Origin of the sequence: Psychrobacter sp. JB193, assembly GCF_002285555.1 — a bacterium.
Lineage (GTDB): Bacteria > Pseudomonadota > Gammaproteobacteria > Pseudomonadales > Moraxellaceae > Psychrobacter > Psychrobacter alimentarius.
On record NZ_NRGY01000002.1, the window covers coordinates 692060 to 922745 of the forward strand.

Annotated in this window: 230 protein-coding genes, 5 tRNA genes, 4 pseudogenes, 1 riboswitch and 1 other annotated feature (1 of these 241 only partly in view); of the genes and pseudogenes, 84 read left to right on the forward strand and 155 right to left on the reverse strand. The window is 43.0% G+C overall.

Annotated elements, in window-relative coordinates:
• Positions 1-74: 74 nt before the first annotated feature.
• From kdsA to CIK80_RS10800, 8 genes are all read left to right on the forward strand, one after another.
• On the forward strand, positions 75-950 hold the full coding sequence (kdsA, locus tag CIK80_RS10765) for a 3-deoxy-8-phosphooctulonate synthase (protein WP_095569987.1): 876 nt from the start codon (positions 75-77) through the stop codon (positions 948-950).
• A gap of 19 nt (positions 951-969) precedes the next feature.
• A complete protein-coding gene (locus CIK80_RS10770; RefSeq protein ID WP_095569988.1) occupies positions 970-1224 on the forward strand; it encodes a heavy-metal-associated domain-containing protein in 255 nt (84 codons plus the stop codon).
• A gap of 99 nt (positions 1225-1323) precedes the next feature.
• Positions 1324-1548 carry a cation transporter gene (locus CIK80_RS10775; RefSeq protein WP_095569989.1) on the forward strand — a complete coding sequence of 75 codons (225 nt, stop codon included), beginning with the start codon at positions 1324-1326 and terminating at the stop codon, positions 1546-1548.
• A gap of 214 nt (positions 1549-1762) precedes the next feature.
• A complete protein-coding gene (locus CIK80_RS10780) occupies positions 1763-4120 on the forward strand; it encodes a cation-translocating P-type ATPase (protein ID WP_095569990.1) in 2358 nt (785 codons plus the stop codon).
• A gap of 334 nt (positions 4121-4454) precedes the next feature.
• Positions 4455-5771 carry a phosphopyruvate hydratase gene (gene eno, locus CIK80_RS10785; RefSeq protein ID WP_062845212.1) on the forward strand — a complete coding sequence of 439 codons (1317 nt, stop codon included), beginning with the start codon at positions 4455-4457 and terminating at the stop codon, positions 5769-5771.
• Between the two features lie 131 nt (positions 5772-5902).
• On the forward strand, positions 5903-6211 hold the full coding sequence (locus CIK80_RS10790) for a septum formation initiator family protein (RefSeq protein ID WP_062845982.1): 309 nt from the start codon (positions 5903-5905) through the stop codon (positions 6209-6211).
• A 111-nt stretch (positions 6212-6322) separates the two neighbouring features.
• Positions 6323-7099 carry a 2-C-methyl-D-erythritol 4-phosphate cytidylyltransferase gene (ispD, locus tag CIK80_RS10795; protein ID WP_095569991.1) on the forward strand — a complete coding sequence of 259 codons (777 nt, stop codon included), beginning with the start codon at positions 6323-6325 and terminating at the stop codon, positions 7097-7099.
• Positions 7100-7522: 423 nt separating this feature from the next.
• Entirely contained in the window at positions 7523-8131 is a 609-nt protein-coding gene (locus tag CIK80_RS10800) for a BLUF domain-containing protein (RefSeq protein ID WP_095569992.1), read from the forward strand.
• A 327-nt stretch (positions 8132-8458) separates the two neighbouring features.
• Here CIK80_RS10800 and CIK80_RS10805 read toward each other — a convergent pair.
• The 3 genes from CIK80_RS10805 to pyrC form a co-directional block, all read right to left on the reverse strand.
• Positions 8459-8534, reverse strand: a tRNA-Glu gene (locus CIK80_RS10805).
• Positions 8535-8922: 388 nt separating this feature from the next.
• Positions 8923-9702: a ribonuclease T gene (rnt, locus tag CIK80_RS10810; RefSeq protein ID WP_257011749.1), complete on the reverse strand. Its 780-nt coding sequence runs from the start codon at positions 9700-9702 to the stop codon at positions 8923-8925.
• A gap of 139 nt (positions 9703-9841) precedes the next feature.
• Positions 9842-10912 carry a dihydroorotase gene (gene pyrC / locus CIK80_RS10815; RefSeq protein ID WP_095569993.1) on the reverse strand — a complete coding sequence of 357 codons (1071 nt, stop codon included), beginning with the start codon at positions 10910-10912 and terminating at the stop codon, positions 9842-9844.
• Positions 10913-11238: 326 nt separating this feature from the next.
• On the opposite strand from pyrC, the gene CIK80_RS10820 reads away from it, so the two are divergent.
• Positions 11239-12477 carry an argininosuccinate synthase gene (locus tag CIK80_RS10820; RefSeq protein ID WP_062845208.1) on the forward strand — a complete coding sequence of 413 codons (1239 nt, stop codon included), beginning with the start codon at positions 11239-11241 and terminating at the stop codon, positions 12475-12477.
• Positions 12478-12616: 139 nt separating this feature from the next.
• Here the strand turns inward: CIK80_RS10820 and CIK80_RS10825 are convergent, their stop codons facing one another.
• On the reverse strand, positions 12617-13882 hold the full coding sequence (locus tag CIK80_RS10825) for a hypothetical protein (RefSeq protein WP_095569994.1): 1266 nt from the start codon (positions 13880-13882) through the stop codon (positions 12617-12619).
• A 137-nt stretch (positions 13883-14019) separates the two neighbouring features.
• Here CIK80_RS10825 and CIK80_RS10830 point away from each other — a divergent pair, with 137 nt between their 5' ends.
• Positions 14020-14535, forward strand: a complete 516-nt coding sequence (locus CIK80_RS10830) for a L,D-transpeptidase (RefSeq protein ID WP_095569995.1) — start codon at positions 14020-14022, stop codon at positions 14533-14535.
• A 127-nt stretch (positions 14536-14662) separates the two neighbouring features.
• Here the strand turns inward: CIK80_RS10830 and CIK80_RS10835 are convergent, their stop codons facing one another.
• On the reverse strand, positions 14663-16288 hold the full coding sequence (locus CIK80_RS10835; RefSeq protein WP_095569996.1) for a CYTH and CHAD domain-containing protein: 1626 nt from the start codon (positions 16286-16288) through the stop codon (positions 14663-14665).
• A 131-nt stretch (positions 16289-16419) separates the two neighbouring features.
• Positions 16420-18006 carry an isocitrate lyase gene (locus CIK80_RS10840; protein ID WP_095569997.1) on the reverse strand — a complete coding sequence of 529 codons (1587 nt, stop codon included), beginning with the start codon at positions 18004-18006 and terminating at the stop codon, positions 16420-16422.
• Between the two features lie 771 nt (positions 18007-18777).
• On the opposite strand from CIK80_RS10840, the gene CIK80_RS10845 reads away from it, so the two are divergent.
• Entirely contained in the window at positions 18778-19767 is a 990-nt protein-coding gene (locus CIK80_RS10845; protein WP_062845203.1) for a LysR family transcriptional regulator, read from the forward strand.
• Between the two features lie 379 nt (positions 19768-20146).
• Positions 20147-21529, forward strand: coding sequence for an NAD-dependent succinate-semialdehyde dehydrogenase (locus CIK80_RS10850; protein WP_095569998.1), 1383 nt, complete (start codon positions 20147-20149; stop codon positions 21527-21529).
• Positions 21530-21661: 132 nt separating this feature from the next.
• On the opposite strand, the gene purN is transcribed toward CIK80_RS10850, so the two are convergent.
• Entirely contained in the window at positions 21662-22369 is a 708-nt protein-coding gene (gene purN / locus CIK80_RS10855) for a phosphoribosylglycinamide formyltransferase (protein ID WP_095570390.1), read from the reverse strand.
• A 29-nt stretch (positions 22370-22398) separates the two neighbouring features.
• Positions 22399-23448: a phosphoribosylformylglycinamidine cyclo-ligase gene (gene purM / locus CIK80_RS10860; protein WP_095569999.1), complete on the reverse strand. Its 1050-nt coding sequence runs from the start codon at positions 23446-23448 to the stop codon at positions 22399-22401.
• A gap of 340 nt (positions 23449-23788) precedes the next feature.
• On the opposite strand from purM, the gene CIK80_RS10865 reads away from it, so the two are divergent.
• From CIK80_RS10865 to CIK80_RS10875, 3 genes are all read left to right on the forward strand, one after another.
• A complete protein-coding gene (locus CIK80_RS10865; RefSeq protein WP_062845200.1) occupies positions 23789-24895 on the forward strand; it encodes an AI-2E family transporter in 1107 nt (368 codons plus the stop codon).
• Between the two features lie 364 nt (positions 24896-25259).
• Entirely contained in the window at positions 25260-26063 is an 804-nt protein-coding gene (gene hda / locus CIK80_RS10870; protein ID WP_062845199.1) for a DnaA regulatory inactivator Hda, read from the forward strand.
• Positions 26064-26119: 56 nt separating this feature from the next.
• Positions 26120-26827, forward strand: a complete 708-nt coding sequence (locus CIK80_RS10875) for a DUF2057 family protein (protein WP_095570000.1) — start codon at positions 26120-26122, stop codon at positions 26825-26827.
• A gap of 128 nt (positions 26828-26955) precedes the next feature.
• Here the strand turns inward: CIK80_RS10875 and CIK80_RS10880 are convergent, their stop codons facing one another.
• On the reverse strand, positions 26956-27441 hold the full coding sequence (locus CIK80_RS10880; RefSeq protein WP_095570001.1) for a Dps family protein: 486 nt from the start codon (positions 27439-27441) through the stop codon (positions 26956-26958).
• 375 nt (positions 27442-27816) lie between these two features.
• On the reverse strand, positions 27817-28476 hold the full coding sequence (locus tag CIK80_RS10885; protein WP_095570002.1) for a YcxB family protein: 660 nt from the start codon (positions 28474-28476) through the stop codon (positions 27817-27819).
• Positions 28477-28964: 488 nt separating this feature from the next.
• Here CIK80_RS10885 and serS point away from each other — a divergent pair, with 488 nt between their 5' ends.
• From serS to CIK80_RS10910, 5 genes are all read left to right on the forward strand, one after another.
• Positions 28965-30251 (forward strand): serine--tRNA ligase, encoded by a 1287-nt coding sequence (serS, locus tag CIK80_RS10890; RefSeq protein WP_095570003.1) that lies wholly within the window; start codon positions 28965-28967, stop codon positions 30249-30251.
• 13 nt (positions 30252-30264) lie between these two features.
• Positions 30265-30645 (forward strand): hypothetical protein, encoded by a 381-nt coding sequence (locus CIK80_RS10895; protein ID WP_095570004.1) that lies wholly within the window; start codon positions 30265-30267, stop codon positions 30643-30645.
• A 93-nt stretch (positions 30646-30738) separates the two neighbouring features.
• Positions 30739-32736 (forward strand): transketolase, encoded by a 1998-nt coding sequence (gene tkt, locus CIK80_RS10900; RefSeq protein WP_095570005.1) that lies wholly within the window; start codon positions 30739-30741, stop codon positions 32734-32736.
• A gap of 278 nt (positions 32737-33014) precedes the next feature.
• A complete protein-coding gene (locus CIK80_RS10905) occupies positions 33015-33557 on the forward strand; it encodes a hypothetical protein (protein WP_095570006.1) in 543 nt (180 codons plus the stop codon).
• A 60-nt stretch (positions 33558-33617) separates the two neighbouring features.
• Complete coding sequence (locus CIK80_RS10910; protein WP_257011750.1) at positions 33618-33776, forward strand: nuclease-related domain-containing protein; 159 nt, start codon at positions 33618-33620, stop codon at positions 33774-33776.
• 540 nt (positions 33777-34316) lie between these two features.
• Here CIK80_RS10910 and CIK80_RS10920 read toward each other — a convergent pair.
• The gene (locus CIK80_RS10920) at positions 34317-35273 is read right to left on the reverse strand and encodes a LysR family transcriptional regulator (protein ID WP_095570008.1); all 957 of its coding nucleotides are present in this window, start codon (positions 35271-35273) and stop codon (positions 34317-34319) included.
• 319 nt (positions 35274-35592) lie between these two features.
• Here CIK80_RS10920 and CIK80_RS10925 point away from each other — a divergent pair, with 319 nt between their 5' ends.
• Positions 35593-36012: a nuclear transport factor 2 family protein gene (locus CIK80_RS10925; RefSeq protein ID WP_095570009.1), complete on the forward strand. Its 420-nt coding sequence runs from the start codon at positions 35593-35595 to the stop codon at positions 36010-36012.
• A gap of 98 nt (positions 36013-36110) precedes the next feature.
• On the opposite strand, the gene CIK80_RS10930 is transcribed toward CIK80_RS10925, so the two are convergent.
• The 7 genes from CIK80_RS10930 to CIK80_RS10960 form a co-directional block, all read right to left on the reverse strand.
• Positions 36111-37082, reverse strand: coding sequence for a peptide ABC transporter ATP-binding protein (locus CIK80_RS10930; protein WP_062845188.1), 972 nt, complete (start codon positions 37080-37082; stop codon positions 36111-36113).
• Entirely contained in the window at positions 37079-38152 is a 1074-nt protein-coding gene (locus CIK80_RS10935) for an ABC transporter ATP-binding protein (RefSeq protein WP_257011751.1), read from the reverse strand. Before CIK80_RS10935 ends, CIK80_RS10930 begins: the two co-directional genes overlap by 4 nt.
• 1 nt (position 38153) lies before the next feature.
• The gene (locus tag CIK80_RS10940) at positions 38154-39068 is read right to left on the reverse strand and encodes an ABC transporter permease subunit (RefSeq protein ID WP_062845187.1); all 915 of its coding nucleotides are present in this window, start codon (positions 39066-39068) and stop codon (positions 38154-38156) included.
• A gap of 141 nt (positions 39069-39209) precedes the next feature.
• A complete protein-coding gene (locus CIK80_RS10945) occupies positions 39210-40226 on the reverse strand; it encodes an ABC transporter permease subunit (RefSeq protein WP_062845186.1) in 1017 nt (338 codons plus the stop codon).
• Positions 40227-40389: 163 nt separating this feature from the next.
• The gene (locus tag CIK80_RS10950) at positions 40390-42030 is read right to left on the reverse strand and encodes an ABC transporter substrate-binding protein (protein WP_095570010.1); all 1641 of its coding nucleotides are present in this window, start codon (positions 42028-42030) and stop codon (positions 40390-40392) included.
• Positions 42031-42565: 535 nt separating this feature from the next.
• Complete coding sequence (locus CIK80_RS10955) at positions 42566-42892, reverse strand: DUF779 domain-containing protein (RefSeq protein ID WP_095570011.1); 327 nt, start codon at positions 42890-42892, stop codon at positions 42566-42568.
• A gap of 276 nt (positions 42893-43168) precedes the next feature.
• Positions 43169-44695: an aldehyde dehydrogenase family protein gene (locus CIK80_RS10960; RefSeq protein ID WP_095570012.1), complete on the reverse strand. Its 1527-nt coding sequence runs from the start codon at positions 44693-44695 to the stop codon at positions 43169-43171.
• Between the two features lie 418 nt (positions 44696-45113).
• Here CIK80_RS10960 and CIK80_RS10970 point away from each other — a divergent pair, with 418 nt between their 5' ends.
• From CIK80_RS10970 to CIK80_RS10980, 3 genes are all read left to right on the forward strand, one after another.
• Positions 45114-47081: an AAA family ATPase gene (locus tag CIK80_RS10970; protein ID WP_095570014.1), complete on the forward strand. Its 1968-nt coding sequence runs from the start codon at positions 45114-45116 to the stop codon at positions 47079-47081.
• 135 nt (positions 47082-47216) lie between these two features.
• Positions 47217-48362 carry a type I glyceraldehyde-3-phosphate dehydrogenase gene (locus tag CIK80_RS10975; RefSeq protein ID WP_095570015.1) on the forward strand — a complete coding sequence of 382 codons (1146 nt, stop codon included), beginning with the start codon at positions 47217-47219 and terminating at the stop codon, positions 48360-48362.
• Between the two features lie 95 nt (positions 48363-48457).
• A tRNA-Ser gene (locus tag CIK80_RS10980) sits at positions 48458-48548 on the forward strand.
• Positions 48549-48791: 243 nt separating this feature from the next.
• Here CIK80_RS10980 and CIK80_RS10985 read toward each other — a convergent pair.
• The 10 genes from CIK80_RS10985 to CIK80_RS11025 all read right to left on the reverse strand — a co-directional run bounded on the left by CIK80_RS10985 (position 48792) and on the right by CIK80_RS11025 (position 56285).
• On the reverse strand, positions 48792-49322 hold the full coding sequence (locus tag CIK80_RS10985; RefSeq protein WP_257011752.1) for a formyltransferase family protein: 531 nt from the start codon (positions 49320-49322) through the stop codon (positions 48792-48794).
• Complete coding sequence (locus tag CIK80_RS10990) at positions 49315-50400, reverse strand: GNAT family N-acetyltransferase (protein ID WP_095570017.1); 1086 nt, start codon at positions 50398-50400, stop codon at positions 49315-49317. Before CIK80_RS10990 ends, CIK80_RS10985 begins: the two co-directional genes overlap by 8 nt.
• Positions 50397-50570: a hypothetical protein gene (locus CIK80_RS15345; protein ID WP_179288370.1), complete on the reverse strand. Its 174-nt coding sequence runs from the start codon at positions 50568-50570 to the stop codon at positions 50397-50399. Before CIK80_RS15345 ends, CIK80_RS10990 begins: the two co-directional genes overlap by 4 nt.
• Before the next feature lie 317 nt (positions 50571-50887).
• Entirely contained in the window at positions 50888-51598 is a 711-nt protein-coding gene (locus CIK80_RS15355; protein WP_179288372.1) for a hypothetical protein, read from the reverse strand.
• A gap of 9 nt (positions 51599-51607) precedes the next feature.
• Positions 51608-52132 carry a hypothetical protein gene (locus CIK80_RS11000; RefSeq protein WP_095570019.1) on the reverse strand — a complete coding sequence of 175 codons (525 nt, stop codon included), beginning with the start codon at positions 52130-52132 and terminating at the stop codon, positions 51608-51610.
• Positions 52129-53175, reverse strand: coding sequence for a baseplate J/gp47 family protein (locus CIK80_RS11005; RefSeq protein ID WP_095570020.1), 1047 nt, complete (start codon positions 53173-53175; stop codon positions 52129-52131). Before CIK80_RS11005 ends, CIK80_RS11000 begins: the two co-directional genes overlap by 4 nt.
• On the reverse strand, positions 53175-53546 hold the full coding sequence (locus CIK80_RS11010) for a phage GP46 family protein (RefSeq protein WP_095570021.1): 372 nt from the start codon (positions 53544-53546) through the stop codon (positions 53175-53177). Before CIK80_RS11010 ends, CIK80_RS11005 begins: the two co-directional genes overlap by 1 nt.
• The gene (locus CIK80_RS11015; RefSeq protein WP_095570022.1) at positions 53536-54015 is read right to left on the reverse strand and encodes a phage baseplate assembly protein; all 480 of its coding nucleotides are present in this window, start codon (positions 54013-54015) and stop codon (positions 53536-53538) included. The genes CIK80_RS11010 and CIK80_RS11015 overlap by 11 nt, the downstream gene beginning before the upstream one ends.
• 7 nt (positions 54016-54022) lie before the next feature.
• The gene (locus CIK80_RS11020; protein ID WP_095570023.1) at positions 54023-55084 is read right to left on the reverse strand and encodes a phage baseplate assembly protein; all 1062 of its coding nucleotides are present in this window, start codon (positions 55082-55084) and stop codon (positions 54023-54025) included.
• Positions 55074-56285 carry a DNA circularization N-terminal domain-containing protein gene (locus tag CIK80_RS11025; protein WP_095570024.1) on the reverse strand — a complete coding sequence of 404 codons (1212 nt, stop codon included), beginning with the start codon at positions 56283-56285 and terminating at the stop codon, positions 55074-55076. The genes CIK80_RS11020 and CIK80_RS11025 overlap by 11 nt, the downstream gene beginning before the upstream one ends.
• Positions 56286-56441: 156 nt before the next feature.
• Here CIK80_RS11025 and CIK80_RS11030 point away from each other — a divergent pair, with 156 nt between their 5' ends.
• On the forward strand, positions 56442-56795 hold the full coding sequence (locus CIK80_RS11030) for a hypothetical protein (protein ID WP_095570025.1): 354 nt from the start codon (positions 56442-56444) through the stop codon (positions 56793-56795).
• A gap of 8 nt (positions 56796-56803) precedes the next feature.
• Positions 56804-57403: a hypothetical protein gene (locus CIK80_RS11035; RefSeq protein ID WP_095570026.1), complete on the forward strand. Its 600-nt coding sequence runs from the start codon at positions 56804-56806 to the stop codon at positions 57401-57403.
• Here the strand turns inward: CIK80_RS11035 and CIK80_RS11040 are convergent.
• The 13 genes from CIK80_RS11040 to CIK80_RS11100 form a co-directional block, all read right to left on the reverse strand.
• A complete protein-coding gene (locus CIK80_RS11040) occupies positions 57400-59529 on the reverse strand; it encodes a phage tail tape measure protein (protein WP_095570027.1) in 2130 nt (709 codons plus the stop codon). The genes CIK80_RS11035 and CIK80_RS11040 overlap by 4 nt on opposite strands.
• Positions 59530-59538: 9 nt before the next feature.
• A complete protein-coding gene (locus CIK80_RS11045) occupies positions 59539-59742 on the reverse strand; it encodes a hypothetical protein (RefSeq protein ID WP_095570028.1) in 204 nt (67 codons plus the stop codon).
• 17 nt (positions 59743-59759) lie between these two features.
• Entirely contained in the window at positions 59760-60086 is a 327-nt protein-coding gene (locus CIK80_RS11050; RefSeq protein ID WP_095570029.1) for a phage tail assembly protein, read from the reverse strand.
• A 41-nt stretch (positions 60087-60127) separates the two neighbouring features.
• Positions 60128-60514, reverse strand: coding sequence for a hypothetical protein (locus tag CIK80_RS11055; protein ID WP_095570030.1), 387 nt, complete (start codon positions 60512-60514; stop codon positions 60128-60130).
• Positions 60515-60528: 14 nt separating this feature from the next.
• Positions 60529-61326, reverse strand: coding sequence for a phage tail protein (locus CIK80_RS11060; RefSeq protein WP_257011753.1), 798 nt, complete (start codon positions 61324-61326; stop codon positions 60529-60531).
• Positions 61327-61372: 46 nt separating this feature from the next.
• Positions 61373-62083, reverse strand: a complete 711-nt coding sequence (locus CIK80_RS11065; RefSeq protein WP_095570032.1) for a hypothetical protein — start codon at positions 62081-62083, stop codon at positions 61373-61375.
• 23 nt (positions 62084-62106) lie between these two features.
• Positions 62107-62412, reverse strand: a complete 306-nt coding sequence (locus CIK80_RS11070) for a hypothetical protein (protein WP_179288373.1) — start codon at positions 62410-62412, stop codon at positions 62107-62109.
• A gap of 9 nt (positions 62413-62421) precedes the next feature.
• Complete coding sequence (locus CIK80_RS11075) at positions 62422-63057, reverse strand: phage protein Gp37 (protein WP_095570033.1); 636 nt, start codon at positions 63055-63057, stop codon at positions 62422-62424.
• A gap of 9 nt (positions 63058-63066) precedes the next feature.
• On the reverse strand, positions 63067-63498 hold the full coding sequence (locus CIK80_RS11080) for a DUF1320 domain-containing protein (protein ID WP_095570034.1): 432 nt from the start codon (positions 63496-63498) through the stop codon (positions 63067-63069).
• An 88-nt stretch (positions 63499-63586) separates the two neighbouring features.
• On the reverse strand, positions 63587-64495 hold the full coding sequence (locus tag CIK80_RS11085; protein ID WP_095570035.1) for a Mu-like prophage major head subunit gpT family protein: 909 nt from the start codon (positions 64493-64495) through the stop codon (positions 63587-63589).
• Positions 64496-64547: 52 nt separating this feature from the next.
• Positions 64548-64970, reverse strand: a complete 423-nt coding sequence (locus CIK80_RS11090; protein WP_095570036.1) for a hypothetical protein — start codon at positions 64968-64970, stop codon at positions 64548-64550.
• 42 nt (positions 64971-65012) lie between these two features.
• Positions 65013-66110 (reverse strand): phage protease, encoded by a 1098-nt coding sequence (locus CIK80_RS11095; RefSeq protein ID WP_095570037.1) that lies wholly within the window; start codon positions 66108-66110, stop codon positions 65013-65015.
• A gap of 302 nt (positions 66111-66412) precedes the next feature.
• Positions 66413-66961 (reverse strand): phage virion morphogenesis protein, encoded by a 549-nt coding sequence (locus CIK80_RS11100; RefSeq protein ID WP_257011754.1) that lies wholly within the window; start codon positions 66959-66961, stop codon positions 66413-66415.
• Between CIK80_RS11100 and CIK80_RS15360 the strand changes: the two genes are divergently transcribed.
• Positions 66948-67043: transfer RNA gene (locus CIK80_RS15360), tRNA-OTHER, on the forward strand. The two genes, CIK80_RS11100 and CIK80_RS15360, sit on opposite strands and share 14 nt — an antisense overlap.
• Positions 67044-67045: 2 nt before the next feature.
• On the opposite strand, the gene CIK80_RS11105 is transcribed toward CIK80_RS15360, so the two are convergent.
• From CIK80_RS11105 to CIK80_RS11215, 23 genes are all read right to left on the reverse strand, one after another.
• Entirely contained in the window at positions 67046-68386 is a 1341-nt protein-coding gene (locus tag CIK80_RS11105; protein WP_095570038.1) for a phage minor head protein, read from the reverse strand.
• On the reverse strand, positions 68387-70027 hold the full coding sequence (locus tag CIK80_RS11110; RefSeq protein WP_095570039.1) for a DUF935 domain-containing protein: 1641 nt from the start codon (positions 70025-70027) through the stop codon (positions 68387-68389).
• Between the two features lie 34 nt (positions 70028-70061).
• A complete protein-coding gene (locus CIK80_RS11115) occupies positions 70062-71639 on the reverse strand; it encodes a hypothetical protein (protein ID WP_257011755.1) in 1578 nt (525 codons plus the stop codon).
• Positions 71639-72187, reverse strand: a complete 549-nt coding sequence (locus CIK80_RS11120; RefSeq protein WP_095570040.1) for a phage protein Gp27 family protein — start codon at positions 72185-72187, stop codon at positions 71639-71641. The genes CIK80_RS11115 and CIK80_RS11120 overlap by 1 nt, the downstream gene beginning before the upstream one ends.
• A gap of 3 nt (positions 72188-72190) precedes the next feature.
• Positions 72191-72502, reverse strand: a complete 312-nt coding sequence (locus tag CIK80_RS11125; RefSeq protein ID WP_095570041.1) for a hypothetical protein — start codon at positions 72500-72502, stop codon at positions 72191-72193.
• A gap of 2 nt (positions 72503-72504) precedes the next feature.
• On the reverse strand, positions 72505-72837 hold the full coding sequence (locus tag CIK80_RS11130; RefSeq protein ID WP_095570042.1) for a hypothetical protein: 333 nt from the start codon (positions 72835-72837) through the stop codon (positions 72505-72507).
• The gene (locus CIK80_RS11135) at positions 72834-73037 is read right to left on the reverse strand and encodes a TraR/DksA C4-type zinc finger protein (RefSeq protein WP_095570043.1); all 204 of its coding nucleotides are present in this window, start codon (positions 73035-73037) and stop codon (positions 72834-72836) included. Before CIK80_RS11135 ends, CIK80_RS11130 begins: the two co-directional genes overlap by 4 nt.
• A complete protein-coding gene (locus tag CIK80_RS11140; protein WP_095570044.1) occupies positions 73030-73422 on the reverse strand; it encodes a hypothetical protein in 393 nt (130 codons plus the stop codon). Before CIK80_RS11140 ends, CIK80_RS11135 begins: the two co-directional genes overlap by 8 nt.
• A 105-nt stretch (positions 73423-73527) precedes the next feature.
• Positions 73528-74178 (reverse strand): lysozyme, encoded by a 651-nt coding sequence (locus CIK80_RS11145; protein WP_095570045.1) that lies wholly within the window; start codon positions 74176-74178, stop codon positions 73528-73530.
• A 184-nt stretch (positions 74179-74362) separates the two neighbouring features.
• Positions 74363-74773 carry a Mor transcription activator family protein gene (locus tag CIK80_RS11150; RefSeq protein ID WP_095570046.1) on the reverse strand — a complete coding sequence of 137 codons (411 nt, stop codon included), beginning with the start codon at positions 74771-74773 and terminating at the stop codon, positions 74363-74365.
• Positions 74766-75206, reverse strand: coding sequence for a regulatory protein GemA (locus CIK80_RS11155; RefSeq protein WP_179288374.1), 441 nt, complete (start codon positions 75204-75206; stop codon positions 74766-74768). Before CIK80_RS11155 ends, CIK80_RS11150 begins: the two co-directional genes overlap by 8 nt.
• A gap of 157 nt (positions 75207-75363) precedes the next feature.
• Positions 75364-75768 (reverse strand): hypothetical protein, encoded by a 405-nt coding sequence (locus CIK80_RS11160; RefSeq protein ID WP_095570048.1) that lies wholly within the window; start codon positions 75766-75768, stop codon positions 75364-75366.
• Positions 75752-76240 (reverse strand): hypothetical protein, encoded by a 489-nt coding sequence (locus tag CIK80_RS11165; RefSeq protein WP_095570049.1) that lies wholly within the window; start codon positions 76238-76240, stop codon positions 75752-75754. The genes CIK80_RS11160 and CIK80_RS11165 overlap by 17 nt, the downstream gene beginning before the upstream one ends.
• Positions 76237-76605, reverse strand: coding sequence for a hypothetical protein (locus tag CIK80_RS11170; protein ID WP_095570050.1), 369 nt, complete (start codon positions 76603-76605; stop codon positions 76237-76239). Before CIK80_RS11170 ends, CIK80_RS11165 begins: the two co-directional genes overlap by 4 nt.
• Positions 76606-76618: 13 nt before the next feature.
• The gene (locus tag CIK80_RS11175) at positions 76619-77254 is read right to left on the reverse strand and encodes a DUF3164 family protein (protein ID WP_095570051.1); all 636 of its coding nucleotides are present in this window, start codon (positions 77252-77254) and stop codon (positions 76619-76621) included.
• Between the two features lie 32 nt (positions 77255-77286).
• On the reverse strand, positions 77287-77574 hold the full coding sequence (locus tag CIK80_RS11180; protein ID WP_095570052.1) for a hypothetical protein: 288 nt from the start codon (positions 77572-77574) through the stop codon (positions 77287-77289).
• 20 nt (positions 77575-77594) lie between these two features.
• Positions 77595-77864, reverse strand: a complete 270-nt coding sequence (locus CIK80_RS11185) for a hypothetical protein (protein ID WP_095570053.1) — start codon at positions 77862-77864, stop codon at positions 77595-77597.
• On the reverse strand, positions 77861-78280 hold the full coding sequence (locus CIK80_RS11190; protein WP_095570054.1) for a hypothetical protein: 420 nt from the start codon (positions 78278-78280) through the stop codon (positions 77861-77863). Before CIK80_RS11190 ends, CIK80_RS11185 begins: the two co-directional genes overlap by 4 nt.
• Entirely contained in the window at positions 78268-78516 is a 249-nt protein-coding gene (locus tag CIK80_RS11195) for a hypothetical protein (RefSeq protein ID WP_095570055.1), read from the reverse strand. Before CIK80_RS11195 ends, CIK80_RS11190 begins: the two co-directional genes overlap by 13 nt.
• A complete protein-coding gene (locus CIK80_RS11200) occupies positions 78509-79231 on the reverse strand; it encodes a hypothetical protein (protein ID WP_095570056.1) in 723 nt (240 codons plus the stop codon). Before CIK80_RS11200 ends, CIK80_RS11195 begins: the two co-directional genes overlap by 8 nt.
• 12 nt (positions 79232-79243) lie before the next feature.
• Positions 79244-80005 (reverse strand): ATP-binding protein, encoded by a 762-nt coding sequence (locus CIK80_RS11205; RefSeq protein ID WP_257011756.1) that lies wholly within the window; start codon positions 80003-80005, stop codon positions 79244-79246.
• A gap of 87 nt (positions 80006-80092) precedes the next feature.
• Positions 80093-82378: a Mu transposase C-terminal domain-containing protein gene (locus tag CIK80_RS11210; protein WP_095570057.1), complete on the reverse strand. Its 2286-nt coding sequence runs from the start codon at positions 82376-82378 to the stop codon at positions 80093-80095.
• Positions 82375-82692, reverse strand: coding sequence for a helix-turn-helix domain-containing protein (locus CIK80_RS11215; protein ID WP_095570058.1), 318 nt, complete (start codon positions 82690-82692; stop codon positions 82375-82377). Before CIK80_RS11215 ends, CIK80_RS11210 begins: the two co-directional genes overlap by 4 nt.
• Before the next feature lie 203 nt (positions 82693-82895).
• Between CIK80_RS11215 and CIK80_RS11220 the strand changes: the two genes are divergently transcribed.
• Together CIK80_RS11220 and CIK80_RS11225 are read left to right on the forward strand one after the other, a co-directional pair.
• Positions 82896-83396 (forward strand): helix-turn-helix transcriptional regulator, encoded by a 501-nt coding sequence (locus CIK80_RS11220; RefSeq protein WP_095570059.1) that lies wholly within the window; start codon positions 82896-82898, stop codon positions 83394-83396.
• 121 nt (positions 83397-83517) lie between these two features.
• Positions 83518-83739 (forward strand): hypothetical protein, encoded by a 222-nt coding sequence (locus tag CIK80_RS11225; RefSeq protein ID WP_095570060.1) that lies wholly within the window; start codon positions 83518-83520, stop codon positions 83737-83739.
• Between the two features lie 424 nt (positions 83740-84163).
• Here CIK80_RS11225 and CIK80_RS11230 read toward each other — a convergent pair whose 3' ends face one another.
• The 10 genes from CIK80_RS11230 to CIK80_RS11285 all read right to left on the reverse strand — a co-directional run bounded on the left by CIK80_RS11230 (position 84164) and on the right by CIK80_RS11285 (position 91042).
• Positions 84164-85333, reverse strand: coding sequence for a DUF3596 domain-containing protein (locus tag CIK80_RS11230; protein WP_095570061.1), 1170 nt, complete (start codon positions 85331-85333; stop codon positions 84164-84166).
• 196 nt (positions 85334-85529) lie between these two features.
• Complete coding sequence (locus tag CIK80_RS11235) at positions 85530-85727, reverse strand: TraR/DksA C4-type zinc finger protein (protein WP_095570062.1); 198 nt, start codon at positions 85725-85727, stop codon at positions 85530-85532.
• The gene (locus tag CIK80_RS15250) at positions 85727-85978 is read right to left on the reverse strand and encodes a hypothetical protein (RefSeq protein WP_179288375.1); all 252 of its coding nucleotides are present in this window, start codon (positions 85976-85978) and stop codon (positions 85727-85729) included. Before CIK80_RS15250 ends, CIK80_RS11235 begins: the two co-directional genes overlap by 1 nt.
• Before the next feature lie 211 nt (positions 85979-86189).
• The gene (locus CIK80_RS11245; protein WP_095570064.1) at positions 86190-86468 is read right to left on the reverse strand and encodes a hypothetical protein; all 279 of its coding nucleotides are present in this window, start codon (positions 86466-86468) and stop codon (positions 86190-86192) included.
• Positions 86468-86653, reverse strand: coding sequence for a hypothetical protein (locus tag CIK80_RS11250; RefSeq protein ID WP_095570065.1), 186 nt, complete (start codon positions 86651-86653; stop codon positions 86468-86470). The genes CIK80_RS11245 and CIK80_RS11250 overlap by 1 nt, the downstream gene beginning before the upstream one ends.
• Positions 86653-89319 (reverse strand): toprim domain-containing protein, encoded by a 2667-nt coding sequence (locus tag CIK80_RS11255; RefSeq protein ID WP_095570066.1) that lies wholly within the window; start codon positions 89317-89319, stop codon positions 86653-86655. Before CIK80_RS11255 ends, CIK80_RS11250 begins: the two co-directional genes overlap by 1 nt.
• 302 nt (positions 89320-89621) lie before the next feature.
• Positions 89622-90068, reverse strand: a complete 447-nt coding sequence (locus CIK80_RS11265) for a hypothetical protein (protein WP_095570068.1) — start codon at positions 90066-90068, stop codon at positions 89622-89624.
• 253 nt (positions 90069-90321) lie between these two features.
• Positions 90322-90576, reverse strand: coding sequence for a hypothetical protein (locus CIK80_RS11275; RefSeq protein WP_095570070.1), 255 nt, complete (start codon positions 90574-90576; stop codon positions 90322-90324).
• 21 nt (positions 90577-90597) lie between these two features.
• Positions 90598-90852 carry a hypothetical protein gene (locus tag CIK80_RS11280; protein ID WP_095570071.1) on the reverse strand — a complete coding sequence of 85 codons (255 nt, stop codon included), beginning with the start codon at positions 90850-90852 and terminating at the stop codon, positions 90598-90600.
• The gene (locus tag CIK80_RS11285; RefSeq protein ID WP_095570072.1) at positions 90842-91042 is read right to left on the reverse strand and encodes a hypothetical protein; all 201 of its coding nucleotides are present in this window, start codon (positions 91040-91042) and stop codon (positions 90842-90844) included. The genes CIK80_RS11280 and CIK80_RS11285 overlap by 11 nt, the downstream gene beginning before the upstream one ends.
• A 119-nt stretch (positions 91043-91161) precedes the next feature.
• Here CIK80_RS11285 and CIK80_RS11290 point away from each other — a divergent pair, with 119 nt between their 5' ends.
• Positions 91162-91503: a helix-turn-helix transcriptional regulator gene (locus tag CIK80_RS11290; RefSeq protein WP_095570073.1), complete on the forward strand. Its 342-nt coding sequence runs from the start codon at positions 91162-91164 to the stop codon at positions 91501-91503.
• Positions 91504-91556: 53 nt separating this feature from the next.
• Here the strand turns inward: CIK80_RS11290 and CIK80_RS11295 are convergent, their stop codons facing one another.
• The 3 genes from CIK80_RS11295 to CIK80_RS11310 all read right to left on the reverse strand — a co-directional run bounded on the left by CIK80_RS11295 (position 91557) and on the right by CIK80_RS11310 (position 92845).
• Positions 91557-92102 carry a hypothetical protein gene (locus CIK80_RS11295; RefSeq protein ID WP_095570074.1) on the reverse strand — a complete coding sequence of 182 codons (546 nt, stop codon included), beginning with the start codon at positions 92100-92102 and terminating at the stop codon, positions 91557-91559.
• On the reverse strand, positions 92099-92428 hold the full coding sequence (locus CIK80_RS11300; RefSeq protein ID WP_095570075.1) for a hypothetical protein: 330 nt from the start codon (positions 92426-92428) through the stop codon (positions 92099-92101). Before CIK80_RS11300 ends, CIK80_RS11295 begins: the two co-directional genes overlap by 4 nt.
• 180 nt (positions 92429-92608) lie before the next feature.
• Entirely contained in the window at positions 92609-92845 is a 237-nt protein-coding gene (locus tag CIK80_RS11310) for a hypothetical protein (protein WP_095570077.1), read from the reverse strand.
• A gap of 108 nt (positions 92846-92953) precedes the next feature.
• On the opposite strand from CIK80_RS11310, the gene CIK80_RS11315 reads away from it, so the two are divergent.
• From CIK80_RS11315 to CIK80_RS15510, 3 genes are all read left to right on the forward strand, one after another.
• Positions 92954-93295, forward strand: coding sequence for a helix-turn-helix transcriptional regulator (locus CIK80_RS11315; RefSeq protein WP_095570078.1), 342 nt, complete (start codon positions 92954-92956; stop codon positions 93293-93295).
• Between the two features lie 85 nt (positions 93296-93380).
• Positions 93381-93950 carry a hypothetical protein gene (locus tag CIK80_RS11320; protein WP_143516793.1) on the forward strand — a complete coding sequence of 190 codons (570 nt, stop codon included), beginning with the start codon at positions 93381-93383 and terminating at the stop codon, positions 93948-93950.
• A 14-nt stretch (positions 93951-93964) separates the two neighbouring features.
• Positions 93965-94087, forward strand: a complete 123-nt coding sequence (locus tag CIK80_RS15510) for a hypothetical protein (RefSeq protein ID WP_257011757.1) — start codon at positions 93965-93967, stop codon at positions 94085-94087.
• Positions 94088-94139: 52 nt separating this feature from the next.
• Here the strand turns inward: CIK80_RS15510 and CIK80_RS11325 are convergent, their stop codons facing one another.
• Together CIK80_RS11325 and CIK80_RS11330 are read right to left on the reverse strand one after the other, a co-directional pair.
• Positions 94140-94553, reverse strand: coding sequence for a type II toxin-antitoxin system HicB family antitoxin (locus CIK80_RS11325; protein ID WP_095570080.1), 414 nt, complete (start codon positions 94551-94553; stop codon positions 94140-94142).
• 84 nt (positions 94554-94637) lie between these two features.
• On the reverse strand, positions 94638-94808 hold the full coding sequence (locus CIK80_RS11330; protein WP_095570081.1) for a type II toxin-antitoxin system HicA family toxin: 171 nt from the start codon (positions 94806-94808) through the stop codon (positions 94638-94640).
• A 199-nt stretch (positions 94809-95007) separates the two neighbouring features.
• On the opposite strand from CIK80_RS11330, the gene CIK80_RS11335 reads away from it, so the two are divergent.
• Both CIK80_RS11335 and CIK80_RS11340 read left to right on the forward strand, forming a co-directional pair.
• Positions 95008-95277 carry a hypothetical protein gene (locus tag CIK80_RS11335; RefSeq protein WP_095570082.1) on the forward strand — a complete coding sequence of 90 codons (270 nt, stop codon included), beginning with the start codon at positions 95008-95010 and terminating at the stop codon, positions 95275-95277.
• A gap of 164 nt (positions 95278-95441) precedes the next feature.
• A complete protein-coding gene (locus CIK80_RS11340; RefSeq protein ID WP_095570083.1) occupies positions 95442-95663 on the forward strand; it encodes a hypothetical protein in 222 nt (73 codons plus the stop codon).
• Between the two features lie 42 nt (positions 95664-95705).
• Here CIK80_RS11340 and CIK80_RS11345 read toward each other — a convergent pair whose 3' ends face one another.
• The 27 genes from CIK80_RS11345 to CIK80_RS11480 all read right to left on the reverse strand — a co-directional run bounded on the left by CIK80_RS11345 (position 95706) and on the right by CIK80_RS11480 (position 115527).
• The gene (locus tag CIK80_RS11345) at positions 95706-95903 is read right to left on the reverse strand and encodes a hypothetical protein (protein ID WP_095570084.1); all 198 of its coding nucleotides are present in this window, start codon (positions 95901-95903) and stop codon (positions 95706-95708) included.
• Between the two features lie 122 nt (positions 95904-96025).
• On the reverse strand, positions 96026-97045 hold the full coding sequence (locus CIK80_RS11350) for a contractile injection system protein, VgrG/Pvc8 family (RefSeq protein WP_257011758.1): 1020 nt from the start codon (positions 97043-97045) through the stop codon (positions 96026-96028).
• Between the two features lie 2 nt (positions 97046-97047).
• On the reverse strand, positions 97048-97479 hold the full coding sequence (locus tag CIK80_RS11355; RefSeq protein ID WP_179288376.1) for a phage tail protein: 432 nt from the start codon (positions 97477-97479) through the stop codon (positions 97048-97050).
• On the reverse strand, positions 97479-100208 hold the full coding sequence (locus CIK80_RS11360; protein ID WP_095570086.1) for a phage tail tape measure protein: 2730 nt from the start codon (positions 100206-100208) through the stop codon (positions 97479-97481). Before CIK80_RS11360 ends, CIK80_RS11355 begins: the two co-directional genes overlap by 1 nt.
• Before the next feature lie 20 nt (positions 100209-100228).
• Positions 100229-100348, reverse strand: coding sequence for a GpE family phage tail protein (locus CIK80_RS11365; RefSeq protein ID WP_257011759.1), 120 nt, complete (start codon positions 100346-100348; stop codon positions 100229-100231).
• A 5-nt stretch (positions 100349-100353) separates the two neighbouring features.
• Positions 100354-100782, reverse strand: coding sequence for a phage tail assembly protein (locus CIK80_RS11370; protein WP_095570087.1), 429 nt, complete (start codon positions 100780-100782; stop codon positions 100354-100356).
• Between the two features lie 176 nt (positions 100783-100958).
• On the reverse strand, positions 100959-101474 hold the full coding sequence (locus CIK80_RS11375) for a phage major tail tube protein (protein ID WP_095570088.1): 516 nt from the start codon (positions 101472-101474) through the stop codon (positions 100959-100961).
• A 27-nt stretch (positions 101475-101501) separates the two neighbouring features.
• Positions 101502-102101, reverse strand: a complete 600-nt coding sequence (locus CIK80_RS11380; protein WP_095570089.1) for a phage tail sheath C-terminal domain-containing protein — start codon at positions 102099-102101, stop codon at positions 101502-101504.
• 69 nt (positions 102102-102170) lie between these two features.
• On the reverse strand, positions 102171-102881 hold the full coding sequence (locus CIK80_RS11385) for a hypothetical protein (RefSeq protein ID WP_095570090.1): 711 nt from the start codon (positions 102879-102881) through the stop codon (positions 102171-102173).
• A 23-nt stretch (positions 102882-102904) separates the two neighbouring features.
• A complete protein-coding gene (locus CIK80_RS11390) occupies positions 102905-103510 on the reverse strand; it encodes a hypothetical protein (protein ID WP_095570091.1) in 606 nt (201 codons plus the stop codon).
• 32 nt (positions 103511-103542) lie between these two features.
• Entirely contained in the window at positions 103543-105873 is a 2331-nt protein-coding gene (locus tag CIK80_RS11395; protein WP_095570092.1) for a phage tail protein, read from the reverse strand.
• A 28-nt stretch (positions 105874-105901) separates the two neighbouring features.
• Positions 105902-106357 carry a hypothetical protein gene (locus CIK80_RS11400; RefSeq protein WP_095570093.1) on the reverse strand — a complete coding sequence of 152 codons (456 nt, stop codon included), beginning with the start codon at positions 106355-106357 and terminating at the stop codon, positions 105902-105904.
• 9 nt (positions 106358-106366) lie between these two features.
• Positions 106367-106894 carry a phage tail protein I gene (locus CIK80_RS11405; protein WP_095570094.1) on the reverse strand — a complete coding sequence of 176 codons (528 nt, stop codon included), beginning with the start codon at positions 106892-106894 and terminating at the stop codon, positions 106367-106369.
• The gene (locus CIK80_RS11410) at positions 106887-107831 is read right to left on the reverse strand and encodes a baseplate J/gp47 family protein (protein WP_095570095.1); all 945 of its coding nucleotides are present in this window, start codon (positions 107829-107831) and stop codon (positions 106887-106889) included. The genes CIK80_RS11405 and CIK80_RS11410 overlap by 8 nt, the downstream gene beginning before the upstream one ends.
• The gene (locus CIK80_RS11415) at positions 107828-108193 is read right to left on the reverse strand and encodes a GPW/gp25 family protein (RefSeq protein WP_095570096.1); all 366 of its coding nucleotides are present in this window, start codon (positions 108191-108193) and stop codon (positions 107828-107830) included. The genes CIK80_RS11410 and CIK80_RS11415 overlap by 4 nt, the downstream gene beginning before the upstream one ends.
• Entirely contained in the window at positions 108190-108750 is a 561-nt protein-coding gene (locus CIK80_RS11420; RefSeq protein WP_095570097.1) for a phage baseplate assembly protein V, read from the reverse strand. The genes CIK80_RS11415 and CIK80_RS11420 overlap by 4 nt, the downstream gene beginning before the upstream one ends.
• 70 nt (positions 108751-108820) lie before the next feature.
• A complete protein-coding gene (locus tag CIK80_RS11425; RefSeq protein WP_095570098.1) occupies positions 108821-109681 on the reverse strand; it encodes a DNA adenine methylase in 861 nt (286 codons plus the stop codon).
• A 169-nt stretch (positions 109682-109850) separates the two neighbouring features.
• The gene (locus CIK80_RS11435; RefSeq protein ID WP_095570100.1) at positions 109851-110291 is read right to left on the reverse strand and encodes a phage virion morphogenesis protein; all 441 of its coding nucleotides are present in this window, start codon (positions 110289-110291) and stop codon (positions 109851-109853) included.
• Positions 110288-110695 carry a phage tail protein gene (locus CIK80_RS11440; RefSeq protein ID WP_095570101.1) on the reverse strand — a complete coding sequence of 136 codons (408 nt, stop codon included), beginning with the start codon at positions 110693-110695 and terminating at the stop codon, positions 110288-110290. The genes CIK80_RS11435 and CIK80_RS11440 overlap by 4 nt, the downstream gene beginning before the upstream one ends.
• The gene (locus CIK80_RS11445) at positions 110692-111282 is read right to left on the reverse strand and encodes an N-acetylmuramidase family protein (RefSeq protein ID WP_095570102.1); all 591 of its coding nucleotides are present in this window, start codon (positions 111280-111282) and stop codon (positions 110692-110694) included. Before CIK80_RS11445 ends, CIK80_RS11440 begins: the two co-directional genes overlap by 4 nt.
• Positions 111282-111611 carry a hypothetical protein gene (locus CIK80_RS11450; protein WP_095570103.1) on the reverse strand — a complete coding sequence of 110 codons (330 nt, stop codon included), beginning with the start codon at positions 111609-111611 and terminating at the stop codon, positions 111282-111284. The genes CIK80_RS11445 and CIK80_RS11450 overlap by 1 nt, the downstream gene beginning before the upstream one ends.
• Positions 111608-112072, reverse strand: coding sequence for a hypothetical protein (locus CIK80_RS11455; RefSeq protein ID WP_095570104.1), 465 nt, complete (start codon positions 112070-112072; stop codon positions 111608-111610). Before CIK80_RS11455 ends, CIK80_RS11450 begins: the two co-directional genes overlap by 4 nt.
• A gap of 3 nt (positions 112073-112075) precedes the next feature.
• Complete coding sequence (locus tag CIK80_RS11460) at positions 112076-112300, reverse strand: tail protein X (protein WP_095570105.1); 225 nt, start codon at positions 112298-112300, stop codon at positions 112076-112078.
• The gene (locus CIK80_RS11465) at positions 112297-112737 is read right to left on the reverse strand and encodes a head completion/stabilization protein (protein WP_095570106.1); all 441 of its coding nucleotides are present in this window, start codon (positions 112735-112737) and stop codon (positions 112297-112299) included. The genes CIK80_RS11460 and CIK80_RS11465 overlap by 4 nt, the downstream gene beginning before the upstream one ends.
• A 104-nt stretch (positions 112738-112841) precedes the next feature.
• Entirely contained in the window at positions 112842-113573 is a 732-nt protein-coding gene (gpM, locus tag CIK80_RS11470) for a phage terminase small subunit (RefSeq protein ID WP_095570107.1), read from the reverse strand.
• 2 nt (positions 113574-113575) lie between these two features.
• Positions 113576-114577: a P2 family phage major capsid protein gene (locus CIK80_RS11475; RefSeq protein ID WP_095570108.1), complete on the reverse strand. Its 1002-nt coding sequence runs from the start codon at positions 114575-114577 to the stop codon at positions 113576-113578.
• Positions 114578-114639: 62 nt separating this feature from the next.
• Complete coding sequence (locus tag CIK80_RS11480; protein WP_095570109.1) at positions 114640-115527, reverse strand: GPO family capsid scaffolding protein; 888 nt, start codon at positions 115525-115527, stop codon at positions 114640-114642.
• Positions 115528-115680: 153 nt separating this feature from the next.
• Between CIK80_RS11480 and CIK80_RS11485 the strand changes: the two genes are divergently transcribed.
• Both CIK80_RS11485 and CIK80_RS11490 read left to right on the forward strand, forming a co-directional pair.
• Positions 115681-117483 (forward strand): terminase family protein, encoded by a 1803-nt coding sequence (locus tag CIK80_RS11485; protein WP_095570110.1) that lies wholly within the window; start codon positions 115681-115683, stop codon positions 117481-117483.
• Entirely contained in the window at positions 117480-118487 is a 1008-nt protein-coding gene (locus CIK80_RS11490) for a phage portal protein (RefSeq protein WP_095570111.1), read from the forward strand. Before CIK80_RS11485 ends, CIK80_RS11490 begins: the two co-directional genes overlap by 4 nt.
• Before the next feature lie 851 nt (positions 118488-119338).
• Here CIK80_RS11490 and CIK80_RS11495 read toward each other — a convergent pair.
• From CIK80_RS11495 to CIK80_RS11505, 3 genes are all read right to left on the reverse strand, one after another.
• Positions 119339-120067, reverse strand: coding sequence for a hypothetical protein (locus tag CIK80_RS11495; protein WP_095570112.1), 729 nt, complete (start codon positions 120065-120067; stop codon positions 119339-119341).
• 227 nt (positions 120068-120294) lie between these two features.
• Positions 120295-120624 carry a hypothetical protein gene (locus tag CIK80_RS11500; protein ID WP_062845178.1) on the reverse strand — a complete coding sequence of 110 codons (330 nt, stop codon included), beginning with the start codon at positions 120622-120624 and terminating at the stop codon, positions 120295-120297.
• Positions 120625-120813: 189 nt separating this feature from the next.
• Positions 120814-120889, reverse strand: a tRNA-Asn gene (locus CIK80_RS11505).
• A gap of 483 nt (positions 120890-121372) precedes the next feature.
• On the opposite strand from CIK80_RS11505, the gene CIK80_RS11510 reads away from it, so the two are divergent.
• The 13 genes from CIK80_RS11510 (at position 121373) to CIK80_RS11570 (ending at position 135269) form a co-directional block, all read left to right on the forward strand.
• Positions 121373-121717 carry a multidrug efflux SMR transporter gene (locus CIK80_RS11510; RefSeq protein ID WP_062845978.1) on the forward strand — a complete coding sequence of 115 codons (345 nt, stop codon included), beginning with the start codon at positions 121373-121375 and terminating at the stop codon, positions 121715-121717.
• Position 121718: 1 nt separating this feature from the next.
• Positions 121719-122300 (forward strand): TetR/AcrR family transcriptional regulator, encoded by a 582-nt coding sequence (locus tag CIK80_RS11515; RefSeq protein ID WP_257011760.1) that lies wholly within the window; start codon positions 121719-121721, stop codon positions 122298-122300.
• 147 nt (positions 122301-122447) lie between these two features.
• Positions 122448-123950: a betaine-aldehyde dehydrogenase gene (gene betB / locus CIK80_RS11520; protein WP_095570113.1), complete on the forward strand. Its 1503-nt coding sequence runs from the start codon at positions 122448-122450 to the stop codon at positions 123948-123950.
• Between the two features lie 142 nt (positions 123951-124092).
• Complete coding sequence (betA, locus tag CIK80_RS11525) at positions 124093-125793, forward strand: choline dehydrogenase (RefSeq protein WP_095570114.1); 1701 nt, start codon at positions 124093-124095, stop codon at positions 125791-125793.
• 269 nt (positions 125794-126062) lie between these two features.
• The gene (gene betT, locus CIK80_RS11530) at positions 126063-128108 is read left to right on the forward strand and encodes a choline BCCT transporter BetT (protein ID WP_095570115.1); all 2046 of its coding nucleotides are present in this window, start codon (positions 126063-126065) and stop codon (positions 128106-128108) included.
• 198 nt (positions 128109-128306) lie between these two features.
• On the forward strand, positions 128307-128795 hold the full coding sequence (locus CIK80_RS11535) for a M48 family metallopeptidase (protein ID WP_095570116.1): 489 nt from the start codon (positions 128307-128309) through the stop codon (positions 128793-128795).
• A 294-nt stretch (positions 128796-129089) separates the two neighbouring features.
• On the forward strand, positions 129090-129512 hold the full coding sequence (locus CIK80_RS11540) for a Replicative DNA helicase (RefSeq protein WP_095570117.1): 423 nt from the start codon (positions 129090-129092) through the stop codon (positions 129510-129512).
• A gap of 156 nt (positions 129513-129668) precedes the next feature.
• Positions 129669-130610 carry a DMT family transporter gene (locus CIK80_RS11545; RefSeq protein ID WP_095570118.1) on the forward strand — a complete coding sequence of 314 codons (942 nt, stop codon included), beginning with the start codon at positions 129669-129671 and terminating at the stop codon, positions 130608-130610.
• Between the two features lie 181 nt (positions 130611-130791).
• On the forward strand, positions 130792-132552 hold the full coding sequence (locus tag CIK80_RS11550; protein WP_095570119.1) for a potassium transporter TrkG: 1761 nt from the start codon (positions 130792-130794) through the stop codon (positions 132550-132552).
• A 72-nt stretch (positions 132553-132624) separates the two neighbouring features.
• Positions 132625-133326, forward strand: coding sequence for a TrkA family potassium uptake protein (locus CIK80_RS11555; RefSeq protein ID WP_095570120.1), 702 nt, complete (start codon positions 132625-132627; stop codon positions 133324-133326).
• Between the two features lie 43 nt (positions 133327-133369).
• Entirely contained in the window at positions 133370-133912 is a 543-nt protein-coding gene (locus CIK80_RS11560; RefSeq protein WP_095570121.1) for a DUF3124 domain-containing protein, read from the forward strand.
• A 47-nt stretch (positions 133913-133959) separates the two neighbouring features.
• Positions 133960-134373 carry a PaaI family thioesterase gene (locus tag CIK80_RS11565; RefSeq protein ID WP_095570122.1) on the forward strand — a complete coding sequence of 138 codons (414 nt, stop codon included), beginning with the start codon at positions 133960-133962 and terminating at the stop codon, positions 134371-134373.
• A 77-nt stretch (positions 134374-134450) separates the two neighbouring features.
• Complete coding sequence (locus tag CIK80_RS11570; protein WP_095570123.1) at positions 134451-135269, forward strand: hypothetical protein; 819 nt, start codon at positions 134451-134453, stop codon at positions 135267-135269.
• A gap of 52 nt (positions 135270-135321) precedes the next feature.
• Here the strand turns inward: CIK80_RS11570 and CIK80_RS11575 are convergent, their stop codons facing one another.
• The 4 genes from CIK80_RS11575 to CIK80_RS11590 form a co-directional block, all read right to left on the reverse strand.
• Complete coding sequence (locus CIK80_RS11575; protein WP_095570124.1) at positions 135322-136341, reverse strand: glycosyltransferase family 2 protein; 1020 nt, start codon at positions 136339-136341, stop codon at positions 135322-135324.
• Between the two features lie 89 nt (positions 136342-136430).
• Entirely contained in the window at positions 136431-137639 is a 1209-nt protein-coding gene (locus tag CIK80_RS11580; protein WP_095570125.1) for a hypothetical protein, read from the reverse strand.
• The gene (locus CIK80_RS11585; RefSeq protein ID WP_095570126.1) at positions 137639-139039 is read right to left on the reverse strand and encodes a glycosyltransferase; all 1401 of its coding nucleotides are present in this window, start codon (positions 139037-139039) and stop codon (positions 137639-137641) included. The genes CIK80_RS11580 and CIK80_RS11585 overlap by 1 nt, the downstream gene beginning before the upstream one ends.
• 107 nt (positions 139040-139146) lie before the next feature.
• The gene (locus tag CIK80_RS11590; RefSeq protein WP_095570127.1) at positions 139147-140730 is read right to left on the reverse strand and encodes a glycosyltransferase family 2 protein; all 1584 of its coding nucleotides are present in this window, start codon (positions 140728-140730) and stop codon (positions 139147-139149) included.
• Between the two features lie 655 nt (positions 140731-141385).
• Here CIK80_RS11590 and CIK80_RS11595 point away from each other — a divergent pair.
• Positions 141386-143743 carry an ATP-binding protein gene (locus CIK80_RS11595; RefSeq protein WP_095570128.1) on the forward strand — a complete coding sequence of 786 codons (2358 nt, stop codon included), beginning with the start codon at positions 141386-141388 and terminating at the stop codon, positions 143741-143743.
• Positions 143744-143790: 47 nt separating this feature from the next.
• Complete coding sequence (locus CIK80_RS11600) at positions 143791-144732, forward strand: response regulator (RefSeq protein WP_095570129.1); 942 nt, start codon at positions 143791-143793, stop codon at positions 144730-144732.
• Between the two features lie 336 nt (positions 144733-145068).
• Here the strand turns inward: CIK80_RS11600 and CIK80_RS11605 are convergent, their stop codons facing one another.
• Positions 145069-145422 carry a hypothetical protein gene (locus tag CIK80_RS11605; RefSeq protein WP_095570130.1) on the reverse strand — a complete coding sequence of 118 codons (354 nt, stop codon included), beginning with the start codon at positions 145420-145422 and terminating at the stop codon, positions 145069-145071.
• 333 nt (positions 145423-145755) lie between these two features.
• Between CIK80_RS11605 and CIK80_RS11610 the strand changes: the two genes are divergently transcribed.
• From CIK80_RS11610 to CIK80_RS11625, 5 genes and pseudogenes are all read left to right on the forward strand, one after another.
• Positions 145756-146619 (forward strand): LysR substrate-binding domain-containing protein, encoded by an 864-nt coding sequence (locus CIK80_RS11610; RefSeq protein ID WP_179288377.1) that lies wholly within the window; start codon positions 145756-145758, stop codon positions 146617-146619.
• 268 nt (positions 146620-146887) lie between these two features.
• Positions 146888-148312, forward strand: a complete 1425-nt coding sequence (locus CIK80_RS11615) for an aspartate ammonia-lyase (RefSeq protein ID WP_218830328.1) — start codon at positions 146888-146890, stop codon at positions 148310-148312.
• A 154-nt stretch (positions 148313-148466) separates the two neighbouring features.
• A pseudogene (locus CIK80_RS15515) lies at positions 148467-148589 on the forward strand (hypothetical protein); the annotation flags it as partial.
• Positions 148578-148868: a (2Fe-2S)-binding protein gene (locus CIK80_RS11620; protein ID WP_257011778.1), complete on the forward strand. Its 291-nt coding sequence runs from the start codon at positions 148578-148580 to the stop codon at positions 148866-148868. The pseudogene CIK80_RS15515 and the gene CIK80_RS11620, both read left to right, overlap by 12 nt.
• Positions 148869-149029: 161 nt before the next feature.
• Entirely contained in the window at positions 149030-149791 is a 762-nt protein-coding gene (locus CIK80_RS11625; protein WP_095570133.1) for a class I SAM-dependent methyltransferase, read from the forward strand.
• A 101-nt stretch (positions 149792-149892) separates the two neighbouring features.
• Here the strand turns inward: CIK80_RS11625 and CIK80_RS11630 are convergent, their stop codons facing one another.
• From CIK80_RS11630 to CIK80_RS11640, 3 genes and pseudogenes are all read right to left on the reverse strand, one after another.
• On the reverse strand, positions 149893-150747 hold the full coding sequence (locus CIK80_RS11630; protein ID WP_095570134.1) for a patatin family protein: 855 nt from the start codon (positions 150745-150747) through the stop codon (positions 149893-149895).
• A gap of 45 nt (positions 150748-150792) precedes the next feature.
• Positions 150793-151185 (reverse strand): Cu(I)-responsive transcriptional regulator, encoded by a 393-nt coding sequence (cueR, locus tag CIK80_RS11635; protein ID WP_062845152.1) that lies wholly within the window; start codon positions 151183-151185, stop codon positions 150793-150795.
• Positions 151186-151295: 110 nt separating this feature from the next.
• A pseudogene (locus tag CIK80_RS11640) lies at positions 151296-153527 on the reverse strand (heavy metal translocating P-type ATPase); the annotation flags it as partial.
• A gap of 422 nt (positions 153528-153949) precedes the next feature.
• Here CIK80_RS11640 and CIK80_RS11645 point away from each other — a divergent pair.
• Positions 153950-154855 (forward strand): LysR family transcriptional regulator, encoded by a 906-nt coding sequence (locus tag CIK80_RS11645; RefSeq protein ID WP_095570136.1) that lies wholly within the window; start codon positions 153950-153952, stop codon positions 154853-154855.
• A gap of 222 nt (positions 154856-155077) precedes the next feature.
• On the opposite strand, the gene CIK80_RS11650 is transcribed toward CIK80_RS11645, so the two are convergent.
• The 4 genes from CIK80_RS11650 to CIK80_RS11665 all read right to left on the reverse strand — a co-directional run bounded on the left by CIK80_RS11650 (position 155078) and on the right by CIK80_RS11665 (position 160111).
• On the reverse strand, positions 155078-156394 hold the full coding sequence (locus tag CIK80_RS11650; protein WP_095570137.1) for a DUF3100 domain-containing protein: 1317 nt from the start codon (positions 156392-156394) through the stop codon (positions 155078-155080).
• Positions 156395-156457: 63 nt separating this feature from the next.
• Entirely contained in the window at positions 156458-157621 is a 1164-nt protein-coding gene (locus tag CIK80_RS11655; RefSeq protein WP_095570138.1) for a M20 aminoacylase family protein, read from the reverse strand.
• 18 nt (positions 157622-157639) lie between these two features.
• Entirely contained in the window at positions 157640-159181 is a 1542-nt protein-coding gene (locus CIK80_RS11660; RefSeq protein ID WP_257011761.1) for an aldehyde dehydrogenase family protein, read from the reverse strand.
• A complete protein-coding gene (locus CIK80_RS11665) occupies positions 159182-160111 on the reverse strand; it encodes an NAD(P)-dependent oxidoreductase (protein ID WP_257011762.1) in 930 nt (309 codons plus the stop codon).
• A 218-nt stretch (positions 160112-160329) separates the two neighbouring features.
• On the opposite strand from CIK80_RS11665, the gene CIK80_RS11670 reads away from it, so the two are divergent.
• A protein-coding gene (locus tag CIK80_RS11670; RefSeq protein ID WP_095568611.1) for an IS3 family transposase occupies positions 160330-161495 on the forward strand; the annotation gives its coding sequence in 2 pieces (ribosomal slippage) (positions 160330-160588 and positions 160588-161495; 1167 coding nt in all).
• A gap of 146 nt (positions 161496-161641) precedes the next feature.
• On the opposite strand, the gene CIK80_RS11675 is transcribed toward CIK80_RS11670, so the two are convergent.
• Both CIK80_RS11675 and CIK80_RS11680 read right to left on the reverse strand, forming a co-directional pair.
• Positions 161642-162085, reverse strand: a complete 444-nt coding sequence (locus tag CIK80_RS11675; RefSeq protein ID WP_095570140.1) for a hypothetical protein — start codon at positions 162083-162085, stop codon at positions 161642-161644.
• A 231-nt stretch (positions 162086-162316) separates the two neighbouring features.
• Positions 162317-162748, reverse strand: coding sequence for an Lrp/AsnC family transcriptional regulator (locus CIK80_RS11680; RefSeq protein ID WP_062845146.1), 432 nt, complete (start codon positions 162746-162748; stop codon positions 162317-162319).
• A gap of 168 nt (positions 162749-162916) precedes the next feature.
• Between CIK80_RS11680 and CIK80_RS11685 the strand changes: the two genes are divergently transcribed.
• The 5 genes from CIK80_RS11685 to CIK80_RS11705 all read left to right on the forward strand — a co-directional run bounded on the left by CIK80_RS11685 (position 162917) and on the right by CIK80_RS11705 (position 169763).
• Positions 162917-164011 (forward strand): ornithine cyclodeaminase, encoded by a 1095-nt coding sequence (locus CIK80_RS11685; RefSeq protein ID WP_095570141.1) that lies wholly within the window; start codon positions 162917-162919, stop codon positions 164009-164011.
• Between the two features lie 240 nt (positions 164012-164251).
• Entirely contained in the window at positions 164252-165211 is a 960-nt protein-coding gene (locus CIK80_RS11690) for an arginase (RefSeq protein WP_095570142.1), read from the forward strand.
• A 95-nt stretch (positions 165212-165306) separates the two neighbouring features.
• Positions 165307-166716, forward strand: coding sequence for a YjiH family protein (locus CIK80_RS11695; RefSeq protein WP_095570143.1), 1410 nt, complete (start codon positions 165307-165309; stop codon positions 166714-166716).
• A gap of 511 nt (positions 166717-167227) precedes the next feature.
• Positions 167228-167827 (forward strand): BLUF domain-containing protein, encoded by a 600-nt coding sequence (locus CIK80_RS11700; protein WP_179288378.1) that lies wholly within the window; start codon positions 167228-167230, stop codon positions 167825-167827.
• An 829-nt stretch (positions 167828-168656) separates the two neighbouring features.
• Positions 168657-169763 carry a Fic family protein gene (locus tag CIK80_RS11705; RefSeq protein ID WP_257011779.1) on the forward strand — a complete coding sequence of 369 codons (1107 nt, stop codon included), beginning with the start codon at positions 168657-168659 and terminating at the stop codon, positions 169761-169763.
• Positions 169764-170157: 394 nt separating this feature from the next.
• On the opposite strand, the gene CIK80_RS11710 is transcribed toward CIK80_RS11705, so the two are convergent.
• From CIK80_RS11710 to zigA, 5 genes are all read right to left on the reverse strand, one after another.
• The gene (locus CIK80_RS11710; RefSeq protein ID WP_095570146.1) at positions 170158-171642 is read right to left on the reverse strand and encodes a PepSY domain-containing protein; all 1485 of its coding nucleotides are present in this window, start codon (positions 171640-171642) and stop codon (positions 170158-170160) included.
• Positions 171643-171762: 120 nt separating this feature from the next.
• Positions 171763-172551 (reverse strand): sulfite exporter TauE/SafE family protein, encoded by a 789-nt coding sequence (locus CIK80_RS11715; protein ID WP_095570147.1) that lies wholly within the window; start codon positions 172549-172551, stop codon positions 171763-171765.
• 244 nt (positions 172552-172795) lie between these two features.
• Positions 172796-173371, reverse strand: coding sequence for a hypothetical protein (locus CIK80_RS11720; RefSeq protein ID WP_143516795.1), 576 nt, complete (start codon positions 173369-173371; stop codon positions 172796-172798).
• A gap of 416 nt (positions 173372-173787) precedes the next feature.
• Positions 173788-174717, reverse strand: coding sequence for a DMT family transporter (locus tag CIK80_RS11725; RefSeq protein WP_095570149.1), 930 nt, complete (start codon positions 174715-174717; stop codon positions 173788-173790).
• 114 nt (positions 174718-174831) lie between these two features.
• Positions 174832-174996, reverse strand: a riboswitch (FMN riboswitch).
• Positions 174997-175482: 486 nt separating this feature from the next.
• Positions 175483-176655, reverse strand: a complete 1173-nt coding sequence (gene zigA / locus CIK80_RS11730; protein WP_095570150.1) for a zinc metallochaperone GTPase ZigA — start codon at positions 176653-176655, stop codon at positions 175483-175485.
• Positions 176656-177082: 427 nt separating this feature from the next.
• Between zigA and folE2 the strand changes: the two genes are divergently transcribed.
• From folE2 to CIK80_RS11760, 6 genes are all read left to right on the forward strand, one after another.
• Positions 177083-177985 (forward strand): GTP cyclohydrolase FolE2, encoded by a 903-nt coding sequence (gene folE2 / locus CIK80_RS11735; RefSeq protein ID WP_095570151.1) that lies wholly within the window; start codon positions 177083-177085, stop codon positions 177983-177985.
• Positions 177973-178431, forward strand: coding sequence for a phosphoribosyl-AMP cyclohydrolase (gene hisI, locus CIK80_RS11740; RefSeq protein WP_179288379.1), 459 nt, complete (start codon positions 177973-177975; stop codon positions 178429-178431). Before folE2 ends, hisI begins: the two co-directional genes overlap by 13 nt.
• Complete coding sequence (locus CIK80_RS11745) at positions 178421-178981, forward strand: carbonate dehydratase (RefSeq protein ID WP_095570153.1); 561 nt, start codon at positions 178421-178423, stop codon at positions 178979-178981. Before hisI ends, CIK80_RS11745 begins: the two co-directional genes overlap by 11 nt.
• Complete coding sequence (locus CIK80_RS11750) at positions 178971-180326, forward strand: dihydroorotase (protein ID WP_095570154.1); 1356 nt, start codon at positions 178971-178973, stop codon at positions 180324-180326. The genes CIK80_RS11745 and CIK80_RS11750 overlap by 11 nt, the downstream gene beginning before the upstream one ends.
• A 30-nt stretch (positions 180327-180356) precedes the next feature.
• Entirely contained in the window at positions 180357-182276 is a 1920-nt protein-coding gene (gene thrS / locus CIK80_RS11755; RefSeq protein WP_095570155.1) for a threonine--tRNA ligase, read from the forward strand.
• Positions 182277-182507: 231 nt separating this feature from the next.
• Positions 182508-182768: a DUF934 domain-containing protein gene (locus CIK80_RS11760; protein WP_179288380.1), complete on the forward strand. Its 261-nt coding sequence runs from the start codon at positions 182508-182510 to the stop codon at positions 182766-182768.
• A 54-nt stretch (positions 182769-182822) separates the two neighbouring features.
• Here the strand turns inward: CIK80_RS11760 and CIK80_RS11765 are convergent, their stop codons facing one another.
• Complete coding sequence (locus CIK80_RS11765; RefSeq protein ID WP_095570157.1) at positions 182823-184232, reverse strand: PLP-dependent aminotransferase family protein; 1410 nt, start codon at positions 184230-184232, stop codon at positions 182823-182825.
• Between the two features lie 135 nt (positions 184233-184367).
• On the opposite strand from CIK80_RS11765, the gene CIK80_RS11770 reads away from it, so the two are divergent.
• The 3 genes from CIK80_RS11770 (at position 184368) to CIK80_RS11780 (ending at position 186990) form a co-directional block, all read left to right on the forward strand.
• A complete protein-coding gene (locus CIK80_RS11770) occupies positions 184368-185768 on the forward strand; it encodes a cytochrome ubiquinol oxidase subunit I (RefSeq protein ID WP_095570158.1) in 1401 nt (466 codons plus the stop codon).
• An 11-nt stretch (positions 185769-185779) separates the two neighbouring features.
• Positions 185780-186787, forward strand: coding sequence for a cytochrome d ubiquinol oxidase subunit II (gene cydB / locus CIK80_RS11775; RefSeq protein WP_095570159.1), 1008 nt, complete (start codon positions 185780-185782; stop codon positions 186785-186787).
• A 77-nt stretch (positions 186788-186864) separates the two neighbouring features.
• Entirely contained in the window at positions 186865-186990 is a 126-nt protein-coding gene (locus CIK80_RS11780) for a DUF2474 family protein (protein WP_083766349.1), read from the forward strand.
• A gap of 432 nt (positions 186991-187422) precedes the next feature.
• Here CIK80_RS11780 and CIK80_RS11785 read toward each other — a convergent pair whose 3' ends face one another.
• The 5 genes from CIK80_RS11785 to CIK80_RS11805 all read right to left on the reverse strand — a co-directional run bounded on the left by CIK80_RS11785 (position 187423) and on the right by CIK80_RS11805 (position 197952).
• The gene (locus CIK80_RS11785) at positions 187423-188862 is read right to left on the reverse strand and encodes a hypothetical protein (protein ID WP_095570160.1); all 1440 of its coding nucleotides are present in this window, start codon (positions 188860-188862) and stop codon (positions 187423-187425) included.
• Positions 188863-188943: 81 nt separating this feature from the next.
• Positions 188944-191280 carry a TonB-dependent receptor gene (locus tag CIK80_RS11790; RefSeq protein ID WP_257011763.1) on the reverse strand — a complete coding sequence of 779 codons (2337 nt, stop codon included), beginning with the start codon at positions 191278-191280 and terminating at the stop codon, positions 188944-188946.
• A gap of 357 nt (positions 191281-191637) precedes the next feature.
• The gene (locus tag CIK80_RS11795) at positions 191638-194982 is read right to left on the reverse strand and encodes a tyrosine-type recombinase/integrase (RefSeq protein ID WP_095570161.1); all 3345 of its coding nucleotides are present in this window, start codon (positions 194980-194982) and stop codon (positions 191638-191640) included.
• The gene (locus CIK80_RS11800) at positions 194969-197446 is read right to left on the reverse strand and encodes a site-specific integrase (protein WP_095570162.1); all 2478 of its coding nucleotides are present in this window, start codon (positions 197444-197446) and stop codon (positions 194969-194971) included. Before CIK80_RS11800 ends, CIK80_RS11795 begins: the two co-directional genes overlap by 14 nt.
• Complete coding sequence (locus tag CIK80_RS11805; protein ID WP_095570163.1) at positions 197443-197952, reverse strand: hypothetical protein; 510 nt, start codon at positions 197950-197952, stop codon at positions 197443-197445. The genes CIK80_RS11800 and CIK80_RS11805 overlap by 4 nt, the downstream gene beginning before the upstream one ends.
• A gap of 920 nt (positions 197953-198872) precedes the next feature.
• Here CIK80_RS11805 and CIK80_RS15365 point away from each other — a divergent pair.
• From CIK80_RS15365 to CIK80_RS11815, 3 genes are read left to right on the forward strand one after another with little or no spacing between them, the layout of a single operon-like run.
• The gene (locus CIK80_RS15365; RefSeq protein ID WP_179288381.1) at positions 198873-199031 is read left to right on the forward strand and encodes a hypothetical protein; all 159 of its coding nucleotides are present in this window, start codon (positions 198873-198875) and stop codon (positions 199029-199031) included.
• Positions 199032-199085: 54 nt separating this feature from the next.
• On the forward strand, positions 199086-201227 hold the full coding sequence (locus tag CIK80_RS11810; RefSeq protein WP_095570164.1) for an ATP-dependent endonuclease: 2142 nt from the start codon (positions 199086-199088) through the stop codon (positions 201225-201227).
• Positions 201209-201667: an AAA family ATPase gene (locus CIK80_RS11815; RefSeq protein ID WP_095570165.1), complete on the forward strand. Its 459-nt coding sequence runs from the start codon at positions 201209-201211 to the stop codon at positions 201665-201667. The genes CIK80_RS11810 and CIK80_RS11815 overlap by 19 nt, the downstream gene beginning before the upstream one ends.
• Here the strand turns inward: CIK80_RS11815 and CIK80_RS11820 are convergent.
• Positions 201655-202820, reverse strand: a protein-coding gene (locus tag CIK80_RS11820; RefSeq protein ID WP_095568611.1) for an IS3 family transposase whose coding sequence is annotated in 2 segments (ribosomal slippage) — positions 201655-202562 and positions 202562-202820 — 1167 coding nt in all. Because the reading frame shifts where the segments join, the coding sequence is not laid out codon by codon here. The two genes, CIK80_RS11815 and CIK80_RS11820, sit on opposite strands and share 13 nt — an antisense overlap.
• Positions 202821-202894: 74 nt before the next feature.
• Positions 202895-203011 (forward strand) — a sequence feature (AL1L pseudoknot).
• Here CIK80_RS11820 and CIK80_RS11825 point away from each other — a divergent pair.
• Together CIK80_RS11825 and CIK80_RS15520 are read left to right on the forward strand one after the other, a co-directional pair.
• Positions 202898-203839: pseudogene (locus tag CIK80_RS11825) on the forward strand (IS3 family transposase); the annotation flags it as partial. It overlaps the preceding feature by 114 nt.
• A 296-nt stretch (positions 203840-204135) precedes the next feature.
• Positions 204136-204234 (forward strand): annotated as a pseudogene (locus CIK80_RS15520) (resolvase); the annotation flags it as partial.
• A gap of 8 nt (positions 204235-204242) precedes the next feature.
• On the opposite strand, the gene CIK80_RS11835 reads toward CIK80_RS15520, so the two are convergent.
• Positions 204243-205124 carry an IS982 family transposase gene (locus CIK80_RS11835; RefSeq protein WP_089111072.1) on the reverse strand — a complete coding sequence of 294 codons (882 nt, stop codon included), beginning with the start codon at positions 205122-205124 and terminating at the stop codon, positions 204243-204245.
• Positions 205125-205333: 209 nt separating this feature from the next.
• On the opposite strand from CIK80_RS11835, the gene CIK80_RS11840 reads away from it, so the two are divergent.
• Positions 205334-206671 carry an FAD-dependent oxidoreductase gene (locus CIK80_RS11840; protein WP_089111068.1) on the forward strand — a complete coding sequence of 446 codons (1338 nt, stop codon included), beginning with the start codon at positions 205334-205336 and terminating at the stop codon, positions 206669-206671.
• A 78-nt stretch (positions 206672-206749) separates the two neighbouring features.
• On the opposite strand, the gene CIK80_RS11845 is transcribed toward CIK80_RS11840, so the two are convergent.
• The 6 genes from CIK80_RS11845 to CIK80_RS11870 form a co-directional block, all read right to left on the reverse strand.
• Positions 206750-207700 (reverse strand): HD domain-containing protein, encoded by a 951-nt coding sequence (locus CIK80_RS11845; RefSeq protein WP_095570166.1) that lies wholly within the window; start codon positions 207698-207700, stop codon positions 206750-206752.
• A 3-nt stretch (positions 207701-207703) separates the two neighbouring features.
• Positions 207704-208696 (reverse strand): type I-F CRISPR-associated endonuclease Cas1f, encoded by a 993-nt coding sequence (gene cas1f / locus CIK80_RS11850; protein WP_095570167.1) that lies wholly within the window; start codon positions 208694-208696, stop codon positions 207704-207706.
• A 176-nt stretch (positions 208697-208872) separates the two neighbouring features.
• Positions 208873-209193, reverse strand: a complete 321-nt coding sequence (locus tag CIK80_RS11855; protein WP_095570168.1) for a hypothetical protein — start codon at positions 209191-209193, stop codon at positions 208873-208875.
• Positions 209194-209203: 10 nt separating this feature from the next.
• Positions 209204-209494: a hypothetical protein gene (locus CIK80_RS11860; RefSeq protein ID WP_095570169.1), complete on the reverse strand. Its 291-nt coding sequence runs from the start codon at positions 209492-209494 to the stop codon at positions 209204-209206.
• Positions 209481-210692: a DUF3596 domain-containing protein gene (locus tag CIK80_RS11865; RefSeq protein WP_095570170.1), complete on the reverse strand. Its 1212-nt coding sequence runs from the start codon at positions 210690-210692 to the stop codon at positions 209481-209483. The genes CIK80_RS11860 and CIK80_RS11865 overlap by 14 nt, the downstream gene beginning before the upstream one ends.
• An 11-nt stretch (positions 210693-210703) precedes the next feature.
• Positions 210704-210919 (reverse strand): hypothetical protein, encoded by a 216-nt coding sequence (locus CIK80_RS11870; RefSeq protein ID WP_075107543.1) that lies wholly within the window; start codon positions 210917-210919, stop codon positions 210704-210706.
• Positions 210920-211069: 150 nt separating this feature from the next.
• Between CIK80_RS11870 and CIK80_RS11875 the strand changes: the two genes are divergently transcribed.
• Positions 211070-211294, forward strand: a complete 225-nt coding sequence (locus tag CIK80_RS11875; RefSeq protein WP_095570171.1) for a helix-turn-helix transcriptional regulator — start codon at positions 211070-211072, stop codon at positions 211292-211294.
• A 241-nt stretch (positions 211295-211535) separates the two neighbouring features.
• On the opposite strand, the gene CIK80_RS11880 is transcribed toward CIK80_RS11875, so the two are convergent.
• Positions 211536-211612 (reverse strand) — tRNA-Val (locus CIK80_RS11880).
• Positions 211613-211876: 264 nt separating this feature from the next.
• Here CIK80_RS11880 and CIK80_RS11885 point away from each other — a divergent pair.
• Positions 211877-212854, forward strand: coding sequence for a glutathione S-transferase family protein (locus tag CIK80_RS11885; RefSeq protein ID WP_095570172.1), 978 nt, complete (start codon positions 211877-211879; stop codon positions 212852-212854).
• Between the two features lie 284 nt (positions 212855-213138).
• On the opposite strand, the gene hemB is transcribed toward CIK80_RS11885, so the two are convergent.
• The 5 genes from hemB to CIK80_RS11910 all read right to left on the reverse strand — a co-directional run bounded on the left by hemB (position 213139) and on the right by CIK80_RS11910 (position 222403).
• Entirely contained in the window at positions 213139-214146 is a 1008-nt protein-coding gene (gene hemB, locus CIK80_RS11890; protein WP_095570173.1) for a porphobilinogen synthase, read from the reverse strand.
• A gap of 249 nt (positions 214147-214395) precedes the next feature.
• Positions 214396-216198, reverse strand: coding sequence for an efflux transporter outer membrane subunit (locus CIK80_RS11895; RefSeq protein ID WP_095570174.1), 1803 nt, complete (start codon positions 216196-216198; stop codon positions 214396-214398).
• Positions 216195-219425, reverse strand: a complete 3231-nt coding sequence (locus CIK80_RS11900) for an efflux RND transporter permease subunit (RefSeq protein ID WP_062845090.1) — start codon at positions 219423-219425, stop codon at positions 216195-216197. Before CIK80_RS11900 ends, CIK80_RS11895 begins: the two co-directional genes overlap by 4 nt.
• Before the next feature lie 35 nt (positions 219426-219460).
• Positions 219461-220861, reverse strand: coding sequence for an efflux RND transporter periplasmic adaptor subunit (locus CIK80_RS11905; RefSeq protein WP_095570175.1), 1401 nt, complete (start codon positions 220859-220861; stop codon positions 219461-219463).
• 612 nt (positions 220862-221473) lie between these two features.
• Positions 221474-222403, reverse strand: coding sequence for a polyprenyl synthetase family protein (locus CIK80_RS11910; RefSeq protein ID WP_218830336.1), 930 nt, complete (start codon positions 222401-222403; stop codon positions 221474-221476).
• 676 nt (positions 222404-223079) lie between these two features.
• Between CIK80_RS11910 and rplU the strand changes: the two genes are divergently transcribed.
• The 3 genes from rplU (at position 223080) to lolA (ending at position 224809) form a co-directional block, all read left to right on the forward strand.
• On the forward strand, positions 223080-223391 hold the full coding sequence (gene rplU / locus CIK80_RS11915) for a 50S ribosomal protein L21 (protein ID WP_062845087.1): 312 nt from the start codon (positions 223080-223082) through the stop codon (positions 223389-223391).
• A gap of 91 nt (positions 223392-223482) precedes the next feature.
• Positions 223483-223740 carry a 50S ribosomal protein L27 gene (gene rpmA / locus CIK80_RS11920; protein ID WP_062845086.1) on the forward strand — a complete coding sequence of 86 codons (258 nt, stop codon included), beginning with the start codon at positions 223483-223485 and terminating at the stop codon, positions 223738-223740.
• A 370-nt stretch (positions 223741-224110) separates the two neighbouring features.
• Positions 224111-224809, forward strand: a complete 699-nt coding sequence (lolA, locus tag CIK80_RS11925) for an outer membrane lipoprotein chaperone LolA (protein ID WP_095570177.1) — start codon at positions 224111-224113, stop codon at positions 224807-224809.
• A 167-nt stretch (positions 224810-224976) separates the two neighbouring features.
• Here lolA and scpB read toward each other — a convergent pair whose 3' ends face one another.
• The 7 genes from scpB to rsmD form a co-directional block, all read right to left on the reverse strand.
• The gene (scpB, locus tag CIK80_RS11930) at positions 224977-225540 is read right to left on the reverse strand and encodes an SMC-Scp complex subunit ScpB (protein ID WP_095570400.1); all 564 of its coding nucleotides are present in this window, start codon (positions 225538-225540) and stop codon (positions 224977-224979) included.
• A gap of 132 nt (positions 225541-225672) precedes the next feature.
• Positions 225673-226491: a segregation/condensation protein A gene (locus CIK80_RS11935; RefSeq protein WP_179288399.1), complete on the reverse strand. Its 819-nt coding sequence runs from the start codon at positions 226489-226491 to the stop codon at positions 225673-225675.
• A 133-nt stretch (positions 226492-226624) separates the two neighbouring features.
• On the reverse strand, positions 226625-227710 hold the full coding sequence (trpS, locus tag CIK80_RS11940) for a tryptophan--tRNA ligase (RefSeq protein ID WP_095570178.1): 1086 nt from the start codon (positions 227708-227710) through the stop codon (positions 226625-226627).
• 126 nt (positions 227711-227836) lie between these two features.
• Positions 227837-228925 carry a lipid A biosynthesis acyltransferase gene (locus tag CIK80_RS11945; RefSeq protein WP_095570179.1) on the reverse strand — a complete coding sequence of 363 codons (1089 nt, stop codon included), beginning with the start codon at positions 228923-228925 and terminating at the stop codon, positions 227837-227839.
• Between the two features lie 363 nt (positions 228926-229288).
• Positions 229289-229675, reverse strand: coding sequence for a 30S ribosomal protein S9 (gene rpsI / locus CIK80_RS11950; RefSeq protein ID WP_062845080.1), 387 nt, complete (start codon positions 229673-229675; stop codon positions 229289-229291).
• A 10-nt stretch (positions 229676-229685) separates the two neighbouring features.
• Positions 229686-230114: a 50S ribosomal protein L13 gene (rplM, locus tag CIK80_RS11955; RefSeq protein ID WP_062845079.1), complete on the reverse strand. Its 429-nt coding sequence runs from the start codon at positions 230112-230114 to the stop codon at positions 229686-229688.
• A 195-nt stretch (positions 230115-230309) separates the two neighbouring features.
• Positions 230310-230686, reverse strand: the 3' portion of a protein-coding gene (gene rsmD, locus CIK80_RS11960; RefSeq protein ID WP_062845078.1) for a 16S rRNA (guanine(966)-N(2))-methyltransferase RsmD. 313 nt of this gene lie beyond the right edge of the window; 377 of the gene's 690 nt are visible here — the last part of the coding sequence; its start codon lies off the right edge, out of view; it ends in the stop codon at positions 230310-230312.

Genomic DNA, 230686 nt, shown 5'->3' on the forward strand with positions numbered 1-230686 from the left:
ACACTTTTTTTAACGACGCTATCGGTTACAATGTAGGATAGAAATATTGATAACAATAAAGAGGAAACTTTTTAATGGAAAATTCATTAACGGCACAATCACATATTGACCTTAATACGCCTGATAACAAAACCATCCATATTGGTAACGATCAGCCATTTGTATTGTTTGGCGGTATGAATGTGTTAGAGTCAAAAGAGTTGGCGTTTGAGATTGCTGAGCAATACGTCGAGATATGTCAGCGTTTGGGTATCGACTATGTGTTTAAAGCCAGTTTTGATAAAGCCAATCGCTCAAGCTTGCACTCTTATCGTGGTCCTGGGCTCGCGCAAGGCATAGATTGGTTGGGTCAAATCAAAGAAAAATTTCAAGTACCCATCATCACAGATGTGCATGAACCACATCAAGCGGCACCAGTCGCTGAAGTGGCTGATATTATTCAGCTGCCAGCGTTTTTATCACGTCAGACAGATCTGGTACATTCGATGGCAAAGACCGATGCCATTATTAATATCAAAAAAGCACAGTTTTTAGCGCCTCACGAGATGCGTCATATTGTCAATAAATGCCTTGAAGGCGGTAACAACAAGCTCATACTGTGTGAGCGCGGTAGTGCCTTTGGTTATAACAATCTGGTCGTGGATATGCTGGGCTTTGATACGATGAAGCAGATGGATATACCGGTATTTTTTGATGTGACGCACAGTCTACAGCAGCCAGGCGCACGTAGTGACAGCGCGGGCGGTCGCCGAGAGCAAATCACAACATTGGCACGCGCAGGTATGGCCACAGGATTGGCAGGGCTATTTTTAGAGGCGCACCCAAACCCAGAAGACGCAAAATGCGATGGTCCTTGTGCGTTGAGAATGAACCAGTTAGAGCCATTTTTGCGTCAGCTTAAGCAAATTGATGACTTGGTCAAAGGTTTTGACGTTCTCGATACGCATTAATGAAGTAGGAGATAACACCATGGCAATAAAGATTGCACAGGTAAGTATTGAAAACATCGATGATGCCAACGGGTTAGACAGCGTGATGACAGCCTTGAAAAATATCTCGGGCGTTACGGACATTGAGTTGGATACAGCGAGCCACATGGCTCATGTACGCTACGATGATACAGACACGAGCATTCATGCTTTGACTGCTGCCATTAGTATGGTGGATTATGTCACTCAGCCATTTCCCATCGATGCACCGCAAAACCCACACTATAATGATTGAGCCTTGTGTTACTACCAATACGACTGATACTGGTTTAGTAATAGTATTAATGAATACGTAAAAAAAAGATTATTTACCAAGAAAAATAAGGAGCCTACTATGGCAGACCAAACGCGCATTATTAAAATCGAAGGGATGACTTGTGGTGGCTGCGTTGCAAGCGTTCACAATGCTACTGCAGATATTGATGGTTTAAATGATATGAGCATTGAGCTTGCTGACAATCAAGCTACAGTCACCTTTGATGATAGTAAGACAAGTGCAGAAGCAATCGCTGCGGCTATCGATGACGCAGGCTTTGACGCAACCGTTTCTAATTCATAAGTTTTGTCCTTGATTTAAAAACCAGCTGTCATGGCTGGTTTTTTAGTGATTAAAAATTGGCACTGCCTGTTTATTTTTTTAAGACGAATTGACTATAAACCGTTCAAATAAAACCGATAGTTTGAGAATGTAATAGTTGTTTGATTTAAATCTCTCCACCCATTGTTGTTTTTATGGCTTATACCTTGTGTAAACGCCATAACGAGTCCTATTTATGAATGATTCCCATACTGATAACCATCACACCTACGACGTCGATACCGATATTCAATCCAACACAACGCTCACGCCGCAGCGCGCCCATCTACAACTTGCGATTGAAGGCATGACCTGTCAGGCATGCGCTTCACGCATTGAAAAGGTGCTGAATAAGAAGCCCTCAGTACATGAGGTCAATGTGAATTTTGCAGGCGAGACGGCAAATGTGGATTATGATCCTACGCAGACGACGCCAGAGCAAATCACAGAATGGGTGAACAAAACGGGTTTTGTTGCCAATCTGCAGGCAGCTGATAGTCTTTTTTCACAAACGGATGAAGATACAGCGACGCAGTATCCATGGCGTTTGATTGGACTATGGGTTTGCTTGTTACCTTTTTTAGTTGGGATGGCTGGCATGCTGACAGGTCAGGGGATGGCATGGATGCCAGCTATTTGGCTCCAGTTTGTTTTAGCCACGATTGTACAGTTTGGTTTTGCCCTACCGTTCTATAAGAGTGCGTGGGCGTCAATCAAAGGTGGTCTTGCCAACATGGATGTGTTGGTGGTCATTGGTACAGTGACCATTTGGGCGTACTCAACTTACCTGTGGCTCACTCATGGTGATGGCAGCTTAAATAGCTTGCTGCAAACCAGTCATGCAGTTGGTCACGGTATTGACCACGGTCCTGCTGTCTATTTTGAGGCAGGCGTGATGGTTATTGCCTTTGTGCGGACAGGTAAATATCTAGAAGAGCGCACCAAAAAGCACAGTTTAAACAGTATTGATTTATTGTTGTCATTGACACCAGATGAGGTCGAGCGCCAGCAGCCTAATGGTGAGTTTCATTCTGTTGCGCTCAAAGATATTCAAATAGGCGATATCTTGCGCGTCAAGCAAGGTAGCCGCGTGGCCACTGATGGTACGGTTATCGATGGAAGCGGCTGGTGTGAGGAAAGTCATTTAACTGGTGAATCGGTGCCACTCAAAAAAGATGTGGGCGATGGGCTGCTGGCAGGGGCGTTGCTTGAAAATGGTAGCTTGCTGTATCGCGTCAGCGCCAAAGGCAGCGATACCAAGTTGGGGGACATGGTGCAAGCATTGAGTGAAGCTCAAGGTTCAAAAGCCAATTTGGCACGTCTTGCGGACAAAGTAACCGCCATCTTTGTTCCTGTCGTGGTTGCCATTGCTTTGGTTACTTTTGGACTGACATGGTGGCTGACAGGAATGATGGACACGGCCTTGATGCATGCCGTATCGGTCTTGGTCATTGCTTGTCCTTGTGCATTAGGGCTGGCAACACCAGCCGCGATTATGGCTGGTATGGGTGTCGCCGCGCGTCATGGCGTCTGGTTTAAAGATGCTCAAAGTTTGGAAGCCGCTGGTAATATCGATACGGTGGTACTTGATAAAACTGGCACCTTGACGATGGGTAAACCTACCATTGTCGATCAAGTGATGGTAGATAAATCATTAGCCGTCGACGATGTCTTACAAATTGCAGCCAGCGTTGAGGCTCATGCCAGTCATCCGCTAGCGACAGCACTAATCAACGCAGCTGCCAAACGTGATTTGCCATTACTACCTGTGACTGATATCAATGTTATCAAAGGGGCGGGCATTCAAGCACAGATCGATGGGCTTGGACTGGTCAAGGTGGGTACAGCAGAGTTTGCAAGTCTAACGCTACCCAAGTTTATGCCAAAAGCATGGCAAATTGCCAGTACAGTGGCAGTCAGTATCAATGATGAACCCCTTGGTGCGTTTGCGTTGGCTGATGATTTAAAAGCCGATACGCCGCAAGCCATCACTGCATTACAAGAGTCTGGCCTTCATGTGATTTTGATGAGCGGTGATAAGCAATCTGTCGTTAACCATGTCGCAGGGCAGCTAGGTATCGAACAAGCATACGGTAAAATGAGTCCACGTGACAAAGCCAGCCAAATTGCGCGATTACAAACCGCCGGTCATAAAGTTGCGATGGCAGGAGATGGGGTAAATGATGCACCTGCGATGGCAACTGCAGATGCGAGCTTTGCTATGTTTGAAGGGACCGATGTGGCACAACATAGTGCCTCCGCTCGGTTGATGGGTGAGTCGCTCATGCATATTGATGCGGCTCAAAAAATTGCGCAAGCAACGCTGCGTAATATCAAACAGAACCTATTTTTTGCCTTCATTTATAATTGTCTGGGTATTCCGCTTGCTGCATTCGGTTTTTTGAATCCTATGATTGCAGCGGCTGCGATGGCACTTAGCTCCATCTCAGTACTAATGAATGCATTACGGTTGACACGGTTTAAAACCAAGGTGGCGCTCGACAATACTGTCTCTGCTGCTCATCCTAAGACAAGTCATCCCAAAACAGTCTGATGACGATGCTTTTCTGAATAATAGGTTGTATTGAAGACAGACCATAACAGCAGACATTTCGGTTTACCTGAGTTGCTTATATTTAAAATTAGGGCTGCAAGTCAGTGTAAGATAAGGGAAGTTTGATAAAAAATATGCTATGATGCCAAGCAATATAGCTAGCTATCATGGTACTAAACAGCGTTTAAATGCTGCTTAAACTGACCAATTTGACCAATACACAAATCGGTCTTAGATATAGGTGCTATAGGGCAGTTTGCTTTAACTTTTTTGTATTCTATTTGCCGTTATTTATCCCATAAACTTGGCATGACCAAAGGAATTAACAGACATTATGTACGCTGAAGAAACCAACAACGTCACCGCAATTAAAGACATTCGCGCTCGTGAGATTTTAGACTCGCGCGGTAACCCAACGATTGAAGCTGATGTTATTTTAGCTGACGGTACCATTGGTCGTGCTGCTGCTCCAAGTGGGGCATCTACAGGTTCACGTGAGGCACTAGAGCTGCGTGATGGCGATCAAACTCGTTACATGGGTAAGGGCGTTAAAAAAGCCGTTGCCAACGTCAATAGCCAGATTCGCAGTGCGTTGATGGACAAAGACGTGACCGAGCAGCAAGGCATTGATGATGCCATGATTGCATTAGATGGCACAGAGAATAAAGACAGCCTTGGTGCTAACGCTATGTTGGCAGTGTCCTTAGCGACAGCCAAAGCCGCTGCAAAATCACAGAGTCTGCCGCTGCATCAATATATTGCCAATTTGCGCAATCAGACGTCGCTCACGATGCCTGTACCAATGATGAACATCCTAAACGGTGGCGAGCACGCAGACAATACTGTTGATATTCAAGAATTTATGATTGAGCCTGTAGGCTTCACGAACTTTTCAGAAGCGCTACGAGCGGGTACAGAGATTTTTCATAGCTTAAAGTCTGTTTTAAAGTCTCAAGGCTTAAATACAGCGGTCGGCGATGAAGGCGGTTTTGCACCAAACTTACGTAGCAATGAAGAAGCCATTACGGTAATTTTGCAAGCGATTGAGCAAGTCGGTTATAAAGCAGGTGAAGATATCCATCTTGCTCTAGACTGTGCGGCCAGCGAGTTCTATAAGAATGGTCAGTATGTTTTGGCGGGCGAAGGCAACAAAGCGTTTGATAGCCAAGGTTTCTCAGACTATCTAGTAGGATTAGCACGTCAATATCCTATTATTTCTATCGAAGACGGTCTTGATGAGTCAGATTGGGATGGTTGGAAGTATTTGACCGAACAGATTGGTGATAAAGTCCAGTTAGTCGGTGATGATTTATTTGTGACCAATCCTACGATCTTGCAAGAAGGCATTGATAAGCACATTGCCAATGCGATTTTGATTAAGTTCAATCAGATTGGTACCTTATCAGAAACGCTAGATGCCATTTATCTGGCGAAGAAAAATGGCTATGCAACCATCATCTCGCACCGCTCAGGTGAAACGGAAGACAGCACCATTGCAGATCTGGCTGTCGGTACTGCTGCAGGTCAAATCAAAACAGGCTCACTGTGCCGCTCAGACCGCGTTGCAAAATACAATCAGTTGTTACGTATTGAGCAGCAAGTACGTGCAAGCTATCGTGGCCGTGAAGAGTTTATCGGTCTGCGTGGTTAAGAAGCAAGTTTATAGCTAATGCTAGGCGATAAGGACTCATTGATATGGAGATATATCGCTTAGCAAATTCAGCTAATAATAAGCCTAGCTTATTTTTATTTTACAAATTTTCTGTTGTTTGGCGTGATCACATGAAATACTTTAGCCAATTTATGTTACTTGCTTTAGCGGTTGCAGTGCTGTTAGGACTGCAATATCAGTATTGGCTGGGTGAGAATGGACGATCTGGGCATAATAAATTATTAACTCAGATTGAAGAGCAGCAGCACCTAAATGATAATCAAGTCGCTGCTAATAATTTATTACGTACGGATGTCTATGACCTCAAAAACGGTCTGGAGGCAGTTGAAGAGCATGCTCGCTTGGACTTAGGATTGATTAAACCAAACGAGACGTTTGTTCAGGTATCTACTGCGCCAACGACACATACTCGTTATTAATCTACCAAGATACGACAATACTATAAGGCACTCTATTTCTTACAGTAGCGGTGTGTTTCGTATGTGATTCTATCCTAGCTTTTACTCACATTTCTTTTTAATCATACTGTCATGGGTCACAGCCTTAAGTATTATCTTATGAATCCTCTTCCTCGCACCTATGCCATGATTGTCGCTGCTGGCCGTGGTAGCCGCTTTGGTGCATCCGTTGCCAAACAATATACTCAGTTGCAAGACCAGACATTGCTACAGCTTAGTGTGGCAAGACTTGCGAGTAGCAAGTATATCAATCAATGTTTATTGGTGGTGGCCGAAGATGATATCACGGCACGAACACTCGACTTTGCCATACCTGTTTATTATGCTATTGGCGGTGTTGAACGTTGGCAATCGGTTCAAGCGGGAGTGGCAGCGATTGGGAGTACGGGGGCTAATGACTCAGACTTGGTACTGATTCATGATGCGGCACGTCCAGCTGTACCTAGTCATGACATTGATCAAATCATTGAAGCTGCATTGCTAGAGCCTTATGGTGCTATCTTAGCAACACCAGTAGCGGACACTCTCAAAACCTCGTATATCAAGTCTGTAACTACAGACAATCTATCAGATAAAAATAATCAGCGTTATTATGCCAAACGTACTATAGATAGAAGCAGCATGTGGCAAGCACAAACGCCGCAAGTATTTAGATTAGGAGCGCTTAAAAAAGTATTGGATTATGTGGCTGAGCATCAGCTAACTATCACAGATGAAGCCAGTGCTTTTGAGTATTTAGACTTGCCCATTCGTCTGGTTACTGGCAGTCGCCAAAACATCAAGCTTACTTATCCTGACGATGCTTTATTGCTATCCGCCATCCTCACCGCTCAATCTGACCAGCCCTAATGTACTTTGAATAACGGTAGACTTCTCTTACCCTAAATTGCCTAAGTTGACGCGATATAGGTACGATTTGAATCTGTGTCGAATTTTGTCTCATTCAATAATCGCGTTTCAAATAATCAATGTTTTGTCATCATTTTTAGAAAATAATGTTTGCTCAAGCAACTAATAGCTGTCAAAATCAATGATATGTTTTTTTCTAAAAAAATGTTTACTTATAACACTTACCAATTTTATATAATCATAAGTTGCTTTGATGACGAAATTAGCCTATGATGTAACCAACTTAATACAATTAATATAAACATTTATAAAATCAATAATATACCAAACCGATTTGATACATTCAAAGGTTTAGTTTCTATGTTTTTTCTAAAGTTATTATAGTTGTCTTAGCTACATTTACCTGATTATAGGGGAAGCTGATTGTCAACATTCAATGATTCTACAAGTCCAGTAACGCCAGATCTCTGCCAGCTTGTATATCTGAGCCATATTACTTCGACTGGCCTGTCAAATGCCAGCACGCTTAATGACATTGCAGAAGTCGCTATTGAGCGTAATACAATAGAAAATATTACTGGTATTCTTTGCTACGGCAATGGCTACTTCTTACAATGTGTAGAGGGCTCTGAAGCAGCCCTGACCAATCTTAAAAATCGCCTGATATTGGATGATCGCCATAAAGATTTAAAAATACTGGATTTTTCAGCAATTACTGAGCGTCGTTTTTCTGGTTGGTCACTACGTTCTATCACGCTCGAGCGTTGGATGACAAATGAGCCTAGACTTAAATCGTTTATGCCATTTAAGCCTGACAGTTGGGACTCTAATGAACACAAGGAATTTTTAGATATTTTGAAAGACTATTACGATGAGCAGTTAGAAAGCGGTGATATCGACACCCAACCTATCAAATACAGTACGTTAGGTCTCACCTTGGGTAAAGTAGTAGGGCAGCACCAAGCATTCTTATTGATCCAAGCCATCTTAGGTGGATTGATTATACTAGCGCTCATTTGGCTAATGTTATAAAAGAGGGTGTGGTTGTTTTTACAAGAAAATAGTATCTACTCATAAGAGCCAGCATTTAATGCTGGCTTTTTTAATGAACGTTATAATAATGACATCAAAGGCGTCAATCTGAAGTTAGGCATAGCAAGCGTTTGAACACTGATAATAGCGACATTAATCGTTATATGCATGGAATCGCTTAAACTAAGTTGTGAAAACGTAATTATAAAACTTACGAATATAAAAAAGCCCGCATCACAGTATATTGTGATGCGGGCTTTTGATGGTACGCTCATTAGTCTGATTTGATGCTTGGTAGCAGTTTTGCTAATAAGTGACGCCGAATAGTGGCGTCCCCAGGGGGATTCGAACCCCCGTTACCGCCGTGAAAGGGCGGTGTCCTAGGCCTCTAGACGATGGGGACTAGTAACAACACTTCAACTGCTTTCACCATTTATGCTGAAGTGGTGCGTATTCTAATAGCCTCTGCGTTTTCTGTCAAGACTTTTTTTCCGCCTTTTTGCAATTAAATATCTTTTTTTGAGTGCGCGACGAGGATGTAGGTCTTTACGCTTTAAATGATACCGAATCCATAAAGAAGTACAAGTACTGATAGTCAGCGCGAGCAACATATAACCGATGATGGTACCCCATAACTTAAATTGTGGATCCATGATAACGTCCCTCCCATTAAGTCTGCATATTTTTCTTCGCTCAAACCAGTGCTGCCAACTTAGACCTCTATAAAGTTATTAAGTATTACAAATAGCATTATTATGCGTGGTTAGCAATATATGATGTGTGAGAGTGCCTCATTCCTCTTCATTATCTGCTGATGACTCTTTGGTAGGCTCAGCATGCATCATATTCGATAGCATGGGGTAATGATTGAGAATGTAGCAGAACAGCTCAGCTGTCTTTTGTGTGTCATATAGCGCCGAATGCGCATCTTTACCATCAAAATCCAGTCCTGCGGCTTTACAAGCGCGTGCTAATACAGTTTGACCAAATGCCAGTGCTGATAATGTAACGGTGTCAAACACTGAAAAATTATGAAAAGGGTTATGGCTTTTACTATTGGTACGTAGTACTGCGGCATTCAAAAAAGACAAATCAAAGTGCGCGTTGTGTCCGATTAAGACGCATTGACGGCAGTCTTCTGCGCGGCGTACTTCTTTTAGTCCCTTAAAAATACGGCGTAAGGCTGTTTTTTCATCTTCAGCAATTGCTTTACGCATCGGATTGGTCGGGTCGATACCTGTAAAGGCAAGAGCGCTTGGCTCTAAGTTTGCACCTTCAAACGGCTCGATATGAGCATTAAACGCATCGCCTGGATAAAACACGCCTTCTTCATTTAATAAGATAGGAATACAGGCAATTTCTAACAACGCATCCGTTTGTGCATTAAAACCTGCTGTCTCTACATCAACCACGACTGGCAAAAACTTACGAAAGCGGTCTTTTAAGCTCAGTGGCGCTTGTTCTTCTGTCACAGCATCTTCAGTAAGGATACTTGAGTCGTTATCAGGTGTGCTATTTAAGTGGTGTGTTGAATGGGTATCAGGTAAGGCGGCATCATTTTGAATGGTCATATCAGGTTAAATCGCTTTTATCAGTCGTACTGTTATATTAAATAAACAAAGAGGTATCCTACGATAAAAGTCATATTCCTTTATATAAGGAGATTGCTCCTATCGTAGGATAAAGTAAAAATATCTTACTAAGTTTGCTTTACGCTTTGATAGACCAAGGCAACGTTTCACCAGCCATAAGTGGCGTTAGTGAACCGCCGTCAAAATAAGGATAACTTGCAGGTACTTGCATTGGCGTATTGACAAGCGTTATTTTACTTTCGTTTAGGGGTAGGCCATAAAACTGCGCCCCAAAACGACTGGCAAAGCCCTCTAGCTTATCTATCTTGCCCACACTATCAAACGCGGTGGCATATAATGGTAAAGCAGTCTCAGCACTGTAACAGCCAGCACAACCGCACGCCGCTTCTTTTTTGTCTGTTGCGTGCGGGGCGGAGTCAGTTCCTAAAAAGAACTTAGGATTGCCACTTGTCGCAACGTCTAGCAAAACTTTCTGATGACTTTCACGCTTCAAAATAGGTAAGCAATAAAAGTGTGGTTTGATGCCACCGACCAACATATGGTTGCGGTTAAACATCAAGTGTTGCGGCGTGATAGTAGCGGCAATATGATTGCCTTGAGCCAATACGAAGTCTGCCGCATCACTTGTGGTAATGTGCTCCATGACGATTTTTAATGTAGGGAATTTGGCAATAATTTGTCCCAATACTTCATCCAAAAAGCGCTTCTCACGATCAAAAATATCCACATGATCTTGAGTCACTTCACCATGGAGTAGCAGGGGCAGATTGTACTTTTCTAACGCTTCAAAGACATCAACACAGGCGTTAATGTTAGTCACACCATCAGATGAGTTGGTCGTGGCTCCAGCAGGGTACAGTTTGACTGCCTGAACGATTCCTGACTTAGCCGCTGTTTCGATATCTTGTGCCGTCGTATTGTCTGTCAAATACAAAGTCATGCGTGGATCAAACGCTGCTTTTCGCTCAGCATTCAAGTCGCTGGCTTGTAAATGCGCCAAGATGCGAGTGCGATAGGCAAGCGCCTCATCAGCGTTCTTAACGGGTGGTACTAGGTTTGGCATACAAATCACGCGATTAAAGCTGTTGGCTGCATGCGGTACAGTAGTGCTCAACGCTTTGCCATCACGCAGGTGAATATGCCAATCGTCTGGCTGGAGGAGGGTCAACTCTCTAATCGAATCAGTCATAATGTCGTCGCGCTCTATATCGTCATATATGGAAGTAAAAAGGAGGGAGTACTGTAGTGCTATCATAACAGATTTGCCTACTTGACTAAATATGCGACCAAATATACGTACATAATTCGTTTAGCTGTCTTTTATGTATCTTTATGACACATGGTTTTGACAAAGCCGTCCAAAATGTAATGCTTGAATTTAAACCAAAAGCGAGCGCCTAATGGCAGTTAGACTTTTGCCTATAGTAAATATGATGTACACTGAGCAAGTAATTCATCTTTTGATTCAACCTTAGCGCTTTCCCTAACGCTACATTCTCATAATAGGAGTTGTTCATGGCTCAGCTTGATCCAAAAAATATTAATAAAATCGTATTGGCATATTCAGGTGGCCTTGATACCTCAATCATCGCTAAATGGCTACAAGAAACTTATGATGCCGAAGTGATTACCTTTACCGCTGACATCGGTCAAGGTGAAGAAGTCGAGCCAGCCCGAGCTAAAGCCAAGGCCATGGGTATTAAAAATATTCACATCGAAGATTTGCGCGAAGAGTTTGCTCGTGACTATGTGTTCCCAATGTTCCGTGCCAATGCCATTTATGAAGGCGAGTACTTACTAGGTACTTCTATCGCGCGCCCATTGATTGCTAAGCGCTTGGTTGAAATTGCTAAAGAACACAATGCCGATGCCATCAGTCATGGCGCGACGGGTAAAGGCAATGACCAAGTACGTTTTGAGCTGGGTGCAGTTGCTTTGTCACCAGATGTGGTAACGATTGCGCCTTGGCGTGAGTGGGATTTGTCTAGCCGTGAAAGCTTGATGCAATATGCCAAAGAGCATGACATTGCGATTGATTATGCAGGTAGCACAAAAAAATCTCCTTACTCAATGGATGCCAACTTACTTCATATTTCATATGAAGGCGGCGTGCTAGAAGATCCGTATGCTGAAGCCGAAGATGATATGTGGCGCTGGTCAGTCAGTCCAGAGGAAGCACCTGACGAAGCACAATACTTAGAGCTTGAATATAAAAAAGGCGATATCGTTGCAATCGATGGCGAAGCGCTTAAGCCTTTTGAGGTCATGATTAAATTAAACGAGATCGGTGGTAAGCACGGTATCGGTCGTTTAGATATCGTTGAAAACCGTTACGTTGGCATGAAGTCACGTGGTTGCTACGAGACGCCAGCTGGCACAATTATGCTAAAAGCGCATCGCGGTATTGAGTCATTGACGCTAGATCGTGAAGCGGCTCACCTAAAAGATGAATTGATGCCACGCTATGCGAAAATCATCTATAATGGTTATTGGTTCAGCCCTGAGCGTATGATGTTGCAAGCATTGATTGACAAGTCTCAAGAGTACGTAAACGGTACTGTACGTGTCAAACTGTACAAAGGTGCTGTGAGCGTAGTCGGCCGTAAGTCAGATGATTCATTGTTTGACGAAAAAATCGCGACTTTTGAAGACGATGCAGGTGCTTACGATCAAAAAGACGCAGAAGGTTTTATCCGTCTAAATGGTCTCCGTCTTGCTATCGAAGCCAGCCGTGGTCGTGACTTATCAAAATAAGCTTTTACACGACATTATAGTTGAGTAGACGTTAATAAATAAAAACAGAGGTGCTATTTATAGTACCTCTGTTTTTTTATGGGTAATAGATCGTTAGCAAAATGCGGTTTCATTTTGTTTCTTTAGTCGCTATCTTGTCTCATTCGTCTGTCACTGTTTCTTCAGTGCTAGATTCATCATCTACTCTGACAATGGCCACATCTTGCTGCTGACGTTCCTTAATAACCTCCTGCTCTAATACCTCTTCTGTCGCAAGAATGTGACCATTGGACTTTTGAGTCTGATATTTAAGAGTGGCAAGCGCACCCAGCGTACTTATGACGAGGATAATAATAAGAATGACCGGATTTTTCCAAAGCGGCGTTGCGGCATCGTATTCAATCGGTTTTTCACTGATCGTTGCAGGAATGTTGTCGTTGTTACCACCGATTAATCCCAAGCTAACCAGTGGGGGTTTGGGTGGATTGACAGGCTCAGAATTCACGCGCAGTCGGTTGCGACTAAGGTAGATATCAGATATTTTTGCCAACTGTAATAACCAACGTTGATGCGGTAAGGCAATGGCTGGCATGTCTGCAAATACCAGCATGTCATTATGGCGTCCTTGCTGTAGATTATCAGGGGAGCGACCGATGGCTTTTAGATAATTGCCTGTTGCCATCTGCATGTCTTGTACAGGTTCCTGATTTTCAGGTTTAAATGAGGTAAGCTCATACCAATAGGGATCAAAAGCGGGCGGGGTATCTAACAGCTGCTCATCCTTTAGAAGAGGTAGATCAGAAGCGTTTTGTTCTGTGTCTAAACTACTCTCTAATAGTGTGGATTGTTCTATGCTATCAGGGCTGACGGCTACCGATTCAGCTGATGCTAAATCTGGCTGACTCACATCAAAACGTTTCGCTGACAAAAACTGTGGCTGCAAGGCAAACCACTTATTAATCTCATCATGATCAAGTTGACTGTACTCTGTCAAAATAGCCAATTCACGCAGCACGACCACACACAAGGATGTCAATAAAATTTGAACTTGCGGTATTTTTGCATCAATGTTTGAGGCGATGTGTTCGCTGGCTTTGATCACGCATTCCTTGTCATGAAAGATAGCATCGGCGGCGTCCTGACGATGGTATAACGTCGCATTGATGGTCACAAAATTCATAGAATTGTATTGCCGCAGTTCTTTGACCGCTGAGCGACCAAATAGTTTTTTACTGACGGCTTGCCCTTTATGATGCTGTTGATAAACAAGTAAGGCGCTTACAATAGCCTGTAAACTGGCATCCATAGCTAGACGAGCTTGAGGGAGTGAAAGCTGCGCCGCATCTGCCAATAGTGACAGCATAGGCTTGGTATCTTGATATAGAAAATCATACATCGACACACGTGTCGGTGAAATAGTCGTCATAATCTGCTAGCATCAAAAAGTGTGCCTCTATCTTACGGTGCCAAAAGCCTGGTTACAATCCCTTGATAATAGAAATTTTCACAGATTTTTATCAAAAATGTCGTAAGTCATACTATCGATAACCACTGGACGTGTTTATGAATCATCATCAAAACTCTGATAAACAATTAATCATCAATATTGCTGAGCAAACATTGACGGTATATCAGCAACAAAAAGAAATACTAAAGTACCCAGTCTCTACGGCTAAAAACGGCATTGGTAGCCAAGAAAATAGTGGTTGTACGCCGTTAGGTCAGCATGTCATTGCAGAAAAAATAGGGGATGATTCTCCTATAAGCTCTGTGTTTGTTGGACGTGTGCCTACGGGTGAGAGATATGATGCAGCGCTTGGCGAGCTATATCCTGAGCGTGATTGGATACTAAGCCGTATCTTATGGTTAGGTGGTCTTGAAGAGGGTGTAAATAAAGGCAGCAACGCTCAAGGCGTGTGTGATACTTATCAGCGTTACATTTATATTCATGGAACCCCAGACACCGAGCCGATGGGTGTACCACTCTCACATGGCTGTGTACGTATGCGCAATGAAGACATCGTTGAGCTGTTTGAACAAGTAGAAGAGGGCATGTCCGTGACGATCGTGGCGGGTTAAACTGAGTTTAGACAATCAAATATTAAGCAGCAAATAACACTTAGCGACAAATAGTACTTAAAAAAAGACAGCTCCTATAAAAGAAGCTGTCTTTTTTATAGCATGGGTTATTTATCCATATCTATATTTACCAAAACTTTTTTCCATCTTTTAGTTTCATTAAACGTTTTTCAGCACGTTGGTGGTCTTTTTCTAAGGCAGCTATTATCCAACCTGCGCCATATAACGCGTTGCTGTCCGATGCGGATTTTAGCTGATAACGCTGCTGATATTGTGTATAAGCCTGATATTTATTCAAGGCTTTTTGCGCTTTTGTCAGATTCTTGAGCCAAAGCTTGGTTTTCTTTTTAGACGATTTTTTATGAAATACTGGTGCAGAAAATTCACTCATATAGCGTAGTGTTTTTAGTTGACGGTACAATTCATATTGAGGATGCTCTTCATCGCTACTTTTTGAATCATCGCTTTTTATATCTGAAATTTCTGCTTCTAAGCTTTGTGTATCATCAATCTCACTATTTTCTATATCATCACGTTTTTTATTAAAGTTGAGCAAGTCTTTGTATTGCTGAGACAGAATTTTAGCCAGCTTATCGATGGCCAGTTTGTCATTTTGAGGTTCCAGTTTTGGATCGCTCATGGTGAAGGCTATCAGCTCTAGCAATATCAGCTGAAAGTCATTGGCTTTTACCGCATCCATTGGCTTGATTTTGAGCGTATCAATGTCTGTTGTCCAGTCAGTTGCAGGCGCGCCGAGTTCTTGCAACTGGGGTTCAAGGTGTTCTGCTAGATATGTCAGCTCACGATAGTCATCAAGTAGGGTCAAGGTTTGCTTTAGAATAGACTGCCAATCAGGATTGATCTCATCAGAGAAGCTTGCAAATGTTGTTATTGCCGTCAGCAAACGGTCGATACCAATGTAAAACTGCAAGACATGCTCATGGTCAGTACTACCGGCGACGATGGCACTGCTGTTGGGTAGAATTTGGAGGAGGCAATTATGGACAGCTGCGCGCACAAAAGTAGGCAGGCTGGTTTTTCGACTGACGTTTAGCTCATTAAGGTTTGCGCCAACCGCCTGACTATGAGATTGCCCCTTAATCAGTAACCCGCCGCGCTCAGCTTTGGTCACGGTAGAGAGACTGAGCTTATAACGTTTGCACCACGCTTTGGCTGTTGTAAATAAAAAGTCTAAATCACCTGATATCAATTCAAACTCAATTTCTTGAATGGCTTCTCGTTGGGTGTCGTCCTCACCATGGATGATTTCTCCCTGGTCGTAAGCGACCTCGATACAGTTATCTGTACTATCCTCAAGGCCGTCACTGGTCTTTTCTGTTAGAAACCGTGTGGTGCGTTGTACATCGGTGACATACCGTTGTGTCAGCTTTTTGGCCAACTCTTTAAGCTTGAAGCCATCAAAAGCAGTGGCAGCGGGCGTATCTTTATAAATGCTTAAATCAGGCATGAGCGCATTGTTATCGAGCATTGCCTGTACCTGTTCGTTATCTAGTATGGCATTATGTTCTAGACGTGCTGCAATACCATCGCCGCCAGCTTTGAGGGTTTGTACCCAAGCATCCCCTTCTTTGCGAATACGCAAACCAATACCTGCTTTTGCTAGCTGCTGGTCAAGAGTGTCGTAATAATGCGCCGCCAGTTGCGTCAGCTTTGAGGATTTGACTTGTACTTGACGCATCAGCCCTTTTAGTCGTGATTCTGGCACCAAAAACTTCAGCTCTATCTCTTGCATAATGGCTCCTAGTAATTCTGAATAATGATTATTAGTCTACCACTCTATGAGTGTTTAAACCGCAACAAAAAAGCCGCTCTATCTTAAGTAGAGCGGCTTTTTTTGTAACGTAGGATTATAGATATTGGTAATTAGAACTGGTTCATCGTGTTTTTGCCGCCGCCTGCTTTTAGCGCGTTGTCACCTGAGAAAATCTCTTTGTGATCATCACCAAGGTCAGAACCTGCCATTGCTTGATGCTTAACACAAGCGATGCCTTCACGAATTTCTTTACGCTGTACGCCAGCTGCATAAGCAAGCATACCTTCTTCACCAAAGTAGCCTTTAGCAAGCTCGTGCACGCTTAGAGCGGTAGTATGATAGGTCGGTAGCGTGATTAGATGATGGAATACACCTGCTTCACGTGACGCATCACGTTGGAAGTTCTTAGCGGCGATGTCAGCTGCTGCATCAAGCTCAGTACCGTCATAATCAGCACTCATCAAGTCCGCTTTATTGTATGCCGAGATGTCTTTACCTTCTTCTTCCCACTGAGCGATGACTTGCTTACGGAAGTTAAGCGTCCAGTTGAATGATGGGCTGTTGTTGTATACCAATTTCGCTTTTGGCTGCTGCTCTTTGATACGGTCAACCATCATTTTGATGTGTTCTACGTCGGGAGTTGGTGTCTCGATCCATAGTAAATCCGCACCGTTTTCTAGCGCAGTCACACAGTCAAGTACAACGCGGTCAATGTTGGTCTCTTCACGGAACTGGTATAAGCCGTTTGGTAGACGAACAGGACGTACTAGTTTGCCGTTATGCTTAAGCAAGCTGTCATTTTCTTTTGCATCTTCAAGCGTGACTTCTTCCATTTCAATAAAATCGATGTATTTAGAAGCAAGATCGCCTGGCTCATTTGATACTGGGATTTTTTGCGTTAGTGATGCGCCTTCAGAGTCAGTACGAGCAACGATCACACCGTCTTCAACCCCAAGCTCTAAGAAAGCATAACGAATAGCGTTTAGCTTAGAGATGAAGTCTTCATGCGGTACGGTTACTTTACCCGCTTGGTGACCACACTGCTTAGCGTCGGAAACTTGGTTTTCAACCTGAATCGCACAAGCACCCGCTTCAATCATCTGCTTAGTCAATAGGTAAGTGGCTTCTTCATTACCAAAACCTGCATCGATATCAGCGATGATTGGCACTACATGCGAATCAAAGTTTTCGATTTTTTCTAAAATAGCTGAGGTGTCTTGACCTGCTTCTTCAGCAGCGTTTAGCTCACGGAAGTAGTCGTTCAATACTTTGGCATCTGCTTGACGTAAAAACGTGTAAATCTCTTCGATCAGTTTGGGTACTGATGTTTTTTCATGCATAGATTGGTCAGGTAGAGGACCGAACTCAGAGCGTAGGGCCGCTACCATCCAACCTGATAGATAGATGTAGGTTTTGGCTGTAGTACCAAAATATTTTTTCTTAGCGTACATGGTTTGCTGTGCCACAAAGCCATGCCATGCCCCTAAAGACTGGGTATATTGAGACGTATCATTGTCATAATCTTCCATGTCTTGACGCATGATTTTTGCAGTATATTTGGCGATATCCAAACCTGTTTTAAAACGGTTTTGGGACATCATACGTGCTGCATCAGTCTCGCTAATGTTCTGCCAGTTACCGTGCTTTTGCTTTAATTCACGTACTAAGTCGATCGCTGATTTATATGCAGTTGACATCTGTAGTCTCCTTGGTGGGGTATGAAAAACAAATAAATTAAGTGCTAAAATAGTGACAATTGGGTATGACTAAAAAATTCAGTTTTACTAAAAAGTATATATTTAGACTTGCTACGAACGGTATTGACATCTCATTTAGAGCCAGAGTAACCATAAATTATTGGTCAACGTCTTATTTACACTAAACAAACCCAGCTACGAATACAAGGCAATTACTGAACTCAGCAGTTAGAAATAATTAGCGATATATCGAAGAAGATGGGTTGTGTTCGCATATTCTGAGGCGTTTGCGCTATTTATCGCCCCATGAGGGCATAACTGACAGTAAGAGATGGTACAATAACGGACAGTTTTGACGATAAGTTGCTGGTCATAAACGCCTTAACTAATGATACTTCTAGTATGAAAGCCAACAATATTTTATTTATGATAAGTATCATAATATATTGAATGGTTGTTTCAGTCTGTGAAATAGTATCGGCACGCTTACCCAAGTTTTACTGTCTGTGTCACAAATCATCCATGAGACTCACTATAACTGTGTCACTAAGATTTATCTAATTTATGATTATTATCTTTAGTATTTTATTTAATTATAATGTATGTAAAACAGTATCTTACAGTAGGTAATTTAAGTTATAATTGACAAATACTGTATGAATTTGACCGAAAAATAGCAAAATTTTGCTGTGTTAAATTATAAATAACTGAAACAGCACCAAAAATACCAAGCTTTTTACGGTATTTATCCAAAGGCTAAGAGACATATATATGAATTTGCAGCGGGTAGATTTAAACCTATTGGTACATTTAGATGTGTTGCTACGAGAAAAAAACGTCACTCGGGCAGCTGAGCAGCTTGGAATTACCCAACCTGCGATGAGTAATATATTACGTCGTCTTCGAAAATTGTTTAATGACCCATTGCTAGTGCGTTCCTCAGAAGGCATGACGCCAACGGAACGCGCCTTGGAATTGCAGCCTCGTATTCGTGAGATACTCGCTGATTTGACACAAGTATTAGAGCCACGCACCGAGTTTCGTCCTTATAGCACCTCGCGTGTCTTTCGTATTATGACGTCAGATTATGCAGAAGCGACGTTAGTACCAAAATTGGTTAAGGCGCTACGTTCTGAAGCGCCCAACGTTATTTTAGACTTTTTGACCCCATCTGACGTCTCTTATCGTGATATGGAGCAGGGTCGAGTGGATTTGGCAATCAATCGCTTTAATGAAATCCCCCAAAGTTTTCATCAAGTATTGGTATGGCGTGATACCTTTAGTTGTTTACTGTCTTCTGAAAGCCCTTATGCCAATCGCTTTAATCTAAAAAACTATCTAAAAGCCCAGCATGTGTGGGTATCTAAAACGGGTATGGGCGTCGGTTTTGGTGTCAATCCAGAAAAATCTGGTGGTCTTGGCTCTATCGATCAAGCCCTCCAGCGCTTAGGTCAAAAACGTCAAATCAGTGTCTTTACTCGCCATTATCAAATGCCTGCGATGCTTGCCGCCAATAAAGATTTGATCGCAACCTTGCCGACTCGTGTGGCAAGAATGCAGGCCAATAATGACAGTATTATGATGGAAGAGCCGCCATTTTTTATTCCTGAATTTGAGCTAACCATGGCATGGTCACCGTTATTACAGCACCATCCTGCTCATCGCTGGTTGCGTCAGCTCATCATGCATGTGGCTCGTCAGGTGGTCGCAGAAGAAGAGAATCCGCCACAAGATATTCCTGTGACCAATCACTTATTTTAATACGAAAGGCATCTTTTAAGACTGGGCGCAGCTTTTTCGAATATTTCTGCTTCATCGTTAAATAAAAAACCAGCGAACAAGCTGGTTTTTTGTTGTCCAAATTCTATCAAAAAAATATATATTTAAGGCGTAGTTAATAAGACAGTCACATTATTAACATCTTATGCACACTTCTTCATAACTTGTAAAACTACTGCTCATACAGTTTGTTATGATGATTGCACTTTAAGAAAAAAGATACGTACAAGGCTTATTATTAAGCCCAGCAACATTATCTATATTTGTAGAAAGATGCATAATTCATAACTCAATCCTATACATTTCTTAAATAACAAAGCAATTAAACCAATAAAAACTCCTAATAATAAGGACAAAAGTCATGGCAGATATTACTACGGTAAACCCAGCAACGGGCGAAAATATTAAAGAATACAATTACATGAGTAAAGATGAGGTCAATAAGATTGTTGATGCCTCACACGAAGCGTTTTTAGAATGGCGTAAAACCAGTCATGAAGAGCGTGCGAAAGTGATCAACTCTATTGGCGATACTCTGATGAAATACAAAGAAGAGTTGTCTAAATTGATGACTGAAGAGCGTGGTAAGCTTTATAGCCAGAGCTTGCAAGAAGTAGATTTGTGTAAAGGCATTTGTGATTATACTGCTGAGAATGGTATTACTGCTCTTGCAGATGATGAGCGCGAAATCGAAAACATGAAAAAGGGTATCGTTACCTATCAGCCTATTGGTGTGATCTACGGTATGCAACCTTGGAACTTTCCAGCATATCAAGTATTCCGTTATACCATCGCCAATCTGATGGCTGGTAACAGTATTTTACTTAAGCATGCAGCAAATGTGACTGGCTCAGGCCTATTGATTGAAAAAATCTTCCACGAGTCTGATTTACCAAATGACTTATTCCGCACTATCTTAATCGATCACGATCAGTCAGAAGAATTGATTGGTCATGATAAAATACGCGGTGTGACTCTTACAGGTAGTGATGGTGCAGGCAGTATCGTTGGTCAGCAAGCTGCAAAAGCCATCAAAAAAGTGGTTCTAGAGTTGGGTTCAAACGATGCATTCATCGTCCTAGAAGATGCCGATTTAGATGTCGCAGTAGAGACCTGTGCTCAAGCGCGTCTGATTAATAATGGTGAAACTTGTGTGGCCGCGAAGCGCTTCATCGTTGTTGATAGCCTGTATGATGACTTCCGTCAGCGCATCGTTGAAAAGTTCGAGAACGTAAAAACAGGCGATCCAATGGATGATGGCTCAAGCATTGGCCCATTAGCTCGCAAAGATCTGCAAGAAAAGCTGCATGAGCAAGTAGAAGAAAGTGTGAAAAAAGGCGCTACTATCGCAACAGGTGGTAAGTTACCAGAAGGTAAAGGCAGCTTCTACCCAGCAACTATCTTAGAGAACGTTGAAAAAGGCCAACCAGCTTATGACGACGAATTGTTTGGACCGGTGGCATCACTAATACGTGCCAAAGATCAAGACGATGCCTTGCGTATTGCTAATGACAGCCGTTATGGCTTGGGTGGCGCGATTTTCTCTAAAGATGAAGAGAAAGCGATTCGTCTAGCTCGTGAAGAGTTTGATACAGGTATGGTCTACATCAATGGCTACGGTCTTGCAAACCCAGCACTTCCATTTGGCGGTGTTAAAGACTCAGGTCATGGCCGTGAGCATGGTGGATTTGGTATCAAAGAATTTGTCAATATTAAGGCAGTACATGTATTTGATGGTAAATAATACTTGCAAAGGTAGTACCAATTTTTAATAAATACTGCTTATTAACTTAGATATCAAAAAGCCCAGTCATAAATGACTGGGCTTTTTTTGTTTAACTGTCTTTGAATAATAATTTGTTATCTTATTATCCCATCAACTGTCTAGATACAGTTTCAAAGGCAAAGCTGGTAAAAAAGTGCTGTCCTGACTATTTGACTCACCGTGATTCAATGATAGTACGCCTTTTGCCAATAATAAAACGGTCCAAGGTAATAATTGATGCTCAAGCTTTTGTACACGCTTCTGCAAATTCTCAGCCGTATCTTTTTGATCCAAAGATAGGACAGCTTGGGTCAGAACGGCTCCAGCATCAAGCTCAGCGGTCACAACATGAATGCTACAACCATGATGATATTCGCCTGCTTGTATGACGCGTTGATGCGTATCAAGACCCTTATAGGCAGGCAGTAGAGAAGGGTGCAAATTGATCATCGGTGCTGGTGAGTTATTGATAAATGAGGCACTCAATACCCGCATAAAACCTGCCAGCACAATGAGATCTGGTTGCCATGCTTGAAGCTGCTCACTGGCATGACGCTCAAAGGTTTTGATACCCATACGCTTACCACTAGCAACGTGTGACAACACGGCCACTGGAATAGAAGCAGCATTGGCACGTGTGATGGCATAAGCGTCATCACGATTGCTAATCACACCAACTATCTCGATGGGTAGCGCGCCGGCTTGCATGGCATCGATCAAGACTTGTAGATTGCTGCCGCTACCAGAGACCAAAACCGCCACTCGTAATGGTTTAAACGTTTGGTTTGGATGATTAGTCGACACAGTATCTATGGGCATGGTGTCAACAGATTTAATATCAACAGACATTAACGATATACCACCGCGTCGAAGTCACGATTGACCATTTCGCCCAACTGCCATGCCTTCTCACCGGCATCGTTTAACGTTTTGATTGCGCTCTCAGCTTTGTCTTTAGGAACAACGATGACAAAACCCACACCGCAGTTAAAAGTGCGATACATCTCGCTTTGTTCAATATTGCCCTGAGTCTGCAACCAAGTAAATAGCTCTGAGAATTGCCAGCTATTGGTGTCGATACTGGCAGCCAAATTCTCTGGCAATACGCGAGGTAAGTTATCAGTCAAGCCGCCACCTGTGATGTGGGACATCGCGTGCAAAGCTGAGCTGCCAAGAGTATCTTGCAACGCTTTGACTGCTTTTACATAGATGCGAGTAGGGGCCATCAGTGCATCTTGAATCGGTTGACCATCTAGCTGCTCATCGCTGCTAGTCACATCAACACCGCTCACTTCGATGACTTTTCGAACCAATGAATAACCATTAGAGTGTGCGCCACTTGAAGCAAGCGCAATCAGTACGTCACCTTCAGCGACATTTTCACCCGTGATGACTTCGCTTTCTTCAACCACACCCACACAGAATCCGGCCAAGTCGTAATCTTCATCTTGATACATGCCTGGCATCTCAGCCGTTTCGCCGCCGATCAATGCACAGTTCGATAACTTACAGCCTTCACCAATACCAGTAACCACCGTAGCAGCGGTATCGATATCAAGCTTGCCCGTTGCATAATAATCTAAAAAGAATAACGGCTCTGCACCGCATACCAATAAATCGTTGACGCACATAGCGACCAAGTCGATACCGATTGTGTCGTGACGATTCAGCTGTAAGGCCAATTTGAGCTTAGTACCAACGCCGTCAGTACCCGATACTAATAAAGGCGACGTGTAACCAGTTGGAATGCGACAAAGCGCTCCAAAGCCGCCAAGTCCGCCCACAACTTCAGGACGAGAGGTGGCTTTTGCCACTGATTTAATACGTTGAACCAGCGCATCGCCAGCATCAATATCAACGCCAGCATCTTTGTAGCTTAAAGAAGGCTTGTTACTCATGGTCATCTCACAATTTTATAGGGGAATGAAGGTCAGTCAGTAGAAAAGCGAATCGGTCGTGTTAATTTTGCTGATAGTGCGCGCATTATACCCAAAAATGCCCCTCACTCGCAAAGCAACTTGCCGATATTTGGCTGATTTTCACTAGGATTTGCTATAACTCATCAATCAGGCGTCAAGAAACAAAAAAATGACGGATTTTTTTTTGGACTCTGCGATAATGGAACGCTAAATTTATTGTCAATAATGGCTCATTATTATACTGGTGTTACTCAATAGATATACGATCTACTCAATCACGCCGATGTCTTAAATTAGCCCTGTCATAGGATTGCTTATCATGATAAACCAACCAATAGATCCCTTTTTTCGGCGTTTATTTATTGTCGTTGGTCTGGTTGTCGCTATTTATTTATTATATTTGATGCTACCGGTCATTATGCCGTTTGTCGTCGCTTTCGTACTTGCATACCTGTTCAATCCGCTGGTGAGACGTTTGTCAAAGTATCTCAAACGTTGGGTGGCGATTATCATTGTGTACTCCACCATTACTTTTGGGATGGCATTACTACTTTGGTGGTTAGTCCCGACACTGTGGTATCAGTTGCAAGCCGCGTGGGAGTATTTGCCTAAAGTGCTGAATTGGTACAATCAAGTGGTACGTGAATGGTTTGTGGCTAACACTCCCATGCGTCTGCCAAGGCTTGAGTCCAAAGAGTTTTCTGATACTTTGCTAGATTATATGCAAACGAATTATAAATTTTCAGATGCCAGCACCTTGATGAGTCAAGTCATTGCATCGAGTATGATCTTTATCAACAACGCAGGACTTATTGTACTTGTACCAATTCTGACCTTCTATTTCTTATTTAATTGGGACAAGCGCTTGCATACATGGAAGATGGCACTCCCTGCCTCTCATTGCGAAAGAATTATTCATATCGCTCAAGAATGTGATCGTGCGCTGATGGCTTTCATCAAAGGTCAGTTGCTAGTGATGGTGCTACTAGGGGCTATTTACGCAGTACAGCTACAACTGATTGGGCTTGAGCTTGGACTCATTATTGGTATGGTTGCAGGTATTGCAAGCTTCGTTCCTTACTTGGGTTTTGGTATTGGTTTTATTGCTGCCATCATCGCCTGTCTATTCCAGTTTGGACTAGATTGGACATATTTGGCATTGGTTGTCGGTGCGTTCTTAGTTGGGCAGGCAGCAGAAGGCTATATTCTACAGCCATTGCTTTTAGGGGATAAAATCGGTTTATCACCATTATGGGTTATCTTTGCTGTACTGGCAGGAGCCAGCCTGCTGGGCTTTGTTGGTATGTTGATTGCCTTGCCCGTTTCTGCTGTGCTTAATGTATTGTTCCGCCATTTATACGCTTACTATCGCTCAACGGATTTTTATAGAGGCCGTAAACAACTGGTTTTGTTTAAAAAAGAGTAGGTAGGTCATTAGTTAGTCAATTGGGCCATGGAGTCTTGATGACGAATGGCAAGGTAGGAAAGCAGCGCCTATTCAACCTTAATCTGTAAAAGACTTGTCAGTCATTTTGCAAATATGTTATATATAGGCGCAGTATTGATGGTATAAGTTGCTATCAAGCATGTCAGGCACAAGCGTCATTTTAGTAAATACGCCTGTGGTTTACATTTAAAAAAAGACAATTTATGAACGCTGTCAATCGGTAGCAAGTAATTCGCATTAGATAGTTCATACTAAATAGTATCAGAGCAGTTCGCACCTTTAAAAATATTGATACTCTATTCCTTTTTATTATATTGCATTACGCAAAACGAGTTGATGATTCATGGCAGAAGCACAGCTAAGTCTCAATCTGGACATTAAGCATGATGCAAGTTTAAGCGACTTTGCCGGTCCGGGTTGGATGTCGATTATTGACGCAGTACGGCAACTCCATGTCGGCCTGATTGGTCAGCTATATCTGTTTGGCAGTCCTGCCACGGGTAAGTCTCATCTGCTGTCTGCTATTTGTGAGTCGTTTATTGAGATGGACAAGTCGGCGATTTGTTTGTCACTCAATGAGCTGATTCATACGGATGTGCACGTACTGTCTTCCTTAGAGAACTTTGATCTGATTGCGATTGATGATTTAGAAGTGTTAGAGCAAAGCAGTCAGTGGCAAGAAGCCTTATTTCACCTGATCAATCGCAGCCGTGAAGGGCAACGTCAGTTGTTGTTTGCGGCCAATACGCCTGCTGGTGATTTGCCATTTCAGTTAAGAGATTTGATGACTCGTTTGGCACAAGCGCCTACGTTTAAAGTCCCTAACGGTCATGATCTTGCCGACCGTCAAGCATTGTTACAGTCTATTTTACGTCGTCGTGGCTGGCAGTTTGATGATCGAATTATTGATCATTTACTGACAGAGGGGCCTCATCGTATTGGGGCCATGATGGAAGTACTTAACTATATTCAGCCGATGTTCTCTAACCTTGGACGTAGTAATATATCCAAAGCAGTCATCAGCGATGCGCTACGTACTATCGATGAGCAGACGCTCGCAGCTGAGCTTGCTGATATTGCACAAGAAACACAAGTAGATAACGATGCGGCTGGTCAAGAGCAGCATACGATGCCCCTCGATTTTTAGTATTAAGAACACCTATTTTTTTATCCAAAACGCTTTTACTATTAATGGAACCCTTTATGAAACCAAACGCTTCTTTGCTAAAAAAAATGACTCTCAGCACGTTACTTGTTGCTGCTGCGTCCGTTCCTATGCTGTCACAAGCCGCGGTCACTTTGTCCGTTGATGATCATATAAAAGTAACTGCTATCAATGGACAGGAGTTGCAGCAAAGTATTTTTCAGCCATTAACCAAAGAGTTTACTCTTGAGCCGGGTCGTCACGCAATTACTGCAAAATACGATCGTCTATATGATTTGCGCCGTGATGAACATGACTACTTGCGCTCTGGTAACGTCAGTGTCGTCGCAGAATTGGCAGACAACCAAAACTATCGTCTTGTCATGCTAAATCAGCCAGAAGAGTATCAAGCTGCCAAAGAATACGCCAAACAACCGACGCTAGCGATACAACAGAACGGCACAGTAATCGCAAGTCAAAAGGCGATGGCGGGCAGTCAGGGTAGTTTATTTGCAGGGTTGGGTAAAGCGTTAGGCGGTGTGTTTGATGGCGCAGGTGATGCTGAAATGCAAAATCAGCGCGCTATTGCCGCGATCAGCCCAGCAACGACAAATACTCAAAATAACATGAGTGCTGGAGTAGTTACTTCTACCACTCAAACCACAAACATAAATGCATCTACGGATAAGCTGGATCAGTTTATGCAAATTTGGCTACAAGCAACGCCAGCTGAGCGTGAAAAAATGCGCCAATGGGTACAAGAATAACGCGTTACTTCTATCAAGTTTGAGACCAAAAAAAGCACCTATTAAGGTGCTTTTTTCTTACGCTACATATTTTTTAGTGCCATAAATTCTTTGACGTTATGAATACAAGGGACTATTTAAGCGGGTTATTAGCCTAAAAAGGCATTATACATCCATACATGCTTTTCTTGTAGCTGCACATATTCATCGACCAAATCCGCTGTACCTTGATCTTCTGCTTCTTGTGCTGCGGCTGACACATCACGTTGTTCTTCAATCAGCGTTTGTAAACCAGTTACAATGCCTTTTACGCATGTTTTGCCATCTTTGACGTTTTTATCTTCTTTGATGGTCGTGTGCTGAGCAAAGTCGCTATAAGCGTGAAGTGGTGTGCCGCCTAGCGTTAGGATACGTTCTGCGATTTCATCAATCTGTAATTGTAGTTCAGTATATAACTCTTCAAACTTAGGATGTAATGAAAAGAAATGCTCGCCTTTCACGTTCCAATGATAACCACGCACGTTGATATAAAACGTATGATAGCTTGATAACAGACCGTTTAGCTTCGTGATGATACCGCTCATGTCGGCTGTTTCTAGACCAATTTGGTTTGTGTCGTTATTAGTATGACTCATAATATTATCCTTATAGTGTGAGTGTTGATATAGCAGGCTTAAAGAAGATTAAAAGTGTAACAACTCGCTTGCTGTATTACCATACATACTTTATGTATGGCGACTTATAATGTTAAAGTTTTTTTGAACCAAAGTTAATAAAAGACGTTTGAATCAATAAAGCTTTTTACCCTTCTTTTGATGCTTATTATAATAACAAATAACTGTCTATAAGTTAAATTCAATGAATTTAATAATGCGATTGGTTTTACAAATTATTATGGTTTAATAAAATTGTAATCCAAACAAACATGTATCCAAGCGACTAATGGTGCCTATTAACAACGATATCCCCTTTATCGCTTATTACATGAACGACAAAAGGGAGGTTTTGCCTTACACTGGCGGTTTTAAGTTTTCAGGATTTAACCCTTTAACGGCAACCACTTCTTGTAAGTGTTGACGTACTGTGTCAATGGGGAATTTCTGTGCTTGCAAGCGTTTTGGTAAAATTTGGCTGCCTTGCTGACCTTTCATCTCAAACATCATAAAAATATAGTCGTCAGTCTCATCCCAGCTTTTAATAGCGCTCCAAGGTATAACGGCTTGCTGAGTAGAGCCAGCTCGCATCTGCATACCGCGCATCTGATTACTTTTCATCATTTCAGGCTGGTTGCTTGGCATTGCCATCACTAAGCCATGTTTTTGTACGCCGAGCTTCATTTGACGCATCTCATCTGGCATTTCTTGATCGGCTACTTGTTTCTCAAACTCCCGTTTGACATACCATTTAAAGCCAAGCGTACGAACCAATAAATAAATCACAACTGCAACCATCATCAACCAAAAAATAATGGTGGAATAGCCAGTGACAAAAACCAGCCCTGCAACCGCTAATATCACAACGATTGCCATGATGATCCATTCTTTTTTCTTAATGCTCTTTAGGCCAAAAGAAGGACTGGCACTGGCAAACAATTCGTATTGTGCTTGATGAAATTCAGCCTCGGTGATGTTTAAGGCGACAGGTTGCAGCGTGTAGGGGTACAAGGCCATAAAGGTTTCTCAAATACTTGTATGAAAAGCGTTGGGTTTAAATCGTCAAATTAAAGCAGTAATGCCATATTTGACCAAATGTCGAAAAATAGTATGCGCTTATCTTACCGAAAAGTGCTCCTAAATGAAACAGATAAGCCATCCTCTTCACCGATAGAGGGCACATTATTGCTATTAATTGAGCGAGACAGTATAAATTGGGAGTAATTGCAGACCAAAGCGTGATTTATAGTCAAAATGAGTTTGCCATAAGCCAAATACATGAAGCAAAACAGCGTATTTAGAAAACGCGCAAAATTTGACCAAAACATGGTCAAATCTGCTGGGTCTTGTTATTATAGCGTCTGGCTTATATTTTGATAAAGAATAGGCCAGCATGGCAAGATAATGATTGGGCTATCAAGATTAATGATATCTATGAGCTGACCAATGATTATACCAATAATGTTTCAACTTCTTATTCACTCTCAGTGTGACAGGCAACTATTATGATTGATCCGAAACTCTTACGTGGCGATTTAAGCGATTTACAGCAACAACTGGCCACTCGTGGCTACGCGCTTGATATGGAGTTTTGGCAATCGATTGAGTCCGAGCGTAAATCCTTGCAAGTCAAAACTGAAGAGCTACAAGCGCAACGTAATGCTGGTGCTAAGCAAGTGGGCGCGCTAAAAAAATCAGGCGAAGATGCCACTGAGCTGCTTAATGAGATGCAGCAAGTCAGTGGAGAGATCAAGGCGGCTGAAGATGAGCTGCGCACCTTACAAGAACGTATCACGCAAGCGGCATTGCAGATTCCAAATATTCCAGCGGCAGATGTGCCAGTCGGTACGTCAGAAGACGATAATGTCGAAGTACGCAAGTGGGGTACACCGCGTACGTTTGATTTTGAGATAAAAGATCACACGCATATTGGCGAGACGCTTGGGATGCTGGACTTTGAAGCAGCGACTAAGCTAACGGGTAGCCGTTTTAACGTGCTACGAGGGCAGCTTGCGCAACTGCATCGCGCACTGATTCAGTTCATGCTGAACACGCACACCGTCAAGTATGGCTATACTGAAATGTACGTGCCTTATATTGTCAATTCAGAGAGCTTAAAAGGCACAGGTCAGCTGCCTAAGTTTGAAGATGATTTGTTTAAATTAACCAATCATACGAACAATGACGAGATGGACTTTTATCTGATTCCAACAGCAGAGGTACCAATGACCAACTTGGTACGCGGTGAGCGTTTGGATATCAAAGAGTTGCCGCTAAAGTTCACTACGCATACGCCTTGTTTCCGTAGTGAAGCAGGCTCACATGGTCGTGATACGCGTGGTCTGATTCGTCAGCATCAATTTGAAAAAGTTGAGATGGTCAATGTCGGTACTAGTGATCAATCTGATGACCTACTAGAAGCCATGACCGGACAAGCTGAGTATGTCCTACAGCAGCTTGAGCTGCCGTACCGCACAGTACAGCTATGTACTGGCGACATGGGTTTTTCGGCGCAAAAAACCTACGACATCGAAGTATGGCTACCAAGCCAAGACACTTACCGTGAAATCTCTAGCTGCTCTAACTGTGGCGATTTCCAAGCGCGCCGTATGGGCACACGCGTCAAAGATGGCAAGCAAACCAGCCTTGCGCATACCCTAAACGGTTCAGGCTTAGCAGTCGGTCGTACGCTGTTAGCAGTTATGGAAAATCATCAAAACGCTGATGGTAGCATCACCATTCCAGAAGTGTTGCGTCCATTTATGGGCGGTGCTGAGCGTATTGAAATTTGAAGTTAGTAACGTCATGAAGATCTTGACCATAGTTGATGAATTGAATTACTCACAATATCTCATCTATGGTCAAAGCAGCGGCGACAATTTGTTAGGCTTTGAAATAGATGCCAATATATTTTTCTGTTGTAAGGAAAACAATGTTGGTTGCGATTTTCTTGATCAAGAACGCCATGATGATGCAAATTGTATGCTTACGTTGCGCTGCAAATTTGCAAATAATATAAGCTATCAGCAAATGGCAGATTATTTGGAAGAGAGATGGCTTCAGTATGTTTGTTATCGAGAATTTGAGAAACATTATATTGAAGTCATTAATAATCAATTGATTTTTTATTATGTGACCCGATCAAGTTGTGGACTAGGAGTAACAGGAAAAATTGTTGCTACTTAGTTTATAATGAGCCACCTATTTAGATATCCAAGCAAATTCAGTTCAAGAACCTTTTTTAATCAAATAAACTTTCCTTTAATATTAGGACATGCTATGCCTACCCCAATTAACGAACGTAAACTAGCCAATGCCATCCGTGTGCTGTCGTTTGACGCGGTTCAAAAAGCCAACTCTGGACATCCAGGTGCGCCAATGGGTATGGCCGACATTGCCGAAGTGTTGTGGCGTAAATTTTTAAAGCATAATCCTGCTGATCCGCAGTGGCATAACCGTGATCGCTTTGTACTGTCAAACGGTCATGGCTCAATGCTTATCTACTCATTGCTACATTTATCAGGCTATGACGTTAGTGTTGATGACCTAAAAGGCTTTCGCCAGTTACATTCAAAAACCCCAGGTCACCCTGAGCTTGGTTATACGCCAGGGGTTGAAACCACGACAGGTCCACTAGGACAAGGTATTGCTAATGCCGTTGGTTTTGCCATTGCTGAAAAAACATTAGCGGCGCAGTTCAATCGTGACGGGCATAATGTTGTTGACCATCATACCTATGCATTCTTAGGCGATGGTTGCTTGATGGAAGGTATTAGTCATGAAGTTTGCTCACTGGCTGGCACGTTAGGTCTTGGCAAGCTCGTATTCTTTTATGATGATAACGGTATCTCGATCGATGGCAATGTCGAAGGTTGGTTCACTGATGATACCGAAGCGCGCTTTGAATCGTATGGCTGGCAAGTCATCAAAGTTGACGGTCATGATACTGATGCCATCACGCAAGCAACTGAGCAAGCGATTGCAGAGACTAGCAAGCCAAGTCTAATCATTTGCAAGACCACGATCGGTGCAGGTAGCCCGAACAAACAAGGCCTAGCAGCAAGCCATGGTGCACCACTCGGTGATGACGAAATCATATTAACTCGTGATGCCTTAGCTTGGACGCATGCGCCATTTGAATTAGATGATGAAATCTATGAAGCATGGGATGCCAAACCAAAAGGCGATGTACAACAAAAGAATTGGGAAGCAGATTTTGCCGCTTATGAAAAAGCCTATCCAGAGCTTGCAGCAGAACTGTCACGTCGTCTAAATGGCGAGTTGCCAGCAGATTTTGCAAGCCAAGCGCAAGCGTATATTCAGCAAACGCAAGAAGCGGGTGGCGATGTTGCTAGCCGTAAAGCCAGTCAAAATGCTATTAATAGCTTGCAGCCATTATTGCCAGAGTTACTAGGCGGTTCAGCAGATCTCGCTGGTTCAAACCTCACGCTATTTAAAGGCGCTAAAGGTATCGAGAAAGACGCTGATGGCAACTATATCTATTACGGCGTACGTGAGTTTGGTATGACGGCGATTGCCAATGGTATCGCATTACACGGCGGCTTTATCCCTTACGTGGCAACTTTCCTCATGTTTATGGAATACGCGCGTAACGCAGTACGTATGGGCGCACTCATGAAGCAGCGTGTCATCCATGTCTATACGCATGACTCGATCGGTTTGGGTGAAGATGGCCCAACGCATCAGCCAGTTGAGCAATTGACGAGCCTACGTACCACGCCAAACCTACGCACGTGGCGTCCGTGTGATGCGACTGAATCTGCAAGTGCTTGGGTAGAAGCGATCAAGTCAGAAAGCAACCCATCAGCATTGATCTTTAGTCGTCAAAGCTTGCCGCATCAAGCGCGTGATAGCGAGCAAGTCGCTAACATCACCAAAGGTGGTTATGTACTGGCGAAAGAACAAGGCGAGCTACAGGCAATCATCATCGCAACTGGCTCAGAAGTTGGTCTAGCGATGGAAGCGTACGAGACACTAAGTGCAAACGGTGTTGGTGTGCGTGTGGTGTCTATGCCATGTGCTGAGATATTCGTTGAGCAAGAGGCGAGCTACCGTGAAGCCGTATTGCCTGCCAATATCCGTGCTCGTGTCGCAGTGGAAGCTGCGCATGTAGATTACTGGTACAAGTTTGTTGGCTTAGATGGCAAAGTCATTGGTATGACGACTTATGGTGAATCAGCGCCAGCAGACGAGCTATATAAAGAGTTTGGTATTACGACTGACGCTGTGGTTGAAGCGGTAAATAGTTTGGTTTAATTAAGACTAAGTTTTTAAGTTTATAAAAGCGTTGCTAGAGTAATCTGGCAACGCTTTTTTTATGGTTGAATTTTGGTTTTGGAGCTATTTTTTTGTTCCACTTTAATCAATGTGGTTATCGGTAAAATAACTGCTGCAACCAGTACTAAATTCTGTGCCTCAACATAATGATTTAGTGGTAAATTAGAATAGATTGATTGCTCACAAAGCTAAGTTTTACTTCTCGTGCAGCTCTCATATAAAAATAAATTATATGACTACAGAATTGGAAAAATTAGATGAATAGTATCGAACTGGCAAATGCTATTACATGGCTAAAACAGATTGAACTAAGTGAAGGCTTGATAGCAGCCTGCATAATCGGAATATTTGGACTATGCGGTATTCTCATTACTCAGAGATCTGAACGCAAAAAAGAATATGAAGCCTTTTTAAGAATAAAGTTTGAGGAAGTAGTCTTTAGACTAGTTGATTTTGCAGCCATTATTCAGGAAGTTCAATCCAAAAGTTTTTCAAGCAATTGCTATGAAGCTTTAGATGTTGATGAATTTTACAGAGAAGGTGGCAAGATAGAAATATTGATAGCTTTATATTTTCCAGAGCTTGAGAAAAAATATGAGTTGTTTTTAAATGCAGGGGGAGACCTGATAAATGCACAGTATGAACATGAAACTAATCCTAACGATAGTACTTTAGATGTACTTAAACAGCTTGATGAAGAGTATGATCGGGTTTATAAGAGTTTTTATAAACATATCAGATCATGTTCTTCTGCTTATGCCAAGCCTTTAAAGCATCGTAAGAGAGTGCTGATTAATTAAATTTAAAGAGTTTTGTTATTGCGCTTAGCACATTCTATAACCATTCTAAAGATCGCTATTATGTCCCTAAAATCCACCTTCAAAGGCTTCCTCGGCGAAACTGTCATCAACGTCGCCATGTGGTTAAAACTTGAAAAAGATATTTATCACCGATTAAATAATATCACCTTGCCATTAGCCAATGGTGGCAGTACGCAAATCGATCACGTCATCGTATAATAAATACTCAACTTGGTATTTCAAATACCTATTACCCAAATGCCTTTAATATCTTTGTCATTAATAGCGACTTTAATGAAATTAATAATGCCTGTTAAGTAATTTACCATTTCATTCTGATGCCTATAGCGAATGCGACGAATAGTTAGAATCTTTTTAAGCTTCTTTGTAAGATACAAATCTAACTTATGAACCGTTTCTAGATTTTTATATTGTTGAATACCTTGCTGTAACTCTATAATCTGTTGCAAAATAATCTCGAGACTATTTAGATCGTGATAGTTGTTAAGTCCCCAGTGGTAATATCGTTGCTGTTCAGGTGTTCTTTCTGTAGATTCATTGGTGCTAAAGATAGGCTCAATTAGAAAAAAGCTTCCTCTTGTACAAAAATAGAATCTATAAAATTAAAGTCTTCTATGTTGTGATCGCTTCTGTTGTCACTTTTATCATAAACGAACTGGAAGGTTAGACCACCTGTAAGTGCGCTTGATTTTTTTATTCTAAAGTCAATCATCTGTATTTATCCATATAATGAAAATATCATGCAAACCCTTCTAATCGAGTAGAACAATCAATTAACCAATCTGCTACTGCTCTGACTCGTGCTGAGCGTCTTACATCTGGGTGCATGACCAAATAGAGGGGATACGATTGAGCCAGTGGAATAGGGGAGTGTGTATCTAACTGCTCAGTTTGTAATGGCTCAGCAGCCGCGTAACTGTCCGCTGAGGAACGAATTTCCAAGTCGGTTAAGGTTAATTTGTTAATAGGATCAATCGCTGTCAATTCTGGGTACTGACGTGCTAAAAAGTCAGGTAATAGCGCAAACCCTATTTTTTGACGAGCCGCGTGACACGCCATATATAAGTCATTGGTACTAAACACAATCGTATATTCTCGCTGCTGCATGAACGCTTGCGACCAAGCAAGTACTCTGGCGTTGGCTTTAAACTCTATCAGTTGCCATTGCTCAGGTCTGGTATCTTTGAGGTATTTATTGTGGGCATAAAATCGATAAGTCGACGACCCTAATGTACGGATAACCAAGTATTCCTGAGTGGGACGACGCGTGCGTATAGCGATATCAGCTTCTCGTTGATGTAAGTTGCTCATACTTACATCGCCGCTTAAAGTCAATACGATATCTGGAAAGCGCTGGCGAAAATCAGCCAAAGCAGGTATGAGCACCTCATTTGCCCATACAGGCGGGGCGGATACCACCACTTTGCCTTGTAGAGCGTTCTGATCAATAGCCATTCTTTGAAAAGTGACTATCTCTTTTTTGACTTCTACTGCTTGGTGGTAGAGCCGATCGCCCTCGATAGTTAACACGTAGCGTTTGCCCAGTCGATCAAAAAGATTGATGCCGAGCGTTTGCTCAAGATGTTCAATACGCCGAGCAACCGTGCTGTGCTGCACATTCATTGCTTCAGCGCATGCAGTCAATGTTTGTTTTTCTACCAAGCAAACAAAGTAAGCCAAATCGTCCCAGTACATAGTTATTCTCTTATTTTAATCATCTCTTATCTTAGCAAATTCTGTTGTGCATATTTGCACAGTCAATGTGTGGGTGTCGTCTGTTTGTCTACTACGCCTTTCATTAGACTGTATATAATTCGTTGGCAGCCTTGAAAGTGCCACGATTTATGCAATCCATAATATAGTCAGTCCTAAACAAAAGAGGATCACCTATTATTACGCACTACTGAAACAAATTTTTCTTGCTTGCTGTGCCTTCGCAGACAGAGGCGACGTAAAATTTATCTCAGTAGTGCTGTATTTGTTTTATAGGGGATCAACTATAGCGAGAAAATATATGCAAAAAAAATCAAATACCCAAATCCTTGATGAGTTTGTCACTCATGTCTTCACAGGGGAGTATGAGCAAGCCATGGCGCTGTGTAATTCAGACGTAAAATTCGTGGTCTTTCGAGAAGAGAGAGACAGCCAAGTGCCGATTTATGGCACTCACATTGGTCAAGATGCAGGCAAGATATTCTTTAAAAATCTAGCTCAGATGTTTGAATTTGGTACTTTTGAGATGGAAGATTCTATCGCAAGCGATGATTATATTGTTAGGTTTGGTGAACTGGCTCACACCGTCAAGAATACTGGCGACGTGTTTAACAGTCTTTGGACCATGATTGTTCGTTTTGATAAGGCAGGTAAGATTTGCTTATATCGTATGCACGAAGACACCGCTGCGCTGGAAGCGGCGATGCACGTTTCGAGATAGATATTTTGATAAAATAAAAAGAAGTCTATAAAGAGTAAGTTCAAACGTTCATAAACAAAAACCGCCATGATGGCGGTTTTATTATCTATTAAAAACTTTTAACCATGTATCTCTTCTAAACGCAAACAGGCCACCAATCGCCCGTCCCATTCTCGAAGTTGTGGCTCTATTTCGCTGCACTGTGACTTAGCATAAGGGCAGCGCTTGTGTAGGGCGCAACCACTTGGCGGGTTGAGAGGACTTGGCAGCTCACCTTGCAGTGTTAGATCCTTTTTTTGACCATTCACTGTGGGTGCTGCTGCCAATAGGGCCATCGTATAAGGATGTTTTGGCGCGTTGTAAATGGCTTCTTTGGGACCGTGTTCGACCGCTTGACCTAAGTACATTACCATCACATCATCTGCGACATGGCGCACGACGGATAAGTTGTGTGAAATAAAGACATATGCCGTATGGTACTCATCTTGCAAGTCCATAAATAGGTTCAATACTTGCGCTTGAATGGACACATCGAGGGCAGAAGTCGGTTCATCAGCGACGACAATTTTTGGATTGAGCATCATTGCACGCGCGAGGGCAATACGCTGTCGCTGACCACCTGAAAACATGTGCGGATAACGGCCAGCATGTTCAGGACGTAAACCAACATTTCTCATCATGTCGTTGATTTTGTCGCGCTTGTCTTCTTTTGACAGTTTGGTGTGGATGTCTAGCGGTTCTGTTAATTGATACCCAATCGTATGGCGCGGATTTAAACTGCCATAAGGGTTTTGAAAAACCATTTGAATCTCAGTACGCAAATCTTTTAATGCTTTTCTACTGTAGCCTGTCGTACCTTCATCATTAATAAATAGCTCACCGTCACTCGGCTGTTCGATGAGCGTGAGCTGGCGGGCAAGCGTCGATTTGCCGCAGCCTGATTCACCAACGACCGCCAGTGTTTTGCCAGCGCGTAGCTCAAACGAGATACCGTTTAAGGCTTTGACATATGCTTTTGCTTTACCCAAACCTTGTGATACAGGGTAGTGCTTGCGTAGATTGTCTGCTTTTAAGACCACTTTATCACTCATGCTTGGGACTCCAAAGTAGCAGGGTCAAAGGGAGAAGTACCAGCAGATATGCTTGGTAGATCGGTATGAATACAGCGCACTTTGCCATTAGGCGTATCTAAAATAGGCGGCGGCACGTCACACGCTGGCTCTTTGTAAGGGCAGCGCGGAGACAATAAGCAACCACTTGGACGATCGTATTGGCTGGGCACCACGCCTGGTAAGCTGTGTAATCTGTCTTGACCGATAGCCAGTTCAGGGATGGCTTGTAGCAATGCTTCGGTATAAGGATGCGCTGGGTTTTGGAAAATTTCTGGCACCGTATTGGTTTCCACTACTTGTCCGGCGTACATAACAGCGACGTCACGTGAGTTTTGAGAGACCAAACCCAAATCATGAGTAATTAGTACCATGGCCATTTGTTTTTCACGTTGTAAGCGCCCAAGCAGATCCATGATTTGTGCTTGTACCGTGACATCAAGTGCTGTGGTGGGTTCATCGGCGATAAGGAGTTTTGGCTCGCACGCCAGCGCCATGGCAATCATCACTCGCTGGCTCATACCGCCTGACAGTTGATGTGGATACACCTTGAGTCGGTTTTTGGCATCGGGCATCTCGACCAATTCTAACAGCTCTAATATGCGTGCCTGTACTGCCGAGCCTCGCAAACCAAGGTGTTTTCGAAGGACTTCGCCTAATTGCATCTCAACCGTAAAGCTTGGATTGAGGCACGACATGGCGTTTTGGAAGATCATAGAAATGTCTTTACCAATGATGCCGCGTCGCTCTTTGGGCGACATACCGAGCATATCCTTATTATCGAACATCACGCGTTTGGCACGCACGCTTGCATAAGGGGGCAAGAGTCCCATCAATGCCATCATAGTAACGGACTTGCCTGAGCCTGACTCGCCTACTATCGCGATTACTTCGCCTTGAGTCACTGTCAAAGACACATCATCTACGGCGCGAAAAGCACGCGACCCTTCACCAAAAGTGACCGAGAGATTTTCTATATCTAATAATAATGGCGCCTCTTTTACTAATGAACCATTCATCGAGGTATTGGTATGGTTTAAAGTATCAGTCATTTTAGGTCACCTGCTTTAATTTGGGGTCTAGCGCATCGCGTAGGCCATCACCAGTCAGGTTGATTGATAAGGCAGCTAAGAAGATAGCGACACCTGGCCAAATGGCGAGCCAAACGTTACTTTGAATATACTGACGTGCTGTGCCCAGCATAGCACCCCATTCAGCATCAGGTGGTTGCACGCCAAATCCTAAGAAACCAATCGCACCTGCTTCTAAAATCGCCGATGAAAAAATCATCGTTGCTTGTACGATTAGTGGCGCCATACAGTTGGGCAAAATCGTTACAAACAAGAGTCTGAGCACGCCAGCACCCATCACTTGTGAGGCAATAAAGTACTCGCGTTGCAGCTCTACCATGGCAGTTGCACGAGTGAGACGAATGAAAGGCGGCGTACAGACCAAAGCAATGGTGATAATCGTATTGGTCATTGAAGGGCCTAAGATTGCCGCAATGATAATGGCCAATAGCAAGCTGGGATATGACATCAAAATGTCATTGACCAACATGACAGCTTTGCCCCAAACTTTAGGCCAAAATGCAGCACTCAGTCCTAACGAGATACCGACCAGCATAGCAAGCGTGGTCGCACTCAGACCGATGAATAAAGAATAACGCGCGCCATACATCACGCGAGACAGCGTATCGCGACCAGCATCATCCGTACCTAGCCAAAACATGGTATCACCACCGCTTAAAAACGCAGGCGGCAATTGCTCTTGACCGGTAAACAATTCATAAGGATCGTGAGGAGCAAGGGCTGGTGCAAATATGGCAATAATAACCATCAATGCCAAGACAATAAATCCAATGACGGCGCCTTTGTTTCGGCAAAATGTCGATAAAAATAACTGCCAAGATGAAGGCGGCGTGGCTGCCACAAGGTTGGCATCAGAGGGAAGAGTAGAAGACTTCATGAGCAGTTCCTATAGTGGCGAACGCGTTGAAAGTGGCTAGAATCTTATTCCTAAAAAGGAGGTAGATTTTGCTAAAAACTCTAAAGACCACTCAAGCGCTAATCGTCCCTATTTATAATATGAGTATTTATCAATGTTAGATTAAGAAGTATGGCGAATACGTGGATTGATTAAGCCATACAAAATATCAATAAATAAGCTAACCAAAATCAGAGCAGTGGCGACCAACAAGATACCGTTTTGCACGATTGGATAATCACGTGTGAAAAAGCCATCAAGTAGCCAATTACCAACGCCTGGCCAGCTAAAGATGGTCTCAGTAATAATAGCGCCTGCAAGCAAAGTTGCCATCTGTAAGCCAACCACCGTAACAACGGTAATCAATGCATTACGCATCACGTGTATCAAAATCACTCGGCGCGGGGATAAGCCCTTGGCTCGAGCCGTACGCACATAATCTTCATCCAATACTTCTAACATCGCAGAGCGTGTCATCCGCGCAATCATCGCAAGTGGAATGGTCGATAAAGCAATAGAAGGCAAGATAAAATGTTTGACCACGTCCCAAAACGCCCCCGGTTCTCCTGAGGTCAGAGAGCCTAATAACCATGAGCCATATAAGGGCTGTACATCTAAAAACTGAGCGACAGAGATCACACCAGCGACGGGCAGTAGGCCGAGATAATGGGCAAAGATACCAGTGAGTATAGGACCCAATAAATAAATGGGCATGGAGTAGCCAGCGAGAGCGCCTGACATTAGCGTGTAATCAATCCAAGTACCGCGGCGCAGTGCGGCAAAAATACCCAAACTGATACCAACGACACTAGCAATGATGATCGCACACAGCGCCAACTCTAACGTTGGTACAAAGTGGGCAAAAAAGTCTTGTAAGACTGGGGCGCGCGTACGAAAGGACGCACCAAAGTCACCAGTTAAGATACCGCTCAAGTAGTCCCAATATTGGACGATGAGCGGTTTGTCCAACCCTAGTCTTTCTAAGGCGCGAGCATGTAGCTCTGGATCAACCATACGCTCACCCATCATAATCTCAACGGCATCGCCAGGGACGAGACGTATCAGAGTAAAGGTTGAGAGAGTTAAGCCTAGATAGACAGGAATGAGAATAGCGATTCGACGCAAAATATAAAGTAGCATAAGCCGCTCGACAGTTGTGGTTCGATGATTAGAGAGGTAGCAGTGATAAGAATGCCCGTGACAAGCTATTTAATGTATGTCGATAAGGTTGGAGCAAAAGATTTGATCCAACCGACTATCCATTAAATAATAAAGCCTGTCTTGCTGGGCTTAGCGGAGTGCGCTATTCGACCTTCACGCCATCGAAGCGTACGGCACCAAGCGGACTGATTTTGAAATCCACAACATTTGGTGCAGTGAATACGGTTACTACCGAGTGCGCCATTGTCGTCCAAGGAAGTTGCTCTTTGAATATCTGTTGAGCTTGTACATAATCATCCACACGTTCATCTTGATTAGTGACCTGACGCGCTTTCATGACTAAGTTGTCAAAGTCTTTGTTACACCAACGTGAGTAGTTATTACCACCGACAGCGTCACAAGACAGTAACGAGCCTAACCAGTTATCAGGGTCACCATTATCACCCGTCCAACCTGCCAAGATCACATCAGGCTCACCTTTTGCCGCGCGTTTTAGGTATTCGCCCCACTCGTAGGTGACCAGCTTGGCATTGACGCCAATCTTCGCCCAATCTGCTTGCAGCATTTCAGCCATTAGTTTGGCATTAGGGTTGTATGGTCGTTGAACGGGCATATACCATAGATTGATAGACATATTGTCCGCGCCAGCTTCTTTGATCAAAGCTTTTGCTTTTTCGACGTCATAAGGTGCATCTTTAAGCGATTTGTCGTAACCCCACTGCGTTGGCGGCATTGGGTTGGTGGCCTTGAGGCCCTCGCTTTGATAGACGGCATTGATGATCGCATCTTTATTAATCGCCATATCTAATGCTTGACGGACTCTAAGATCACTCAGCTTCGGTTTTTCGACGTTGTAGCCCACATAGCCGACGTTAAAACCTGGTTGATCAAGAACAGTGGCTTTACCCGATTTTTTGACCGATTCAATTTCGGCAGGTTTTGGATAAGCAGATACATGACATTCGCCCGCTTGAACTTTTTGCGCACGAACCGCTGAATCTTTGGTAATGACAAATACGAGGTTATCGATGTGGATGTTGTCTTTGTCCCAATAGTCTGGGTTTTTGGTATAACGAATTTGGGCGTCTTTTTGATAAGACGTAAAGACGAAAGGACCAGTACCGACTGGCTTGTTATTGATATCAGGCTCATTACCAGAAGCCATCAATTTGTCTGCATATTCAGCAGAATTGATATAAGCAAACGGCATCGCTAGATTTTGTAAAAATGGCGCATTGGTCTCGCTGAGCGTGACTTTTACCGTGTAATCGTCAACTTTTTCAATGTTAGAAATGATATCAGGCAGTCCCATGCCAACCGAATAGGGGAACTCAGCAGGGTAGGCTTTGTTAAATTCAAATTCTGGGTTGGTGAGACGTTCTAGGGTAAAAATAAGGTCATCTGCATTGAAATCGCGGCTTGGTGTGAAGTAATCTGTTTTACCGAACTTGACGCCTTTGCGTAGATTAAAGGTGTAAGTCTTGCCGTCTTCGCTAATATCCCAGCTTTCCGCCAGTCCTGGTTGAATCTCAGTACCATCTCTTTTGAATTGCACCAAACCGTTATAGATAGGATAAGCGCTCGCATCAAAATCAGTACCAGCAGTATACTGCGCTGGATCAAAACCAGCAGGGCTGCCTTCTGAGCAGTAAAGTAGGGTTTTGGCAGCTTTGGCATCTGAGCTGGCAGCAGAGTCATCAGTGGTTTTGTTATCGCCACTACAGGCACTGATGCCTAAGATAAGTGTCGCTAACATTGTCAGTTTGAAGAGTGATTTTTGCATTCTTACATCCTATGTAATGATAAGTAGTCGCCCATACATTGATATGTTTGTATTCAAGCCATGAATACAGCTGGCGTTTTTCTAATTCCTTTTAAAGCTTTTATTTATATAAGGTTTTTAGTGTACAAAGTAAGAAGCAACTCAGTTTTTAGCGGCTTCAATTTCGCTTTGCAACACCCATCAATATAAACAAGTGGTCTGAATATACTCCTTTAAATAGGAAAAGCGCAAGGGGTATATAAAAAAGTTTTGATACATATATGAAATAGTTTTGATAGAAAGCTGTGACTTTTTAAGGCTCCTAATCTTGCTGAAACAATTGTGATTAAAGCGTTTGCTTGGCTATATTTTGTACAACTGACTCACTCAATACGACCGGATTGTATTTCAAAAATATTTACTATTTTTTATGATTATCAATGGGGACAGGGATAATAAATGAGGGCTGGCACGCATATACGTTGGTGTCAATGAACGTTGTCATCACCAGTAAGGAAAAAGTACTCATATGAGCACAGTTTGATGGTTTTTGAAATTACACGGCACAAATCTCTGAGCGTACAATAAAGCGTTTGCCTTCAGGGATTTCTAACGAGAAGCTTGCGCCGCGTCCATTGACCACATCAATGGTCAAGTCCGTGTGTTGCCAAAGCTGATATTGGGCTTTACCCATATAAAACGGACAGCCAGCCAGCTCACCGACCAGAACATCTTGTCCGCCTACTTTAAATTCACCCAGCGGATAACACATAGGCGAGCTACCATCACAGCAACCACCTGATTGATGGAACATCAGCTCGCCATGTTTGGATTTGAGTAAATCGATTAATTCTTTGCAGGCTTCTGTCGCTGTTACTTTCATGATGATTTCCTTATCGTTAAAAGCATGAACGTTAAGAGCATAGGGGCTGAATATAAAAAGCCACATCATTCTCGCTCACGCTACATATAGCCTGTGATTGAAGAAGATGCGGCTTACTGCTTCACTTAAGTGTGAATAAAACCATAATTTAGATAACAAACTTGATTACGAACAACCATGAAGACAGTTATCATCTTATCAAGTCACGCTAAGTGCTCAATCACATTGCGTGGTAATCTAAGGCTTATAAGCTCCTATCAATGGTCAAGATTCGCTCTAAAAGAAGCCCATCTTTTTAGGACTATAAGAAACCAACATGTTTTTGGTTTGTTGGTAATGGTCGAGCATCATTAGATGGTTTTCGCGACCAATACCAGATTGCTTATAACCACCAAAAGCAGCATGCGATGGATAAATGTGATAACAGTTGGTCCATACGCGGCCTGCTTGGATACCACGTCCGAAGCGATATGCCTTATGAACGCTACGTGTCCAAACACCAGCGCCTAGACCGTATAAGGTGTCATTGGCAATTTTCATCGCTTCTTCGTCATCTTTAAAGGTGGTGACAGCAAGCACAGGCCCAAAAATCTCTTCTTGGAACACGCGCATGTCGTTTGTGCCTTCAAAAATGGTTGGCTTAACATAATAACCATCTGATAAGTCGCCATCATGCTTGGCTTGCTCGCCACCGACCAAAACCTTCGCGCCTTCTTTTTTACCAATATCAAGATAAGAGAGGATTTTTTCTAACTGATCTGAGCTGGCTTGCGCCCCAATCATGGTATCTGTATCTAATGGGTTGCCCATTTTGATGGCTTCGACACGAGCGATACAACGTTTGATAAATTCATCATAAATGCTTTCATGTACCAGTGCCCGAGACGGACAAGTACAAACTTCGCCTTGGTTCAGTGCAAACATGACTAGACCTTCGACCGCTTTGTCTAAGAAGTCATCGTCTTCATCCATCACATCGGCAAAGAAGATGTTGGGGCTTTTACCACCAAGCTCTAGGGTGACAGGAATGATGTTTTCGCTGGCATACTGCATAATGAGGCGACCAGTTGTAGTCTCACCAGTAAAAGCAACTTTGTTGATACGTGGGTTAGAGGCCAGTGGTTTACCTGCTTCAACCCCAAAACCATTGACGATATTGAGGACGCCTTTTGGTAAAAGGTCAGCGATACCGATGGTTTCTAACATATATAAAATAGAAGCAGGCGTTTGTTCTGCTGGCTTCATCACGATACAGTTACCTGCCGCAAGCGCTGGGGCAATTTTCCAAACAGCCATCAAGATAGGAAAGTTCCATGGGATAATTTGACCGACGACGCCAAGTGGCTCATGGAAATGATAAGCAACTGTGTCTTCATCAATTTGGCTAATACCGCCTTCTTGCGCGCGGATGGCACTGGCAAAATAGCGAAACTGATCGATGGCTAGTGGAATGTCTGCCATCAAAGTCTCACGCACAGGTTTGCCGTTTTCGTAACATTCAGCGATAGCGATGGCTTCTAAGTTAGCTTCCATGCGATCAGCAATTTTGAGCAACAGATTGGCACGATCCGTGACGCTGGTTTTACCCCAAGCATCTTTGGCAGCATGGGCGGCATCTAGCGCTTTTTCGATATCGGCTTCTTTTGAGCGGGCAACTTGGCAAATAGTCTTGCCATCAATAGGGCTAGGGTTATCAAAGTATTCACCATCGATTGGTGCGACCCACTCACCGTTGATGAAATTGTCATATTTTTCGCGGAATTGGACGGGACTGTTTTCAGTATTGGGATAGGCGTATAACATTAACGACTCCTTGTTGCGTGTTATGGTTATTGGATAACAAATATTTGGCCTTCCTAACCAAGTATGACTCTATCGTACTGAGCTTTTGTGCAGAGGAATAATGACTTTTTATAATGATATATTTCGTCTCACAAAACTTCTGGTTATGTGGTATATGATGATGAAAGTGGTTCGCAAAACGGGTGTAGCTGTTATAATCATAGCAGCTGTTTTTGCTTATAGTGAATATTCAATAAAATGGGTATACGTCATTACAACGCGTGACTGCTACAAATTTTTGTTGCTTGCTGTGCCTATGCAGCTCGATGCTACAAAAAATTTATACTAGCCTCGCTGACACTTTTTATATTGACCTGATCACATATTATTTTTCTCATGCTACTTTTATTATTACTACTCATTTAATTGGTTTGGATATATGCGTCAATCTTCTGCTCTTGATATCTTAAAAACAGGTCAAAATGTCTTTTTAACGGGCTCAGCAGGCTCAGGTAAGACCTATACCCTCAATCAATACATTGATTATTTGCGTGCACGCCGAGTACCAGTGGCTGTGACTGCTAGTACAGGTATCGCTGCCACCCATATGAGCGGTACGACTATTCATAGCTGGTCGGGAATCGGCATCAAAGATGAGTTGTCTGATCGTGATTTGAGCAATTTATCGCGCAAACAGTTTTTGGCTGATCGATTAAAAGACACGGCGGTATTAATTATCGATGAGATATCGATGCTGCATGCCAAGCAGCTCAACTTGGTGAGTCAAGTGCTCAAGTATGTGCGTAAAAATGACAAGGCGTTTGGCGGTATTCAGGTCGTGGTTGCAGGCGATTTTTTTCAGTTACCACCGATTGGTAGTAAGGGAGAGACCAACCGCGAGAAATTCGCCTTTATGTCAGAGGCGTGGCTCGATGCCAAGTTCCATATTTGCTACTTGAGTGAGCAGCACAGACAGGTCAGTGAAGCAGCCAATGGCGGTTTGGATTTGGATGATATTTTGAACCAAATCCGCCGTCAGGAAGTCACTTTTGAGGCTATCGCTGCGCTAGAAGCTACCTTTGATCAAGATGTCGATATCAAGCGCACGCGTCTTTATACGCACAATCTCAATGTCAATAAGATCAATGATAAAGAGCTTGCCGCGCTAGAAGGTGACATGATGCGCTTTGAGGCGACGTCGACTGGCGATAGTAAGCTGGTTGAGACATTGAAAAAGACAGTACGGACTCAAGACGACCTGATTCTTAAAATTGGCGCCAAGGTCATGTTTATCAAAAACAATTCCGAGCTTGGTGTCTCTAATGGCACGATGGGCGAGCTGATAGGATTTGCTGCCGTCAAGATTGAGGATAATCAAGATAATAGTAGTGCGTTGATTGAAGACGATGAAGACGTAGACAGTGGCACTGAAAGCGACACTGACAACGCTACTGAAAATGATGAAGCGTCGGCAAAGACTGCCAAAACAAAGCCAAAAAAAGACAGTGATAAAAAGCAGCCCAAGCCTAAAAAAACCATCACACAGAAAATGCCCGTGGTGAGACTCAATTCAGGACGTGAAGTAGTCGCGGAACCTGAAGAATGGATCATTGAAGATGAGACAGGTGAGGTGCTGGCAAGCTATGAGCAAGTACCGCTATGCTTGGCGTGGGCAATCACCATTCATAAGTCGCAAGGGATGACGTTAGATGCTGCTGAGATTGACTTGTCTCGTACGTTTGAGCTTGGGCAAGGTTATGTGGCGTTGTCACGGTTGAAGTCGCTGTCAGGCCTACAGCTGCTTGGTATGAATGACATGAGCTTGCAACTTGACCCATTGGCACGCGGTGCGGATAGACGCTTTTTGGTCTTGTCTGACGAAGCCGATGCCAATTATGCGATGCTTGATGAAGAAAGTATGACGCAGGCGCATGAAAAATTCATTCTTAAATCAGGCGGTACGCTGAGTAAGTCAATTATCGATGCCTATGCCAATCTACAAAAAAAGCGCCGCGAGCAACTGCAAGCGCAGCAAGACAAAAAACAAAAACTTGGCAATCAAGTCTCTGATAAGTCGGACAGTACGCTGTTAGCCACACGAATACTGTTAGAAGAGAGTTTGTCTATCGCTGAGATTTCCCAAGCGCGCCAGCTGTCTCAGTCGACCATCATGCGTCATATTGCTGAGCTGAGGTCTCAAGACTCAAGCTTGTTGTGTGATCATCTGCGCCCAGACGATGAGGTGATGACAGCGGTTGGCAACGCGTATATCGCGATTAAGGTGGCCAATAATCCAAATGACTTTAATGATGACGGTAGCATCAAACTGCGACCAATCTTTGATCATCTCAAACAGGGTATTGATTACAATACCATTCGCTTGGCTCTCATCTTTATTACGCCATAATCGGCCATCAGTCACAAAAACAGCCTGATGCTTCTTTCGTTAAGACGATGCTGGTTTTGTGGCGTTGAAGCGCTTTATGTGCAGCGTTCGGCTAGTTATACCTTTTTTTATTCCCCTTTAAAGCGATCATTTGTTATGCCTGATTTTTCTCGTGCCAATTATCAATTGACGTCCGATCCAGTCGCCGCCGCATTTCGTGCCACAGGCGAGAACACACAGCCACTAAGAGTCGCCATCAATGGTTTTGGGCGTATAGGGCGCAATGTATTACGCGCATTGTTAGAGCGTTTTGAAGTATTGGGCCGCGCCATTCATGTGGTTGCTATCAATGACTTAGGGCCAGCTGATATTTTATTGCATTTGCTAAAGTTTGACAGTACGCATGGGCGCTTAAGTCGATTGGGAGTCAGTGCTGAGATTGTAGAAACTCACATCAATGACGATAATAAAACTCAGCTTTGCCTGACTAAGAACAATCTGACCTATTGTATTACGATGCTCTCAGAGCCTAATCCCAAGCATCTACCGTGGCAGACACTTGGCGTCGATGTGGTGCTAGAGTGTACAGGGCACTTTCGCTCTTATGAGCAAGCGCATCTACATATTGAGGCAGGGGCACACCAAGTCATTATTGGTGCCGCGCCTTTTGACGATGTAGATGCTTGCATTGTCATGGGCGTGAATGCAAATGAGTTGACACGCGCTCTACCGATTATCTCTAGCGTTTCTTGTACCACTCAGGCGCTAGTACCACTGATTGATACTTTGGATAAGGCATTTGGGGTAAGGTCAGCAATGATGACGGAGATTCATGCAGTCACAGCCGATCAAACGGTCTTAGATCAAGCGCATCGTGATCCCAGACGTGCGCGGGCTTCTGGTTACAATATTATTCCCACTACATCTAGTAGTATTGCGGCCACCGAGCGTGTGCTACCAGCGATGATAGGTAAAATAAATGGTCATTCGATACGGGTGCCAACCATCGATGTTGCTGCCATCGATGTGACTTTTGTGTTTGAGCAAGATGATGTCAGTATTGAAACAGTGGGCGAAGTGCTGAAATCTGCTAGCCAAGCGCATTTGCTCGATATCATGGCGTATACCGATGAGCCATTAGTTTCCAGTGATTTTATCCATCAGACCGAATCGCTTATTATCGATGGACAGCAGCTGATGCGAGTGGGCAATCAATATAAGGTATTTGCTTGGTATGATAACGAATGGGGCTACGCCAATAGACTACTGGATATGTGCCTGCATCTCGCTTCAAACAAGTAAAATATGAGCAATTATGAGGTATCAGAAAATTATTTTCATTTTTTTAGAATATAGGCTTGCATTATAAAATGATCTGTATATAATGATGCACCAATGGAGACGTGGCAGAGCGGTTGAATGCACCGGTCTTGAAAACCGGCAAGGGTTCATAGCCCTTCGAGAGTTCGAATCTCTCCGTCTCCGCCAAACATCGGGTGATAGCTGAAAACGCTGAAACCTTTAAAGAGCCTGCCTTGAGCAGGCTTTTTTTATGCCTGTAATTTGATGCTAATTCTTTGTCATGGGCTGGGTGTAATTTGCGAATTTATTCTGCACTAATTTGTAGCTCATTCTGCACTAGGTTTTTGTAAATTATTCTGCACTAATCATTTCATTAAGAAAATAGTGCGATGACATAAATGCCCCGCACCACTACTATATAGTTAATAACTATATATCATGCCTGATACTCTTTAAGTAACTCTCAAAAAGCAGCAAACCTAACGGCGCTAATTTATCCTGCCAGAGTGATTTAATAGTATCGTTATCACCTATATTGACACTAGCTTGATCAATAACCACACCTGTATCCCACCCATCATCTAACTGATATAAAGAGCCACCTGTCACAGCATCACCTGCGTTGAATGCGTCTGCGATAGCGGTTTTACCTTTATATGCTGGCAGTAGACTTGGATGATAACCGATAGCACCAAGCCTAGCCTTAGCTCTAGCATCAGCACCTACAAAACAGTAGGCGTGCGCCATCAGTATTACATCGATACCATCTGGTACTGCACCTGCAATCAATGTCTTACCATGAGTAGCCACGGGAATAGCTAACCTATCAGCCAATATCGCTGTTCTATCATTAATATACGGTACTGATACCAATACAACCTCAATATCACCCATATCAATACAACGCTTAAGCAACTGCTCAGCTAGCCATTTTTGACCGACTATCATCACTTTAATCATAGTCAGCCCCTAGATAACGAAAGCCTTGCACAGCTCGAAAGTGCATCCCATAAGTGGTAGTACTATTTTTAGATGGTTTACCCCCATGCAGCTGCCCACTGATCTGCGTCCATTTTGAATCACGTCTTAGAGCTGCTGCTAAGTTTGGATGGCTAGTGTGAAAAATAGTGCGGAGTGGCTTGTTATAACGGTTTTCAGCATTTAACCAGTGCTCACATACCTGATTTAAAAAGCGCGTACCAATACCAGCACCTTGCCACTCAGGCATCACAACCAATCGGCACGCTCGTGCTTCGATGAGACCAGGGCGCGTTGATACTGCAAGGTGAGCGACTAGCTCCCCATCGACTACTGCCACGTAATTAGTAGCGGCAATCATACGCGGTATCTTTAGATAGTGATGCGGCTCAAATAAGTGCCAAAACTGCCAGTTGGTTTCGTAGATGTCAAAGTTGATGGCTGGGCGTTGCCAAAGACTCCCCCGTGTAAACTCACCTTTGGATGTGTCATACACCCAGTCAGGTTGTAGCCAGTCGAGTACATCGTAATGGCAAGTCAAAAGTACTGCCTGCTTGCCCTTAGTCCTGCGCCAAGACTTTGCAAAAGCATTAGCACCAATACAAGCAATTTGACGATCAACGACACTACTAAACTCATCTATAATCAATCGCTCAGGCGCATCAGCTAACGCACGTGCAAGGTTAGCGCGGAATTGTTCACCATTACTTAGTACATGATAAGGTCGTAGCCATGCAGGCACAGTACCCAGACCAACTGCTGATAGACATGCGGTAGCATCATCAATGCTGCCATCGACGGCTATCTGGTCAATAATGGGCTGTGTTTTATCCCACTTAGGTTTATGGATCGGTGTACCGCGCCATAGCTTTTTACCAATACTGGTTTTACCAGTGCCTGACCCGCCGACTATGACGCCAATCTGCCAATCGTTGTCATCAATGGGTAGGTCAGCAGTGATATTGACGTTTGCGCCTTGCTCAACGTTAAACAGGCTTTTAATACGAGCAGCACGGTAACTGTCGTGGTCGGTACATTGATGCTTAATATCAATATTCATACCACCACCACCTTAAGGCTGTAGCCTTGCGTATTGAGCTGGTCATAGACGTTCTTTTGATGATTTTCATCATCGCAGTTAATGATAACGCCAAACTTTGGCTTATATTTAAAGCCGTTACGAGCAGGCGCTTTGGGATCGACCTTTGGAGTCTTTTTGCGTGTGGCCACGAGTATTTCCTTCTTTAGTTTGAGACTCGTGGTCTTCTGATAGGGCGTTCTGGACGCTCAAATGGTTAATAGTCTTACAACGGCTACATTTGATAGATAGTTTGTCAAAATTGCCGATTTTGAGTAGTTTTTTGCCACACTCTTGGCATGAAATAAACTGCATAATTTTTCCTGTGCTTAGCGTTAGAATCGCGTTAGATTCTGTGTTACACTCCGCTCGCTGTGTACACGGCGACGGAGCCTCGGCTTTGCGACAGGTCTTGTCTGTCAAAGAGGGTAGTAAGGTGCTCCAACACCCTATTACCGCTCCGTTTTCTTTATTCGATACGTTCCCAGCAGTCAAGTGTCTTGGATGGCTGCATGTTATTGTGAGCCTGACCACCACCAGTATTACTTGTACCGACATTAGCTTCCATACCGCTCGTATTCTGTGTACCAGCACGTATATTGCCGTCGATATTACCCGAATGAATATCAGCGGTATGACCATGACTTGGCATTTCTTCTACAGTCAACGTATGCTCACGCTCGCCATACTCTTTGCCATGTGTCCTAAAGTCTATATGATCCTCAGCATTATCTGAAAAGCCAACCGCGACACGCCCCTGTAGCGCTCGCTTCCATGTGCCATAGCCTTTATATTCTGCTACTGCTTCTGCTGTAACAAAGTGCTTAGACGTCCAAAACGTTTCACCGATTTGCGTATCTTCATACTTGCGGGCTTCTAGCTTATCTAAGCGATCACGGTCTTCTTTAATCAACTCTTTATAGTCTTTGATAGCGTCTTCTAATACCTTTTTTTTACCAAATTCCTGAACCAAAGCTTTTAAAAGCTGCCCGTTATCAGACTTATCCAATGTTAGCCCTAAGCCTTCAATCACATTGGCGACTTCCTCTTGGAGTGCGTTTGACCACTCAGGCGTAAAGTAAGTAGCGTCTTGATTTGGCAGATCAGCATTATCATGAAAGCCTGTTTTACCGTCACCATTTGCGTTTTCACGTGCGGTGGCAGAGTCGATACGATGCATAGTCTATCCTTATTTAATATCAAGTCTGAGAGAGGCGGGTAAGTAGTTTTTTGATAAACAGCCCATATCTGCCTTGATCGGTTTGGCAAGTGTCAATGTCACACGAAATCGCAGCCGTGCAGTATTTAACGGGTCGGTACATGATCCTAAACACTGCATAGGCACGTAAGTTTGCACTGCAAGCACGGTCTGATTGTAGCGAGCAAATAGCTTGTACAGACCCGCTAAGTTAAGCAGTACATGGCCTTCACGTTTGACACGTTCAATCTCAGCACGTCGATCATCAATTGTATTGCCGACATCGCTTTGACCGCACAAGAGTGGCAATCCGTACTCCCGCTCAAACTCATCAATTAGCTCGTCGGGTATGCCATTTAATACGGCAAAAATACGTGCAGCCGATACCTTCACCAACTCTAACGCTTTGCTATGTGCTACTATATCTTTATATATAACTGTCTTATGGCTATGGTCATAAGCGCCGTATGGCAGATGCTGCACGAGCACATCTGCTATTTTGTTTGTCTCACTCATGAAGTCACCGTCACATTGGCGGGGCGTATCCAGCCTACTTGCTCCATACTGACGGTAGGATTAACATTAACGTTAGGTGTTAACTGTACGTCTATCATGCCTTCTACTGACATAATCAGGCTATATAATACCGCCGCTTTGTAGCTCTCAGCGGGTATCATTGCTTTTAGATAGTCATTGATGATTGCGCTAATCTCACCCGTATTAACATTAACGCCTGTGATTTTAGCGGTAACATTAAACGCAATAATGGTGGGCTTAAAAGTGCGCACATCTTCCCAAAATGCGGTAGTGTCTTTTAAAACTTGCTCAGATTGAGCCAGTAAGCTGTCGCTTGGTAAAGTTGCCCCGTTCGCACCTTGTGCGGTGATGGCGACATCAACGCTACCAGCGCCGCGACGTAAGGGATAAACGTAAGCATTAGCGACACCAGACACACCCAATACTGCCTGACGTAAGTCTTCAGTGCGTGACAAACTTTTACCCAGCTTTTTCTTGTTCCAGAGCCTTGAGCGCCATCGCTCAAGGCTTTCTCCGTCTGATCCACCGCTGATTACATCTACACCTGCTATACTTTGTAGTCCCGCGACTGGCGATACCCACCTCAACGTGCCAGTAGCATTAAATGCTGCACCGTTATTGCTTGCTTGCACTGGTACAGCCACCTGCTTTTTAGCAGACAAAGTGGCATTTGTAGTGGTCTGCCAATAGCGTCCAAAACCATCAGTCAGTTTGCTACCAACGGGCAAGATGATCCCATCAGTGTTACCTGAAGCCCATACTTGCCCTGTCGCTGTCGAGCCGCCAAGACGCGGTAAATTTAGCTCATCGGCGTGTATATAGAGGTAAGGCTCATCTGCTGTCTGAATGAAAAGCTGCTTTAAAATATACTCTTGATGACTGTATAAGCCCTCAGCAACCGCTGCTGTGCCTGATGCGCGCACGTCTGCATCTGAATCACGCTGGGGCAGTGTGCCAGTTTGATTGACATACTCTTGCATGATGACGGCTTTGATATTGCTATATTTAGGGGTTTGATACATTATCCAGCTACCTGTACGTTAATAGATGTATTAGTGGCACTACCGTCCGCTTGTACCAATTCAGCTTTTATCAATAAATGGCCTAACTCAACATTGCCCGCAGTCACAATAATATTGTTTAGATAATATGGTGCGCGTAATGGTTCTAACGCTTGTTTTGCCCACGCAATCGCTTGTCTACGCATACGCGGCACATCCTTGCTACGCTTAAGCTTATACAGTTCACTGCCGAGCTGACTATCACTAAAACATGATCCTTTTGGCGTTAATAAGCGCAAATAGGCCGCTTCTGCTAGTGCTTCAGTATCTGTAAATGGTGGTGCGTTAATACCATCCAGCGTGTAGTCATTGGTGGTTTGGTCAAAGCGCATCGGCTGCTCCCATTAGTACAGTTGGCGGTGATGTACCTTCAGCTGTATGACCGTGGATATTGTATGCCTCGCGCATGCTTTGCATAGAGCCAGCTTTGTCTGATACATCGCCTGTGGCTTTGATATTGCCATCAACCTCTAAGTTGGTATTAATCTTGACCCTATCACTTAATAACCTAATCTCAACGCCATGCTGGTTATAGACCACAGTTTCACCCTCTTTTAGCTCCACCGCTACCGCGTCTTGACCAGCGACGATGACAAAATTACGCGCGCGACCTTGCATTGGCAGCATGACCACCTCAGCATCTTCAGGTAGCCAACTGGCAAACCCTACCTGCTGATACAGCGGTACATCATCGACCAGCTCACCGCTTAAGCCAAGCACCTGCAACGCTTTATTACCAGTACGCTTGATCGTGCCAATGATTGCTTGTCGGATGGCTGGTGCTTGTTTGAATGGACTCATGTCTTACTCACTTTTTAATCAGATCAGCGTACTTTACTGGTTGCATCCAGTCCTCACGGCGTTTGAGCCGTAGCTCAGTAGTCTTGCCATTAGCGCGTGATAGCAACATTGTCCGACCATAAATAACCCAATCACCAACAGCGCGCGTCAGGACGTTACTATCAAAACTTACTTCCCACCCTGTTCGCCACGGCTGACCATTATGTGTCCAACCTGATACTGGTAGGGTTAAGTCAGTCGCATCCAGCCAAGCATCAGCCATTGCTTTAGCTGCGAATTTCTCCGCTTCTGCTTGTGTGTCCGAGCGACTATCGTTAATGATGCGGTGTCGTTTGAGCGCCATACGATCACTTGTGACTTTTGTTTTAAAGTTTTTGCCCTTATCGTTTTGCCCCACCACTTCCATCGTACTAAACGCGTTTGAGATGTCATATTGATAGTCAGCATCGAGTACGTTGTTTTGCTCGTATCTATCGTCGTTATAAAGATAAAATTTAGGCTTTATAGTAGGCTGTGGTACATCAAACGGATTACCGATCATCAGTGCGCCATCAGCTGATAGCCAAACATACTGACCACTTGCTTGTGCCGCCGCTGTTAGCACGTCCCAGACAGATTCGCCAATATCCACACCTGTTTTACCTTTGAGCCAGTCGTTTTGCACCTTGCCAATGGTAATAGGCAGGTTTGCCAAGTCACCACCTGTCACGTACCGCTTGATTAGCTCTGACAGACTAAGATTGGCAGCAGCGTCAATGGGTGCGTGACAATCAATCAGTTGTCCTGCTAGATCGCGTCCTGATAGATTGGTGCTAAGTCCATTACGGCCAACACGCTGACCAATGCGGTCTAAAATGCCTGTTAATACCGTCTCACCGTTACAGCTCACCGTGCAGTTAGACCCACCTTTGACATAGTCAGGTAGTACGTCTTGCTCAGCGTCAAACCAGCTAAAACTAAACGCGTCCGCTGGTACGCCAATATCACTATCGACACTTAGATCATCCCATGTCGAGCACACCACGCCGTCGATATGTAGCGCCATTTTTTCTGTGTCGTTATCGGGCATAACATGACACCTGTGTACCTGCATCAATGACAGACGCATCAACCAGTCCACGATTGAGCCGCGACAGCTCATCAGCGCGCGTATAGTCAGCGTATAGTAGATGAGCTAATAAACGCCAAGTACACGGCACTGTGACTGTGTACTTAGTTAGTGGCGGACGACTATTAATTGTAGCGTCAGTCAAGGCTTGCAGCTGTGCCGCCGCTTTTTTAAGGTCACGAATAATAGGCGTAATATCTTGATTGATGACCGGCAGAGATTGGTCATTTTGTGTACTATCATCAGCGCGCACCTGATCGATTGCCTCTTGTATCTGTTGGCGCGCTTCATCATTAATCGCAATCAAATCACTTGGCGTTAGGGTAGGGTTACGCTGTTCCTCTTTTAATATTTCAATGACACCGCGACTAGTCATTGCAGCTGGTAGTACTTGCCCTGTTCTGCGTAGCGGTGGTACATCACTATCACCGAACACATCGCCAATGGCTTTGATACGGTTAAACAGACGCCGCCAATTGTTCATTGGATCGTAGTCCAGCGGTAGCGTCTTAACGATACCATCCACATCACCGACGATACTGCCTAACCATACTGGTGGATTCAATAGATCGTCCACGCGTACCAGATTTGTGCCAAGATTCGTCCGTACCTCACGCAGTTTGCTACGTATGGTTTCAGGGATACTACGAGATTGCGCGATAGCCGCCTCAGTGCCAATAGCATCAAGCTGCTCTTGATAAACTGTCAGCTCCTCCGCTGGCGTTGCTAAGATAATACTGTCCGCTGCTTGGCTAGTGGCGGGCATTGGTTCAGGTGTAAAATGCTGAATATTTCGTTTTGAGCCACTTACAATAAACTGTAGCTCAACCGTACAGCCGTCTACGATGTCGCTATCGTGCTTGACCCTATAACTTGCGCAAATAGCCTCTTGTGCCCCAAACACGGGATGTACCAGCTCACCTGAGCCTTTGGCATCTAGCGCATTGAGTAAGTCTTCTAACGCCTGTTCATAGTCCACACCTTCTATAAGTGCGGTCATGCTTATATTTTTAGGGTTGTTACCCATATCATGAATATCAGCATCATTGGCATACGGCGCTTGATGAGTTGCAATCGCTTTGTCTTGGCTGTCATCAACGCCAAAATATTCAAACTCAACACCGCGAAAGGATGCGTCATATAAATTTTCTTGCCATGCCATCTATGCGCTCGCAGTACTGGTGAGAAAGTAAGTTCATTATGTAATAGTCGGGCGTGGGCTTATAGGTGATAAAGTTCCGATAAACCAAGTTTTTTGGTTTATAGCTTATTGTTGATACGTTAGAATGAACAATTATCTAATAAAGGGAGTATAAATATGGGAATTGAACAATACGATCATCAAGAAGTAGTAAGACAGACTGTAGCTAAATTATCTTCACACCTAATTAGTCCCACTGATAAAGCTGGTCTAAGCCATAGCCAAGACATTTCTACCGCTAAAGGCTTGTTAAAAGAAATGGTAAAGCGGGGCGTTATTTATACTGCTGACGAGATTTCTTATACTGCTGAGCATGAATTTCATTGGCATAAAAAAGACGCTACTGAACTTGGTAAACTCGCAGAGAAAATAAGTAATGGTAGTAGAGTTCAAGGCGCTGATACTGAGGCAGGACAGAGTAAAGCATTACAAATTTTCCAAGAGCTTGATGATTTACCAACACCTAAATAGGATTAAAGATGAATATATATGTACTTTTAGGAGTTTGGTTAGTACTTTGGGTCGGTGGATGGTGGATCGCAAAAAATAAAATTAAGGCTAAACAGCCGATAGGTATGGGTTGGTTGATTAGCTTGCCTTTTCTGATAGTTTGGATGTTAATTGCAGGATATTTTCAAACAGAACAAACGTTACCAGTAGAGCCAGTCAGCGCGGCAGTTGCAGAGAAAGTTGTAACAGCACCTTCTACAACTCCAACCATCCATAATGACCCTGAGATGGCATTGTCCTTTGCAAAAGAGCGTTTAGCAGAACTAAAATCAGACTACGCAAAGAACGAAGTGCTTTATCAAAACAAAGATACCCAAGGATTGCGCGATATTCGTAGCGAATTATTAAATAATATAGAGGTCGATGAATATAAGCCTCCATCAGAAATGCACTTTTTTATGGGATGTTATGAAGCTTATAATGAGATAGTTCCAATCAATTCTTATTATATAGACGACTCTATACATCAAGATGGTTACAACGTAGAACAAATTGCAGATCACAAAGCAAACTACGAATACTGGCTAGGGCTTTGTGAAGAAAACATCAAATCAAGCTCAGAGCTTTAACGATAGGGTCCAAACTTACCGCGCTTACCTTGCTTACCAATTTCGTCCATCATATTCATTGCCGTTGAGTGCCCGCCAATGGTAATGGTTGGATTAAAAGTTGGAGCTGGTTTACTAGCAATGGCTTGCAGCTGACCAATCATCTGTCCTTGTTGGGCTATCATTTGTCCCTGCTGGCTCATGATTTGACTTTGGATTTGTTTAGTTTGGGCTTGTTCAGAAACCATTTGGTCTTGCTTTTGCGCAGTCTGCTGGTTTTGCTGTATTAAGCTATTAAAGTGAGCATCCAGCGCTTGCTGGCTACTTTCAACGCCCATATTAGCAAGCGCGGTATGAATAGTGCCGCCAATGGCATCCGATAACCCAGCATTTTTTTCGATATACCCTTTATTTATGAGCGTACCTGCGCCATAGCCAAGTGCGCCAGAGTAAGCAACGGCAGCACCTGAAGCTGATACCAGCGCACTGCCACCAGCTATAGCACCGCGCCCAAGCGCGCCGCCTGCACGACCAAGTACACCGCCTGCGCGACCTAATAATCCACCAGCTGCTGCGCCTGCACCTGCCGCACCAGCACCACCAGCTAAAGAGCTGACTACACCAGCTGCTGCTACTGCTGCTAATGCAAGGCCTGCACCATAGGCGGCTGTCGCTAATCCTTCATGCTTTTCCATAAAGCCGCCAAGCGATTGGTTAAAATCGCTTAGCTGCTCATTGACCTGTTTATATAAACCATAGTTGATATTAAGCTGCTCTTGCTGGCGATCCATTGCCGTTGCCCACTCATCACCTTTAAACAGCTCATGTAGCCCATCAACTGTACCACCTGCGTTATCTAAGCCAGACTTAATACGTTCATTCTCTGAGCCGTTAGTACTGATCGCAAGCGCTGCCATTAACGCCTGTCTATCAGCTATGACCTCACCTAAATTTGAGCCTTCTAGCATTGTGCTCATCTGCTCATATAGTGCTTTAGCTTCTTGCCCTTTTGCATTACCCGCTTGCTTCTTAAGCGCTTGATATTGCGAGTCACCAGCCAGTTGGCGTTCAAGCAAGCTGACAAACGCATCAATCTGATCCACACCTTGTAATTTTTGTTGCCGTGCGTACGCCGACCAGTCGAGTCCTCCGCCTTGTGATTTTGGTAGTTGTGGGTCACCAGCTTGTGGTTCAATTTGCTTATTTATTTGCTTACTAAATTCACGCGAGCTTATTTTCTGCAATAGATTGACGACATTGTTACCTGCCTCATCTTGATTACCAGCCGTATTGATAGCGACCTGATTAAGCGCTACAATCTTTTTCAGACCATCAAGTCCTCCATAACCCGCAGCCTTAGCAAGCGGTAATTGGCGGCTAAGATACTGCGCCATCGTGTCATACTCAAACCCACCCAGCTGTCCGCCAGCTACCGCGATATCTTGTCCAAGTGATATTTGATTAGGGTTTAGTCCAAAGTTTTTGAGCTGTAAAGTCACAGCGGCTGCATCTGGCGCGGTCGCACCCGATACAAACGACGCCCGTTGTGTGACGCCCAGCACTTGTTTGACTGATGCTAAATCATATGCACCGCTTGCGATAAGCGTATCTGCCGCCTCAAGTCCGCCCTCACGCGTGCCGCCACCACCGCGTACCGCAGCCATTACCGTTTTATCTAGTTCAACCTTGACCAGCTTACGATCGCTGATACTCATACCCTTACCGTATGTTGCTGTTCCTGACGTTCGGGCTAGCTGTTCATCATATGTTCGTGCAGGCTTAATTTGACTATTAACCACGGCAGCGCCTGCTACGACACCACCGACCATAGCGCCAGCACCCTGCATCTTACCCATCAATGTCCCTGAAGTACGCAGCTCACCATTGAGCCGTCGTACCTCCTCACGCATCGCTCGCTGGGCACGGCGCAGATCGTTAGCGGATGCCACGCCACTTGCACGCAAACGACGATAGGCGCGTTCTTGGTTGCGTATCTCTTGATGTACTTGGCGCTGGGTACGAATACCGAGGCGTTGCATATCATTGATAGAGCGCGTATCACGAATATTTTGCTGGGCGATACGCCGTAGCTCAGCGCCAGCATTGCCTGTGAGCAATAATCGTAAACTAACGGTTTGAGTAGACATAAAAACGCCCTATGTAGTGGTTTTTGATTTACGACGAGCAGCAACCAATTTACGTGGTTTGGCATTGGATGCAGGAGGCGATGGTGGTGTAGACACAGAATTCGCTGGATTGTTTGCTGGTTGTTTAGACTTAGTGACATTAGACGATAATCCGAGCATATCTAACGCCATATCGACAGGCATACCCCAAGCATCAGCATAAGGTACGCCCATCTTAATAAGTAACCCTACTAGGCGGACTTGGTTGCTTGCTCGCGCTCTTTTTTTTCCAGTGTCATGCGCGCAATTTCCAATCGCTGCCCGTCTTGACGGCTGGCAGTATCCAGCTCTTCATACGTTAGCGCACGACCAAGTGTAGGTACGTGTGTCATTACTGCGAGATCGACCAGCACTTGCAAGTCTGTCTCACTAGCATTCATGGATGCCGCATAGCTTTGTCCGACCGTGATAGGACGCAGCTCTACTTTTGTATACCGTACTCCATCGATGCAGATGCCAACTGGTAATGTTACCTTTTCAATAATATCTGTCGCTGGATTGTCTTTTGCTTTAGTCATGATTATTCCTGTTTTTTCGTACTATATTTTGGTTAGTAGGATTAAGTGGCCGCTTGCCCTTCGCCGATTTTATCGAGCGCGAACATCTCAATAGATCGCATTGCTTCACCGTCAAGCTTATAGCTCTCCGATACGTCCGTTGCTTCACAGCCTGTGTAAGTCGTGCGATGACCACCGTCCAGCGACTCAATCGTAATGCGTCCGTCTTCAATATTTGCCCAATCGATATCACCTGATTCGGGGATGATGACTTCGACTGACAGCGTAATAGAGCTTGTCGTTTTAGTTTTTTTTCGGGTGCGGCCTTGACGGTTCATCGTTGCGACAGGCTTCTTACCTGTCACAAGCTTAGGGCTGACACTTGCACAGTCAAACTCACGCCCGTCCACCGTTAGCACGATTGTGCCGACTACATCTGCTTCACTCATGGGTTATCCTTAAATTAATAAACGTCTAGCGTGGTGTTAATAACGTGCATACCGCGCACCCAATAGCTCGGAATATGAGCATCTACCGCTGTTTTATCTGCCGTGCTTTGCATAACAGTCAGCTCATTTTTTGTAGCGGCCACATGCTCGAGTATTTCGGCATCGTCCATTTTTAGGCAACGATCAAGAAGTAGGCTACGTAAGTCCCGACGTGATGCATCGGTATTCTTACGGCGTGGATTGGCTGCTACTGCTGCACGCAGATCGCGGCGTACATAACGCAATACCAGTGCGCCATTAATGTCGAGCAATAAGTCATCCGCTTGACCAGTCACTGGATTGGTGCGGTACGTACTGATTAATCGCACAATCTCAGGCTTGCTATCATGACCCACGTTGACCATTGCCACGCCATCATTTAATGCTTGCTCGATGCGCGTTTTGGTTAAGCGTAGACTGCCATCGACGACTGGCAGTGCAGGTAATTTGCAGCCGTTAAAGGGGAGGGCGGGATCAGCCTCGCTTGCGATAGTCGCTGCAATACTCGCCGATAGCTCTGGCTCAAAGCCAATCGCGCCGTGATAGCACACTGCGATAATTCGGTAGCACGATTTGACTGACGCAAAATTAGCAAATGCTGTGGCATCGTCGACATCGTCAAACGGCACAATCAGGATGGCGTCATTTTGCTCAGTTTTGGATGATACAAAGTCTAAGTGTTCGACCCACGCATTAGCATCAGCCTCGAGCGTAATTGGCGCATCAAGTGCGATTAGTGAGTGCCCGTGTGGGGCTAGTATTTGGTTTGGCATGTATAGCTCCATAATGCTTACTTGTAGATGAGGACAAGAATTAAAATTAAGTCGGTATTGGAACGGGATTTAATTCAGGTTCGGGAATAGAGATCTGAATTGCACAATCAGCAGTAAACTCAATATAGTCACCATCTGCATGATAAACAGCTGGTGCTAGTCCATTACTGTCAAGTACAGCTACCTTATTGACCAATCTTGCCTTAACTAGATTAAAGGCATCACTATAATCTGGAGCATCCGAGTAGCGAGGTGGCAGTGTTAGCATCTCAGCAGCCGTACAGCGCATAACTTTAAGTGTTGTACGCTCTGTTATGACTGTCATTTCATTACTGACTTGAGCTTCAATTAAAAGCGAGTTGAAATTTTCAAAGCTTGTTGACTCTACCAGCGCACGCCACTCTTCTTCTGACATGATGTATGAGCCATTTACAAACGGCACTTGTGTTGATAATTCATCTCTTAAGCTCTGCTGTGTAAAGCACGCGAGGCTTAAGCTATCGGGATGACCAATTGAGTTTTCTGAATCTGCTGTATGACCAATAAGGCAACCATAGGGTGTGCCCGTTATTGATATTGTTGGTACCGCATAAGTCCATTTAGACTTGAAGCCAAAAAAATTAAAAAGATGGCTAAAGACAATGAGGTCGTCAAGATTACCAACTGAGCTAACGTCATACTCAAGGTTTGCGCCTGTAAAGCTAATAATAAAAGAAGGGCTATTGCCGACTTGTACTTTTAGACATGATGAGATCATGAAAAATATCCTTTAATTATTCTTTAAGATGGTAATTGATCGTCTGGTAGTGGCAAGTCAAGATTGATGTAGCTGACACTAGACCCTTTTCCCTTTCCCACAGTTTCAACGCGCACACCCTGCGACACAGACAAGGCAGCAGCAATCATACGACCTGCATTAGAGTTAGCACCACTCACAACATTAGCGGTTGCTGTATCGTAAATAGGCGTTGGATTTGAAGGGGCAGCAGTGTCACCAGTAACAAATACAATGCGATGATCTTGCGTTGGCAGACCCGTCCGCTGCGTCTGTGTATTGATGTCGGTATAGATACCAGGCGTTTTCATAGTTATTCCTTAAGCTCTTAAATTTAAAGGGGTTAAATCAATTTGGTCAGACGCTAGTACACGCGGGTCATCAGCTGCATTGCCGTCAGTATCAAAATAGATATAGTCCATATTGATACGCTCAATGAATGGCACATCAGCATCACGGTCTGGGTCTGAGACGGTGGTGCTCGTATGCCAGTCATACGCCAAGACACTAACCACTTGATTACTCGTTTTAGAATTAAACAGCGACGTAATCTCACCACCATCCAGCGGATCAATAGCCAGCCCCATACGGTTGCCCAGCAGCGCATTTTCGACCAGCTCAATAAGTTGATAACTGCCAATACTAAGCATTGTCCCATCAGCTTTAAATGCGCCCTGACGACTCGTTTCCTCACGTCGTCCAGAATTGGCGGCAACAAGTACGGTAAAGACATAATCACGCTCTCGCTTTTTTGCACCCAGTTTTTTAGGCTTGGATGAGGATTTGAACGTTACCCAAATGGCGGGGAATGAAGCGACAACTTGCGCAAACTCATCAGGTGACTCAGCATCAAAGTCGCCCGCGTAACTCTTAATACCTCGCAAGAACCCACCACCGTGCTCTTGGTTATAAGCGTGTAGCGTATCTTTGATAGCCTGTTCTATCTGAGCCAGCATCTTGTCACCTTAATATTGAGAGTTACCAAACACACTTGGACGCCCGCTCGTCATCTGTGCAAGATTAATACTAGGCGCTGCGTTCGTTTTAGCTGTGCCAGCGCCAATACCAATTTTGCCCTCGTTGACCGCTTTTAGGTTTTTTACTGCCAAGTCATAACGCTTTTCATCGCGCTCACTGACACGGGCATTACCCAGTGCTACGTGATAGCGTGCGACATCACATGCCATCATTTGTACAAAGGGTGAGCCTAAAACAGTAGGTACATGCATTTGCTTGGCAAGATAGGCATCTACTTCCGCATTTGCTGACTCAATCGCTGCTTGCAGCTTTGCTGTAATGATTTCGCCTGTATAAGGTATCTCTGTATCGGTGACCTCTTTCAAGTCTTCCTTACCAAAGCGCGTAATCATTGACTCTATCGTTGCGTAACTGCCCATTGTCCTACCTTGTGTTTAAAGTAACGGAGTTATAAACAACCGCTAACCCTAGCGTTTGTGCGTAGGGTTAGACCTGACTTAGTTAATGTTATTCGTAGCCTTTTAACATCAACTGCCAAAAGCCATAGCCAGCGCCGTAGCGAGCCTCAGCCCCAAATTTATAGGTAGCACGCGAAAATACACCATCCGCATTCATATCAGTCTGCGAGACAAACACAGGCTTCTTACGCTCTTGAATAATCAGAGCCTTGACGGGCATAGATGTATCTTCTAAATACCAAGTACCAGCTTTTAAATCATCAATGACCAGCAACTCAGCCGTGTTTTTGTAGATATTTTGATCACCATTTTCTAATTTATCGGCAGTGAGCAAGGTGCGCGCAGTATCTTCAAGGTCAGGTCCGACAATCAGCAGGTTTGGCTTAACCTTTAAATTGCGACCTTCATAATCTGTAAGCGAACGCATCTTAGTACGACCAACACCATAGCTGGCTTTTGCAGCAGCGGCAGACTCAGCAGACAGCGCTTTGTTATGTACGTTACTCATGGTCTTATCTTCACCTTTTACAGTGACAGGATGAGCACTCGAAAAGAACGGCTTGCCGTCATAACATAGACTGGTTTGACCTTGATTGATTAACTCAGAGGTTAGCTCATCAGGTAGCTGCTTGGCTGACCAGCCTGCTTGCTGACTCATATTGTTATACTGGCCAATATTGTCGTCTTCGATATCATTACGTTTGACTTCGACTGTTACTTCAAAGTCATCGTTAACGATGCTATAGCCTTGCTTGGACAATTTATTGATTACTTTGTCGCCGACCCATTTACGCATACGCGGCATATTTTGTAGCCACGCATAGGTCTCTTGTGAGTTAGAGCTTGGCACGACCATCGCTACTTTCTTGTGAAAGCTTTCAGTCTTATTAAACGTATCGTTATAGACTTTCTTAAGCCCAGCAGCGATAGCATTTAGCGTTTGTGCATTGACGTTCATAGTGTGTCCTTGATGTTAGTATTAATTTGATTCATTCGTATCGCGGTGTGGATTAAGCGCCGAGCATACCCACAGGCGCACCGCCAATCTCGACCCACGCCTTACCGCTATAATCTACACCCATCAGCGTACCGACACCCAATGCCGCAGGATCACCATCAGTAAATTTGCCAACGGTATTTTTTGCGGTCAGCACCACAGTAGTACCGATATCAGCGGCAGTGACTGGATTTGTCGCATCGTTACTTAGTAAAAACTGACGATTACGCGTGATCACAATTGTATTATTGGACGCTGGTGCTTCAGGGCTAGCAGTCGTTTCAGATCGACCCATCAAGTATTTGGCATCTGCATCAGTCGCAGGCACTGCCTCTCCCGTACTATTAACCGCTACCAGCTCACCCTCAGTGATAGCGGTGATAGCAGCAATCATTAAAGGCAGTGAGATACCATCGCGGTATGGTGTATTTAGCATGATTTGTCCTTTTAAATTAAGTTAGCAATTTGGAATAACTACTTAGGCGTTAAGCTCCGCAATCATATCGGCGTGCGAGATACCCATACCGTTTGCAACTTCGATTTGCTCAGCTGATAGTGCCGTGATTTTGTCGCCCGCGACAGGATCAGGTTTGCCAGTCGTTTGCTTTTGATTAAGTGCAGCGATGATAGGCGCATTATCTAAAAACGCTTTAAAGCCAGCAGGATCAGATGCGGCATATGACTGTGCCCATTCTTCTTGTGCAGGCAATAAACGCCCGTCAGACAGGGCAGCAGTCAATAGCGCAGCATTAGGATCGACTTGATTGCATTGTAGGGTTGTGATTTTTGCGTTTAGTTCCGCGACGGTTTCAGTCATCGTCTCAACTGGCACATACTTAGCTGGGTCAGGCTTAGCAGTATGAGTAAACACACTAGACAATGCTGCCAATGGCTTGTCCGCATCGATGATGACTTTGGCATCAGTCGCTTTAGTTTTAAAGTCGTCGACTTGCGCGGATAGGGCAGTCACGGCTTCATCTTCAGTCGTTGACTCTTTGAGTCCAAGCGCAGCAATAACATAAGCAAGTAAAGGGTTCATAGGTTTGTCCTGATCTTGTTTTGGGGTAAATTTTGCAGATAACGCTGTCAGCTCATCGAGCGTCAGTAGCGCGGGTTGATTGGTGATAGCGACGTTCATTACGTTTGTGACATTACCGTCCGTATCGTAAGCAATGACTGGTGATTTATAGCGGTACTCATTACCAGCGATAGCTTGTGTCGCTCTGGTCGTCCAACTTGGTGCGCGGTTGCACAGTCCAACGCCATCCACATATTCAAACTGTCCCGCAGCCAACCACCCAGCAGCAGGTGCTGGCTGACCATTTTTTTCGGTGTATAACGTCTGATGCTCATAGTCGATGACCATATCAGTCGGGCGCGCGTTTAGCATCTGTGCCAAAACGCGACCAGACGTGCTGTTCAATTTCCAGCTATCACACTCGTGTGGTCGCCCACTGCCGTCGCCGCTTCTCGTCTCCCCTTCAGGGAATACTAAAAAATATCCTTCAGGCGTGCCAGTAGCGCTGGCAATAGTCAGTGATAGTGCGGCAATGTATGGCGGGGCTATTTTTGACATAGTGTTTGATTCTCTATTTGTCTTAATTGATCTCAGTCGTTTTTAAGTGATAACGGCACTACATAACGCCCCCTTAGCACATATTTAGCTTTCAGAAAGTCTTATGATCGCAGACGACAAGTATTAGAGATACGGGACACAGTTCCGACTTTAAGTAAGGTTGTTTGCACGCACACAAAAAAACGCCCTCTTAGGAGCGTTTAATTTATAAGTAGAGTAATCACCGCGTTTTATCTTTTGCGCCTGACAGTCGTAAATCTAACGACCCTCTAACGCTATTCATTTACCATATGTTTGATGCACTATCTGAAACTACGTCGCAAATGTGCCATCAGCACCTGATTGATGCCCGTTTCTGCTTCAGGCTGCAAATAACCATTAATATCAATCGGTATGTAAGGACGTGCTGGTATCTTAACTTTACGACCTCGACCTGCCATGCCGCCCCATTGTTGTATAGCAGCATACGCGCCTGATTGGTTACCACCGCCCGCACTGATCGTGGCGCTCGTGGCATCACTAAAGGTTTGAATACTGTTGTATAGCGAGTCAGAGCGCCTAAGTAGTCCCGCTGTACTAATACCTAAGCGCTCGTAGTTTTTAATCGTTACCTGAGATAGCTCTGGCCATTTGGGACGCCCTTGCATCCGAAAGTTTTGCTGCGTCTGACTGAGCAGTTGCGCGCGTATAGTCCGCATCAGCGGTGCAGTATTGCTGGTTTGCCGAGCTGCTTGGTTGAGTACCCGTTGTAGCTCATCTGTAATTAATATCGTTGATATTGTCATATATCGCTCTAAGTTGTTGATATTGACAGCGATTGACGTTACGCTAGCAATAGCATTGGTACTCATAATGGTACGAGGACGGTTGCATTAGTGATTATCAGCATAATCACCAAGCCGTGTGTAGTGGGTTCAATTCCCACCCAATGCCTTCTATTTACTATCGACCGTGCTCAATAAGCGCGTATAGTTAGTACCATTGTTTAAGTTACTAGCCGTATCGAGCGAGATAGTACGTATCACATTGCCGATGTAATTTTGCTTTGCTTCGACTACATCGCGCCCCTTTATCCTCTCGTTCATTTTGACAATCAATTTGTAGCTTATGTCTGGTGTATCAAATACCAGTACGGGTGCGTTGGTTATATTGTCCCAATACAAACTATGAGGCGCTGTTAGATTACGCACAATATTTGCGACCCAGCTGGGATCATGCCGTTTATGTGCCCGATCCAAATGCTGCAACGTAATACGATCATGCAGAGTAATAACCGCGTTTTCTAGCGCCAATCCTTTTTCGTCTGCCAGTTTTTGTACAAACTCAGGACGTACTACGCCAACGTGTCGAAACTCACCCTTTGGTCTAGTCGGGTCAACACTATCGACCCATGTTTTTACATCGTCATTAAATCGGCTAAGCACTGACTCACGAGCAAGTACAGCTTGCATACTGTTAGCGCCCAGCAAAGCAGGTACTTGACCTGCTTTATCGAGCATTGGCTGCATCGGTAGCGCATCGCCTGTATGTACCCAGCCCGCGTCTGTGCGGTATACGGGCATATTAGGCAAGCGCATGACATTGACAGGGGCAGTGTAAGCCCCATAAGTACCCTGTACGATGACAGATTCAGTGGTCACATACTGGCTGATATCATCGTATATCGTATAGCCGTCAAGCGCACCGTACTGCGCGGCTTGCTCAGCAGTCAGTAATATCTCATCACAGCGGCAGCCGTAAGCACAACGGGGTCGTATGGATTGATAGTAAGGGTCATCGCGGCGAAATATTTGCCCATTGAGTGATTGGTGACTGGGACGCACGCGGTTATCTCCGCGAGATAACCACATCGCATAGGGGTATATATCGTAGTCACCATCGTGGCGGCGCGCCTTGTGATACGCTTGATTGATATTGGTTTCATAAATACGCTTTAGCCGATGGTCACTACCCAACTGCACAGGTTTGATACTACCATCAGGTAGCGTCATATCTTTTTTACCCCACCAGCCTTTTTCCTTGAGCATCGGCTCGATAGACGCTTGCCATTGCTTAAATGACATATCACCTTCCATTGCTTCGACCAATGATTGCTGCACTTGCTTCAGCATATCCATGTCAGTCATCTTAGCAACGACAAAGGCGTGATCGTGCGCACGCCCTTGCACTTCTAGATAATCAATACTGGCACGTGGTTTTTTATCTTGTAGATACTGGATAGCATCATCAGGACGACGACCAAACAGGCTTTGCAGCGTTACGTTAGAATCAGGCATTTACACATCCCCAGCGGGCAATTCTAACGGTTGCGCGTGCAACTTACCCCAGAGACCAGCAGCACACAAGTACTGTTCCAAATTGGCTGCCAACTCATCGACCGCCTGATTTGGCTCAGCATTGGACAGTAGCGCCAGCGCTTCGTCATAACTTGTTGCCGATGCTAGCTTATCGACCAGCGCTTGTCCCAGACGGGCACTCATATCAGTAATATTATTGTCCCAGTCGTCGCCAGTAGTTGCCTCATCGATCCCGCGCTCTGCTTTGTCAATATTTGCGTGCTCACGTTTGACAGGGTCAGTTTTCGCAGCCAACGCAGCTCGATGCGCATTGAGTGCAGCAGTGAGTGCCGTAGGCGTTGCAATATTCCCCACACTTAAGATCGGCTCATCATCGTCCGCCATTGGTATATTAAGCTTACTATGTAACCAGCTAGCACCAATGCGCATACCATTGACACCAGCCAGCTTAGGTATTGCCTCACTGAATGTTGTAATGTCTTCTGGCTCTGATAAATCAAACGCAAACTTAGGGTAGCGGCGCGGGTGGACGCTCGGATAATTTAATCGCATCATTGAAGCTACGATGTCACGACTGACAGACGCTGCGAGCTGCTTGGCGTCACTATCACGTATTTCAATTCGCGCCACTTCGTGAATGTTACCAAGTGCGTTAGTACTAGATTTACCATCGCTTTGAGTAGTCAACGTACCGCCAAGTATCGCTTTAGACTGTGACAGCTCACACCATTTGATCATTGACTCAAACGGATCACTATTGCCTTTGGCGGCTTCTTTAAAGTCGATTTGCATACCTTGCGGGACAATACCAGCAGCGCGGTGTCCGATCTCCATTACCGCGCGTAATAAAGTAAATTTCTCAGCCTCGGTTGCGCCCGCAGGGTATGTGCCTAAGCGCATAGGTAGACCATAAATTTCTAAAAATTCGGCAAGATCACGCACTGAGTAGTTTTTAAACACGTACGGCCACGCAAGGATACGGTGCAGTCCACCACGTACCAGATAACCGCTCTTAGCTTTGTGCGTGTGCATCAAAAACGCATGATCCCACAGCGCCTCTGGCGCATCGATGCCATTACCGAGCATCAGCGTTTTATTGTCTGGTGCAATTACAAAGCGTTGTGGTATGACAAACTCAAGTGATTCGACATACCATGTACTGCCATCGCGTATCCAGTTGATTTCTTGTCCGCTAAAGCCTTTACCGATAGCATCAAGAGCGTCTTTAATGACAATATCAAAATCATTGATCGCGTGCATAAGGTTTTGGATAGTTGTTGCCTGCTCCTTTTCAGCGGCGGTTGCACCTTCAGGCGGTTTGATGTACCAATCAAGCGACAGTAGGCTACGCTTACGCTTATCAAGTTCAGCAAAGATATGACTGTCACGCTCTTCCATGTCCTCAAACAGCGCCAGCATATCGTTCATATTGCCTGATTCTGCGCCTGTAAGTAGTTGATGGAGCTTAGCGGGTGTTAGTCCTACCGCTGGGTGCGTTAGCTCTGGACGCTCCCACACGTGGGCGCGGTCATCAGCTGCTTGTACTTGTGAGCCGAGCAGACGTTTGATCTGCTTTTGCGCGATTGGAGCGGCTTGGCGTAGCGCTGAATAAAATGACATTAAAAGTCCTTAAAATAATATTGTTAACCTAAACCTACCAGCCACCATTACCCAAAAATCCACTCAATGAGGCAAGCTTGTCAAACACATCACGCATACCTCGTGGCATCTCTGATCTATCAATTGGCACTGGTGTCCAATCCAGCTCAGGCGTGGGAAACTTACTCGCATAGTCACAGAGCAAATGAGCAATACCACTATCACCGTGGCGCTTACTGCCTGTACTACTGGTAGTACGCTCCGCTGGTATCCGTGCCACGCCTTTGATTTTTTTAAACAGTAAATGATCGTCACGGATATCACGATCAGCGGGCATATCCTCAATCGTCCCATCCGTTAAGCACTTACCGAAATGCGGCGTATGCTCGGCGTACCAACTTTCAGACATATTGATAGCATCAATACGATGCGCCCCAAATTTGATTTGTAGCTGCTCAGCTAAGAAGCCACCGTTACCCGTCGCATCATTAGCGCCCTTGCTAAATCGCGGCGTGCGCTCAATTACATGGATACAGATGCGTTTTTGTTGATTGTATGGCGTCTTTTCCATCTCAAGTACGTACGGACAATAGCGGCTCATATTCAAGCGCTCCGCCTGCCACCACATCGAGCTGGCATCGCGTTTACGCGCAAAATCAAGTCCATAGTAATGCGGGTGTGTCTTATCAAGCGTTAGCAATACAGGGTCGGCAACTTCTTCTAACCACTTATCTACATGGGTGTTACGGGCGTCCTCAGTCCACAGCTCAAAGCCTTTAGGCGGTACAAAGCGGATTACTTGGCTTTCTTCATTTTGTAGCTTTTCTAGCTGCCCCATTGTCAGCCAGCGTCCTGAGCCTTGCGCGGGTATCACGTCCAGCTCTTCCTCAGCATCATCACCGTAAAATTTATAGACCTCAGCCATCCACGCCACTTCTTCGGCCGCATCGTAATCTCTACCCAATCGCAGACAGACACGCTTATATAGCCCTTGCTCGACGGCTTCCTTAAACGTGGTTTTATGTACCGTGCCGCTACGTTTCAGCGCCCGTACTTCTTGGATTAGATCGTTAAAGGCATTCTCATCGCCGTTATGCGTTGAGATAATCCGCACTTTACCGCCCCAGATAAGTAGTGCTAAAGCGGCTTTGATTAGTCCAGCAAGATCTTCGTGGAACGCCGCCTCATCGATGACGACTACGCCTTGCTTACCACGTAAGTTAGACGGGCGAGAGGATAGGGCAGTGATACGGTTTTTGGCTTTTGGGAATCTAATCGTATAGGTTTTGATTTCTTTATCGCCGTCTTCATCGACAAAGATACCTTCTTCAATTTCGCTGGCCGCATAGTTAAACGAGCGCGCCCACATCGCACAGGCTTCGATAAACTCCATTGTCATGTCTTGGTTATAGCCAACATAGTAGACATTTTGCCCACCAGACTTTTTATCAGATGCCGCAACCAAAGCACAGTCCGCAGCCTCTGCCCAAGTCAAGCCGATACGCCGTGATTTCTCAGCGATCTTAAGCTGTGACTCGTCTGCTATCCATTTTTGCTGATACGGTAGCAGTACTGCTGGTGCTTCCAGATCAGTATTGGCATCAAGTAATGGCGGCGTCTCTTTTTTGGTCATCAGTCTGCAATCCCTAGTATCGCTTTACGTATTTCTTGTACCGCCTTGCCACTCAGACCACCTTTACTTGCTAGCTGCTCAACCTTATCAGCAGCAGCATTGGCTTTGTCTCGTACTTCAATCTGGTGCTTTTTTTGATTGACTGATGCTTTGGATAGCTCTGCAATACCTTTACTGACTTTAGATAACGCCGCAAGACGATCCATTGGATTAATATCTTTGTCATCATCTAGGCTTTGCAGTTGTACCAGCGCGTTAAAAAACTCTGACTGCATCATCGTAACAACGGTAGACGACAGCGCTCCAGCATCATCAGGATTGCGCTCAGCCATATAGATAGCCGCTTGCGTAGACAATGACACCGCTTGCATCTTCTGTTCATGCTTTTTGCCAAAGCGATGGACAGAAGATTTGCTAATCTGATAGCCAAGCTCGGTCAACCAATCTGTTAACTGCTGATAGTCTTGAAACCCTGAGTCTTCAAGGCGTACTTTTAATAGCTCCAAATGCTCAGACGTAAGTTGATCTACTGCGCTTTCACGTGCCATCTTCTAACCCCAGTATTTAGCAGGGCGTGCGATACCAGCAGGACAATCCACGGTGTATTCGACCATATCGACACCGTTGCTGTTTAGGCAACTGTGCCAATGACCATCAGGATGTTTAACCAGTACTACAAGCGATTTATTATCAAGGTAGTCCAATTGACTGTGCAGCTCTTTGACAGTCGTATCAGGATAGATACAGCGCACTACATCAAGTAGTAGTGTGTCTATAGCCCCTAGCGGACGAGCTTTATCTAGAGCATTGAGCAGATGCCAGCGCATACCTTCTCGGCGACTTTTTGCCATATCAACGGACATCATCATTCCTTATTTTTTTGCTGGATAATCAAGTTATAGACGGCGTCAATCTTGCCTTCCACTACTGTAAAAGAGCGGATAAAATCAGCCTTAGCGACATATTCGCGTGGTAGTTCTGCTTTTAGTTCTAGCATTTCACGGTCAAGCTTGCGGATAGCATTGGACTCATTAGCCATCTGATTAGATAATTGATTTAAATCATGCTTAAGGCCATCATCACGCTCGCGCAATGACGCATCAAAACGGGCAAAAAGTGCCTTTCCTGCGCCCAAAATTGAGCCTGCAATGGTCAAAGCAATCCCAATCGCTTGATAGGTATCTAGCTCTAATATCATCGTGAATCCTTATCATGGTAGCCTTGACACTCAGCACAACGTATGGCGTGCGGTGCAGCGGCTTTACGCGCTACACCAATAGGATCATCACAGTCGATACAATCCGTAATATCGTTAGCAGCTGGAGTTTTGATATGTGATAAAGCGGCGTTTAGATGCACAGCAGCGATTTTGTTGGCATCATCAATAATGTCACCCATTGCCACCGCCTTTAATCGGCTTGCCCGTGACTAGGCGCAAGATGGCATTAATAAAGGAGACACCTGAAGCAATTACGCCATAGACCTCTGCACTCATATGTTGTTCAAGCGCTGGTGTAGCAGAGCTAGCAAGGGTCGCAGCAGTGACGATCAAGTTAAACCAAATAGTTTTTGACTGATACCAATGCTTAGGCTCAGCCTTCACTTGCCCGTATTGAGCGGGTAAAAAGCCTGCTTCATCGGTATACACTGTGCTTTCACCAGAATCATGGCTGTGCTTTGGCAACTCATCAACGGTCAGCTGGCGAATGTAACTTTCATCAGAGCCACTGGCTTTATCAAAACCAAAATGCTCTGTATTTTGTGGCTCATAGTTGTCTGTCATGACCTGTCCTTATTGTATTTGGCTAAGCGTATGAGCAGCTGCACTAGCCATCTAATGACTGCCAGTGCGTTCTTTAGCTTTTTAAAACAATCCATAAATACCCACTTATGCCAAAAACAACGCACGCTCTTTTTCGCGGCGAGTTGCTAGACCAGGCTCGTATTCAAGCACACCATTTTTGCGGACTTTATTAAACGGTAAGAAGCTATCAGCGGCGGCGGCATATTTACCTGCTTTGATGTTGCGATAGACGCTAGAGCCTTTCAGACCCATAATGCCGATGTTGTAGACTAGTGATATCAACGCATCAAACATATTTTGCGTCAGCTCACCGCGCTCAATCTCATCAGCAAACATCATATTGACGGCAGGGCTAAAGTCTTGGTTGAGTACTGTCTGTTTGATGCGTGCAGCCTCGCTACGCGTAACAGGCTTATCATTCATACTTACTGCGCGACCATCAGGATAATATGTTGAGCCATAACCGATGGTCGGTTTTTTGGCAGTATCAAGGTAAGGATGAGTACGGAATCCCTCAAATTCATTGAGCAGCGCCATACCATCATCAGACAGGCTCATTTCTTCGCCATTAGACCAACCATTCACTTTAGCCAAAATAGCTTTTAATTCAGCTGGATCAGTTAGCGCCAGTAGCTCATTTGCGCCATTGACCATAATTTGCGTCAACCGCTTATCGGCTTGTTGTGAGCGCATCCAATCAAAAAATTCCTTTTCAGTTAATACGGTTTGAGTCATAGTCAGCTCGGCAGTTAGATAATAGGATAGTAAAGTTGTGTAATACCGCTATCATCTCAAAGCCACAGACCTATAAATACGGGTCACAGTTCCGATGATTACTGAATCTTCAAGCTACAGACACAAAAAAGCCGTTAGACACAGAAGTATCTAACGGCAAGAGTAGGGGCTATTTGATTAGATATTAGCAATCAAACAAGCATAATTGCAGTCGGGCATAGGCTTGCTTTGCTAGCTCGTTATCATGATTTTTAATGATCTTGCGTACAGTACGCACATGCAGTCCGTATTCAGTAGCCAGCGTGCCTTTACCAGTACCCGCTGTATATTTACTGATTATTTCACTGTTGCGTTTTGCCAGTATCTTTTTTTGCTGCATGGGTAGCGTAAGCGGGCTGCCCTGAAAGTAGTAGCACATACGCAGTGCTACATCAATGCCAAGTAGTTTCACCAGTTTATGATCATCATTTATTTTTTCAGGTGGTGGTACATATAATTCTTGCCCACGATAAGCATCGACGACTTTCTCCGCTGCATCATGACCGATTAGCATTTCAAGCTGCCGATAAGTTTTGGTATTGTAGCGATCAGGCATCAGCTTGCACCTCCGTAAGCCTAGCCATTTTCTGATTGTGCTTGGTCAAAGCCGTTACAATACCGCGCAGCTGACGGGGTGTACAAAATGTTAGCGCATCAACTTTGTACATATGTTTTGCCATTGACTCAGCATATTCCCACGGCTTTTTGCCAACAGTCAGTAGCGCTTCAATTTTATCTACCAATGCTTTTTTAGCAGCCGCTGCGTCTGGCTTTTTGGCCTGATGTTTTTTGGCGGGTGTCACCCTAAAGCCGTGCTGTTCCATGTGATCGACGACTTTACGTAGCGCCGCTGCTGTGCAGTCTTTGCTTGAGCTTTTACCTGTCACTTGATACAGCATCTCGCGATATGTGCCGTCATCCAGCCCCAGCTTATTTTTGCCGATATGCACGAGCTGCATCATCTTCTTTTTCTGGGGAGAGTACGCCATCGCAGACCTCATAAACACATGATTTATTGGATATTTGTCATTATATCCAAAAGGGAGTGTTTAGAGTTATGAGCCAAAATTATTTTAAACATTAGTTCTAAACAAAAAACCCGCTAACAAGTAACGGGTTTTTTGTGTTTATTGGACGTCTCTTTGTTTATGAATAGTCATGTGCGGATAACAACACGCCTTTCTTACCTAATAATTCATATAGCTCTTCTGATCTTTCTTTAACAGTTTTACAGAATTGAGTTAATGAGTTATCGTCGGTGCTGACCGTAGTTGTAATAGAAAAGCCAATATAATCAAACCCACGATGCTCTTTGATTTTAACGATGTTTCTGTCTTCCAAATATTCATAAAACACTTCTAAAGCTTGTTGATTTAGTTTTTCTAAATCTGCTTGATATTTAGGCATAAGATCAGTAACCCGCACCTGTTTTTCATACTCTTCTTTAAAGCTATTATCACCGTCTTTACGCCATTCAACAGCTCTTTCTATAAAGCTGCGATCTTCATAGGGGAAGCCAACTAACATATGACTCTTAGCTTGATAACTCATCAGATGATTCCTCCAATTCTCGCTTATTTAGCAACTTTTTCCATGCGCGTACTGCTGATACATGAGCGTCTTTTACTTCTTGGTTATCTTCGACAAATAGCGTAGTGACATATTGGCCTTTCATAACTTCGGTGCCGTGGCAGTTAGCATACTGGCCTTTAAAATGCCGCTCATTAAGGCGGTTCGCCATACGTATAGCCGATTCTTTACTGAGCGCGCCTATCTTGATGCTTTTAAATTTACCGTCTACATCCGTTTCTTTCTTATGATGCAGTCGCCATTCTTCGTCAGTTCTAGCAACAACCGTCTGGGTAGCAACTTCATAATCCATCAATAAAGTGCTACCACATTTACAGATATAACTACCCAAAAAGCAGTCTTGCCAAGGCTGTAACTCATGTATCGCGATAAACTTAACTTCACGATTACACTGAGGACATACGGATTCGCAGTTTTGCTGTTGCTTACTCATTGGTCGTCCCCCTCAATCACTTCTACGCTATCGCAGACTTTATTTAGATACCGTAGGGCTTGACCGATACTAGCAAAGTCAGGTCTACGCATACCTAGATCGACTTTCTCTTTCTTCTTACTACGTGGACTTTTTTTGATATACCGAACGAAAGGCATATAAAACTTACTTTCAGGGTGTGAGTCTGGCTCAATAAGCCATTCCCCCTTAAGCCATCCATTAACCGACAGTTCTGTCCTGATTTTCCGTTTGTATATTCCGTCTCGCAAAGTGATGATGTAGCCATCGCATTTAAGCTTGAGACAACCTAATACAAACTTCTTATCACTCAACGTCTTAATCTGCTCTTTATTTAACTTACCCATAATCTTTGCGCTCCTAGACGTTACTAAAATCAAGCGAGATTTGATGATAAGCGCCTTTTTCATCACGCTCATAAAAGCGAATATACTCTTTGGTGTCCGTCACTTGGATAGCGTCACTGATGGCATCCATCGCACGATCCCATTTCGCATCGTTGATATCTAGACTACGCAGAGCAAGCACGCGGCCAGTCGAAACCTTACCTTCTTTATCGACCTGAAACGCTTGATTGATCAGCGCTTTGATGTTGGCGTTGCTATCTTGTGTCCAATCTGTGAGACATTCATCAATCAGCTTTTTGGCTACTTGTAGACGCTCATCAAACACAATATTTTCAGAGACGGCGACTTGTACTTTATATTTGCCGTCATAGCTCATCAGTGTCGTATTACCCTTTTTACCACCCAGCGTCACCTTGTACTCTTGAGCAGACAATGAGACAAAATCATTAAAACTATCAAACAGTTTGTTTTTAGCAAGGCGCATAGAATCACGCTGCTCAATAGCGATAGCGATCATTCCTTTAACGACTTCATCACGCAAATTGTCGACGGGTTTAACTTTGTCGATGGGGATTAGATGCCCTTTCGCGTTTTGGACATAGCCTTCAGGTACGGTACAAGCGGTAATGGTTTGGGTTTGATTACTCATGATTAGATTCCTTTTGATTATTTGTCTTATATTTAGTGAATAGTCGGCGTATTTGATTGCATGTGCTTAATAGCATTAAGTACATAGCTTTCCACACCTTCTATTTGTCGTCTCTTACCTATGGTGATGTCTGATTGTCTAAGTAGTAGCTGATGCCGAGCGCGCATGACACGCTCTTTGGCATCGGGTATATCAGCAAGCGCAATTGCCATCATGTTTGACGCTAGCGCAAAGATCATGGCCTCGTCTGGCGATATTTGGTCTGCGCTGCGACCACCCATGACAGCGCCTAAAGTCTTACTATTTTTATTTTTTGACATGATTACTTGTCCTTTTTTAATCAGTTTGTTTGAGTAATTGTTAGCATCACTATCAGACCTAACACCAGCCACACCATCACCTTATTCATATCAGAGAGACGTCTGACTTCGTGTTTTAGCTCAGTGATATCAGACACCGTTTGCGCTTCAAAGTCTGGATAGCGCTCGAGCATATTTTTCTGATATTGCTGTTTCAGGGTGTCATCAAGTGGCACATCATCTGAGCTATCAGCACTCAAATCTATTTCGCGTAGCTCTTTTGCGATTGCCTCAGTATTAGCTGACTTCACGACTGTCCTCCTTTCTCACTATCAGGCTTATACGCGCAGCCTTGACAAGCGCGCCAGTGGCGCAGAGCCGCAGGGTTATGAGTCGGGGCATCGGCAAGGGCATGATCGTGGCAGTACTGGCGGCTAACTGTCTCAGCGGCATAAGGACACGCGACCTGCTTGCGGTACGTGACATACGCATCAGCAATAGTCTTTGTATTACCCGTATAGTTACCAGAGAGCGCAAGGCTCAGGCTAGGGCGCGCGTATCCAATACGTCGTGCAATTTTGGCGTAAGAAATACCGAGCTTTTCTTTTTCCTCGTGACAGGCATCGATCCAGTTAGCAGCCGTCACTGGATAGTGTTTCCAGTCTTGCGGGTTTTGAGTGTCAGCATCAGCAGCTGTATCAATGGTTGTAGTCTCTATAATAGACATAGCACGCCTCCTAGTACTGCGATAGCGAGTAGGATTACCACCATCAATGATATAAGGCGATACAGTTTCCAAACCTCTTTACGCAGACGCTCCATATCTTCGACGGTTGCCTGCTCAAAACTTGGCAGACGAGTGAGTGCCGCACGTTGGCGTGCTTGCGTCAGATAGTGAGCAGCGCTTTTGTCTGCTGCGACGGCATTAGCTTTGACTTCATCAAACAGTGATTGATTAGACATGACTCGCTCCCTTTTTAGCTTGTTTAGAGTTATTTTTTTCGGCTTCATGTGAGGGCGGTAATGGCTTGGCGGGGTCGTATACGACCAACCCCAAATTACCGTCATAGATTTTTTTGCCACGTTGTACTTCAGGGGCTTTTGGTCCCGTATTATGTATGAGCTGATAAATAGCCAGTTGCTTGGCTTGTCCAGCTTGGCGTACTTGTAAATACCCTGCGCTATGCAGATGACGTAAATACTGGCGCACACTGGCGATATTGAGCACTAGCTCAGGTGTTGAACCACTAGCAATGATTTGATTAGCGTTAAATGTTCTGAGTATGCGGATGGTGCGCCAGATGGCCTCATTGACAGAAGGCGGCTTTGGTGCGCCTTTACTGTCAATACGTGGTGGCTTTTGACCGATATCACGTATTAGCTGATAGCGGTAGGTTGGTAGATTGCGCGTGAGATCAATTTGCTCACGTGAGACATAGCCTGCGCTGTTTAACGCGCCAAGCCATGCCTTAGCTTTATCATAATTGATACTAGGGATCGTACGTGCCACATCGCGGATGGTCACACCATCCGCTGTTGCGCGTAGCATGTCCCACAACTTTTCATAATCGTTACGCACGATAGTATGCGGGTTTGAGGCAGAGAGTAGAGGGTTTGAATGGATAGCCATACCGTTTTTACAGTTACTTTCGAGTGAATTTTGACAACGACAACACATAAGATATTCCTTTTAAAATGAGCGTGGTTTAGGTGATTGACCAGTGATAAAGCCATTAGGTAGTAGCTGCTCGAGATCATCCATCGTCACAGAGCGCATACCGCATTCCAGTGCGCGCTGTCCCAGCATCTCAATGTTTGTGCAAGTACGGCGTGTTGAGCCACGTACTGCACCGACTAGCTGCTTAAGTACTTGATCATCAATAGTGATTTTTGGTGCATAGACTTTTGCCAGTAGTGCTGCATCATTCGCCGTCGCGGGCTGCGCGGGCACCCAGCTATGTACCCGACCGTGGAAGCGCTCCCAGCGTTCAAGTTTTTTGGGTAGCATCTCCTCGCCAATGATCAGTATCGTCCCTTGTGATGACTCGTAGATATCCCGTATCATCTCGATTTTGTTCCCTTTTACCAGATGATCTGCTTCATCAACGATTAACGGGCGGCCACTTTTTGCCAGCTCCTCCGCGATTTGACCGAGCATCTCAGCAGCCGTTTTGTAAGCTGGGATGGTCATCTCACGTAGTACCGACTCTAAAAAGCTTTTTTTCGTCGCAATACTAGTCGCTTGCACGTAATAGGCATTGAGTCTGTTAGCGATATAGCTGGCAGCAGAGGATTTACCGTCGCCACTTCGACCGTAAAACACACCGATTCCCGGCAAGCTTGGATGACGGCTTTGTATGCGCTCTATTGCTTCAAAGCACACCGCCACGTTCGTGACTTGCGCCACTCCCACCGCCGTAGGCGTATTGACATTGTTCATTACTTCACGCATGATTTAATCTCCGATTGAGTATGCGTACTTGATCAGGCGGTAGTCATTGCAGTGACTACCGCCACCTTTTTAGGGTTACCTAAACAGCTAACCCCACTTAAAAAACACTTTAGTACCGTGCTGCTCCTCATGAGCGGCTTGATACGCCTTCATTTTTATTCCAAATATTTTCGACTCTGGGTACAGCTCATAAAAATCTTGGTCACCAGCGTCCAGCTCATTGCCAGCTTTGACTTGCTCATATAGACCCAACCATCGCTCAAACTTCTCATCTTGTGTCATATCCGTATTGCTTTTAGGCTGTGGTATGACTACCGCTTGCGGCGATACGAAAGTTTTTTCTTTACTTTCATTATTTATGCTATTTAGCTTGTCAAACGTGGCTTGCATAGCAGTCATATCAGTCGCTTGACTCTCCACTGTGACTGCATCTTTAGCCAACCGCTCATTGAGTAAGTTTTGCGCCCGCTCAATATCAGCACTTGGCATCATCTGATCCTGTACATGCTCTAATACGCGGTGCGGTCTCATGTTTTCAAGTGCCGCATCAACATGCACTTTCGCCCGTTTCACTTGACCTTGAGCACGTTTTTCTCTCGCATCACCCAGCGCAGATTGAGCAAAGTAGCCTTTCTTATTCGCCTCAAACTCAGCGATACAGATCAGTCGATGGGTGAGGTCACGTACCCAGACCTTAGAGCCGTCATGGATGTCATAACCGACCAGCATGGTCTCGCCGTGATATTGCTCAAGATCGTGTGAGAAATACTTATTACTAAACAAATTGATCTCACCGCGCAGACATTTGCGCTGTAGGTAAGGTCGATACAAGTCGTCGCGTTCAGCATCTGATACGACAACCAATCCAGTGCCAGCTTTGGTCATAGCGTCAACTTGCTCATCCCACATTTTTTGCGGGGTTAAATGCTCGCGCCGCCCTGTGGTTTGGTTATAGCGGCGCGGTAGACCAGTGTGTGGCTCATTGTTATAGGCCATGACTGCATCACTTGCGATTTGCAAAAACTCATTCCAGCCGATCAGTGCTTTTGACTCACCAAACGTCTTAATATCTTTGCGTGTTTTCTTAAACACAGACTGCTTAGCTTGGCTATCCATGTCTGCCCCTATATAAGTAGGTAGCTTTTTAGCTAAGCGTATCCATATTGTTTGATGCACACGCTCGATAGTCCCGCGCGCTTGTGAGTTATAGGCGATAGAGTGTTTTACCTCGACACCCATTCGTGTCATAAGACCCGTTGACTCATCTTTCATCATCGTATTTTTATAGCCTGATCCGTTGTCCACATAGAATATGGCGGGTATACCGTAATCACTTGCTGCGCTGGATATCGCGTCCAGTACGGCAAGGCCAGACTCTGCTAAGTCAATGCTATAACCCACCACCATACGAGTATGTACATCCAATACAGTGGTGATCTCAGGACGAAACGGCTTGCCAGTGTCAGGATGTGCTACCTCAGCATCGAACGTATGACCATCAGCGGTATACACATCGGTAGGCAATAAAACACTGGCGTCACGGCGCACAAACGGTTTGATATTCTTAATCTCACGACTACCCATACGCCCGCGCTCACGCTCGACATTGCCGATATGTGTTTCTAAAAAGTATCGTGCCTGATGGTAGCTTGGCATCTCGACATTACTATCAGCGTAAGCCGTTTCAATACGGCGCATGACTTCGGCAAGCTCAGGCTTAGCAGGGTCGCTCCACAGTTTTAGCAGTATCCCAGCCCACGGTGGTATTTCAGTGGTGCGGGCTTTCGGCGCTAGTAATGCGACAGCGCTGGCATTGGTATCCGCCTCGCTAGTCTCAAACGCTTTTACCCAATCAAACAAGGTACGACGACTGACATTACCGCGCCCATCTTTACCGCCGCTTTTGGCATTGGCGCGTTTAATAGTACCGATGAGCGTATCGTCTAAACGCTTCTCTTTACTGGCTTTTGCAAACGCTTCTATGGCTTTGGTTTTACCCGTCAGCTCAGCGGCTTTTAGTACATAGCGCACCACAGCGATACGGGCAATAGCACAATTACGCTGCCATTCGGCAAGCACTGCCGCGCTAGCAACGACGTTATTATTAGTGGTCGCCAGTTCAGTAGATGAGGTTTGAGCCACATCGCTAATGTCCGTATCGTCAGCGAGTGTTGCCAACGCTTGTAGTTTCACCTCTTCAAATAAGGCCTCAGGTAAAACATACTCACGACGTACACCGCCACGACCAGTGCTAGGAACTTCTACGTACTGCCAGCCATTTTTGTCTGCATATTTATCCATGCCTCGCCGCGATTTTGGCAAGCCAGAGAGTTCGTAGTTCATAATTTCTGTCATTGCGAACTGATTTTTCATGACAATAGCTCCGCCATCGTGGTATATTTAGCGGCATACCGTGGTCTAACGCGCTTTTTGTCTGCCGTCCAACGGGTAGGGAATAGCAGCTGTACAGGCACATTAAGGTATTGAGCAATAGCCAATTCACCTTTAGTAAACGGCTCAGCCAATGCTTTACTAGCGGCGCGATTGTCTACGCCCATCTGCTCGCATAGCTCAGCTAAAGTCACGCCACGCTTACGGATAGCGGACTTAATGTCTTCAGCGTGCCAGCTGCCATCGGGTAGGCGCTTCCACTGTTCAAAAATCGGGTAATGCTCATAGCTCAACATAGTAATAACCCCAATCAGCTTAGCTGGTTTATTTTTATTAGGTTCGGTTTAGAGTTCGATAAATCAACTTGTAAACATAATAGTTCATAAATAGTTCTATGTAAATAGTTCATAATGAATAAATAGAACTATTTTTAAAATAATTTATTTTCGCTATTAATATCAAACACTTATAAATATGGCACTAAATAGGAGAGTCTGGCATGAGTTCCGAATTGACCGAAAATAATATGGAACTGGATACGCCACTCAAAAAACGGCTTTACCAGTTAATGACTGAAGATGAAAAACAGTATCCATTTTCATTTGCTAGCCGTGTTGATATAAGCAAATCTACTTTCCACAGCATTTGGACAAAGGGCAGTACCAGTATTCATAAAGGTACAGCCAAAAAAATAGCCGACGCCACAGGTGTGAACGTCGACTGGTTACATAAAGGGATTGGTGAGCCATACAGTACCGCAGAGCAGCAGGTAAATACAAAGAAGGGGATAGAGCAGATTAAAGAAACAGCAGACGCTGCCAATATTGATATGGCGGTCATGGTAGAAGCACTGACAATAGTAGATGATTACTTGAGAGAGCATAACAAGCAAATGCAGTCTGACAAAAAGGCTGAGCTAGTGGTCAACATCTATGACATGCTATGTAAAAACCCAGACGCTGGTACAAGCATCACTACAATGCTCAAACTGGCTATATAGTCAAATTCGTTGCGGTTTAATAGCGCGTCATAGATTGACGCGTGGATTTTAAATTACTATTGTCGATAGCTACTCTAGCGAGTAAGATAGCCCTGCCATTAACTAGCAGGAGCAGGAAGACATGACGACTTTAGCATTCCCAAAGCCAAGCCAGCAGGGTAATACAAGGGATTTACAGGCACAAAAAAAGGACATAGCAGCATTACTTAACCGCCATGTCCATCCCAACCCATCGACCAGCGTTACATTGACCGATGCGACTGGTAAAACTGTGAGTATAAACTGCAATACTGCCAACGCCGCTGAACTGCTAGACCTTGCCATAGGCTTTTTGAATAGCTAACCAGTTAGAACACTAACGCAATATAGTATAGATACAAAATAATCCTAATAGACTGAGTCTATACTATGTTGTCGTAGCGCTCGGCTTAGTGCAGAATAACTTACAAACATTTCTTAATTTCAATTTGCACTGCCTATCTAGTGCAGAATAACTTATAAACGCTCTCAATTCAGATCATCTGATAAATCCTAGCCAGCTTTGACTGAATCCCCCATAACTAATGACTTCTATCCCACTTCAACCCAACTCATCCCATCTAGTCCCGCTACTTATCTAGTGCAATATAAAGTACTAACTCACACTGGGCTGTGGGCTGGTTATTTTTGCTAAATCGTCATGAATGCTTTGTGAGGGCGCATAAATAAAGGCTTTCCAGCGTTGTTGCGCTAAAAAGCCTGGTACTTCGTGCGTGGGCTGGAATGGGCTATATCTGTAATGCGTGGTTTAGTATCTTGATGATGTGGCCAGAATCTTGCGGTATAAATTTACCATAGTGCTTATGGATCATATCTGTATTGCTGTGGCCAAGTTGTTTTGCCAACCACTCTGCAGTAACAACGCCAGTTGATAGTACCTGACTGGCATAAGTGTGCCGGCCATTATTGAGCGGTCGATAGTCTACATCGATGCGCTCTAAATAATCTGCCCACTGGTGGCGCAGCTGCTCGTAAGTATGATGTGTACCAGTGTTTGGGTTGTGCCACAGAAATTGCAGCGTGTGTGGCCGTTCTGTGCGATGATCTCGCTCGGTTATCATGACTGTCTGCAGGGCAGTGTCTTTTATTAAATCAATCTGACTACGTAGCGCATCAATGACAATGGGCAACAGCTCAACTTGGCGTTTGCGACGACGGTTTTTTGTTACCCGGTAAACTCCTTTTACGACACCGCGCATCACATAAGCGTGGCCATTGTCCAAGTCTAAGTCTGACACGGCTAATGCGAGCAGCTCATGTGATGATAAACCTGACCATATCATGACAGTCCATAGATTTTTACGCGCCTGGTCCGGCTCATTTTTTATAATTAAACTTATTTCATCCCGGTTAAAAGGGTAGATTTCGTCCGGGTCATTAAAATTAAGTTTGATGTACTGTGAGGGATCATTGGCTGTGGGCTGGTGCCGCGCCCAATAGCTGTATATTTTTCGCCATAATCCTAAAATTTCTTTAATCGTTTTTGAGCCTAGTTTTTTGCGTTTTATCAAATCTTTATATACCCAGTCCTCAACGTCTTCTACTTTAATTTTTGCCATTTGCTTTTGTGACCAGTATTCGCTGATGTGGTTGTTAACTTTGCTTAGATATGTGTCCCATGACGTAGGAGCGACCAATGATTCCTCTGTTGTTTTCCACTGATTTAGATAGTGACTAAAATAACTCGCTTTGCGCTTGGGCGAATGAGGGAAGGTTTGGTCACGGTCAAACGTGCCCATTTCTATTTGTGTTTCTATTGATTGCGCGATGGCGTTGGCTTTTTTTAGGTTGGCGTCAGTGGGCGGTGTGTCATATAAGGTTTCGCGGTCACGTTCTCCGCTTGCGTCGCGCCACCAAATTCTAATGCTGGTTTTTAAAGGTTCGATACCTGCAGACATTCTGTATCCTTTGATTTCAGGTCAAAAGTAGGTTTATAACGTAGCTGCTGTTGTAATGTGAGTAGTAAAATAGCGGTAATACTACGGTAGTAAAAAAAGAGGTAATAAAGGTAAGACCTTCATTATCTCTTTTTATGTTTCTGATTTTACTTAGATTAATTATTACCTTGAGAAGGTGATTTTAAGGTTAAAACTGCTACCTTCTTCCTTCCTGAACGTTTTGGCAGTCAATGCAGCGTTTGACACCTCCGACTTGCTGCCGTTGGTAGGGTATGTCTTCACCGCAATCTATGCACTCTGGATACGATGGCTCGTTGAATTTGGGTGCGTTGGTAATGATTCTATCTATTGATTCTTGAGCGATATCGTTTGCTCTGTCTATATCGTCTGCCATTATATTGATGGTCCTATCTTGATTTCGGTTAAGGTTTCAAATTTGCGCTCCTTGTAGACTTCGGTCTCGCAGCGCATTTCGATTTTGTCTTTGTTAATGCTGTAACGCTTGTTTTGGTAAAGCTCTCGCTGTTTGTGCGTTGGGTGCATTGAGCAGTCGATCATTTGTCCTGAATCGGTGTCGAAAGTGATCCAATGCAGAGGACTGTCACGGTTATAGGGGAATAGGGCGCGGACTAGGTTCACTGGCATACCTCTTGATTACAAAACTCACAATGTTTGCCGTTCATGAAATAATCCTCTTTATCTAAGTCACATCCACAACACTCACAGATATAATCGCTCTTAGTTATCGATTTTATGAAGTCGTCAAGTTCAGATTCTACTGAGTCATATTCAGCTTTATAAAGCTGCATTTTTATCTTGCGTAGTCTATGTAGTACAGCACTTACTGGTAAGTTACTCATCGACCTTCCTCCATCTTATCTGCCATTTCGATAACCATATTCTTTGCCAGACCCATCAACTCACAAAACCCTTCTTCATCTTCGCTATTGAGGTAACCAGCATTATCAATTACGTTTTGCATTGAGATGTTTAGTTGGTCAATCCGTTGCGTAGGTGGAATAGTTCGAATAAATATATTGGCTAATAATTCAAAGCATGCGTTATATTGCAGTTTTTTTGATTGTTCCTGATGATGGTGTTCCATTGCCAATTGCATTAATTTATTTAAGTCCATTAGTCGGCATCCTTGTACATTGGGTGATCCTTTGGTATCGAGCATTCACCGTTGATAATTTCCATGTCGTAGCAGTGGTCGCAGAGATCCGCGTGAGGTGCTTCGCTTTGTCCAAACCAAAGCTCACAGCCACACTCGTCACAAACGCCGTCCATGCTGCTGAAGCTATACTCATTCATATTCATTAATCTGCTCCTTGTTCAAATACCCAGCACTTCACGGTCTTTGATTTATAAACAGCGCTTGATACCGGTACATTTGAGTCTACAAATTTATGCTTGCGACTTGATTTGAGTAAGCGCTTCATCTCGGTCTGTTCAGGTAGGCGCTGACCTTCTGACTGAGCAATTTTATAAAAGGCCGGTAGGTTGATTGCTATTTTCTTTTTGTCAGCTGCATAGTGATTCATGTTGCAATCTGCCAATGAGTCCAGATACTCGTAAATTTCCCAGAATTGCTCGACGAGTGGATGGTCGTTGGACAGTCTGGCCACGCGCTGTTCTGACATTTTGATAAGCGTGCTTTTGGCAGTCTTGGCTTGTTCATCTGTCATGATGCCGTCTAATACGTGCAAATGAAGACAATCCACCATCGCCGCTACTTGAGCATGATTTAGTGCGATACGAGTATGAGTGATACCAGCTGCATGATAAAAAGCTTCGTAAGTTCGCACTTTCTCTTTGTACGTCTGCAAGATAGCCTCTTCATTACGAATGGCCTTGACCATAAATTGACTGGTGACTTCGAGCGGTATGCGGTCGAGCTCGTCGACAATGTATTTGCCTTCTAGCGTTTGACCTTCACGAGTCAGTCGAATATGCAGTAAGCGCGTGAGCATGGCTTCAGATGCTTGGATGGGTTCGTTCTGACTAATCATGATGGCTGCACGAAATGGCGGAGAGTAAGTGTCGTTGCCGTTATTTTTGACACCGCGACTACGGATTGAGCGACCGTTGAAAGCATCTTTTAACTGATCCCACTCGAATTTTGAGTAAGACTTTTTACCGTCCTCGTCGTTACGGTCGCCTTCAATTAGAGCGATAGGCATATTGGATACTTGAGCAAACTCACGATAAATAGCAACGGACGTGGCTTTTGATGGATCAAAGCCTTCGTAGTCTTCGCGTCCACTGAGGCGCCACAAAAATTCGAGCAAGCGTGACTTACCAGCCCCGGCTTGACCTACCAATTCGAAAAATGGAAAGCTGCGGTCGATGCCACGTATCTGTTCGGCAAAATAAGTGCCCAGCCACCACGCCATAACGACAGTGCCGTAGTCGCCACGTACTTTGTTGAATTTTGGCCACCAGTCAAAGTTTGGCTTGTCTTTGGTATTGAGCTGCATCATTGGTGAGTTTGCTAATGACTTGACCTCTAAGCGACCAAGTTTGAAATAGTCTTGCTCATTGATCGACACGGATTTGCCCTTATGCACAGCAATGTCGTTAAAGATATACGCACCGAACTCTTTGCTGTAACCGATAAAGTCAGTTGTTTTAACTTCTTTGAGCGCTTCGGTCTGATGACGCATGATGATGTCTAGCTGACCGGCTGCGCCTGTCCAAAATACGCCAGCATAAACCGACAGTAAACGAGGTTTGAATTTAGAGGGGCTAGATAATTGGTCGCCAGTGATGGTCGTCGTAACAGCACCTTTAGCCGTGGCCACACGCATGAAGTACCAGGACTCATCTGTGATCTCGTTGCGCTGAAAATAAAGGGCTTCGAGCTTGGCATTACATAGCTCGGTGACAGTACTGCAGGATTTTACGAACTCTGGCATTTGCTCATCAACGTCGGTTGAATCACTAACAGATTCCATATAAGCGCCGACTTGGTGTTTATCTACACCAATGCAGGTCGATAGGGCTTTAGTATCTAATTCAAACCACCACGTGCGGTAGTTATATTCAAAATAAAAGCTGGTGCGCTTGGTGTGCATATACATGATGACAGCAGCTGCAGTTGCTGACGTTGCTGTCAGTAAGTCACCTAAATATCGATAGTGCTCAATATGCTCAGGTGTGAGGCGACTCATTTCGTGCAGGTCATTCCAATCTAGCTGACGGTGTTTTTCATAAGGCGGTTGTGCTGCGACACAATCGAACCCCATACTTTCAGCTAGCTTTACATATTTTTTGGTGTAGTCTTTGCCGGCTTTGTCAGGATCATATGCCCAAACCAGTGTAGGCAGTGTGCGCTTTTCTTTGTTGTATTGGCTTTTGAGTTCGTAGAGGCTGTGCTCTGGAAAGTTGCTGCAACTAATAGAGCTGACGGTATCAAGGCCATGCTCGTTCAATGCCATCGCGTCAAAGATACCTTCGGTTATCCATAACTCAGTTGGTAGTTGAGTGTTTGCTGGATGCCACCACCAGTAACCCTTCAGGTCGTATCCGTATTTTAGATTGGCTTTGCGCGGGAAACGGTCAGCCTTATCAATAATGCGCTCCCACCAGCCACCGTTGGGTAGCTGAAAACGAACGGTCGCAGATGATATACCCAGCTCACGGTTGGTATATTGCTCTTGGCTATAACTGCCTTTAACAGAGTTGATGCTAAGACCGCGTCCTTCAGCTAGATAAGCGTCTGCTGCAGCGTTTGGGCTAATGTCAGTCTGCTTGTAGGTGGCTGACCAATCTGTAAAGAGGTCGGTAAAGAGATCCTTTACGTGGACTTCCATACCGCATTTATTGAGCCTGCCACATTTGACGACTCGGGGCGTGGTTGAGTGAGTGAATAGAGATTTTTTACTACAGTCTGGGCAGCGACCTTCACGTAGCCAGTCGCCGCTTACTTTGAATCCGTAGTCCGATATCAGGCGGTCTACGACTTTGTCATTAATTCGTGTCATGGTATTACCTAAGTGTTGAGTAGTTATGTATTGAGACGAGCTATGCTCTGATAGCACCTATGTCTGCTGCATGCTGTAACGCTTGAGAGTAACGCCCTAAACTTATGTGATTGCTTAGGACGTCATAATTCCCAGTGTTCGCTGGGACATAAAAAGCGATATCAATTTCATCGGAGGAGTATGCCAAAACCATGGTGTCTCTCTGGCCAAGACTAGGTACCAGTCTGATACGTGTACCAGAAGTCAGTTTTATCTCTATCCTCTGCATTGATTCCTTGAATAGATTGGCCACGAGAAACTCCTTATTTACGTCCTATGAAATTCGTAGTGTCTTTATAACGGCTCCAAAGTTGCTGCATGATCTTGTTGCCGTCCTCTATGTAATGATGAACGTCTTTGTCTGGGCTACTGAAGGTCTGATAACAAAGAACGTCCATGCAAGCACGCCAATTCTCAACGTCAAGGTTTCGCATACTTACTAGATCAAAATGCCACTCATGACGGTTATAGATATTGAGCAGCAATGTAGCTGCAGTAAAACCACCGCCTGAATATGTTTGAGCCAATGCTACGACTTTGGGTAGGGCTGCTATCATTTTTTGACGAGCGTTTGCTCTGTGCTCTTCAATTGCCGTCTGTTCAGCCAACCATTTCTGTAGATTGTGTGAACTAAAGTTATTGGGAGCCATGTTAAGCAAATCGCTTTGAATGCTTGCTCTCATTTCAGGTGTTATCGTGAATTCTTGCATCGTGGTATTCCTTATTTATCTAGTCAGTGCAGCCGTAATTTCAGGTTTTGGCTGCAGACTGGGTTGTATTTGTTGTGATATTTCAATACTAACTTTTGCGGAAAATAGACAATCTGGATTATGGCAAGCTGCTGTCAGCTGTTTGGTTAAAGGACTAAATACGACATGCCCGTGTGTCCTCATTCGTTCGTTACAGTGGGGGCAACGTATATATGCCGATGCTGAACTTGCCATAGAGTCTCCATTTGGTTATTTAAGCCGTCTTATATTCTTGGCCACAAAAAGGGCAGTAGTTGAAGAAAAGCGGCATTTTCTTAGGTGTCTTTCTACCGATTATTTCAATCTCAAGCGGTGTGCTTAGTTTGCTGGTTAGCCCCATGTTCTGAGTTATAACCAATTGAGCATCTTTAAGTCGTGCTGACTTCACTGAGCCGTTATATTCTTTAGTGGCGTTCAGTCCTTCGACGATTTGTTTTGGTTTTTCTGCAATGCAGTTACAAGATGACATCGTGGCGTCTCCTTTCAGGTTTTAGTTAACGGTAAATTTACCGCTGGGGAATTGATATTTCACCGTTGGTATGACTACCTGCTGTTGTTTAAACTGCTTTTGACGGTGAGTGATAATGATTTGTTCTGATATTTCAGTTAAGAACTCGCGTACTGCTGTAGCTGGCTGCCCCAAGTCTCGTAGTCGCATTGCTTCTAGAAACTGGTCAAGTTCTTTCTGATTCATATAGCCATACAAACGATGATCGCGGACGTTGTCCCAGTTCTTATGCGCCATGAGTGCTCTCCTCATTTTTAGAGTCAATTAGCGGTTTGAACTTAGATACGTAGTCCTCGTCTTTCTCTTGATACAGGTCGATACATTCAATGACAATCTCTTGTAACTGCTTGCCAGAATGGGTGGATTTTAGGCGGAGGTATTGGTGCTTATCTTCAGGAATTCGCACATTCAAAGTTGATCTAGACATCGTGGTGTCTCCGATAGTTATTAAAGTCACTGCATGTTTGTGTTAAATTGCTAGCTATCTAGCAACAATATTTATTATGACTTACCCAAATGGATAAGTCAATGTGAAAGGTAATCCAAATGGATAATTTAACTAGTGAGTTAATGATTCAAATCGGCGACCGTATGACTACTGAGCGTCAGCGCCTTAACTTCAAGCAAAAAGATGTTTATACTGCGCTGGGACTTGGTGCTACGTCATTGTCGCGCTATGAGCAGGGCAAGCGGACGCTTGATCTAATACAAGCTCATGCTTTTGCTGCGCTTGGTTATGACATGCACTATGTGCTGACTGGTAATCGGTTAGGGGAGTCTGCTAGCGACTTGACTGAGGATGAGCATGCTTGGCTTGAGCTTTATCGCCAAGCAGATGAGCCTACGCAACTTATGAAAATGGCAAAGGCATATATCGCCGCTGAGTAGATATAAAAAAAGACCGCCATTACTGACGGTCTTTTTTTTAGCGGTTAGTACGATTATTCTTGAATACAATCACGTATGATCTTGATGCCTACACGCTTATAGTAGTCGTTCTCGCTTTCATTTTTTGAGCGTGGTTCGAATGTAGGTACCAAAAAATAAACTTCTTTGAACGTATCTTTAGTGTGAAGCCATAACTTGAAATCTGCAACCTTATGGTTTTTGTATTTTTCTGGAAGTATAACGCCTTGACTGAGTATCTCGGTAGGTGTCAGACCATTAATATTCACATACTCTGGTACATATATACGTTCCGTCTCACCCATCATATCGTGACTTTTAATAAATGGTGTCGAGAATGGATCTGGGGTCGCCTCAGTCTCCAATGTAGCCTCTTGAATATTACTTAATGCTGCTGCCCCTACATCTGTTACGTCTGCAATATCTTCAAATATCTGCTGTAACTGCTCAGGATCAATCGCATTGTCTGAACCACCAGTGCTACAAAGTGTCGCTAATGTTTTGCTGTAGCAATGAATGCGGTATAGCTCGTCTGCAATGGTTTTGTCTTTATTAATGCCTAGTTCTTTTTGTAAAGTCATTGTTTAAATCCTTGTTGTATAAAGTCACTTATTCGGTGGTGAATGTCCCAAGCTCTGTCAGTATCTGCCATGACCATGATGGCCTGTGCAGATGAAAGACTCAGTGCGAAATCACTTTTGTCGGGATTAAACGCCCAATCCTGCACCTTTCTTAATTGTGACTCTTTGTGCAAGGTGTTAATTTTTGATTCTGATAAGTTACTAATAGCTGCTAAGTCCTTGTTATATATAACCACTCGACGACGGCCAGCTATTCTGTAACGCTTGATCGGTAACTTTTTAGCGTCACTACATTTGTTGTTATTGGCTGTGCTATACTTATTCATACTGATTGACTCCCGTAGTTGGTCGGTATAAGTGATTTGTTTGAGATAATTACTTGGAAGGTAGACCGTTGACTTTGGCGAGCGCGGTCTGCCTTTTTTATTGCCTGACATATTTGCAAATGACGATTTAGTAGTTGTTGCCCACGCAAATAAGTGTTGATAATCTGGGTGGTGTTGGCATTACTTTTCATTTTGACTCTCCTGGTCGTTATCGTTACTTTCTTTTGTACTGCCTGCACTATCAGTAGACGGTGATAGGGTGGCAAATAGTTTCATAAACTCAGTGTCATGTGACTGATAAAATTCAATCATTTCATTCATAAAATCTTGTATATCTTTGCCTGTGTGCATAGCTTTATATCGGATATATTTGCACTTAGCTTCAGGTAAGCGTGTGGCAAATGGTACTAGTGACATCGTGAATACTCCATAATTACGTTTTGTGATAAAGTGCTAACTGTCTAACTAGCTAACAATTGCATTATTACATAACCAAATTGTCATGTAAACGAGTTAAATAACCATATGGTCATATTAAAAGAAGATATTAAGCCTCAAATCTCCAAACGTTTAGCGTTAGAGCGCGAACGGCTTGGTCTAGAGCAGATAGATATAAGAGACAAACTAAATATCGCCCTTGCTACAATATCTAGGTATGAGAATGCCAAACGGTTACCTGATCTCGGCATAGCTAAAGAGTTATCTGAGCTAGGATATGATATGGCATACGTAATTACTGGAAAGCGTCTAGATGAGTCTGCTAGCGATTTGACTGATGACGAGATGCAGTTGTTAGAGCTTTATCGTAATAGCAAGCGGCGTGCTGAGCTGGTGAGACTGATCAAAACTTACGAGGCGATGGAGTAGAAGCTGGGTCGATTTAATTCACTTTTATTGTGTTAATTGGCGCTGGTGATTGGTAGACTAATGTTTTTCATTTGAGAACTGGATCATGCTTAAAAGATTTGCCGTACTAATGATTGTCTGCGCTATCAGTGGATGTAGTGACCCTAAACCAGTCGATATTGATATTGATGAAGCGGCTGCTGATGCTGGTCTTGCGCCAGATGAATATAAAGTTAACGATGATGGATCTGTTAATGTTAGTTCTAAAGTTGATACTGCAATCACTCCTGATGACGTGATTGCTGCTTTTAAATCGGCAGGGCTTCCTATCGGTGAGGTGCTTATCCAGACCGCAGATACAGATCCTAATAATAAGTTAGGAAGACCAGGAGAGTATATTGGAAGTGCTCAGTTTGAGGATAGTCGCGTAAAGCAACTGGAGCCAATGCCTGAGATTGAAACGGATGAGCCTGACCTTCCATTGGGTGGCATCATAGAAGTATTTGATAACGATAAAGACTTACAATCTCGTAAACAGTACATCGAACAAGTCTATGAAATGATGCCTGCTGCTAAACAATATATGTATGTAAACAACCTAGCTTTACTTCGACTTGAATATGAACTTACTCCAGATCAAGCAAAAGAGTATGAAGAAGTATTTATGTCCTTATAATTTTGGTGTGTGTTATGAATGATAAACCTGATAGATGGATGGTGCTTTGGATCGAGCACTTTTTTAAAAATGCAAAGCCAGTTGTAACTTTGCCGTATGGCTGGGGCGTATATCGTGAGCCTGAAGACTGGGATTAGATGCTGAATGTAAAAAAGCCCTGCTATCTAGCAGGGCTTTTTTTGTTTGGTATTACGCGACTGTAAAATCTAGACTTTTCCCTAGTGCCTTAAACGCTTGCTCTAATGTATCGATCTTGGTTGTATGCTCCAAGTTAACAATACGAGTCACTTGCTGCGGACGTATACCCATTCTCTTTGCTAGCTCTGTCTGAGATACATGCTGCTCGAGTAAGGCGTTCAGCAGCAGCACCTTAGCAGATGCGCTAAGTGGTAAGCCAATTAAGACCTCGCCATCTTGTGCAGGCGTAGGCGCTGGTACAGAACGGTTGTCTTCGAAGTAAAAGTCCATTGCTGTTAATAAGGCATCTTCTGCCATCTCAACGGCTTCATCGTAAGTATCGCCTTGGCTAATCGCTTCAGGTATATCTCTAAACGATACTGTATAGCCATCATCTTCCCGAATAAATGCGGCTGGATATTTCATAATAGTTCTCTCTGTCTCTTGGTTTTTTGATAACTTAAAGAGTCTGACTTGGTTAGAATAGCTGGGGGCGAACCCCCAACTATTTTATTCAACCTCTAACTGCTTCCTTATTGCTTTTGCCGTATTTTCTTTGATTTCTCTGTGGCGTGGTATCGTACTTTGTTTTCCGTTTAAATAAACTTTAGTATGTTTACCACCCTCTTTGAAAATAGCGCCTAGAGCTTCAAGTTGTTTAATTAAGTCATTTCTTTTCAAGTTACCTCCTTTTGTTGTTGATGAATCCATTATAAACAAAAATGTTTATAAAGTAAACATTTTTGTTTATATTATTTCATATATATGGTGTCGGACTGGACACTATATATAGTTGCTACACTCATGTTGTCGAGCGATACTAGACACATCAAACAACGGCACGCCCCTGAAATGGCAGCCAAAACTAAAGGACACCACGATGACAAACTTAACAGTAAAAGCCCAAAACGACGAGCTAGTAGCAGACGGCGGTTATGATAATATTATTGATGTTGTTAAAGATGTTAAAGGCCGTCGCCATTGGGAGTTAGAGATGCTTGCCGATTGTGAGTTCGATTGGAGAGCTGCAGCTAAAGAAGAGCTAGATAGACGAGCAGCTGCTATTATCCTTAGCGAATTGGATACCGATGACTTAATGAGCATCGCCATCGGCGAGATCGATATCAACGACCTATATCGCAAATCTTAAGCCCAACGACAAAAAAGCCCTGCTATTTAGCAGGGCTTTTTTTATGTATACAGTGTCGAAGGGGACACTATATACACTGGCTACGCTCTGACAATCGAGCGATACTAGATACATCAAACAACGGCACGCCCCTGAAATGGCAGCCAAAACTAAAGGACACCACGATGAAAAAACTAATTAAACGCCTGACTACACTTGGTTATAATCTAACTACCTTAGAACAGCATGGCAACAAAATACATTTTATGCACCGCCAACACCTTGTGATTATTGAACATTCAAAAGGCGAATATCATCTAAATATTAATCGACCTAAAGGTAGATTTAAAAATACGTTTTTAACGGAGCATCGTTTGGTTGTTGGGATTTCTGATTATTTTTGCTGATTTTAAAAGACAATAAAAAGCCCTGCTATTTAGCAGGGCTTTTTATCTTATCAACAAATTACTGTTTTTTAATTCTTTAAGAATGACTAAGTCCACTTTAATCGCCTGATCCTCATCCTCAAAGGTGTAGGTTGTTGGATCTTTCTTGCTGATAAAATAGACCTCTATTCTCTTAGATTTTCTAGAAATACGACTAACATCATTTAGATTGATAGTATCGTCTTGAATACTAGTGAACATAGTTGAACCTATCAAAGTTATAGGATGCTTGGGGCTGAAATACACACCACGATATGTGTCCGCCTTATTCGTGCATTTGCCTTATTTGGGGCGCTCCCAAGCAAAGCTATTATATCATAAACTTAATTTAATGATGCTAATAAATCAAGTTGAGATGTCAATCCACCATATTTTCTATAAGTATGTTCTGCCTTGTCTACCGTCCACTTCAATGCATCGATCTCGGCCTTGTAGCCTTGCAACTGGATAGGGCTTTCAGTCGTGACAGCAGGGTAGGCGTATGCCGTGCTGATGCTAAACCTTGCTTGCTCATCCTCTATACGCTTCATTTCTGCAGCAGCTGCAGCAGCTGCTGCTTGTTTACTTTTATAAGCGCCTTTTAATCTTTTGGTCTTGGTATTGGGGTCGTCTCCGCCACCACGCTTTTCAACATTGCCGGCTGTCGCTGTCTTTTTGGTTGCTTGACCTTTATCCTGATATCGAGCCGATACACCTGTATAGTCGCCCTGTCTGTCCTCAACGCTATAGCGAAACTGATCACCTGTCTGCCGAGTAATTACGGTTATGTCTAGTGGGTGGCCACTGACACTGACATTGGCATTGGCGGTAAATATTAATAGCTTGCCATGCTTTATATTTACCACTGCTCCATATTGATGGCATAGGCGCGTCAATAAGTGAATGTCCGATTCATCTGTTTGGTCAACGTGACCAACATCGATACTGACAAGCTCTGGTTTGATTGATAGTGTTAGCTGCTGACGCTTAGCGACTGTATCCGCAATGTCGCCTAGTGTCTTATTATGATATGACTGACTATGTCCAGACTTCAAAGAGGATTTAAAGTCAGCTGATTTGGCAGTAATGCTTAGCGTATCTGGCGTACCTGACCACTCGCAGCCATCTACGACGTAAGTGCCCATATCATGGACGCCTGAGTCTTCAAAACCCATCCAGCACTGTAGTCGCACCCCTCGTTTGGGCATCTCTAACGTGCCGTCGTGGTCATCTAGTGTGATCATCAGCTCATCAGCGTCAAGGTTCTTGTTGTCAGTGACAGAGACGGTCATGAGCCGTGCCATGACCTTATCATTCAGCGGTTTATTGTCAGCGGTCAGCTGCAGTACTGGAGTGCGTAACATCGTCAAGCCTCCTGAACATTAGTAGTAGTGACCGCTTGGTCCGTCTGGATACGGTCGTCGTCAACTCGTATCAGCTTCATTGTGCCATCAATCTTACGCGCTACACCGCGATTGGTAATGTGCGACCGTGTCTCATCAATCGAGGTGATAGCAAACACGCCATAAAGATAACCACTGCCATCGATGAGCACATAACCGCTACCACTGTCTGCCATCTCTGACAAATCATCTATTGACTGCCGGTTGCCGAAGCCATGTGATTGGTAGATTAGAAAGGGTATCGTTACTGTCTCCTCTCCTGCACCTGTAAATTGATGCTGATCACGACCTTGCGATATAGAGTTGCTAGCATACGACCATGACCGGCTGCGCTGCAGCTCATCATACGTCATGGTGTCGACGTTAAATACAAATTGCCCAAGTGCTAAAAGCATTACCACGCCTCCGCTAAGTCATAAAGTGCTGTGTTATTGGTTGATTGGCTACGCTGAGTCTTTGCCAGTTCCTGCGCGACCAGCTGAGCGATCTGCTGCTCTGATTGGTGTGGCTGCGCGTAGATATTGATATTGATAGGCGCTGGTGCTTGGCTTTGACTGCTGCTACCACCCATCATTGCTGAGGCACTGATTGGCTTGCGACTATCAAAACGAATCTCGCTGGTATCCATCGCATCGCGTAAGTTGTTGCTCGTCTTGAGCATGGCTTGAACAGGACTATCATTTTTTAGAAGACCATTGTTTAAACCTTGCATCATAAAATCACCATACCCAGCAAACACACGGCTAGGCGAATGTATGCCCATCATTCCAGTAAATGCGCCTTTGATTCTACCTGCTACGCCTTTGATCCCTTCGACGACAGCGTTGGCTTTGCTCATGATGCCATTTTTTAGACCGTCCATAATCTGACCGCCCATCGCTGACATTTGAGCCGGTAGCCCTGCCAAAAACGCCATCATAAGTGCTGGTAGTCCTGCGACATAATTGATGGCTGCTCCGCCATGCACAACAATCATGGCAGCAAAGGTGCCAATAGCTATGCCGATGGTTTGTAGCCCTAGTGCCAATGCACCGACGAGACCAGCAACTACCTGAGCAATTAGGCTGACAATCGTACCCAATACATAGCCAAACTTACTGCCATTAGCGGTGGCGGTGGCCAGCTGTGTATCGGTGGCTTGGAAAGGTGCGATTAAGTCGGCTAGTGCTGCGCCAAGCAAACCAAAAACAAAAATGATTGCCTCTAAGACAGGACGCAACGGTGCAAATATGCTCGATAGCATGGAGCCTAGACTATCTAACGTCGCCCGTATTGGTGATATACCTTCTAAGAATCCTGTCCACATACCGGCAAAGAAGGCTTTGACTGGCTGCCAATATTTAATCAGTAGCAGCCCAGCGACAGCAATGGCCATAATCGCCCAGCCGATAGGGGTAGTAAGTAGTGCGATTGATAACTGGCCAAGCGTTGTAATGAGTAAAGGAATAGCGTTACGTGCTAAAAACCAGAATGTCCTGAAAAATAGCTTACTAAACAACACCAGGGCTTTGCCCATCAGCTTGAACTTACCCCAAAATGAGATGCCGAGCTTGGCTAGTATGGCGTTAAATATCAGCATGACTGCCCCAAACTTGATGAAGCTAGCAGCCATGCTAAAGAACGTGCCAAACATTAAAGCAGCGCCGTATTTGACAGCCCATATCGCTGCGTTAATCTTGATGAATTTTACTACTAGAGAGGCTATGGTTTTGACCAGCTCGGGGTTTGCCTTCACCCATAGACTAACCCTATCCACCATATCGGTGATATTGGTAACGAGGCTTTTAATCTCAGGTGTAAAGACTTCAACGACGTTTACCATCGCTGAAGTAAACGTGCCTTTTGCAGCGTCCCATAGATTAGCAAGTGTGCCTAGCTGAGCGTTAATCCGCTGCTGAAGGCTTGCTTGGACTTTCATCTGTTCAACAGTCTGATCGTACCCGGCTTTGCCTTTACCAATGATGATATTGAGCGCTGTCAAATTCTCTTTGTCCGTACCATATAACGTCTCAATGACTTTGGTACGATGCTGAGAGTTCAACGTTGATAGCTTGTCCATCTGTTTGAAAAAGTTATCAATACCACCAAACTCTCCTTTACCGTCAGTAAAGTCCATTTTGATGTCTATGCCGTAGTCTTTTTTCAAGTCTTTTAACTTATCAGGTAGATCAAGATCTAACGAGCGCGATAATATCTTGCTCATCGCATTACCTGCTGAGCCACCCTCAGTCATACCAGAGTTACCAAGCATCGTTAGGAATGGTGATAGGGCTTTGATCCCTTTCACACCTTCCATTCTAATTGCTTTCATACCGGGGGATAGTCCAACGAAGGCTTGTTTGATCCATTCAGGATCTAGACCTGTATGATGGATACGCTGGACAATATCCATAAATTCCATCATATCTTTGGATGCGACTTGGGTTGCATCAGATAGCTGTGCAACAAATTTTGCAGAGTCTGAAAACTCCATCTTCATGATGATGGCTGTCTGTCCTGCTGCTTCGCCAATACCTCCTAATATTCTCTCTGCAGATATGTTTTCTTTAATCAGTACGTTGAACATCTTTTGAAAATCAGATATCGAACCCGGTAGTTTTTTACCCATTTTCCCAGCAAGATCTGTCAGCTCTTCAAAGCCATCGCCAACCTTGCCTGTGCTATCCATCATGGATACTTTGAGATCTGTAGTTGCTGCCTCTGCATCCATAAAAGCTTTGATGGGTATAGATGCTATTGCAACCATACCACCGACCATGAGCGCATTGTTTACAACCTGCTGTCGCATCTGCTTACGAGTATCTGCAAACGAACGAGCCAAGCTATCTGCTTTACGGTGCACAGCTCCCACGCCTTTAAGTACCAATGCGAAATCGGTTACTAACCCTTGAGCGTGGCGTCGGCCAGTGGCCAATAAGCTGTTGGTGCGTTGAAGTGGCTGATTGACTTTGTCCAGCCCTGTACGATTAACCCGAGCAAGGCTGTCATTGAAAGTGTCGACGGTGCGCGTCAAACGTTCAAACGATTTTGACGCCTTCTCTGACCTATCGGTGATACCGCGCAGAGGCGCGGAAATATCATCGATTAACTTGAGTGTTGCAGATAGATCTAAGTTATTCGCCATATTACGCGCCTATTAAATTTTTATTTATCAGTCTCACTACGCTTGCGCGCTTTTTCGTGCCAATCCATCAGCTCGTCTACATCCATGTCCTCACAGTCAGACGGTCGCCAATGAAAGACAACCGCTAGATCAGCAATCACATCATCTACGCAGTAGGGGATACCTCGGCTTTCGCGGTCTCTGCCTCTAAACGTGTTTTCTTCCGCTGATCCTTGCTGGCGAAAAAACCGACCACCGCTGTAGAGATGCTTAGGAAATCTGCTGGGTCTAATGCAGCGACTTCGTTTTCAGTAAGTGGTGGCGTGCTCACACGTGGCACCAGTTTGATGACTGTATCTACGTCTACTTTTAGCAAGTCTGCTAGCGATAAACCGCGTAATGCACCAGTCTTGGGTTTATTGATATTGACTTCTGAAATAGTCAGATTGTTGCGAATGATAGGGGTATCAAACTCAACAGTTTCAATGTCTGGATTAGCTGGTAGTGCTGGTGGCGTTGCGGTATCAGTTTGGCTGTTTTCTACTGAAGCTACTGCACTTGTGGCGATTGCTTCTACTGCTTCTTTCTTGCTCATAGTGTTGTCCTGGTATGTTGATTATTGGTTTAATTAAATGATTAAAGTATTAAATTGGCCATGTTTGGATGATAGTGACCTCAGTGTCGCTGTCTGAAGATCGTCGCCTTGGTGAGCCGTCACCTCACCAACTAGCTAATCGCCATTTATCCAAACGTGACGTTTGGCCAAAAGAGTTATAAGCCTAACTGAGCGTTGATCTCGCTTGTCATGTCTTTATCACCAACGATAAAGATACCGTTCACAAAGTCGACCTCAAGCAAGGTGACACCATCATCAACAATCTTGAGATATGTCACGCTGTACGTCAGCTCATGCTCGTTGATGCTGCCAAGCTCAAGCTCACCTAAAGGCAAGTTGGTAACAGACCCACGCATATAGACATCACGCACAACATGGGCACAGGAGTCTTGACGCTCGTATGCACCAATGTAGCGAATCGGCAATGCTGATACGCCACAGTAAGCAAGCTGTGCAATGTGTCGGCTATCAACACCCGTGTAAGTAACGGTCGCCTCCATCGCCTCAAAGCCCATATCAAGCTTGATGTCACCGATCATACCGGCTGCACGGAAGTCTTCAGTTTTTTTGACAATCTCAGGCAGGTTGATGGTTTTGGCTGTGCCGGCATAGCTGTCGCTATCGACCCGCACGTTAAAATTCTTAAGTACTGCAGGCATCTGTTTTGCCATGTGATTAATCCTTGTAGTCGTTTACGCTTATACGCCCTGTGCGATGAGCTTGCCAAAGTCAATAAGATAGCTATCTGTAATACGCTGGTTGAGCTTGAGGTTCTCAAGCGTGGGCACAGGCGTGTAGTCATAGTCGACCCACAGCATGCCTTGGCTTAAATCCTGCGCATTATTCAAGTCGTCGTTGTACCAGCATCTGGCACCAAGCAACCATCCTTGTGAGACGGTAGCGCGAAGCTTGGCATTGATTGACTCAATAATGTCTCGGACCAGGACTGGCGTCAGAGGTTGATCGACAAATGGGAAACAGCCTTCAATGATAGTGTCTAGTAACCATTGAGCTGTGAGCACACCAGTTTCAAAAGCGAAGCGAGGATCTGATGAGCACGTGCGGTTGCCCCAAAAACGAAAACCCTGGTGCTGAATAACTGAGGTGACTTCGTTGGCATTTAGATAGCCGACCTCGGTGTTTGGATCTTCTAAGTCCCACGTGCGTGGCTGCATGATGCCAGCGACACCGGGCACCGGTACGTTTGAGATTGATTTGGTAAAGCTTGCTGGGTATGTATCATCGATGAGCGCTCGCATGGCAAGAGCTGTGGCGATGATAGGGGTTGCGTTGGGCATGGTGAACTCCATATCTTTATCAATTATTGTGACAATACATCGGTGTTATTGAACTGAAATGACAACCTATTAAGTCGGTATTGGAACGGGATTTAATTCAGGTTCGGGGATAGAGATCTGAATTGCACAATCAGCAGCAAACTCAATATAGTCACCATCTGCGTGATAAACAGCTGGCGCTAGTCCATTGCTGTCAAGTACAGCTACCTTATTGACCAATCTTGCTTTAACTAAATCGAAAGCATCAACATAGTTTGGAGCATCCGAGTGATGAGGTGGCAGTGTTAGCATATCTGCAGACGTACAGCGCATAACTTTAAGTGTTGTACGCTCTGTTATGACTGTCATTTCATTACTGACTTGAGCTTCAATTAAAAGCGAGTTGAAATTTTCAAAGCTTGTTGACTCTACCAGCGCACGCCACTCTTCTTCTGACATGATGTATGAGCCATTTACAAACGGCACTTGTGTTGATAATTCATCTCTTAAGCTCTGCTGTGTAAAGCACGCGAGGCTTAAGCTATCGGGATGACCAATTGAGTTTTCTGAATCTGCTGTATGACCAATAAGGCAACCATAGGGTGTGCCCGTTATTGATATTGTTGGTACCGCATAAGTCCATTTAGACTTGAAGCCAAAAAAATTAAAAAGATGGCTAAAGACAATGAGGTCGTCAAGATTACCAACTGAGCTAACGTCATACTCAAGGTTTGCGCCTGTAAAGCTAATAATAAAAGAAGGGCTATTGCCGACTTGTACTTTTAGACATGATGAGATCATGAAAAATATCCTTTAATTATTCTTTAAGATGGTAATTGATCGTCTGGTAGTGGCAAGTCAAGATTGATGTAGCTGACGCCTGAAACATCAGTGCTCGGCACACCCCACTCACCATCGATGATGCACAGCTCACGATCACCATACGTATCGCGGTACGCGACAATCGCTGCCTTGTCTGTAATAAGTGTGCCATCAGGTTTACGCGGTGAGGCGTAGACGATGCCACGACGACGCTTTGCAATAGAGACGAGCTTCAGTACCACGTCTGGTGTATCAAGCTCTGGTGCTCCAAAGCGTTTAGGCATGAGTCCAAAGCGAGCTGGGCATGTTAGCAATACATCTAAGCTGTCAGCCTCAAAGGACTTAGGCACACGTAAGACAACAACGGTAGGGTTGTGAATATCGCGTATCGTCTGCAGACAATCGCGCAAGGTGCCATCTGTGCCGGCTTTATCAATATTGTCTTGTGTGATACCAGTGAGCAGCACTGGTGTGCCAACCGGGTACATAGTGTCATCAGCATCGGTGGTGGTAACGATCAAACCTAAAACGCTAACGTTGGCATTACGCATTGGCAGAATGCCCTGCGTAACCTCTTGTGCTGATATACCGTGATGAAATCCAGCCATAGTTTTATCCTTTGACTTGTTGATTAATTAAATTAGCGACCTTTAGTGACGCCGTTTGAATAGTTGGTAATGGTTACGCTACCTTCTTTGATATAACCTGCGAGACCGCCTGTGGCTGGTGCAAGCTCATGCGCCCTTAATGGATCTAGTGACGACTTGCTAAATACCTGCGGTTTTACGCTATTAGTGTCATTTATATTATCTAGGAGTAAATACGTTGATAGATTAAAGGTCTCACCGTTCTCACCATAAACGCCTCCGTCACCGCCTGAGTTGATGGATAAATCGCCTCCATCATCTGATTGATATAGATTAGTTTTATCTGTGTAAGAGCCTACGCTGTAACCACCTAAACCTGCCTGTGTAGCCGTTGCATCTGTCGCTCTTTTACAGATTAATGACATATTTTTTACTTCATTTTCTGCATCAGGCCATATCTTTTGAAAGAATATTCGGTCTTTGCTATCAGCATCTATCTGCGATTTGAAAAGGTTGTAAAGGCCTCCACCGCTTATTGCGTCTTTCTTGGCAGGAATTACTATAGGTATGCCTTTAAAGTCACTACGCAACGTCACTGGATCATCAAAGTCCTGTCTTTGACTGAAAAACAATCCGTCTTTAGCTATTTTTGCTTCTGCAAGGCTGTCGCCAAAATAGACAATGCCGTAAAAACTAGGGTCATTAATATCCATATTGGCATTGATAAAATCTCGATCAGTATTGCGACTATCAGCTAAATACCACTCAGCTGAACCTACGTTTATTGAGGCCTTACCAAATGGAGCACCGCCACCAGCTGCGGTTCCGTTTTGATGCCCCATGCGGAAATCTTGCTGATCAAAATCGTAGACGTATGCACCACCACCGCCACCACCACCACCACCGCCAGCAACAATACTGTGGTTTTCTACCAGTATAGGACTGGTAGTTGATTTGACAGCTGTACCGCCGTTTTGCCCTTTAGTGGCCGCTTCTGAGTATGTTAGCTTTGATGTGTATCTGGCCTCTCTAATAAGTACAGCACCCTTACCACCGTCTCCACCACGGCCTAATATCCGACCATGATTTTCGATAATAGGGGTTGCGCCTACCGGCCAGTTGTTACCTTCAATAATTGCTGCCGTTGCTGTATCAGGTGCAATAATGTCAACGCCTTCGTCCACGATAAATCGTACGGTGTCATCAGTAGATGGGTAGCCACCTGATTGGGCTTTGTAGTACTCAGCTAGATCAATGCCATTAGTCGTTGACTGACTGATATGCATAACGGTTTCGTTATGGCCAGAATCGTTAATCGGTACATTGATTGACAAGTTAGCCGGCGCACCCACCACCAGACGCACGTGCTTTTGAGGTTCTTCAGCGTTGTCATCGGGTGTGGTTGTAAAGCTAATAATGGCTTGGCCATTTCTTAATATCACAGTGTCAGCGTCTGACTTGTCAGGCGTAGTGATGGTATTGCTTGCGCTATCAAGCACACCTTCTTGAATAAACCAATCCAATATCTGGCCATCTGGTAGGTTATTTGCAGTTACAGTAAATTGAACTGCGTCGCCTTCATTGATTGAGGTTTTGTTTGCGACTACCTTCCAGACCGTCTCCACCACGGTCGATGGGTCATAACGCTCGAATAAATAGCTCGTATGAATAGGGTAGGCGTGAGGACGTCCAGTGGTGGCCAGCTCAGTAGTGCCAACTTGACCTAGCGTCAACATGGGCTGACCGATATAAGCATCGCCATCTTTTACAGCAACCAAGCCAACGCCTTCTAAACGACGCCAATGCGTCTCAAAACCAAACATCGCGTCAAACAATGGCTTGGGATTTGATTTGCTGTGCGTCCAATAGGGATAGCCAAAAGGGAATGCTAAATTTAAAAATTGAGCAAAGCGTGGGTTGCTGACAAAGTTTTTGGCCACCCATGCTTGGGTAGCCGTGACTACGTTGGCATCAATCACTAGATTGACATTAGGATTATCAAGACTGATAACGGCTTTGATACGGTAGTCAACAGCAGCAGTTGAGCTGGCTACTGGTTTTTGCACTTCAGGCACTTGACCTACCCAAATCAGGCTACCCTCGCTATCAATTAAACCGATCTCGCGAATAGCCCAGCCACCTTGATTCTGCGGTACGATACAGGTGATTTCGTATTGTCCAGCAACTGCAGTACTTGCAACACTTTCCACATCACCTTGATAACGCTTACTAACCAGCACTTGCTGATCAAGGCGCTTGCTAAAATCAACATTGACGCCTTGCCCGACAGCAAATTCAGTAATGCGTACTGGCTGACCGCCAGCAGATGCTGCAGAGGCAAGCTTTTGTTGTCCAAGCGTGGTTAGTAAGAGCTGGTAAGTCATGATGAGCCTTAAATATCGATATTAAGTTTTATGAATTAGTGTTTTCGCTACCGGCACCATTTTCGGGTGCGACTGGAATCAAAATACGGTCAATATCAGCGCCATCAAATACAATTACGTCGCCTAGTTTTTTGATCGTAAACAGTTCTGACTTATCTGCAGCAACAGCTAAAGTGCGTTTAGGCGCCTTGGTGTAATCAGCTACATGCTCAGGAGTCAGCAATGTGTAAATGTTCAAATTCGTTGCAGTACTGGTTACGGCTTCAATATGTACTGAGTCAAAACGCGTGCGTAGTAAGGTTGGATTAAAAATGATGTCAACATCAGTACGGGCAACGCCGTCATTCATAACCAGTGCTAAGTGACTGGCTGTTGCAATGCCATCTGCTTCTTTGATATCAAAGTCAACAAGATATGAACCACGGTCAGACACTGGATTAGTAACGGTTTTGGTTAAGCCTTGCGGCTGTTGGTCATTTGGCATAATAAATCCTTAGTTAGTGAGAGTAATTTCAACGCCGACAGCTGGGACAGCATAAGCAGCGAGTGTTGCATTGACAGATGTACCAAAATAAATATCGTAATGAGCTGAAAGACGCTTGACCGCATCAACGACCGCACGGATTTGTCGTACTGAATCAGTGATAATGCCGTTCATCGGATTTACTTCGATGCTAAACGTACCCGGCGTGCCTCTTGGATTCTTTTCAAACCACTCAATCACACTGGTCTCGTAGTTCATGACGGCAAGTGCACGCTTGACCGCGCCTAGAGTGCCCTTGCGCTGGTGTACCCAGATTGAGTTTTTGACAACATTGCGCTGTGTCTCAATACTCCACGCGTCATTCCACTCATCAACGGACCAGGCATAAGCCAAAAACGGTAAATATTCATCAGGACAGTTTTCCGCGTCCCAAATCAAATCGAACGGCACATCTATCGTCTCAAGCCGTGTAGTCAATGTTGCAAGTTCGCGCTCAAGTGGCTTGCTATTAGCTGGCAGTAAAGACAAATCAGTCATTGCTGCTTACCGCCTTGATGTCGTAGCTAGTGCAATGTGCCACTTGGGATACGTCAACCAATACATCAGTAGCTGGGCTGATCAATTCAATTCGACTGACACCGTTTACATCGAGCGCACCAATAATCCGACTGGTAGCAATGCGGCGACCAGGCTTAAACTCTGAGCGCAAATAAGCGCGTAATGCCGCTAAGCCTTGGCTTAGTATTAGCTGTGGACTGATACCTGCTTTGATATAAATCACAGCATTAATCTGATATGACTTTGCAGTAGCACTATGTACGCGCACTAAGTCAGTTAAAGGACGTACATCATCGGCGCTCAGAGCAGTAAAAACATCGTCAACAGCGCTTTGATCAACACCTACGGCCTTGTTTGCTTGCTCGAGTACGTCACCGTTAATCTGGCCAGATAAATATACGTCTACCTCGGTAGGCGCTGGGCTATGGACGGTAGCCTTAAACACTTGGGCACTCGCAGAGAGCGCGTGGAATAAATAAGCACCAGCGCTACCAGCCTTTGTTTCTGCTTCGACTGACAATGCAGTTCTGTCACGAAAGTCCTCATCGCTTTCTAAAATTTCGGGCGTAGGTGGGTTGGTGGTTAGATCTTCTGCTTGTAAGACTTTTCGCTGGACGCGGTAATAAGTTGCGCTAAGATGATCTAAGTCGCCACCATTGGCGAAAGCAATCATTAAACTACGCGCTGTACGATTGACTTCAGCAACTTTCAAGCTGTAGCGATAAGCCAGCACTTCTAATATTTTATTAACCGGCTCTGACTCTAATTCCAATGCAGCATGGATTGGGTGATTGGCTGGAAACTTGGCAGCAAATTCAGCGCGGATCTCAAGCAACTCAGCTTCAGGTGAAATGGGCTTGATTAAGTTCGGTGGCGGTAAGCCTTGCAAATTAATTGCTGTAAATACGTTGCTCATGTTGCCCCTCGTACTAAAGATAATGACGTGGTCAGCGTTGAGTTGTCAGCGCGTCTCATCTCAATCAACGTGTTCCAACCGCTGTTAATGCCATCATTAATTAAAGACAGACTTACTTTGCTGACTTTGATGCGTGGCTCCCAGCGAATAAGGGCTGTCGCTGTGGCTGACATAAGCTTTAATCGAGTAGCATCATTAGCCGGGGAATCAATCAAAAACGGTAAAAGGCTGCCGTACTCGCGGCGCATTAATCTAGTACCGAGGGGTGTGGTCAAAATGTCATGTATTGACTGACGTAGATGATCGTCTTGATTTAATAGTTCGCCATTGGTCCGGGACATACCGGTTGCATAATTATTCATACAGGATCACCAGACGTACCAGATCCATTCTCAACATTTTTATGACCGTGTTTGCTTAGTTTGATGTCTTTTGCAGAAACTTCTTCGTCTGATTTAATGGCTTCTTTTGCGTGGATACCTTTATCAACTTGCAAACTGCCGGTCATACGCGTGTTTGGTGTATCCAGCACAATACTGGTTTTTGACTTGATGAGAGTCTCGCTGATATGCATGGTGAGTTGGCTCTTAACAACATCAATGCTGCAGAAGTCAGTGTCGTTGTAACGGAAGCGGATCTCGTTTGGGTCAGTGCTTGGGCTTGGATTATTGTCGCTATATAAGCTAATCACTGGGATTGCATTGGCTAAGTCGCCGCTTGGTGAAACAAGCAGGTACTGTTCACCAATACTAGGACATCGCCAGACACTGATGGCTCCAGCTGCAATAGCAGGGATGCTTACCCAATCAGTCTCATTTTCGCCGACGGCCAGACGCATCAAAGCACTGTCAGCATCGATATGCGTGACAGTGCCAATAGTGGCGATATTGTGTAAGCGTCGTTGGGTTTCTGCGTTCATGGCTATAGTTTGCTTGTGAGCAACGCCAAGTGCATCTAATGCTTAACCGCAAATAGGACTTACGGTTAAGTTATTGGAAACGATAGATCATGTGATCTTCGTATGATGAGTTCTTATTCATACAAGCTTTGAGACTAATTTTTTCGTAATTGCCGACTCGTTGCCACGTGCGCTTGTCACATTCTTGTACAAAGTCCAGATAAGAAAGTATCTCGCTGCGTGTACTGCTAAAAAATATATAGGGAGGTCTAACATATTGCATCAACTTCAAAAATTGCACCATTCCGAAATAGCCTGTTTGGGCGTAAGCACCTTGCTGGGTATTGACATAAGGCGGGTCAAAAACCAGTAATGTTTTTGGTTGATCAGCATACTGGGGGAGAAGTGTGTCGTAAGACTCGCAAACAACTTCTACACCGGTCAAATAATCATCTACAGCAGGAAAGTCGGTACGACGTAAGGTGTTATATAGATGGCTTGCATATAGCTCGTCTAAACTGGTCGCATGTTTGCCGGCAAATAATAACCATGTGGACAGTACTCGCAGATCAATATTACCTTCAAATTTTTTGATCACGTCTATAACTTTTGGCTTAATGGTTTTATCTAAAAGCTTTTGGCGTGGATAATCAGATAATACGTCCGTCAGTTGCTGGCGTAATCTATTACTGTCATCAACGTGCTTTAGGCGCTCAGAGTAATTGTCAAAGTCATTAAAGATAACTTTAGCTGCTGGTTTTAAATGCTTGGCATTATTGCTAAGTAGACCACTACCACCAAACACATCAATGATAGTCCAGCCTTCACCATCATTAGGAATATACTCATCAAGTACTTTGCGAAATGACTTTAAGAAAAATCGTTTCTGGCCAACAAAAGGTAACGGCGCTTTATGTTGAAGACTTGGTTTTACTACATTGGAATCGCTCATGAGAGTCTCTTTTAGTTTGAGACTCAAGGTCTTCTAATGAGACGCTCTTGGCGTTCTGTGTAGTGTTTAATTTTTTACAACGTGGACATTTAACGGCGACCACTGCCTCACCTGAGATGCGAGCTAATAAACGCCCACACTCAATACAACGAAAATCATGCATGATTAGTTACTCATTTAATAAAAATTCTCTTATCTCATCAATAATTAACTCAATATCATCATCGGACCAACCGATGGTTTTTCGCACTGGGTAGCGCGTGGGTTTTGAGTTTGGATTAGGCTTAATGGTTTTGCCAAATTGGTGGACGGCCATCACTTCAGCTGTGCGACCAGCAAAGCCAATCTCTGCATGCTTGCTGCTGTATGCAGTTTTAAGCATTTTTGGTAATCGTTGAAACATAGCGCCACGTTTGATGCTGCCAGCTTGGTCACGCTTACGAGGTGCAAATCGCTTTCCGTCTGGATCTTTCTGCGCTTTGATACGGTTTTTCCATACAATACGCATCTTGGTAGATATCTGACGGTTAAGCCTGGTCTTTTGCTGTGGGCTTAATTGTTCGTTTATGCGCTCAAGCCAAGACGCTAGTTCATCAAAATTATCGCTCATGGTAAAAATGCGTCAGCTTCGTTTTTGGTCACATAATTACCAAGTTCTTCAGACCAAATCTTAGGTGGGCAAAGATGATAGTCACCAGCTTCATTAATAACCAGTTTATCTACCAGACCGATATCAACGCTAAGATCATATGTCTCGGCATCTATGATCTCGCTGTCAAAATTCAAATCCGGTACCGGATAGCCTCTAGACTGAAACCATTTGCGGATAAAGGTCATCAAGCTAAAAGGATCATTATCACGACAATCAATAAATAAAAAGCGTGCGGTATAAGTAATGTCGCCAACGTTGGATGCCAGCTCACCATTCACTAAAAAAAGATGTACCTTATCAGCGGTCAGCTGTGACTCAAACTTGACCAGTAGATCATCTTTTAATTGCTGCAGGTATTTCATAGGTACTTTGCCTCGGCAGCTTCGAGTCTGCCGTGATAATTGGATTTATAGTAGTATTTACCGTTATATCCTTCAGCAAAACCGTGCCAATCTCCACGTTGCAGCTCATCAGATAGACCGAAATGCTCAATGTATCGACACATGGCCTCTAATTGCTTGGCTTCAGACTCGTACATATTGTTGATAAAATCTTGTAATGAGTCATAACCCAGCTCTTTCCACCAGTAACCCATCACTTGACCAACGCCCCAACTACATGCCTCTAAAGCGCTGTCGCGATGATACTTAGCAGCGTCATCTAAACGTTTGGTTTGTTCACGGTATAGACCATAGCCACCGGGTAGAGTAGGTTTCGGCCAACATAGATCAGAACGCTCTTTCATAGCGCGTCGGCGCACGGTGTAATAGTAATGCTCACCCAAACGCTCATAAAATACGTGGCGTTCAAATAGGATGGTTGGCGTACCATCATCGTTAAATCCGTTATCACGACCTTCAACATCAATAACGGCTCTCAATTTAGACGGACTGACACCTAGATCCTCAGCAGCATCATTAATATCTTTATCGTTTAATTTTTTAGACATTATGAATCCTTGTTAAAAATATGGTTTAACCGCGTATTAAAGCTTTGAGCTTTGGTTTCTTTGGCCTGCTTAACGAGTAAATGCCATGACAAATACATAGCAGCAACCAGTGCCAAGCAGCCACCACGTATAAACATATAGCGCACAGGCAGTCTGTCACCGAGGATACTAGTGTCATAAGCTAGGTAAACAAAACAAACCAGTGCATAACATGCTAATACTCGAAACAACCACCAGCCGACGCTGTCATGACAGCGTGTACGCATTAGCATCAAAAATAAGATAAGTGCTGCTAAAACCATCGCAGACACATTGATAATCACCATCATTTGCTGACTCCAAATAACTTAGCAGCCCAGTCCGGTAGTATCTCCACCATTTTTTCCGACTTAACAACCGCAACGACCAGGCGTAAAAAGAAATAGCCGATACCAGCCCACAAAAAGCTCACGAGTAGAACAACATCATCGCTGCTATCGATATAACCCATCAGCTCTAGACTGCCACGAGTAAAAAATAGTCCTGCACCAAAACCCAGTAAGATATGACCGATACTGGTGGCGCTCGGTGGAAACTTTTTATCCTCACCGAATGCCAAAAAACTACCTACAGCGCCAATGACAGTCGCGACCAACATAGATGGTGTAAGGAAGGGTAGAGAAGCAGAAATAGCCGTATCAGCCTTAGCATGTGAGATCGTTAAAAACATCCAGACGGCAATAGCAGCAAGCCATCCGAGCGCACAACCAATACGCATTAGCCAGACTTTTTTAGTAGTCGGTTTTTTCATTAATTAATCCCATAATTTTATAGTTGGTGCAGCAGCTGCGGCGTTGTCATTGGGCAAAGTAATCAGAGCTTGAGCCGGTAGCACAGCAAAGGGCGAATAAGAGATATTGCTCTCGATAAGTTTTGGCAGCATCTCTACTGATCGGTTTGCGTAGACTCTGTAAGCGATAGCGTCAAGCGTATCGTTTTGTGTAGCGCCTATCGTGCGCTGATATTGAGCGCTGCTCATAAGAGCTTCACACGATTGCGCCGACGGCCAGTCATGTCAGCGATGCTGTGACTGACGACACGGCGCAGACGATCAGACTTTGTTAGTTGGACGTCACCACTTATGGCACCTTGGCTTGTCGTGTCATAGTCGACGTAATTATCGGCAGCAAGAGCAGCAGCTTCGTGCATCACCGCACGTTTATAAGCGCGATTAAACGTATCTCTATCGATACGTTTTGTAGATAAGTGGCGCTCGAACGTGAGCAGACTAAAAAGGGTGGCAGGTAAGTCGCCGTTGACCGTGTCGTAAGCATTGACGATATAACCAGCGATTCGCTCAACGCCAATCGTCTTATCGATACGCATTAGCTCTACCATATCGTCTGTACTGATTGACGGTAGGTGCGCGTAAGGATTAATGACGTTTTTAGATTGAACTTGCTGATTGATCAACATGACATTACCTGCAAAATAAAAGAAAAGCGGTAGTCACTTTGACGTTGGTATGATGCGATCAGCAAATAGCATTGTCTTAGTGAGCCGCTTCCCGGGTGGGGACGTTACTCTCCAGCTTTGGTGAGCTGGGCGAGGTCTTTTTTGCGGCCGACTTTGTCATCAAGCTTAATTGCAATCTCATAAGCAGTAATGGCTTCGTCAGGCTTGGCATCTTTTAAGCTGTCACCAAATGCGCGATAAAGCTTAGCGCGGACTTGGTCTGGCATATCTTGGGAGGTAGTACTGTCGATAACACGCTGAATTAAGTCAGTATAGACAGCAGTGTCAGTGTCTTTTCTAATGCTTAGCAATTCATCTGACAGCTGCTCGACAAAGACGGTGGCCACGTCACGAGTAAACGGCTCAGGCATAACAAAATCGTTAAGCAGGGCATATTCGGCGATATCAGTCGCTGTCTTAAAATCATGAGCGTCCAGACACCAAACCATCAACTTGATGAGCATGTCATTTTGGCCACCGACACCCTCAGCGATAGTGCCTTCAATCCATGGCATATAGAATGGCAAGAACTCTTTCTTAAGTTCTACCTTATGACTGATCGACTGGATGTTTGATAGCTGCTGGTCATCATTCCAAAACTTAAGCTCAATGCTACCGCCAGCATCAGGGTTTGCATCGTTGGATTGCGCGTCAGAAACTGGTGTTGATTGGCTGACCATTGTTGTACCGGCACGGCGACCTAAGACCTGCGCTGATAAGCGCGGGTCATTGTTAGCAGCTTTGGCTTTTTTAGAGGCGTTAGTACGAATAAAGTGTTCGCGTAAAGAATTACTCATGATTAACCCTCCAACACAATATTTTCAATCAGTACTGTTTTGCTATAGTCTTCAACGACATAGCACTCATTAACTGATTGATAATCAGTGGTACGATCCCAGTTAGGCTCATCAATAATGTGACGGCGCTGCGACCCACGTAATCTATAGATAGACAAGTTGTCATGGGTAGTAATAAGCAGACCGTTAGGCACGAAGAAGGCTGGAGTATCTACTGGCAGCGAGCCAAGCTGCTGTTTTTGATATAACGCATTGGCAGCGATTTGCTCCATCGGAGAATGGTTTTGGTTAAGCAGTCCGACGTACTTATCAGAAACCAATTCGCTACTAGTGATAGCAGTCAAACCTTTTGCTTTGCGGTGTTGCTCTGCAATTAATTCGTTTTTGGCCATTTCAACCAAAGCGTCCATATTTTTGAACTCTTTGCCAGCACCAATGGTGATGCCGTCAATATGACGCTCAGGATTGTAGGCGCGAATCTTTTCAAGCCAACCAATATTCACGTCGTTCAATAATGGATACAGGTCTTTGTTTGATGTTTTAGCGCGATGAGTGCCGTTAAAGCCAATGCGTTGCATGTCTTCGGCAACAATCGCAACAGCAATAGCAGCAAGTTTTTGCTGGAAATCAGGTAGATAACCCCAGTTATCAATGACTTCATAGTCGTAAGCGATATCAGAATTGGTCTTGGTACATAGATAATCGTCTATCGCTTCAAGGTTAAAAATGTCAGAAGGACGACGTGGCTGAGAACGTGTATCGGTAGTACTGGCTGCTGTTTTATTTCCACCAAGACCTAGTTTTTGACCATGCGCGTTCTTAACACCTTGAATATTAATTTTGCTAAGAAAATCGGTAACTTGACGATAGGCAACTATAAGCTTTTGCTCAATAGAAGGAGCAACATTGAAAGCTGCATTAAAGTTTTGCGCACCATTGACGCGTGCAACTTGTTGTTTGTACTGCTCAAGTTGCAAAGCTGTTTGCGGATCTAAAGTAAACATAAAAGTCCTTTGAGGTAAAGAGATCTAAATATCTAAGAGCACATCATTCGATGCCGGCTATATTAATACTCTGTTAGTTGAGCACCGCCACCAGTGATAGGAGGTGTATTCGTTAGATTGGTAGCTGGTTGAGTAGAGAGCTGAGTCTTAAATTCTTCAAATTCAGCCTTTAACTCAGACAATTTTGTTTGCAGACCTTCGTTTTCTTTAGCAAGGTCACTCGTTTTTTCATTAAGCGTTTTAAATGACTGCAGTACCAAATCTTGCTCTTGAGCGCTCATGCCAGACTTTTTCGACGCAAACATAGTGGATAGCTTTTGTAAAAAACCATCACCTTCAGCTTGGTTGCTGAGATCTTGAGTATTTTCAGGCTGCTGCTTTGGCTGATCTTCGGTAGTAGTGTTATCTGCTGCCGGGTTTGATTTATCTTTAGTCATAAGAATAAGCTCTTGGTCATTAGGGTCGGTGCAAAGTGCATCGGCATTACGGTTAAATTTAAGAGGTTCGATGCCACGAGAAGCAGGTTGATCGGTGACAGCCAGACCGACTAAGTAAGCGCGGTCTGTATCTGCAAACTTCGGATAAAACTCAATAGATGTAAAAATCTTTTTACCTTGCTTGTTTGCCTCAACCAAATCCGGTAGTACAGATAACGTCGCATAAAGACACATTAGCTGCACATCAACACCATTTTGTTTAAACGTTTCCATTTGATGATCAACTTTAATGATGTCACCCAATGCACCTACATCGTAATTGCTGTTGAGTCCAGACCAGCGACCACTCATGTGTTCACAGTTAATACGAGCCGTATATTCAACCGGATCATATGTCTCAGACATATCAATAATTTGCTGTTGAGATAAAGATCGACCATCAACAGTTTGACCTTCGCGTGCGACGCGGAAGCGTTTTACAACTCGTTTGCCGGGCAATGCAGTGTCAGCCATAATTCATCTCAGTTATTAAAGTTCAGTGATTTCTAAATAGGCTTTAGTGTGTCGGTTAAAGGGGTTTAGGGGCAACTGATTGATAACCGCAAAGCCGTTTTACGGTTACAAACAACGTGGTTGTAGGGGTTACGCGCTATAAGCTATAGCCCTATGACTAATGACAAAACTGACACTCCAAATATGATGACAGACGGGAATCGCGAACACGCGAAGTTGCTGTACGCGCAAGGTTTGAGCGTCACTCAAATATCAAAAGAACTGAATGAGCCGCGCCCGACTGTTGGTAGTTGGAAAAAGCGTGATAAGTGGGAGCGTGGAAGTGTTTTTGAAAATATCACGTCGGCAATGCAAGCAAGGATGCTTGCTCTGATTGGTATGAAAAATAAAAGTAATGCCGAATATAAAGAATTTGATTTCTACACCCAGCAATTAGAGCGCATGGCAAGAATCAAGCGCTACAACGAAGGTGGCAACGGCGCAACACTTAATCCAAAGCTATCTAATCGCTATAAAGAAGATCGCAAACCAGCTGTTAGGAACTTATTTACAGAAGAGGATATTGATGCGCTAGAAGAAGCGTTTAACTTGATGCTTGAGCCGTATCCCTTCCAGCAACGCTGGGTCGAAATATTAAACGGCAATAAAAAGCATCGCGCTGCGCGTATCTTTATGATGCTAAAGTCGCGACAAATTGGCGCTACGTATGTTGTCGCTCTATGGGCATTGATAAATGCCTTACGCACTAAGAAGAATAAGATTTTTTTATCAGCGAGTAAGGCACAAGCCTATCAGTTCATCGAATATATTAAATCGTTTGTTTTTGAAATACTTGGCAGGAATATTGGTGGGGAGCCAATTGTACTGTCATTAGAAGACAATACGCAGGTCAGTCTGTATTACATGGGCACTAACGCATTGACGGCTCAAGGTCGGCATGGCGATGTAATCATGGACGAGTTTTTTTGGATTCGAAAATTTAAAGAGTTTCGCGCTGTCGCATCAGGCATGGCGTCACAAAGTCATTTTCAGCAAGTCTATTTATCTACGCCAAGTAGCGTATTGCACGAAGCGTATGCTTTTTGGACAGGTAACGATGGTGTCAATAAAAAAGACATTGATACATCACATAGCGCCTTAAAGTCTGGTCGTTACTGTGACGATGGCAAATGGCGTTTAATCGTCACGATCAAAGATGCGATTAAAGGTGGGTTTGATAAGTTAGATATAGCACAGCTCTTATTGGAGTACACACCAGAACGATTTGCCAACCTGTTCATGTGTGTCTTTTTAGATGATAGTAACAGTTACTTTCCTTTGTCAGTACTGCAGCCGAACATGGTTGATAGCTGGGAAATTTGGAACGACTTCACGCCAATGGGCAGCAAGAAATTTGCCAAACCTGTTTGGGTAGGGTACGACCCAAGTTTCACAGGTGACAAACCAGCGTTGGCAGTCATTGCACCACCCGAAAAAGAAGGGCAGCCATACCGGGTGCTTGAGCGCATGCACCTCGACCATATGCCACCGCATGTCCAAGCTCAGCATATCAAAAAGGTTTGCGAACGCTACGACGTTGAATTCTTAGGTATAGATACCACAGGAGCAGGGATATCAGTCGCTGAACACGTCAAAAAATTCTTCCCAAATTATACTGCTATTAACTATAGCGTCGAGAGCAAAACGCGTATGGCTCTGAGAGCTAAAGAACTATTTACTAGACGTAAACTACACTTCGATGCTGGCAGCATTGATATTGCCAAAGCCTTTATTGCTATTAAGCAAGCACTGACTGGTAGCCAACGCCAGATGACGTTTGTCAGTAGTCGATCAAAAGAGACTGGTCACAGTGATGTGGCTTGGGCAATCATGAACGCGCTCGAAAAAGCTCCACTTGCTAGTACAGATCAGATAAACGATGGCGTCCATAAATCAAGAATTAAGGTACACAGATGACAAATACAGATGAAAAGACCGGCTCTAGCAAAAAGATAATTATGCACAGCTTTGGTGATCCTGAACCAGTACTTGATGGTCGCAGCATGTTTGAGTACGAATTTTGCCCGATGTATCAAAATCACTATGAGTATCCTTATGATATTGATGCGGTGGCCAAGCTGTATCATGCGACTAGCCATCACACTAGCGCGTTGATCACCAAACGTAATGTTTTGGTCAGCTTATATAAACCGCATCCAAAGCTAAGCCGAAAAGCTTTCATCAGTCTAGTTATTAATTTACTGGTGTTTGATAATGCTTATGTACAAGTTGTTCGTAACAGACTTGGTGGCATATTAGAGTTACGACCAAAGCTTGCACGTAATACAAGAAAGGCAATCAAAGGTGATAGCTACTATCATGTTGATTATCGACAGGGCGCTGCAATCGAGTATAACGAGCAGATCATCCACTTATATAATCCGGATATCAATCAAGAGATGTACGGTGTACCAGACTATCTGAGTAGCGTGAATGCTATCACACTCAATGAAGCAGCTACTTTATTCCGTCGGCGCTATTATAAGAACGGCGCTCATGCCGGTTACATCTTGCATGTATCAGATCCGCTATCGACACAAGACGATGTCGACGACTTAGAAGATGCCGTACGAGAATCTAAGGGGGCTGGTAACTTTAAGAACTTATTCATGTATACGCCAAACGGTAAACCTGATGGTGTAAAAGTGATTCCATTGGCAGAGGTCGCTGCAAAAGATGAGTTTGCTAACATTAAGATTGCATCTCGCGATGATACTTTAGCTGGTCATCGAGTACCGCCTCAACTTATGGGAGTGGTACCGAACAATGCAGGTGGTTTTGGGGATACTAAGAAAGCTGCAGAAGTATTCTACTACCACGAGATCCTAACATTACAAAACATGTTGCTCGACATCAACGACCAAGTAGGTGAGGAAATTATTTCATTCAACGAATACGAGCTGACTAAGTCTCAAGAATAAATTTATTTTTTAAATTAAAAGGCCACTCAAAATGAGTGGCTTTTTTTTGTCACCTGACCATGCCAAAAATCGCTCCCTCCCGCCCGAGTTCCGCATACTTAATGCGCTCATTTTAATGCATCAAAATGACCCCAGAATGCCCACAGCTGTACGGTGTCTGTATAAAGGGGTGATGCAATATGATGCATTTTGATGCGCATTATGCAGCGATTTTGGAGCGCTTAAATATGAGGGCGATAAAAAGAAAAGGTAATAAAGGTAATAGTCGGTAATAGCGGTTGTAAGTATTTGATTTATATATCAAATATTATTACCTCTAAAAGGTAATAAGAGGTAATTAAAAAGGTAATAAATTATAAATTATAATAAAATCAATGGTTTATATTGTGGGGTATATTACTTTTAATATAGGTAACTTTTTACTTGTATATTACCTTTTTATTACCTTTTAGCAAATCGCTATAAGCCTTATAGATAAAGAGATACAAGAGAATAGATTATAATTATTACCTTTATTACCTTTTTATTTGACCATGTGAAATATCTAAGCATTAAACAAAATTATTCCTTGCCGTACATTCTTGGAAAAATTTGGATAGAGCCGTGGGCTGGGCATGGGCTGGTGCATACCGTAAATAGTAGGGAGTGTTATAGCTGTAACCGTTGATTTATAAGGGTTTTATGTTTTAGTTACTGGAGCAGAGGACATATACAGAGGTTTCGAATCTCTCCGTCTCCGCCAAATTCGAAAAGCCCCCAATCAATAATGATTGGGGGCTTTTTTTATACGTATATAAAATGGCTTCACATTGAGGTTAGTTTTATTTATATTGGACTGACTATACTAACGGTTACTTCACAAGTGACTGAGCAAATTCGATTGTTTCGCCATCTTCTAATACAAGAGTGCCTTCACTAATCTCAATAGTCATGTCTTTCGAGTTTTTTATGGCTCGCATGACGTTGATGTCTTCAATACTACTTTCAATGACTATTTTTCCAGATTGCTCTGGCTGAATGGGTGGCTCGAACTCAATCAATGGAACGTTAAAGTGCTTGCCCTTCTTTAAATTGGCATCTTGCATGGTCAACGTACCCTTAAAGCTTTGGATAGCGACTTTACCGTGGTTTGATAGCATAAACTGTAGCTTTACTTGGTTCAAACTATCGCTATCGCTACTTTTGACGGGAAGTAGGGCAACAGGATAATTCAGAGTTGGGTTAGTGGCTTGCTGATGCGTCACAATAGGGCTTTTTTTACCCGTTGGGTTATTAGGATGCAAACGCTCATATTCACGCTGTTGTATGAGCGCTTTTTCAATAGTAGTACGCGGCATCGCGCCCGACTCATAAGCTTCGCTCAGCTTCATGCGCAGCATATATCGACTCAGCAATTGCTGGTCAGACTCAGGAAGTTGCTCTAAGGTTGCCCCCAACTTTTTTTGCCATTGATCTGAGTCAGTTGGTATGGTTTGTTTGGTCGGGTCTGTTTGTGGCTGCGAGCAGCCAGGAGCGATTGCTAGTATCGATAAAGTCATCGTTAATAACAAAGCTTTGTTGAAACGCTGATATGAATTCATTATCGTACACCTCCTAGTAAATGCTCATCAATAGTAACAACTGTTTTCTTAATATACCGTGTTTGATTGTCTGTTGTGTTTAATTATGGCTAAATACTGTAGGAAACTTAATATAGCGATAAAGAAATAGGTGTGGCGCAATTCATAGAGAAAAGAGGCACAAAAAAAAGACTGAGCGCCTGTCGGAGCACTCAGTCTTTTTTAATGATGGTCTGCTATATGTGCTTTTAGTCGTTGTCTTGAAGCTCAGATAAAGGATGAGTGATGTTATTATTATGCGTGTCTACGATGGCCTGATCAATGATGTGCTGACTCACACCGCGTTTGCGTAGTGTTTCGATAAAGACTTCATCGTGTGCCAAGGTGTAATCCTGATGGTCACGATCAAGACCTTGGCGAATGTATAGGCGAATAAGCCCTTGAATACGTTTAAAGCCCAACTCTGTCGACGTTGATTCTAATAAGGCAATCATCTCTTCAGACAGGCGAATACTGATCGGGCGCATGATTTTTTGCGGATGATCAGAAAACTTATTTTTTACACGTACAGGTATCATAATAAACCATTACTTTTAGTGAGTAGGAGTAAAGCACTCAGACAAAAAACAAACCAATCAAAACTAACCTTACCATACAACAAAAATGCTTAAAAGAACACCACGGTTGCGCGAATATTATGATCAGTCATTACAAAATGGTGGCAATAAAAAAACCTTCATCATTAAGTGATGAAGGTTTTTAGTATATGGCTCTCCAACCTGGGCTCGAACCAGGGACACACGGATTAACAGTCCGTTGCTCTACCAACTGAGCTATTGGAGAATAAGCTGTCATAACAGTAAGCAGTTTAAGCTTTATAAAAGCCTAATCGCTTGGCTTGTTTGCGTTATGTGGGGCACATTTTAGCCAAGTCGTCATAGGCTGTCAACCTTATTATGCTATTAATTATGAATAATATCGAAATTTATCAAAAATAGTCTTTTAGCCTTTATTCCACATATTATCTGGGACGGGTTTTATCCCATGTATTTATCTAGGTATTCCTTTATTAGTGCGGGTTTGAGGCACGTAATCCATGCCAATTTTTTATAAAAAAGTCGCTCGGTAAGGTCTGATTTTTCCATACATATTTGAGTCGAAACCGGTAAATAGCTGATATTTTTGAGTTTTAAAGCGATTCAATATCAAGAAATACCATATTCACCCTTCACATTACAGGTTTCTTGCTATAGAATACCGACCGTATGGTTTCTTTTGATGGAAACTTTAATCACTGATGCTCAATTTGAGACGGGTACTTTTAACATGAGTCCAACGACTATTGCTTATGTCTATCTTGCCGCTGCCATCACTTGTGAAGTCATTGGTACGACTTTTCTTGCGAAATCAGAACAGTTCACACGTTTGGTACCAACGCTCATTATGTTTGTGCTTTATGCGCTCTCTTTTTATGCATTGACGCAAACGCTAAAAGTAATACCGCTCGGCATTGCTTATGCATTGTGGGGCGGGTTGGGAATTGTACTGACTTCGCTCGCGAGCGTGTTCATCTTTAAGCAAAGTCTTGATGCAGCAGCAGTGATCGGTATTGCTATGATTGTTGGTGGCGTCATAGTAATGAATTTATTGTCTAATTCTGTGGTGCATTGATATGAATATAGAAACGGAAAATGCTCATAAGCGTAAAAAACAACCAGAAGTGGTTCGACGAGCCTTACTAGATCAGGCAGCACGCATCACGCTAGAGCAAGGGTTGTCTAAGGTGACATTTCAAGCGGTCGCTGATGCAACTGGCGTGACTAAAGGTGGCGTCATGCATCACTTCGCCACCAAAAATGCACTGGTGCTTGAAGTATTCAATGATGCCATGGCTAAGTTTGAAGCAGAAGTAGATGCAGCGATGGCCAAAGATGCTGTGTCTTATGGCTCTTTTACTCGTGCCTATATAGATGCCACCATCAGTTTGGGCGAGAAAGGGCAAGAAGAGTTCGATAATCAAGCGACACTATATGTGTTGATGCTGGGCGACAGTGAGCTGCGGGCATTATGGGCCAAATGGGCAAATGAGCAGTTGAAAAAGCATGAAGCCACAGAAAATACCGAAACCTTATGTATGGTGCGATTGGTTGCTGATGGTATTTGGCTCTCTGATTTTTCAGGCATCAACATATCGGAAAAACAGTCATTACGTGACCGCTTAATCAAAATGACGCAGCGTGATTTTGATCAATAAAAATAGAGCGATCAATCACCGTAAAACACGATAATTTTATTTTAATATGCAAACAATGGCGAACTATTTGGTTTGAGTGATTAGTTAATTGATCAGTGAATTGATCAATAAATAACGCTCACCAGTCGTCGTAAGGAGAACATACTCATGACAGATTCAATCAACGTAACAGACATCATTGATTTACAGCAAACACAAACCGCCTATATCAACGGTCGCTATCTACCTGTCGATGCATCGCTCACCACGTTTGAAGATATCAATCCAGCGACTGGCAAGGTCTTGACAACCATCCAGCAAACCACCCTAGAGCAGATTAATGACGCCGTGCAAGCGGCTAAGCAAGGCCAAAAAATCTGGGCTGCAATGACACCTGTTGAGCGTAGCCGTATTTTATTGAATGCAGTGGATATATTACGTGAGCGTAATGATGTGCTGGCATTGCTCGAAACAAAAGACACTGGTAAAGCGTACTCCGAAACCAAGTATGTGGATATTGTCACCGGTGCCGATGTTGTTGAGTATTATGCAGGCCTTGCGCCAATGATAGAGGGTCGTCAGATTCCACTGCGTGACAGCAGTTTTGTTTACACACGCCGTGAGCCACTGGGTGTGGTCGCAGGCATTGGTGCATGGAACTATCCTATTCAGATCGCAATGTGGAAGGCCGCGCCAGCATTAGCTGCTGGTAATGCGATGATTTTTAAGCCTTCTGAAGTCACGCCTTTAACGGCTTTAAAACTGGCAGAAATTTTCACAGAAGCAGGACTGCCCAATGGGGTGTTTAATGTCGTGCAAGGCAACTACGAAGTCGGCGAAGCACTCACTCAGCATCCAGATATCGCCAAAGTATCGTTTACGGGTGGCGTCCCAACAGGTAAAAAGGTCATGTCCAGTGCGGCTTCATCATCTCTTAAAGATGTAACGCTAGAGCTTGGTGGTAAATCGCCATTGATTATATTTGATGATGCCGATATTGATACGGCGGCTGACATTGCGATGATGGCGAACTTTTATAGCAGTGGTCAAGTATGTACCAATGGCACACGCGTATTCGTACCAAAAGCGCTACAAACCAAGTTTGAACAAGCTATTTTGACTCGTGTTGAGCGTATCAAGCTGGGCGATCCGATGGATGAAAACATCAATATGGGCCCATTGGTGAGCTTCCCGCATATGGAAAGAGTGCTGGATTATATCGAGCAAGGTAAAGCCAGCAGCGCACGTTTGCTCGTGGGCGGTGAGAGAGTCACGACTGGCTCACTAGCTGACGGGGCTTTTGTCGCGCCGACTGTCTTTACCGACTGTCGTGATGATATGACTATCGTCCGTGAAGAGATCTTTGGCCCTGTCATGTCGATATTGACTTACGAGACTGAAGAAGAAGTCATTCGCCGTGCCAATGATACGGATTATGGTCTGGCAGCAGGTGTGGTGACCGCTGATCTAACACGCGCTCATCGTGTCATTGCTCAAATCGAAGCAGGCATTTGCTGGTTGAACACGTGGGGCGAGTCGGCAGCACAGATGCCAGTTGGTGGTTATAAGCACTCAGGTATTGGTCGCGAAAATGGCGTTGAAGCGCTTGAGCATTATACTCAGACAAAATCTATCCAAGTAGAATTGGGCGCATTTGAGTCCGTATTTTAAGAATTTTATTGAAAAAACACTTAGACAGTAGGGTTTTATTGAGGCGCATGTGCTTTTTTATTCAATCCTACTGATAGTAAATGATTCATTTTTTAATACTGATTTTTCAATACTGACCTTTTTTAAGATTATGGAGTATTTTATGACATCAACCACACCTGAGTATGACTACATTATCGTCGGGGCAGGTTCTGCAGGGAACGTCTTGGCCACTCGCTTGACGGAAGATGCAAACATCAAGGTATTACTACTAGAGGCGGGTCGCCCAGATTATCGACTGGACTTTCGCACGCAGATGCCAGCTGCGCTTGCCATGCCTTTGCAAGGAACCACCTATAACTGGGGTTATAAAACCGATCCTGAACCTTATATGAACAATCGCGTGATGGACTGTGGCCGAGGCAAAGGTCTTGGTGGTTCATCCTTGATTAACGGTATGTGTTATATCCGTGGTAATGCATTGGATTTTGATGATTGGGCGAAGTTAGACGGTCTGTCAGATTGGACGTATCTGGACTGCTTGCCGTATTTTAAGAAGTCAGAAAATCGTGATGTTGGCGAAAATGACTATCATGGCGCAGGTGGCCCTGTTGAGATGACCACGTCAAAACCTGGGGTAAATCCACTGTTTCAGGCCATGATTGAAGCAGGCGTGCAAGCTGGGTTTCCGGCTACTGATGACTTAAACGGCTATCAGCAAGAAGGTTTTGGTCCGATGGATCGCTTTGTCACACCTAATGGTCGCCGAGCGTCGACCGCTCGCGGTTATCTGGATACTGCGAAAACGCGTAGCAATATCACGATTTTGACGGGTGCGTTGACGGATGTCATCTTATTTGATGGTAAGCGTGCTGTCGGTGTCAAAGTCGAGCACCAAGGTCAGACCAAAAACTTCTACGCCGCTCGCGAAGTCATTGTCTCATCAGGTGCCATTGCTTCACCGCAATTGTTGCAGCGTTCAGGCATTGGACCTGGTCAATGGTTAAAAGACTTGGGCGTGGCAGAAATCCTAGACTTACCAGGAGTGGGCAATAACCTTCAAGACCATCTTGAGTTATATATGCAGTACGAATGTAAGCTGCCTGTCTCCATTGCGCCTGCCAACAAGTGGTGGAACAAACCTGCCATTGGTGCGGAGTGGTTATTCAATGGTACAGGGCTTGGCGCTTCCAATCAGTTCGAGGGTGGCGGCTTTATTCGCACGGATGAAAAATTTACGCATCCCAATATTCAGTATCATTTCTTGCCACTTGCGGTTCGTTATGATGGTCGAAGTGCCAGTGACTCTCACAGTTTCCAAGCACATGTGGGTTCATTGCGTTCACCCAGTCGTGGCCGTGTCAAGCTGACCTCAAAAGATCCAAGCGCGCATCCAAGTATTTTGTTTAACTATATGTCTCATGATCAAGACTGGCAAGAGTTCCGTGCGGCCATGCGTATCACTCGTGAGATCATGCATCAGCCAGCGCTTGACCCTTACCGTGGTCGCGCGCTTTCACCAAGCGAAGACTTGGTGACCGACCAGCAGTTAGATGACTATGTACGCGAGCATGGTGAGACGGCTTACCATCCTTCTTGTACCTGTGCGATGGGTGAAGGTAATGATGCTGTCGTCAACGGCGAAGGTTTGGTACATGGTATCGATGGCTTGCGTGTCGTCGATGCGTCTATTATGCCCAATATCATCAGTGGTAATTTGAATGCCACCACCATTATGTTGGCAGAAAAAATTGCTGATAAGATGAAAGGCGTGCAACTGCCACGTTCGACGGCGGATTATTATGTTGCCAATGGCGCACCATTGCGAGCCGAACCGATGCGTGACTATAGCTCTATCGTATAAGAAGCCTATTTTAATTGGCTGTAAAGATTATCAGCAAAATAGTGAGATAAGACAACTTCAAAAAAAAGACCTTTTCAAACAAAGGTCTTTTTTATCAGCGCTAACGTAGCTCATGTATTAAATGAATTGCAATTAATATAGTTAGCGTTGTCTCGGTTATTTGTATAGCCATTTCTTATTTATTGGTACTGCTTTGTGCGTCATGCATCCAGAAGGTTATAACGGACAAAGCACTATCACAGTGTCTAATTTACTTATTGAGGTCGTTTATGTACAGCTCGCCATCAGAAGATGCGACAAAACCCTTAACCCTAAATAAAGTCGTGTTTTTAGGCTCCGCTATTATTTCTATTTTATTAATAATTTGGACCATTGTTTTTCCAGATTATAGTCAAACGCTACTTAGCTCAAGTATGGCGTTGGTATCAGCGAATTTTGGTTGGTACTATATGCTGGTCGTGGCCGCTTACAGCATATTTGCGTTGTTTGTTGGTTTTTCTAAGTATGGTGATATCAAGCTGGGTCAAGACCATGAAAAGGCTCAGTTTCCCTTTTTAGCGTGGGCCGCCATGCTTTTCTCGGCGGGTATCGGTATTGACTTACTGTTTTTTGGTGCATCTGAACCCTTGATGCACTATTTGACACCGCATGCCGGACTTGAGCCTGCTAGCTCTGAGGCTATGCGTCAGGCGCTTGCACAAACCTTTTTGCATTGGGGTTTGCATGGTTGGGGTATTTACGCCCTCATCGGTATGGCGCTAGCGTATTTCGCTTATCGTAAGAATATGCCGCTTGCGCTGCGTTCACCCTTGACACCCATATTTGGCGAGCGCTTGATTAAAGGCTGGCTTGGTGATGGTATCGATACCTTTGGCGTTGTATGTACATTGATGGGAATTGCGACCAGTCTGGGTATTGGTGTTTTGCAGGCCAATGCTGGCTTGACCCATGTATTCGGTATCGAATCTAGCAAAACCGTTCAAGCCTTGATCATTGTAGGCGTCGTTGCTGCTGCTGCGGTCTCTGCGATGACAGGGGTTGAAAAAGGCGTACGCCGCTTATCTGAATTTAACATGCTGTCTTCGATATTGTTACTACTTGCCATATTGATTATGGGCAATACCGTTTACTTGTTAAATGCGTTTACACAAAATATTGGCCAGTATTTTCAAACCATCGTTGCAAAAACGTTTGACGTTTATGCTTATGATGGTGCCGCTGGCGCTGAGTGGAAATCAGCGTGGACAATATTTTTCTGGGCATGGTGGGTGGCTTGGGCACCGTTTGTAGGCTTGTTTATTGCTCGTATCAGCCGTGGTCGCACCTTACGTGAATTCGTGTTTGGCGTGATGTTTATCCCGCTTGGTTTTATCTTTGCATGGTTCTCTATCTTTGGAAACTCAGCGATAGACTTGGTTGCCAATGGTGCCACTGAGCTTGGTGAAATCGCGGTCAATGATGCAGCCATGGGTATGTTTGCGCTGTTTGAGTATTTTCCGTACAGCAGCGTCTTATCATTTGCTGGTGTGATTATTGGTTTGATATTTTTTGTGACTTCAGCTGACTCAGGCGCTTTGGTATTGGCAAATCTGAGCTCAAAAGGCATGACCAATGATACAGATGCGCCCGTCTGGTTGCGCTTGTTTTGGGCGGCAGCAACGGGTCTTATCACCTTGGGCTTATTGTTTGCTGGTGGCTTTGCTTCATTGCAGTCGGTCTCTGTGATTGCTGGTCTGCCATTCTCATTGATCCTTGTGCTTTATATGATGTCGATGTGGAAATCATTGAAAGAAGAGGGCAATAAACGCAAAGCCAGTACGATTGGCACAGCAAACGTCCTCGACAGTGGTAAAGGTTGGAAAGCTCGCCTGCAACGTATTGTGAGCTTCCCTGGACACAAGCAAGTCGAAAGATTTTTGCAAACGGTAGTGATGCCAGCAATGACCGAAGTGGAAAAAGAGTTTGCAGCAGGCGGTCTTAAAACAGCTTTGGATATTCGTAACCTTGATAGTATCGGTCAAAATATCGATGCAGGCATAGGTCAGGACAGTGGTCAGATAGATGGCCTAAAATTGCGTGTTGGTCATGGTGATGAAGATGACTTTATTTATGAGGTTAATTTGATCAAAGCTGAACGCCCGAATTTTACACTGAATACGTCAAACAAGCAGGCAGAGTTTTATTATCGTGCTGAGGTGTTCTTAAGTGAGGGCTCGCAAGAGTATGACTTGGTTGGTTATACTAAAGAGCAAGTATTGGTTGATATCCTAAATCAGTATGAGCGTCACTTGCAGTACTTACATCTTGAGCGTTAACTCTCTGCTTCGGTGAGTTACCAATGTATGTACAGTAAGTTTAAGTAGTATTTATAAATAACAACCCCATAAGCTACTTTTGGCTTATGGGGTTTATTTTTGAGAACGGATGAAGGAGATATGAAGTAAAATAGAAAGAGGCGGTCAATACACGTCAAAGACATAAGCCAATCAAAGGTAAGAGCTAAGGACAAACCTGTGACAACATTAAAATATATCGCTCATTATTCTGAGCAAATACAGACGCAAGCGGCGCTGCTAATCAGCGATGGGAGGCTGGGTGAGTATTTAGAAAAAAAGTACCCAAATCAACATGAAATAAAAAGTGACAAAGCACTGTATCAGCATATCAATGAGATAAAAAATCAGTATATGCGTAACGTCGGCCCTTTATCCAATGTCAGTTATAGCAGTAAATTAGCCGTGCTGAAACATGCACTAGGTATTCATACCACTCAGTCTCGAGTACAAGGCAGTAAACTCAAATCACACAATAGCATCACGGTGGCTAGCCTATTTAAGGACGCACCGCCTGAGTTTTTACGGATGATTATTGTCCATGAATTGGCGCACTTCAAAGAGCATGATCATAACAAAGCTTTTTATCAATTATGCTGTCACATGGAACCCGATTATCATCAGTTTGAGTTAGACACTCGCTTATGGTTGCACTGGCGAGAGCAATAAATTTTATTATCAAGATTTCAACGCTTTATTTATCGCAAACAAACGCCTGAGTTCATGACATCTTGTGTTATTTTGATGAGGATTTCATCATACATCTCAGTAGCACTGTATCGGTTTTAAAGTAAATCGACTTATTTTTCACGAAACTGTTTTGGTGTGATTGCGTATAAATATGCGCCAAGCGTCCGCGTTTCGTCTATGATGGCAGATTCTGACGGTTCTTATTTTTCTCATGTCTAAAATCCACTGTCATCTAAAAACTCCCTAAAGAATAATATACAAAGGTTATGAGTAATGATTAATACCAAAATATATAAAGCGATTTACACCTTGGCTGAAGACTTGCTAGAAGCGGATCGCAAAGGCAATCAAGCAGAATTCGATACACTATATGCAGAGCTAAAGGCCATTTGTATTGATAACGAAAACACCGATAAAGACCATCCAGAGCAGTGGGAGACGCTTGCAGATTTTACTGAAGACTTGGATGAAGCGTTGGTTATCTATGAAAAAGCACTGACGAAAGCGATAGCTATAAATTCAAAAGATCATATGTCATCGATTGCGTTTTCGATGGCGGTTCTACAGCTTGAGATGGGTGACACAGAGGCTGCCATCAAAAGCCTACAGAATGCCAAAATCAGTGCCAATAAAATTGAAGACAAAGAGTTCAAAGTTGAGATAGATGAGATGCTTACTAAATTGTTGCCTGAGTAGTCGAGTCGTAAATCATAAGCGATCAATGACAAGCTTACCAGCAAGAAGGCAGATTGCGTGGCTAAGAGTGCTATTAGTCAAATGTGCGACCAAGTAAGTAACATCGCCATGCCATCTAAAAGGTCATCTAAACGCTCACACCTGATAGGATAATTGATGAGTGATGTGTCAAAACAGCAGACAAGTCACAATAAGCACGCATGGCTTATCCCTTTTACGTGCTTGTTGGTTGGGGGCGCGCTAATAGGTATCTCTACCAATTTGGCAAAATATGCAAATGAGATAGGGGTCACGCCGCTGGCTTTTTTATTTTGGTCAATCACAGGCGCAGCCATTATTTTATTGGCAGTGGCGGTTATCAAAAAAGAATTACCTCCTCTAACGGCGCGTAGCTTCGAGTATTATTTTGTCGCCGCTCTGGTCAGTGTTGCCGGTTCTAATTTATTGCTATTTTCTGCTATTCCGCATGTTGGTGCCAGTTTCGTTGCGTTAATTGTCTCGCTGCCTCCGTTGCTCACTTATCTGGGTGCACTAATGCTGCGTATGGAACGCTTTAATATTATCCGTTCGTTGGGTGTGGCAGCAGCACTGACTGGGGCAGGAGTACTGGCTGTGCGTAAGTTTTCAGCGCCAGATGCCAGTATCGTTTGGATTTTGCTGGCACTTTGTGGGCCTGTTCTTTTGGCAATTGGTAATATATACCGCACGTTACGCTGGCCTGACCAAGCATCGCCGAATGCCTTAGCTCCTGGTATGTTAATAGCGGCAGCGTTGCTGCTATTTATGTGTAGCGCATTGCCTAATTTTTCAGTCCACGTGTCGTTGACAGGATGGCTGCCTTTAGGAGTGATAGTGGTACAAGCAGGTTTGTTTGCCGGTCAGTTTTTACTGCTATTTGTCCTACAAAAGACAGGTGGCCCCGTTTTATTGAGCTTATTGGGTTCGGTTGGTGCAGTGGTTGGTGTTCCTGTGGCTATTTTTTTGCAAGGAGAAAATCCGCCGGCAGGTTTGTTTTTGGGTGCGTCATTGATCGCGCTTGGTGTGGCTTTGGTGACATGGGGCGGGGTAAAGATGTCGGCCAAAATTGTTAAAAAATAACGTATTAGCTGATAGCGCAAGTGCATATTTTACAGTGTGATGAGGGTTTTTATCTTGCTCTATTATTTCACATTAAGTATGAATGTTTAATAATTGGTTACGATTATCTATAATCATTTTTTGTGCATAGTAAAAAAAAGGAGTATAAATACCGTGGTTATTTCCATCATGGATTAAGGCTATGAATGCAGCCACGCGTTATCGATTGTTAAACAATTTTATGATTTTCATTAGTATTATTGGTGTCGCAGTTGCTTTATTAGATAGCGGTTTTACCTTACCCACGTGGCTACAACAAGTTTTTCATATCTTTTATTTGGCCATTATCTTTCTAGGTTTTACGCTAACCGCAGGGCGCTATCTCTATACCAAAAAACCGCTGACCTTGAGCAAGGTAGCGGTTTTTGATTTTTTTACCAGTATTGCCATTATTATCCTGTTAGGTGCGCACTTTACGGACTTGGTACGCTTAGGACTGTCCGGCCCTGTTGATGGGTTTGTTGCCATAAAAATTGCAGTATTTGTCACTTTTATTCGTGAAATGTCTGACCACGATTTTAATCTCAAACGTACTTTTTTAAACCCTGCCCAGTTTTTTATCTTAAGTTTTTTGTCTGTCGTATTGATTGGCGCATTATTACTGATGATGCCCAATGCCACGACGCAGCCATTGTCTTTTATTGATGCGCTATTTACGGCAACGAGCGCTGTCTGCGTGACGGGTCTGATTGTGGTGGACACCGCAACCTATTTTACGACTTTTGGGCAAGTCATTATCATGGGACTGATACAAATCGGTGGCCTCGGTATTTTGACGTTTGTGACGTACTTTAGTTACTTCTTTAAAGGCGGCGTCAGTTATGAGACGCAGGCCAGCATTAGTGAGATGTCGCACATGAGCGGTATGAGTGATGTGGTCTCGACACTCAAATCTATCTTATATGTTACCTTTGTCGTTGAGGCAGTAGCGGCAGCACTGATTTATGTCAGTATCTACAATATCGAAAGTATGGACTGGTCAGAGCAGGTGTTTTTTTCTGTTTTTCATGCCGTTTCGGCTTTTTGTAATGCGGGGTTCTCTACATTTAGTGCTGGACTGTACGATGATTCGCTACGCTTCAATTACTCCTTACAACTGATCATTGTGACGACTTTTATCTTCGGTGGTATGGGTTTTACGATCGTGGTCAACGTACTGCGTTATTTGCGTTATCGTGCCCAGCGACTGCTATATCGTAATGACCAGCGCTGTGCCTATCAGCCTTGGTTGCTTAATATCAATAGCCGTATTACCTTGATTATGACAGGTGCGTTATTATTGATCGGGGTTATTGGGGTGATGATTTTTGAGTACAACAGTGTACTTGCTGAGCATACCAGCTTTTTTGGTAAGCTCGTCACAGCGTTTTTCACTGGCGCGACGCCACGAACTGCTGGATTTAATAGCGTTGATATGGGGACGCTTGCGTTTCCAACGATTATGCTGACAATATTTTTGATGTGGATTGGTGCATCGCCCAACTCAACGGGTGGTGGTATCAAGACCAGTACCTTTGCCATTGCGCTATTGAATACTTTAAGTCTGGCGCGTGGACAGAACAAGGTAGAAGTATTCAAACGACAAATCGCTGAGATATCTATTCGTCGCGCGTTTTCTATAATGTGGTTGTCATTACTTGTCATCGGTACAGGCGTGACGCTTATCAGTTACGATCAACCAGAACTTGATTTGATAAAAGTGGTCTTTGAGTGTTTTTCAGCGTATAGCACAGTTGGTCTTAGTTTGAACTTGACAACGGAGCTATCAGATTTTAGTAAAATCGTGGTTTCTGTCATTATGTTTGTTGGACGCGTGAGTATGCTGACCATCTTTATCGCGCTACTCAAAAACAGACGTCCGCGTCATTATCATTATCCGACAGAAGAGATTACGATCAACTAACGGGCAGTAAATAGGCTGTCAGTTAGGGGTCAGTGTGATGGTTTCAAAAATAACAAAACAAGGCTTAAGGTCATGAAATATATCATTGTAGGATTAGGCAATTTTGGCTCATCGTTAGGAATAGCACTGACCCGTCAAGGTCATGAAGTGATCGCCATCGATAGTAGTATGCAAAAGGTTGAGGCCTATAAAGAAGTCATTTCTCATACCATTTGTATGGATGCAACAGATGAGTATACCGTGAAAGGTTTACCCATTAGCGATACCGATATTGTTATCGTGGCCATTGGCGAAGACCAAGGCGAGAATGTGATGGTGACGGCTTTATTTAAAACCTTAAAAGCCAAGCGTTTGATCAGTCGAAGTATCAATCCATTACACGAAAAAGTTCTGCAAGCCATCGGGGTGGATGATCTTATCCATCCCGAAAAAGAAGCGGCCAAGCGCTGGGCAAAAAGGCTGTCGCTGCGTTATTTTGTAGACTCGTTTGAGCTGAGTGATCACTTTAGCCTGGTAGAAATTAGCATTCCAAGAACGCTGATTGGTCAAAGTGTGGGTAAGCTAGAATTCGAGCAAAAGTTTAATATTCGATTGCTTAGTACCCTGCGCTATGAGTATTATGAAGACAGCTTTGGTCGTACGCAAAGCAAACCAAGCATTCGAGGATTGGCGATGCCTGAGCAAATATTGCAAGATAAGGACGTACTGGTCATCTACGGCGCAAACAATGACATCAACCAGTTTTTGCGTAGCGTTGGTGTCAAAATAAAATAGACGATTGCGATGACAGTGATGCAAAAAGCAAAAGGGAAAACTTATGAATAAGTACAATATGTCCATCTTATTGATCGCGACCACGGCACTATTATCAGGCTGTGGTCAGTCTGCGCAAGATCCCAATGTTGTCTTATCAGAGAGCCATGAAGATCCGATTGAAGCATTGGAGATGATATCGGATGTGGATCACAGTCGGCTTAGCTACAAGCAAACCTTTTATGTGCCGATTTATTCAGACATTTATACCGACAGAGACAATCGCAAAGTCTTATTGTCAGCGACGCTAAGCGTCCGTAATACCACCCTAGATAAGTCTCTCTACGTCAATAAAATTGACTATTATGATACGGGTGGTACTTTAATTAAATCTTATTTGACCAAGCCCATAAAGCTTCCTGCGATGGCAACGCTGAATTACATTGTTGAAAAAGAAGAAGACAAAGGCGGTTCAGGTGCCAATTTTATCATCGAAGTTGAAGGCATTGATGAGACAGTCAAACCCGTCATTGAAGCGGTTATGATTGGTAATTTTAGTAATAAAGGCTTTGCGTTTAGTACAGAGGGTACGCCTGTTGTACATTGATGAATCAGGATAGCAGTCTCTAATAAAAAAATCGCTAAGGGAAGAGCATGTCTGCAACCAAAGAAGAAATCACGGCCTTTATGGCAGTAGAGTTCCCGCAAACCAAATGCGTCGTTGAATCAGTGGATGAGATGGGGGCAACCTTATCGCATGACATCGGCATCAACGAGCTGCGCCCTGGCGGTACGGTATCGGGACCTGTGCTCATGAGCATTGCCGATGTGGCTATCTATGTGGCGATACTTGGTAAGATTGGCATTGTACCATTGACAGTGACAACAAGCCTCACCATCAATTTTTTGCGTAAACCCTCAGCAGAGGCGCGTATCATTGCAGAGTGTACGTTAATGAAAGTCGGACGCACGCTCATAGTGGGGGAGGTGTCACTTTATTCAGAAGGGACAAGCGACGTGGTGGCTCATGTTGTGGGTACGTATTCTGTACCGCCTAAGCTCGCTTAACGGCTCTTAGAGAAAATCCAATGCCACACGATGCTTGATGGGTATGTAACAGAGTATTGATATCAAATAGGACAAAAATGGCGCACATAAAAACCTCGATACCTTCAAATGATCGTTCACTATCACAAGATAGCGAAGCCAATATAAATAATATCAGTACAGAACAGGCTGCTTTTACAAGTTTGCCCACCAATATTCAAACTGCCTTAGCGCAAAACAATCGCCTTGTATTTATCGCTAATAATCCATCGATTGGTACGGATCAACTTGAGGCATTATTGCAGCCTGATGATGTGTTGGTATTATTCAATCACTTTATACATGCAGAGTTTTTTGCCAACCATCCGCTCGCCAGTACACTACCCAAGCTATTGTTTTTTCGTCAAATTGGCGACAGTAAATTGCATTTTGGTTTGCCGCCGCGCAGCAATAATGTGTCGGTCATCAAGCGCATGGCAAAGTCAGCACCTTTAGGCATCTTGCTGAGCAATCAGTCTTATCAATTTCCCTCGCCAGATGACGATCCAAGTCCGCATGATGATCCCATCACTGATGAGCGTATACTGACTGTCCCGCCATCTGTGCAAGCGTTGCTACAAAACACGCAGCATCACGGTGTTTTATCAGAGCAGCATCCAGTCGTTGCTGATTATCCATGCTTTGCCGATATTCACTCATCGGCACCTTCGTCGGGGTTTCTACTGTATCGATTGTTGCTTGCGGCTCGAACGCATTTGCAGCACATTCAAAACACAGAGTTGCCACTGAGACTGTTGATGCTGGGGTTTAATGATAACGACAAGACGGCTCATTTTTGGCAAGGGCATAATTGGGAGTTTGAACGCCAAGAGATGAGCGCACCGCCGCCAGAAGTAGAAATCATTCGCCAATACTAGCTATATAAGATCGGTTATTCAGAACAAATCAGTCAAGGATAGGCATCTAACATCAAACGTATGCTGCATGAGGGCAATGAGCAGATTCTATTTCAGCATGACTGGGCTTACGTATCAGAGTAATTGGGGTTGACTGGTTGGCTTGCCAATTGATCAGTCCCATGTCTGCAAACGACAAAAGCCATCCATCCATCGGCCAGCATTGCCATTTATCATAGAAGCGATTGGCGTTAATGACAATACTGTCTAAATGATTGAGCGGCGGCCTATAGACACTATGCTGCTGGTGATAAACCACGTCAGCCGTGAGATAAAAATCAATATTTAGCTGGCGTGCGGTAAACGCCAAGTCTGTGTCTTCTGCGCCATAACCTGTATATTGGGTGTCAAATCCGCCAAGTTGCTCAAACTGCTGGCGAGTAATAGCAAAGCATAAGCTCCAAAATGCGCCATAATCGTCAGTTTTTCTCATTGCTGTTTTTTTAGTCGCAGTGTGATTCAGCACTAAAGGAATAGACTCATTATCATCAAAGTTATCACGATAAGGGTTATATACAGAGAGCCTATTCAAACAATTCATAGAGAGCGTACCGCATTGTAATTTGCTGCTTTCTTCTTCTGATAACGGCCGCGTTAGATAGCGCGGTTGCCCCATCAATAGCCCATTCGGTTGCGCTTGCAGTTTGGCACTTAACTGCTCAATAAACGTCGGCGCGACGATACAATCCACGTCTAAAAATATTAGCAAATCATGAGTAGCGCGAGCAGCTCCCAGATTGCGATTGTGACCAATATCAAATCTTGTTTTTGCAGAGATACTGTCAGTTGACGCATTGACGGTGGTGGGAATTTGTACAATGTTTAAAGCAAATTTAGCCAAGCATTTAGGGTCAGCGTCATCATTGACGATAATCACTTCATCAGGCTGTATGCTGCCATGCGTGAGGCTGGCTAGTAAGTTGTAAAGATGACGGTTTCGTCCATAACAAGTTGTGATAACAGTTACTGGTCTACGATTGAGACTCGTATGTGAATTGGTTGTAGGTGTATGTATGGCTGTTTTTATTGTCATCGCTCATTACCGTTATTTTATAATAGGGCTAAGATTCAAAGGATTAAAATTCAAAGGGTTAGTTATTAGAGTGGCAGACTAAAATGACGTTAAGCCTCAGGGCGCAACTCAAGCTGCGGCAACAGCCATTCGTTGAACCAAGATTTAGCGGTCGAGTAGGTTATAGTACTATCCATCAATGCCTGAGCCGCAAACGAGTCTTCAGTAGGGAAAAATGACGATCTATCATCATTCAAGTTATCTTGTGTTTGCGAAGCAGTGATTTTGGTAGGATAAGCGGAGGTAGATTCAGCACTCATCGAGTATACGAATTGCTCCCAGCTCAATGCACGCCCTTGGTCTATCAACGCCTGCGCCATGGTTGCTTGCTCTTGGTGCGGACGCTCATCAGGCAAGACCACAAGCGGCGTTGTACAATAATAGGCTTGCGCCACGGCATTGAGTCCACAGGCCATCAGCAAATAATCACTGTAATACATAAATGGTGTCACATCATTCACGTGAATAGCCACATCAACGTAAGCTCTCAAGTCATTATCTATCGGTCCAAGCGATATGATAAAAGCGTCAGGTAATAAACGGCGCAGCTCAGGCAGTTTTGCGTCAATGGCTTCATGTCCGCCGTAGCCTTTAATGACAGTGATGATGGGTTTGGTTGCAAATGAAGAGATAACGTTTGGATGGTCGGCAGTCAGTGTCGTCAGCGTTTTGATAAAGTCCTGATGGCTTGATATGTCGTTTTTGGTGAGATTGATAAAATCAAGGTACACCGTTTTTTGACGTACCCAACTGGGCGTCATTGCCGCTTCGATCGCTTGAGGATAAGGGGCTAGTAACGCAAGCGCGCCAGCAAAAGCCTCAAGGTGAGGTGTATCGTCCCGAAGGCCCGGTAGCCTCACGTAGAGATAGGGAATACTTACCGTTCGGCATAGCATGGCCACTTCAACGCTAACATCAATAATCATCAAGTCAATGTCGCGCTGCACAATCGTATTTAGTATTTGATGGCTACGCTTTTGAATATCAGCATTACCAATAGGAGAGTAATGTAGACTTGCTGGTTGCCAATACTTGCCTGCGCGTCCTTTTAAGACGTCATCTGTACGCTCATCCTCTGGATAAAGGCGGACAATCTGCTGCTCATCAATAGCGCTAAAAGCATACGCTTCTGGAGCCAAGCTGGTAAATACAGTTAATTGCTGCCTTTTTTGAATCGGTAGTAGAGCGGCAAGCTTGTCTATTTGTCGGCAGTGACCTGACCCATGATGATGTGCATAATAGCCAATACGCAGCATCATTATTCTCCATAGGCCATAGTAGTGAGGTCATTAGTTGAAGCAGTCAATTGCTGTCTTTCATCCCTTAAATGGTTAAAGGTATTTAGCGTCTGCCTAACATTGTCATTTTGAGCATTGCTTTGAATACTCTCTTGAGCATCGGCGTGAGTGCTGGCTTGAACGCTTTTTTGTCCATTAGACTCAAATATCTGCTGCTTGTTACTTACCGCTGTTTGATATAACGCAAGGTAGCCTTCCACCATCGCTGATACGGAACAAAACGCCACAGCGCGATTGCGACAAGCTTGACGTGATATGTGTTTAATTTCAGAAAAGCCTCTTATAAAAGCGGCTTTATCCTCTTTTGGCACGATGATACCTGTATCTGGTGTGACGATTTCTGCACTGGCACCTACGTTAAAGCCAATGACAGGCGTACCGCAAGCCAGACTCTCTGCCAGTATTAATCCATAAGGTTCATCCCAAGTGCTTGTAAATAGCATGGCTGTCGCTTGGCACAAATACCGATTTACCTCATCTTTTGTGACATGACCCACATAGTCAAACAGTGGTGACTCATTGTGTTTGCAATCTTCTGCCAATAAGGGTGCCACGTACTCGTTGAAGTACTCTTCGTTACTTTTCGGCCCAGCAATGATAAGTTTTTTACCCGCTTCCATACAGTATTGCATTGCCAAATGCGTGCCTTTTTCGGGACAAATGCGTCCGTACCAAAAGTAAATTTCATGCTCGCTATAGGCATCGCTAGCAGTATCAACATCGATATTGGCTACAAAAGACGCCACATCGATTCCGTTATAAACCACCTGTGCGGGTACGAATTCAGAAAAGAGTCGCTGCTGATGTTGACTGATGGATGTAAATTGAGTCTTGGTGCCATGACGTAACGTCAGAAGCGCCAAGCGCAGCTGGGGAAATATAGGCGTGTGAAAAGTCGTAAAAAAGCGTTCGCCAAATGCTTGACCGGTCATCATGGGGATATGATGCAGACTGTGATTGTGCACAATATCAATCTCACCGCGGGCATCGCGATCGATCAAATCACGTAGTGCGCTTTGATAGACCAAATACTGATACAGCTCCTCGCGGCTCATTCCTAAGGATTCATGCTCATTATCATAGACCGTCGCATCGAATTCTTCTCGCGTTAAGAAGGGAATTAACATCGCCTGTGTTTGACTGTCTTTATGCGCATAAAGCGACACCTCATGACCTTGCGCTACCAGCTCATCACATAAGAGCTGGGTAATCATTTCAAGACCACCCGCATATGGCTGGGCGATTGGGTATAAGCAATGAGCGATGATGGCTATACGCAGTGGTCGGTTTAGCCGGGTAGTAGGACGAATCTTAGAAAGATTGGCAGTCGTTAAAAAATCGGATGACGTGTCAAAAGACATAAGAACCTCAAAGTAAAAATAGCAATGGATAGACGCTAAAAATGACTCAAAATAAGCACCAAACAATCAGTACCATGTTTAAAAAACCACCACAAAGAGTGATACGACTAGTAATTGATGGTTTTTTTGTCCTCAAAGACGGCTGTGATGTCAGCTGTTCTTATAGGTTTGACTTGCTTATGCAAAGTAGTAATAGCAGGTTTTGATTTGGTGCTGATACTGGGCGCCTTTCGTGCTGTCGCCACAAAATTATCCATTGCCACTTTTGCCGCTGCCAGCTTCAACAAACAGACAGTCATTGCACAGAAAAATAATACCGGTGAATAGAGCGGTGAAAAAGGCGCGACACATATCGCTGTTATGAGGTTTAGGGTCAGCAGCAGTTTTGGTAAAGCAGCAATATTCGCCAGTTGCACAGAACGACTGGTCTGAATAAATTCTTGCTTTGGGGTACATATAAAGGGCTTGGTACGTCCCCACAGCACGGGTAACCACGATAGTGCGCCAAGCTCCCAAAAGTTGAGATGCATCAGCCATGCCCGCAATTTTGTATGCGTGCTGGTCTGGTGGTTTTTATCAATTTGCTTGTTAAGCGGTGATTCATCATGACAGTACGCCCACAAACGCTTGCCCAAAAAGATCGCGTAACTGGCATACACCAAATATAAAGGCGTGAGCACAGACATATCCAAGTTATGGCTAAAAAGTGCTGTGCCAATTACTAACAAGGCGCATATTTGCAAAAAGATAAAAAACCCTGTGAAATTGATCCAAGCACTGAGCTGTGAGAGGTGAGCACGCGTATAAGCTAGGCGCTCACTCACACGTAATGGGCTGTCAGATTCTTTGGCTGACAAGAAAAACGGCTTCGCTGCATAATCTTGCAATACTTGCATGTTGCCATAGATCCAGCGTCGACGCTGAGACATCAAATCGTTCAACGTATTGGGCAATAAACCAGTGGCAATAACTTGTGGTATAAATTTACTGTGAAAGCCTTTTTGGTGCATGAGGACACCCATCTGCGCATCTTCGGTAATTGAAGCCCCCGACCAACCGCCCAAATTTAAAAGCGCTGAGCGGCGGATAACTGCATAAGTCCCTGTCGATAATGCACGATCTTGATTGAAAGGGCGATATAGATGATGATTGAAATAATGATTCAGTTCGCTCTGCGTATCCACTTGCCCACCATTGCGGTAAAACTGCGGGAACTGAAGTAGGGAGTGTTCAGGATGGCATTTGATCGCATCGGCAATGGATGATCTTGCCTGTGGTAACGCTTGATAGTCACTATCGACCACCACGAGATAGCTACAGTTTGGATTCATCAGTCCCAATGCCAAATTCAATGCACCTGCCTTAAAACCTGCGACAGCGTCGATATGATAAAAATGCACTTGCTGCGTGGGATCTAAGCTGGCACAAAACGCGGCCAATGGTCGATATAGTGAGGTTGCCGTATTATTATTATCGATAATAATGATTTCGTCTTGAGGTGCTTTAACAGCAAGTAGGGATTGAATGGTAGCAATAACCAGTGCTGGTGGTTCAGCGCGTGTCATGAGTTGAAAGCTTAAACTAGGCTCTTGGCTAGCTGGGGAATGCGTTTCTTGTAGCGATTGTTTTATAGAAGTGCTCGCTATATTTTTTAGTATTTTTTTACGAGGTACTCCATTGCTGACCAACATAATCTGTCCCTATATATCATCTAATATGTACTGCTTCATGAGCAATGATTACGAAATATAAATATGCAATTATCTGATTGATTATTATTAGCATATCCAATATGAAAAGTATCATAGCCTAGGGTTTGACAATACATTACTACTTAAGTGTTTAATAAACCTCAATAATGTAAGTCTGAGTAATTATTGTAAAATTAAAAAGATTTACATAATCATTACTATTGCTCAAAATTTTTGGAAAATGAGGAGGGGATTAATATCAATACATTAAATTTAAGACAAAATAATTAAGAAATAAGAATATTTGAAAAATGAATGGTGCTAATACATAGGTAAGTTGCAGTCCTACTTTTATTTGCATAATCATAGTCAGTTGTATATTTATTATGTGATGTGAATTTCAATCTTGTTGTCTTTTAAGTTGCGCTCACTTTTTCAACAAAAAGTATTTATTATTAATACTCCTAAAACCCTCAATCCACGCTAGGATTGCTGTCTTCTATCAATTTGTGTGTCTTTTGTCACTATATTGTCATAACCACATCGTATCCTTAAGCCCATTATAAATTGCTGCTTATTAACCTTTATCGCTCCTCCATTGCTGGATGCCGATCCTAGGAAGTACAGATGTAGCACATACAGATAGGGTGTTTTTATGAGGGGAGCTGGTCGGCTCGGTAGTATCACCACACGTATGCTGATTATCTTAGCATTGGCGTTTGCGCTCATTACTATGATGGTGTATTGGGTCATTGAAACCCAAGGAAAGCCACGCATATTGGCAATGACATCGGAAACTGTGGTTGAAACTGGTAATGAAGTGATCAACAGCATCATGACGAGTATCAATCACGTCGATGGCTTGGCAAAAGCGACCAGTGCCATAGCTGGCGGGTTGCCCAAACAGGACGCCTTGTATAAAGAGGCTTTTAATAACCTCATGAGCCAAACCGATCAGAGAATCGTGGGCGGCGGTGTGTGGTTTGATCCCAACACCTATACTGAGGGACGAGATCGCAAGTCATTTGTGTGGATGCGTGATCAATCTGGTGTGATGCAGCAGACAGAGCGCTACAATCAGGTGCTGCAAACGCCCAATGCATATTATCGAGACTGGTGGTACATCCCTGCGATGTACGCGCGTCATGATCATTGTGTGTGGAGCCGAGCGTACTTTGATCCGGTGAACAATCAGCCAATGATGACCTGTGCCAAAGCCTTGTATGATAGTCGCAATCAAGCCTTTGACGGGGTAGTGACGTTCAACCTGCTACTAGATAACCTCGATACAGCCATGAAAAAATGGCAAGAAAAGCTTGGTGGTTATGTATTTTTAGTAGATTTGGACAATCGGTTTTTAACATTTCCTGACCAATCTATCGTCACCCAAGTGACCGAAAACAACCCTCAAGGCGAGATGGTGACCGCGCATCAGTTGGCAGAAAAAACGCCTGGTTTTGCGCCCATTGCTGATAGTCTGGATAGTATCAATCAAACGCTTATTGATGAAGCCGTTGCCAAAGACGAGAACCGTTATACGTTAGCAGCACGTAGTATTTTGAGTACCACCAATGTGGGTAAAATCAGCGAGCAAGAGTCTAAGCTGCTCTCAGCGCTGCTTCTACTAAATATCGATCAGACCTTTAATTTGGTAGACAGTCATTTAGTGGACACCATCGATGTACCCAATGATTTTGTATTACAAGAGCCTGCCACCGCTTTCGTGTTTCGTATGCCATTCACTTATTGGAAAATGGTCATTGTCAAACCAAACAGCGACATGATGAGTGTTGCCAATGCGCTGTCCAATCAGCTGATACAGGCAATGCTATTGGGTTTTCTGCCTATTTTGCTTCTGACCGCATGGGTGTTCCGTCACTATTTTACGCGACCGTTAAAGCGTATGGCCTCGGCAGTAGCAGACATGGGCGCTTTGATTGAACGAAAACAATATCAAAAACTCAGCGCGCACAAACTGCCCAATTCCAATGTGAGTGAGATTCAAATCATCAGCGACCAGACCAATCAGCTGATTGATCGTGTGGTCGAAAACGAAGGCGCGCTTGCCGAAATCAATGTCCATCTCGAAAAGCAAGTCGCCGCTCGTACTCAAGATTTGCAGCAGGCGATGGATGAGTTAAAAGCCTCGCAAGTACAACTGGTACGCTCTGAAAAAATGGCCACGCTCGGACAAATGGTGGCAGGCGTGGCGCATGAGGTCAATACGCCGCTCGGTTATGTACGTAGTAACATGGAATTGGTTGGTGACAATCTGGTGCGCTTTGATGAACTGCTCAGCCATACCGATCAATTATTACAAGCGCTAAAAACACCTGATGCGAACCAAAAACAAGTAGCACAGCTTATGGATCAAACCTTGCAGTGCTGTGAAGAAATCAAAGCAGACGAGGTGAGTGAGGACTTGGCAGATCTCATCAAGGATGGATTATACGGTGTCGATCAGATTGCGGAGTTGGTACTTAGCTTGCGCGACTTTTCTCGAATCGATGAGTCCAAAGTAAAGGACGTCGATATCAATGACTGTATCAATACTTCGCTCGTCATGACACGCAACAACCTTAAGAGCATGGCGGTTACGACCGATTTGGCGCCGCTACCTTTGGTGCAATGCAATCCTTCTCAAATCAATCAGGTGTTGCTGAATTTATTCAACAATGCCGCTCAAGCCATCAAACCTGACCGTAAAGGTGAGTTGCACATTATCTCATCTGTCGATGAAGCACAGCAAAAAATAATGGTTCAAGTCGCCGACAATGGGCAAGGCATCAATGAAAGCACATTGGCGCGTATCTTTGAACCATTTTTCACCACCAAAAAAGCAGGTGATGGTACAGGCTTAGGACTTGCCATCAGCACTCAAATTATGGAGCAGCATGGCGGCAGTATCAACGCTCATTCGGCCGTGGGCGAGGGCACAACTTTTACCATTATGCTGCCGATACAGCCTAAATCTCGTGAAAATAAACCCTCACAAGCTTTGTTCGAAAGTTGAGATGTTTCTAACCATTTACTTAAAGAAAGTTACTTAAAGAGGGTGTCATGCAAAAACCAAAGATCGCTTTTATCGATGATGAGCCGCGCATTTTACGCAGTCTAAAAATGCACTTTCGTCAGTCACATGACGTGTTTATTACCACGGATGCCAACGAGCTGATGCAGTATGTCAGTGACCATGATGTACAAGTGGTCATCAGTGACCAACGTATGCCAGATAAGCAAGGCACAGAGGTATTGCGCGAGGTCAAAGAAGCCTCGCCAAATACCATTCGCATTTTATTGACGGGTTACGCCGATCTCAATGCAGTGATTGATTCAGTCAATGAAGGCGAGATTTATCGTTATATTACCAAGCCGTGGCAAAATGATGAACTCAAAAAAGTCGTCAATAAAGCCACAGAGATTGCTCAGCAAACGCAAGATATTATACAAACGCCTAGCCAAGCAGATGATATTCAGCACAGTGCAGCATACAGTAGCAATACCAAACGCAACATTTTGGTGTTAGACGATAACGAAGATACCTATCAACAAATGAAGCAGCATTTCAAGCATACCTATAGTGTCAGTTGGGCAAGCAACCTTGAGCAAGCAGCAAAGCTGTTACAGAAAAAGAGTTTTGGCGTTACGATAACCGATGCCACACTGAATGGTGAAAACATCACGCCCATCGTTTATGCATTAAAAAATATCCAGCCTGATCTGATGGTGCTGATGCTGACGGAATTTAAAGACGCACATATGGTGATTGACCTGATCAATAAAGGTCAGGTATATCGTTGTCTGCCGCGCCCGACCAATTTTACGATGATGAGTATCAGCCTTGATCGCGCCTTTGACCATCATGAAAGGTTGGTAAAACAGCCCATATTGGCTGCCCGACATCATGTTGAAGAGGTAACAGAGTCAGAGGCATTTAGCTTTTCTGACAGGCTTAAGGGGTTTTTTAACAAATTCAGAGGGTGGCGTATCAGTCGACAGTAATACGGTCGATTCTAAATAAAACAGAACCAGTTTGGTTGAGATAAAATAGCCACGTGCTACTGGTATGAATGTTCCTTGCGTGCTGCTAAACAGAGGCGGCGCAGCATGCATAATAGTAGCAGGGTATCGGTTTTAAAATAAATCAACTATAGTCAATCCAGTATAAAATACATACAGTGCTGCCAACGTCATATTTTCTTGCTTGCTGTGCCTTCGCAGACAGAGGCGACGAAAATATATCGTTGGCAGTCCAGCATCATTGTTGTACCTTTTTTATTTAGGATTAGCTATATAACAAACGGCGCAAAATAATCGCCCGTTCTTAAGCCATTTCTATCACCCCAATTTTTTCTCTAGCTCTATGATTTGTAGCTTATAACTTTTATAGTCATCTTTTTGGTTCGCTTCTTTTTTCTTCACCGCTTTTTGAGAGATAAGGCTGTATAGCGAGGTCAACCCTTTTTTAATGCTTTTGATTTCTTTTGAGGATAAGCTCATATTCTTATCAAAATCAGGAGATTTGATTTTTGCGCATAATTCAAAAAGCGTCAGGTTAAAGTTTTGATAGTGCTGCTGTATGAAGTCTTCTGTTGACTGGTTGCTATATTGAATGTTTTTTTGCATCAAGATAAGTAAAGCGCTATCAATCAAATTCTTTTCATAATCTGTCAAACACAGGTAACTGCTCATTATATCGACTCGCTGTTATTGCAATAGAAATCTTCATGGATATCAGTAAACTACGATGACCGTATATACTGTTTTTATCGTGGATTAAAAGTGTGTCACATCACTGGTAATCCAAAAGAATCCACGCATTCTATAGAACAAAAATGAACGTATAATGACAATCGATGAGGTAAAAGCACGCTACTGGTATCAACTTCCCTTGCGTACTGCCAACATCATACTTTCGCAGTCCCTGTCTGCGAAAGTACAGCGAACAAAAAAATATAACATTGGCAGCAGGGTATCATTGTTGTACCTTATCTGACCGTGATGATAATAAGTGTGGTGACATCAATGATAAGAGAGCTTAAAACCTTTGTAGCCGTTTGCGAATTGGACAGTTTTGCCGCGGCTGCTCGGCATATCAACCTGACCCAATCGGCGGTCAGTGCCCAGATTAAAACCTTAGAAGATAATTTGGGATTGTCATTATTTACCCGCTCTGCCAGAGCCATCACGCTCAATCCGCAAGGCACCCGTATTTTGCCTATCGCCAAAGAGATTTTGGCGCTTTATGCCACCATGCAGCTACCCTCAGATACTGACATTGCGAGCTACTATGGGCAGCTTAGGATTGGCGCTATCAACTCAGTGCAAGTGGGTATTTTACCCGAAGCGCTAAAGGCGATTACTCTGCTCGCCCCATTAATGCAGACAGAGATTGTCCCTGGACGTGCTATAGAGTTATTTGAGAAACTCGAAGTCGGGGAAATAGATGCAGCCATCACCATACAGCCCTCTTTTGCCTTGCCAAAAGACATCGTGACCCAATCTATTATGACGGAACCTTATGTGTTGATCAGTCCCAAAAAATGGCCCTTTCACAGTCTCAGACAGACGCTTGAGCAGCACCCTTTTATCCATTACAGCTTGCAATCCTCAGCAGGGGCAAAACTCAGCAAATTCTTCAAGCAGCAAGGCATCAAAGTCAATACCATCATGGAGATTAATGATCTGGATGCCATCGTTAGGATGGTGGAGTCGGGTTTGGGCGTGGCTTTGATACCTTATGCTGGACTCTGGATTAGAAGTACTGCGCCCGTACAAATCCATCACTTGGGAGATAACAGTTTGGTCCGAGAGGTCGTACTGGCTTATCGGTATGCTGATCGCCAGCAGCCACCAATCACTGCATTAAAGCAGGTGCTGGGACTGTAAGCTTCTCCAAAAGATGCATCTTACATATACCAATGCTCAGTAGAGCAACCGTATCTATAACATAATTTGCTAAGCACGAATATTTTTGGGGCTGAGAGCAGAATATTTACGTTTTTCTCGCGCTCTATTCTCGGTTACGATGACTCTGCTTTTTAGTAACGCCAAGACTTCTTAAGTACCTAAAGCTTCAAGTACATAAAGTTTTAAATACATAAGTATGGTGCGTTAACTGATTTAACTGACCTTATCTCCAAGAAGACCAAAAAATATGAAAAACATCGACAACCTGACTGATGACAACATCCTAACTCGTATTGAGAAAGATTTATTGGGCGAACAAGCTGTTCCTGCAGCGGCTTTGTATGGTATTCAAACACAGCGCGCGTATCAAAATTTTAGTATCACTGGCACGCCAATCAGTCATTTTCCGGATTTGATTAAAGCGCTGGCCATGGTAAAAGCAGCTGCTGCCAAGGCCAACTATCAGCATGGTTTGCTCACCGAAGAGAAGCTTGGTGCCATTACCGAAGCATGTACGGATCTGATCAATGGTGAGCATCATGATCAATTCATTGTCGATCTCATTCAAGGCGGTGCAGGTACGTCGACCAACATGAATGCCAATGAAGTTATTGCTAATATTGGCTTAAAAAAAATGGGCTTTGAGTATGGTCAATACCGTCATTTGCACCCCAATAACGATGTGAACCGCTCTCAATCGACCAATGACGTCTATCCTAGCGCGGCACGTTTAGCGATTGTGTTTGCGGCAAAACCACTGAAAGCAGCCATTCTTAACCTACAACAAAGCTTAGCGGCTAAAGGACAAGCATTTAGCGGCATTCTCAAGATGGGTCGAACGCAATTACAAGATGCGGTGCCGATGACGCTCGGTCAAGAATTCAACGCCTTTGCCAGTGACGTGGGCAGTGAAATAGCGCAAATCGAACAGGCTTGCTTGCAATTGTGCGAATTAAATTTAGGCGGCACCGCTATCGGTACAGGTATCAATGCGCCTAAAGGCTATGCCAGTTTGGCAATTGAGGAATTGGCTGGCATCAGCGGTTTGCCAGTGACACTTGCCGACGATCTGATAGCAGCCAGCGCTGATATGGGTGCTTTTATTACGTTTTCTGGTGCGCTCAAGCGTCTATCCATCAAATTATCTAAGCTAAGCAATGACTTGCGTCTATTATCGAGCGGGCCACGCACAGGGTTGGGCGAAATCAATCTACCAGCCATGCAGCCTGGCTCGTCTATTATGCCAGGTAAGGTCAATCCAGTAATTCCTGAAGCCATGAACCAAACGGCATTTCAGGTGATGGGTACGGACACGACGATTACTATGGCAGCAGAAGCAGGGCAACTGCAGCTGAACGCAATGGAGCCGCTGATTGTCTATAACCTACTGAACAACGCGCGTCTGTTAGAAAAGTCGATTCGCATGTTGGATGATCTGTGCATCAAAGGGATTACGGCCAATGAAGCCCGCTGCGCACAGCATGTCGAAAATAGCATCGGTATCGTGACGGCACTGGTGCCACATATTGGCTATGAAAACGCAAGTCGTATCGCAGGACATGCATTACTAAGTGGGTCAGGCGTGGCGGAGCTGGTCAAACAAGAAAAACTACTTAGTGATGAAGAGCTAGCAGCGATTTTATCACCGGACACGATGGTCAGTAGTATATAAAGATCATTGATATAAACATATTTTGCCATGAGAACTAGCATCGACTGAGGTTAGTTAGGCTTTCATAAAAAAGGGACATTGATTGGTCCCTTTTTTATTTGTGAGTTGTTTTGTTAGAGTCGCATATCAACAATAAAAAAATGATAGGGAAAAATGGAGAGAAATGGTGGTCAAAAACCTTTTTGCCAATCATTTGGCCTTACTATGGCAGGTCATGGTTGATTTGACAAAAATACATCCGCGCATTTTGTGGGAAAACACAGCAGTGCGGGTATATTCGCTATACGAGAAAAAAATCACTACCACATCTCCAATAATCCAAGAAAAAATCAAACAAGATTATGCGTATTTGATAAAGGAAGCTGCGCCTGAGATATTTGGCATCGATCATAATCCATTAAAGCGCTATGACGTTAAAAAAATAAAACTGACTGAGGATAGTGGCTTAATTCGGTTAAGAAAAAGTTGCTGCTTTTATTACAAAGCCACCGATCCTATGGAGTATTGTAGTAACTGTCCATTATTGGTCGTGAAGCCTAAGAAGAAAAAGAGGTAGAAGCTATGACCTAGTGTTTTATAGGTATAACACTATGGATATTAATAGTTTGATCTGCTTTGAGTAAGCTATAAATAGGCTTAGGATACACAAATAAGTGGTGTTTCTAAGCTATATCGCGAACTATGATATAAGTATAAAACCAAATAATGGATGGAAGCATGAAAGACTTAGCGTTTAAAGATCATTTCTCCAAAGGTTCTGAAGGGTATGCCACTTATCGCCCTTCATATCCTCTTGACCTAATAGATAAGCTTGCTGAACTATGTGCTGCTCAAAACCGTGTGCTCGACTGTGGGTGTGGTACAGGACAGCTTTCTGCATTGTTGGCCGAAAGGTTTGACGAAGTGATTGCCACTGATGCAAGCTCAGCCCAAATCGCCAAAGCCAAAAAGAAAGACAATGTGATCTATCGAACCGCGCTGGCTGAGCAAAGTGGGTTGGCAGATGAATCAGTAGATTTGATTACAGTTGCTCAGGCCGCGCATTGGCTAGACTTAGAGAAATTCTATAAAGAAGTGACGCGTATAGCTAGGCCTAATGGTGTTTTAGCTCTAATTACCTATGGTGTTTTGCATGTAGAAGGGGCAGTTGATACCCTTGTTCAGCAGTTTTATTATCAAACCATTGCACCGTATTGGCCAGCAGAACGACAGCATGTAGAAAATGGTTATCAAAGCCTGCCTTTTCCATTTGCAGAAATCAAAGTACCTACTGTCAATATGCAAGAGTTTTGGAATCTGGACGAACTTATTGGCTATTTTAATACGTGGTCAGCCGTCAAAGAAGCAAAACAGGTACTGGGCTTCAATCCAGTCGATCAGCTTAGAGTCGTTTTGTTGCCTGAATGGGGACATCCTGAAACCAAGAAAAAAGTCACTTGGCCATTATCCATCCGTGCTGGCAAAATAAAGAATCAATAAGTTTGGAGAAGGTAAAGTAGCGATAGATATTTTGTAGGCATCAAAAAGGCTCATCGGCTCGTCCTAACAATATGACATCATTTTTTACCGCACTCTCTAGGTTAAAGCTTATGCCAATCTTCAATCGCTTGGTATCCAGCTTCCAGTCCTACCTCATAGCTATAACGGATTTTGGCTTTATTTTTGGACAATCGACTCGCCATATTTTTTAAGTCAGGTGGGCAAACCTCTAAAAGCTTCTGTGATGATGAAGTCTGTAAAAATTGTACCGCATCATTGTAGCGTTGGGTTCGTGTTAGTAGACTTTGGGAAAAACCAGATTGCTGCTTAGCAAAATATTTGGCCAATAGCTGGTCGCCTTTGCGGCTTGATTTAGCGTAGTTTTGCGGGCGCGTACGTATGACCATGAGCTTGGCGACATGGTCTTGTTTAGCTGCCCAATGTACAGGCAAAGCATCCGCTACACCACCGTCAAAATAAGGTTCGCCGCATATCTCAACCGCTTGCCGAGTCAGTACTGGGATAGAACTTGAAGCTCTTAATCCATCCAGAATATTGTCTTTAGATGCTTTGATATAGGTAGCTTCGCCTGAGATAGCATGCGTCAATACCATGTAAAATTCCGCAGGATTGGCAAATAACTGTGCTTGATTCAGTGGATACTCCTGTTCGACTACGTTCCACATCCACTTTAAATCCAGTAAGTCACCACCTCTAAAAAAACGACCATAGTGAATAAATTCAGATCGGAGGGAGTGATCTAAGTAAATGTGTAGGGTACGACCTTGTTGGGCTGCCAAATAGTTAGCAACGTTGGTTGAACCTGAAGAAACCCCCACACAAAGATCAAAAGGATTGAATTGTTGTTCTAAAAAGGCGTCTAAAACACCACTGGTAAATGCGCCACGCATGCCGCCGCCTTCAACCACTAGGGCTTGTCGATGTTGTGCTAGCATTGAAAACCTCGAGTCAATGATGAGTATATTCTGGTGAATATTTTTCTATTTACTTTGTTCTAGATCTTTTAGTATGGCACAATCTGCGTTTTCATCACCTGAGCAATGATCAGCAGAGAGCTGTAACGAACTCACGATATCTTGTAATTGAGCTATTTTTTGGTTTAAAGTTTCTATATGCGTCAGGGTCAATTGTTTCACATCCGCACTCTGTCGATCTGTGTTTTTCCATAAATAGAGCAGCTCTTTCATCTGTTTGGAGGAAAAACCCAAATCGCGAGCTTGTCTTACAAAGCACAAGTTTTTGATATCTTGCTTAGAGTATATGCGATAACCTGCATTCGAGCGTTTTGCGCTATCAAGCAGTCCTATCTGTTCATAATAGCGAATCATTTTGGGGGAGATTCCTGATTGCTCTGATGCCTGACCGATATTCATATCTGTCCTCCTGATATAAAAAGAGTGAAAGCCAAACGACTATTTTGCACAGCGACTTTAAATAGCGGTTTTAACCCTATATAGCGACTCTAATCCTATATTAACAGTGTCTACGCTTTCATCGCTGGCATCTGAAAATACTTTAAGCGTAAGGCGTTACCTAATACAAAAACAGAGGACAGTGCCATTGCGCCTGCGGCAAAAATTGGTGACAACAAAATTCCAAAGGCTGGATATAAGACCCCTGCGGCAATTGGAATTAAAGCAATATTATAGAAAAATGCCCAAAATAGATTTTGTTGGATGTTTTTGATGGTGGCCTTACTTAAGGCAATCGCATTAAGAACCCCTTGTAGACTACCCGACATTAATACCACGTCCGCTGCTTCGATCGCCACATCTGTCCCTGTCCCAATCGCCAGACCAACATCCGCTTGAGCGAGAGCAGGGGCGTCATTAATTCCATCGCCAACGAAAGCCACTCGTCCATACTGTTGTTGTAATTGACGTAACGCATCCACTTTGCCATCAGGCAGCACTTCTGCGACCACTTGGTCAATATGTAATTTTGCTGCAATTGCTTGCGCAGTATGCCGATTGTCGCCTGTAATCATTGCAACTTTCAAGCCCAATTGATGCAAACCTGTAATAGCGGCATAAGTAGTGTCTTTAATGGGATCTGCAACGGCAATAATGGCTGCCAACTTTTGGTCAATCGCGACATAAAGTGGGGTTTTACCTTCTTGTCCTAAGCGTGCCGCTTCATTTTTGAAGGGTGTGATATCAACTGCCAACTGCTGCATATAACGATCAGCGCCGATGTAGATAGCCTGATCTGCAACTTCTGCTTTGATTCCTAATCCAGTCACCGACTCAAAGGCGGTAATGGATAATAAATGGAGATCTTTCTGTTCTGCGGCCTGAACAATGGCCACCGCAATTGGATGCTCAGACTTTGCTTCGACCGATGCCACAATGCGCAAGATTTGCTCATGATCGAACCCTTGCTGTACATAAAAATCTGTCAAGGTTGGTTTACCTTGAGTCAATGTGCCTGTCTTATCCACAGCAATGACTTCAACGTCCCGCAAAGCTTGTAATGCTTCTCCTTTACGGAACAACACCCCCATTTCTGCACCGCGACCTGTACCAACCATTATAGAGGTAGGGGTTGCCAATCCCATTGCACAAGGACAAGCGATAATTAGGACGGCAACTGCATTGACAAGAGCAAACGTCAATGTAGGCTCAGGACCAAAAACAAACCAGAGCATAAAAGTGAGAGCGGCTAAGAGTAATACGATGGGTACAAACCACATGGTGACTTTATCAACCAATGCTTGAATCGGTAATTTAGCGCCTTGAGCCTGTTCAACCATACGAATGATTTGCGCCAATACCGAAGAGTCGCCAATGGCTGTGGCTCGAAAATTCAATGTGCCATTTTGATTGACGGTTCCTCCTACCACTTGATCACCTATTTGCTTTTTGACAGGAATTGGTTCACCTGTGATCATGGATTCATCAATATAGCTTTGACCTTCAACCACTTCACCATCGACAGGAACACGATCGCCAGGACGAATCTCAACGATCATTTCTTTGGTCACTTCTGCAATAGGTACTTCAATCACTTGTCCATTATCGTAAACACGCGCTGTTTTTGCTTGCATGCCCACTAGATGTTGAATAGCTTGAGAGGTACGTCCTTTGGCTTTTGCCTCAAAATAACGCCCTAACAATATCAAACTCACAATCACAGCTGCCGCCTCGTAATAGACATTCACAGTGCCTTCGGGTAAGATTTTTGGAGCAAAGGTTGCTATTAGAGAAAAGCTATAAGCTGCCAATGTACCAACCGCTACCAATGTATTCATATCTGGGGCAAAGCGCCATAATGCCGGAATACCTTTTTGATAAAAACGCCTCCCTGGAAAAACGAGTACCAACGTCGTCAAAACACATTGAATCAGCCAGCTTGGTTGCGTACCGATATTTTGCATGACCCAACTATGAAAAGCGGGAATCATATGTGAACCCATTTCTAGAACAAAAACAGGAGCGGCCAAAATCAAAGAGATGATTAAATCTCGTTTGAGCTGCTGCTGTTCCGTGGCTTTCTTATCTTTTTGTTCACTCTTATTTTGCTCAACCTGCTTAGCATGGTATCCCGCTTTTTTGATCGCTTGAATCAGATCACCACTATTTATCTGAGTATTACCTTGCACCCATGCTTGTTCGGTAGCAAGGTTGACGTTAGCTTGTTGTACACCTCCAACCTTTTTTAATGCTCTTTCTACTCGTCCCACACAGGAAGCACAAGTCATGCCTTCAATCGAGACGATCTCGCTATAAAGATAAGGCTTAGTATTTTTTGGATTCATAACAACCTCTATCATTTCAATCTGTTATCAATAGCATATAGGTTGACATGATGGTAAGGTCAAGCCTGCTTTTCAAAAAATATGTTTGACCTTGCCATCAATGATAAGACTTAAGCTTTGTCATGAAATAAACACTCATTTGGAGAGAGGAGATGAAACTACAAATTGGAAATATGAATTGTGGCAGTCTGTTTTAAGTGATCTATTAACTGAGTAAGAGGTCTGTTTGGCTGACTTATTTGGGGTATACTTTTTGATATACCACTGGCACTTCTGCAAGGTAGAACAAATGGTATGCCGACACTGACTCTCATGGCTCAATACGTGAGTCAAAGTGCTGCACTTATTCAATAACACTCAGAAGATCGCAAGGACAAGCAATGACAGAGATTAATGGCAAGCGGTTATCTTATCTTTATGAGGCGGTAACGATGGGTACGATTAGAGCTGCTGCAGATAAGCTCAATATTGCGCCCTCGGCCATCAGCCGACAAATATCTCTGTTAGAAGAAGAGTTGGCATGTACTTTGATTGAACGGCACCGTAAGGGGGTAACACCGACAGAAGCGGGTAGTGTTCTCTTACGATTTTATCGAGAATCACTTTCTGCTGAAGAGGCTTGTGTGTCCAAATTACAGGCGCTATTGGGATTACAGCGGGGGCATATAAAGTTAGCCGTGGGCGATGGTTTTATTGCGGATTTGATGCTTGGCCCATTGTCTGAGTTTTCCCGTCTATATCCGACGCTAACACTGTCAATCAGTACGGGTGGATCAAACGAAGTGATTCGTCAGGTTGAGGAAGATGAGGCGCATATTGGGATAGTGTTCCACTCTAGCAGTCATCCACGCATCCGCTCACAGGTTGTCAGTAGTCAGCCAATGTATGTGATTGTTGCGCCCGACCACCCATTAGCCGATCGAGATACACCGATGCAATTGGAGGAGCTTTTAACGTATCCAGTGGGACTGGCTGAAAGTCGTTTTGGCGTCCGTCAGTTATTAGCGATGGCCGAGTTTCAACAAAAGATTCGATTTAATCCTATCTTAACTACTGACTCATTCAATGTACTAAAGAATTTTGCCCGTTCAAATATGGGGTTTACCTTTCTACCATATTTTGTCGTATCCAAAGAAGTCGAAGACGGACACCTGATTGCAATCCCCATAGACAATACGCTGCTGGCAAGCGGTGAGGCCCATCTTGTCACTCGGTTGGGTCGTCATCTCTCCCAAGGTCCGCAAGAGTTACTACAGCATCTGAAGTTATGGATGAAAGATTTATAAGCTATAGTCAGTAAAAAGTAATATCGATACATCATGCACTGCTCATATCAACGCTCATATTAATATTCTGGCTTGCTGCGTGTGCGCAGACAGAGGCTACAAAAATTGATAGGAGCCGTATCGTAGCGCTTTTAATGTTTTTCAACCATACCTTCCCATCAGGCCAAGCACAGACGATTCGTCAGTGCCGTGACCCATGAGACCGATGCCGATGGATGCCTTTTACAATAAGGCTTGAGCCACTACGGCAGAACCCAAGAAAGTGCCAGTGAAGGTAAGTAAGGCAACCACGGCAATTTTAAATCCAGATTTTTTAAACAAATTTACTTCCATCTGGGAGATGGCAAACCCTGCGTAGGCAAGTACTGGAGTAATAAGCTGTAACACGCCTAACTTATCTGTTTCTACTAAGACATACTCGCTCATTGGGAACTGTGGCAGAGATATCAAAATAGCCACAATAGATATCCAAGCAATAGCGGGGACGTTGACAGGAATGATTTCCTTTAATAAGACGCCAACGATACAACACGCGAATAGAATTAACATGGCAGGTAGGGCAGAGATTGGATCAACGCCTTGTCCCACCCAATTACTGAGTAATAGAATGATACAGATAACCGCTAATAGAGACAAAGACTGCATGACTGATAAGATAGATTGCTCTGGTATCTTTAAACTAGGATCTGTTTGTATAGCAGCAGTACTATTATTCTTTTTCTTAAACTTGCTAGTGATTTTATATAAAAACTCTGTGAATGGTAGGGCAATGAACAAACTGACAAATAGCCCTGTCGCGTAAGTCAGAAGGTTAGAGGTTGCTGCAAAGGCAGTAATAGTCTCCGCTTGCTCAGGCACCGTTTCCGCGAGCGCTGCTGAACAAGCACCCATCATACTACCACTACCAATACCACAAGCCATCGCCAACGCACGGATATCCATGATATCCATAGAGGCAATAATCCCCGCCATTAATGAAAAATAAATAGCGCCAAACAACGTGCCCATCACATACACACCCATGACGCCGATACCTTCGGGACTTTGGAGCCCATACTTATCGGCAATAAGCGCGATATTCGGTTCACGAGCAATTGAGTGAGTGGCACCAATAGCCTCTCTACCCATACCAAACACTAATACAGCCACAGGTAAGGCAATAAGGGCAGTCGTTATGTTGCCCAATTCTTGTAGTAAAAGGGCGGGACCTGCGGCTATTATTTCTTCTACTTTAGGCCCGACCCCAACACCAAATTTTGCAATAAAAGGCATGATACTTAAGAGAACCGCATAGCTTGCAAATTTTGCTCGGTCTTTAGAGATAACCGCTTTCATCGTTGGAATGACATTTGGGTTTAATAGTAGGGTAAATATGAAGGCGTAGAGTAAAGGCAGTAAGACCAGTACGCCAATACCAATTGGAATCTTAATAATCCCTATCCATTCTGCAAGTAGTGATGTGACAATCACTAGTAAATGCAGCTTCCAATCAAATAAGTACTTAGTCATCGTACTTGATAGCACACTGGTATTATTCATAGCAACTCCCTTTGCAATTTATGGTTTCTACATAATGACTTCTACGTGTTGTTACTACTTCATTTATGCAGACATTTTTGGTAGTTGAGACTCCACTAAAGACACCCATACTTTGATACCGGTCTCAATCGCATCGTCATTAAAGTCATAAGCTGCATTGTGCAGAGGTTTGGAGGGACTACTACCATCAACACCTAACCAAAAATAAGCGCCTTTGACTTCTTGACTCATAAATGAAAAATCCTCAGAAGCCATGGATGGCTCTACATCCGTATTGACCTTATCAGCACCGAGCGCGTTAGTAGCAGCTTCTTTGATTTCAAGATAGGCTTGACTGTCATTAGTGGTGACTGGATAGCGAATATGGTAATCCATCTCGCCTGTGACACCATATAAAGGCGGTAATACTGTCACCATCTCTGTCAGCATGTCTTGCATGGACTGGCGTACGTCCATATCAAAACTACGAACCGTTCCTTTTAGAATGGCGTAATCAGGGATGACGTTGGTTGTGTCACCACTATTCATCTGCGTGACGCTAATGACACCTGATTTGAGGGGAGATATTCGACGAGAGACAATAGATTGAATATTAGTAATCAATGCCGCGCCTGCTGCTATGGGGTCAGCGCCCAAATGCGGCATCGCTGCATGAGTGCCTTTACCCGTTAACGTAATTTCAAAGGTATCAAAAGACGCCATCATAGGGCCGTTATTGACCGCAATCTCTCCCACAGGTAGGCCTGGCCAGTTATGTAACCCGTAGACGGCATCCATAGGGAACTTATCAAACAGACCATCGTCAATCATGGCCTTGGCACCGCCTAAGACCTCTTCCGCAGGTTGAAAGATAAAATAAATGGTGCCGCTAAAGTTTTTATGTTGGCTCAGATACTTTGCCGTGCCAAGCAGAACGGACGTGTGACCATCATGGCCACAGGCATGCATACAGTTTTCATGAGTGGATTTATGCTCAATATCGTTTTGCTCTTTTATCGGTAGCGCATCGATATCCGCTCGTATGCCAATAGTCGGGCCTGAGCCGTTCTTTAGAATACCGACGACCCCTGTACCGCCCAATCCTTGATGTACTTCAATTCCAAAGGATTTTAACTTATCGACAATGAATGATGAGGTTTTAAACTCTTTAAATCCCAGCTCTGGCTGACTATGGATGTGCTGACGCCACTGTTTTACTTCACCTAGTAAGGTTTCGTTAATCGACATGTATTTTCTCCTGAGGTACTATTGGATTGAATAACCAAATTGAATAGCAGAATCTTTTGCGGTTTCGACCCACACACTTTTCGTCTGTGTATACTCGAGTAAACCTTCGTAGCCACTTGATCGACCATAGCCGCTCTCACCAAAACCACCAAACGGCGACATGACGTTGATTGATTTATAGCTGTTTACCCAAAAGGTTCCAGCATTTACCTGCGCGGCCATCCGATGCGCGCGGCCGACATCAGCCGTCCAAACAGCGCCCGCTAAACCAAACCGACTGTCATTTGCTATCGCGACCGCTTCTTCTTCTTCTTCAAATGAAATAACAGAAACCACAGGTCCAAAAATCTCTTCTTGTGCGACTCTCATAGTATTTTTCACATTGGCCAAAACGGTTGGCTGATAAAAATAACCGTTTTCACCGCCAACAATGTCACCTGCCTTTCCGCCTGCGGCAACAACTGCACCTTCAGCAATACCGTCCGACACTAACGAATGTACGTGATTAAATTGTTTTTGATTATTAATTGGCCCGACCATCGTGCCTTCATCCCAAGGCAAACCCACGGGTAACTTACCAGCTGCTGAGGCCACACGTTCCACGACTTCTTGATAGATATCACGATGAACCAATAATCGAGCACCCGATACACAGCTCTGTCCAGCCGCAGAAAACACGGCAGCTTGCGCGCCCACTACCGCACGATCCAAATCAGCATCTGGATAAATGATATTGGCTGACTTTCCGCCCAGCTCCAACACGCAAGGGATGACACGTTGCGCAGATGCCGAAGCGATGAGCGCGCCAGTCTTTGGTGAACCAACAAAAACCACTTTTTTGGTGGCTGGATGAGCAATGGCGGCAGAACCTGTGGTGTGTCCCAATCCATTAATGACATTGACCAAACCACGCGGGATACCTGCTTGCTCAAGAATGTTAACGAGTGCCGTTGTGCTTAGTGGCGTTAATTCAGAGGGTTTTAGTAAGACGGCATTTCCTGCACAGATGGCAGGCGCGATCTGCCAGCCTCCGGTAAATATAGGTGCGTTCCAAGGTGTGATTTGAGTCACTACGCCATAAGGTTCATGACGAGTATAGTTCAAATGACTTGTTGGTACGGGAATCACTTGTCCCATAATTTTGTCACACCAACCAGCATAGTATTCAAACATCTCGGCAACTTTTGCCACCTCAACTCGGCAATCACGAATAGGTTTACCTGCAGAGATACATTCTAGGCGTGCCAACGATTCTGCGGCTTCGCGTATTTCCATACTGCACTTCCACATTGACTGACCTCTGGCACTGGCTGTCATTGACCACCATACTTTTTGAGCTTTTATGGCAGCATCGGCGGCATTAGCAACAATATCTTTTCCCGCATCACGATAGGTTAAAAATACCTGACCAGTCGCTGGATTAGTCAGATCGATGTTGTCTCCATTCCCTGTCATCAGCTCTCCATTAACCCAGCTGCCAAATTCAGAAGTACCCAGTAGTTCATTAAGCAATATGCCAACTTGCTGCTCGCCATTTCCTTCTACGATAAAACTCATCATCTATTCTCCTAAGCCAGCATTTTTTACGATGCAGTTAAAATCATCCTGATCAGGTATGTTTGCTTCGCTTTGCGACCAAATCTCGGCGACCTGTTGCGCCAAAGGCAACTCTAATCCCATCTCACCAATCATATTTTTTGCTAGACGCACATCTTTACGCATCAGCTCCATCGTAAAACCAGAATTAAAACTTTGATTGAGAATCCAACGAGGGAAGTTTACTTCACTGATCGCACTACGGCCTGAGCCCGCATTCAAACCAGCAATAAGGTCTTCAGGATTAAGCCCTGCCTTGGTACCCAAAGCGATTGCTTCGGCAGTGGTCACGAGATGTGCAGCACACAGAAGATTATTAATGAGTTTAGCGGCATGTCCATTGCCAGACTGGCCCATGTAGACCACTTTTGAGCTCAAAGCATCTAGATACAACTGAGCGCGTTCAAGGGCGCTACGTTCACCGCCCACCACCATGACCATAGTACCGGCCTCAGCACCTGCTGGACCGCCACTGACAGGGCAGTCCAATAGTTGATGGCCCAATTGATCTAGCTCTATAGAGAGTGCTCGCGTCACTTCGGGTTCTGAGGTAGAGGTGTCAATAATTAAGGTTTTGGGCTGAGCATGGTCGATGATGCCACCATCGCCTTTAATTACTGCTTGTACATGCTTTGCCATTGGCAAAGATAGAATGATGACGCTAGATTCAGCACACAGCGCTTTGATATCTGCAACAACGTTTACACCGATTTCCTTGGCAGCTTGGCGTTGGGTTTCTCCTATGTCCGTGCCGAACACGTTAAAACCCTCACGAAGCAAAGACTGAGCCATACCATTGCCCATACGGCCCAATCCGACGATACCTATAGTGTTTTTACTCATACCCATTCCTTTGTTTTTGTATCTTCTTTCAGTTTTATTGTAACCAATCAAACATTAAGAAGAACTACAACGGATAACCTTTTGTGTTCTAAAAAAGGCAACACTAATGTGAGCAATGAGATGGTCTTTTTTCACTTCATTTTGTTATTTATGAAAACTGCTGAGGCGTTATTAAGATATCTATGGCGGGTTTATAGGGGTCATTGAGCTATGCTGAAAAAACTATAGAACCAAACTTGGTAAACTAAGTGTATTCACAGGAGTTTATCATGACTAAGAAAGTCAGAACCTACAGTGCAGCTTTTAAAGCTGAAGCCGTCAAAAAGATAGCAGATAATAATGGCAATGTTTCAGCGACTGCAAAGCAGCTAGGTATAGCGATGCAGACCTTATCTAACTGGCAGAATAAAGCGAATGAAGGCAAGCTTGTCGGCACTAAGCAATATGATCCTGAACTCATGGCCATTATAGAAGAGAATAAACGTCTTAAACGTGATCTCAAGGTTGCTCAGGAGGAGCGAGACATTCTAAAAAAGGCGACGGCGTACTTCGCGAAGCACAGTTGATGAAGTACGTCTTTATCAAGGATAACCAGAAAATATTTAGCATCACCTGCATGTGTCACGTATTAGATGTTAAGCCATCAAGCTATTACAACTGGATAAATCGTGGCATCAGTAATCAGCAGATCCATCGCAATCAGTGTGAGTTGCTAGTCAGAGTGGCTCATGATGAGACTAAGCAGCGCTATGGCTATGAGCGACTGTATGCTTACCTTACAGGGCAAGGATATGCCATAAGTAAGTATATGGTTAGACGTATAAAGGAAGAATGCGGCATTAAATGCCGTCGTCACAAGCGCTTTAAAGTCACCACCAACTCTAATCACAACAAGCTGGTCTATCCAAACCGTCTAGAACAGAAATTTAATGCCAATCGTCCTAATGAGGCTTGGGTCAGTGACATCACTTATATTTGGACAAATGAAGGTTGGCTATACTTAGCAGGTGTTAAAGACCTATATACTAAAGAGCTCGTCGGCTATGTCATCAATAAGCGCATGACCGCTGATTTGGTATGCCGTGCACTTAATATGGCAATCAAAAACAAGCGACCTAGCCAAGGGTTGATTTTACATTCTGACAGAGGCAGTCAGTATTGTAGCAATGAGTATCATAAGATCATTAAGTGCCACCAATTTACAGGCTCGATGAGTGGTAAAGGCAACTGCTTTGATAACGCGCCCATAGAGAGCTTCTGGGGCATATTAAAGAATGAGCTGGTGTATCACCAAGACTATAAAACAAGATTCGAAGCCATCAACGATATCACTAAATATATTGAGCTTGAGTACAACCAAACTAGAATTCAAAAGGGCTTGGGCTATAAAACGCCAAGACAGGTGTGGTTTGACTATTATCGTCAGGCTGCGTAATTAAAATCTCCCAAGTTTAGTTGTACGGATTTGACGGCAGGGGTCACATAACGGATTGATAGTTTGATAGAGGAGGTTATGATGCAGAAATTTTAAGCTTTGGGAGGTAGTACGAGTTAGCTTTATAGTAAAATTACGAACTTGTGCTACCGCTTTTCAATAAGCATAGTTTTCAATTCTATTGTTTTGCATTCAATAACTATTTCTGTATTACCTAATAAAAATAGTGAATGTATAATATTACTATCAGGCGTTACGTCTACTTCATGTACCATTATGGTGATTGGTAATATACAACAATTGATATTAACATTTACAATATCAGAATAGATGATTTCTATTAAATCTCTCCCTTGTCTTTGCTCGATCTTCAACGAAATTCTATCATTTTCTAAATCATAATAAATCGTCTTGATTATGCCTTTATTAAGCGTCTTCTCTCTATTATTTATTCCGTTTAAATCACTTGATAAAATCGGGCTTAAATCCTCCCTACGTTTAAGTATCTTAGGAACTACTTCATCATAGTAGTACGTAAAATCCCAAGCATGCTCTCTATAAGAATTTGCAAAGTGTTTTATATATTTCATTATAACTATCCTTACATCATATATTTTGGTGGTAATTTAACTAGGTATCACCTCTGTAGATATATCTCATAGTTAAAACACAGTTTTAACAGCAATCTATACCCAGAAACAGGGGGACTATTTTAGCGAGTCAAAACGTCGATACATTAGCCTACAGTCAAAGGTTCAAGTCCTTACTAGGGAGTTGTATCCTTAAACTGAATTGAACATACTTTTCTGTATACAGCCACATCATAAACTCGACAGTAGAACACTCGTTTCGCTATTCAAAATGCCGTCAATCTCTCTTACTTGACGCAGCACTTCATCAAATTCTCTCAAACTTGTCGTGTGTATCTCTGCCACCAAGTCCCACGCGCCATTGGTGGTATGTAACTTAATCAATTGCGGGATACCGCGCAGCTTTCTAATTACTTGTGACGTAGATTTGCCTGTTACTTCAATCATCATCATCGCTTTGACGGTCTCTTTATCTAGCGCCTCATGCACTCGAATCGTAAATCCTAAAATCGCGCCGTTATGGATTAGTCTGTCCAATCTGTTTTGGACAGTAGCACGCGAGACTTTGAGTTTTTTGGCTAGATCTGAGATGGTTGCGCGGCCATCTTGTCGCAGTTCAGATATCAGTTCGCTATCTAAAGAGTCATAAGTATAGTACGCCATAAAAATGCTTCCTTCATCAAGTTTTGACATTATGCTAAGTAGCACTTATCAATATGTCAAAAATACATCAATATTTAATAAATTATTGACATTTTAACTGACATTTATAGTTGGTAGCATATTAATTGTCGGTTTGACAAATAATATTCATGGAATGGAGCAAAACTAATGTCTAAATTTATCGTATCACAGAAGCAGGGTGTGCCATTTGTTAGCGTACAGGCGATGGCTAAAATGATTAGCAATCATGGTATAGAACAGACCATAACAGAATTGGTAGATGCGTTAGAGCAAGATTTTTCTCGCTGGGAGCAATTTGAAAAATCCAGTCGTTTTGCTTCTCATTCCAAAGATGGTGTCATAGAGCTCATGCCTGTCAGCGATGGTGACATGTTTGCGTGTAAGTATGTCAATGGTCACCCCATCAACACCAAGCGTGATTTGCAGACGGTAGCGGCGTTTGGCGTGTTGTCTGATGTCGATACAGGCTATCCGATTTTATTGACAGAAATGTGTATTTTAACCGCACTGCGCACAGCGGCGACCTCGGCACTGGTTGCCAAACACTGTGCGCCTAAAAATGCTAAAACGTTGGCACTCATTGGTAATGGTGCGCAAGGAGAGTTTCAGGCGATGGGTATGAAGGCAGTGATTGGTATCTCAAAAGTGCGTTTATATGATGTCGACCCAGCTGCGTCTGAAAAAGTCGCGCATAACCTTGCCGATTCAGGCCTAGATATTACTATTTGCAAAAGTGTAGAAGAAGCGGTTGAAGGCGCAGATATTATCACGACCTGTACGGCAGATAAGAAAAACGCCACTATCTTGCGTGATGATATGGTCAAAAAAGGCGTCTATCTCAATGCCATCGGTGGCGATTGCCCTGGCAAAACGGAGCTTGATGCCAACATTTTACTAAGAGCTGATCATGTCATTGTAGAGTTCGAACCACAAACCCGTATTGAAGGCGATATTCAGCAGCTTTCTCAAGACTTTCCTGTGACCGAGTTTCACCGCATCGTAAACGGTGAGAAAAATATACGCACCAACGAAAACAACTTAGTGGTATTTGATGGTGTTGGTTTTGCTTCAGAAGATTTTACGGCTCTAGTCTTTTTGCGTGATTTGATCAAAAAACAGGACGCCTATGAGTTACTTGATTTGATCCCTCATCAACAAGATCCTAAAAACCTCTACTCGGTCGTGAAAGCGCATAGCAAAGATCGTAGCGTAGCAACGAATGAAGCTGAGTCTATGGCGTAAGTGAGAGCTGTATGTTTGAGCCGTTATAAAGTGTTTGATCCACTACAAAAAAATATAGCGCTGCTGAGATAAATTTTGCGCCGCCTCTGTCTGCGAAGGCACAGTAAGCCAGAAAAATTTGTTTCAGTCGCGCGTGATAGTGGGATATATCTTTTTTATGTGGGACTGACTATAGCCAAGTAGTTAGTAAAAATAAATTTAAATGATGAAAAAATTGTTTTATTTAATGGAGACAAAATAATGAATGATTTAATGAAAAATGTGCGAATAGTAGAAGTGTATTCAGATGTCGCAGGATACAAAAAAGGCGCGTCTCTAGGCATTGATGCATTGCGCGCCTCATCAAAAGAGCTCAACGCAGAGTATTATGAAAAACTGCAACTTGACAGTATCAAAAATGACTATATTCATGAAGAAGAATCGCCATTTAAACATGCAAAATATGCTGATGTGATTGAGCCTGTTATTTCTAAATTGGCACACAAAATAAAAGAGATAAGAGAAGTGAATCAATTTCCGATTGTCATTGCAGGCGATCATTCTAGCTGCGCAGGTACGATGCATGGCCTAAAAATGGCGCATCCTGATGCTGAGATCGGTGTGGTGTATATAGACGCCCATGCTGATTTTCACTCTCCGTATACCAGTGGATCAGGCAACATGCATGGCATGCCTTTGGCCATGGCGTGTGCGATTGATAATCTAGAATGCAAACGTCATGATATTTCTGACGCAGAAAAAGAATATTGGGAGCGATTGAAGTTTATGGCGTCCAACGAGCCATCAATCAAGCCAGAAAACGTGGTGTTTTGTGCGGTTAGAGATTACCAAGAAGAAGAGATGGAGTTAATCAAAAGACACAAAATTCCTTTATATAGCGTGGCTGAAATAACGAAAAAAGGCATTAGCGCCACAGTAGCAGAAATCTTCAAAAAACTAGAATACTGTGATCATATTTATGTGTCGTTTGATGTGGATAGTGTTGATCCTTTATACGTCCCAGGAACAGGCACACCTGCCATGAATGGTCTGTCTTATGAGCAAGCTATGCAGCTCAATATAGAGTTGATTAAGAATGAAAAAGTATGCTGTTGGGAAATGGCAGAAATCAATCCCTTGTACAATAACTCAAAAGACGACTCAACGAGAATATTTAAGATTTTAGAGGAAGTTACGCATTCGCTTTTGAATAATTACTAACCTAAATTTTTAAAATAAGTTAAAGAATCCAATCTAAAAAATCATTATATAAGATTATTTAGGTTGGTTAAAAAGGGACGAAAGGTAACAATAATATGGATATTATTAAAGCCAGTGCTTCAGATCAGGATGTCAGCAGTAACAGTATCAACATCAAACAATTTTTAAAATTCTTCATACCCTCTATGATAGGGTTGATCGTCTTTGTATTTCCTATTCCCTATGTGGATGGTAAGTTTGTCAGCTACTCAGACGGATTTACCATTCCTATCGCTGTGCTAAAGGATTATATACAAGGTTATATGAGCGACTTTTTACCATTGCTCGTTGTCATCTCAATTATGATTACGGTGATTGGCAGTTTGTATACCAAAATCATGAAACCTGCATGGATTTTAAACAATCAATTTTTGAATAATTTACTGAACGTCAAAACATCTTGGCTAATTCTTAGAATGCTTGGTGCATTTTTTGTTGTTGTGACCTATTTTAAATTTGGATTTGAGGCAATATATTCAGACAGTATTGGCGGTCTATTATTGTATGAGCTCATGCCCATACTTTTTATCGTTTTTTTCTTAGCAGGATTATTACTGCCGTTATTACTTGATTTTGGCTTATTAGAATTTGTTGGCGTTTTATGCACCAAAGTCATGAGACCGGTGTTTGGTTTACCAGGCAGATCCTCTGTCGATTGTTTGGCATCATGGTTAGGTGACGGCACAATTGGCGTGTTATTAACAGATAAACAATTACAAAGTGGGTTTTATACAAAAAGAGAAGCGGCAGTTATTGCGACAAGCTTTTCAGCCGTTTCGGTTACCTTTTGTTTGGTGGTGATTTCTCAGGTTAAGTTAGAAAGTTACTTTATCAATATGATTGGCGTGGTTGCGTTGTGCGGCATCGTTTGTGCGCTCATCGTACCAAAGTTATTCCCTTTGTCTAAAATTGAAGATACGTATATAACAAAGAACGATGAAGTAGATTGTGAAGCCATTCCCGAAGGCAAAACGCTATTCAACTATGGCTTACATAAAGCCGTTCAAAAAGCGGACAAGAGCCCCAGTTTTTTGACCTTTTTAAACGATGGGTTAAAAAATATCTTGGATATGTGGATAGGGATACTACCGATCGTCATGGCAATCGGGACGTTAGGGTTGATTGTGGCAGAAAAAACGCCCGTATTTGATTATTTGGGTATGCCATTTATTCCATTCTTAGAGTTATTGAATATCCCGTTTGCAGCAGAGATGTCAAAAACGATCATGGTAGGTTTTGCAGATATGTTTTTACCCGCTATCATCGGCTCTTCCATAGAATCAGAGTTAACGAGGTTTGTCATCGCTTGCTTGTCAGTCTCTCAATTGATCTATATGTCGGAAGTCGGCGGATTGATTTTAGGAACAAAAATCCCCGTTAGCTTTGTTCAGTTGTTAGTCATTTTTCTATTAAGAACCGTTATTTCATTACCGATTATTGCATTATGTGCTCATATGATTTTTTAAGGATATTCAGCTGTAAATTTGGCTTTGCAAGCAAGTTTTTTAAATAGGGCTGTCTAAAAACTAGTTGTACCACGTCTGAACAAAAATCAGTAGCAAAAAACCACCTATCAAGGTGGTTTTTTGTTGACATCTAGCTACTCACAAGATAGGTATTGGCTTTTAAGAGTATGTCAGTCTGAGCTATGCTGAAGACACCGTAATAAATGGGGCTCGATTTTTATCGTCAGACTACGTAATTAACATCTCCCAAAGTTAATTGTACGGATTTGACAGCAGGAGTCAGTACTTGCTCGACGTTATCATTGATTTGTTTTTTACAACTCACTCGGATATACAATATTGGTATAACTGTAATTATGGACGTAAAGCGTTATTTTTCATACTCTCAGCCTGAACATATACTTAGAAAACATGTAAAATAACAAATACTATATTAATTAGAAACACAAGATTGTTTAGGAAAGTGAAAGTAAGAATGAACATAATAAATCATAAAATGCTAGAAGGTTGTATGAGCGATACTCCTTCAGACGCTCTCATAAGATTGATATATATCAGTAAGGTAAATACCAATAAGATGTCTGTGTTTAAGCATATACAGACTCACTCGGAGGGCTTTAATAGAGGCAATAACATTAGAGGCTTTTTGTGTAATAACGAAGAAAGCTTTTTACAGTGCCTAGAAGGTTCAAAGGGCATTGTATTCTCCCTTATGCAAAGAATTTTCCAAGACGTTAATCATAAAGAGGTAGACGTCATTTTTGCTGAAAAGGTAGGTGGTTACAGCTTTTTAGATTGGCGCATGCATAGCCTTTATCTAAACGATAGTAACTGGGAAAAGATTTCAAATCATACTCAGTTGAGCGATATTTCGCCATTTAAACCAGAAACTTGGCCAAATTGGTTTGTAGAACATTTTATAGAATGTGTCAAGATAGTAAATTATTCCAACATAGATGAGGATTTTGATCACATTACGTTTGATACTTTAGGATATTCGGAAGTTGAAAAAAAGTTGGCAAATGATGGCTTGTTCTTTTACATCTTTCTTGGTTTACTCATTTGCTCGATAGTGGCTATTTTATTATTTAAGTATGATGTCATTTCTTAGCCCTATTTATCGACGCAAATTTTATTACTCTAGTAACGATCATGATCTGGTCGTGATTTATGACCTTGATTAATATAAAAATTTTAGTTGTAATGCGTTGCCAAGTTGATTAAAGAATAGTACCACATCAGGTATATTCATCGTAAACGTGGTGTGGAAGTTGCCATTATTTTTTATAAAGCCACAACAAATGCGATAGTTTCCCATTGATATACGTTCTAAAATAGAATTACTAAATGTAATTTCCAAATCAATAAAATACCTGTAGTTTACTATCTGTAATAGGTGGAATTTTGCAGTAGCGGTCAAAAAAGAGTTTTAATTTAGAGTGTTTTGAAGGGCTAGTCACGTTTTGGTCACCATTTAGTCACCGTCGCTTTTTTAAATGACTTAGAGCTGACTGAATAATCATCACTATGAGTTGATGCAAGAACAGGTTTTCCGCTACAGCCCATATTTTACGGACAAAAAAAAGCCCCAGTCGTTAAACTGGGGCTTTCTAAATTTGGTAGGCATAAGCAGACTCGAACTGCTGACCTCTACCATGTCAAAGTCGCTCAACCAAAGTACATATTATGACAATATCTTACATACATTGATATTTATGGCCTATAGGCATTATAAGATTAAATAATCGTGATGTAAATTGTAATAGAATAAAATTTAACTCGTATTTGGGCACTATATTTTTATAGTGTTTTTACCTCCACTCAATCACTGCTTAGAGCAAAAAGCCGCGTAATTTTATTAAAAATCTATCTTTAATGTTTCGATTGTTAAAGCCGATTTTCTGGTTTTAAAATTTCTAGGTATTGTTTCTATTACTTATATTCATGAGCATTCAAATTGGATTGAGTGGCAATGGTCGGACAAAGCACTATTGCCATTGGTTAGTCGTGTACGAATTTTACAAGGCCGTTTATTAGGAAAACTGCTAACGCTAGGGTTTGAGTTAAATGTTGAGGCGCAATTAGATGCGGTGACTTTAGAGATTGTCAAAACTTCTGAAATAGAAGGTGAGACGCTAAATAATGAGCAAGTTCGTTCCTCAGTTGCGCGGCATTTAGGGTTAGATAATGCCAGTATGCCAACCACTACTCGTGAAATCGATGCCGTGGTAGAGATGATGCTAAGGGCCACCTATCATTATCAACAGCCACTATTATTAGATGACTTACTCGGATGGCATCGCGCATTATTTCCAAATGGATATAGTGGGCTTTATCGCATTGAAGCAGGTAGCGTCCGTGATGATAGTAAAGGGCCAATGCAAGTAGTGTCTGGTGGGTATGGTCGCGAGCGGGTTCATTTTGTTGCCCCGAGTGCGGATAGGTTGCCAGATGAGTTAGACAGATTCTTATTGTGGTTTAATACTTCGTCAAATGAGCAAGATGCTATAGATTTAGTCATTAAAGCAGGTATTGCTCATTTATGGTTTGTGACTTTGCATCCATTTGATGATGGAAATGGACGACTAACACGAGCAATCACAGAACGAATGCTGGCAAAAAACGATAACAGTGCCCAGCGCTTTTATAGTATGTCAGCGCAAATTCTTAAACAGCGTAATGATTATTATAAAATACTAGAGCGCACGCAAAAGGGTGATACTGATATCTCGGATTGGTTGGTCTGGTTTTTACAAACATTAGAGCAAGCACTCATTGCTGCTCAAGAAACCACGGATAAAACTATTAGTAAGTCAGGCTTTTGGCAAACGCATCGACAGCACGCTTTGAATGATAGGCAAGTAAAAATGCTAAATACTTTGCTGACTAATTTGTATGGCAAGCTCACTACTAAAAAATGGGCGACCATGACTAAGTGTTCTATAGACATGGCACTACGAGATATTAATGATTTGATAGAGAAGGATATGATGCAAAAATCTGTAGCATCAGGACGTAGTACGAGTTATGAGTTGGTCTTATCATAAAAATTATATTGATCAAGTCTGTTATGACAGAAATAAAGTATTCGAATAAGCTGTAATGAATACGATCAACTCAATGATCTAATATGAGCGGTTTTTTTTACAATAGAATATTTTAAGTAGTCTATTAATTAATTAACATTTTTTTGATATTTTCATATTTGGATGGAAGTAAACAGCAAATCAGAATTTTTTCAAAACGATAGTCTTCCAAGTTAATATTTATGGACTTGACTCCCTAAGTTTCATCTTACAGATTTGATGGTAATGACAGTCTGCTAAGTATTCATATAGATAGTTATTTTATTTAATACACTTCTTATAAAATCAAAGCTATTATAATAATTGCGATAGTTTAAACTATCGCAATTATTATAACTTTACTTTCGATAAAACTTTATTTCAATAATTTCTCTAAAACAGAAAAACGCGAAATAACCAAAAAATCTAACAACGCTATAACGATGATGGCGATGATTGCTGTGGGAAAGATTATTGCTACGACAATAAGAATAATCGCTAACCATGTTGGTATCGATCTCTTAATACCGCGTGCTGGTGGGTTTAACCCGATAACCTCCTGAGTATTAGGCCTACGTTGCCACCACATCACATAACCACTGATGCAGATACCGATGACTGCTAGGCAAAACAGTACGTTAGCGAGTATGCTCCACCACCCAAGCGTTCCCATATGTAGGGCAATACCTGCTGCCATAAACTTCCCAAACGCGTTGTAGTCATCATAGCGAATATCTGCCAATACTTTACCCGAGTAACGGTCGATATGTACAGTACGGTCAGCTGTGGGACTGTGCATATCATAGCTCATGGAATCTTGGCTGAGTGTCCAAACGCCTGTACTATCTTGCGGTACATTCATGTGGTAACGGCCTACAAACCCTATCTCATGTGCATACTGATTTACCGTATCTACGTTAATAGGTATATTGGGTGCAATACCATCCTTACCTTTGGTCGTGCCAGAAATTGGCATGGGTGTTAGCTCAAGTACCCAAGGCACTTCCTTAGTTTTCCCTGTATTTAAGACGCTACCATGTGTTGGCGTGCTGCTTGAGCCATGAACATGAGGGGTTGCTTCGCTCATGTCCATACCCGCATGAGGATCATCGGGATTGATTGAAATAGGTACAGGAGCTACGCCCCATTTGCCCGCAGGAAATTGACTCCATGCCTGTACCACTTTGCCACCCCAAATACCTGCCCATGCCATACCAGAAATACAAAAAAACAGTAAGACAATCGATATCCAACTTCCTAATGTGGCGTGAATCGTACGAAAGAACGAGCGTTTTTGTTTCAAGCTCGTATCCCCATCAGGGACTAGCATGGCTTTGACCGATTTGCGTTTTTGCCACCACAAATACCAACCCGTTAGGATCATTAGAATGGTCAACGCCGCCGTGGTTTCTTGGATATAATCCCCGACCGTTCCTAAAAGCAGTTCTCCATGAATGGCATCAAAAGTGTGATATAAATTACTTTGCGTCGGAATGCTTTTGACGATGTCTGCCGTATAAGGATCAATAGCCACCATATTATCTTGACTGTCTGATCTTACTTGAAACAGCGCAACGGTATCAGGCTCTCGTGGCGCGATGTATTTGACAAGTGTACTACCAGGCGTGCTTTCAAGCGCCGCTTTGGCTTGAGTGGAAACAGGCGCTTGTACCGTGGTTTGTGGGGTAATGGTCAAACGATCGTAATCTCGGCCCGTCGTATTCGACATCAATAGCATGCCGAGCGCAGAACAAGCAAGAATGATTAAAAAAGGGGCAATAAAAATCCCTGAATAAAAATGCCAACGCCATACAGTAAAGTAATGCTGAGAATTTTTTGGTTTCTGACTTTGTCTACTCATTAGTAGATCCTTAAATAATAATTGGCTATATGGCTCTGCTTTTAAAGCGACACGCATCATTTTAAGTCTCGCTATCTAAATGATGACAAGCGCTAGAAGCAGAGTCAGACTATTTAGTTTTCAGTGGTCGTGATTCATTTGCTCGTGATTCATTTGCTCGTGATTCATTTGCTCGTGATTCATTTGCTCGTGATTCATTTGTTCATGATTCATTTGCCCATGATCCATATGTCCATGCATATTTGCCATGACCATTGGTACAGCGACAACGGCCAATCCCGATATCATCATAATCGCACCATTCAATTGCCGTAGACGTAGACGCCCAATATGATGGCGTACCCAATTGACTGTTTCATGAGTAGCAACCAGCATAGGAATAGTCCCAAGCCCGAAAGCAAACATCAAAACAGCGCCTGTTAGGGGATCATGACCTATAACGGCAATGAGTAATGCACCATATACAAGACCGCATGGTAAAAAGCCCCAGAGCAAACCCGCTGCTAGTGCGCGAGGAACCGTATTTAAGGGAAACACTTTTGTGCGTAGCGGTGCTAGTGCTTGCCATAAGCGCATACCAAGTCGCTCAAGCTTGTTCAAAAAAGGTAAGCCGAGCATCGTCAGTCCTACAAACACCAAAACCAGCCCCAGTAAGATGCGAGGCGTACTATTACCAACCATCAGTGGGGCTAATACAGCCGTACCAATCAGACCAGCGACCAATCCTAATATCGCATAACTGAGTAATCGACCTAAATGATAAGTGGCTATAAGACCGCGCTTTTTTGCTGGGCTAACGTCTTTCATAGACAGCCCAAATGCTGCGACAATCCCACCACACATACCCAAACAATGCGGTGAACCAAAAAATCCCATTAACAACGCTGCTGTTAACAATGCCATAGTCATAAACATGACTCCTAAAACATAATTGAATCAGTTATTCAGTTTTTTGCAACAACATACAATCCAAGCCACTTACGAGCTTAGATGAGATGCTTACTGAATGGTACTGATATAAATAAATAGCATTTCAAGCTCAATATTTTGGGCAAACGAGTACAAGCCAATCAATCAAAGCAATAAGTAAGCTTATTGATTGATAGCAAGTTATCAATGCACCAATAAAGTATTGAACTATGAATGTTTAAGGTTATTGAAATATGACTTGAGGGGGAGCGCGGGTGAGAGGCCGTAGAAAATGACTAGGATAGTGAGTGGTTGAGTGATATAAAAACGCGACTAATACGGCGGGCAACTCAAACAAAGCAGAGTCAGTGTGTGCAAACACTTTTGGTGTAAGCACCGCCGTCATAGAAAGACAAATATCACAGCTAGAATGTTTTACAGTATCTGGATCAGAGCTTTCAGCGTGATGCTTGCTATGTAATTGTTTTGACGACAGTTCTGTGTGGGTATTTACTGTTGAAGTCGATGATAAGGAATTCGAAACGGTATGATGGTGCAGATGATAAGCTGCGCTATCATCAGGCATATTGTGTGCGGTATAAGTAATATCAGCCTGTATTTGCTCATACTGCTTAGCGGTTGATACAACAGGTGCAAGCTGAATACAAATGCCGTGACCTAAATGGGCATTATCATCCCATAGAGGCGTCAGCAACATTGAGACATGCATGATCCAGGCAAAGCACGCAAGCAGCATGCCAAACCATAACGTTACTGGTGATGAGTGTCGTAGAGTGAGCGTTCGCCACTTAATAAGCATGGGATTATCATCTGTCACCAGATATTTTTACACAGGTAACATTCATAGAGAGAACAGATGTTTTCTAGCAAAATATTCTAACATAAACACAAAGAACGCTATTTTATGACAGTTAATCAGATATTTACAAGGGTTATAACACTAGATTATAGCAATCCAGGGACTGCATATGCACGGTTGCAAATAAAATCACGTCAAAGTAGGCTGAAGAAAGTGCCTAGGATTATTTTCTCTCGTATATATTTATTTTATTGATTTGTAACTATAAATCATGATTCTCTTAATCATAATAAACCTCTCATCGAATCGTTAGTTTACCAAGTATACCTCTACGGTTTGTTTAGCATAGCTAAACAGCACAAAAAAATCAGTCAACCTAGTTTTTTGTGCTGTACGTGGCTCATATGTCGCAGTTTTTATTGCATCACAGGGCTTAAGTCATTTCTTCTTGGGTTTTTCATGCGCAGGCCGATATTGCCGAGTATCAGCATCATGCCACCAATGATTTGGTAGCCCGTCAGCCCCATGTCGAGGAAGACCCAGTTGATCAGGGCTGCGAAGGCGGGGAAAGACAACTCGGCCAAGGTAGCTAGTTGTGCGGGGATCGTTTTCAAGCCTTGGTAGTAAAACCACATACCAATAAAGCCACTTAGTAAGGCCATGACGACAATAAGACTCAAATCTATCGATGTCATCATGGATAATTCATCTGAATGCGCCAATGCTATGGGTAAGAGCACTAACAGCCCAGCAAAAAATCGACCCGACATGATGGCATTCGCCGGTATATGCTGATGGGACAAATACTTACCGCATACAGTGGTAGCGCCCCATGCGATCACCGCAATTAGCGTGTAACCGTAGCCTTTGAACAGACTTATCGTATCGCTTGAATAGTGCCATTGAGCGTTGCCTAACGCGCGTAAATCTGGCCACATCATCACAAAGCTGCCCAGTAAAATGACCGCCGCCCATTGTAAAAAATGCCCTTCAATATGCTCTTTCAGTAACCAATAGGCCAGTAAAATAGCAACGATAGGCTGAAGCTTTTGCAGTAAAATAACGATAGTAGGATTCAAGTAATGGAACGCTTCGGTAAACGCTAAGGTACCTATAGCCGAGCCAATGCCGCCAATAAAAAACAAACTTGAAAATCCGCTGATAGACATATGACGATAAACATGGCGGTAACGCCACAACATGGGGCTGACAAATAATACCAGCGTAATGTGTTCGATAAGAACGATTTGCAAGGTTGAATAACCGGAGCTTAACAACGGGTAGCGGATTAAGGTATCCAATGCCCACATAAAACACGCGATCATGATAAAAAATGTTCCTGCCATCTTGATTTTCTCCAATCAATAAGATGAACAGGGGTGATGAGAATAAATAGTACCAAGCTCCACGTTTAAAAAAGCACATATAAAGCTCCTATTACTAGGAGCATCAAAAGCTTGGTCGATCTTCTATCATCCGGACTGTAACCGTCGGCTCTGGCATCTCACCAGATCTGCTGACCCTTGTTCACAAGGAACAAGGCGCTCGCGGGCTGTTTAGCTGGATGATATCACCCAAGAAAAAATACCGCCGGTGGGGAATTTCGCCCCGCCCCGAAGTTCGATTAATGTAAATTTACGTATTTAACTCTAAATCCATGTCACTCATTAGGCAGTAATTAATAGGCTCTTTAAACCCATCAAGGGCGCAAAAATCTGACTGCCATGCCAACACTTTGGTTATAAATAAAATTTTTCCGTAAGTAAAATCCAGACCTCAAACACGACAATTAAAAACCAATAATAACTATATCTCTTGCGAAAGTACTGTTGTATTGACTTTAAATAACGGAACTTCAACGGCTAGCGCTGACTCATGCAAAAGATCTATTACCATACTTCATTGATTATTAAATGTGTAAAAGACATAAGCCGATAAGCTTATGTCTTGTTTTATGAGCATCTAAAAAAATCAGGAACGGATTTCAAATACATTTTCAATGGTGGCAACAACATGTCCATGACTTGCTTAAACATGTCTAAATACTACGAAGACTTAAAAAATTAAGCTATTAAGTCAGTCCACTCTATAAATGGATTATCCATCAATTTTCAATGTTCAGGACCTTCTGCCATTTCTTCATCATTAAGCAAGCAATTATTGAACTTATCAATAAGATTTGACTCATCCATCTCCATGCCTATTAGCACAATCTCTTGACGCGCATCGCCTGTACTCGTGTCCCAATTACTTTCTATGATGTCACGGTTTTGCTGATCTTGTGGCCATTGCTCTTCAGGAATGGTTGCCCACCAATATCCAGCTAGACCATGTCTAGCCATCGCGCCCGCTTGTGACCAAGAACCTGCCAGTTTGGGATGAGATGCTAGCCAAAAAAAACCTTTAGATCGAATCACACCTTTCCACTCTGTATTAATAAAATCGTAAAACCGCTGCGGATGAAAGGGGCGTCTAGCACGATAAACAAAACTACTGATGCCATACTCTTCCGTTTCAGGTGTATGTTCCCCTCTAAGCTCTTTTAGCCAACCTGGTGCTTCAGAGGCTTCATCAAAATCGAATAAATTTGTGTTCAACAACTTATCTAAATCTACTTGACCAAATTGAGAAATTTCAATATTAGCTCGCGGATTTAACGAGTGAATAATTGCCAGCAATCTTTCTTTTTCAGCATCTGAAATCAAATCAATTTTATTCAACACAATGACGTCACAAAATTCGATTTGATCAATCAATAAGTCGACCACGGTGCGTTGGTCCTCCTCACCCAATGATTCGCCTCGAGACTGTATACTGTCATAAGAGCTATAGTCCTTTAAAAAATTAAAGGCATCAACGACGGTCACCATGGTGTCTAGACGGGCAAACTCACTGAGAGAAAAACCATCATCATCTTCAAAAGTAAAGGTTTCCGCAACAGGTAATGGTTCAGAAATGCCAGTTGATTCGATAACCAGTTGATCAAAACGATTATCTTCTGCCAGACGTCGCACTTCTATCAATAAATCTTCTCGTAAAGTGCAGCAAATACAGCCATTACTCATTTCTACGAGTTTTTCATCGGTTCTGGACAACTCAGCTCCACCTTCTCTGACCAATGCTGCGTCAATATTTACCTCAGACATATCATTTACGATAACGGCAATGCGTCTACCTTCACGATTATTCAAAATATGATTGAGTAGCGTAGTTTTACCTGCGCCCAAAAACCCGGACAACACAGTCACAGGCAGTTTTTTTTCGATGGCTAAGGAATTACTCATTGGCTCTCTCTTCTCTATCAATTTATATAAGGGTTATAAAAAATACTTGAAAAATATAGGTACGTAAGATTATGAAAAATAAAAAGCATATCGATTGGTTGCGTTTTTGTCTTAAATGGTGCGAGACAAACAAGGTAAGGATTTACTAAGGTGGTCAGGACCCCAAGTTTGGTAACCAGCACTAGCGGTATGAATTTGCTTAAAACTATAAACCTTAAGTCACATGTTTAACGCCGCTCCTTTCTCCTACCAGAACGTACAAAATCTTTTTTTAGCTTCTAAAATTTATATTGCTTCTAATGTATCTAGCACCTCACTACCTATACGGAAATTTGTATAGGTGAAACAGTAAACATCACTATAGTTGCCAAATATTTTGTAATGTTATAACATAACAATAAATAATTCAACTGAGTTCTAAATATTAATGATTAACGATCTTCCTGATATCTCTGAAAACCTAAATGTAGCACCACATTCTTCTTGTTTAGACTGGGTTGGCATGGAGAATATTGCCTTACCTATTTACATAGAAAATACGCTTTGCCCAAGTCAAGTCAATGCTTTCGTGAGCTTAGATGACCCTGCTGTCAAAGGGATTCACATGTCTAGGCTATACATTCGCCTACTAGAATTAGTCAAATTAAAAATACTCAATTTTTCGCACCTCAAAGACACATTGCAAGATTTCCTCAAGAGTCACGAAGGCTTATCTAGCAATGCAAAACTACATATAAAAAGTCAGCTATATGTCGAGCGTCCCGCATTGATCAGTCCGCTGACTGGCTGGAAAAGCTACCCTTTTGAGCTGGTCTGCCAGCTCATTGATCAGCAATTTTTCTTTGAGGTTCAAGTTGAGATCCCGTATTCATCTACTTGTCCTTGTTCGGCTGCCTTATCACGTAGTTTGATTCAGCAGCAGTTTCAAAAAGCATTGTCAGAGAAACGATTTGATCTGACCAATTCAGAAGAAGTTATCGATTGGTTAGGGACTACCGAGGCGATTGTTGCAACCCCGCATAGTCAGCGTAGCGTGGCCCAATTAAGGTTTAAGGTCTCAACTGAGTTAGCTGAACTGCCACTCATCGCAATCATTGACCAAGCAGAACACGCCCTTGCGACACCTGTGCAAACAGCGGTAAAACGGGTAGATGAACAAGCTTTTGCACTGGCAAATGGACAAAACTTGATGTTCTGTGAAGATGCCGTACGGCGGTTACGTCATACATTCTTAGACTATGCCAATATTTTAGGATTTAAATTCAAAGTCATTCATGCAGAAAGCCTGCATGCACATGACGCTGTTGCAGAAGGTTCATGGCAATGGTGAACGCAAGCACGTCTATTTTCTTAGCAATGGAACATGGCAAAAAAGGTCAAAAGTACTGCTTTGATAAGGTGATGAAGCAGATTCCTTGGAATGAGCAAGGCTTGATAGCAGCGATTGCACAAGATGCCCAAACTAAAGAAGTATTAATGTTGGCTTGGGTCAATGCCGAAACGCTCATAGAAACCTTAACCACTAAAAGAGTCTGCTACTGGTCGCGTTCGAGACAAACTTTATGGCGCAAAGGAGAAAGCTCTGGTTATCACCAGCAGCTTATCGATGCCAAATTAGATTGTGATGGAGATGCTGTTTTATTTTCAGTTCAGCAACATGGCCCCGCCTGTCACACCTTGCGACCCAGTTGTTTTTATCTAGGCTTAGAATTGACACAAGTATCAATCTTAAGCAATCCTTTATCCAATACCAATAAGATATCTTATGATTCGTAAAAACCCATCCGGCGACCTTCCTATCATCGATCAAACGGCCTATGTCGATCAAACGGCTATTATTTGCGGCAAAGTTATTATTCATGCCAATGTCTTCATTGGGCCTTATGCTGTTATCCGCGCTGATGAAGTGGATGCACAAGGTGAAATGGAACCTATTATTATCGGTGCTAATTCAAACATTCAAGATGGAGTAGTTATTCACTCCAAAGCTGGGGCCGCTGTCACCATTGGAGAAAACTCTTCTATTGCTCATCGCTCTATCATTCATGGGCCTTGTAAGATTGGACATCATGTCTTTATAGGATTCAATAGTGTCTTGTTCAATTGCAGAGTCGGTAATAGAAGTGCAGTGAGACACAATGCCGTTGTGGATGGACAAGACTTACCTGATAACTTTTATGTTCCTGCTATCAGTCATATTCACCCCACCACTAACTTAAGTGACTTTCCACCTATGGATGTATCGCTTAATGAGTTTTCAGAAAGTGTGGTAAATGCCAATATCGAGCTGGTGCAAGGATACAAGGCCTTACAAAATGAATTTTAGCAACCTTCCAAAAATCATCATCCGCAATGCTGTCATTGTGAATGAAGGCATTCGGGAAATGGCTGATGTACTGATAGAAAATGGTCGTATCGAAAAAATACAGCCTAGTATTACCGGTGTTTCTCGTGCAGAAAATATCGATGCAGAAGGTGGCTGGCTCATTCCAGGTATGATTGATGATCAAGTGCATTTTAGAGATCCAGGGGCACCGCAAAAAGGCACTGTAAAATCAGAGTCGATGGCGGCGGCGATTGGTGGTATCACAAGCTATATGGATATGCCCAATACGCAGCCTGCGACACTAGATTTGCAAGCATTACAGCAAAAGAAGTTAAATGCCGCAACACATAGCATGGCAAATTACGCCTTTCACTTCGGTGTCAGTGCCGATAATATTGATATTGTCGAAAACCTAGACCCTAAGCTTGTTAGTGGCGTTAAAGTTTTTATGGGAGCGTCTACAGGCAATATGCTGGTCGACGACCCGCAAACCCTAGAACGCCTATTTTCGAATGTGCCTACTATTTTGTTGACGCATTGTGAATCAACGCCTCGTATCAAAATGCGCGAGCAACAGTATAAAGAAAAATACGGTGCCGACATTCCTGCCGTCATGCATGGCCGTATTCGTGATAAACAAGCCTGCTTTGAAAGCTCAAGTATGGCGGTTGCACTGGCTGAAAAATATGGTACTCAGCTACACGTATTACATATCACCACAGCTAAAGAGATTTGTCTGTTTAAAAACCTACCACTCGATAAAAAGTATATTACCGCTGAAGTTTGTGTGCATCATTTAAGTTTTGATGATACTGATTATGAAATGCTAGGACATCTCATCAAATGTAATCCAGCCATCAAAACAGTACAGGACCGTCAAGCATTGATTCAAGCGATCTCAGAGTCTAACCGTTTGGATATTATTGGTACTGACCACGCACCGCATACTTGGCAGGAAAAGCAGCAAAGTTACTTCAATGCCCCAGCTGGATTGCCCCTTGTACAACATGCCTTGCCTGCGTTGATGGAGTTAGTTGAGGACAAACAGATGAACATCGAAACCATGGTACGCAAGACATCGCATCAAGTGGCAGACTTGTTTCGCATTAAAGACCGAGGCTATATACGCGAAGGATATTGGGCTGATTTGGTATTACTCAAAGAAAATAAAGAAAAAGTCATGGTCAGTGACACTCGTAATTATATGCACTGTAACTGGACGCCTTTTGCACATAAAGCTTTTCGATATTCTGTAGACACCACCATCATCTCAGGGCAACTTGCATGGCATAAAAACCAGCTGTTCCCAAACTGCCGTGGTCAATCTCTTGAAATCGACCGTTAATCACCATAATTATTAATTGCCAGATTACTTATGAATATCCAAATAATTAGTCACCAAAATGCTCAGCAACTTTCAATTGAAGACCCTATATCGATCGCTACCTTATTAGAAACCTATAAACCGCCTGGTTATAAAAAAGTGTTTTTGGCGAAAGTTGGTAGCCGATATGTTGATTTGCAACATCTCATAACTGAAGACTGCCACATCCAGCTTATCACGTCTCAAGATGACGAGGCTTCAATGCTTCAACGTGATTCATTTGCTTATCTTCTTGTGAAATCAGTTTTAAACTTACACCCAAATGCCAAGCCCATACAGTATCAAACCACAGATACTGGTTTTTATTATGATTTTGCAGAGACGCCTAATTTTAACGAAGATCACCTCAATGACATATCAAACGGCATGCAAAATATTGTTCAACAAAAGCAGCCCATAGTAGGTCGTGACGTCTCTCTAACTGATGCTATTGCTTACTTCGGCTCAGAAAACCCACTTAAATCAGAACATTTAAAACAGTATAGAGAACAAAGCGAGTCAATAACGACCTTATTTCAACCACTTGATGATAGTGTGAATGATATCTATATATTCCCTTTGGTTGCTAACACCTCATTTTTGCCAAACTTCAAAATCACTCATGTATCAGGTGCCTATTGGCAAGGTGATGCAAGTCAGCCTATGTTGCAACGAATCTATGTCACTTGCTGGGCTACTCGAAAACAACTGACCGATTATCTGAAGCAACAAGAAGAAGCAGCAAAAAGAGATCACAGAAAATTATCACAGCAACTGGACCTGTTACATTTTGACGAACGAGCACCAGGAGCTGTTTTTTGGCATGCGAAAGGTTGGAAAATATTTCAATTACTGACGGGATATTTACGCCATCAGCAGGAAGAGGCAGGGTATATTGAGGTCAATACACCAGACGTTATGGATAGAGAGCTATGGGAGATTTCAGGACATTGGCAAAACTATAAACAGCAAATGTTTGCGGTAGAGACACCTGATGAAAAAACCTACGCGTTAAAACCAATGAGCTGTCCTGGTGCTGTTTGTCTCTACGGTCATGATTTAAAAAGCTATAGAGAGTTACCACTTAAAATGGCGGAATTTGGTAAAGTTCACCGTTATGAGCCTTCAGGATCACTGCACGGCTTAATGCGAGTTCGACATTTTACTCAGGACGATGCGCACATATTTTGTACCAAAGACCAGCTCCTATCAGAGTGTGTCAGTACCATCCGCTTGATTTATAAAATCTACCAGCATTTTGGGTTTGACAATATTTCTATCAAAGTATCTACTCGTCCAAAAAATAGAATAGGGTCTGAGCAAACATGGGATTTTTTAGAACAGACGCTCATTCAATCTTTGCAAGACATTGATATCGCCTATGAGGTCAGTGAAGGAGAAGGTGCATTTTATGGACCTAAAATTGAATTTACGCTAAAAGATGCGATCGGTAGAGAATGGCAATGTGGCACCATTCAAGTAGATTTAAACCTCCCAGAGCGCTTTGATCTCAGCTATATTAACGAAGATAATCAGAAACAGAAACCGGTCATGCTACACCGCGCTATATTCGGTTCACTTGAACGGTTTATCGGCATTTTGATTGAGCACTACGCAGGTCACCTACCTTTTTGGCTTGCGCCTGTCCAAGTTATGATAATAACTATTTCTGAACACCAACAGATTTATGCCCAGCAAGTCTTGAAGCGACTACAGAGTTTATCATTGCGAGTAGAGTGTGACTTTGGTAAGGATAAACTTGGTTATAAAATTCGCAAGCATACCTTGCAAAAAATACCGTTTCTTTTACTTATTGGAGGAAAAGAGTTGGAGGAATCTAGCGTTAGAGTCCGCACCAGTAAAGGTACAGACTTGGGATTATTACAAATGGATGAATTAGAAAAATTTCTTAGACAAGCCATGGTGAATTAAAGTGAAGACAGATGAGGTTTCTCATATCTCTGATCAAATAGAATGAAGGCAGCATTTATCGAGTGGCGGCTTATACTGCATTAGGAGGGATTACAAGAGCTTAGTATGAAGAAGATTATCTGTATTCAGTCTAATGATATGACGATCAGTCAAGTCTATGATTAGGTCATTTTAGAAGAGGATTTTGACTCACTCGAGTTCCATCAAATTTTACCGATGAAGGCTTGGTTAGTGTGTGTCGAACGAGGTGATAATACCTCGGCGGACATTTGGATTGACGTTGATGACCCAATGGAATTGAAAGGTGAGATCGATAAGCTATCGTTTGCCTGTGTTTTCTTCGCTGATCTTAAAAATGGGCAGGGCTACTCGACGGCATATTTACTGCGTAAGGGGTTAAATTTTCAAGGGAATTTACGTGTCTTTGGTGATGTACTAAGAGATCAATTGAGTCTAATACACCAAGTTGGTTTCGACAGTTTCGCTATATAATGCGGTGAAAGGCATCAAAAGCTTGTTCGTCACTAGGTTTAATGTTAAAAAACCCTATCCAAGTAGTACGTCAAATAGCTTTTTGACAGCGGCCTGCCTTTGCTCGGTCAACGGGTGGATATAACTTAAACGTAAAAAATTTTTATATTGACCCGATGCCGAGAAAAGTGAGCCGGGTGTCATGATCACGCCTTGCTCTAATACTTTATTATAACTGCGCTGTACGTTGATGGTTTCATCTAACTCTACCCACATAGAAATGCCGCCTTGGGCGTGGGTATAGCGAATTTTGTCACTCCAATGAGTATCTAATAAAGTCATCAGCTCCCTTTGTTGTTGCTTTAGCGTATTGACCTGTTGAGCAAGGTAACGTCGGTAATGACCTTCTTCTAAAAATGTTGCCAGCCCCTGCTGAGTGGATTCGCTAGAGGAGAGCTGGGTAATCAGTTTCAATTGAGTAATCTTGTCGTGCCACTTACCACCAAACACCCAACCAATCCTTAAATCTCGCGATAAACTTTTCGAGAAAGAGCTGCACAGAATAACTTGTCCCTTAGGATCGAATTTCTTCAATGGTTCCGCTGTAAAAGGCGGAAAAGCCAAATCCCCATAAATATCGTCCTCTATGATACAAAAATTTTTTTCAACCGCTAGATTGATTAATGCTCGGCGTGCTTTTTCAGGCATAAATGCCCCAGTGGGAGTGGCGTAATTTGGCGACACAATACAGGCTTTAATCGGCCAATCTGTTATTTTTTCGACCAAATCTTCAACGCTCAAACCTTCTTCAGGATCAGCAGCGACCTCGATAATTTTCAGTTTGAGTTGTTCCATGATTTGCAGTACACCATAAAATGCTGGAGATTCTACTGCTACAGTATCACCGGGTGAGCACGTTGCCATGAGGGAAATGAATAAGGCGTGTTGGCAACCACCGGTAATGCAAACCTGTGATGGATCTTGGTTCAAACTACGGTGGCGGTAGTGACTCACAATGGCGTCTTTTAAGCGCATATCGCCGCTTGAGTCGTTGTAGTAGAGAGCTTTTTGAGTGGGTCTGGAACGCAATGCTTTACTTAAGTGCCGGTTTAAAGTGATGAGGTGATTCGCATCATTGGTAGCACCAGCCGTTGGCAAAATATCAAAAGCGGCACTGCGTGTCATGATGTCTTTTAAGATGGCTGGTACGGTTACTTCTCTGGGAGCGGCGGGTGGGTTAATGCACTTTGGCGAGAGCCGGTCATTTTGTGTCTCTGCTGTGACAAAGTAACCTGATCTTGGTTTAGAAAAGATCAATCCCTCTGCTTCAAGTCGATGCAAGGCATGTAGCACCGTGGCTTTAGAAAAGCCCAAGTTCTGGCACATTTCTCGGACAGAAGGAAGTTTTCCGCTTGGCAAAAAATGATTGGCTTTTATATCTTTGCGTAATAAATGTTCCAGCTCTAGGTATTTAAACTGACTCATAACTGAGCCTTTGTTAATGAATCTGTACCTATTCTAAATTAATTTATTGTGCCTGTTCTATATTTTTTAAAGTTTTACACTTAACAAAGTAATTATTTTTTACTTTCTGACAGTGTAGAGGGTAGGCAGGGCACAATGATTGACTTAAATGCTATTGATTTGGCGCGAATACAATTCGCGTTCACCGTCTCGTTCCATATTATTTTTCCCGCTATTACAATCGGTCTTGCCAGTTATCTGGCCGTATTAGAAGGTTTTTGGCTTTGTACAAGAAAGCCGATTTACATGACCTTATGCCGATTTTGGATGAAAATATTTGCTGTCAATTTTGCCATGGGTGTTGTTTCTGGCATTGTGATGGCGTACCAATTTGGTACCAACTGGAGCCAGTTTTCTAACTTCGCAGGAGCCATTACTGGTCCGCTACTTAGTTATGAAGTGATGACGGCTTTCTTCCTTGAAGCTGGCTTCTTAGGGGTTATGTTGTTTGGCTGGAAAAAAGTCGGTGAAAAGCTACATTTTGCCTCTACTATTTTGGTCGCTATTGGAACCTTAATTTCGATGACCTGGATTTTGGCATCTAACAGCTGGATGCAAACCCCTCAAGGCTACGACATCGTTGATGGTCGCGTTGTACCTGTCAATTGGTTTGAGATTATTTTTAACCCTTCTTTTCCTTATCGTTTAGTTCACATGGGCTTGGCGGCCTTCTTGGCAACGGCGTTATTAGTTGGGGCTTCTGGTGCATGGCATTTGCTAAAAGGCTCTCATATACAAGTTGCGAAAAAAATGTTGTCCATGGCAATGTGGATGCTGCTGATTTCGGCACCTTTGCAAGTGATGGTCGGTGATCAGCATGGCCTAAACACGCTAGAGCATCAGCCAATCAAGGTAGCCGCGATGGAAGGGCACTGGCATCAAACGGAAAAAGGTGAAGGCGTACCGCTGGTCTTGTTTGGTTGGCCAAATATGGACGAAGAAAGAAACGATTTTGCGATTGAGATTCCGAATCTTGCCAGTTTGATTTTGACGCACTCTGTGGATGGGGATATTCCACCGCTTACGTCTGTTGCAGCAGAAGATCGTCCTTACGTGCCTGTGGTTTTCTTTAGCTTTCGTATCATGGTGGCGCTTGGCATCTTGATGATTGTACTGGCGGTAACTGCATTGATACTTCGCAAAAAGGGCAGAATCTACGAGAAAAAATGGTTTTTGCGCTTTTGTGTTGCGATGGGGCCAGCTGGTCTGATTGCCATGCTGACAGGCTGGTTTGTCACTGAAACAGGTCGCCAGCCTTGGGTGGTATATGGTTTGCAGCGCACTATAGATGCAGGCTCGCCCAATAGTGTGACTGCCATGAGTTTATCATTGCTCGCTTTCGTCGTGGTGTATCTGTGTGTGTTTGGTTTAGGCGTGAGTTATATGCTGGCGCTGATTCATAAAGGTCCAACCGTCGATTATTTGTTTGAAGATGATGATGATTTGAGCAAACGCCCAGCCCGTCCGCTATCTGCCGCTGATGGCGTAGAAATTTAGGAGACAGTGTCATGTATTTTGATTTACCGACGATTTGGGCTTTTGTTATCGGCTTTGGTTTGATGATGTACGTGTTCTTAGATGGCTTTGATTTGGGGATTGGTCTGCTGTTTCCTTTTATTAAAGACGAACATGAGCGAGATATTATGGTGAATTCGGTTGCTCCTGTTTGGGATGGTAACGAAACTTGGCTTGTATTGGGTGGCGCGGGCTTATTGGCTGCATTTCCTATGGCGTATTCGGTGATTTTGTCAGCCTTATATGGACCGATTTTACTGATGTTATTTGGTTTGATTTTGCGTGGCGTCGCCTTTGAGTTTCGCTTTAAGGCGACAGAGTCTCATCGTCCAATTTGGGACAAGCTATTTTTTGTTGGTTCCCTAATGGCCACCTTTGCTCAAGGCGTGGCGATGGGCGCTGTGATCATTGGTTTTCAAGTAGACAATGGCGAGTTCGCTGGCGGTGGATTGGATTGGTTGAGTCCATTTAGCCTGTTCACGGGTTTTAGTTTGCTATTTGCTTATGGACTACTTGGCGTCACTTGGTTGGTTGTTAAAACAGAGCATGGTTTGCAGAAAAAAATGCGCACATTCATTAAACCATTAACCTTACTGCTCGTAGCCTGTATGTTCATTATCAGCATCTATACGCCAATGATTAACGACAGTGTACGGGACTTATGGTTTAACGTATCCAATATTATGTATTTGGCGCCTTTACCGATTTTTACGGCTATTTTTGCACTGTTTCTTATGGGCGCGGCGCATTCTAAACAAGAAGATCGTGCTTTTATTTGTGCTTTATGCATGTTGTTTTTAGGATATTTAGGGTTATGTATTAGTCTTTGGCCAAACATTATTCCACCGAGTATTACGATTTATCAGGCCGCAGCACCAACGTCTAGCCTTAAATTTACCTTAGTCGGCGTTGTGTTTATTGTGCCTGTCATCTTGATTTATACCTTTTGGTCTTATCGAGTGTTCCGTGGAAAAGTCGTAGATACCGATGGTTATCATTAGAAAGCAGATAGCAAAAAGATTGGTGTTTACAGAGAGCCAGCCTTTTATGTAAGTAAGTTAGTTTGGAGGAAAGTACGATGAAAAAAAGTCTTCACCAGTTCAAATGGTTACTGATTTTTTGGGCACTTGGCGTTGGCTCGCTTTTGGTGGTCGCGACCATTATACGCTTCGGTATGACCTTGGCGGGAATGGAATCCAAATAAGTATTTTCGAATTTAAAAAAGGGAGCGCGAACACACTCCCTTTTAAGGCATAACTCTGGCTAAGTGCGCAGGCTAGCTGATTGGAATGGTGTTATCAGGGTGGGTGTATTAAGAATTTGGTTTAGAGGCTTGTCTTTGGATACCCAGTTTGTTTATGCCAATAGTGGCTTTATTATCACTAAAGCTGTCTAACCCGTATAAAACGACGGCATACAGTCTGAACTCAATTGATTAAGCTTCGAATGACTATAACAGCTCTCAGATTTGTCTCAATCTATTCATTAGCAGTCAAGTATGAAAAGGGGAGCATCTACATCTACGCTAATATAATTGTTACTTAACAACTGTCTATTCTACTAAAAACTGAACCCCATGAGCGACAATTAACTCATGGGGTTCAGTCTAAAAATTTAAGTTTCTATAAAAAGTAGGTTAGGACTCGTGATGATGCTCATCGTCGTGTACAGTTTTCACCCCGAACCAAGCCAACTGCGATGGTGCAAAGGCCAATTTCATTTTTGACTCAATTTTTTTAGCATCAGGATTGATGGTAATGATTTGCTGACTCTCACTGTCCATCACGTAAACCATCTCAGTATTCGGATTAACGATCAAAGATGGGCCACCATGACTATAGTTCTTGATTCCATTCGGTATAATATTCAATGCGGCTACTTGTTTATAGTTCTGCGTCACATCAAGCAGATGTAAGGTTCCTGCGTCGTCAAGTAGCATTAAATGTTCTCCATGAGCATCAAAATCATAGCTGACAACTCGGCGACTGTTATTGGACGTCCAAACAATAGGAGCAACATTCTTACTAGCAGGATCAATACGGTATGGTTGACCACAGGCCGTGCCAACTAAATAGTTGTGATGATGGTTGGTTACAAACGAACCGATTCGAGCGGCACTACTGCTACCATCTTCATTGATGCACTGGTTATTGATCAAGCTGGCAGGGTAGGTGATTTTTTCAGCACTAAACGCATCATCAGTTTGCTTCACACTCAAAATACCATCACTACAAGCAAAAACACTAAAGTCAGTCACGCTGCCACTGCCATGCAGACCCTGACATTTGGTATCAAACGTCTGGTTTAAATGATAATGATCATTGTGACGTTCAAAGACGCTGATTGTATCAGCGAGTGGACTACCCACTGTATCATAACGTCCTGTACTGATAACATAATTCCCGCGAGGCTCTGCTGTGCCATGCATGTTGGTGTTTAATTTTTGATAAAGAAGTTTGCCATTTGCAATATCTTTATCTGTTACTAGGGCAAATCCAGCTGCCTGTGTAGGGTTATCTATTGGATTACCTGCCGCACCTAAGCCATCAAAAAACAATCCAGCTTGCTCGCCATACGTTTGATAATGTACAGGACGGGTGTAATTTAACTGTAGTGGCATCTTACTGACGTCTCGAGCGTAGGGGTGATCGTGGTCGCCATGGTCTTCAATTTCCAGTCCACTATGGTAAAAATTCACCCCTTGGTTGGTACGGTCGAGTACTAGAATATAATTACCATCTGGACTGGTTTGAAGCGCATCAGCTTGACCTGTTAAATCCAAATTTTGAATAACTTTGTTTTGAGCAAGACTATAAACATAAGCTTTATTACTGTTTTTTTCGGTAATCATTATCCGCCCTTGCCTTAGCTCAGCGGTTACCTCTGACTCTTCATCATGATCATGATCATGATCATGATCGTGATCGTGATCGTGATCGTGATCGTGATCGTGGCCTGGTTGCGTTGTTGGTGTTTTGCGATCATCATCTGAGCCACAACCGCTAAGCGCTGTAACCGTTAACAAAGTAGATAAAGCTAGTGCAATAGATTTACTTAGTGGGTGAAACTGAATCATAAAGGTGCTCCATTCATGGGTATGATTTTTTACTAATTATTGTCAAGAAGTCAGACAAGCCAGTACTTAGAGAACTGACGGTTAAAAACGATAGGTCACCCCAGCATTCAATGAACGCTCCGGCATAGGCACGTGTTCAACCAAATAGGAGGCATGATTGTATGCCAGCTCATTTAAAAGGTTATTAACCTGAAGGAAGGCGGTATAGTCATAAGCGCTAGGACTGTGATAGACAAGCTTAGCGTCAACCATGTTGTAGCTTGGCGTATTGGTCTCAAAGTCAGCAATGTGGTCTTGCTCAAAGCGATGATAGCCAGAGAGTACCAAATCGAACTGACCAAATTGAGTTGTAATGTCACCACCAATTCGAGGGGCCACCAATCTTGGGGCATATTTACTGGTAAGATCATTACTGTCTAGCATTATCAATGCGATATCAGCGAAGCTGCCGATACTGATTCTGTTGTTCAGATAATAGCGTGATTGAATTTCACCGCCATAATGTTTGGCATCGCTTTGAACGTAGTCAACCAATCTAAAACCTGCCGACTCTCCTTCTGTAACGACATCTTGTGTTTTAGCGTAGATATAGTCCTTGCTGTCATTATAAAAAGCAGAAATACTGGTCTCAAAGCTATCGCCATTGTCAAAGCGCAATGTAAGTTCTACACCATTGGTTGACTCTTCTTTTAATTGATCATTACCGCGCTCCCAAGTATTGGTTGCCAGATGGGCACCATTAGAGAATAACTCTTGTGAGGAGGGTAGTCTTTCAGAATGACTGATTCTTGCAGACAGTTGTGTGTTGGGCGTAAGGTACTTACCACCCTCTAAGCTGACAGAAGTACCAGTATGTGCTTTGTCAATATTATTTTCGGTATCAGTCAGGTTTTGAAAATCTTGACGACCGCCAAATTCGATGTACCAAGGACTTCTTCCTTGCTTGCTGACGATGGCGTTAGTGCTTTCATCAGTAGAATCTGCTCTACCACCATGATTGTGACCTGCATGTTCATCAGATGATGAAAACGTATTGTCAGCAAATTTATCGACATTTTCTATTTTTGCACCAAGGTAATTCGGCGTGAGTCGCTCAATAAAAAATAGTCCCACTTGAGTACGATCCGTTTTTGGAAGGTAACCTTCTAGTCCCACCGCTGAAAACTCACTGTTGGTGTAATCTAAGCCAACCACCCCTTTCATAAACCCTAAATTGCCTGTTTTATAAGTTGCATGGGTTGCTTGGGTACGCGCACTGATGGCACTGTTTTTGAAAGTAGTGCCAGCCACGCCTTCATCTATTTCATCATGGCGATAATCGGTATAACTAATCTTGGCATTGATATTATCAACCCCTATCATAGGTATCTGCCGCTCGGCATAGAGCTGATAGACGTCTGAAGTCAAATCAACATAAGGCGCCTCTCCATGAGCGTGGTCATGGTCGTGCTCACCTGCGCAGCTAAGACTGTTAGGATTATTGCTATCAGGCGAGCATTCGCTATGGACGTGGAATGGCAGACCATATTCTGAAGACTGACGTTGGTATGAACCACCGATATAACCCAAATCAGTCACATACGATAGCCCAATACTGCCATTATCTTGAGTATACCAACTGTTGCTAATCTCATCCGTGTCCCAATGCGGTACTTGAATATTACCTTTGTCCGTTTTTTGATAACGCCCACTCCAAAGCCAATTATCGCCGATACCGCCATTGAGCTCTGCATACCCAAGATACCCATCGGTGGCTTGTTGACCGATTAGCGACACTTTGCCGTTTAGGTTTTTCTGTGACGACGGGTTTGGAATGGTGTTGTCAACGATATTGACCACTCCGCCTATAGCGCCGCCACCGTACATCAACGCTGATGTGCCTTTTATGACCTCAATTTGTCTTGCACCCAATATGGGCACAGATATTTGATGGTCTGGAGAAATCTGTGAAGCATCCTGTACAGTCAAGCCGTTTTGCATGACTTGAACACGCGGTGCGCTCTGTCCGCGAATAATTGGTCGACTCGCGCCTTGTCCAAAACTGTCAGTAGATACGCCTATCTCGTTTGCCAATGCATCGCCAAGCGTACTGTTGACCTGAGAATCTAGCGCCTCACCAGTAACAATGCTGGTTGCTGTAGCCATCTCATTTGCTTGCGGGAGTAAAGGGTTTGAGGTAACAACAATCGTATCTAAAGTGGTTGAGGGCATCGTCATATCGGATAACCCGTTATCAGCAGAGGTAGTAAGCTCACTGTTTGTTGACTGAATTTCTGCCGCCATGACAGGTAAGCCTGCCATGCTTAGAGCAGCAGTCACTGAGAATATAACCGTTGTATGTTTGATACTAAAATTGGAGGGTGGTGTAGGAGTGTAATGAATACCTCTTAACTTATTGATATTGAATGACTTAGACATAGTTTTACCAAAATTAAAAGTTACATGAATACAAATCAGTACTGAGATTAATTGTAATGTTATAATATAACATTACATAAGTATATACATAATTCATATTTTGGAAAGAATCTTTATATTTTAGTAAGAAATAGGAAGTAAAGAGTTTTGACTCGCATGAACTCCTAATAATAGTATTGGTATAGATGAGAGAAATTGAAGTGAATATGATTATGCTAATATTAAACATAATAAAGCCGACTGAATTCAGTCGGCTTTATTATGTTTAATGAAAAGAGATTTAGAATCAAGTAAGCTTAGTAAGATATACGTTTTAAAATATATTTACTAAATTTAATTCTCAAGTCAACAAAATACCTATAATTTACTATCCCTAATAGATAAATTTTCATCTGTAATCAGCATCATATGTACAAAAAACCTTATTAGCGGCGAGTACTGCCATTTGTTCGTTTGAGCTCTAGGATCTCGGCTAGCAATACCGATATGAATAGCTTCTAATGAGTTGTTAGACTGCCGCTTAATATTTTGATAATCGGTAGGTGATATATTTTTCATTAACAAGGCTTCGTTGCTACTTGTCAGCCAATGTTTCAAGGGCAGTAGTTTCTTAGCAATATCAATGAAACGCAGCAGCTGTTTCTCATCTCCTTTCCCGAATGATATATAAGCTTTGCTATTAGATATTTTTTGACTACATATCTCAATGAACCAAGTCCAGTCATTCCCTGATGCTTCTCGTAAGCGATAGGCATTACTTAATAAAAGCGATAGCAATCTTAAGTCACTTTGATATTGGATATTCAGTGGGCTCAATGCAGTAGACTCTGAATCTGTTCTTTTTACAAAGCGCGGTTTGCCGCGTTTGGTAGTGATGTCAGCAACTTCGCTGGCACGTTCTATTAAAATGTTTGCATCGTGAATAGAAATATTTGCTAACTGGGCTGCTTTATTTAATGGTATTTTTTTATCATAGGTCTGTAGTAGCAGCTGTACTCGGTTTAGACCATAACGACCAAACAGCTCATCAGTAGCTGATGAGTTAGTGCTCAAGAGAAACTGCTTATCGCAGTTTTCGATCGTAAATTTTGGTGACTTGCGCTTGCCCTCTATAATGTTTTTAAATAAAAGTTTACGAATACTCGGTATGTTGACGCTATTGTCACTAACAGTTGCATTATTCTCCTTAAGCTTTTTATTAGCAAAACCTGTTATGTTATACAGCGTCCGATCTGGTAATGTTATATCTGCTTTACTAAGCGTATAGGTCGCCATCAAAGTGGCAAAATGGTTGTAATACTCAAAGCTACGCTCAGGCGATAAGTGTCCCATTATACCGGATAAGGCATACCAGCGATCTTGTGCATCGATATGCTCACCTAGTAGGCCATGCTTTATACGCATTACGTCGTTTTTGCCATAATCGTTTAGTGCTTCTATAAGATCTGAATGGCCTAATAGTGCTAAAGATAGGTTACTCACCGCCGTATGCCTCAACCCATGAAAGGTATGATCTGCCGCACTATCATCTACTGATATGTCTTTTAAGACTCGTTTGAGTAACTGTAAAGGAACATGGTCATCAATAGGGCGCTGATCTGATGATAAGGTAAAGATAAATTTGTTTGAAGTGCCGCCGATATTACTTTGCACAAAGTTCATAAAGAAATTCAACTCATCATGCTTGAGGAGGGCAAATAAGGGAACGCGGCGAATACTACTTTGAGTCTTGGTTGGACGGTAGCTATTGGGTCTGATTACCACTGAGGGTGTGGCTGTTTTTAAACCTTCGATATCATTATACTTAAGTCCCAATAGCTCTTTTTTACGCATCCCAGTACGATAGACTAAGATAAATAAAAGCGCGAACATCTCCCGCTCCAATATATCTACAGAACCCAGTATCTGCTTAATAATTGCTTGGTACGCTTGTGGTGATATCAGCTCTGCACGTACACGTCGACCATTTTTAGACTGTTGGAAGTTCACGGAGTGTAGGTTGTATTTGCTCTTAGCAAAGTTGTGCATACTCTTCAATAAATTGGCAGAATATCCAACGTCAGTATTGTTCCGCACAACAGCTTTGTACTCTAAAATATCTTCATAAAGTTCCTCAAACTCTTCCTCTGACCAAATATCAAGCGGCTGCGCAGTTGTAAAATACAACCATTCATAGCCTATAGTTCTGATATATTTCAAAATAGACTCATTGCTAAGCGATTTTGATTCTTTTCGATTGAGTAAATTTAATACCCAATCTAATAAAATCTTTTCACTTAAGTCATCATATTGCTCATAACGTTTTTCTACTCTTTCGATAAGGGTGTACGGAGTACTGTTGGGTTTTTTCTTCTTCCGTTTTTCATCCGTTTTGAAGTCTTTAGTGAGATTCATAATTAAATCAGACTTTCTAGCCTCTATATTTTTGGTGGAACTGTTAGGCGTCTCTTTTCGCATAATAGAGTTTTTGCTGATAGACAGCGTCAAGATATGTTCTAGATCATACGGCTCCTCTTTATACTGATATTTTTGGTTCAAAAACAGACCAAAGTCCTGCGTGCTCAGCCCAGCAGTGTTATGCATACCTCGCAGCACCCCAACTGAAGCATGATCAATATCAGCGCCATCGAGCATCTCCCAGTGATAACTGGCGTAATATAAAAACCTTGAAAAGGGAAGTGGCTTAATACCTAAAGGCTTGATCACGTCAGACAAAGCCACGGTCAAGTATCGTTTTATCTTATCTTCTGACAGCTTGGCAATGATATGTTTGATTTCTGCTTGACTGCTGTTTTTATGATAACGCATCAGCCAACACTGACTGACCACATCTACAATGATTTGCTTGGTGTTATAAAGCTTGTCACTTCCTTCTTCGCGCTCGTTACCAAAACGCCTTTGCACAAAGCGCGGCGAGACCATTATCCTTTCTTTGATAAATGGCTGATATTCTTTAGCTAGTAGTGATGTAAGCCACCCTTGAAGCATTTGTACCTCATTGATACCGCCATATACAATCCCTGAGAATATCAGCCAGCCTAAAATTTGTTCTTGGCTGTAATCGGTTGTTTGCTCCCAATTATGCTCTACTGCGCGAATAATTTTGACCAGTGATTTGCCGTTTTTGACCCAGTCGTTATTAATAATCAGCGGATTAAACTTTATGGGCTGCGGCGCGATTATCTTAGGATAATAGTGTTCTGCAAGCATGTAACGTTGATTTTGATAATCAATAAACTGACTGACAGTTTGCCATGCTTGTTTTAAGGTTTTGGTTGTTTTATAGGCTTGAGAGATTTTGTCCTGAACAATAGCTTGAAACTTATCGAACCCTTCGCCAGATAAAGGCTTTAGCTTATTAGTAAAATCACGCTGAAACTGACCTATCACTTGGCTTTGAGGCAACCATAGTTTATCAGCAAAACTTACAGGGCTCGATATAGCCAAGAAAGTGCGATTATCTGGCCAAAGCACTTGCCCGTAATATTTATTAAAAGATTGGGTGAACCTAACGTTGCCAGGATATTTTTTAAGCAGTAATTCCCACTGAGTCTGTAGATCGGCTAATAGCTGTAGTTCACGTTTTCTTGCAGGGTTACTATCATCAATTACCGAAGGATATGGTACGTAGCGCTTTTTTCTACCATCAAACCTTGCTAAGTCATCAATAATTTTTGGGAGGCGGGTATTATCTATTAGCATAATCTACCCCCATATGTCTTCTTTCAATATGATTGAGCTTAGAATAGTTGTTTATTTCTATAAGGTTTAGCTCAAGCTGTTCAGCAATTTTCTCAAATACAGGTCCTACACGTTTGATATCGGCTTTACTACTCGATGAGAAGCGACCTAACACTTCTTGACGGGCTTTCTCATGACCAATAACTGTATTAATGAGCGGGAGCTGAACACCGTGCTTTTCAAGCTGAGTACGCACGAAGTGACGTGTCCAATAAGGGTTGGCATCAATGACGTTTTTGGTCATATGGTAAGCGTCACCGCGCTTGATATCTTTTAGTGTATTCACACTTGTAGACAAAAGCTTTAATAGTGCTTCATCGTTACCTAAGCGGATATTATCAATGGTCGTGCTGATGTCATGCTTTAGTTGGTGCTTAGCCTGATAGTCAATTAGATAGTTTCTATAGTCTATTAAATGTCGTACAAGGGTAGGGCATAGCGGTATTAGGCGATCACTTTTCACTTTTTTAACGGGCTTATCGTTGATCTCTAGCCAACCCATATCAAGATCGATATCGTACATCTTGCCAAGACTGTTGTTTGGTCGCACGCCGGTTAAAAGGCAAAAGATAAACCATACAAAAATACTGGTTCTATTAAAGTGCTTCTCATCATTTAAACTTTGATCGGTCCAGTACTTCATCTCATTTACGATGTCGCAAACTGTTTCAATCTTTAGCGCAAACCCTGACCCCACTGTACGTTTGCGCCAAGAGGCTATATAAGATAAATCAAAGCTACTAGCGTTACTAAACACGCTTATTGCTGACTTATAGTGAGCAATAAGCGCTTCGCTGGTGTGGCTACTATAGTACATCGCAGGAGCATGGGGCGCAGGCGTACGACAGATGATATCGGCGATATGCCCATGGCAATCTGGCGTATAGCGAGAGAGTATGACATGTAGTGAGGTCTCTATACGATTGACAGATAGGTTCGGAAATCCAAGGCTGTTACGCAAGTTGGCAAGATAAGCCGTAAAGTCTTCTTTTAATGGCAACTCGCAAGCAAGTAAATTATCTATCAGCCACGATGGTAGTGGAATTTTGATGGTATCGGAATGATTTTCATAATCCTTTTTGGCCAGTGTTTGGCTTGTGGACCTTTTGGTAATACCTAAGCTGTGTTCAATGTAATATCTTTTACCCTCAACATTAAAAATACGAGGATGACCGATATAGCCAGATATTAATAAGGATTTAACTGGCAGTCCAGTAATCATAGATAATAGTAAAATACCCGCACAGGTTTTATCAGTCTCTGATTCTGGTAAGGTGCTTGCATCTTGGTTGAGCGTCACAAATAGCGCTTGGTAGCCGGAAAGGGAGAGTAAACGCGTGTTAGAGTTGAGCGCAAGATTGCGCTGGGACATGTAGTTTTGCTGTAGCGATAAATCTATAGTTTGTAGCGGTATAGAGTTTTTGATTAACGGGTTTGGATATTCGCCATAGCTGACATAGGGCGCCTCATAGTGGTCAATACGCTCTTCAAAGCTGGTAGTTAACCCTTCATAGATCTCGGTACTAGCTTCTAAAAATGCAAGATCTATGGCGATAGCGCTGTGTTCTATATCATCACGTGTGTAACCCCATGCATCATTGCTGAGTGTAGTAGTATTCCAGTTGTGACTCGTTGCAGTAGAGTCTAAGGGTAGTCTTGATGTGTTATCTGCTAGGTTGATAGCTTTAATTTTAATATGTTTAGGTGGTTTCTTACGCTTGGGTCTAGGCTTGCGTAACGTATGCGCATTTTGATAGGCGGTCGTTATTTTTTCTATTTGGCTCAGTTTATCTTTTGCTACTTTCTTTTCTTCGGTATGAGTAGCTTGCTTATCATTTAACAATTCAAATACACTTTTTTGTTGCTCTAATAGGTCAGTAAAAATGGTGCATATGCTTTCCACACTCATGGTCATTTGAGGTAAATCAGGTAGTTCATGCCAAATCCATATTCGTCTAGAAGATTCTGAAAACTGTGCCATCTTAAATTGCATCAGTATATTTCCAATATGCTTTTTTATACCGTACTGCACTAGCATTACACTGGTGTGCATTGCTATAGCCAGCCAAATTAACCGTATGTGCAGGTAGTCATGCTGACGTTTATCAATTATATGTTGCATGAGAATAAGCAATTGCATGATGAGTGGTTTTTTTGCTAGTTCTGATCTACGAATATCCATATAGCGCCGAGGAACTGGCTCTCTTTGTAATACCTGTAATATTAGTCTCAGTAGGTTTTGAACACCATCATCTGGCTCTTTATAGCTATTGTGTACTGCTAAAGTGATCTCAGATATAGCAACCGATACTTCTTCTGGATATATAAAGTTTTGATGATTATCAACTTCGTTAATGATGTCTGTTAATGCTTGCGCACTAAACCATCCTCGCTGCTCATGAGTACTTTCAGTATTTTTCGTCATAAAACACTCTCAGAAGGTCGCTTGTAATAGGTTTGCTCACTTATATTTATAAGTCGACAAAATGTAGGAATAGTAAAAATATTTTTACCAAATAATTTTTGATTCATCTCTTGATCTAAGACTTTGTTTAGCTGTGCATAAATGAGCTTGATATCTATCTTCTTGTTATGTTGAGCAGTGAGCTTGATAAGCTCGTAAAAACTGATGTCAAAAACAAACTGACTCTTTGATATATATTTCACGGCTACTTCTTTTCTTAATACATCAAAATCAGCATAAGGGCTTTTTGCTATATGAAATAGCTCAAAGTTATTGAGCAAGAACCACTTTTCATCTTCTTTTATAAAGCAGGTAAGTTTTGAGCAAGCATTAATTTGCTCAAGTGCGATAGCTTTGCTGTCAAGAAGCGGCCTAATATGGCCGGTATAAATATCAAACAGACTAATGACTTGTGGATATACAAGCACATTGAGTATTTGTAGCTTAGCGATCGATAGTGGTTTCATATCTTTCCTACTAAGATATCGAGTTGATGACTTGGTCGTTATACCCTTTTGCTGACCTCCACTCACACTTTACGAGGACCGGCTAATAATTGAAACCCACTTTACTAAGAGTTTAACCAAAATTATGAAATACACGACAGTACGTGACGCCAGATCATATTTTTAAGGTTATGTAGACAAAATTGATGACAATTCTATCTATAGTGACTCAGGAATTAGCTAGAGTTTGTAGGTGTATGAATGGATAAGATAACTAGAAAAGTAGTTTAGAGTGATAGCTTGGGGGTGGAAAGTGGAGACAAAACGGAGTACTACTTGAAGAGTAGAGAGTAGAGAGTAGAGAGTAGATAGCGGGTATAGATTGATATGTACGTAAATAGTTATCTGGTAGGCAGTATAAATGCCACTTCGAGTAGAACTTTATAATGAAGACGTACAGCTTGCTCATATGTTTAAAACAGATAATATTGCTTGTAGAATTTAAAAGTAGATGTGATTTATACGATGATGGCTGCCGTGGTGTTTGAAGAGTGAATAGTATGTATTTGACTTACTAGTAGAGTAAGACGTTTTGAAGTCATAACTATCTATTAGACCTCTTGAATAAGTCGTCTCTAGCCCTTGTAAATTCTTCAGTTCAAATCAATGAACTGGTACTTTTGCAAGGGGTCTATTGTTGTTAATGAAATCATAGTGCGAACTATTATTTTTAACAAACTTTAATTCAGTTTTAATATACATTGTTATTGCTAGAATGTTACCAATCAGTTATATTCAAACAGTCAAATCACTTAAAGCAAATGTCAGATACTGTTGATTAATGATTGTTTTTTCTGCTGGCTAGATAGTTACTGAATTTTTGGGCAAGAATTTATGATGATTTTACTGAATAAGATTTTTTTGGTTTGGCTTTGATCACTATGACTATAGCTTCTGCGAATGCCTATAATGCTAAGGCTTATCAATCTGCAGGTCAAGATTACACGTTAATCACTGTTTATGAGGATTTACATGGTGCACTTGCTGGCTACGGAAGATCTACTGTCTGGGAAGCTGGTTTAAACGAAGTGATTTTGTAGCTACCCACTAATTAATGCTTTGAATAAAATTTCATCAAAATAAAAGTAGGAAATATGAAAATTTCGAAGATAAAGGTTGAAAACTACAGACTCTTAAAAGATTTTTCTATTGATCTCCAAGAAGAACTTTCACTAGTTATTGGTAAGAATAATACAGGTAAAACATCATTACTCTCAGTCTTAGATAAATTTCTGAATGAAAAGGAAAGGTTTTCATATGACGACTTTAATATAGAGTTTAAGAATGAATTTGAAAAATCAGTCAATTCATCTGATGAACCTGAGGACTTCATGCCCAAAGGTATTAAACTTCAATTATTTATCGAATATAACGAAAGTGACGATCTGTCGAATATCAGTAGCCTATTGATGGATCTAGATCCTGATAAAAATATAATAGTATTAGGGTTTGAATATACGATTACTCATACTGATTTTCTGATACTGAAGAAAGAGTATAATGAGTTTAATTTGCATGAAATTTCTAGAAAAGAAGACAAAGATAGTTATCAGACTAAAACGTGTGAAGATTTTATAAAGAAAAGACATGAGGTTTACTTTAAAATTCAAAGAAAGTCTTATGATTATGAAGTTACTACTCATGATAATGATAAAAATTTAGAATGTGAAAGTAATGCGAGTCAAGACTTTAAAGTTGATGGAATTAAAGTAAATAACAATAGTTGCATTGATCTTGTTAGAGAAAATATTAGCATAAAAAACATTATTAGCTTTAAATATATTAGTGCAAGAAGAGATGTTACTAATCAAGATAAAGGGAATACTTTATCTAGACAGACATCTAACTTGTATAAAAAGCAAGAAGATAATAGTGATAAATTTAATGAAAATGAAAAATTTATTGATCATTTGTCCGAAACTGATGACAGGTTGAGTAGTATTTATGAAAATATATTTGAAGACGTGGTAAGGAAAGTAGAAAGCTTTGGAGGAGTTAAACCAAACGATACGAGTATTAAAATAATTTCTACTTTGCAACATAGAGAGTTGTTAGAGGGTAATACTACAGTAGTATACAAACAAGATAAACGTCAGCTACCTGAGCATTACAATGGCTTAGGTTACATGAATCTAATAAGTATGATCTTCGAGATCGAAATTCTTGTACAGGCTTTTAAAAGAGACAAAGATAAAAAACCAGCAGATATCAATTTATTAATCATTGAAGAACCCGAAGCTCATACTCACCCACAAATGCAATATATTTTTATTAAGAATATTAAAAATTTACTTTCTGAAGGTGTGAAAAAAGGTGAAGATATAAGACCACTACAATATATCATTACAACACATTCCTCTCATATTGTTGCAGATAGTGATTTCGATGATATCAAGTATCTTAAATTGCAAAGCAAGAACAGTGTAGTAGCCAAAAATTTAACTGATTTAAAAGAAGAATATGATGTTGATACCCCTCAATACGATTTTCTAAAACAGTATTTAACTATCAGCAGAGCTGAGATTTTCTTTGCAGACAAAGCTGTTTTGATTGAGGGTGATACTGAAAGGCTCTTAGTTCCTACTTTCATGTATAAAATCGATTTAGAAGAAAGAAAGCGCTTAGAGAGTACTGGCGAACAAGACACTTTTCTACCTTTACTATCTCAAAATATATCTACTATAGAAGTTGGTGCCTACGCGCAAATATTTGAAAAATTTATTGAATTTTTAGGTATTAAGTCTTTGATCATTACAGATATTGATTCTATTGGAGACATTGGTAATAAGAAGGATAATGGTGATCCCAAAATAGAAGCATGTCCAGTTGTTGAAGGCACTGATACAAGTAATAGTGCATTAAAACATTTTTTGAAAGATTTAGATTGGAATTTATTGAAAGTACTGACAATTCAAGAGCGTACTATAAAAGAAAATGAGTTAACTATATGTTTGTGTTATCAACAAGAAGAAGAAAGCTACCATGCTAGAAGCTTTGAAGATGCTTTTATACATATAAACTTGGTATTTATAAAAGAAAATAAAAATACCTTTAGAGGTCTAAAAAACAGGGGAAGTTTGGAAGGTAACTTTACAGCTTATGAATTAGCAGAAAAATGTATTGAGAAGAAAACACACTTTGCATTAGATATTATCTATCACAGCAATAAAGATTTTAGTAATTGGGATATTCCAAAATATATTAGGGATGGTTTATTATGGTTGAAGGAAGACTGAAGTTAGAACCAGAAGTCCGTGAAATTTTTGATTGCATAGATGCTAAAAGAAACTTCTTATTAAGTGGTGGAGCAGGAAGTGGTAAAACCTATTCTTTAGTGAGTGTTATTCGTCAAGTAATAGCAGAGGATCCTACGGCTAAAATAGCCTGTATGACGTACACGAATTCTGCTGTGAGAGAGATTGAAGAAAGGGTTAGTCATCAAAACCTGAATGTATCAACCATTCATGATTTTTTATGGGATAACATTAAGCACTTTCAGAAGCAGCTTAAAGAAGCGGTCATTACGATGGCGAATGATCCAGGTATGGGAAGTTTTAAAATAGAAGAATTGAGTACTGTTCCAATAGATTATTTTAATAACTGCTCTAGTCCAATACTGACCCCTGCCGTCAAATCCGTACAACTAAACTTGGGAGATTTTAATTACGCAGCCTGACGATAATAGTCAAACCACACCTGTCTTGGCGTTTTATAGCCCAAGCCCTTTTGAATTCTAGTTTGGTTGTACTCAAGCTCAATATATTTAGTGATATCGTTGATGGCTTCGAATCTTGTTTTATAGTCTTGGTGATACACCAGCTCATTCTTTAATATGCCCCAGAAGCTCTCTATGGGCGCGTTATCAAAGCAGTTGCCTTTACCACTCATCGAGCCTGTAAATTGGTGGCACTTAATGATCTTATGATACTCATTGCTACAATACTGACTGCCTCTGTCAGAATGTAAAATCAACCCTTGGCTAGGTCGCTTGTTTTTGATTGCCATATTAAGTGCACGGCATACCAAATCAGCGGTCATGCGCTTATTGATGACATAGCCGACGAGCTCTTTAGTATATAGGTCTTTAACACCTGCTAAGTATAGCCAACCTTCATTTGTCCAAATATAAGTGATGTCACTGACCCAAGCCTCATTAGGACGATTGGCATTAAATTTCTGTTCTAGACGGTTTGGATAGACCAGCTTGTTGTGATTAGAGTTGGTGGTGACTTTAAAGCGCTTGTGACGACGGCATTTAATGCCGCATTCTTCCTTTATACGTCTAACCATATACTTACTTATGGCATATCCTTGCCCTGTAAGGTAAGCATACAGTCGCTCATAGCCATAGCGCTGCTTAGTCTCATCATGAGCCACTCTGACTAGCAACTCACACTGATTGCGATGGATCTGCTGATTACTGATGCCACGATTTATCCAGTTGTAATAGCTTGATGGCTTAACATCTAATACGTGACACATGCAGGTGATGCTAAATATTTTCTGGTTATCCTTGATAAAGACGTACTTCATCAACTGTGCTTCGCGAAGTACGCCGTCGCCTTTTTTAGAATGTCTCGCTCCTCCTGAGCAACCTTGAGATCACGTTTAAGACGTTTATTCTCTTCTATAATGGCCATGAGTTCAGGATCATATTGCTTAGTGCCGACAAGCTTGCCTTCATTCGCTTTATTCTGCCAGTTAGATAAGGTCTGCATCGCTATACCTAGCTGCTTTGCAGTCGCTGAAACATTGCCATTATTATCTGCTATCTTTTTGACGGCTTCAGCTTTAAAAGCTGCACTGTAGGTTCTGACTTTCTTAGTCATGATAAACTCCTGTGAATACACTTAGTTTACCAAGTTTGGTTCTATAGTTTTTTCAGCATAGCTCATAAGGCTGCCGCTTTTTTCGCCCAGGCGGAGCTCGACCGCTGACTAAAATCATGATTCAATTCATCGACGATCATAAGAATAATTATGGGGTCGAGCTGATCTGTAGAGTATTACCGATTGCCCCATCAACCTATCACCGTGCTAAAGACTTGGAGAGCTACCCTGAAAAACGCTCACTGCGCAGTCAACATGACGACTTTTACATCAGCGAGATTAAACGTATCTGGCAGGACAGCAAATGCCGTTACGGTGCGCGTAAAGTATGGCAGCAGATGAAAGCTGACGGGTTAAAGGTTGCTCGTTGTACCATAGAGCGTTTAATGAGACAGCATGGCCTACAAGGTGTCTGGCGCGGTAAGGGTAAAATAACAACTCACAGCCGTGATGATCAAAAGCGTGCTGATGACCTAGTTAATCGTAACTTTAGCGCTCATCGCCCTAACCAGCTCTGGGTGGCAGACTTTACTTATATCAAGACGATAAGCGGCTGGGTGTATACCGCTTTTATTATTGATGTGTTTGCTCGCGCTATTGTGGGCTGGAAAGTATCTAATCGTATGAACACAGATATGGTGATGGCGGCGTTAAATCAAGCAATAGCAGATAGAAACTATCCCAAAGATGTGATTCATCACAGTGATCGAGGGGTTCAGTATTTATCCATTCGCTATACTGATAAAATGGCTACATGCGGTGTTATAGCTTCTGTCGGTACGACAGGCGATTCATACGATAATGCATTAGCTGAAACGGTCAACGGGCTTTATAAGTCTGAGGTGATTCATTATTTAAAACAGAACTGGACTGGTGTGAACGATGTTGAACTAGCAACCCTTGAATGGGTGGATTGGTTCAACAAGAAGCGTCTACATAGCACGATTGGATATGTGTCACCCTTTGAGTTTGAAAAGCGGTATTATGATAATTTAACCCTGTCAGGCATCGCTGCCTGACTCAAGTAGATCAGCCTCCGATATAGTCGGGGCGGTTCACTAATCATTTAGGTATGTACGGATAGGACGTTCTTTATTAAAAAAAGCAGGATCTTTTTTAATGCGTCCAACCATTTCATCAACTTATACCTCAACGGAGCCACTTCAACCCCTTATCATTAGTCTATACCTAAAACATAAAACCTTTAAATAATAATTTATCTATCATTAGACTTGTATCTGATATTAAATGATAGCAATCTCTTGCTGTTATCAATGAACATTAATTATTAAGTCTAAGTAATAGAGGTAGCGTTATGACCGTTCGTATTTATGTGAGAGCCAGCACTAAGGATCAAGACGCTACCAGAGCATTAGCTGATTTGGTGGCTTTCAGTACAAGTTATGATGATAAACCCCACTCTCAACTTGAAATAAGCAACTCAAACTGAAGTGGGGGATTACCTAACTGTTTATTGATTACAAAGCAGAAGTTATGAGCCAAGATTTTACGCATAAATCTGTGGGATAAATGCCATAAATCTCTCGCTCTCACCTTTTGCATATTAAACCGCTGTGATAACTGACCAATCACCGTCTCAATATTGCGACGAGCATTTTTAAGACGATTAAGTACACTGATTGGTCGTTTATCGGGCATATTTTTTCTAAGCGGTGTTTGCAAATCAACACATCGCTTAAAGCAATACTCAGATAAATCAGGGCTAATATAGCCCATATCTGCACCTAACAAGCCTTTGATATTATCAAGCATATCAGGTGCCACTAATCTTTCATCTATTCTGGCAGAGGCAAAGGTAAAATTGGTTATCATGCCCGATAGATTAATGAGTAAATGTCCTTCAAAGCCGAAATATTTTTGTTGCTTTGAGGCGCAGTAACTATAACTACCTTCGTATTTGAAGGTTTTATACCGATACGCTCTGGCATATTGGCATACAGGAATGGGAAAGCCATCGATAAAATGAATGTTGTCTTGTCCATACTGTTTAACGATATGCTGTTGTATCAAAGTTTTTACCTGTAACAAATTGACGCACTGCTTGGCAAAGTTGGGATATGAGCCTATTTGTGGAAACCATGTTTGCCAATGCTGTTTAAAATACTGATGGATTTGTGAGTCGGTGTCCATCTGTAAAAACTCACCCACTATCTCCATGGTAATAATTTCACTGTCGGTTAGCTTTGGTGCATATCCGCCTTGTCTTAGCCGGTTTGTTACAATCTTTTTGTAGTAGTCATCTACCATTAGATAGATTTTAATGATAAATTCGTCGATGGGCATGGCTTGTTCTCTAATCTTTTTGGTCATTGATTAAAGTTTAAGTTCATGCCTTTTTTGTTTCAACCCCGCTTAAAAGTGTTGAGAGTGGGGTATTAATATGTTAAATTTTATTAATAAAATTGCATATCTCTACTATATCATTACACTATGGAGCAAGTTCTATTTAATCATAAAACTTATAATCAATCATAAAAACAGAGGGGCTCACAGTGACCATAAAACACATCGAACATCTGATTATCGGCTTTGGCAAAGCAGGTAAAACTCTGGCACAAGCTTTAGCCAAGACAGGCAAATCCGTGATTTTAGTGGAGCAGTCCGCTACCATGTATGGTGGTACCTGTATCAATATTGGCTGTATTCCCTCAAAAAAATTAGCCTTCTTAGCTTATGGTCATGACGTACAACCATCACTTGCTCAAGCAGTTAGCAAAAAGAACGATTTAATTGATAAACTTAATCATGCCAACTTTGAGAAAGTTGATAGTCTAGATAATGCCGAAGTGATTACAGGCAAAGCCAGTTTTATTGATAATAAAACCGTGCAGGTCGTCACCGATACTGACACATTGACCATCACTGCTGATTATATTTACATCAATACAGGGGCGTATAACTGGCAGCCGCCGATTGATGGGTTAAAAGACAGCAAATTTGCCTACGACAGCACCCGTATCATGCAACTAACCGATTTACCAAAACAGCTCGTTATTATTGGTGGTGGCTATATCGGGCTAGAGTTTGCCTTTATTTTTGCAGGGTTTGGCAGTGAAGTGACGATTTTAGAAACAGGCGATACCTTTTTACCACGAGAAGATGAAGATATCACCAAAACTTTACTCGCTATCATGGCAAAACAGCATATTACAGTCAAAACTAATCAGCAAATCAAAAAAATAAGCGATAGTGGACAGCAAGCCACAATTACCACCGCTGATAGCGAACTGCATGCCGATGCGATTTTGGTTGCTACAGGCCGCAGAGCCAATACCGAAGGGCTAAACCTTGAAAAAGCGGGCATTGAGCTTACCGATAAAGGTTATATTGCTGTCAATGAAAAATTACAAACCAACGTGCCGAATATCTATGCGATGGGCGATGTGGCAGGCAGCCCCCAATTTACCTATATTTCGCTCGATGATTATCGTGTAGTTAAAAGCCAAGTATTGGGCGATGGCAGTTACACCACCAAAGACCGTACTTTCCCTTATGCGGTGTTTGTCAATCCGCCACTTGCTAATGTCGGTATGACCGCAAAAATGGCAAAAGATAAAGGTTATGACATTAAAACCGCCACACTAGATGCAGCAACTATTCCTAAAGCCAATATCTTAGAACAAGCTGATGGGCTGCTTAAGGCCGTAGTAGATGCTAAAACTGATAAAATCTTGGGTGTGCAACTGTTGTGTGCCGAGTCGCATGAATTGATTAACTTTATGGATTTAGCAATCCGTCAAGGCTTAACCTACCAGCAGGTGCGTGATCATATTTTTACCCACCCTAGTATGAGTGAAGCATTGAATGATTTGTTTGCTGCTATCAACTAACTGTTTTATAGCGAGGTTAGACGTTGCTTATAACGGCTAACCTCATTTACTTTCAATATTCACTCACTTTATATCCGCTTAGTTAAAACTTAAAAATTCTTCTGCACTTGTTGGATGAATGGTAAATGTCTCTTCTAAATCTGCTTTAGTAATACCAACTTTCATTGCCAAAGCAAATCCTTGTAAAATTTCATCCACATCTGACCCGACGGCATGAATGCCCACCACGGTCTCATCGCGACCTGCACAGACAATTTTAACTGTCGATGATGTTATATCATCGTGTGCAACCGCACGAAACATGGGCATAAATTTATTAGTGTAAGTTTTTACATTTACTTGACCATGGGCTTTAATCGCCGCTGACAGTGGGGGGCGGTGATGAGTGACAATCAGCCAAGCAACCCACTGTGCTAGGGGCGGCATAGCTTTTATATTGACGACATCTTTATTAGCATTAGATAGTAGATTGTCTATATTGTTATTTTCTAACCATTCATTTAAATTCATTAAATGGTCAAGCCATGCTTCGTCAGTGCTGCAATCGCCAATCATCAGCTCAAACAGTTTTAATGATATCCATTCATGCCGATAAGAGTCGCCTTGTTTACTACCGACAAGGAGTTTCTTTTGAAAACCAACCGTTGATTTGCCAATGTCGTGCAGTAGCGCAGCAATGGTAGCAATGATTTGGATACTACTGGCATACGTCCAATCATTCTCCCATTCACTGTGTAAGATATTACGCTTAGTACGGTTCACAGGAACCACACCAACCTCATTAAACCGCCGCTTATTACCCACAATCCATACCAACTCCGTCAGCTGACGAGTCTTATTACGATGACAGCTGACCGCCGTAGATTTGGTCGCTGACTTACGCAAGAGCTGCTTAACCGTCTGTAGCCCATCCTCAGTAATAGCCGTCTGCCAAACGTTATCACCAATGCGGTTAGCAAAGGAGTCTAAGATACGCCGTGTACGCTTAAGTGATTTCTTCTCACATTGAGAGACAAAGGTAACAATCATTTTCTACACTTTCCACTTAGTCATCGCCAACTGTTTAACCACCTCAAACTGATAATCCAGCGCTTTGTGCTTGGTAAACATATTAATGCACTCTTGACGAAACTCTTGCTCGCTCATGTTTTCGCTAGCGCAGATAAAGGCGAGGGGTAGCACCAGTGCGTCCTTGATAATATCGGCAATATCGAACACCAAGGCACCGCGCCGTGTCTTACCATGCATCACCGCAAAACCGTGCGGAATGCCAAGCGTCCATGAGGTCGTGGCACCGAGACCGTACGCCAGATAGTTGCCATGATTTAAGAAGCCGTTAGCTTTATCGATACCATCGTGCTCACGGGTAAAGCCATCATAACCCGTATTTTTGGCAGCTAGCTTATACAGTTGCTTGGTCAGGCGGGCTTCCAATTGCAATAAATGCATAACCTCTGTCTGCTTATCGATTTGCTGAATATTATCATTGAGCAGTTTCTGTATCGCATCGATATTGCTGTCAAAACCCCACCGTTTAAGGTCGCTGTCTTTATTCCATACCGCTTGCAGATAAGCAACGCGAGCTATTTGCAACTGCTTGGCTGCAGCAAGGCGTTTATCATCATCCCACCACCAGCTCATCCAACCTTGAATATATCCAGTCGGTCGATACTCGCTTTGCGGAGTCATCCACTCAACATAGACCTCACGCTCTGTGCCCATAAATAACGGCATACCACCACCGCCGCAAAAGCCAACTAACACGCCTGCTTGTGATAGAAGGCGCATCGCCGCTTGAGTAATGGAGGTGCCTGTACCAAGTAGAATGGAGGTAGTGTTAGCGATAGGAATATTATAATAGAGGTTAGCTTTGTCATCTTCAGTAAGATATAACACACGTCCGTTCTTTTGCATGACTCGGCAATGCGACAGGTAGTAGATATTTGCACGTTTGGAGTGCAAAATGGTTTTGAGATCTGAAGAGACAAAGCTATTGTCGGTATAGGCATTATTGGGTTTCGCCATTATAGTTCCGTCTATTAACAGTGATAAAAAATTGAATATGAATTCACTTTAACGAAACTTTGTTGACAAAACAATATTTAAAAGGACATTAGCGACAACAGATGTCGTTAAAGTTTTAAAAAGCAATAAGAAACCAGACAACCTAAGTTGTCTGGCAATAAATTTTTTCTAAAAACCTATCTGTCTACAATAAGCTGTCCACCAGAAAAGCTAATACACCCCTCACAAAACCAAGAATTTAATCTCCTTGCATAAGGTACATCTGCTGGGACATCTAATTGATAGGGACGACCACAGTACTCACAGTGTACGTCATCTAAATAAACCTGACATTTTGCAAGTGTAGCAAATAAAACATCAGTCTCCGTGTTGTGGTCATAACAAAGCAGTTCTAAATGCGCTATATAATCACTGGGCGACGCATAGGACCAATACTCATAGCACAGACGCTTTGCTGTATCCTCCAGAGCTGAATCAAAGACGAAGTTCATACTCATAATACCCTCCTTAGTATCCATAGCCAGTTTGAGGTAGGAGCTCGTAAAGCTTACTCTGTAGCTGACTACACATATCATCAACGACATAGTCAGGATTGGCCTCTAAGCGCATTTGAACCCATATGCGCAGCGCCATATGATTATCAAAGCAACTATCAATACTTAGGAACCTAGCCAAACCAGTACCTGACTGAATGCAGAGCTCACAGATGAGGTAGTTAGCAATATTATCTGCGCCATTACTGACATAGCCACTAGGTTTAAACGTCGCATGCAGTTTATCGTAATCAATCATTTTCATTGTGAGGCCCCTTATCGGTAGATACCTGAGCAATCTGACTGCGATTGACCAATGCTTCAAACGCACTACCATCCTGTCGAGTCATGTTCGGTACATAGCGACTATATGTATTAAACAGCATCTTGGTTGTAGAGTGTCCCATTTGACTGGCAATCCATTCAGGACTTTCGCCAGCAGCCAACCATAGCGTTGCTGCGGTATGACGGGTCTGATAAGCATTGCGCTTCTTCAGACCTAAAACCTTAAGAGTAGGGTGCCAAACACGCTTATTCACATTGTTGTAATCAAGTGGCTCACCCGTATGTGCGCAAAACACATAGTCAGATCGCTTATAAGTGATGGTCTGCTGTTCCTTCAGAGCATCGTAGACCCAAGGTGACATTTGAATTGCACGATAAGACTCTTGAGTTTTAGGAGGAACAATTTTGCCTTTAACATAAGCTTGTTTGATCACAATCTCACGTCGATTAAAGTCAATGTTCTCCCACGTTAACCCATCAATCTCACTCGTACGCATACCTGTAAAAAAACGTACCAGATAATAATTGCGATAGTCTGCTCTCACCCCATTAATAAACGTCCAAACCTCACTTAGTGTGAATGGTTGGATATCCGTTTTAGGTTGCTTGAGCGCATTGATATCGTAGTAAGGATTATCAAATTTATAGCGTTTAGCCGCTTCTTTTAGTATCATACCCAAAGGTACCATTATCGAATTGATGCGTGCCGCTGACAGATGTTTGTTAGCTTTTCCGTACGTTACTTTGGCGAGCGATGAACGGAAGGCTAATACATCTGTCTTTTTTATGAGATGAATGGGCTTAGTCCCAAACTTAACAATCAAGTACATATCAATAATCTCCTTTATTTTGCGCTTGTAAGTATCACGCCATTCAATTTCTTTTTCAGCAAACCATAATTCTGCAAACTGTTCAAAAGAAGGCGTATCGGTACTAATGCATTCCTTGCGGTCGTTTAACGCTACCATCTGTGCCGCTTTATCACTTTTTGGAAAGTACTTAGCGTAGTTGAACAGTCCTAAGATGATTTCTGCTTCCATCTTCTCAATCACTTTTTCAAGCTTCTTGCGATTTGCTGGTGTGTCTGTTAGGTTTGTCGTCTCCCGACAGCGTATACCCATGTAATAAAAATCGACAAATAGCATATTGCTCCCTCTACGGGTTCTAATACTAGCCATCCTATTCCTCCTTATTGTAGTGCCATGGCATTGACGCTACCGGCAATGCCAGTGCGCATATCTTTTTCAATCTCTTCCCAAATGTACAAAATTTTACGACCACCGAATGGGCGTATATAATGAATGCCTTCGATAAGCACGCTATCTTTGAGCTCATTACGGATAGTACGAGGGTTATATTTGATGAGCTCAGAAAGCTCTTGGGTAGTTAGGTAGGTATGTGACATAATAAATTCCCTGTAAGCCAATTAAATAACTAGGTTGTTTTATCGAGATAACAAATAGTTTTATAAAAGTAATTTGTTGTTCGATAGAAGTACTTTACTAGCTATTGTTAGTTGATGCAAGTACTTTTTTAGTCTATTAAGGAATTATTAATGATTTTATGTAATTTACCAGTGCTACTAGCTGAACGACGTATGAAGGTGGCAGATCTAATAAGGATGACAGGAATTAGTAAGTCGACAGTGCACAAGATCTATAACGAACAGACTTCAAGAATAGATTTTGACACTATGGATAAAATTTGTGAGGCACTAGATATTGAAGTAGGTGATTTATTTACTTATGTACCTAACGAGTCGCTAGATAAAGAGAAGTAAATCAATTTTGAGATTGCTTTAGATAGTTTAGGGTAGAGGTCAAAAGTGCTACTCTGAAAGAAAGGCGAAATAGATAGCAGGCGCAACTTAGGCACAATTTGGGCACACACGTTTTTTGATGATGTTTGCTGAAAGTGAGAAAAGAGGTAATTTGAATCGACGTATAGTTTCCTTTTCCGCTACAGCCCATATTTCACGGACAAAAAAAAGCCCCAATCTTAAGATTGGGGCTTTTCGAATCTGGTAGGCGTAATCGGATTCGAACCAACGACCTCTACCATGTCAAGGTAGCGCTCTAACCAACTGAGCTATACGCCTATTTAGGTTGAGCATTTTAGCAAGTTTTGAAGACTTTGCAAGTCTTTTTTATACCAATATCAAATTATAATCAAAATACTAAGAAAATAGTCTCATTAGCACCCTCATACTTACTAAAACAATAGCCATGACCTGATTTTGATACAATGTTGCGAGCAATAACACACTTGAATGGCAGCACCATATAGAAGTGTTACCATGAGTATCAAAGAGTGATAAAGACACACAGTTAATAAATAAAATTAAAATATATAGGAGAAAAAAATGGGCTTATTAGTCGATGGTCAATGGCAGGACAAATGGTATGACACAGATGCCAATGGTGGACGCTTTAAACGTGAAGACTCAGGTTTTCGAAATTGGGTAACCGCCGATGGTAGCGCAGGGCTCTCAGGTAAAGGCGGTTTCAAGGCCGAAGCCAACCGTTATCATTTATATGTGTCTTTGGCTTGTCCTTGGGCACACCGAACCACCATTTACCGCCAGTTAAAAGGTTTAGAGGACATGATTTCGATGTCTGTGGTGCACCCATTTATGGGCGACAAAGGATGGACGTTTGCAGAAGGTAAGGGCGTCGTTGCTGATCCGTTATTTGACGCCGACTACTTATATGAGATTTATACGGCTGCCAAGTCAGATTATACAGGCCGCGTGACGGTTCCTGTTCTATGGGACAAGCAAACAAATACTATCGTAAGTAACGAGTCTGCTGAAATTATTCGTATGTTTAACTCAGCCTTTGACGAAGTAGGGGCAGCAGAAGGTAACTTTTTACCATCAGAGTTGTTGGCAGAAATCGATGAGATCAATGCGTTTGTCTATTCTGCAGTAAACAATGGGGTGTATAAAGCAGGATTTGCAACCACTCAAGAAGCTTACGAAGAGCCAGTAAATGAGCTGTTTGATGCGCTAGATACCTTAGAGGCACGTTTAGCAGAGCGTCGTTATTTAATAGGTGATATTTTAACAGAAGCTGACTGGCGTTTATTTACCACATTGGTTCGTTTCGATGCCGTTTATGTTGGGCATTTTAAGTGTAATATACGCCGTATCGTTGACTATCCAAACCTTTGGGGGTATTTACGTGAGTTGTATCAGGTATCAGGTGTGGCAGAGACAGTCAATATGACGCATATCAAGACGCACTATTACACCAGCCATGCCAATATCAATCCTACCCGTATCATACCAGTGGGCCCTGCTTTGAACTTCAATGAACCGCATGATCGTGCGCGTTTGTAATATAGTTGGCTCGAAATAAAATAGATACGTGAATAGTCACATGCTACTGGTATGAACTTTCCTTGCGTGCTGCTAAACAGAGGCTGCGCAAAATCCATCTCAGTAGCACTGTATCGGTTTTAAAGTAAATCGACTATATCTAAGCCAAAACCCATTGGGTGTCTAAAATTGGCCGAATAAGTGGATTGATTTTGTTTGGTTAAATCAGCTCAATAATGAATGCGCCAGCTGATCTCAGTCAGCTGGCGCAATGCCTTCAAAAATCATAAAAGTACGTCTAAAAGCTAAGCGTTATTTAACTGTCTGGCCGCTTCTAAGGCAAAATACGTTAAGATGCCATCAGCGCCCGCACGGCGGAAACCAATCAAAGACTCCAAAATAACGGCGTCGCTTAGCCAACCATTTTGAATGGCGGCCATGTGCATGGCGTATTCACCAGAGACTTGATAAGCAAATGTCGGTATACCAAATGTGTTTTTTACTTCGCGGATCAAATCCAAATACGGCTGACCTGGTTTAATCATCACCATGTCAGCACCTTCATTGATATCCATTGCCACTTCATGCAAGGCTTCAGCACGATTACCAAAGTCCATTTGGTACTGTTTTTTATGTCCGCCTTTTAGATTGCCAGCACTACCAACGGCATCACGGAATGGACCATAGTAAGCGGATGCATATTTGGCTGAGTAGGCCATGATAGCGGTATTGGCAAAGCCTTCTGCTTCAAAAGCATGACGCATGGCTCTGATGCGACCATCCATCATATCGCTAGGAGAGATAATATCAGCACCAGCACGAGCGTGTACCAAAGCTTGCTTGACCAACACCTCAACGGTTGCATCATTGACGACATAACCGCTGTCATCAAGTAAGCCATCTTGACCATGTGACGTGTACGGATCTAATGCCACATCAGTCATGACGACCATTTCTGGCACGGCGTCTTTGACGGCTTTGACCGCGCGTGCAGCAAGGCCGTCTTCATCATAAGCTGCCTTGCCATCAGGGGTTTTTAGTGAGTTATCAACGACAGGGAAGATATCAATTGTCGTCACGCCTTCAGCCAACAACTCCTTGGTATAGTCGATGAGCAAATCGATGGACAAGCGCTCAACTCCTGGCATGCTTGCAATGGCTTCGCGTTGATTGGTGCCTTCTAATACAAAAACAGGGGCAATAAAATGTTTAGGATGTAGCTCAACTTCACGAATCATCGCTCGAACGTTGTCGTTATAACGCAAGCGACGTAAGCGAGTTTCAGGAAATTGGCGATTAAAAGTATAAGTCATGATTTTTCCTTATTTAATTATCAGTCACTGCTATCGTAATATTAAAATGATGGTCTTAAATAAACGGCCTCATTTAAACAACTCAGTAAGCGGTACAGCATTTTATTGAGCGTATATTATAGTGCCACTACTATACCCAATAGAGGGTGACAAAAGCAAAAAACCCCACCAAGTCGGTAGGGCTGATTGTATTTAGCAATGGTTAATATGAAGATATATTAACCTTGTAAGAGTAAGCGATTATGGACATTATTCAGCAATTTGTGTGACAGGTACTTGCTCAACATTGTCTTCATTCTGAATGGTTTGTCTAGTCACCACACCTACAGCTGTCTCTTTTTTACCATCATCATTGACATCGACAACCGCGGTAGGTTTAAAAGTAGTGACTTTTTCGCCTTGCGCTTGTTTGATGTTAGCCACTTCTTGCGGTGATGCGACACGTGCTGAGCCAGCTGCATCAATAGCATTGACGGCTTTTGCTTTATTGGTATTGGTCGGCAACGTCAGCACTTGAGCCAAATTGGTATGCTGCGGTACTGGTATGATCGTTGGTACGTCTAGATTGGCACCGCCACCCAACACTTGATATAGCTCAATTTGGCTAACGATTTTCTGCAATTCCAAATCTAAAATACCTTGCTGCGTTGAGAACAACGAGCGCTGCGCATCAAGCACATCTAGATAGTTATCAATACCCGCTTTAAAGCGTGCATCAGCGATTTGATACGTCTGCTCAAAGTTATCTTGCAGACGATATTGTGACTCTAGCTGTTCGCCAAGTGTGGCACGTGTTGCCAATACATCTGACACTTCGCGGAAGGCCGTTTGAATAGAGCTCTCATAATTTGTCAGAGTTTGTTCACGTTCAATCTTAGCCACATCATAATTGGCATCTAAACGACCAGCGTCAAAGATAGGCACACTAATACTTGGGCCAAACGACCAACCAACTGAGCCGCTTTTGAACAAGTCATCCAAACTACCGCTACTGACACCGATACTGCTTGCCAAACTGATAGAAGGGAAGTAAGACGCTCGTGCGACTTCCAGATTGGCACCAGCTGCTTTTAAGTTATATTCCGCTTGTAATACATCAGGACGATAGCGTAGCAACTCACTTGGCAAGCCAGCATTGAATATTTGCTGACTGGTAATATTGCTAACGGCAGGCGTTGGAATCAAGTTGGTCGGAATGGGCCCACCAACCAAAAACTGTAGCGCGTTGCGTGACGTCAAGATACTGCTTTGCGCACGTAACACGGCAAGTTTGGCGGTCTCCAATGAGGCACTGGCTTGCAAAGAAGGCAGTTTTGGATCAATACCTGCCTCAAAGCGTTTACCCGCAATAAACAGTGATTGCTCACGGCTTTCAACCGTCGCTTCTGCCAGTTTGAGCTGAGCCAAGCTGTAGCTTAGATTGGCATAACTTTGTGCAATATTACTAATAAGACTGATCTGAGTCGCATCTTTAGCCGCTGTTGTGGCCAAAAAGTTCTGTAATGCTTGATCTTTTAGACTAGAGATTTTGCCCCAAAAATCAAGCTCATAGTTTGCCAAGCCAAGATTGACGCTATAGCCATCACTGGTGACGCTTCTTTGACGCTGGCGAGTATAGCCTGCTGAACCATCAATACTTGGTAAATCATTGATATCAGTAATCTGATATTGTGCCCGCGCTTTTTCGATGGCCAGACGCGCACTTTCAAAGTCTTTGTTATTTTCAAGACCTAACGCAATCAAGCCTTTTAGACGATCGTCACTATAAAAATTCTGCCAACGTTGGCTAGCAATACTGGGTTGCTCAGCCGTACTTGCCGTTTCCTTGTCGAACGCACCATAAGTTTGTCCAATCGGAATATTCGGCTCTGCTAGGACAGGGCGCGTATCAGCTTTTGGGATAGTATTACAAGCAGCCATACTCATCGCTAAGGCGGTTAAACCTAATATACGACTGCTGTTTCTGCGGATCCGTGATAAAGCGGGTTGCGTCGCGGTAGTAACGTTCGTTACCGCGACTGAGTTGATGGTAAATGTTTTTTGGGCACTCATTGTGTATTATCTCCAAAACTTACAGGCTGATAACTCTCAGAAGGCGTTGGGTTATGTGGATCAGGCGTACCATTGCCTCCATCTCTATCGTTTGGCTTGTTGTTCTCATATTTGTGCGGGAACAGACTACGTACCCAAATATAGAACATAGGGATAAAGAATATACCTAAGAAGGTAGCGGTAACAACCCCACCAAGTACACTAGTACCAATGGCATTTTGACTGCCTGAACCAGGACCTGTGGCGATGAATAATGGCACAACACCCAGTCCAAAGGCAAGCGAGGTCATGATAATAGGACGCAAACGTTGACGCGCCGCTGTCATGACAGCCTCGGTAAGACTATACCCTTCCTCTTGGTGCTCTTTGGCAAACTCAATAATCAAAATAGCATTTTTCGCGGATAGACCAACCACGGTGAGTAGACCTACTTGCAAATAAATATCGTTACTAAACCCGCGTAGCAATGTAAATATCACAGCACCCAATACCCCAAGAGGAATAACCAATAGTACTGAGAACGGAATCGACCAACTCTCATACAGGGCAGCCAGACATAAGAATACCACTAAGATTGAAAGGGCATATAGCATTGGCGCTTGTGCACCTGATTTTTGCTCTTCAAGTGACATACCCGTCCATTCATAACCCACACCTTCAGGCAAATCTTGGATCATAGTTTCCATCGCGCTCATTGCTTCACCAGTACTTAAGCCCGGCGCTGCGCTACCTTGAATGTTCATTGATGGCAGACTGTTATAACGAGTAAGACGTGGTGAGCCAGATTCCCATTCACTACTGGAGAATGCGTCAAATGAGATCATATCGCCGCCATCATTACGTACATACCATTTGCCGATATCATCAGGATTAGTACGGCTACTTGGTTCACCTTGAACATAAACGCGTTTAATACGTCCACGATCAACGAAGTCATTGATGTAACTTGAACCCCAAGCCGTAGAGATAACGCTATTAATATTGGCCAATGACAAGCCATAAGCGGCGGCTTGCTCTTGGTTGATATTCACTTTCAACTGTGGCGCATCTTCTTGACCGTTCGGACGTACACCCGCAACTTGATCATTTTGCGCTGCCATACCTAGCAGCATGTTACGTGCTTCTAGCAAGCCTTCATGTCCAAGGTTGCTTGTATCCTGAATCATCAAGTCAAAGCCACTGGCGTTACCAAGTTCAGTAATGGCCGGTGGTACAATGGCAAATACTTGTGCCTCATTTAACTGAGTAGTGAAGTAACCCATGGCGCGACCCGCAACACTTTGCGCGGTGTTTTCTGCACCAGAACGATTCTCCCAATCTGACAAGCGTACGAAAGCCAGACCCATGTTTTGCCCTTGACCCGCAAAACTAAATCCTGCAATCGTAAAGACGGATGCGATATTATCGGTCTCTTGCGTTTCATAGTAGTCGCTGACTTTATCCAATACGTCCTGCGTCTCATTTAGTGTAGAACCGGCAGGAAGCTGAACCAAGGTGAACATAATACCCTGATCTTCTTCTGGTAAAAACGAGCCTGGAATACGTAAAAAGACGACAGCCATGATACCGATGATGGCTGCATAGCCGATTAGATATAGCCATTTAAAACGAATACTTTTACCAACAAAGTTTTCATATGAGCGACTAAGCTTAAAGAAGCCGCGGTTGAACCAACCAAAGAATCCTTTTTGCTCTTCACTATTGCCTTTTTCATGACTTTTGCTACGTTTGAGCAACGTCACACATAGGGCAGGGGTAAAGATAAGCGCCACTAATGCTGACAACACCATACTGGTAATTAGAGTAATAGAGAACTGACGATAAATTACCCCGGTTGAACCACCAAAGAAGGCCATCGGCACAAATACCGCGGATAAAATCAACGCAATACCGATAACGATTTTACTGATCTCACCCATCGACTGTGTTGTGGCATCTATGACAGAGATATGGGGGTCTTCTTCCATGATACGCTCGACGTTTTCAACAACGACGATGGCATCATCGACCAGTAGACCAATGGACAGTACCATTGCAAACATGGTAAGTACGTTAATACTAAAGCCAGCCACATAGAGTACGGCAAAAGTACCAAGTAAGACTACAGGTACAGCGAGCGTTGGAATAATCGTTGCACGCCAGTTCTGTAGGAAAATGAACATGACGATAAATACGAGCACAATGGCTTCAAGTAGCGTCATCACAACTTGTTCGATAGATAAACGAACAAATGGCGTCGTGTCATATGGAACAACGGATACTAGACCAGCTGGGAAGTTTGATTCCAGCTCTGCCATACGCGCACCAACGGCTTCACGAGTTTCAAGTGCGTTTGCACCGCCCGCCAATGAAATACCAATACCCGCTGCTTCTTGACCGTTATACAGTGAGATAACGCTATAGTTCTCACTACCGATTTCAACATCGGCAACATCACCCAAACGCACTTGTGCGCCAGAAACATCGGTTTTTAGTAAGATGTCTCTGAATTCTTCAGGAGTTTGTAAGTAGCTTTGGACAGTAACGGTGGCATTGATAACTTGTTGGTCGGTATCAGCAGGTGCTTGACCTAGCTGACCTGCAGAGACTTGCGCGTTCTGCGCACGTACTGCTGTAACCACGTCAGATGGCACCATGTTATAGCTACGCAAGCGAGCAGGGTCTAACCAGATGCGCATGGCATAAGTTGAGCCAAACACCTGTACTTCACCCACACCTTCGACACGGCTGATCTGATCAACGACATTTGAGTTGACATAATCGGCGATATCACTGCGGTCCATGCTACCGTCTTCAGAGACGAAAGCCTGTACCATCAAAAAGCTGCTAGAAGATTTATTGACGTTAACGCCCTGACGCTGTACCGATTCAGGTAGCGAGCTCATAGCGGCCTGTAGCTTATTTTGTACTTGCACCTGTGCTGTATCAGAATCTGTACCGTTTTCAAAGGTCAGTGTGACAGAAGCACCACCATTCGATGAGCTTGATGACGACATATACATAAGCCCGTCGAGACCTTTCATACGTTGTTCAATAATCTGTACAACTGAGTTTTCGACTGTTTGTGCGTTAGCACCAGGATAGCTTGCACTGACTGAAATAGTCGGTGGCGCAATACGTGGATACTGTTCAATCGGTAGATTAATAACCGATATCACCCCGATGAGCATGACCAAGATAGCCAATACCCATGCAAAAATAGGGCGATTAATAAAAAAACGTGACATAGTATATCCCTAAGTCTTCCTATCTTTGAATGGAATTATTGAGCAGCGGCTTCTGTTTGTTTTTCGCTAGAATTATCATTGCCAGCTGTTTTCTTATCCACTGTCTTTGCAGCTTGTTGCGGCGTTTTGGCAGTCGAGGCGTTTTGTGCAGAAGGTACTGGATTGGCATTTTCTAACGGTTTTACGACCACTTCTTGTTCAGGTTTGACCTTACTGCCACCAATGACAACAACCTTATCGCCTGCTTGCAAGCCATCCGTTACTACCCATTGTCCATTGTAAGTACCATCGATGGTTACTGGACGTACTTGAATTTTATTGTTTTGATCAGTGATATAAACTTGCGTTTCCCCTTTAGGTGTACGCATTACCGCACTTTGCTGAACCAATGCAGCATTACTGATCACGCTTTGTGTCAAGCGGGCAGTTACATACATACCAGGTAACAACAGATTATTACTATTCGGGAAAATGGCACGTAAAGTGACAGCGCCTGTTGACTCATCAACTTTTGCTTCAGACAAAGCAAGCTTACCGCGTACTGGATACACTGAGCCGTCTTCTAATACCAACTCAACTGAGTTCATACCTGGCTGCGCCTTGCCTTCAGATATTTGCTGACGTAGCTTCAACAGCTCAGATGAGGACTGACTGATATCAACATAAATAGGATCTAAGCGCGAAATAGTGACTAGCGGATCAGCCTGACCTGCGCTCACCAATGTACCAGCAGTCACGCTAGAGCGATCTGTGCGACCAGTAAGTGGCGCACGTACAATAGTACGGTTAAGATCTAAGTTACTCGCCGCTAAACCCGCCTGAGCCGTTTGAATACCAGCCCTTGCGCTTTCGATGCCCGCTTGTGTTTGTCCGACAGCTGCGGCAGCGCTTTGTACCGCTGCTTGCGCGGTACGTACTTGCGTTTGCGCTTGATCATACTGCTGCTTTGAGATGGCATCAATGCTTACTAAGCCCTCTAAGCGCTGTAGGTCATTTTGCGCTTGCGCCAATGATGCTTGACGGCTGGCAAGCTCAGCTTTTGCATTGGCGTTATTTGCCTGTGCTGTCTGATAGTTGGCTTGTGCTTGTTGCACAGCCGCCTGACCACTGGTGACAGAAGACGCATAGTTATCGGTATTAATACGGTAAAGTGGTTGGCCTTCTTTAACGTTACTTCCTTCACGGAACAGTACTTCTTCAATGACACCGTTGACCTGTGGGCGAACGTCAGCCGTTTGGTAAGCTGCGGTACGTCCAGAAAAGGTTTGTACTTGAGGAACGGTTTCTAAGGTGACAGTCTGCACGTTGACAACCGCAGGCGGCATCTGCTGCTGTGCGGCTTGTTCATCAGCAGCGTCCTCGTTTTTGTCACAGCCGATAAGTACAGCTCCAGATAGTACAGATGCTATTACAAGCGCAAGAGTAGAGTGCTTCATCAATGTCCTCGGCAATATGTATGAAATAAAGAATGACAGTATAAAAAATTGTCAATAAATCTTAGCGTATCGAATATTAAAATTAGTATTTACCCCAAGCACTTATACTATCTTTGCTTAATTAATTCTCAATGATGCGTAATAGGCGGGAATTTCCTACTAAAGTGTCCAATAGATATATATGTTTAGTATTGGCGTAAGACTTTGTAATGCCGAAAGTGTAGCTAAGCTACAGATTCAACCGATAAATTTAATGAGTAATTATAAACTATAGGGGTAACCCCACAGTCAAGTAATTGAATATAAAATTTGAGACAAAAAATGACAACGGAGGGGTTTTAGGGCGAATAAAATATCGCTATCGCAAGCACTGGCTTTACTAACAGCTATTAGGGAGGTATACAATCTTCAATTGAAACCCATTGTAAAATTTTGTGAAAACAGCAAAACCGTACGAGCATTAAGGTCTTAAAACCTCTGTAAACCAGCTTTGTAAACAAAAAAATAATTTTGGCAACCATTAATTTTGATTAGAGCAATAATAGCGTAACCGCTGTATTTGAGAGACAACATTTATCATGCTACTACTGCTCAACGTTAAAGCAAACATAGCTACAATAAGCGGGCGCTCGCCAATTCAGTTAGCTGATAGAGACCTTTGCGATAACGATTGTCAGGCAAGGTCGCTAATGCTTGTTGTGCTAGTTTGGTTTCTTCGAGCGCTCGTTGTTTACAGTAATCCAGCGAGCCTGAATGACGTACCAACTCGATAAGCTGTTCTGCATTTGGGGTTTTGCCTGTTTGTACGGCAACACGTAATTGATCGTAGCCTTTAACATTGCTGTTTTTTAGCAACTCGAGCGCCTTGATAGTGGGCAGGGTCGGTTTGCCTTCTGCCAAGTCATCACCCAAATTTTTACCCATTAAAGCACTGTCGCCGCTGTAATCAAGGACATCATCAATGATTTGGAACGCATTGCCAAAGTGCTGACCAAAGTCACCTAAAGCTTGCAGATACTCTGTTTTACCTTGCAAAATAGCAGCGCCTTGGGTGGCCATCATAAACAGACGTGACGTTTTTCCATCGATAATTCTTAAATAGTCTTCTTCCGTTGCAGCAGGATTGTGTTGATGTTGTAGCTGTAACACCTCACCCTCAGCAATATCACAAGTGCCATCTGAAAAAATCTGTAACAAAGGCAAGCTTTGAAAGCCGACCAGTAGATTAAAAGCGCGAGCAATCAAATAATCGCCGACCAGTACCGCAGTGGCATTGTCCCATGTTGCATTGGCTGTTGGCTTACCACGGCGCTGTCCTGACTCATCAATCACATCGTCATGAACCAAAGTAGCCGTGTGCAGCATCTCAGTAATTGCCGCCAAATGCATGGCTTTTTCTGACGGCGCATCATCAAACATACGGGCGCATAGCAAAGTAATCAGCGGACGCATACGTTTGCCACCAGCATCGATAACATGCTGAGAGACGCTCATCACTAGCTGAACTTTCGAATTTAGACTACCGAATACTTGCTTGTCCATAATCTCAAAATCATCGGCCACAATGTTTTGGATATCAGCATAGCTCAGTGTCGATTGAGGCTTGGAAAAGATATTATTTATAGAGTTGCTGGTTATAGAAGTGCTGGTCATAATAAATAGTCATATTAATAAGAATAAAGAAAGTGTTTATAGCCTTGGCTTTATGGTCGGTAAGGCAACGTTTTACCTATAATAACATAGCTCGGTATCCAAATTGTCGGTTAAAGCACGCTAATAATGAAGCAATAAATTTTTATCAAAATAAAACTGGTTATCTAAAAAAATTGGGTCTGAATCGCTAAAATAGACTTAACTATTTAAGATGAATTTGTTGCGCATATTATAAGTATTCGCTAACGCAATAAAAGAACAAAAGGCTATAAGTAACTGATTATATGAGTTATAATAGCCGTCTTTAGGCATGTGACACTATTGAATGCTATGGTATGACGTATTTTTATACTGGATATCAGGTTTGCTATACTTATAGACGGTATTTTATTCCTTAATATAAGATAGAATTTTTAGTGTCATTACATTATAAAGACAAGCTGCGCTACTTGCTTTTCTAAGCAAAAAGACGTAAAATCTTGCCTTTAATTTTTCCCTGTCGTGTTCGTCGTAAAAGCGTTGGTATGATATCAGCCACGGCACACGGGTTAAACGGAGTCATACAATGTACGCAGTAATCAAAACTGGTGGTAAACAGCACCGTGTAGTTGTCGATGAGCTTTTGAAAGTTGAACTACTAAAAGCAGAAAAAGGCGAAACAATCAAATTTGAAGACGTGTTGATGGTTGTTGACGGTGAAAACGTCAAAATCGGTCAGCCTGTTGTTGATGGCGCTAGCGTAGAAGTTGAAGTTGTTGAGCATGGTCGCGGCGAAAAAATCCGTATCATCAAGCACAACCGTCGTAAGCATTATCACAAAGAGCAAGGTCACCGCCAATGGTACACCTTGTTAAAAATCAAAGCCATTAATGCCTAATTACTTATTTAGCTATCATTGCTAAACAGCGCACTAAATGCTTAAGAGTTGTCGCATTAGCGATAAGTCACATTAACAAGGAGATTTTCTCATGGCACATAAAAAAGCTGCCGGTTCGACTCGTAACGGTCGTGATTCAAACCCAAAAATGCTAGGCGTAAAAATCTTTGGTGGCCAAGCCATCACTGCTGGCAACATCATCGTTCGTCAACGTGGTACTGAATTCCACGCAGGTGAAGGCGTTGGTATGGGTCGTGACCACACTTTATTTGCACTGAATGACGGTGTTGTAAAGTTTGCGACCAAAGGTAAATTTAACCGTCGTTATGTAACGGTTGAAAGCGTATAATCGCACGTTTTATTTGATTCACTCGTAGAGTGAGTTACTGAAATGACCAAAAGCTCCTATTGCCATCTGGTAGTAGGGGCTTTTTGTATTTATCGAGTTGCCTATTCTTTGGCAAGAAAAGCGATAAAATAGCGCAAAGGTATATCCTGTAGCCTTTAGCACAGTGTGACTATACTGGTTACAAGTGTGTATGGCAGCCGTAGTAATGATTGCAAATCATGACTAGGCGCGTAATAAAAAAACTGGCACACTGTCTACATCGTTTATGAATACCAGCGTTTTGTTGGTCATCTAAACAATTATAGAAAACAAAAATTTTATTAGAATATTTTATTTTTAAGTAATTACGTATTTTGAGAGAGGATGAATGATGACTTTATTAACCAAGCAATCAGTTAAACAGACAACTTTAAAACAAAAAATGATGAGTGGCGCTTTAACAGGTGTATTGATGACATCGCTTGGCGTGGCAGCACCTATGATGGCATTGACTCAATCTGCAACTGCTGCGCCTGCCGACAACTTAACAGCGGCCAAGCGTTTGAATAAATTGTTAACAAACACAAAGAGTATGACGGCAAATTTCAGTCAGACAACTAAAGGTGCCAGTAGTGGTACTTTTTCAGGTACGATGAATGTACAACGTCCAAATAATTTCCGCTGGGAAACAAAATCGCCTTCAGAGCAATTGATTGTTGCTAACGGTAATTCTATGTGGATATATGACAAAGACTTGGAGCAAGCGACCAAGCAAAATGTCGATAGTCAAGTTGGTAATACACCAGCGCTCTTACTATCAGGTGATCCAAGTAAAATTGATAAAAACTTCAAAATCACTCAGCCGTATGACAACAAAAACTACTATGTACTGTATCCAAAATCAGATAGTGCTAGCTTCAAGAGCTTATCTATCAGCTTTAGTGGCGGTAAACCTGTCATGATGGTACTGAACGATACTCTGGGTCAGACGACCTCGATTAAATTTAGCAACATTAAATTGAACCCAAGCATCAGTAGCAGCCAGTTCAAATTTACGCCACCAAAAGGTGTTGACGTTATCAATCAATAATTACTAGATACTGAACGTGATCAATTTCAGTGTTTCTTATAGTTGATTGATATAAGCATAATTAAAAAGGACAAGCCTTCTTAGGTCTGTCCTTTTTTTTGGAGTATAAGAATCGTTTAGAATAATTTTGCCAGAATGTAATTATGTATTTTCAAACAGTGCTGACACTATGACATCGATTGAATGGCTTCCATATCAGGCATCGGTGGTAGCTCGTTCAAATGCGTCAATCCAAAAGCATCTAAGAATTGAGCGGTGGTATGCAGTAGCGCTGGGCGACCTAACGTATCTTTGTGGCCTTTTTCGATGATCCAGCCTTTGTCAAATAGCTGCCTTAATATATTGCTGGATAAAGTAACCCCGCGTACATGCTCGATATCGCTGCGTGTCACTGGCTGCTTGTAAGCAATAACGCTTAACGTCTCGAGCAAGGCTTGGCTTAGGCGTTCTTGACGCTGAGGAAAAACGCGCTGTATAAGGGTGCTGTAGTTGTCGGCGATTTGCAAGCGATACCCACTAGCCGTCTCATGCAGCTTTAACACACCGGTGTCTAGCCGTTCTTGTAATAGTCCTAAAGCGTCTGCTAATTCTTTTGTAGACACAGACAGATGTTTCTTCAACGCACCAGCAGTGAGCGGCGCTTCTGAAGCATGCAGTAGTACTTCAATATGTCTACTTATCTCTTCTAAGTTTTCGCGTTTCTCAGATGATACAGGCACAGAGATAGACATTAGTTTCTGTGCTTTATTCTCATACTTTGGGTTATCAACATCTGCCATTAGCTAGGTACTCTTTTTTCACAATTGTGTTATCAGTCATAACAATCTCTACAATGCTGATTATTTTTATGATACTCGTTATTGTTACACCAGCCATTGAAAGGTTAAATTTTCAAATTTAGCATCTGCATCAGCTTGATGGTTATCAACAACAGCCTCTAAAAGGTTATTATCTGTATCATCACTCACCATACCAATAAGCTGCCGCTTCATCAATTCGAGTACAGCGACAAAACTGACAACAACTCCCACCTTGCCTTGTGACTTATCTAGTAGATCATAAAAGGAGCGAGCACTTCCAGTACTGAGCTGTCGACTGATACTGGCAATACGGTCAGCAAGCGGTACAGTATCAACTTTGATGGTATGCATCTGATAGTCGGGCTGTAACTGCATTTTGAAGAGGCTATCAATCAACAAGGTAGGAGAGTAATTGGGTAATTCAGTATTCATTACGTCTTGACTTGGCATACTCACCATCGCCAAAAACACATCTCGCTCGAGACGCACCAAGTTATCCAAACGCTGACTGGCCGCTTTAATCTGCGCATACTCTTCTAGACGTTCAATAAGCTCTGCTTTGGGGTCGCGCTCATCAGTCGGCGTTTCTGGCTTGGGTAACAATAGCTCAGTTTTAATGGCAATAAGAGTGGAGGCCATCAGCAAATAATCACCTGCCAATTCAAAATGGGCTGTGTCCAGCTCGCTGATATAAGCCAGATATTGCTCAGTGATGGGCAATATTGGCAGCTGGGTCAAATCAACGTTATTCTTTTTGACCAAGTATAATAAAAAATCCAGTGGCCCAGCAAATTGCTCTAACCAAATAGCAAATGCTTGTGGTGGTACATAGAGATCTTCTGGAAGGTGTTGTACGGGCGTCTGGTAAATGCGCAAGGACATATCGTTAGTCTTTGAGTGCTCTTTAATATTTTTTACGTCATTATCATTCAAGAGTTCAGGCATATAGTAAGCACTCATAGACAAAGCAGCTTTCTCAAAAGCTGCTTGCTTTAGTTATAGTACACGTGATCATTTATTTAAGCTTAGCAAGCGGACGAATACCAATGGCTCTACGCGTTTTATCTAGCTGCTTACGGCTATGACGACGCGCTTTTTCTGCCCCCATCTGCAAGATTTCTTCTAGCTCTTTTGGATTGGCCATGAGTTCTTCATAACGCGCGCGGAATGGGGCAATCTCGGTATTAATTTTGTCGAACAAGGCTTGCTTGGCATCACCCCAGCCAATACCTGCCAGATACTGCGCACGCATATCGGCGATTTCTTCAGGCGTGGCAAACGCTTTATATATCTCAAACAGCGCTGAGTCGTCAGGATCTTTTGGCTCATCAGGCAACTGTGAGTTGGTCACGATTTTCATGATAGCTTTGTGCATTTGCTTTTCGGAGCTCACTTGCGAATTAGGCTCGCCAAATAAGGGAATGGTATTGCTATAGCTTTTGCTCATTTTACGACCATCAAGTCCTGTCAATAACGGAATGTCGTTATCAACGACAGCAGATGGTAAGGTAAATAGAGTCTTGTAGCGATGATTAAAGGTGCCTGCAATGTCACGCGCCATCTCAATATGCTGTACTTGATCGCGACCAACTGGGACGTGCGTGGCATTGAACATCAAAATGTCAGCGGCCATCAATACAGGATAACCAAACAGACCCATGGTCACGCCTTGATCAGGATCGACATCGGCTTTCTCCATATTAATATCGACTGATGCTTTATAAGCGTGAGCGCGGTTCATCAGACCTTTTGCGCACGAACAATTCAAAATCCAAGCCAGTTCTGGAATCTCAGGTACGTCTGACTGACGATAAAAGGTGACGCGTTCAGGATCTAGGCCACACGCAATCCATGTGGCTGCAATCACCTTTGTGGACTCATGAATAATAGCTGGATCATAACAACCAATAATGCCGTGATAATCAGCTAAAAAGAAAAACGCTTCATGATCGCTATTTTGGATCGATTCGATTGCTGGACGAATGGCACCGACATAATTACCCAAATGCGGGATACCAGTCGGTTTGATGCCAGTCAAGATACGCTTGGCTTCGGTTAAGCTGGCAGAAGTCTGCTCATTAGGAGTGCTGTTATTACTCATGTGGAATCCATTACTTTATTTATCAAGTTATTATCAATGCATTGGTCATTGTGTGTTTTGAATGACGCAAAATATTAGGCACAAAGTATAGCAAATTTCCCTAGTATTTTTCTTGGGAATAAAGTCCTACTTATAGATATTGGTACGTCCATTGGGTCCGTGTTTAAAACGGCGATGAAACCACATCCACTGAGTAGGATCAATACGAATTAGTCCTTCTAACACTTCATTGACGCGAGTAGCATCAGCGACTTCATCGTTGCTTGGATAGTTATCCAGCTCAGGCGTAATGGTTAGATGATAGTGGGGACGTTTACCACGTGGCAGATTGTCTGGCGTTTGACGATAAGTGTGCAATGCCATAACAGCAGGTGGGTGATCTTTGCTGCCCAATTTGGCCATGCGACGTGACGCAGTAATCGTGGCAGCGGGCACGCCAAAAAATGGTGCCATGACCCCTTGTTTTAGGCCATAGTCTTGGTCAGGGGAGTACCAAATGACGTGCCCAGCCTTGATTGAACTGACCAAACTGCGCATATCACGGCTAGAAATTTGCTTACCAAAAATGCTGGTACGACCATTATAAATAAACCAGTCGAGCAGAGGATTGTTCTGTGTGCGATACATACAATCGACAGGGAAAAACTGGGCACAAAATAAGCCACCCAAATCAAGCATCGTATAATGAGCCCCTAATAAGATAACCGGTCGATTGTCTTTTTGAGCGTTGACGATGTGTTGTAGTCCAGAGATAGAAACAGTACGAGTGAAAACATCTGGACGAAACCATGCGCATAAGGTCTCGAACACACCGATGCCTTGATTGACAAAGACTTGTTTTGCCATTAGTTCACGCTCAGCTTCAGGCTTTTCTGGAAAGGCAAGCTTGAGGTTGATTAACGTATCACGGCGACGCGAGCCTGCAATTTTATAACATAAGATGCCAAGCTTACGTCCCAACCAAAACTGCCAACGAAGGGGCAAATACATCATGGGTAGCATAATAAAAAACAGTAACCAAATACCCCAGTATTTCGGTAATAAAAACTGTTTTTGAAAGGGCTTTTTCTCAGCGTGTGCTGTACGCTTATGAGTTTGCTTAATCGTTGGCGTGCCAGTAGGTATGGCAGGCGATTTGATCGACTGCTGGATACTTGGTGATATATGATTTTTTGAAGAAGATTTGCTGGGGTCGTATTGTTCAGGCGCTTTCATAATATCCTTTTGCAGCACGGTTTATGGCATCGGGTTATAGCTATCTTATGGCATTGAGGCTAATGATAAAAATTTAGTATTATGATGGGGTAGCGTCAAGTGCTTTGCAAGTCAAAATCGCTAAGAGGCATCTGTCAGGCATAATTAATGTCGATGCCCTGGTGAGGAAAACAACAGCTTAAATTGTAAACCAACGCTATCTAAATAACCCATTGTCACTCCAAGAGCTATATATAGACATAAAAAAACCTTACAAGCTGTGACCAGCTTATAAGGTTTTGCAAATCTACACGCTTATCTAAGACTGATACTGTGGCTCCGAGAAAAAGCCAACAGAAACAAGAAAATAAGCGAGAGCTTTGATTAACGTTTTGAGAATTGTGGACGTTTACGTGCTTTACGTAGACCCAATTTCTTACGTTCAACTTGACGTGAATCACGAGTAACAAAACCAGCTGCTTTTAGGGCAGGCTTTAAAGTTTCGTCAGCTTCGATTAATGCACGTGTGATACCGTGGCGAATTGCACCCGCTTGACCACTGATACCACCGCCTGCAACAGTCACATACAAATCGTATGAGTTAGCAGAATCTAGTAGTTCTAGAGGCTGGCGAACAACCATGCGTGAAGTTTCGCGGCTGAAGTATTCGTCAAGTGGCTTACCGTTAACAACGATGCTGCCAGTACCTTTTGATAAAAATACACGAGCAGTAGACGTCTTGCGGCGACCAGTTCCGTAATTGCGTTCCATAAGTATATCCTTAGATGTCTAGTTCTTTAGGTTGCTGTGCAGTATGTGGATGTTCAGTACCCGCATATAGCTTTAGCTTCTTGATCATTGCATAGCCAAGAGGGCCTTTTGGAAGCATACCCTTAACTGCTTTGTGTAGAACATCTTCAGGCTTATGTGCAATCAGCTTCGTGAAGTTGGTTTCTTTAATACCGCCTGGGTAACCAGTGTGACGATAATACTTTTTGTCTTGTGCTTTTTTACCCGTTACCGCGATTTTTTCCGCATTGATGACAACAATGAAGTCACCAGTATCTACGTGTGGAGTATAAGACGTCTTATGCTTGCCACGTAAGCGACTAGCGATTTGAGTAGCCAAGCGACCAAGGGTTTTGCCGTCAGCATCTACGACATACCAGTCATGGGTCACTTCAGCTGGTTTTGCACTAAGTGTTTTCATGATAAAACCTTAAAATTAGAATTCGTTGAGAGTTTAGCTGGGAACGGGGCTCTCAAAAAACAGACTGCACATTATAAGCAGTAGCGCCTACGCTTGCAAGCTGCATTGGGGTTTATTTTTGCCTTATATACATTTAACTGCAGCGTTGGGCCAGTTTTTAAGCGGTTTTAGACATTTTTAACAAATACTACACAATTATGACGATGATAGTCGATAAAGTCCAGCGACAACTTGTCCAACTTTGGTTTGTTTTAAACAGTCAAAGCCAACTGCTTTTAGTGTTGCTTGGTGCGGTGCAGTCACATTTTTATTAAGGGTATTTGCCAGTTGTATCAATTGATCTTCTAATTCTTTATCAGCTTCGAGATAAATCAAGGTATCGGTATTGATGAGCGACTGGGTGATTAATGCCATCAAAATAGGTTGCCACAAATCCTGCGCATAAGGCGGGTCAATGAAAACCAAATCAAAATGACGTGGAACCAATTGATTTTGAGTCAAGACTTGCTCAGCTGTGCCCTGAATGACTTGATAAGTGGTTGCATCGAGTCTTAGTTGGTCAGCACTTTGAC

What these genes read in the sequence shown, in the direction of transcription:
- kdsA (WP_095569987.1), top strand. Translation starts at nt 75, where the DNA reads ATGGAAAATTCATTAACGGCACAATCACATATTGACCTTAATACGCCT.
- CIK80_RS10770 (WP_095569988.1), top strand. Translation starts at nt 970, where the DNA reads ATGGCAATAAAGATTGCACAGGTAAGTATTGAAAACATCGATGATGCC.
- CIK80_RS10775 (WP_095569989.1), top strand. Translation starts at nt 1,324, where the DNA reads ATGGCAGACCAAACGCGCATTATTAAAATCGAAGGGATGACTTGTGGT.
- CIK80_RS10780 (WP_095569990.1), top strand. Translation starts at nt 1,763, where the DNA reads ATGAATGATTCCCATACTGATAACCATCACACCTACGACGTCGATACC.
- eno (WP_062845212.1), top strand. Translation starts at nt 4,455, where the DNA reads ATGTACGCTGAAGAAACCAACAACGTCACCGCAATTAAAGACATTCGC.
- CIK80_RS10790 (WP_062845982.1), top strand. Translation starts at nt 5,903, where the DNA reads ATGAAATACTTTAGCCAATTTATGTTACTTGCTTTAGCGGTTGCAGTG.
- ispD (WP_095569991.1), top strand. Translation starts at nt 6,323, where the DNA reads ATGGGTCACAGCCTTAAGTATTATCTTATGAATCCTCTTCCTCGCACC.
- rnt (WP_257011749.1), bottom strand. Translation starts at nt 9,702, where the DNA reads ATGACCATTCAAAATGATGCCGCCTTACCTGATACCCATTCAACACAC.
- pyrC (WP_095569993.1), bottom strand. Translation starts at nt 10,912, where the DNA reads ATGACTGATTCGATTAGAGAGTTGACCCTCCTCCAGCCAGACGATTGG.
- CIK80_RS10820 (WP_062845208.1), top strand. Translation starts at nt 11,239, where the DNA reads ATGGCTCAGCTTGATCCAAAAAATATTAATAAAATCGTATTGGCATAT.
- CIK80_RS10825 (WP_095569994.1), bottom strand. Translation starts at nt 13,882, where the DNA reads ATGACGACTATTTCACCGACACGTGTGTCGATGTATGATTTTCTATAT.
- CIK80_RS10830 (WP_095569995.1), top strand. Translation starts at nt 14,020, where the DNA reads ATGAATCATCATCAAAACTCTGATAAACAATTAATCATCAATATTGCT.
- CIK80_RS10835 (WP_095569996.1), bottom strand. Translation starts at nt 16,288, where the DNA reads ATGCAAGAGATAGAGCTGAAGTTTTTGGTGCCAGAATCACGACTAAAA.
- CIK80_RS10840 (WP_095569997.1), bottom strand. Translation starts at nt 18,006, where the DNA reads ATGTCAACTGCATATAAATCAGCGATCGACTTAGTACGTGAATTAAAG.
- CIK80_RS10845 (WP_062845203.1), top strand. Translation starts at nt 18,778, where the DNA reads ATGAATTTGCAGCGGGTAGATTTAAACCTATTGGTACATTTAGATGTG.
- CIK80_RS10850 (WP_095569998.1), top strand. Translation starts at nt 20,147, where the DNA reads ATGGCAGATATTACTACGGTAAACCCAGCAACGGGCGAAAATATTAAA.
- purN (WP_095570390.1), bottom strand. Translation starts at nt 22,369, where the DNA reads ATGCCCATAGATACTGTGTCGACTAATCATCCAAACCAAACGTTTAAA.
- purM (WP_095569999.1), bottom strand. Translation starts at nt 23,448, where the DNA reads ATGAGTAACAAGCCTTCTTTAAGCTACAAAGATGCTGGCGTTGATATT.
- CIK80_RS10865 (WP_062845200.1), top strand. Translation starts at nt 23,789, where the DNA reads ATGATAAACCAACCAATAGATCCCTTTTTTCGGCGTTTATTTATTGTC.
- hda (WP_062845199.1), top strand. Translation starts at nt 25,260, where the DNA reads ATGGCAGAAGCACAGCTAAGTCTCAATCTGGACATTAAGCATGATGCA.
- CIK80_RS10875 (WP_095570000.1), top strand. Translation starts at nt 26,120, where the DNA reads ATGAAACCAAACGCTTCTTTGCTAAAAAAAATGACTCTCAGCACGTTA.
- CIK80_RS10880 (WP_095570001.1), bottom strand. Translation starts at nt 27,441, where the DNA reads ATGAGTCATACTAATAACGACACAAACCAAATTGGTCTAGAAACAGCC.
- CIK80_RS10885 (WP_095570002.1), bottom strand. Translation starts at nt 28,476, where the DNA reads ATGGCCTTGTACCCCTACACGCTGCAACCTGTCGCCTTAAACATCACC.
- serS (WP_095570003.1), top strand. Translation starts at nt 28,965, where the DNA reads ATGATTGATCCGAAACTCTTACGTGGCGATTTAAGCGATTTACAGCAA.
- CIK80_RS10895 (WP_095570004.1), top strand. Translation starts at nt 30,265, where the DNA reads ATGAAGATCTTGACCATAGTTGATGAATTGAATTACTCACAATATCTC.
- tkt (WP_095570005.1), top strand. Translation starts at nt 30,739, where the DNA reads ATGCCTACCCCAATTAACGAACGTAAACTAGCCAATGCCATCCGTGTG.
- CIK80_RS10905 (WP_095570006.1), top strand. Translation starts at nt 33,015, where the DNA reads ATGAATAGTATCGAACTGGCAAATGCTATTACATGGCTAAAACAGATT.
- CIK80_RS10910 (WP_257011750.1), top strand. Translation starts at nt 33,618, where the DNA reads ATGTCCCTAAAATCCACCTTCAAAGGCTTCCTCGGCGAAACTGTCATC.
- CIK80_RS10920 (WP_095570008.1), bottom strand. Translation starts at nt 35,273, where the DNA reads ATGTACTGGGACGATTTGGCTTACTTTGTTTGCTTGGTAGAAAAACAA.
- CIK80_RS10925 (WP_095570009.1), top strand. Translation starts at nt 35,593, where the DNA reads ATGCAAAAAAAATCAAATACCCAAATCCTTGATGAGTTTGTCACTCAT.
- CIK80_RS10930 (WP_062845188.1), bottom strand. Translation starts at nt 37,082, where the DNA reads ATGAGTGATAAAGTGGTCTTAAAAGCAGACAATCTACGCAAGCACTAC.
- CIK80_RS10935 (WP_257011751.1), bottom strand. Translation starts at nt 38,152, where the DNA reads ATGACTGATACTTTAAACCATACCAATACCTCGATGAATGGTTCATTA.
- CIK80_RS10940 (WP_062845187.1), bottom strand. Translation starts at nt 39,068, where the DNA reads ATGAAGTCTTCTACTCTTCCCTCTGATGCCAACCTTGTGGCAGCCACG.
- CIK80_RS10945 (WP_062845186.1), bottom strand. Translation starts at nt 40,226, where the DNA reads ATGCTACTTTATATTTTGCGTCGAATCGCTATTCTCATTCCTGTCTAT.
- CIK80_RS10950 (WP_095570010.1), bottom strand. Translation starts at nt 42,030, where the DNA reads ATGCAAAAATCACTCTTCAAACTGACAATGTTAGCGACACTTATCTTA.
- CIK80_RS10955 (WP_095570011.1), bottom strand. Translation starts at nt 42,892, where the DNA reads ATGAAAGTAACAGCGACAGAAGCCTGCAAAGAATTAATCGATTTACTC.
- CIK80_RS10960 (WP_095570012.1), bottom strand. Translation starts at nt 44,695, where the DNA reads ATGTTATACGCCTATCCCAATACTGAAAACAGTCCCGTCCAATTCCGC.
- CIK80_RS10970 (WP_095570014.1), top strand. Translation starts at nt 45,114, where the DNA reads ATGCGTCAATCTTCTGCTCTTGATATCTTAAAAACAGGTCAAAATGTC.
- CIK80_RS10975 (WP_095570015.1), top strand. Translation starts at nt 47,217, where the DNA reads ATGCCTGATTTTTCTCGTGCCAATTATCAATTGACGTCCGATCCAGTC.
- CIK80_RS10985 (WP_257011752.1), bottom strand. Translation starts at nt 49,322, where the DNA reads ATGATTAAAGTGATGATAGTCGGTCAAAAATGGCTAGCTGAGCAGTTG.
- CIK80_RS10990 (WP_095570017.1), bottom strand. Translation starts at nt 50,400, where the DNA reads ATGAATATTGATATTAAGCATCAATGTACCGACCACGACAGTTACCGT.
- CIK80_RS15355 (WP_179288372.1), bottom strand. Translation starts at nt 51,598, where the DNA reads ATGCATCGTATCGACTCTGCCACCGCACGTGAAAACGCAAATGGTGAC.
- CIK80_RS11000 (WP_095570019.1), bottom strand. Translation starts at nt 52,132, where the DNA reads ATGAGTGAGACAAACAAAATAGCAGATGTGCTCGTGCAGCATCTGCCA.
- CIK80_RS11005 (WP_095570020.1), bottom strand. Translation starts at nt 53,175, where the DNA reads ATGTATCAAACCCCTAAATATAGCAATATCAAAGCCGTCATCATGCAA.
- CIK80_RS11010 (WP_095570021.1), bottom strand. Translation starts at nt 53,546, where the DNA reads ATGCGCTTTGACCAAACCACCAATGACTACACGCTGGATGGTATTAAC.
- CIK80_RS11015 (WP_095570022.1), bottom strand. Translation starts at nt 54,015, where the DNA reads ATGAGTCCATTCAAACAAGCACCAGCCATCCGACAAGCAATCATTGGC.
- CIK80_RS11020 (WP_095570023.1), bottom strand. Translation starts at nt 55,084, where the DNA reads ATGCCCGATAACGACACAGAAAAAATGGCGCTACATATCGACGGCGTG.
- CIK80_RS11025 (WP_095570024.1), bottom strand. Translation starts at nt 56,285, where the DNA reads ATGGCATGGCAAGAAAATTTATATGACGCATCCTTTCGCGGTGTTGAG.
- CIK80_RS11030 (WP_095570025.1), top strand. Translation starts at nt 56,442, where the DNA reads ATGGGAATTGAACAATACGATCATCAAGAAGTAGTAAGACAGACTGTA.
- CIK80_RS11035 (WP_095570026.1), top strand. Translation starts at nt 56,804, where the DNA reads ATGAATATATATGTACTTTTAGGAGTTTGGTTAGTACTTTGGGTCGGT.
- CIK80_RS11040 (WP_095570027.1), bottom strand. Translation starts at nt 59,529, where the DNA reads ATGTCTACTCAAACCGTTAGTTTACGATTATTGCTCACAGGCAATGCT.
- CIK80_RS11045 (WP_095570028.1), bottom strand. Translation starts at nt 59,742, where the DNA reads ATGGGCGTACCTTATGCTGATGCTTGGGGTATGCCTGTCGATATGGCG.
- CIK80_RS11050 (WP_095570029.1), bottom strand. Translation starts at nt 60,086, where the DNA reads ATGACTAAAGCAAAAGACAATCCAGCGACAGATATTATTGAAAAGGTA.
- CIK80_RS11055 (WP_095570030.1), bottom strand. Translation starts at nt 60,514, where the DNA reads ATGAGTGAAGCAGATGTAGTCGGCACAATCGTGCTAACGGTGGACGGG.
- CIK80_RS11060 (WP_257011753.1), bottom strand. Translation starts at nt 61,326, where the DNA reads ATGCCAAACCAAATACTAGCCCCACACGGGCACTCACTAATCGCACTT.
- CIK80_RS11065 (WP_095570032.1), bottom strand. Translation starts at nt 62,083, where the DNA reads ATGATCTCATCATGTCTAAAAGTACAAGTCGGCAATAGCCCTTCTTTT.
- CIK80_RS11070 (WP_179288373.1), bottom strand. Translation starts at nt 62,412, where the DNA reads ATGAAAACGCCTGGTATCTATACCGACATCAATACACAGACGCAGCGG.
- CIK80_RS11075 (WP_095570033.1), bottom strand. Translation starts at nt 63,057, where the DNA reads ATGCTGGCTCAGATAGAACAGGCTATCAAAGATACGCTACACGCTTAT.
- CIK80_RS11080 (WP_095570034.1), bottom strand. Translation starts at nt 63,498, where the DNA reads ATGGGCAGTTACGCAACGATAGAGTCAATGATTACGCGCTTTGGTAAG.
- CIK80_RS11085 (WP_095570035.1), bottom strand. Translation starts at nt 64,495, where the DNA reads ATGAACGTCAATGCACAAACGCTAAATGCTATCGCTGCTGGGCTTAAG.
- CIK80_RS11090 (WP_095570036.1), bottom strand. Translation starts at nt 64,970, where the DNA reads ATGCTAAATACACCATACCGCGATGGTATCTCACTGCCTTTAATGATT.
- CIK80_RS11095 (WP_095570037.1), bottom strand. Translation starts at nt 66,110, where the DNA reads ATGTCAAAAATAGCCCCGCCATACATTGCCGCACTATCACTGACTATT.
- CIK80_RS11100 (WP_257011754.1), bottom strand. Translation starts at nt 66,961, where the DNA reads ATGAGTACCAATGCTATTGCTAGCGTAACGTCAATCGCTGTCAATATC.
- CIK80_RS11105 (WP_095570038.1), bottom strand. Translation starts at nt 68,386, where the DNA reads ATGCCTGATTCTAACGTAACGCTGCAAAGCCTGTTTGGTCGTCGTCCT.
- CIK80_RS11110 (WP_095570039.1), bottom strand. Translation starts at nt 70,027, where the DNA reads ATGTCATTTTATTCAGCGCTACGCCAAGCCGCTCCAATCGCGCAAAAG.
- CIK80_RS11115 (WP_257011755.1), bottom strand. Translation starts at nt 71,639, where the DNA reads ATGACCAAAAAAGAGACGCCGCCATTACTTGATGCCAATACTGATCTG.
- CIK80_RS11120 (WP_095570040.1), bottom strand. Translation starts at nt 72,187, where the DNA reads ATGGCACGTGAAAGCGCAGTAGATCAACTTACGTCTGAGCATTTGGAG.
- CIK80_RS11125 (WP_095570041.1), bottom strand. Translation starts at nt 72,502, where the DNA reads ATGTCCGTTGATATGGCAAAAAGTCGCCGAGAAGGTATGCGCTGGCAT.
- CIK80_RS11130 (WP_095570042.1), bottom strand. Translation starts at nt 72,837, where the DNA reads ATGATATTAGAGCTAGATACCTATCAAGCGATTGGGATTGCTTTGACC.
- CIK80_RS11135 (WP_095570043.1), bottom strand. Translation starts at nt 73,037, where the DNA reads ATGGGTGACATTATTGATGATGCCAACAAAATCGCTGCTGTGCATCTA.
- CIK80_RS11140 (WP_095570044.1), bottom strand. Translation starts at nt 73,422, where the DNA reads ATGACAGACAACTATGAGCCACAAAATACAGAGCATTTTGGTTTTGAT.
- CIK80_RS11145 (WP_095570045.1), bottom strand. Translation starts at nt 74,178, where the DNA reads ATGACTCAAACCGTATTAACTGAAAAGGAATTTTTTGATTGGATGCGC.
- CIK80_RS11150 (WP_095570046.1), bottom strand. Translation starts at nt 74,773, where the DNA reads ATGCCTGATCGCTACAATACCAAAACTTATCGGCAGCTTGAAATGCTA.
- CIK80_RS11155 (WP_179288374.1), bottom strand. Translation starts at nt 75,206, where the DNA reads ATGGCGTACTCTCCCCAGAAAAAGAAGATGATGCAGCTCGTGCATATC.
- CIK80_RS11160 (WP_095570048.1), bottom strand. Translation starts at nt 75,768, where the DNA reads ATGAGTTATCAAGCTAAGAGTCATATGTTAGTTGGCTTCCCCTATGAA.
- CIK80_RS11165 (WP_095570049.1), bottom strand. Translation starts at nt 76,240, where the DNA reads ATGAGTAAGCAACAGCAAAACTGCGAATCCGTATGTCCTCAGTGTAAT.
- CIK80_RS11170 (WP_095570050.1), bottom strand. Translation starts at nt 76,605, where the DNA reads ATGGGTAAGTTAAATAAAGAGCAGATTAAGACGTTGAGTGATAAGAAG.
- CIK80_RS11175 (WP_095570051.1), bottom strand. Translation starts at nt 77,254, where the DNA reads ATGAGTAATCAAACCCAAACCATTACCGCTTGTACCGTACCTGAAGGC.
- CIK80_RS11180 (WP_095570052.1), bottom strand. Translation starts at nt 77,574, where the DNA reads ATGTCAAAAAATAAAAATAGTAAGACTTTAGGCGCTGTCATGGGTGGT.
- CIK80_RS11190 (WP_095570054.1), bottom strand. Translation starts at nt 78,280, where the DNA reads ATGTCTATTATAGAGACTACAACCATTGATACAGCTGCTGATGCTGAC.
- CIK80_RS11195 (WP_095570055.1), bottom strand. Translation starts at nt 78,516, where the DNA reads ATGTCTAATCAATCACTGTTTGATGAAGTCAAAGCTAATGCCGTCGCA.
- CIK80_RS11200 (WP_095570056.1), bottom strand. Translation starts at nt 79,231, where the DNA reads ATGTGTTGTCGTTGTCAAAATTCACTCGAAAGTAACTGTAAAAACGGT.
- CIK80_RS11205 (WP_257011756.1), bottom strand. Translation starts at nt 80,005, where the DNA reads ATGCGTGAAGTAATGAACAATGTCAATACGCCTACGGCGGTGGGAGTG.
- CIK80_RS11210 (WP_095570057.1), bottom strand. Translation starts at nt 82,378, where the DNA reads ATGAAAAATCAGTTCGCAATGACAGAAATTATGAACTACGAACTCTCT.
- CIK80_RS11215 (WP_095570058.1), bottom strand. Translation starts at nt 82,692, where the DNA reads ATGTTGAGCTATGAGCATTACCCGATTTTTGAACAGTGGAAGCGCCTA.
- CIK80_RS11220 (WP_095570059.1), top strand. Translation starts at nt 82,896, where the DNA reads ATGAGTTCCGAATTGACCGAAAATAATATGGAACTGGATACGCCACTC.
- CIK80_RS11225 (WP_095570060.1), top strand. Translation starts at nt 83,518, where the DNA reads ATGACGACTTTAGCATTCCCAAAGCCAAGCCAGCAGGGTAATACAAGG.
- CIK80_RS11230 (WP_095570061.1), bottom strand. Translation starts at nt 85,333, where the DNA reads ATGTCTGCAGGTATCGAACCTTTAAAAACCAGCATTAGAATTTGGTGG.
- CIK80_RS11235 (WP_095570062.1), bottom strand. Translation starts at nt 85,727, where the DNA reads ATGGCAGACGATATAGACAGAGCAAACGATATCGCTCAAGAATCAATA.
- CIK80_RS15250 (WP_179288375.1), bottom strand. Translation starts at nt 85,978, where the DNA reads ATGCCAGTGAACCTAGTCCGCGCCCTATTCCCCTATAACCGTGACAGT.
- CIK80_RS11245 (WP_095570064.1), bottom strand. Translation starts at nt 86,468, where the DNA reads ATGGACTTAAATAAATTAATGCAATTGGCAATGGAACACCATCATCAG.
- CIK80_RS11250 (WP_095570065.1), bottom strand. Translation starts at nt 86,653, where the DNA reads ATGAATATGAATGAGTATAGCTTCAGCAGCATGGACGGCGTTTGTGAC.
- CIK80_RS11255 (WP_095570066.1), bottom strand. Translation starts at nt 89,319, where the DNA reads ATGACACGAATTAATGACAAAGTCGTAGACCGCCTGATATCGGACTAC.
- CIK80_RS11265 (WP_095570068.1), bottom strand. Translation starts at nt 90,068, where the DNA reads ATGCAAGAATTCACGATAACACCTGAAATGAGAGCAAGCATTCAAAGC.
- CIK80_RS11275 (WP_095570070.1), bottom strand. Translation starts at nt 90,576, where the DNA reads ATGTCATCTTGTAACTGCATTGCAGAAAAACCAAAACAAATCGTCGAA.
- CIK80_RS11280 (WP_095570071.1), bottom strand. Translation starts at nt 90,852, where the DNA reads ATGGCGCATAAGAACTGGGACAACGTCCGCGATCATCGTTTGTATGGC.
- CIK80_RS11285 (WP_095570072.1), bottom strand. Translation starts at nt 91,042, where the DNA reads ATGTCTAGATCAACTTTGAATGTGCGAATTCCTGAAGATAAGCACCAA.
- CIK80_RS11290 (WP_095570073.1), top strand. Translation starts at nt 91,162, where the DNA reads ATGGATAATTTAACTAGTGAGTTAATGATTCAAATCGGCGACCGTATG.
- CIK80_RS11295 (WP_095570074.1), bottom strand. Translation starts at nt 92,102, where the DNA reads ATGACTTTACAAAAAGAACTAGGCATTAATAAAGACAAAACCATTGCA.
- CIK80_RS11300 (WP_095570075.1), bottom strand. Translation starts at nt 92,428, where the DNA reads ATGAATAAGTATAGCACAGCCAATAACAACAAATGTAGTGACGCTAAA.
- CIK80_RS11310 (WP_095570077.1), bottom strand. Translation starts at nt 92,845, where the DNA reads ATGTCACTAGTACCATTTGCCACACGCTTACCTGAAGCTAAGTGCAAA.
- CIK80_RS11315 (WP_095570078.1), top strand. Translation starts at nt 92,954, where the DNA reads ATGGTCATATTAAAAGAAGATATTAAGCCTCAAATCTCCAAACGTTTA.
- CIK80_RS11320 (WP_143516793.1), top strand. Translation starts at nt 93,381, where the DNA reads ATGCTTAAAAGATTTGCCGTACTAATGATTGTCTGCGCTATCAGTGGA.
- CIK80_RS15510 (WP_257011757.1), top strand. Translation starts at nt 93,965, where the DNA reads ATGAATGATAAACCTGATAGATGGATGGTGCTTTGGATCGAGCACTTT.
- CIK80_RS11325 (WP_095570080.1), bottom strand. Translation starts at nt 94,553, where the DNA reads ATGAAATATCCAGCCGCATTTATTCGGGAAGATGATGGCTATACAGTA.
- CIK80_RS11335 (WP_095570082.1), top strand. Translation starts at nt 95,008, where the DNA reads ATGACAAACTTAACAGTAAAAGCCCAAAACGACGAGCTAGTAGCAGAC.
- CIK80_RS11340 (WP_095570083.1), top strand. Translation starts at nt 95,442, where the DNA reads ATGAAAAAACTAATTAAACGCCTGACTACACTTGGTTATAATCTAACT.
- CIK80_RS11345 (WP_095570084.1), bottom strand. Translation starts at nt 95,903, where the DNA reads ATGTTCACTAGTATTCAAGACGATACTATCAATCTAAATGATGTTAGT.
- CIK80_RS11350 (WP_257011758.1), bottom strand. Translation starts at nt 97,045, where the DNA reads ATGTTACGCACTCCAGTACTGCAGCTGACCGCTGACAATAAACCGCTG.
- CIK80_RS11355 (WP_179288376.1), bottom strand. Translation starts at nt 97,479, where the DNA reads ATGCTTTTAGCACTTGGGCAATTTGTATTTAACGTCGACACCATGACG.
- CIK80_RS11360 (WP_095570086.1), bottom strand. Translation starts at nt 100,208, where the DNA reads ATGGCGAATAACTTAGATCTATCTGCAACACTCAAGTTAATCGATGAT.
- CIK80_RS11370 (WP_095570087.1), bottom strand. Translation starts at nt 100,782, where the DNA reads ATGAGCAAGAAAGAAGCAGTAGAAGCAATCGCCACAAGTGCAGTAGCT.
- CIK80_RS11375 (WP_095570088.1), bottom strand. Translation starts at nt 101,474, where the DNA reads ATGGCAAAACAGATGCCTGCAGTACTTAAGAATTTTAACGTGCGGGTC.
- CIK80_RS11380 (WP_095570089.1), bottom strand. Translation starts at nt 102,101, where the DNA reads ATGCCCAACGCAACCCCTATCATCGCCACAGCTCTTGCCATGCGAGCG.
- CIK80_RS11385 (WP_095570090.1), bottom strand. Translation starts at nt 102,881, where the DNA reads ATGATCTCATCATGTCTAAAAGTACAAGTCGGCAATAGCCCTTCTTTT.
- CIK80_RS11390 (WP_095570091.1), bottom strand. Translation starts at nt 103,510, where the DNA reads ATGGCTGGATTTCATCACGGTATATCAGCACAAGAGGTTACGCAGGGC.
- CIK80_RS11395 (WP_095570092.1), bottom strand. Translation starts at nt 105,873, where the DNA reads ATGACTTACCAGCTCTTACTAACCACGCTTGGACAACAAAAGCTTGCC.
- CIK80_RS11400 (WP_095570093.1), bottom strand. Translation starts at nt 106,357, where the DNA reads ATGCCAAATGACCAACAGCCGCAAGGCTTAACCAAAACCGTTACTAAT.
- CIK80_RS11405 (WP_095570094.1), bottom strand. Translation starts at nt 106,894, where the DNA reads ATGACTGATTTGTCTTTACTGCCAGCTAATAGCAAGCCACTTGAGCGC.
- CIK80_RS11410 (WP_095570095.1), bottom strand. Translation starts at nt 107,831, where the DNA reads ATGAGCAACGTATTTACAGCAATTAATTTGCAAGGCTTACCGCCACCG.
- CIK80_RS11415 (WP_095570096.1), bottom strand. Translation starts at nt 108,193, where the DNA reads ATGAATAATTATGCAACCGGTATGTCCCGGACCAATGGCGAACTATTA.
- CIK80_RS11420 (WP_095570097.1), bottom strand. Translation starts at nt 108,750, where the DNA reads ATGAACGCAGAAACCCAACGACGCTTACACAATATCGCCACTATTGGC.
- CIK80_RS11425 (WP_095570098.1), bottom strand. Translation starts at nt 109,681, where the DNA reads ATGAGCGATTCCAATGTAGTAAAACCAAGTCTTCAACATAAAGCGCCG.
- CIK80_RS11435 (WP_095570100.1), bottom strand. Translation starts at nt 110,291, where the DNA reads ATGAGCGATAATTTTGATGAACTAGCGTCTTGGCTTGAGCGCATAAAC.
- CIK80_RS11440 (WP_095570101.1), bottom strand. Translation starts at nt 110,695, where the DNA reads ATGAAATACCTGCAGCAATTAAAAGATGATCTACTGGTCAAGTTTGAG.
- CIK80_RS11445 (WP_095570102.1), bottom strand. Translation starts at nt 111,282, where the DNA reads ATGTCTAAAAAATTAAACGATAAAGATATTAATGATGCTGCTGAGGAT.
- CIK80_RS11450 (WP_095570103.1), bottom strand. Translation starts at nt 111,611, where the DNA reads ATGATGGTGATTATCAATGTGTCTGCGATGGTTTTAGCAGCACTTATC.
- CIK80_RS11455 (WP_095570104.1), bottom strand. Translation starts at nt 112,072, where the DNA reads ATGAAAAAACCGACTACTAAAAAAGTCTGGCTAATGCGTATTGGTTGT.
- CIK80_RS11460 (WP_095570105.1), bottom strand. Translation starts at nt 112,300, where the DNA reads ATGAGCAGCGCTCAATATCAGCGCACGATAGGCGCTACACAAAACGAT.
- CIK80_RS11465 (WP_095570106.1), bottom strand. Translation starts at nt 112,737, where the DNA reads ATGTTGATCAATCAGCAAGTTCAATCTAAAAACGTCATTAATCCTTAC.
- gpM (WP_095570107.1), bottom strand. Translation starts at nt 113,573, where the DNA reads ATGAGTAATTCTTTACGCGAACACTTTATTCGTACTAACGCCTCTAAA.
- CIK80_RS11475 (WP_095570108.1), bottom strand. Translation starts at nt 114,577, where the DNA reads ATGTTTACTTTAGATCCGCAAACAGCTTTGCAACTTGAGCAGTACAAA.
- CIK80_RS11480 (WP_095570109.1), bottom strand. Translation starts at nt 115,527, where the DNA reads ATGGCTGACACTGCATTGCCCGGCAAACGAGTTGTAAAACGCTTCCGC.
- CIK80_RS11485 (WP_095570110.1), top strand. Translation starts at nt 115,681, where the DNA reads ATGACTAATGACAAAACTGACACTCCAAATATGATGACAGACGGGAAT.
- CIK80_RS11490 (WP_095570111.1), top strand. Translation starts at nt 117,480, where the DNA reads ATGACAAATACAGATGAAAAGACCGGCTCTAGCAAAAAGATAATTATG.
- CIK80_RS11495 (WP_095570112.1), bottom strand. Translation starts at nt 120,067, where the DNA reads ATGAATTCATATCAGCGTTTCAACAAAGCTTTGTTATTAACGATGACT.
- CIK80_RS11500 (WP_062845178.1), bottom strand. Translation starts at nt 120,624, where the DNA reads ATGATACCTGTACGTGTAAAAAATAAGTTTTCTGATCATCCGCAAAAA.
- CIK80_RS11510 (WP_062845978.1), top strand. Translation starts at nt 121,373, where the DNA reads ATGAGTCCAACGACTATTGCTTATGTCTATCTTGCCGCTGCCATCACT.
- CIK80_RS11515 (WP_257011760.1), top strand. Translation starts at nt 121,719, where the DNA reads ATGAATATAGAAACGGAAAATGCTCATAAGCGTAAAAAACAACCAGAA.
- betB (WP_095570113.1), top strand. Translation starts at nt 122,448, where the DNA reads ATGACAGATTCAATCAACGTAACAGACATCATTGATTTACAGCAAACA.
- betA (WP_095570114.1), top strand. Translation starts at nt 124,093, where the DNA reads ATGACATCAACCACACCTGAGTATGACTACATTATCGTCGGGGCAGGT.
- betT (WP_095570115.1), top strand. Translation starts at nt 126,063, where the DNA reads ATGTACAGCTCGCCATCAGAAGATGCGACAAAACCCTTAACCCTAAAT.
- CIK80_RS11540 (WP_095570117.1), top strand. Translation starts at nt 129,090, where the DNA reads ATGATTAATACCAAAATATATAAAGCGATTTACACCTTGGCTGAAGAC.
- CIK80_RS11545 (WP_095570118.1), top strand. Translation starts at nt 129,669, where the DNA reads ATGAGTGATGTGTCAAAACAGCAGACAAGTCACAATAAGCACGCATGG.
- CIK80_RS11550 (WP_095570119.1), top strand. Translation starts at nt 130,792, where the DNA reads ATGAATGCAGCCACGCGTTATCGATTGTTAAACAATTTTATGATTTTC.
- CIK80_RS11555 (WP_095570120.1), top strand. Translation starts at nt 132,625, where the DNA reads ATGAAATATATCATTGTAGGATTAGGCAATTTTGGCTCATCGTTAGGA.
- CIK80_RS11560 (WP_095570121.1), top strand. Translation starts at nt 133,370, where the DNA reads ATGAATAAGTACAATATGTCCATCTTATTGATCGCGACCACGGCACTA.
- CIK80_RS11565 (WP_095570122.1), top strand. Translation starts at nt 133,960, where the DNA reads ATGTCTGCAACCAAAGAAGAAATCACGGCCTTTATGGCAGTAGAGTTC.
- CIK80_RS11570 (WP_095570123.1), top strand. Translation starts at nt 134,451, where the DNA reads ATGGCGCACATAAAAACCTCGATACCTTCAAATGATCGTTCACTATCA.
- CIK80_RS11575 (WP_095570124.1), bottom strand. Translation starts at nt 136,341, where the DNA reads ATGACAATAAAAACAGCCATACATACACCTACAACCAATTCACATACG.
- CIK80_RS11580 (WP_095570125.1), bottom strand. Translation starts at nt 137,639, where the DNA reads ATGATGCTGCGTATTGGCTATTATGCACATCATCATGGGTCAGGTCAC.
- CIK80_RS11585 (WP_095570126.1), bottom strand. Translation starts at nt 139,039, where the DNA reads ATGTCTTTTGACACGTCATCCGATTTTTTAACGACTGCCAATCTTTCT.
- CIK80_RS11590 (WP_095570127.1), bottom strand. Translation starts at nt 140,730, where the DNA reads ATGTTGGTCAGCAATGGAGTACCTCGTAAAAAAATACTAAAAAATATA.
- CIK80_RS11595 (WP_095570128.1), top strand. Translation starts at nt 141,386, where the DNA reads ATGAGGGGAGCTGGTCGGCTCGGTAGTATCACCACACGTATGCTGATT.
- CIK80_RS11600 (WP_095570129.1), top strand. Translation starts at nt 143,791, where the DNA reads ATGCAAAAACCAAAGATCGCTTTTATCGATGATGAGCCGCGCATTTTA.
- CIK80_RS11605 (WP_095570130.1), bottom strand. Translation starts at nt 145,422, where the DNA reads ATGAGCAGTTACCTGTGTTTGACAGATTATGAAAAGAATTTGATTGAT.
- CIK80_RS11610 (WP_179288377.1), top strand. Translation starts at nt 145,756, where the DNA reads ATGATAAGAGAGCTTAAAACCTTTGTAGCCGTTTGCGAATTGGACAGT.
- CIK80_RS11615 (WP_218830328.1), top strand. Translation starts at nt 146,888, where the DNA reads ATGAAAAACATCGACAACCTGACTGATGACAACATCCTAACTCGTATT.
- CIK80_RS11625 (WP_095570133.1), top strand. Translation starts at nt 149,030, where the DNA reads ATGAAAGACTTAGCGTTTAAAGATCATTTCTCCAAAGGTTCTGAAGGG.
- CIK80_RS11630 (WP_095570134.1), bottom strand. Translation starts at nt 150,747, where the DNA reads ATGCTAGCACAACATCGACAAGCCCTAGTGGTTGAAGGCGGCGGCATG.
- cueR (WP_062845152.1), bottom strand. Translation starts at nt 151,185, where the DNA reads ATGAATATCGGTCAGGCATCAGAGCAATCAGGAATCTCCCCCAAAATG.
- CIK80_RS11645 (WP_095570136.1), top strand. Translation starts at nt 153,950, where the DNA reads ATGACAGAGATTAATGGCAAGCGGTTATCTTATCTTTATGAGGCGGTA.
- CIK80_RS11650 (WP_095570137.1), bottom strand. Translation starts at nt 156,394, where the DNA reads ATGAATAATACCAGTGTGCTATCAAGTACGATGACTAAGTACTTATTT.
- CIK80_RS11655 (WP_095570138.1), bottom strand. Translation starts at nt 157,621, where the DNA reads ATGTCGATTAACGAAACCTTACTAGGTGAAGTAAAACAGTGGCGTCAG.
- CIK80_RS11660 (WP_257011761.1), bottom strand. Translation starts at nt 159,181, where the DNA reads ATGATGAGTTTTATCGTAGAAGGAAATGGCGAGCAGCAAGTTGGCATA.
- CIK80_RS11675 (WP_095570140.1), bottom strand. Translation starts at nt 162,085, where the DNA reads ATGAAATATATAAAACACTTTGCAAATTCTTATAGAGAGCATGCTTGG.
- CIK80_RS11680 (WP_062845146.1), bottom strand. Translation starts at nt 162,748, where the DNA reads ATGGCGTACTATACTTATGACTCTTTAGATAGCGAACTGATATCTGAA.
- CIK80_RS11685 (WP_095570141.1), top strand. Translation starts at nt 162,917, where the DNA reads ATGTCTAAATTTATCGTATCACAGAAGCAGGGTGTGCCATTTGTTAGC.
- CIK80_RS11690 (WP_095570142.1), top strand. Translation starts at nt 164,252, where the DNA reads ATGAATGATTTAATGAAAAATGTGCGAATAGTAGAAGTGTATTCAGAT.
- CIK80_RS11695 (WP_095570143.1), top strand. Translation starts at nt 165,307, where the DNA reads ATGGATATTATTAAAGCCAGTGCTTCAGATCAGGATGTCAGCAGTAAC.
- CIK80_RS11700 (WP_179288378.1), top strand. Translation starts at nt 167,228, where the DNA reads ATGAGCGATACTCCTTCAGACGCTCTCATAAGATTGATATATATCAGT.
- CIK80_RS11710 (WP_095570146.1), bottom strand. Translation starts at nt 171,642, where the DNA reads ATGAGTAGACAAAGTCAGAAACCAAAAAATTCTCAGCATTACTTTACT.
- CIK80_RS11715 (WP_095570147.1), bottom strand. Translation starts at nt 172,551, where the DNA reads ATGACTATGGCATTGTTAACAGCAGCGTTGTTAATGGGATTTTTTGGT.
- CIK80_RS11720 (WP_143516795.1), bottom strand. Translation starts at nt 173,371, where the DNA reads ATGCTTATTAAGTGGCGAACGCTCACTCTACGACACTCATCACCAGTA.
- CIK80_RS11725 (WP_095570149.1), bottom strand. Translation starts at nt 174,717, where the DNA reads ATGGCAGGAACATTTTTTATCATGATCGCGTGTTTTATGTGGGCATTG.
- zigA (WP_095570150.1), bottom strand. Translation starts at nt 176,655, where the DNA reads ATGAGTAATTCCTTAGCCATCGAAAAAAAACTGCCTGTGACTGTGTTG.
- folE2 (WP_095570151.1), top strand. Translation starts at nt 177,083, where the DNA reads ATGATTAACGATCTTCCTGATATCTCTGAAAACCTAAATGTAGCACCA.
- hisI (WP_179288379.1), top strand. Translation starts at nt 177,973, where the DNA reads ATGGCAATGGTGAACGCAAGCACGTCTATTTTCTTAGCAATGGAACAT.
- CIK80_RS11745 (WP_095570153.1), top strand. Translation starts at nt 178,421, where the DNA reads ATGATTCGTAAAAACCCATCCGGCGACCTTCCTATCATCGATCAAACG.
- CIK80_RS11750 (WP_095570154.1), top strand. Translation starts at nt 178,971, where the DNA reads ATGAATTTTAGCAACCTTCCAAAAATCATCATCCGCAATGCTGTCATT.
- thrS (WP_095570155.1), top strand. Translation starts at nt 180,357, where the DNA reads ATGAATATCCAAATAATTAGTCACCAAAATGCTCAGCAACTTTCAATT.
- CIK80_RS11765 (WP_095570157.1), bottom strand. Translation starts at nt 184,232, where the DNA reads ATGAGTCAGTTTAAATACCTAGAGCTGGAACATTTATTACGCAAAGAT.
- CIK80_RS11770 (WP_095570158.1), top strand. Translation starts at nt 184,368, where the DNA reads ATGATTGACTTAAATGCTATTGATTTGGCGCGAATACAATTCGCGTTC.
- cydB (WP_095570159.1), top strand. Translation starts at nt 185,780, where the DNA reads ATGTATTTTGATTTACCGACGATTTGGGCTTTTGTTATCGGCTTTGGT.
- CIK80_RS11780 (WP_083766349.1), top strand. Translation starts at nt 186,865, where the DNA reads ATGAAAAAAAGTCTTCACCAGTTCAAATGGTTACTGATTTTTTGGGCA.
- CIK80_RS11785 (WP_095570160.1), bottom strand. Translation starts at nt 188,862, where the DNA reads ATGATTCAGTTTCACCCACTAAGTAAATCTATTGCACTAGCTTTATCT.
- CIK80_RS11790 (WP_257011763.1), bottom strand. Translation starts at nt 191,280, where the DNA reads ATGTCTAAGTCATTCAATATCAATAAGTTAAGAGGTATTCATTACACT.
- CIK80_RS11795 (WP_095570161.1), bottom strand. Translation starts at nt 194,982, where the DNA reads ATGCTAATAGATAATACCCGCCTCCCAAAAATTATTGATGACTTAGCA.
- CIK80_RS11800 (WP_095570162.1), bottom strand. Translation starts at nt 197,446, where the DNA reads ATGACGAAAAATACTGAAAGTACTCATGAGCAGCGAGGATGGTTTAGT.
- CIK80_RS11805 (WP_095570163.1), bottom strand. Translation starts at nt 197,952, where the DNA reads ATGAAACCACTATCGATCGCTAAGCTACAAATACTCAATGTGCTTGTA.
- CIK80_RS15365 (WP_179288381.1), top strand. Translation starts at nt 198,873, where the DNA reads ATGACTATAGCTTCTGCGAATGCCTATAATGCTAAGGCTTATCAATCT.
- CIK80_RS11810 (WP_095570164.1), top strand. Translation starts at nt 199,086, where the DNA reads ATGAAAATTTCGAAGATAAAGGTTGAAAACTACAGACTCTTAAAAGAT.
- CIK80_RS11815 (WP_095570165.1), top strand. Translation starts at nt 201,209, where the DNA reads ATGGTTGAAGGAAGACTGAAGTTAGAACCAGAAGTCCGTGAAATTTTT.
- CIK80_RS11835 (WP_089111072.1), bottom strand. Translation starts at nt 205,124, where the DNA reads ATGCCCATCGACGAATTTATCATTAAAATCTATCTAATGGTAGATGAC.
- CIK80_RS11845 (WP_095570166.1), bottom strand. Translation starts at nt 207,700, where the DNA reads ATGATTGTTACCTTTGTCTCTCAATGTGAGAAGAAATCACTTAAGCGT.
- cas1f (WP_095570167.1), bottom strand. Translation starts at nt 208,696, where the DNA reads ATGGCGAAACCCAATAATGCCTATACCGACAATAGCTTTGTCTCTTCA.
- CIK80_RS11855 (WP_095570168.1), bottom strand. Translation starts at nt 209,193, where the DNA reads ATGAGTATGAACTTCGTCTTTGATTCAGCTCTGGAGGATACAGCAAAG.
- CIK80_RS11860 (WP_095570169.1), bottom strand. Translation starts at nt 209,494, where the DNA reads ATGAAAATGATTGATTACGATAAACTGCATGCGACGTTTAAACCTAGT.
- CIK80_RS11865 (WP_095570170.1), bottom strand. Translation starts at nt 210,692, where the DNA reads ATGGCTAGTATTAGAACCCGTAGAGGGAGCAATATGCTATTTGTCGAT.
- CIK80_RS11870 (WP_075107543.1), bottom strand. Translation starts at nt 210,919, where the DNA reads ATGTCACATACCTACCTAACTACCCAAGAGCTTTCTGAGCTCATCAAA.
- CIK80_RS11875 (WP_095570171.1), top strand. Translation starts at nt 211,070, where the DNA reads ATGATTTTATGTAATTTACCAGTGCTACTAGCTGAACGACGTATGAAG.
- CIK80_RS11885 (WP_095570172.1), top strand. Translation starts at nt 211,877, where the DNA reads ATGGGCTTATTAGTCGATGGTCAATGGCAGGACAAATGGTATGACACA.
- hemB (WP_095570173.1), bottom strand. Translation starts at nt 214,146, where the DNA reads ATGACTTATACTTTTAATCGCCAATTTCCTGAAACTCGCTTACGTCGC.
- CIK80_RS11895 (WP_095570174.1), bottom strand. Translation starts at nt 216,198, where the DNA reads ATGAGTGCCCAAAAAACATTTACCATCAACTCAGTCGCGGTAACGAAC.
- CIK80_RS11900 (WP_062845090.1), bottom strand. Translation starts at nt 219,425, where the DNA reads ATGTCACGTTTTTTTATTAATCGCCCTATTTTTGCATGGGTATTGGCT.
- CIK80_RS11905 (WP_095570175.1), bottom strand. Translation starts at nt 220,861, where the DNA reads ATGAAGCACTCTACTCTTGCGCTTGTAATAGCATCTGTACTATCTGGA.
- CIK80_RS11910 (WP_218830336.1), bottom strand. Translation starts at nt 222,403, where the DNA reads ATGGACAAGCAAGTATTCGGTAGTCTAAATTCGAAAGTTCAGCTAGTG.
- rplU (WP_062845087.1), top strand. Translation starts at nt 223,080, where the DNA reads ATGTACGCAGTAATCAAAACTGGTGGTAAACAGCACCGTGTAGTTGTC.
- rpmA (WP_062845086.1), top strand. Translation starts at nt 223,483, where the DNA reads ATGGCACATAAAAAAGCTGCCGGTTCGACTCGTAACGGTCGTGATTCA.
- lolA (WP_095570177.1), top strand. Translation starts at nt 224,111, where the DNA reads ATGACTTTATTAACCAAGCAATCAGTTAAACAGACAACTTTAAAACAA.
- scpB (WP_095570400.1), bottom strand. Translation starts at nt 225,540, where the DNA reads ATGTCTATCTCTGTGCCTGTATCATCTGAGAAACGCGAAAACTTAGAA.
- CIK80_RS11935 (WP_179288399.1), bottom strand. Translation starts at nt 226,491, where the DNA reads ATGTCCTTGCGCATTTACCAGACGCCCGTACAACACCTTCCAGAAGAT.
- trpS (WP_095570178.1), bottom strand. Translation starts at nt 227,710, where the DNA reads ATGAGTAATAACAGCACTCCTAATGAGCAGACTTCTGCCAGCTTAACC.
- CIK80_RS11945 (WP_095570179.1), bottom strand. Translation starts at nt 228,925, where the DNA reads ATGAAAGCGCCTGAACAATACGACCCCAGCAAATCTTCTTCAAAAAAT.
- rpsI (WP_062845080.1), bottom strand. Translation starts at nt 229,675, where the DNA reads ATGGAACGCAATTACGGAACTGGTCGCCGCAAGACGTCTACTGCTCGT.
- rplM (WP_062845079.1), bottom strand. Translation starts at nt 230,114, where the DNA reads ATGAAAACACTTAGTGCAAAACCAGCTGAAGTGACCCATGACTGGTAT.